We start from the raw sequence: 230,686 nt of genomic DNA on the forward strand, positions 1-230,686 counted from the left end.
CAGATTTGAGTTGCTGAATTTTCTGATCTTTTTCATCTGGTATTGATGAAGAGAGTTCGCCAAATTTTTTAACTAATTGGCTATAGTCAATCAGATTATTATAATCAAGTTCGAATGCTCCACTTCTTACATATCGCATTATGGTGCACCGAGGTTTTCTATATGCTATGGCTGCATCGCTAATCGAAAACTTTTTTACAGGAGGTTGATGATTGCTGAACATATATTTAAATTGACTTAAAGACTGTGTTTAGATAAATATATTAAAAAACAATTAATCTGTAAAATGGATAAAAATTTACATATTGATCGAATTATTAGATATTGATTTCTTAAAGAATTAAAAAACCTAAATACATTTCTGATTTTTCGTATTTGATGTTTTAGAAATGACTTCTTTTGTCTCCAATATTCTTTTAAATATCAATTTTCTATAATGGTAACGCTTAACCCTTTTAAGAATTAGAGCTGTCAGCCTCATGGGGCGGATAGAAAACACTATCTTTGATAGGTTCTTGCTAGCAAGTCATTTTTGTATTTCAGACAGCTTTCTTTATCTATAATGTCAGTAATATCTTGAAGCCATAATCCATCAGTTGCCAAACGAATAAATTCTAATTCAGGGTGTTGATCTGTCTCGCTATAAAGTTCTAATTTTTCTTTGATCCATTGATCTAATATGGTGTTAAATGTTTTATCAGTAATCAGCGTCATCGCTAGAGCAGACCATGGAGAAATAAGCCCGTCTATTTCTGTCATAAACGCCGTATGTATGTATGCTCTCGTAAATTTACCATATCCAATATCATCATTTGAAATTAGATCTTCTATCTTGCGATCTAGGTGACGGATAATTTCATGGACCATTGCTTCAAGTAAAATTTCTTTATTCGCAAAGTGATGAAATACGCCGCCTTTTGTAATTCCAACACCATTCGCAACACTTTGTATTGAAATGCCCGAAGGACCTTTTTCTGAGGCCAACAGAATCGTCTGTTCAATGATACGTTTTCGTATAAGTTCTGGTTGTTTCTTTTGCTGCTTAATTTCTTTCACTTAATGACCTGTAGATTTAGAAAATAAATTTATGACTAAGACACCTGATACGATTAGTCCTATACCAATCAAAGCAGGGACATCAAGGGTTTGTTTGAAAACAAAATAACCCGCCACCGCAGTTAAAATAATTCCAACGCCAGCCCAAATAGCGTATGCGACTCCTAATGGAATAGTTTTAATCACCTGAGACAATAAGTATAGGGCGATACTGAACAGGATCAAAACCATCAAGCTTGGAAAGAGTTTAGTAAAGCCCTCAGACTTCACGATAAATGTACTACCGATCACTTCTGTAACGATCGCTAATCCTAATAATAGATAAGCCAATAAAAGACTATTCATCTCAAGCACCCTAATTAAATTCACATAGATACCAACCAGTCGGTATGTTATTTTAATTTTATAATTTTTGCAAGAAATGAAAAGAACGCTGATAAAAAATTTTACATCAGGGGATGATGTGAAATTAGATAAAACATATTGTCTACAGCGAGCATAAATTTCTATTTTTTTAAATCATTATTGAGTGCTGATCTAACGAAAGTTTAAGCATTCGTATTAAAAATTAAATCGCATACTCAACGACAGCTCGAATGATCCCAAGCACCAAACCAATAAATGCACCGACAACGACACCATTGACGCGGATCATATGGAGATCACCACCCACTTCATTTTCAATTTTATCGATCATTTCACGAGAGTCCCATTCGTGAATACGTTCACTAATGAAAAGGATCACTTTTTCACTGTATTGATCGCTTAAATTGATCGCGATGCCACTGAGCTTTTCATTGAGTAATTCACGAATCGCCGAGTTAGAAATAATATTTAAACCCAATTGTTGAATCGCAACTCTTAAGTTCTCTGCAATACCCGAATCTGTTTTGAGTAAATCTTCACGAATTGCATTACATAAAATCACCACAGCGCCACTAATAAAATTCAGCACTTGAGGACTATCCAGTAAAGCATCTTTGGTCGAATTTAGACGGGCACTGGCTTCGCTCTCTGTATCTGCCAACTGCACCATCAAATCGCGGCCTAAACTTTCAATTTTTTGTCGCCAAGGATGCTCAGGATCTGCCAGCATTGAGTCTACTCGCTCAATCAAAGAGTCAATGGTACGCTTTTGAACATCAATGCCAATCCAACTTGCGCCTTTCGCCAGTTTCCATACGCCCAATTCTTTAAACAGCGTTTGGGTTAATTCTTGTGTCTGCTCAGGGTGATGCGTCATCCAGTCATGGGCTAAATCGAGTCCGCGTTGTAAGACATCTTGATGGAAATCATTGTCTAAAACGGCTCGAATCATTTCACTGGCAAGGGTATTGATTTGAGTGTTCCTAACCCATTGCACGCTATTGGTTTGAATAAAACGACCAACTTGCTCTTGACTCACAAATTCAAAAATTTTAGGTACTGTTTGTTGAATAACTTGAGTCACTTGTGCGTTATTTTTAGGGTTTGCTAACCATTGACCTACAGCGAGACTTAAATCTGTCGTGTTCAGCGTTCTTTCAACGACCTGTGGTGATAGGAAATTTTCTTGAACAAAACGGCCCATTGACTCTGCAATACGGGCTTTGTTTCGTGGAATAATTTCAGTATGGTCTTTTAAAAATTTAGGAATCGGAATTCGACCAAAAGGATTACGGAACAGTACCGTAATGGCATACCAATCTGCTAAACCACCGACAACACCCGCTTCAGCAGACAACATTAAGATGTGAATTAACCAAACATATTCAGGCAGTAATTTTGCAACGATCATTAAAGCAACCCATGCCAAGACTGCAACAATGAGTGCGATCATGGCAAAGCGCTTACTGCGGTTTAAATTAGGTGAAACATGTGGCTCAACTGGATTCATTCACATTCCTAGTTCTACTGTTTATCTGTCGAAGTTTCAGTCTGAACAGGAAGCACTGCACCTGTGGAACTTACTCCGTATTTTTGTCCTAAAGACTGCAAAATTAACCGCGCATCGAAAGCGTCATTTGGCGCCGACTTTTTGTCTTTAAAGCATTGAATCGTATAAGACACTTGCACTGGATCAACTGTAACGACGTAGGGCATATCATAGAATGGATCATAAAATGCAGGATGTCTACGGTAGCCGTAACCATAGCCATAATACGTTGGGCTAGGATAAACCACAGCTTGACGTGGCGGTTGTTGAGTACGATTACTTGGATCATCCATGACTTTAAAAAATTGGAATCCATTTAATACCGAGGTTTGAGCCGCTTTCAATAGTGTGATTTCTTCAGCCGTACCAAAGCTCATATTTGATGAACCTTGAAAGCTGATGCGATAAGTTTGAGTATTTAAAGGGATGCTACTGAAATTTCCCAACTGATCAAAAGTACGTGGTTTTGAAGGGATGCTCGCGCAGCCAGAAACTGCCAATACTGCCAGTATGGTTAGACTGATCAATGATATTTTCATCTTTTTCTCCAAAGCCTGAGCAGTATGGTTTTGTCTCAATTATAACAGTTTAGAAACTGCTATTGGGTTGCTGTAAAAAGCTGATTTCTTCTGCTGTAGATTCACGTTCTAAAATGACATTACGATGTGGATAGCGTCCAAAACGATCAATAATCACTTTGTGTTTTTTCTCAAAATCTAAGTTTACAGGATTCGCCAAAGCCTCAAATAGACTCAAAGCCTGCTCATGAATGATTTTAGATTCGCTATGCATGAATGGCATATAGACAAATGAGCGTTGTTCAGGACTTAAATTTAAATCTAAACCTAAGCGAATCGTTTCTTGTGCCAAAGACAGTGCCAATGGATCTTGCGCAAATGCTGCTGGATGATCACGGAACAGATTACGAGAAAATTGATCTAGAACAACAATTTCAGCCAAACGTCCTTCAGCTGTTTCTCGCCAAGTCCATAGTTCACATTGCATGGCTTGTTGTAAGGTATGACCAAATTTTTCTTCAATTTCTAGGTCGAAATCATCGCTTTTGGCAAACCAAAATGCTTTATTTTCTTCATCAAACCAAAAATCCAGTATTTGCTGATAATTCATAATATTTACAGTTCATTAGAAGTTATATCCTCATAAAATCACAAATAAGCGATGTCTTAAAGTCTAAGTTTGTGATAAATATTTGCCAAATTAAGTGTTTTGCTGGTCTTAAATTCATATGTAATCTGCATTTGGGACAATAATTCACGGTATACTAGATGTAAATTAATAATTTTATTTAAGTCGTTCTTTAAGATAAGCGAGTAAGTAATGAGTCAACCTGAAGCGACCTCACCATCAGTATTACCAAATTGGGTGGATTCTGCATTATTCAAAGGCATGTTGCGTGGAATAGAACGTGAAAGTTTACGCATGCAAAGTAATGGATTTTTATCTCAAGCAGATCATCCCAAAGCTTTAGGCTCGGCACTTACACATCCGCATATTACGACAGATTATTCTGAGGCTTTGATGGAGTTTATTACGCCTCCAAAGCCAAGTATTGCAGAAGCATTAGCGTATTTAAAAGATATTCATGCAGTGGCGCATCGCCATTTAGAAAATGGTGAAAAACTCTGGCCATTGTCTATGCCCTGTATGTTGGATGACGAAGAAGAAAGTATCCGATTGGCAGAATACGGAACCTCTAATATTGGTCGTTTTAAAACACTGTATCGTCACGGTTTAGGGGTTCGTTATGGACGCCGTATGCAAACGATTTCAGGTGTACATTATAATGTCTCATTCCCTGATGAGTTATTTGAAAGCTTACAACAACATGAGACAGACGAGCGTTTAAAAGCACTTAGTTTGCAAGACTATCGCAGTCATCGTTACTTTGGTTTGATTCGTAACTTTATTCGTTTAACACCACTGGTTATGTTACTCGTCGGGGCAAGTCCATCGGTGTGTAAATGTTTTATGACTGGGCGGGAACATCATTTATTACCTTTGCTTAAAGGCACATTATATTTGCCTTATGCAACGGGTCTACGTATGGGCCGTTTTGGCTATCAGAACTCAGCTCAGAAAGAACTGGGGATCCATTATAATGATTTGGTAGGCTATTTAGAGGGATTGCAAAAAGCAGTTCATACGCCATATAGCGCATTTAGTCGTTTAGGGTTGAATGACGCAGAAGGTCAACCGATTCAAATTAATGACCATATTTTACAAATTGAAAATGAGTACTACAGTCTGGTTCGTCCTAAACAAGTGCCACAGGCTGATGAAACCCCATCAGACGCGCTTGCAAAGCGCGGTGTAGGCTATGTTGAATTACGCGCAGTTGATGTAGATCCTTATAGTCCGATTGGCATTACAGAAGATACAGCAGGTTTTCTTGAAGTACTCGCGCTGTATTGCTTGTTAAAAGACAGCCCCGCTTTGTTTGATTCAGAACTCGATATTATTGAAAAAAACCAAGCAGAAGTGGTCAATCGTGGACGAGCGCCCAATGCTGAAATTATTGAAAATGGCCAGACAATAGAGATAGAGACTTGGGCAAAGCAGCATCTTAATGAAATGCAAGTTCTGGCTGCGGCGTTAAATCAAGGTTCTGAAACACAGCTCTATACAGATGCATTAAACGTGATGTTACAGCGGGTGGATGAAGTGGATGATACTTTGTCCGCGCAGGTGATCGCAGATACCTTAACGCATAATGGGACTTGGAATTTTGGGAGTTTCATGGCGCAGCAACATGCTGACGTGTATGAACAACATCAACTTGACTCTGAAACTTTGGCGTATTTTGAGCAGTTAACCCAGCAATCCTTAGAACAACAGCAAAAACTTGAACAAGACACAACGATCAGTTTTGATGAGTATCTTAAAACTTATAGATAATCCTTAAAGCCTATAAATAATAATGAAGAGGACCTTATATGCAGTGGAATAATTATCGTGTGATCAGTGCGCTGTTGTTTATAGGCAGTGTCATTGGTATGGCTTTTGCCTTGTACTTAGAGCATGTACAAGGTTTAGAGCCCTGTCCACTGTGTGTCTTTCAACGTGTGGGTTTAATCGGTTTAGGGTTAATTTCCCTGATCGCTTTAATACACAATCCTGTCAGCAATACTTTTAAACGCAGTTATGCATTACTCGCTACATTGTCCATTCTATGGTCAGCAGGCGTGGCGGCTCGTCATATCTGGTTGCAAAACTTACCGCCTGATAAAGTGCCGAGTTGTGGACCTGGTTTAGAATATCTGGTCGATGCACTGCCGATGAAAACCGTCTTAGCACAAGTACTTTCGGGTTCAGGTGAGTGTGCAGTGGTCGATTGGACCTTTTTAGGTCAATCACTGCCAGTCTGGTCTTTTGTGTTTTTTGCAGTTTTGACCCTGATCAGTGTGTGGCAATTATTCCGTAGATATCCAATATAAAATAAAAAGAAAAACCAGCATCTTGCTGGTTTTTTTATTATGATGAATTTATAAGTGATAAAAATTAGATGATGAAAATTAAAAAAATACTCTGCTTATTGTCGCTGTTATTCTTTACAGAAACACATGCAGATTACGGCATTATTCAAGATAAAGATGGTTTTGTGAATGTTAGAGAATCAGATTCATTAAAATCTAAAGTCGTGGATAAATTGAATAATGGTGAGATTGTTTCATGTAGTTTTGAGCAAGGAGACGCTTCATTTTGTTTTGGTCTATATGAGCAAAAAGGTCATACATATTCGGGCTTTATTCACACTAGTCGAGTGAGTTTTTTTAATGGATTCCAAAAATGGAAATTTATAAGAACTATTTCTAATGAAGCTATTTATCAGTCTGGGCAGAATCAAATTCGTATCATTGTTCGACCTGCTCAAGTCACAACTATGGATTTTAAAAAGACAGGACAATCCTATACGCATTATAGAAATAAAGCATTTTTTGGAATCGACGGCGACTTACCAATTAAAGGTAAATCGTATCATTTATATGAAATTAAAATCACTTATAACGGTAAGATAACGATTATCCCACAGCAAAATTTAGAACACTATTTTTTCCCAAATACAACTTTGGCAGAGGGTGGTTTACAAGATTATGAGATGGCAGAAATTTATAGTAAAGGTAATGATCTTTATATCTTAAATAGTCTTGCTAATGGTGGTGCGGCACAATATACAATGTTATTACATATTAAAGACCATAAGCTAATTAGGGAGAGTGCATGGTCTGAGTCTCGCTAAATTATTGGATAGTGCTATTTGAACAGGATTGTCTGTGATAGAAAACTCATCTTTACAAGTAATGTTCTTCGGATTGAATTTTTAAATTTTTAGATTAACGATAAGAGTAAATAAGAAATATTTACTACATATTTTTCATCGGGCTAAATTCTTGCAAAAGTACTCGAGAAAAAATTAAAATAAACTAAGATCAGTAAAAAGCTATTTTTTATAATCATCAGCATAAGCGCTGTTTTACCTGATATTGATATTTTTATCTATTTAATAATGGATCGGCACATCATCATAAATACTTTTAGCTTGGTTCTCCCTTAGGACTCCAATGTTTCTCATATCTTATGTTTTTAAGAACTTTCCGCTACTATTCAAAAGTATGAAATTCTAATGACACTTTTTTCTGAAATGGTTATTTGCTGCATTCATTGATCAAAAATACGTTTTTTGAAGTTGCTCAAATTACGACCTTGGTTGTTAAACATTATCTTTCATTGGTTTTATGCTGAATTGCTCATCTGTTTTATTACGGAAATAATCTATTTAAAAAAATAGAATAGCTTCTAGATTGTATAAAAGTTTAGTACTTTACTTCAGATTTTATTCCTAACAGGATATATTCCATAAAATTATTCGAGCCATATACATCCTCAATCAGGAAAAGTAGAGTAATGAGTTATATATATGATCTTGATTAAAAATTAGGTCTCGACAATACCTTGCATATTTTCAAGTTTAATCAAATATTTTTTAATCTGTGATTCTGCAATATCATCATGATGTGGATAGAACCATTTCGCAATTTGCTCAGCCACACTTGAATGATATTGAATTTCCATATGATTCAAACCATAAAAGACCGCTTTATGGGACTCAGGTAATTTCAATTGAAAACGAGGATTTGGGTGTTCACCTAAGGCGCTTTTTACACTGACCAGATAATCCCCAATGACTTTTAAGGTTCTATTTTTTCGATTTTCAAATTCAATCGTACCTGCAACCAAGAAGGTATTAATATGAGAGGGTAGGGGTGCAGGTTTACGGTTGTCATCCATCATGCCAATACGGGCATCATTATGTTCCCAGTCATCATCTCTTACGCTACCGTGACGTAAATCTAAAATACCGTTACTTCGAATATTGACAATATGACCCGCCAATTTTACAAATGGAAAACGCCCCACTTTTTCTTGGATGGCGAAGCCAATGCGTTCTAGCACAGCGCCATGGTGTGGAGAACCGAGACAAACCAAGTTTTCAACCATATGGAACCATTGGTGCATATTTTGTTTACCGTAAAATAATGCACTTCTGGATACGAGGCCGCCCATGCTATGACCAATGAGATTTATACTGGTAATACGCGGATTTCGCTTGACCAAATCGTCTAAAATATTCGCCAGACTGCGTCCATTGGCTGAAATTCGGCGTCCTGTATTGTAGTGTAAGTACAACATGGTATTTTGATCGCGTTGAGCAAGAAGTTTTTCTCCGATACCGCCATAACTATGATTGGTCCAGTCCAAATGATTCATACATAGACCATGACAAAAGATCACGATCCGTCCAGAAAGATCACCGTCTTGCACTGAGCCATAATGATCATATAATACACTAGAAAGCGCCAATGGATTTTGATTTTTCAGTAAATAATCACCAATCACGCCATTTAATGCACTGATCAAAAAAATCATATTCGGGGTCAGCGGTTTGTCATGTAGATTTGGAAATTGATCAATGATTTTACGTAAGGTTGGGGCTAAGAAATGGCTGCCATAACCTAATAAGGTGTCATAGGAAAACTGATATAATTTTTTAACATAAGATTTTCGTTGTAATTCTTGTGATTTTTTCTTACTCATACCAAATATGCTCAACAACATTTCACGTTGTAAAGCTTGAATTAGATTTTGTACGACGTTACTTAAGGGCGTACTAAACAGTTGAGCTAGACCTTCCAAAACATCCGCTTGGCTGGGTGGAGACCTATCCCATTTGCAATAGGTTTCATGAAGTGGAGTTAAACTCGGCATGTGTTTTTATCCTAATTCTGAATGATCATGCACAACGGCTTTATTTTTAGCATAGATCAATGTATAAAACCCCATATATATTTTATCTTATTCATCTCTAAAAATTATTTAAGATAACCATGCATTTAAGATAACGATGATGATACTTTTGTATTAATCTTCTTGTCTAACAATAGGTGTTTAAGTACAAGAAAATAACAATTATGTGATATGTTTCGCATAAAAATTAAAGCACTTCATTCTAAATTGCAATTGAAAAATGATGAATATTATTTATTTACATGGATTTCAAAGTAATTCTTTATCCATTAAAGGACAATGTTTGAAACAGTACTTTGCATCGAATAGCTCGGTGCAAGTGCATTTACCTGATTTAAATCAACCGCCCAAAGTTGTAATGCAAAGCATGTCAGAGTTGATTGATTCTTTAGAGCAGGTGGCTTTGGTTGGGAGTAGTTTGGGGGGATTCTATGCGACGCAGTTGGTCGCTAAACATGGTGTACCCGCTGTTTTAATTAATCCAGCTATGCGACCATGGCAATTATTCCGTAAATTATTTACCAATGAAAAAATGCCTTACCAAGTAACGGAAAATTGGTGCTTAGATGATACACAACTTGATCACTTAGCGCAGATGGCGGTGCCATTTGTGCAAGATGCAGACAAAATTTTAGTTCTGCTACAACAAGGCGATGAAATTTTAGATTATGGTGAAGCTCAGCGTTATTATAGTGGCGGTTTGCATCAAGCTTTGTTGATCACAGAGTCAGAGGGCAATCATGCGATGGAAAATTTTGCGGAAAAAATCCCGATGTCATTTCGGTTTTTATCGGACTGCATAAAATAAGGAAACAGTACAAAGTGTCTCAATATACGGCTCAATCACTTGAAGTATTATCTGGTCTAGATCCGGTCCGTCGCCGTCCCGGTATGTATACCGATACCACACGCCCAAACCATTTGGCGCAAGAGGTCATAGATAACTCGGTCGATGAGGCACTTGCAGGACACGCCAACAAAATTACTGTCACTGTATATAAAGATGGATCATTGTCTGTAGAGGATAATGGTCGTGGTATGCCTGTCGATATTCATCCAGAGTATGGTCAAAGCGGGATAGAAATCATCCTGACCAAACTACATGCTGGCGGTAAATTCAGCACTGACAACTATCAATTTTCAGGTGGTTTGCATGGTGTTGGTATTTCGGTGGTCAACGCATTATCGAACCGTGTAGAAGTTGAAGTACAGCGTCAAGGCAATCTGTATAAAATGGCTTTTGAACACGGTGAACCTGTATCTCAACTGGAAGTATTTGAAGGTAAAGCACCGAAACGTGCTTCTGGAACGACGGTACACTTTTGGCCTGATGCGAAGTATTTCGACTCACCTAAGTTTTCTTTAAAAGCATTGAAACATAATTTAAAAGCCAAAGCAGTTTTAGCGGCGGGTTTGCAAATTAATTATGTTGATCAAATAAATGATGAAAAAATTGTCTGGCAGTTTGAAAATGGTTTAGTCGACTATTTGATGGATGAATTGGAAGATCGTGAAATTATTCCAATGCCTGCTTTTGTTGCAACAGGAAGTGCAGAACGTGCCAGTGCCGAGTTTGCCATTTGTTGGAATGTCGAAGGGGGCGAACAAATTCAAGAAAGTTATGTCAACCTTATTCCAACCGCTCAGGGCGGTACGCACGTTAATGGTCTGCGTTCTGGTGTAACAGAGGCGATGCGTGAGTTTTGTGAGTTGCGTAATTTACTGCCGCGTAATCTAAAGCTTGCAGCTGAAGATGTTTGGGATGGCGTGAACTACATCTTGTCTTTGAAATTTCAAGAACCACAATTTTCAGGGCAAACCAAAGAACGACTTTCTAGCCGTGAAGCGTCTGCTATCGTTTTGAACATGGCTAAAGATGCATTCGCATTATGGTTGAATCAAAACTCAGACGTTGCGATGCAATTGGCTGAGCTGGTGATTACGAAAGCGGGTCGCCGTTTAAAAGCAGCCAAGAAGGTTGAGCGTAAAAAGATTGTTGCTGGACCAACGTTGCCGGGTAAATTATCTGATTGTGTTGGACATAGCTTAGAAGAGTCAGAACTGTTCATTGTGGAAGGGGATTCTGCAGGTGGTTCTGCAAAACAAGCACGCGATAAAAACTTCCAAGCAATCATGCCAATACGCGGTAAAATTTTAAATACATGGGAAGTGTCATCAGATGAAGTCTTGGCATCGCAAGAAGTACATAATATTGCGATTGCGATCGGTGTAGATCCTGGCTCTGATGATTTGTCTGAGCTGCGTTACGGTAAAGTTTGTATTCTTGCCGATGCTGACTCAGATGGACTACATATTGCGACCTTACTTTGTGCATTGTTTGTGAAACATTTTCCCACTTTGGTTGAAGCTGGGCATTTATTTGTCGCGATGCCACCTTTATATCGTATCGATGACAATAAAGAGGTGTATTACGCTTTAGATGATACTGAGTTAGAAGATATTCTGAAAAAGTGTAAAACCAAGAGTCCTCAAATTACTCGATTTAAAGGTCTAGGTGAAATGAACGCAAGTCAATTACGTGAAACCACACTCGATCCAAATACACGACGTTTGGTACAACTTGATTTGGATGATATTCATTTTACAGCAGGATTATTGGATAAGTTGTTGGCTAAAAAACGTTCGGGTGACCGTAAGGAATGGCTCGAACAGAAAGGCAACTTGGCTGATATTATTGTCTGATTCGATCGGATCTGATCGAGAGTTAATTGAATAAATAAAAGCCTGCGATTGCAGGCTTTTATATGAATAATGCAATATTTTATTTTTGATTAGATGTCACACAGTGAACAATTCATTCCGCGGCAATTATGTAAAACTGAACTACGCGCACTATCTTTATGGGTACCTGGTCCGCCGACCAAAGCGCCGGCTAATTGTTCAGCACCAGAACTTGGTCGCCATTTCGTTTTAACGCTAATTTGCTGATGACCTGTAATCATGGGTTTTGCTAACGTTTGTTGCTGACAATAATGACACTCAATTGAGTCAGTTGAAATGCGCGCTATTGGAACACGCTGTTCAAAAATTCCGTCACAATGCGCACAGCGAAAATCGTATAACGGCATTTTGATCCTCCTTTGGATCCTAGATGAGGATCGAATCAAATAAAGTTGAATAGCATCGAGATATTAATTAAAAAGCCGAGTCGTCGAAAAGCTTAAGTTTTGGTGAATCGGTACAAAGTCTTCAATGAAGATTTAACGACGACGTCCCCAAAATTTATCATCATTCAACGCACCTTGAGGCAGAATGTTTTGCTCAAAAATTGAGGTCGGTAATGACACAGTACAGGCACAGTTTGGAATATCGACAATTCCGCCTATACGCCCTTCAACAGGTGCTGCTGTTAAAAGCATGTAGGCTTGAGAACCTGTGAAACCAAAATTTTCAAGGTATTTAATCGCCTTTAAACACGCTTGACGGTAGGCCACAGTTGCATCAAGGTAATAGTTGACACCATTTTCAACGCTAATGCCTTCAAAGGTTAACCACTGGTCATAATTAGGTTTGACATTACTCGGGACAAAGATTGGTGAGTCGATATTGTATTTTTCCATACCGCCTTTGATCAGATCGAAACCGACACGCGTTACGCCGTCCATTTCAATTGCACCACAGAACCCGATTTCACCATCACCTTGTGAAAAGTGTAGGTCACCCATAGAGAAGCCTGCACCTTTTTGATAAACAGGGAAATATATACGACTCCCTGCCGCCAAATCCTTAATGTCAGTATTACCGCCATGCTCTCGAGGCGGAACAGTACGCGCAGCTTCTGCCGCCATAAGATCAAATTCTGCACCTGTCACACCGCGTAAAACCGCAGTGCGTGGATCAGGTGGATTGGCTTGGCCTTTGGGTACAAGCAATGCCTCTCGGCGATTCCACTCTTTAAGCAATTCGTGGGATGGGAGAGTCCCCATCAAACCGGGGTGTTTTAAACCCGCAATACGAACACCAGGAATATGACGGGACGTTGCGAATAATCCTTTTAAATCCCAAATCGCTTTGTCTGCTTCAGGAAAATAGTCTGCAAGGAACCCCCCGCCATTTTCTTTCGCAAATACCCCTGAAAAGCCGACATCAGAAATGGGTTGGATGTCGAGTAAATCAATCACCAACAAGTCACCTGGTTCAGCACCCTCAACATAAAAAGGACCGGTTAAAGGATGCGCACGGGTCAGATCCACATTTTTAACATCAGAAATATCATCGCTATCTTTAATTTGTGCGTCCAGAAAGTCCAAACTTTCGATTAGGATTTCTTCTCCCGGTTTTACAGAAGTGAGAAAGGGCAAATCAGGATGCCAACGGTTATGACCAATCTCCGCTTGCTCCGCTAAAGGTACTCCAGGTTTTATTTTGATATGTTGCATCTTTTTATCCCCTTTATGAGATCAAATAAAGCTAGTTTTTGATGTTATTGTCCTTGTCATCTTGAGCGGATGAAGCATTATTTCTGATGCTGTCGGTCATGATGCTACGAACATGGATTCCTTGAACGTCGTAATCAACAATGATGCGACTGGCTTCAGGGTATTGCAGGAAAAACTTTGCGAGTTTAGGTTCAACCATGATGCGAAAACGATTGCCTAAGCCACGTGCACCAAAACGTATGTCATGTCCAGTCGATAAAAATGTATGGGCAGAATGGGTTAATGCTACGGTGCGATTTTGTTTGCGTAAGCGTTGATTGAGTTTGTTCGTTTCTAAGTGAACAAGCGTTGCTGCAAAATCAGCTTCAACCGCTTGGTAATGTAGAATCCGTTCGATTCGATTTAAAAATTCAGGATCAAACTTTTTATCTAAAGCTTTATTTGTGATTTCGTTGTGATCGAGCTTGCTCCAGAACGCTAATTTTTGAATCGGTTTTGGGCATTTTGCCAGTTGTTTTAAACGTGTTTGCGCTTCTTTGGCACCGACGTTACTGGTCATGAAAATCATGCAGTTTTTAAAGTCGAGCACTTTTGTACCAGCGGTGAGTTTTAAGGTGCCTGTTTCTAATACATTAAGTAAACCGCGAATCACTTCATTGCTGGCTTTTTCAATTTCATCGAACAAGACAATGCCTGGTTTTGAAAAACTTCCTTGAATTTGTTCTTCATTAAACAGCGTGTTGCCTTCTTTAGATCCGACATAACCGGGAGGTGCACCTGTGAGTGCAGCCGCATAATGTTCTTGCGCTAGAGTATTCATATCAATACGGCAGAACGCATCTGCTTTGCCATAAATCGCTTCTGCGATCAGGCGAACCGTCTCAGTCTTACCTACACCTGTTGGACCCAGCAGGAGCGTGACTGAAAGCGGACGATTTGGGGAATTGAAATCTGCTTTGACTGTCACCAACATATTCTCAATTTCTTCTAGGACTGCAGACTGTCCAATGATGCGGTCTCGAACATGTTGCATCACCGAATCAGGGTTAAAACTAAAACGTGAGGTACGTGCAATACGTTCTTTGCTTTGCGTGTCATAACGTTGTTTCGCTAAAGTTTCTTGATTTGTGCTGATGCGATCACTGGCAAATGTCATATTGAATATCTCCCTGCGCTCAATGCTTAAGATGCTTCTTTTTCGAGGCCTTCATGAGGCAGATTTCCGATCGGGCATTCCGCGACACCAATCGTTGAGCGGGTGATTTTTTCAACATTTTCTTGGGCTTTTTGTGCGTCCATGACCCATGTTTTATAAAAATCGAAAGGACAGTCTGCGATGCCTTTATCGCCATCACCATTGTTATAGACACCGGTATAACCGCGATGTAAGAGTTTAAATAAGTGGTTTTGTGATTGATCATACTTACGGGCATCACGAATTTCATGCAGCGAGAGTTGTGCGTATTGGATACCGTTTTCTTCTGTGCCACATTCGCCCAGAGTACGACCATCGAAGCCAACCACTGCGGAGTGACCGAAATAGGTATACACACCGTCAAAGCCAGTACAGTTTGCTACAGCGACATAGACGTTGTTGGCCCATGCCATACATTTCGCCATATTGATTTGCTGTTCGGCTGCAGGATACATATAGCCTTGGCAGCGTACGACCAATTCGGCGCCTTTCATGGCACAGTCACGCCAAATTTCAGGATAGTTACCATCATCACAAATGATCAATGATATTTTGATGCCTTTAGGCCCTTCAGTGACATAGGTGGTATCGCCTGGGCACCAACCTTCGATAGGACACCATGGAATAATTTTGCGATATTTTTGAACAATTTCACCTTTGTTGTTGATGAGAATTAAGGTGTTATAGGGAACTTTATGTGGATGTTCTTCATGCTGTTCGCCAGTGATCGAAAACACGCCCCATACATTGGCTTGGATACAAGCTTGCGAGAAAATTGCGGTTTCATCCCCAGGAATGGTGGCCGCAGTTGCCATCATTTCATCTGGATCATACATAATGCCCATGGTGCTGTATTCGGGGAAAACAATCAGATCCATGCCTGGGATACCTTGCTTAATTCCTTTTACCATTTCAGCAATTTTTTTTGCGTTATCTAGGACTTCAGCTGTTATATGTAAGCGAGGGATTTTATAGTTTACAACTGCAACACCAACTGTATCTGGACTACTTGAGATATCACCATGACGCATTTAAATTCTCCCCATTTCTTCATTATCTTTTCATGACACAATCTTTTCATGACACATCTATCTATGTAATGAGTGTCGCGTGAAAAGTGGATTTGAAAAATACGTTGAATTGCGTATATGGGTGCGTGTTTTTTTGAGCAGACTTATATCGGAATAGTCCAGTAATTTATCTTTAATAAAAATGAGATTTTTAGAGTAAAGTTCAATTAAAAAAATCCCCCGACTAAGCAGAGGATTTTAAAAAATAGTTTAAGTCAGCTTAAACGGATAAGTACTTACTTATGGTGCTTGCATCGACATTGGCACGGATATCTTCATAAGCAAAACGTCCTTTATCAATCACTAAGAAGCGATCTGCCATGGCCAGAGTAAAGCTCAGTACTTGTTCAGAGACCACAATGGTTAAATCACGTTGATCGCGGATCTCTTTTAACGTTTTTGCAATGTCTTTAATAATTGAGGGTTGAATGCCCTCAGTCGGTTCATCTAGCAACAACACCTTAGGATTGGTCGCCAGTGCACGAGCAATGGCAAGCTGTTGCTGCTGTCCTCCAGACAAGTTACCGCCTTTACGTTTACGCATGTCCCAAAGTACAGGGAAAAGTTCGTATAAGTCATCAGGTACTCTACCGTGTGCCGAGGCAGGTAAGCCTGTTTGAATATTTTCAAGCACCGACATCGTCGAGAAAATCATGCGGCCTTGCGGGACATAAGCCACACCATTTTCGACACGTTGGTAGGGATCCAGTTTTTCTAAGTTTTGACCATCGAGCTTGATTTCACCTTTGGTATTTTTAATATCGCCAATCAGTGTTTTAAACAGGGTGGTTTTACCCATACCGTTGCGCCCCATGATCGCGACAATTTCTTTGGGTTGGATCTTCAGTTCTAGATCGTGAATGACCTGACTTTGTTTATAGCCTGAACACAAAGAATTTATTTCTAATAATCCACTCATATGGCCTCCTTAGTGTCCTAGATAGACTTCAATCACTTTGGGATCATTTTGAACATCGTCCATTTTTCCTGCTGCTAAGATTTTACCTTGGTGCAAGACCGTGACTTTGTCGGCGATGGTTTTTACAAACTCCATATCATGTTCAATGACCAGTACTGAACGTCCTTGGCTAATCTTTTTGAGTAGTTGAGCTGTTTGCTCACGTTCTGAAACGCTCATTCCTGCAACAGGTTCATCCAGCATTAATAACTCAGGGTCTTGCATCAGCAACATGCCAATTTCAAGCCATTGTTTTTGACCGTGGGAAAGTAGACCTGCAGGTGTGTCGAGTAGATCCGTTAGAAAAATCATCCCTGCGACTTCTTGAATACGATCTTCAACATCCTGAGTACGTTTAAAAAATAACGCGCCGAATACATTGCGTCCCCTCGGAAAAGACATTTCTAAGTTGTCGTAAACGGACAGATTTTCATAAATGTTCGGATTTTGAAATTTACGTCCTACACCTTTGCGAACAATCTCGAATTCTTTAAGTTTGGTGAGTTCAATATCATTAAATTTAATGGTGCCCGAGGTCGCTTTAGTTTTACCGCAAATTAAATCTAAGACGGTCGTTTTACCTGCACCATTTGGACCAATCACTACATGAACTTCATTTTTATCTAAATAGAAATTGAGGTCGCTGACGGCTTTAAAGCCATCAAAGGAAACCGTTAAATCTTCAATCACCAGAACGGGTTTTTTCATTTCTACGCCGACTTTATTCATTTTTTAGCTCCTTCGGTCACAGGTTCCATTGAATTATTTGGGAGATTGTTGGGTGGGGGCGCTGTACTATCCGGTTTCTTTTTAATAAATAATGAACGGACATACTTTTGATAAACACCCGCTAAACCATCTGGAAGGAACATCACCACAAGAATGAATAATGCGCCTAAGAAATAAAGCCACACTTCAGGGAAAGCTTCGGAGAAATAGGTTTTGCCTAAATTGACCAGTATTGCGCCGTACACAGCCCCGATCAGAGACAGACGACCACCTACTGCAGCAAGAATGACCATTTCAATGGATGGCACAATACCAATAATAGTTGGTGACATAAACCCGACTTGCAGCGTGAACATCGCCCCACCAATAGAAGAGACCGCAGCAGCAAAGCAGAAGATAAAGACTTTGTACATGGCGACGTTATAACCTGAAAAACGCACGCGTTCTTCTTTATCACGCATGGCTGAAAGTAAACGCCCCAGTTTAGAACTGAGAACAAAACGGCTCAGCATAATCACTGCAATTAGTAGCAAGGCATTGATGTAGTAAAGGACGTATTTGGCTTCATCGGTACGGATGTCCCAACCATGAAGTGTTTTAAGGTCAGTAATTCCGTTGATACCCCCCGTAAGACCCTGTTGGCCGATAATCAAAATGGTTAAAATCGCAACAATTGCTTGCATGATGATTGAAAAATAGACATCGCCAACTCGACGTGTAAACATCGCAAAACCAATAATAAAGGCAAGTAGAACTGGAATAATAATGATCGCGAATAAGGTAAAACTAAAGCTGTGGAAGGGTTCCCAAAGCATCGGGAGACTGGTGATTTGATTCCAGTCCATAAAGTCGGGAATACCAGGCGTCGTTTGTGCAGCCGTTGATTGCATGTCCGAAGCTTCAAGCTTTAAGAACATCGCCATACAATAACCGCCGATCCCGAAGAAAATACCTTGGCCTAAACTGAGAATACCGCCATAGCCCCAGCACAGGACTAAGCCCACTGCGACAAATGCGAAAGTTAAATATTTACCCATTAAATTTAGACGGAAAACATCGAGAAACATTGGCATTATAAAAAGAATCAATACGGCTAAAATCACAAGACCAATCGCGCCTTCTTTACCGCCTAAAAAGGCATTCATTAGATTTTTCATGTTCATCTCTCCTGAATACCTATTTGCGAACTTTGATGGAGAATAAACCTTGAGGACGCAGCATCAAGATGATAATAACAGTCGCCAAAGTAATCACTTTCGCTACAGATCCAGACAGGAAGAACTCCAAAATAGATTGTGCTTGAGCAATACTGAACGCGGATGCGATGGTACCGAGTAAACTTGCTGCCCCACCAAAAACCACGACTAAGAAAGTATCGACGATGTAGAGCGAACCTGCAGTTGGACCAGTAGAACCGATGGTTGTAAATGCAGCACCTGCGATACCCGCCAAGCCACAACCTAAAGCAAAAGTTAAACTGTCTACGCGTTTGGTATTGATACCGACTGCACCACTCATGAATCGGTTTTGGTTGGTGGCACGAAGTTGTAACCCCCAACGTGAACGATAAATAAGGAAATAAACAAAAGCAGTTACCGTTAAGGTAATGCCTACAAGAAATAAACCATTTAAGGGAATATCAATAGTTTCGGTGGGTTGGTAAGATCCCATCAACCATTCGGGCAGTGTAGGGCTCACTTCTTTGGGACCAAAGATTGAACGGAACAGTTGTTGCATGATGAGACTTAAGCCCCATGTTGCCAACAACGTATCCAGAGGCCGCTGATAAAGTCGACTGATCATCAACCGCTCGACCATATATCCCATCAGACCCGCTGTTAAAAATGCCGCGATAATCGCAATAAAAAAATAGTAAGGGAGGAGTTGAGGAAAGTAGCTTTCAGTCAACGTTGATATTAAAAAAGTGGTATATGCACCGATGGTTAAAAACTCACCATGTGCCATATTGATTACGCCCATTTGCCCAAAGATAATGGCTAGGCCCAGTGCCATGAGTAACAGCACACAGAACACTGATAGACCATTAAAGCCTTGCATGGCAAAAATTGCACCGAATTCCGCGAATGAAAAGTCCATTGCATCCTCCTCCAAGCTTCAAAATAAAGTGTGAAATCAAAAGATCAGGAGAAGGAATCTCCTGACCGAGTGGGGGTTAAGTTAGTAACCTTTAGGGAAAGGATTGGGTTTAATCAGACCTTTCGATTCGTAGACCACTTTGAATTGACCATTACTTTGAACTTGACCGATACGTGATTTACTCCATAAGTGATGGTTAGTATCAATTTTCACATAGCCTTCGGGTGCTGTTTTAAGCTCGATACCTGGTGACGCTTTGGCAACTTTGACCACATCGAAGCTGCCGGCTTTTTCAACGGCTGCTTTCCATAACCAAGGACCGAGATAAGCCGCTTGCGTTACGTCACCAACGACGGCTTTAGGACCATATTTGGCTTTGAACGCTTTGACAAAAGCGACGTTATTTGGATTGTTGAGGCTTTGGAAGTACTTCATAGAAGAGTAGAAGCCCTTCATGTTTTCTCCACCGATACCCAATAACTCATCTTCAGTCACAGAAAGGGTTAAGAGCGTTTGTTTTTCACTGGTTACACCTGCGGCTTTCATTTGTTTGTAGAAGGAAACGTTTGAACCACCTACGACTGCGGCAAAGATGGCATCAGGTTTTTTTAATTTAGTTTTATTGATTAATGAGCCGAACTGAGTATGACCTAGAGGATAGTATTCCTCACCGACCACTTTACCTTTCAAGTTTTTCTCGATATGTGTACGTGCAATTTTCATTGTGGTACGTGGCCAAATGTAGTCAGAACCAATTAAATAGAAAGTTTTCGCTTTCTTTTCCTTGGCTAACCAGTTCAATGCCTCAATAACTTGTTGGGTTGCTTCTTGCCCCGTATAAATGACATTTTTTGATTGTTCTAAACCTTCATAAAAGGTTGGGTAATAAAGTAATGAATTATTGCGTTCAATGATCGGCAGTACTGCTTTACGTGATGCAGAAGTCCAACAGCCAAATATAGCGGCAACTTTATCTTTTTCAGTTAATTTACGTGCTTTCTCAGCGAATGTCGGCCAGTCAGAAGCACCATCTTCCTGAATGATTTTAATCTGGCGTCCCAAGACTCCGCCTTGTTTATTAATCTGTTCAATCGCAAGTCTTTCTGCCTGAATTGATCCTGTTTCAGAGATGGCCATCGTACCTGTTGCAGAATGCAATTGCCCCACATAAACAAATTTATCATCTACTTTGAGTTTTGTTGTGTTCACCTTCGCAGTTGCAGGTACGCTTGCATTCGTCATCAGCGGTGTAACTAAGAATGGCACTGCGAGTAGGCCTGCAAAGAATGCAGATGTCTTTATTTTCGCTTTCAAGGTCATTGATGTTCCCCTTATTGAAATTGTTTTAGTTCTTCACGCGCTTTTGAATAGCGTTGCGCTGAAGATGAACGCTTGGTATGAATGCTTGATATGAACGTTTGCTATGAACTAAGACTAAGGGGAGTTGAAAAACGAACATATACGTCACTTTGCGTATATGTCTTTTGGGCAGGGTGTTTTTAAATGTGGATATGCTGGGCATAGTTTTTGCTTAAAACCAGAATATTTATCATTGTTTGACTGATATGGACCCATCTGCCAATCCGAGCCAAGCGCCACAACGTGTGATTCATACGCGTCGCAAGTACAATACTTGGGTGGTAGATGAAAGCATCGAGGACTACGCGCTAAGGTATGCCCCTCAATCGGTACGTAAATGGTCGCTATGGACAGTGACAAATACCGCGATCGCTGCAGTAAGCTTTTTAGCGATGGAGGCATTGGGCGCGACCATGCTCTGGCAATATGGCTTTAGTAATGCATTTTGGGCATTGGTGGTCGTTACAATCATCATTTTTTTGACCAGCTGGCCGATTGGTTATTACGCGGCACGCTATAACGTTGATATTGATTTATTGACGCGTGGTGCAGGCTTTGGATATATCGGCTCTTCCATTACTTCAGTTATTTATGCCAGCTTTACTTTTATTTTCTTTGCCTTTGAAGCTGCGATCATGGCGATGGCCCTGGAGTTGGGCTTAAATATTCCTCTGAGTATCGGTTATCTCATTTCTTCACTGGTGATCTTGCCTTTGGTTGTTAAAGGGATTGGCTTCATTAATAAGGTGCAAGCAATCACGCAACCGCTTTGGTTGTTCTTGCTTTTATTGCCTTGGTGCTTTGTTTTGGTAAAGCATCCCACACTTGCTCAAGATCTCGCACTTATTGAGGGCGCGAAAAGTGGGAGTGCATCGTTTAATCTGGCTTTTTTTGGTGCATCTTGTACCGTTCTTTTTGCTTTGATTACTCAAATTGGCGAGCAAGCCGATTATTTACGTTTTTTACCAGATAAAAAGAATATTAAAACCCAATGGAATTGGGCGGTTTTCTTAGGTGGACCCGCTTGGATTTTGGTCGGTTTCTTCAAAATATTTATGGGCATGATGCTCATGGTGCTGGCCTTAAAATATCTTGTTCCGAGTAGTGAAATTACCGACCCAAATTATTTGTATTGGATTGCTTTTCAACAAGTTGTTTCCCATCCGGGCCTTGCGTTATTCCTAACGGTACTTTTTGTTTGCGTCGCACAAATTAAAATCAATGTCACCAATGCTTATGCAGGCTCATTGGCATGGTCAAACTTCTTTGCACGTTTAACACATAGCCATCCTGGTCGGGTTGTCTGGTTGGTCTTCAATATTTTTATTGCAGTGTTATTAATGGAACTCGGCGTAATCCATGCAGTTGAACGTGTATTAGGTTTATATAGCAATGTTGCCTTAGCTTGGATCGGTGCGATTGTCGCAGATCTGATTATTTGTAAACCTTTGGGCTTGAGTCCAAAAGGAATTGAGTTTAGACGTGCTTATTTATATGACATTAATCCCGTAGGAGTTGGGAGTTTAGTGATTGCATCTTGTTTTTCACTGTTGTGTTATTGGGGCGTTTTTGGTGATATTGCCAAATCTTTAGCTGGTTTCGTTGCGCTGGGTACATCAGTCGTGTCAGTGCCTATTATTGCCTATTTAACGCGAGGAAAATATTACCTTGCTCGTCAGGATCAAGCTGTCATAAGTTGTGTTGAAACGCAAAATTGCGTGGTCTGCGAACATGACTATGAACTGGCGGATATGGCGAGTTGCCCAGCCTATAACAGTCACATCTGCTCATTATGCTGCACATTAGAAGCACGTTGTCATGACCTGTGTAAGCCTCATGCACGATGGTCAGCCCAGCTTCGAACCTTTGCGACATGGTTTTTACCCAAGTATTGGGTGAAATATATCAATACTCGTTTGAGCTTATATATTTTATTAATCTTGGTTTTGGGTATTGTATTGGCGGTTAGCTTGAGTTTGGTCTATCTGCAAGAGTTATCCAATTTAAGCGCATTATTTCAGCAACAAGATGCATTGCTAATGTTATTCATCAAAATTTATGCCGTACTTTTTTTACTTCTCTGTGTCGCAGCGTGGTGGTTGGTACTGAATGATGAAAGTCGTCGTCAGGCACAGTTTGAAAGCAATATTCAAACGCAATTGTTAATGGATGAGATCGAAGCGCATAAAGTGACTGATCGACAGTTACAAGATGCGACGGAACAGGCGGAAAAAGCCAATGAAGCTAAAAGTCGTTACGTGATTGGGATCAGTCATGAGCTACGAACGCCGTTGAATAGTATTTTGGGATATAGCCAACTCTTACAAAAACAAGAACAGCTTTCTGAAAAAGGGCAGGCTGCGCTTGGTGTGATTAGTCGAAGTGGCCAACATCTGACCTCATTAATAGATGGTTTACTCGATCTAGCCCGCATCGAAACAGGTAAAATAAGTTTAGAAATGTCGAATATTGATTTTCCAAAATTTCTGAATCAAATCGTACACATGTTCGAACCACAATTTACACAGCGTCAGCTGATATTCAAAGTTGAACTGAGTACAAAGCTTCCCCAATACGTTCGCATTGATAAAAAGCGTTTAGAGCAAGTATTGATTAATCTTTTAGGTAATGCTTTGAAATTTACGGTATCAGGTGAAGTTCAATTCAAAGTGGATTATCGTTTTCAAACGGCTTATTTTGAAATTCGTGACACAGGTTGTGGTATTGCTGAAGCAGATTTAGAACGAATTTTTCAGCCATTTGAGCGGGGGAGGAATGTCGGTCAAGGCAGTTTTGCAGGCACAGGTTTAGGACTCCCCATCGTTAAAATACTGACCAATATATTGGGTGGTGAACTGACGCTCAAGAGTGAATTGCATCAGGGCTCAACATTTAAAGTGAAACTTTATTTACCTTCGAAATCTTTAATACATCCGATTGCAGATGTCGCTTCAAATACCGTGATTGGTTATAGCGGACAACCACGTAAAATCTTGGTGGTGGATAATGAGTTGACAGATCGTGGCTTAGTCCTGAACTTCTTACAGCCGTTGGGTTTTCTACTTGAGGAGGCTGAATCTGGTCTGGAATGTTTGAGAAAAGTGCCTGTATTTCATCCAGATTTAATTCTTATGGATTTAAGTATGCCCATGTTGGGTGGCTGGGAAACGGCAAAATTATTGCGTAAAAATAAAATAACCAATGTTCCGATCATTATTATTTCAGCCGATGTAAATGAGCGTATGCAAAACCCTGAGACAGATGTTTTAAACGAAGATTTCTTGGTTAAGCCCGTTGATTTGAATTTACTTCTCAATAAGATTGGTGACAAGCTTGCCTTAAATTGGATACATAAACATCAGTCTATAGGTCGACAAGAAGCTGAATCTGCACCTAAAATAAATCATATCGATGTAGAAATGGCTGGTCAGAATGAGCTGCAAAATGAATTACGAAATGAACCAAAAAATAAACCAAAAAATGAACCACCAATAGAACAAAGCGAACTTGATCTTGATCATTCGATTGCACAGTTAGAACAACATTTAAGAATTGGGTATGTACGTGGTGCTAAGCAGCAACTTGAAAGCTGCATGCAAAACTTCAAAGTGCATCAGGACGTGTGGAAAAATATCGAACAGGATTTAAAGCAATTTGATTTGAACAGATCAATTCAAAGGTTATCTGAACTGGTCGACTCGTTGAAACAGCATGGCGCAGGGGATGACGCATGTTAGAAAGTATATTAATCGTGGATGATGTTCCTGAAAATTTGAGTTTGCTTTACGAAAGCTTAGATCAGGCCGGCTATCAGGTGTTCGTTGCAACCAATGGTTTTTCGGCCATTGAAATTGCACACCGTTCACAACCCGAGATGATTCTTTTGGATGGTAGCATGCCTGAAATGGATGGATTCGAGACATGTCTACAGTTAAAAGCGAGCCCGGTAACTGCACATATTCCTGTGATCTTTATGACAGGTCTAACAGAAACAGAATATATTTTGAAAGGATTTCAGGTCGGTGGTGTGGATTATGTGACCAAACCTTTGAATATTGATGAAGTTCAAGCTCGGGTTAAAACCCATCTTTTACAAGCGCGGTTAATGCATCAACAAAAACAAATGCTTGATGCGACAGGGAGTGCAATTTTATCATTAAATTTAAATGGCGAAATTATTTGGCAAACCCCGATAGTCAGTGAATTACTCAAAAATCATGATATTGATTTAGCGCATTTTCAAAAAAGTTTGCATGATTGGCTGCAAGATTTACTCAAACAGCCTGATCAAGCCCAGTTAATGCATGGTCAATACGGGCATCAACATCATCAGTTACAACTCAATTTATTAACTAAAATAGACCATAATCGAGTTTTTAAGCATGTTTTGGTACAACTTAAAGAGCAAAGTCAGATGCCAAGTGCGGAAGACATTGCACTGGCTTGTCCGAATTTAACGCCACGCGAAGCGGAAGTTATGCATTGGGTGACAATGGGCAAAACCAACCGTGATATTGCAGAAATTTTGCTATTAAGTCCTCGTACCGTAAATAAACATTTGGAGCATGTATTTGAAAAGTTATTTGTAGAGACGCGAACCGCAGCGGTGTTACATGTAACATCGGCTTGTCAGAATTAGCGTGGGTTTTGTTATGTTGTTATTTTTAAATCTTGTTCTGTAAAAAATTAAGTACTTAAATATTACATCTTCAATAATTTAAGTAAGTAATCTTCAATTTGATACTCTAAAAGCATTTCTTGATCACATGCTTTATCTAACCAAGACGTTGTCCACCCTTTTTGATTCATTTTAGATATTTCAGGATGATTATTTCCAATGAGCTCCTCAGACTGAAAGAATATTCCGAGTTCATTTAAAGATTCTTGGTATTGCTCTGAAACTTTCTCAAAATTAGGATCATTTAGTAATTTATTCATTCGATTTAAAGCTTTATCAAGTTTAGATATAAGTTCACTAAATTGATCAATTAATTGTGGGTAATTAGCATAAATCGGATTTAAATAATATTTAGATTGGAGCAAAGAGAAATTATTTTTTTCAGTTTCATCATTAAATTTTTTTACGATTTTAAAATTTAATTGAGAAATATCATGAATTGCATCTAAAGCAGTCAATACAAAGTCACGTTGTAGACTTTTATTAAATTGCTTCTTCCAAGAGTGTAGTGCAAAAAATGCAATACAAAGTGTCAATATACTAACTACAAGATCAGCATAATTTAAAAATTCTATTTTCAATTTATTAGATCTCTTTCATAAGTCGAAAAATGATCATTGAGTAGCCATAAATTGATAGGTAAAAATCCCTTCTCCCTTTGGGAGAAGGTTAGGATGAGGGAATGCTTATAATGAGTGTATTGGATGAATAATGACTTTTGAAAGAAGTCTATTAATCTCATTTTACTTATAAATAGATTTTTTAATAAAGATCACTCAACCTTTATAAATACACCATTGGCTGAAACATTATGGCCAAAGCCACACCCTGATGTTCCTGCATCTTGTTGAATGACGGCACGTCTTCCGAGCTGTGAATTAAAATCAAAGTTTAGACTTATTTTGCAGTCTTCATATTGATAATGCGGATTTGATTTATTTAAGGGCATTGTCGTTTCAAACGAGCCCATATTTGGTCCATAAATGAGACTGCGAATGCCCATATATAAACCGTCAAACTCAACGGAATAATGCTTCTTCTGTTGCTTAACACGAATACTATTCCACTGACCAAAACCTGCATGCTGGACATAAAGCCCACTTATACTTTGATTCGGCTGAGGCGTTGTAAAGTGCTTCAAATTAAACTGGCTCAAACTCGAATCTGGATAAGCAAGAAACCACGCCCGCGCCCATTGAGGTTGATTTAATTTTGCATAACTTAAGCCCACATTATTATAGGAAAGTTCAATATCACGTTGCTTAAGTTTTATACCGCTTTCATCGGCATTTGCAAAACAAAAAGCAGTCCAAGCAGCTTGTTGCTTAAACTTTGCTAAAGCCTGTTTATATTTTTTCTGGTCGTAGTATTTTTTGCCGAGTTCGGCATCGTTTTTTATTTTTCCACAAGACTGTTTGAGTTCTTGCGCAAAGGTCAGATCTGCATGGCTGATGTTTTGAATGCTGCAAATCAAGCAGAGGAGTACCCATTTTTTATTCATGCTTTAAACTCGTTCGCTGTTGTTTTATTCATAACAAATAAAATCACTGACTTCAAATCTTCAAATCTTCAAATCTTCAAATCTTCAAATCTTCAAATCTTCAAATCTTCAAATCTTCAAATCTTCAAATCTTCAAATCTTCAAATCTTTAAAGAATGTTGAGTCCATTCAAAACTCCACAACAATGGGGCTTTCCAAGCTGTAAACATCACAATTAGATCCGTTACCTATTCGATCAATGACGGCAAAATCACTTGGACTTTCTAAAGTCAAAAGTGGGTGATGCCATGTGCCCGCACGGTAGTTAACCCCTTGAGAACCATCTGTCATAAATGCGCAAAGTTGAGTTAAATCGGGTTCATGTACATTTAAACTCGGTGCAACGATGACCAAAAATTTTTGACCTTGCATCGGAATAAAAGTTTGTGAACCGAGGGGGTGTCGCTCAAGCATTGAAATTTCAAAAGGAGAGGTGGTGTGTTTAATATTTCTAAAAATACTAATGCCTGTGCGTGCTTCCCCAATAATTTCAGTTTGAACCAAGTCATGATAACGTTCGGTGTGGGCGTCATTGATATGGAAAAAATCATTTCCTGTACAGCCAATTACTTCACCAAATGGGGCAAAATTTTCAGCAGTCAAAGGCTGAATACGGATACGAGACGTCATAAGTAAATGCTCAATTGAATTGATCAAAATTTACAGAGTGAATAAAGAATAATCACCATAACGTAACGATTAAGTATTTATGGTGATTTTCAAAAGTTGATAAATCTAATTTATTTTTTATTCCACAGACGAATCCGACTAATGCCACCATCTGGAATCATATTGACGCGAATATGTGAGATTTTTTCATGCATTAAAATTTCATTCATAAAGCTATGAATTTGATCCATTTGCATCGGCTGAGCCTTGAGTAAAAAGGGCCAAAACATGCTTTGAGGAATCAATTGAGGATCTGTTGCATCTTCAATATAAATAGCTTGTATAGACACCTCAGCAGGGTAGTTTCCTTTGAAATGTGCGGTATCAATATCGATTCTTTCAATTGAACCTGCTTCGCCAAGTGCCAAAATACACCAATCGAAACCAGGTGCCCGACGACGCTTGGTTTCCCAACCATCTCCCATATTTAGACCGCGGCCTGGGTTAATCAAATGACGTGGATGACCAAAATGAGCATCACTATAAGCGATGACACGACCACCATTTTCAAGTGCAATGAGATCTAAACGATCTGTATTATTTTGACGTTGAGGTCTAACATCACCATAGACACGGAAACGCGCAATGCCGCCATCTGGGAAAATATTCAGACGAATATGACTAAAAGTTTGATCATTTTGAATATCAAAAAGATGATGCTGATTCGGACTTAATATACTGTTTGGTAAAATAGAGTGCCACTCAACAGTGCTTAAGTCACCCTTTGGTGCATAACACCCTTCAACTGATGCTGAGGCTGGATAGTTCCCTGAAAAAAAAGTCGTATCAATATCTAAAGCTTTGATTTGACCTGCAACACCCAATTTAATGATTGACCAATCATAGCCTGCATGGCGTTTACGGCGTGTTTCCCAACCATCCATCCATTTGCCATGGTCATCAAATTTGTCTTCTATAAAAATGGGTGGCTCAAATTGCAACATTCGTTTTGCTTCTGCAAAAAACTCATCTGAACATTCAATAATTTCTGCACCAATTCTAAGATCTGATAGGTTAGTAAGTTGCTGTATTGGTGCGGGTATTTCAAAAATTGGTGCAAATAAAGTTGCCATTATAATCTTCCATACAATATGTTCGATAGCTGATGAATTGTGTTCATAATCAACATATTTCATCAGAATTCCACGCCCCAAAAAGGTCATGACCTCACATTAAAATGCACAGCGTGTGCCAATTTTATTCATTCTTTTCTTTTTCTATTTTCTGGACATGGCACGTTTTTCGCAATTTAACCCTCTAAAGACATTCAGTATGAGGAGAAAATAGATGGAGATTGCAATTATTGGTGCAGGCATGGGCGGTTTAACGACGGGAATTGCACTGAAAAAGTTTGGACATCAAGTCACCATCTATGAACAAACGCAACACATTTTACCGGTCGGTGCTGCTATTTCATTGTGGTCAAATGGGGTGAAATGTCTGAATTATTTAGGGTTGACCGAACAAGTGGCAAAGCTTGGTGGTCAAATGGATCATCTTGCTTATGTGGATGGTTTGTCAGGTGAGGTGATGACTCAATTTAGCCTCTATCCATTGATCGAAGAAGTTGGACAGCGTCCCTATCCTGTATCACGTGCTGAATTACAAAATATGCTAATGGATGAGTTTGGACGTGAAGATATTCAATTGGGTAAAAGAATGATTGCGTTGGAAGATCAAACGGACCAAGTGAAAATCACATTTGCAGATGGTTCAGAGGTATATACAGACTTATTGGTTGGTGCCGATGGAACACACTCAATGACCCGTGCCTATGTATTAGATGAGCAGGTAGAGCGTCGTTATGCTGGTTATGTGAACTGGAATGGATTGGTCGAAATTTCAGAAGATTTAGCACCAGCAGATCAGTGGACCACGTTTGTTGGAGAGGGTAAACGTGCTTCGCTCATGCCTGTATCCGATCATCGATTCTATTTCTTTTTTGACGTGCCGTTGCCTGTGGGACTTGAAAATGATCGAAGCCAGTACCAGCGCTTACTTAAGACGTATTTTGAAGGATGGTGTCCTCAGGTGCAGCATCTGATTGATGCGATTGATGAACAAAAAACCAATCGTGTTGAAATTCATGATATTGAACCTTTTGCACAATTTTATAAGGGTCGAGTGGTGATAGTCGGCGATGCTGCGCATAGCACTACGCCTGATATTGGTCAGGGGGGATGCCAAGCCATGGAAGATGCGATTTATTTGGCTCGTGCCTTGCAAATCAATACATTGGGTTTACAAGATGCATTAAAACGTTATCAAAATAAACGTAATGAACGTTCAGGGGAAATGGTGTTACGAGCGCGGAAACGTTGCGATATCACCCATATGAAAGATGAGTTGGTGACACAAGCTTGGTATGAAGATCTACGCCACGAACAAGGACCTCATATTATGAAGGGGATTATGAGCAATATTGTGGGAAATCCACTGGATTAAAACGATATTTGGATGATTTTTCGAGTCTTTTATTCATACAATTGCATTCATTTCTATTCATATATGGGCTACACAGGGCTGACTAGGCCAAAGCCCTTTTTTGAGTTCTATTGTATTTGAGACGACTCAAAGTTGAGTTGCATGAACACCAAATCACGCCATTTTCCAAACTTTTGACCTACTTGCGGCATCAAACCAGTGTGTATAAATCCTAGCTTTTGATGGAGATGGATAGATGCAGCATTTTCCTGATCTATTGCAGCAACCATGACTTTGATTTGATGCGATTGTGCATGTTCAATAAGGTGTTGCAATAAGCGCTTTCCGAGGCCTTTTTGGCTGAACTCTGGTGAAATGTAAATCGAATGTTCAACGGTTTGCCGAAATCCAGAAATATTGCGGAATGTACTGTACTCAGCAAAACCAGCAATGATTTTTGAATCAAGATCTTCTATGACAAAAAGTGGGAAGCCCTCGCTCTGTAATTGCTTAAACCAGTTCTGATAATGGTTTAAATCATAGGGTTCATTGTTCCATGTGGCTAAGCCATTGAGAATCTCTGCATTATAGATAGTTTGAATACGTAATAAATCATCGCTTATTGCAGGACGAATTGAGAAGCTCATTGTTGTGAATCGTTTTGGTTATATGGCGCAAATGTTGAGCCTCAGAGCATAAAAAAGCAAGACCGAAGTCTTGCTTAAAATAAGCTTTTTTAAGAAGCTTTTTTATGAATTATTAGAAATGATATTTCACAAGCGCACTCACGTTGTTTTCATCAGTATCTTTAAATCCATATTTGTTATTCCAGATTGAGTGTTCAATACCTAAATACAGTTTGGTCTCTGGAGAAATATGCTTGCCTGCATTCCATTTGTATTGAGTCGTCCAGTTCAGTTCACTGGCATGATCTTTTTCTGCAGTAGACCAATCTAGGAATCCATCAACAAGAAAATCTTCAGCACCAAGTTTGAATGGAATACCGTATGCAAAGGTCAACTGATAATCATCAACCGTTGCATCATTTGCAGCTTTATAAAAGTTGATTTGTGCATATTGAAACTTAGGAATCGCAAGATCAAAACCAATACCATATAAGTAGTTATTGGTATTACTTCCTTCACTTGAGTTCGCTTCCCAAGTCGTTGCAATCAATACATCTTTAATTGGCCCTAGCTCAAGTTTTTTACCTGAAACCGCACCTAAACTTAAACGTGGTGAAGCTTCGAAATACGTTGCATTGCCACTATCATTATGTGTACGGTCAGCAAAGGCGAAGAAATCACCATACTTGAGTTTTGCTGTATATTCGAAGGTAATTGTACTTTGGTCATTCTTGTCACCTGCGAATGGAAAAGCATAATTCTCACCATATAAACCAGTGATGCTGAAATCTTGCCAAATTGGTGCTGCTTGAGAGAATGTAGCAGCCGAAACAAGTGCACATGATGCAACGATTTTTGAAAACTTCATATTTTTAACCCCAGAGAAAGCGCTAACAGAATACCTATTCTTTAGCAAAAATAAAGCCAAAATTGATATGTGGATAAAATAAGCCCGTAAAAATAGACTTATTTTTTAATATTAATGATGTAGATCAATTGTTTGATTCGTTTTTATGTTCGTTTTTTTTTCAAAAAAGCGCACATGATTGAACAAGATGTTCAGCATAATTGCCATTAAACATGTTGAACTAATGCCAGAGTGAAAGAGGGTTTGGACCCATTGAGGAAAGTGTGCATAAAAAGAGGCATCTATGATTGGAATCATGCCTGCAGCGATAGACGTCGCGACAATGATGAGGTTTTTTTGTTCGTTATAATCAATTTTTGCCAGTGTTCGAATTCCACTTGCAGAGACTGTACCAAACAGAACCAAACCCGCACCGCCTAAGACGGGCACAGGGATCGCAGCGATAAAATAACCCATGACTGGCAGTAGACCAAGTAAGACTAAAATCATCCCACCTGCTGCAACGACATAACGGCTTTTCACGCCAGTGATAGCGACCAGTCCTACATTTTGTGCAAAAGCACTTTGCATGAATGAACCAAAAATAGGCGCAACTGCACTTGAAAGCATATCTGCACGCAAACCATTCGAGATCCGTTTAGCATCGACGTCAGTTCCAATAATTTCACTGACTGCTAAAATATCTGCTGTGGTTTCAGTCATGATAACTAAGGTCACAATTAACATCGATAAAATGGCCGTAAATTCGAAAGTCGGCATACCAAATGCAAAAAAACCTGGGAACTGTATCAACGCACCTTGACCTACGAGACTTAAATCACCAAAGCCAAATGTGAAGGCTAAAATAGTGCCAAAAACAATCGCGAGTAAAATCGATAGTCGACGAATAACAGCATGACGCGATAAGTTTAAAAGAATAACAACAGCAAGCGTGATGAGCGCCAAACTAATATTTTCTATGCTTCCCCAGTCGGATGCATTCTTATTGCCGCCCATCATCCAACGAACGGCAACGGGAAGTAGTGATAAGCCAATAATCGTAATAACGCAGCCTGTGACTATAGGCGGAAAAAAACGAATAATTTTTGAAAAATAAGGCGCTAAAAAGAAACCAATAAGTGAGGCGACAATGACTGCCCCATAGACTGCTTGTAATCCGCCTCCAGTCGTAACGATCGCAATCATGGTTGCTACTCCTGCAAAGGAGACACCTTGTACGAGTGGGAGTTGAGCGCCAATATATTTCACACCAATAGTTTGTAATATTGTTGCGAGACCACCGACAAATAAAGCGGCGGTAATCAGCAGTCCAATTTCCATACCCGAAAGCCCTGCGGCAGCACCCACAATTAATGGAGGAGCAATAATGCCGCCATACATCGTTAAGACATGTTGTAAGCCGTAGGCGATACTTTTATTGAATCCTAAGTATTCATGTTCAGGTGAAAGGTTCTCTTTATTGTTTGGCATAATTATTCCCTCAGTTTTCTATTTAACGCATGTTTTTTTATTAGCTACCACGGTAGGTTGAATATGCAAAAGGGCTGATTAATAGAGGAATATGGTAGTGCTGTTGAGCCTGCGTAATAGAGAAGTGAATGACGACTTTAGGAAAAAAAGTCGCTAATTGTTTCGCTGCAAAATAAGGCTGAGTCATAAATTCGAGCGCATAATTTCCAGCTTTAATTTTCTCTAAACCAAAATCTTGGGCAAGTACTCGACCATCCGTATTGGTGAATGCAGTAGCAAGTAATTCACCACTTTCGGTCAATAATTTGATTTCAACATTGACAGCAGGTTGGCCGAGATGAGTATCTAAAATATGGGTGCTGATCATGCTTGAATCTCCTGTGCCAATCTTAATAATGCAATGTCTAAAAGATGTTGATGAACGCCCTTTTTTTCTAATTCGATATCATTGAGGAGGCGAGTATTGAGGGCTGTTAAAATTTGCTCACTATTTAATCCAGTTGCTTTGATTAAAAAGATAAAACCAAATTTTTTTTCATAAGCAAGATTGCCTTCATATAGCGCATCTAATGTCGCTTCCGTAGGAGAAAGCGCTGCTTGTTCACGATTTGAAAATATATTCTCTTGAGCACTTAACACCGCTTTTGCTTGTTTTTCACCAATACGAGGATGGGTGTTTAAAGCTGAATCAATCTCATCCCAAGACCATGAGTTGGCTTGATCTTTGGCGAATTTAAGTAAGTGATCTACGGTGTTAAAAGGGCGATTTTTGATGATGTTGTCAGCCCAGCGCCTTATATGAACGCAATGTTGTAATAGCGCTTGAATTTGTTTTGGGTCGGCTTGATTAAATTCTGAAAGAAACACAATAAAAGCCTAATTTAAAAAATGAACATAGGACTTAATTTGCAATATCGATGCCAAAAAATAATGATGTAAAAAAGAGTATAAGTCGCGTGAAAAAGCGCATAAATAACAGCAAAAAGCTCATTTTAAAATGAACTTTTTGCTCAATGTGATTTTATGGTGCGAAATGTGTTTGCCAGTGTGCAGCAATATCTCCGCGACGACATATCCAGACTTTTTCATGCGACTGTATGTAATCTAAGAATTTTTGTAATGCCTTAAAGCGCGCAGGGCGACCTAAAAGGCGACAATGCATACCAATCGATAACATTTTAGGTGCAGTATCACCTTCGGCATAAAGCACATCGAAAGCATCTTTTAAATATTGAAAAAACTGTTCAGCATGATTAAAACCATTGGGCGCACTGAATTTCATATCATTGGTGTCTAAGGTATACGGAATAATGAGATGCGGACGTGAAATCCCTTCAGGATTCGTCAATTGAGTCCAAAATGGTAAGTCATCGCCGTAGTAATCGCAGTCATATTGGATTTGCGGAAATTCAGCCAAAAGTTGACGTGTATTGGGACTATCTCGCCCTGTGTACCATCCGATCGGCGCTTGATCAAACAAGGCCGTTAAAACACTGATTGCCTGATCCATATGTTGGCGTTCAGTAGCAATATCCATGTGTTGATAATGCAACCAGCGTTGACCATGCGAGACGACATCGTAGTTAGATTCTTGAATGGCTTGGACAATATAGGGATTTCGCACCAAAGCCATACCGACACCAAAAATGGTCATGGGCAAATTGCGCCGTTTAAACTCATTATGAATGCGCCAAAAACCTGCACGGGATCCATACTCATACATGGAATCCATAGACATATGCTTTGTGTCAAAACTTTGAACGCCTATAAGCTCGGATAAAAATTGTTCAGATCCAGCATCACCGTGTTCTATGTGATTTTCACCACCTTCTTCATAATTCAAAACAAATTGCACCGCGATACGGGCTTGATTCGGCCATTGAGGATGCGGGGGATGACGCTGGTAGCCAATTAAATCTCTAGAATAAGGTTCTTTTTGAATGGCATCTATGAGTTGTTGCCCGCGCAAGTAATTACTTGTCACAATCAGTTATCCTTTTGATAGTTTTTTAAAATAGCACTTGCATAATTTTCAGATACAAACGATATTCGAAGTATAAGAAGACGGTTCTGCAGACCTTTTTCAAGTGTTTCATTTTGATGATGGAGGTCTTATTCCACACGAAAATTTAAAATACTTTGAATGACTTAATTACAAGCGACAAACGTGCCAAGTTAAAATCTTGTTGTACAAAATGATTCGAAAAAAGTGAGGATGATATTTATGAACATTGAAATCCGTACAGATAAAAATATTCAAAACAGTGAACGTTTAATTGGTTATGTACGTGAAGAGCTCACTACAGAGTTTCAACGCCATACAGAGAAAATCACGCACTTTTCAGTGCACTTAAGTGATGCAAATGCACATAAAGGTGGTGCAGATGACATTCAATGTATGATTGAAGCGAGACCTGCAGGCTTGAAGCCAGTGGTCGTGAATCACAAAGGTCATAATATAGATACTGCAATACATGGTGCGATTGACCGACTTAAACGCAGTCTCGAGCATGTATTTGAGAAAAAAGAGAATCCTCGTGGTGCACCTATTCAGTTAAAAGATGATGACAAAGAAGATATTGGTTTCGAACTGGATGAAACCTAATAGATAAAAAGAGCCCTACGGGGCTTTTTTTTTGCTTGTATCTCGGTCTTAGAGTGAAATAAATACTTCATTAATATTTAAATTCTCCGATTGTCATTTAATTGGTACAAGACTTGGCATTATTGGGCATAATATTATTTCAAATTGATAAGAGAGAAAGTCATGCTAAATGCGCAACAACAAGTGTTTGTACAGGCCTTAGAAGAACTAGACCTTGCACAGGTTCAGCGCCTGTTGGCAGACGGTCTTGATCCAAATTTTATTGTCGACGATAAAGGTCCAGCCGTTTCAATCTGGTCAGATACTCTTTTTCAATGGTGGGAACAGATTTGTGAGGCACATGAAGCAGGACAGCCGATCAGCACTGAACAAAAGCAACAAAGCCTTCAAGTACATTTAGATATTTTAGACGCTTTAATTCAAGCAAAAGCAAATTTTCATTTATGGGATGCTGAAGAGTGTTATGGTCCGTTGTGGGATGCTGCGAGTGCTGCGTGCGTACCTGCAGTTAAACGCTTGCTTGAACATAAAGTTGATCCAAATACTAAAGATGAAGAAGGCAATACGATTCTCTCATCTATTAGTGACTTATTTTTTGACTGTGACTTTGATAACATTGACTGGTCACAAGCATTACCTGAAGAAAAAGAAACTTTAGAATTGCTGCGTAGTAATGGCGCAAAAACAACCAAAGAATTAGCTTAATTGAGTGCTTCCATGACCAAATTTCAACAACTGAGTTTAATCCTCTCTGCCGCAACGCTCAGTATGAGTGCCGTAGCATCAGATTTTTCATTTGACCGCCCAGGAACTGGTTTTGGTACAGGTATTACCCCTGTAGGGAAATTGGCATGGGAGCAAGGTTTACCGAGTGCAAACTATATTGAGTCTCGTGACACGAATGGTGTGGTCACTAAAGGTTTAAGCTTGAATGCAGATACGTTGTTACGTACTGGTTTAGGAAAAAATACTGAATTGCAATTAGGTTGGGCAGGCCCGATCTGGACCAAAGTTAAATCGCAAGGTCAATCTGTTGAGGATGATGGCCTTGGAGATGTCAGTATTGGTGTGAAGCATCGTATTGATTTAGAAGATGATAAATTATCTTTGGCAGTTTTAGCGCAAGCGATTATTGCGACAGGTAATAGCGGCTTTAGCCAAGACGAAGATTCTTATATATTAGGTTCATCACTTGAGTACCAATATAACGAATTGGTGAATACAAGTATTAGTATGTTCTATGAAGTTCAAGATGGTGAATGGTCTGTTACAGCAGTACCAACCATTAGCTATGAAATCGCAGGAAAATTAAGCGGATTCTCGGAATTGGTTTATCAGAAAAAAGAAAGTCTGCATAACCAATATGCTTTGGGTACAGGTCTAATCTACGCGTTGAATGATCGTGCACAATTTGATGCAAGTGTTGGTGTAGATTTGGATGGACGTGACCGCAGTTATAATGCAGGTTTAGGTATTTCCTATTTATTCTAAACGCTATTAGATCGCAAAAAAGAGTAGCTATAGGCTACTCTTTTTTATTTCTTAGATTATCGTTTGAAATGCGATATCTAAAAATATGGATAAAATAGGACGTTGATGATGAGAGTGATGAACTCTAAGATGAAGATTTAATCTTGATCTAATTGTTGAGCAAAGGCTGTTAAATCTGTTAAAGCTTGCTCAGCTTCTTCAAACCAAGGGCTAAACATTTGAAAGTTATGCCACATGCCTGTGTAAAGTTTGAAATGAACATCTACACCTGCTTGTTTTGCTTTCTGTTCAAATCGAATTGCATCATCCATCAAAATTTCTTTAGAGCCAACTTGAACCAATGTTGGTGGTAATCCTTTCAAATCACCAAAAATAGGCGAAAGTGCAGGTTGAGATTGATCAATACCTTTAGGAACATAATATTGAATACCCGCTTCGAGTGCTTCAATCGATAACAAAGCATCATGTTTTTTATTATAACGCAGTGATTCGCTGGTTAATGTCAGGTCTAAAAGTGGGGACAGCAGAATTAATCCGCTTGGTAGTAATTTAGGATTTTCTTCTTTTAAACGAAGGGCCAAAGCCAGAGCTAAATTTGCGCCACATGAGTCGCCCGAAAGAATAATATCCTTAGGTTGTGTCCCTTGGTCGAGCAACATTTGATAAATATCATAAATAGCTTCACCCACATCTGGAAATTTATGTTCAGGTGCGAGTGGGTATTCAATATGTAGAACTTGCATTTGAGTACGCAGTGCAATTTCACTCAAAAAAGCACGATGTGTTTTGAGAGAACCGAGAAAAAATGCCCCCCCATGAATATGAAAGATCAGCTGTGTGGTTTCGGGTTGTGGCTTGATTTCTTCAGCACGAATACCTGCAATACGTAAAGATTTAAACTCAACGTTCTTCGGTTGAGGAAAAATTTTAGTTAATTGCTCTAAAGCAACACGTAATACAGAGGGTGGGAGATTTAGTCGACTTGGATAACGAAGACTTGTCTTAAGAAAAGATTCTGTAATGTATTGTTTCAGAAATGGATTTATCTTCATCTTATTTCCATATTAATGAACTATTGCTTGTTATAAGTGTGTAAATTAACAAGGCTACACTAAATAGTCACATTCAAAAATTGCTTAATTGTTATGAATTTTTAATAATCATTAAGTCAACCAAGACAAAGGGAAATGAAAAAAATGAAAAAAATTGCGCTAGCATTAGGATTGCTTACCACTGCTGTTTTTGCAAATGCTGCAGATCCATTGAATGGAACAGTATGGAAAACTATTGATGATAAAACCAAACAACCGAAAGCTCTTGTGAAATTCACAGAACAATCAAACGGCACTTTGTCTGCAAGTATTCAAAATATATTAACGCCGGGTGAAGAAAATGCATGTACTAAATGCGAAGGTACATACAAAAATAAATCACTTAAAGGTGTAACCATTGTGCGTAACCTCAAAAATGCTGGAGGTACAAGTTATGACGGCGGTTCAATTTTAGATCCTAAAACTGGGAAGACTTATAAGCTTAAGGGCAGTCTAACGGAATCTGGTAAAAAGCTTGAGTTACGCGGATTTATTGGTGTAGCTGCATTAGGACGCAACCAAACTTGGGTTCGTGCTGACTAAGCAAATTTTAATCAAAAGCCGAACGTTGGTTCGGCTTTTTTATTCTAAGATTTTAATTTCTTTTATGCGTTTAGCGCTCGTATCTCATCTTCTTTATAACCGACGATGAAGGTTGATTCTGTAGCAATAACAGGACGTTTGATCAAACTATGATGAGACATTAGAGCTTCAATCAAACCTGTCTCACTGGCCAATGCCGCCTGTTGTTCTGATTCTGTGAGCTTACGCCAAGTGGTGCCTTTTTTATTCAAGACTAAATCTGCGCCTATTTTATCTAACCAAATTTTTAAGGTATCGGCATCAATACCTTGTTTTTTATAATCATGAAACTCATATGCGATCCCCAGTTCTGTGAGCAGATCAAATGCTTTTTTCATCGAACTGCAATTTTTAATACCATAAACTTTAAGCATGAATAACCTTATACAGACATGATAATTTAAACTTAGATTAGCGGAAAAAATATCGAAGCTCTAGTGGTGTTTGAAAGCCGAGTATTTGAAATAGTTGAATGATTGAAAAATTGTCATATAGAAAAATTTGTCGTATTAAAAAAATCACAGCGTCATAAATTTGTCATAAACAATAGATCTCTTTCATAAGTCGAAAAATGATCATTGAGTGGCCATAAATTTATACGTAAAAATCCCTTCTCCCTTTGGGAGAAGGTTAGGATGAGGGGATACTCATGATGAGAGTATTGTATGAATAATGACTTTTGAAAGAAGTCTAATATTTATCATCAACGGCAAAGAATAAATAAAAATCTAAATTTTGAGAAATAAATAGATATAGCGCTACGAAGTAGCTGGGATTTGATTTTATATCGTGATTCGGAATCTGATATATAGAGTTCTAAAAAATATACAGATGATTAAAAAGAGAAAACCCGCATCAAATCATCCTGATTATGCGGGTCTCAATTCAACGTCCAATGTCTTCATCCTTGAGAAATAAATAAATTTATTTCCTTTTCATCCTACGGCGTCCAATCCTTATTGTCATCCTGACATGTCCCTGTGCCGTGCCACAATAATGGACCGATGCGCATTGAATAAAAATAAGATAACACGTCAAGTGCTGTGAGTTATTTACCTACACTGAGTGAACGATCGTTCACTCAGTGGTTAATTCAATGCGTTAATTCTGTCATTTAAATAACACTGATCATTAAGCAACTCTGTAATCAATGATCACAGGGGCATGATCGCTATACCAATTTTCTTTATATACCCAAGCATTGACTGTACGATTTTTCCAGTCAGGTGAGCATGCGTGATAATCAATACGCCAGCCTACATTCTTTGCACGAGCTTGCCCGCGGTTTGACCACCATGAATAAACTTCCGCCTCTTTACGAACTTCACGGAAAGTGTCGACATAGCCCAGTTCATCATAAATATGATCGAGCCATGCACGTTCATGAGGTAAACAGCCTGAGGCTTTTTGATTGCCTGACCAGTTTTTAATATCAATACGTTTGTGTACGATATTGTAATCGCCACAGACAATCACAGACTTATCTTGCTCACGCCACTGTTTAAGAATGTGAGCATATTGTTCAAGAAAATGGTCTTTGCGTACTTGAGCTTCATCGCCTGAAGAGCCTGATGGTAGATAGAGAGAGCAAATATGTACTGTTTTAGCTAAACCGACATCAAACTCAGCTGAAATAAAACGACCTTGAGAATCTGCTAATTCAAAACCTAAACCATCTGTCACAGAGACAAAAGGCAGTCGACTATAAATGGCGGTACCTGCATAGCCAGGACGCTCCGCTGGGAATAGATGGGTATACCAACCTTCAGGTTTGAATTTATCGGTCCACTGCGCATGTGTAATCCGGCTTTCTTGCATGCAAATCACATCTGCTTCAGATTGTTCCATCCATTCCAAGAGGCCCTTGGTCACAGATGAACGTAAGCCGTTCACGTTAATTGAAACGACTCTTAGAATTTTTTGATCACTAGGATAGTCACTCTTTGGTATCATGCGCAGTCATAACCTCTCTTTATGAATTTCGGAGCACCTCATGACAACGCCTGTGTCTTTTCAGCCTCAAGCATTTATCGAATTAGCATTATCACGTGGTGTGCTTAAATTTGGTGAGTTTACTTTAAAATCAGGTCGTGTGAGTCCTTATTTTTTCAATGCAGGACTGCTCAATGACGGTGAAGCATTGACACTATTGGCTTCAGGCTATGCCGATAAACTAATTCAATGTAACGATGTTGAAGTGATTTTTGGTCCTGCATACAAAGGTATTCCATTTGTGGCGGCGACTGCTGTTGCTTTATCGCAAAATCATAACGTGAGTATGCCTTGGGGCTTTAATCGTAAAGAAGCTAAAGATCACGGTGAAGGTGGTGTTTTAGTTGGTGCCTCTGTACATGGTAAAAAAGTTTGGATTATTGATGATGTGATCACAGCAGGAACCGCTATTCGTGAAGTGGTTACTGTACTTAAAAATGCGGGTGCACAAATTGCGGGCGTATTGGTGGCATTAGACCGTCAAGAAAAAGGTCAGGGAAGCTTATCGGCGATTCAGGAAGTTCAAAAAGAGCTTGAGATACCTGTGCATGCATTAATTACCATGAAAGATTTAATGGCGTTCTTGGAAGCCAAAGGTGATTTAGAAGCCTTAGCGAAAATGGAAGATTACCGTGTGAAGTATGGGATCTAATTCATTCTAAGATTAAAAAAGGAAGCATTGGCTTCCTTTTTTATTGGATCTATAGCGCTAATATTTTAATGCGTTAATTCATGATTAAAGCGTATCAAGCTTAAGCAGTGCCGTTTGATCTTAGACTTGCGCATGCGTTCCATATTTATCAATCATAATCGAACTGGCTTCATTTAAACCTCGTACGCTTACTTTAATGCCATTTTTTTGAAATTTTTGCATCACAGAATCAAGCATTGCAACAGATGTGACATCCCAAATATGTGCTTGAGTTAAATCGAGAATAACGTCGTTAACATCTTCTTTAAAATTGAAAGATTGCAAAAATTTATCTGCTGAACTAAAGAAGATTTGACCTTTTAATTCGTATATGCGGGTTGTGCCATCGAAGGACGTGCTGACACGAATATCATTTTCTAATTTATTGGCAAGAAAAAGAGCTGACAGCATAACGCCAACTAAAACACCCAAGGCCAAATTGTGGGTCGTTACAACCACGACAACGGTTGCCAGCATTACGATATTGCTGCTTTTTGGATTTGACTTAAAGCTTTTGAGCGAGCTCCATTCGAAGGTTGAGATTGAGACCATAATCATTACAGCAACCAACGCTGCCATGGGAATAACTTTCAGCCAATCACTGATAAATACCACCAATATCAGTAGGAAAATACCCGCGGCAAAACTGGAAAGTCGTGTGAGGCCCCCTGATTTCACGTTAATCATAGATTGACCAATCATTGCGCACCCAGCCATACCCCCTAAAAAGCCTGATGCAATATTGGCGATGCCTTGCCCTTTACATTCTTGATGTTTATCGCTTGGAGTATCTGTCATTTCATCGACAATCGTCGCTGTCATCATGGCCTCAAGTAAACCCACTGCTGCCAATGCGATGGCATAAGGCAAGATGATGATCAGTGTTTCAAGAGTGAGAGGAATATTAGGAATTAAAAAGATGGGTAAGGTATCGGGTAATGAGCCCATATCGCCAACGGTTCGAACGTCAATGTTTAGACCCATTGCGAGCAGAGTGATGACCACAATACACACTAAAGGGGAAGGCAGTACCTTGCCAATTCGAGGAAGTAATGGGAAGAGATAAATAATGGCGAGACCCAAAGCAACTAAAGCATAAACATGCCAAGTGACATGGGTTAACTCAGGTAACTGTGCCAAAAGAATTAAGATGGCTAATGCGTTGACGAAACCAATCACCACCGACTTAGAGACAAAGCGCATTAACTTGGCAAGTTTTAAGTAGCCAGCCAGTATTTGTATAACACCAGTCAATATGGTGGCAGCCAGCAAGTATTCTAAGCCATGCTCTTTAACGAGAGTCACCATGAGGAGTGCCATTGCACCTGTCGCTGCGGAAATCATTGCAGGTCGACCACCTACAAACGAAATGACCACTGCAATACAAAAGGATGCGTACAGACCAACTTTTGGATCGACACCAGCAATAATAGAGAAAGCAATCGCTTCTGGAATGAGCGCAAGACCAACGACCAGCCCCGCAAGAATATCTCCACGCAGGTTAGAGAACCATTGTTCTCGTATTTTGGATAATTTGGATAACATAGAAAAAGCCTATTTTTTTTAGTTTTTTAGATAGGCTAGTGATGTGATATACAACACACGAGCAACTACACCACATCACTAGACAGTGATGAATTATTTACGAGATTAAGCATGTAAATAAAATTATGGTGGAGTAAGTGTCATAGAATGACCGCGGCTCTGTAGGTTGAATTTCGAACGAGGGTAACAGCGAATTCCATTGTGATCCAATAGATTGAGAAAAAATCTACAATTTAAAACATTTATTGAGGACCTTTCACCAATCGAACGGCTTCTTTTTGTTTTAGATTAAGATTCATGTGATCTGGTGCTTCAATAATCTGTACTGGAATAAATCGCACTTGCGCAACGCTAGGACGTCCATTTACATCCTCTTCTAAGGTGTCGTTGAGTTCTGCAATTACCATTGGTTGAGGGGTTGTATCACCTCGAATAACAATACGTATTAAAGTGAAATCATCACGCTTATCAAACTGAATCGTATCGACAATATTATTATTCACATTAAAAAATTGCTTAACCTCTGCATGTACTCTGTTTTCATATCTTTGTTTTTTAACCATTTGGGTAAAGTTGAGTGATAAGTAAATACTCAGAGCAATCAGGCAAATTAAACCAACCCAATTTCTTTTTATAAATTCAAGGATATTACTCTTCACCTCTACATTAGAGCCGCGTCTAAAACCAGCAATCCATAACACTAAAGATGAGCTAATTTGAATTGCGACAATATTGGTAAAAGCCAGAATCAGTGCATTTGCGGCATTTTTGAGTTCCAGATGTGCCAAGAGTATGCCACTAGCAACAAGAGGGGGGACTAAAGCTGTCGCTACCGCAACACCAACGACTGCAACGGACAGACGCGGTGAAATTGAGGCAAATGCTCCTGCGGCACCGCCAGCAAGTGCGATCATTAAATCCATGATGGTGGGTTGTGTCCGCGCAAGGATCTCACCACTGATGGGAATATTGATATTGATCAAACCAATCACCACGCCAATGCCATAAATCATCGCTACGCCAAGACTAAGGGTAGTTAATGCTGTTCTGAATAGAATCCATCGATTATCAATCAGAGATAGGGCTATACCCGAAATCGGTCCAAGCATCATTGCCACCAGCATTGCACCAATGACCACCGCTGAGGAATCGACCAGTAAACCACAGCCTGCAATGATTGCAGCTAAGGCATTCATGATAAAGAATGTTTTAGTGGGTAAGGCATCTGCTTGAATATTCAAGCGAACATGTTTGTGATTAATCTTCTTTGAATTTTCTCGAAGTGCTTGTTTGTATCTTAATTTTTCTTTGAGCATTTCATATTTTTTTGCTTCATTTGAATCCTGAACAATAATGACAGGGTCGATATCTTTTTCATCAATCATAAGTATTTTAATTGTTTAATTTATTAATTAAATTAAACAATAATTGTGAAGGAAATGGAAAGAAATTTATGAGATAAATATTGGGAATGGATGTTTATATTTGAGCAAAGTTCAATTTAATGCGCTCAAATCTAAATCTAACGTTTAGGTCTTAGTATGTATTTACGTATCGATGAATTTTAGATGACTTTAAAAATAATTTCTGATGATTCCTGATAAGAACCTCTGGATCGAAGCAAATTTTTAGATTGAAAGTCCAATATGGACACTCTTTCCTTTACTGTTTAGGGGGTTAATTCAATGTGTGATTTGCCCCTTTGCAGGCTAAAGCATATGGGCTTGAAAAAAAGAGCACAGCATAGGGCTTTATTTTCAGGGGATAGTGATCTATTTTTAACAAATGGCTGACTTGAATCTCAGCTATACTTGAATCTAATTGCAGTGATTGAGAATAAAATATGCGTGTACTTGTTGTCATGGATCCCATCGAAAATGTAAACCTAAAGAAAGACTCTTCTATGGCGATGCTATGGGCAGCATCACGCCGCGGGCATGAGTTAGGTTATGCATTACAACAAGATTTATATATCGACCAAGGTAAGGCTTTTGGCTTGATTTCTCCACTCAAAGTGTTTGAAGATTATTCGCATTATTATGAGCTGGGTGAAAAACAAAAAGAATCATTGGCAGCATATGACGTGGTGTTGATGCGTAAAGATCCACCGTTCGATATGAACTTTGTCTACACCACGTATATTTTAGAACAAGCTGAGCGTGAAGGTGCGTGGATTATCAATAAGCCACAAAGCTTACGTGATTGTAATGAAAAGCTGTTTGCGACACAATTTCCTGAATTACAAGTTCCGACTTTGGTGACTTCACAACAAAGTTTAATCCGTGAGTTTATTCAAGAACATGGTGACGTGATTGTAAAACCTCTGGATGGTATGGGCGGTACAGGTATTTTTCGTCTAACGTCGGATGGCGTTAATATTGGTTCAACTTTAGAAATGCTGACTGAGTTGGGCCAACAGCCTATTATGGCGCAGCGATATATTCCTGAAATTGTTGATGGTGATAAGCGCATTCTGATGGTCAATGGTGAACCTATACCATATTGTTTGGCACGCATTCCACAAAATGGTGAAACACGTGGAAACTTGGCTGCGGGCGGTCGCGGTGAAGCACGTCCATTAACTGAAAATGATAAAGCCATTGCAGCAAAAGTGGGTCCATTTTTACGTGAAAAAGGATTGGTCTTCGTCGGACTTGATGTGATTGGAAATTTTGTGACTGAAATTAATGTTACCAGCCCAACCTGTATCCGTGAAATTGATGATCAATTTGGAACATCGATTGCTGACGATTTATTTGATGTTTTAGAAGCAGGGTTAAAAGCCTAAAATTGATTTAGATTGCTTTTAAAAATATTGGAATATGGTTTAAAAAGAGTCTTTCGAGGCTCTTTTTTAGGATTGGAGAAAATAAAGTCATTGTGTTGACTAAATTGCAACTCATTTTCTCTCTGTTAATGTTAAAACTAGTTTAAACTTTGAATAAGGCAGAAAAAAACAATGAAACGATTGGTGAAAAAAAGTAAATAAACTTTTACCGATAGGTGTTTGTGATTACAATTGCTTTTAGAAAATACCTTAAATATTTATTTTGAATTGAAGAATTAAGATCGTGACCGAAACCTCGCAAAAAACACCTAAACACATCATGATGATGGCAGCCGGAACAGGCGGTCATGTATTCCCAGCACTTGCTGTCGCAAAGCAATTGCAACAGGAAGGTTGTCAGGTTTCATGGTTAGCGACACCAACAGGTATGGAAAATCGTTTATTACAACAACATGATATTCCAATTTACCAAATTGATATCCAAGGTGTTCGTGGCAATGGCATCGTGCGTAAATTGGCAGCGCCGTTTAAAATCCTAAAAGCCACCTTAAGTGCTATGCGTTATATGAAAAAACTCAAAATTGATGCTGTGGCAGGTTTTGGGGGATATGTCGCTGGACCTGGTGGTTTGGCTGCTCGAATTTTGGGTATTCCTGTCATTGTGCATGAGCAAAATGCCGTGGCAGGTTTTACCAACAGTCAGTTGTCGCGTATTTCTAAAGTCGTTTGTGAGGCATTTCCAAAGACTTTTGAAGCATCGCCTAAAGTTGTGACCACAGGAAATCCAGTCCGTTCAGAGATTAGTGCGATTTATAATCCCTCCTATCGTTATAAAGCGCGAATGGATGTGAATGCACCCCTTAATATTCTGATCGTTGGTGGTTCGTTGGGTGCGCAAGCGCTGAATGAAAATGTACCTTTAGCATTAAAACAGCTTGATGTTCCACTCAATGTTTTTCATCAATGTGGTCAAAACAAGCAAGAAGCAACTCAAGCCCATTATGCCAATGTAAAAGAAACGTTAAAGGTTGAAGTTCAACCTTTTATTGAAGATATGGCCAAAGCATATAGTGATGCTGACCTGATTATTTGTCGTGCAGGTGCGCTGACGGTAACTGAAGTTGCGACCGCTGGTGTGGCTGCTGTTTTTGTACCTTTACCGAGTGCTGTAGATGACCACCAGACAGCCAATGCTAAGTTCTTAGCCAATATTGGTGCAGCAAAAATTTGCCCTCAAAGCACGATGAATCCAGATTCGTTAAAAGAAGTATTAGCACCGTTGATGAACCGCCAACTTCTCATGGAAATGGCTGTAAAAGCACGTCAACAAGCCCAACCCGATGCGACAAAACGCGTGGTTGGTTTAATTCAAGATTTGTAAGTTTTTAGAGTAGATTATGTCTCCATCAAGTCCAGCTGATAAAGCAAAAAGCCTGATTAAAATTCCTGAAATGCGCCGTATTAAACATATCCATTTTGTGGGTATAGGTGGTGCAGGCATGTGTGGTATTGCCGAAGTGCTTAAAAACCAAGGCTATAAAATTTCGGGTTCAGATATAAAAGCGTCTAAAACGACAGTACAGCTTGAAGAAAAAGGCATTAAAGTCTATATCGGTCATACTGAAGAAAATATTAAAGGGGCCAATGTGTTGGTCGTATCGACGGCGATTGATACTGAGAACCTTGAAATTAAAGCAGCAATTGAGAGTCGTATTCCTGTGGTACGTCGCGCAGAAATGCTTGGTGAGTTGATGCGTTACCGTCATGGTATTGCGGTTGCGGGTACACATGGTAAAACCACAACCACCAGTCTGATTACGTGTATGTTGGCCGAAGAGAATATGGATCCGACTTACGTCATTGGTGGATTATTGAATCGTACAGGTGTGAATGCTGCTTTGGGTGCGAGCCGTTATATTGTTGCTGAAGCAGATGAGTCGGATGCATCGTTCTTATTTTTAGAGCCAATGGCTGCGATCGTGACCAATATTGATGCCGATCATATGGACACGTACGGTGGTAGTTTCGATGTCTTAAAAGACACCTTTATTCAGTTTTTACAAAAGCTTCCATTCTATGGTTTAGCCGTTGTTTGCGGTGATGATGCCAATATTCGTGAAATCATGCCGCGTATTGGACGACCTGTTATAACTTACGGTTTTGAAGAAGACAACGATATTCGTGCAGTTGATGTCGTTCAAAATGGTATGCAATCTCAATTTACCGTATTACGTAAAGCCAAAGAACCACTGTCATTAACCATCAATATGCCAGGTCTGCATAATATTTTAAATGCATTGGCTGCGATTGGTATTGCAACTGATGAAGGTGTTTCGGATGCAGCCATTGCACGTGCTTTAGAAAGTTTCAGTGGTGTTGGTCGCCGCTTTGAAATTCAAGGTGAGTTTGATCTTGATGAAGGCACCGTGAAATTGGTGGATGACTACGGTCACCATCCTAAAGAAGTGGAAGCGACGATTAAGGCAGCACGTGCCAGCCATCCAGACCGTCGTTTGGTGATGTTGTTCCAACCGCATCGTTATAGTCGTACCCGTGATTGCTTTGATGATTTTGTAGACGTGTTGTCACAAGTCGATCAATTGCTTCTGCTAGAAGTCTATGCTGCAGGCGAAAAACCGATTGTGGGGGCGGACAGTCGTTCATTGGCACGGAGTATTCGCTTGCGCGGTGAAGTCGAGCCAATATTGGTTGATCCAGTCGAAGGTAACTTGCAGAATGTGATACAAAAAGTGTTACAAGCGAATGACTTGTTATTAACTCAAGGTGCAGGTAACGTGGGAGCGATTTCAGTTGAATTGGCTCAAAATCAGCTCTATTTAAAATAATATGTGTTTCAAATAATGTATGTTTAAAAGAATCACGGAATTGTGGTTTCGTTAAATCGACCAATTGTATAAGTTTAAGGATATAAACGTGTCAAATGCTTCTAAATTCGGCAAAGTTGCTGTATTGCTTGGTGGGAAATCTGCAGAGCGTGAGGTTTCATTAGATAGTGGAAAGGCTGTACTTGAAGCATTGGTTCGTTCGGGTGTGAATGCGGAAGGATTTGATCCGCAAGTGCGCAGTGTGACTGAACTTGTCAATTACGATCGTGCATTTATTGTTCTTCATGGTCGTGGTGGTGAAGATGGTCAAATCCAAGGTGCATTAGAGTGGTTAAATGTTCCCTACACAGGAACAGGTGTGCAGGGTTCTGCCATTGGTATGGATAAGGTGAAAACCAAGCAGATCTGGCAAGGTTCAGAATTGCCGACGGCTCCACATCGGATCGTTTCTCAAGACACCAATTTAGATGAAGTAATTAATCATTTAGGTTTGCCTTTAATTATTAAGCCAGTGCATGAAGGCTCAAGCGTTGGGATGAGTAAAGTTGAGAAAGCCGAAGATTTGGCTGCTGCAATTGCTAAAGCGGTGCAGCACGATGCTGTGGTTATGGCTGAGCAGTGGATTACAGGGCGTGAATACACCATTTCATTCTTGAATGGTCAACCTCTCCCTGTCATACGTTTACAACCGCCTGCGGATGTCGCATTTTACGATTATGACGCGAAGTATCTGCGTAATGATGTTGAATATGGTATTCCTTCAGGTTTGTCTGAGTCTGACGAAAAGCAACTTCAAGATTTGTGTTTACGCGCATTTCAAGCGGTGGGTGCAAGTGGTTGGGGACGTATTGATGCCATGCAAGATGAGCAAGGAAACTTCTGGTTGCTTGAAGTGAATACTGTACCAGGAATGACCAGTCATTCTTTGGTGCCTAAAGCTGCTCAAGCGGTTGGATATAGTTTTGATGAGCTTTGTCTCGCGATTCTTGAACAAACGCTTACCAAAGAAACGCATTAATTTATGGCACAACTTCCAGCATCAATGCGCCGAAAACGCGTAGCGATTACTTCTATCCATGAGAAGCCACCAACTCTCCGTGAGAAAATGATCAATGCGGGAGGTTGGCTATTACTTGTTGTCGCATTTATTGTGCTTTTGTTTGGTATTTACGGCTTATACAAAGTCATTACCGATGCAAAAGTTGCGACACTGGAAGTGATTGGTATACATTCGGAAGTAGAAAAGAAACAAATTACTGAGCATTTATCTGCTGTAGTCAAAGACAATTACTTTAGCTCTAACCTGGAAGAAATACGTGATCGCACTTTAGAGGTGTCTTGGGTGGATCGAGTGGTGGTGTCTAGAGCATGGCCAAATGGAATTCGAGTTCGAATCGTACCACGACATGCAATTGCACGTTGGGGTACTGGACGCTTACTCAGTGATGAAGGTGAAATTTATTCGGAAGCTGTTTCTCGAAACTATCCAAATTTACCTTTATTACACGGTCCTTTAGATCAGTCTAAAGTGATGATGCGTCGTTACAATGAGATTAACCAACTGTTTTATCCTGCAAATATGCGTTTGAAAGAGTTGTATTTAACTGATCGTCGTACATGGTTTATGCAGTTCAGTACGGGTTTACGTATTATTGTAGATCAAGATCAGACGATGAGTAAGCTTCAGCGTTTAAGTCATTTAGCACAAACTGACCTTAAAGCAGTATGGCCTAGAATTTCCGCTATCGATTTACGTTATCGAAATGGGTTGGCGATTCAATGGAAAAACTCTACTGCTCCTCAAATATTAAATGGACAGTTTGTTGTAACCATTGATGACATAAGCGTTGCAGACACATTAGCCACAAAGCCATAATATGTGGTTTTATAATTAGGCCTTGTGCCATACATAAACATTGAAGAAAGTGGTAGTCGATGATGAATGAAGCTGTTCCCTCAGTTGTTGCGATAGACATTGGGACACATAAAGTTTCAGTTCTAATAGGAAAAGTGCATGCCCCTGATAATATTCAGGTTATTGGTATGGCTAGCGCACGCAATAAAGGCATGAATAAAGGCAAAATTGTTAGCCTAGAAAAAGTCATCGCTGCGATCAAAAATGCCGTTCAAGAAGCCGAAGATATGGCAGAGTGTCGTGTACATTCTGCTTGGGTCTCTATTCCAAGTACTGAATTACAAAGTTTTTATGCGTCAGGTCGTACCCCAATTGCGAATCCTGAACGCACCATTACGACCACTGAAGTGGTACGCGCATTAGAGCTTGCGAAAGCCAGCCATATGACGCCTGACCATTACTTGGCGAGTGCTGTACCTTTAGGTTTTGAATTAGACGACTCAACGGAATGGGTACATAATCCAATTAACTTATCTGCAAACAGTATGACCGCGCATTATCAATTGATGATGTTGCCAATTAGCACGATGCAAAATCTCGATCGTGCCATGAAAGGTGCGAATATCTTTGTTGAGAAAATGGTGGTGTCATGCTTGGCAACAGCAGAAGGCTCTTTGCTGAAAGATGAAAAAGAGTATGGCGTATGCTTACTTGATATCGGTGCTGGAACGACCAATATCGCGGTCTATATTGAAGGTCATCTGGTACTCGCGCACACCATTCAACGGGGTGGTGAAAATGTAACGCGTGATATTGCGGCTGTACTTCAAACCACTACCGATGAAGCTGAACGTCTAAAACTCTTATATGGTTGTGTAGATCTGAATCAGGTCAAACCCGATCATATGATTGAGTTCGAAGCGATCGATGGGCCGCAATCGATTAGCCGCATAGAGTTGGCAGAAATTATTATTGCACGTTATGAAGAAATTCTTGGTATGGTGCGTGATGAGTTAGAAAAACGTGGTGCTTTACAAAGCTTATATCACGGTGTCGTTTTAAGTGGTGATGTTTGTCAAATTGAGGGCATGATCACTTTATCTAGACGTATGTTGGGTGTTTCAGCTCATTTAGGAAATCCACCTTTACAGGTTTATGCCGATGATCAGCATTTACCTGCATTAAGACGCTCAATGTATTCAACGGCAACAGGATTACTGTTATTTAGCCAAAGTGAATTACAAGAGTCAGTGGAAGAACCTGAGGAAATGTCTAAACGTCCAATCTTGCAACGTGTAGTGAGCGGTTGGAATGCCCTCAATAACAAATTAAAAGGCATTTTTTAGGTTTAGTTTTTTGGGAGTCTTGTTAGCGACTTGTAAGTGTATCGTCATGTGCTTGACAAGATTCGCAATGCAAAGCATCCTTAAAACAGTTTTTATTATTGAAGATCAAGGCAGTATACGGGCTTAACTGACTGCCATTTATTAGGAAATTTTAAGGTCATGGCTTCATTTGAATTTTTAGAAGATGAACAAACCGATAACAACGGTCAAGCCCGTTTTACTGTGTTTGGTGTTGGCGGCGGCGGCGGTAATGCTGTCCAACATATGGTGCAATCCGATATTAAAGGGGTGAAATTTGTTTGTGCAAATACAGACAAACAAGCGCTTGATCGTATGAATGCACCGTTCAAAATACAATTAGGCCAACAAAGCACGCGTGGTTTAGGCGCAGGTGCGAATCCTGATGTAGGTCAAATTGCTGCAGAAGAAAGCCGTGAATTGATCCGTCAACACCTTGAAGGTGCGGATATGGTCTTCGTAACTGCTGGTATGGGTGGTGGTACAGGTACAGGTGCTGCACCAGTTGTTGCGGAAATTGCTCAGGAAATGGGGATTTTGACTGTAGGTGTGGTGACTACGCCGTTCAATTTTGAAGGTCGTCGTCGTCAACGTTCAGCTGAAAAAGGGATTGAAGCTTTAGAGGCGCACGTTGATTCTTTAATTATCATTCCAAACCAACGCTTATTAAGCGTTTATGGTGATATTTCAATGCAAGATGCGTATCGCAAAGCTGATGATGTATTGCTTAGCGCTGTTCGAAGTATTTTTGATCTTGTTGTTCGTCCTGGTCATATTAACCTTGATTTCGCCGATTTAAAAACCGCAATGAGTACTCGTGGTTATGCAATGATGGGCGAAGGTAAGAGCAGTGGTCCTGATCGTGCAGAAGAAGCAGCTCGCTTGGCTATTCGCAGCCCGCTCCTTGATAATGTGAATATTATGAATGCCAAAGGTGTGTTGATTAACATTACCGGTGGTGCAGATATTACTTTACGTGAAACAGAAATTATTACTGATGTTGTGAATCAAATTGTTGATTTAGACGAAGGTGAAGTGTTCTTTGGTACTGTATTCGATCAAGATGCACGTGATGAAATTCGTGTAACTGTGATTGCAACAGGCTTGACTCGAAATGCCAATGATGCGGAAGTTAAACGACGCGCACCAGTCAGTGTTTCAAATTCATCATATCAGCAAGCTGCAAGTGCTGTAGATGAAGATGATGTGCCTGCAATCAGTAAACGCCAAAATAGCGAAACACCGAGTGTAGACTCAACAACTGCGCCACGTTCAGCGCCGATGAGCATTCAGGATTATCTTAAAAATCAACAGCGTAAATAATATGTAACATCATATGTTTACGTGATTTGAATATAAAAGGTGGCTTTCGGGCCACCTTTTTGATTTTTATCAATAGTTAAATGTGCTAACGTATAGCAGATTTTGGATGATTGACCGAACGAATATGTTGAAACAACGCACCCTAAAGCGAGTCGTGAGAGCGAGTGGTATCGGACTGCACAGTGGACAAAAAGTACTGATTAATTTTGTACCGCATGTTGCAAATGGGGGTATTGTATTCCGTCGTATCGATCTTCAGCCACCCGTTGATATTCCTGCAGATGCGATGTTGATTCAAGAAGCATTTATGTGTTCAAACTTGGTCCAAGAAAATGCAAAAGTCGGGACCATTGAACATGTTATGAGCGCCATCGCGGGTTTAGGAATCGATAATCTTATTGTTGAGGTGTCTGCTTCAGAAGTTCCAATCATGGATGGCAGCGCAGGACCATTTATTTATTTACTGATGCAAGGCGACTTGGTCGAGCAAGATGCACCCAAGAAATTTATCCGAATATTACAACCTGTATCCGCTTTAATAGACGACAAACGTGCCATTTTCACACCTCATGAAGGATTTCAGCTGAATTTTACAATCGATTTTGACCATCCCGCATTTGCCAAAGAGTACCAATCTGCAACCATTGATTTCTCGACTGAAACATTTGTCTATGAAGTGAGCGAAGCACGAACTTTCGGCTTTATGAAAGATTTAGATTATTTAAAATCAAATAATTTAGCACTTGGCGCAAGTTTAGATAATGCGATTGGTGTTGATGATACAGGCGTCGTAAATGAAGAAGGTTTGCGATTTGCAGATGAGTTTGTACGTCACAAAATTTTAGATGCAGTCGGTGATTTATACTTACTTGGTCATCAAATCATAGCAAAATTCGATGGTTACAAGTCAGGACATGCTTTAAACAATCAATTGTTACGCAATGTTAAAAGTGATCCAAAAAATTATGAAATTGTAACATTTGATGACAAGCTTTCTTGTCCTATACAATATGTAAGTGTGATATAAGTCATTGTCTTTAGGTGGCAATGTTATATTATATCGTTTTATTTAGATAAATAGATCACACTTAATTGCTAATATGAATATATTCCAAATAACGTGATTACTTTTTTATGCTTGCCAAACGTATCAAAGCTTGGCTAAGCTTGGGGTCGCTCACAAAGCTAGCAGCGCTTTGTAACATTTCTTGAGTTGCTGGTGTAATTTGTTTAGGGATTGTTGAGTTTTTAGGTTCGGTATTTGTTTTTGCACGTAAGCGAACTTGGATTTTCTGTAAATCGTTTAATTCATGAATTTGTGATAATTGAGAAATATACTGTTTTTGAAGGTAGCCGAGTTGACTGATCAGGGCTTGATTTTCACCGGTAATAGTCAAAACACCGTATTGATAACAGACAACCTGCCATTGTTCATTTTGTGGCAATAAAGGTTGAATTAATTTAGTAAGTTTTTGCCATTCGGCAACTTGCTTTGTAAGAAACGATAAGTTTCCTGTTTTTAAGTGCTGTCTTGTTTGTTGAAAAACTTTTTTGGGTTCTGACATACATTGTTCCTACATGGTGATGTTCTAATCTTAAAAGGTTTTTAGTGAATATCAAGGATGAGATCACGCAGAAGACTTGGTAAGAACAGTTTAATGAGGTTTTTATGCATTCGCGACGTATATTATTAGCATTTTCTTTAGCTGCTTCGGCTGCTTCTGTTGCTTTCGCAGATTTAGTTCAATTAGATGCCACCAATGGATCATCACCTGACCGTTTAGAACAATTAACGAAAACATTGTCTCAAGGTGCATATAGCCACCCTGATGATATGGATATCCCTGCGAATACTCAGATGGATGTTAAAATTCGTAAAGCGGATCCAATCGAATTAAATAATGCGAGTCTTGCTGGAAAAAATGGCTCTAAGTCAAATTCACGTTATTCAGCTAACTCAACATATTCTTGGTTAGTCACTCACCCACTTCCAGATTTGAAACGTGTAAGTTCAAATTATGGCGGTCGTACCATGGGTGGTCGTGCTGAAAATCATTCTGGGTTGGATATGTCTGCACCGACGGGCACGCCAATTTACGCAACAGGTCCTGGTGTGGTTACAAAGTCAGGCTGGGGCACTGGTTATGGTCAGTACGTAGAAATTAATCACGGCAATGGCTATATTACGCGTTATGCACATGCATCACGTTTAATTGCACGTGTAGGCGATAAAGTGGGCGCTGGTGAACATATTGCCAATGTAGGATGCACTGGGCGCTGTACTGGTCCGCACTTACATTATGAAGTAGTTAAAGATGGTCAACGTAAGAATCCATCAACTTACTTAGCAATGTTGCCTTAAGCTCAACTTAAGACCTGATTTGTCTTGAGTTTAAGTGATTACGTTTTTCAATCATTTAAATCTTAATGAACATAAATCATATCACGCGATAAAATTTAGTTTGTTTAAAAAAACCGCCATTATTGGCGGTTTTTTGTTGTGTCGTGTAATTTATAGTCAACTACTATTTCATTATGAAATACTAGTTCAGGCTGTATTCAGCTGTAACCATAACTGAACGAGTGTATTTCATGATACATATATCATATATAGATTAGGTTATTTGGAGTGGTGAAGAGATGGCGTATTACGGCGATACCGACGCACAAGAAACGCAAGAATGGCAGGATGCTTTTGACTCTGTTCTAAAACATATGGGAACGGATCGCGCTGCATTTCTGTTGGAAAAGTTGTATCAACAAGCTATTTCTAAACACGTACCACTTCAACGTATGAATACGCCTTATTTAAATACGATTCCAGTAGAAGAGTCACCGGCTATGCCAGGTGATCAAGATATGGAACGTCGCATTCGTGCCTTGATTCGTTGGAATGCCCTTGCGATGGTACTACGTGCCAATAAAACGGGTGATGATCTAGGTGGTCACTTGGCAAGTTTTGCATCTTCTGCAACGCTTTATGATGTCGGATTTAACCACTTCTTCCGCGCAAATAGCGATAATTTTGGCGGAGACATGATCTATTATCAAGGACATTGTGCACCTGGTATCTATGCACGTTCATTCCTTGAAGGTCGTTTGACTGAAGAACATTTAGATAATTTCCGTCGTGAAGTTGCAGGAAAGGGCTTACCGTCATATCCACATCCTTACTTAATGCCTGATTATTGGCAGTTCCCAACAGTATCGATGGGCCTTGGTCCAATCATGTCTATTTATCAAGCGCATATTCAAAAGTATTTGATGAACCGTGGTTTGATCAAAGAAGAAGACCGCAAGGTCTGGGCTTATCTTGGCGATGGTGAAATGGATGAGCCAGAAAGCTTAGGTGCAATTTCACTTGCAGGTCGTGAAAAACTTGATAACTTAATTTGGGTGGTGAACTGTAACTTACAGCGTCTCGATGGACCTGTGCGTGGTAACGGTAAAATTATTCAAGAACTTGAGTCAGTATTCCGTGGTGCAGGCTGGCGTGTGATTAAAGTGGTATGGGGTCGTCATTGGGACTCACTACTCGATAAAGATAAATCGGGCGCTTTAAAAGCAGTCATGGACGAAGCTGTAGATGGTGACTTCCAGCGTTACCAAGTGAAGGGCGGTGCATATGCACGTGAAAAGTTCTTTGGTAAATATCCAGAAGCAAAAGAATTGGTTAAAGATTTAAGCGATGAAGATATCGATAATCTAAATCGTGGTGGTCATGACCCGTACAAAGTTTTTGCTGCCTATGCAGCCGCATGTACTGCGAATGGTCAGCCTACCGTAATTCTGGCTAAAACAATTAAAGGTTATGGTTTATCTGAAGAAATTGAAGCAGTCAATAAGACGCATCAAATCAAGAAGATGCAAATAAATTCTTTGAAATATGTACGTGATCGTTTTAACCTACCGTTCTCTGATGAACAGCTTGAAGAAGTGCCATTCTATCGTCCAAGCGAAAACTCGCCTGAAATTAAGTATATGAAGGCGCGTCGTGAAGCATTAGGCGGCTATTTACCTGCACGTCGTAAAGAAAGTGAAACTTTAGCGATTCCTGAACTTTCTGTTTTTGACTCGGTATTGGCGGGTTCAAATGGCAAAGAGCAATCGACAACTATGGTGATGGTTCGTTTGATTTCATCATTGCTTAAAGAAAAAGCGATTAAAGACCGTGTAGTACCGATTGTTCCAGATGAAGCACGTACTTTTGGTTTAGAAGGGATGTTCCGTCAATTGGGTATTTATGCCGCGCATGGTCAAAAATATACCCCTGAAGACCAAGAACAACTCATGCATTACCGTGAAGCAAAAGACGGTCATATGCTGCAAGAAGGTATTAATGAAGCTGGTGCGATGAGTGCATGGGCAGCGTTGGCAACCAGTTATTCAACCAATAATCTGCCTATGATTCCAATGTACATGTACTACTCTATGTTTGGTTTCCAACGTATTGGTGACATTGCATGGGCAGCAGGCGATGCACAAGCACAAGGTTTCTTATTGGGTGCTACAGCGGGTCGTACTACGCTTAATGGCGAAGGTTTACAGCATCAAGATGGTCATTCGCATATTCTGGCTAATACCATTCCGAACTGTGTGTCGTATGACCCTTGTTTCGGTTATGAACTTGCGGTTATCGTACATGACGGTTTACAACGCATGTATGTAAATCAAGAGCGTGTGTTCTACTACTTAACAGTGATGAATGAAAACTACGAGCATCCTGAAATGCCAAAAGGCGTTGAGGAAGGCATTAAACGTGGTATGTATTTATTGCAAGAAGATGAGAAAGCAACTGTTCAGCTGATGGGTTCAGGTGTGATTCTGCGTGAAGTGATTAAAGCTGCACAAATTCTACGTGATGAATATCAAATCCATTCCAATGTTTACAGCGTAACCAGCTTTAATGAGCTTGCACGTGATGGTATGGCGTGTGAAGAATATAATCGCTTACATCCAATGGCTGAAGTTGAGAAAGAGTCTTGGGTCTCTAAACAACTTCGCGCAACTCAAGGTATTGTTGTTTCTGCGACGGATCATATGCGTGCGTATAGCGAACAAATTCGTGCTTATCTTCCAGATAATCGCCCATTTGTGGCATTGGGTACAGATGGTTTCGGTCGTTCGGATACACGAGGTAACTTACGTAGCTACTTCGGTGTGGATGCAGCGCACATTGTGGTTGCAACATTGAAAAAATTAGCTGATGAAGGTGAAGTAGATGCGCGTCTCGTGAAAGATGCCATCTCAACGTTTGAGTTAGATACAGATCGTCCAGTGGCTTGGGCGCCGCAAGCGACACCATCGGTGTTACCTGTTGCTGACTACAAAGAGGAGAAATAATAATGCAGATTACGACTCCAGATATTGGTGTAGATTCAGCAGTTGTCGCTGAGATCTTAGTCAAAGTAGGCGATAGCATTGCCGTTGATGACAGTATTGTATTGCTTGAGTCTGATAAAGCCTCTGTTGAAGTGCCTAGCACTTCAGCGGGTGTGGTGAAAAGCATTGCGGTCAGCTTGGGTGATAATGTTGCTGAAGGTGCTGTACTGATTGAGCTTGAAGCTGAAGATGCAGTGGATGCTGAATCATCTACTCAGACAGAAGTACAAGACGAGAAAAACGACAAAGACGAGACAAAAACTGAAGCACCTGTAGAAGAAAAGCCTGCTGAAGAGAAAGCGGCTAAAACAAGTGCAGTGGTTGATGTACAAGTTCCTGATATTGGTGTTGAAAAAGCCATTGTAGGTGAGATCTTGGTCTCTGTAGGGGATGAGATTGAAGTTGATCAAAGTATTGCGGTGGTCGAGTCAGATAAAGCGACTGTAGAAGTACCGAGTACTGTTGCAGGTGTGGTTGAATCTGTTGAAATTAAAGTTGGTGATAATGTCAAAGAAGGTGTGGTGATTCTCACTGTGAAAACCACAACTACTGATTCAGCTGTTTCTGCGGAAAAACCAAAATCAGAATCAGCATCGCCAGCACAAGAAAGCCAGGAAACACCAGCGCCAAAAGCAGCATCTGTTCCTCAAGGTGATGTTGAAGTTAAAGTACCTGATTTGGGTGTAGATAAAGCAGCTGTAGCGGAAATTTTAGTTGCAGTGGGTGATACAGTCGAAAAAGACCAAAGCATCATTGTGGTTGAGTCAGATAAAGCGACTGTTGAAGTACCAAGTTCAATTGCTGGTGTGGTGAAAGCCATCCATGTAACTTTAGGACAGAATGTTTCTGAGGGTATTGCTTTACTGACGATCGAAGCTGAAGGTCAAGTTGCATCTGAACCTGTTGAGGCGAAAACACCGAAAGCAGCACCTGCTCAAACCGCGAAGCAAGTTGAAGCTCCAAAAGCACAAGCAGCACAAATAACGCAAACGAATGGCGTTGATAAGCTGAGCAAAGAGCAGAATGCAGAAAATGCCAAAGTGTATGCAGGACCTGCAGTACGTAAATTGGCACGTGAGTTGGGTGTGGTTCTTTCTGAAGTGAAAGCATCAGGTCCGCATCAACGTTTGATGAAAGAAGATTTGGTTGCTTATGTGAAAATGCGTTTAACAACGCCACAAACAACGCCACAAACAGCGCCAGTTGCACAAGCTGCAGCGGCAGCTGGATTGCCAAAACTTCCTGACTTCTCTGCATTTGGTGGTGTTGAAGAAAAACCAATGACTCGTTTGCAGCAGGTCTCTGTACCGCAACTGACATTGAATAACTTCATTCCACAAGTGACGCAATTTGATGCAGCAGATATTACCGAGCTCGAGGCTTGGCGTAATGATCTTAAAGGCAACTTTAAGAAAGACGGTATTAGTCTGACCATCATGGCCTTCATTATTAAAGCGGTTGCTCATTTGCTTAAAGAAGAGCGTGATTTTGCGGGACATTTGTCTGATGATGCGAAATCCATTCTGCTTCGTAATGAAATTCATATGGGTATTGCTGTTGCAACGCCAGATGGTTTAACCGTTCCAGTTCTTCGTCACCCAGATCAAAAATCGATTAAGGAAATTGCGGTTGAGCTTGGTGTGTTAGGCCAGAAAGCACGTGATAAAAAGCTTTCTCCAAAAGACTTGCAGGGCGCGAACTTTACCATTTCAAGCTTAGGCGCGATTGGTGGCACAGCATTTACACCGTTGGTAAACTGGCCTCAAGTGGCGATTTTGGGTATTTCGCCTGCAACGATGCAACCTGTGTGGAATGGTCAAACCTTTGATCCGAAATTAATGCTGCCATTATCATTATCCTATGATCATCGTGTCATTAATGGTGCAGATGCCGCACGCTTTACCAATAAGCTGACGAAATTACTTAAAGATATCCGTACCTTATTGATATAAGTCATCTGAATAGAATTTTAAAACCCTGCTTCGGCAGGGTTTTTTATTGCACTTTATAAATTGAAAAAAAATGGTTATACTTGTTTCACTTCATTGGGGAGTAGCCGCCTTTTACGCAATGTGAAAGGGTGATGGTCAACATAATTGTTCAACAGAACATGGTCATCATAGCAAAGAACCAAGATCGCTTTTTAAGCTTTCTTTTGTTGGCAAGACCTTTGATTTACCACTCTGTGATCAATATGTTGTGAATATATTGATTTTGGCTAGCAGGAGCGGTGAGTCATAGGCATATTTGCTAGCCAGAGAATATAAAAAATGCTCAGTGCTTTTCTAATTTCAATCCTTGTTGTTGCTTTATCCGAAATGGGTGATAAAACCCAGTTGCTTGCACTTTTACTTGCTGCACGTTTCCGCAAACCTGTTCCTATTCTTTTTGCTATCTTTTTGGCCACGCTCGTTAACCATGGTGTTTCAGCTGTTTTGGGTCAATGGATTACCACTGTTCTGAGTCCAACAATATTAATATGGATTGTATCGTTGGGTTTTATCGGTATGTCGATTTGGATGCTAATTCCCGATGAATTGGGTGATGAGTCTGAAAGTATCAATAAATGGCAAAAATATGGGGTCTTCGGTGCGACTTTTGTGTTGTTCTTTTTGGCGGAAATTGGCGATAAAACCCAAATCGCAACAGTGGCTTTAGCTGCGCGTTTCGACAGCATCGCTTGGGTAACGATAGGAACAACGCTGGGTATTATGCTGGTGAATGCACCTGCTGTTTTTATTGGTAATAAATTGGCTGAAAAATTACCGATATCATTAATTCATAAAATTGGTGCGTTCATCTTCTTAGTGATTGGTGTTGCTGCTTTGGTTCAACATTACTTTTTTTAATATCTAGATTCTTAGACGAAATGCTATAGAAAATACGTCAGTGATAATCTAAGTTATAAAATAAGTTATCAACTGGTTTATAAAGCAAGTCATGAAGTAAGTCATGAAGTAAGTTATGGCGCGAGAAGCTGAGTGATTTCACTTAGTTTCTAGCGCTATATAATGACTAGAGCTTGTGTAAAAGTGCGTGTATCAAAGCGTTATATAAAAATTGCAATAAAATTTATAAAACAACAGACAATAAAAATTCACTTCTTTAATATTTAAAAAAATAAAGAATTGAAGCTGAGTGAGAAATCTAAAATGTTAGTTAAAAAAAGTGCGCAGGACGAGTGTCAAAGCTGTGGAGCATGTTGTGCTTTTTATCGTGTGTCTTTTTATTGGAGTGAAGGCGAAGTCATGCCCGCTGATGCGGTTGAACCTCTGACAGCAGCTTATTCTTGTATGAAAGGCACCAATCAAAAAAATCCACGCTGTGTGATGTTAACAGGTGAGATTGGTCAACAGGTCAGCTGTAGCATGTACGAATTAAGAAGTTCATCTTGTAAAGAAGTTCAGGCTGGTGACAGCCAGTGTTTAAAGGCAAGAACAGCGCATCATTTGATTCCTCTAATTGACATAGAGACACAGGATCCGATAAACGATGAAGATTACGATCAGGTTTGTTAAATTTTTCTGAAACCTCACTTTTTATTGTTCTATTATTGAATTATTCATTCAATATTAGATTTTAATCTTTAATTGAAATTTGATTGATATCAATGTGGATTTAAAGATTGACCTAATGGCTCTTTTGAAGCGCAGTATTATTTATAAATTTATCATTTTGATATCACTGATTAAATTGAGGAATATGAAAAATTTAAACAATTCCTGAGAATAAAAATGAAATTTAAATAGAAATTTGTATATAATGGCTCACGGAAATTACCAGTGAGACTGTTATGTTGACCATCGTTCAAGACGCGTTAACTTTCGATGATGTTCTATTACTCCCTGCCTACTCAACTGTCCTCCCAAAAGATGTCTCTCTAAAGACACGCCTGACTCGTGGCATTCAATTAAATATCCCTCTCGTTTCTGCTGCAATGGATACTGTGACTGAGTCACGTATGGCAATTGCGATGGCACAAAATGGTGGTATTGGTATCCTGCATAAAAATATGGATATTCTTGCGCAAGCTGCTGAAGTTCGCCGCGTGAAAAAATTTGAAGCAGGTATGGTCAAAGATCCTATTACGGTTACCCCTGAAACGACAGTTCGTGAGTTGATTGCAATCACTCAAGCGAACAATATCAGTGGCGTGCCTGTAGTGAAGGACGGTAAAGTTGTGGGTATCGTAACGGGACGTGATACACGTTTTGAGACGAACCTTGAACAGCCTGTAAGTAATATCATGACCGGTCAAGATCGTTTAGTGACTGTGCGTGAACATGAATCTAAAGAACATATTCAAGCTTTATTGCAACAACATCGTATTGAAAAAGTACTGGTTGTAAATGACAACAATGAGCTTAAAGGTTTAATTACAGTCACCGATTTCCGTAAAGCTGAGCTTTATCCTAATAGTTGTAAAGATGACTTAGGTCGTTTACGTGTAGGTGCTGCTGTAGGTACTGGACTTGAAACACCAAGCCGTGTAGAAGCTTTGGTTGAAGCAGGTGTGGATGCGATTGTTGTCGACACTGCACATGGTCATTCTGCTGGTGTGATCGAGCGTGTACGCTGGGTTAAAGCCAACTATCCTCAAGTTCAAGTGATTGGCGGTAACATCGCAACAGGTGATGCTGCACTTGCACTTTTAGATGCTGGCGCAGATGCAGTGAAAGTAGGGATTGGTCCTGGTTCAATCTGTACGACGCGTATTGTGGCGGGTATTGGTATGCCACAAATGTCTGCGATTGACAGCGTTGCTAATGCACTGAAAGAACAGATTCCATTGATCGCGGATGGTGGTATTCGTTTCTCTGGCGATATGGCGAAAGCGATTGGTGCTGGTGCAAGTACAATCATGGTGGGTTCGCTCATGGCAGGTACTGAAGAAGCACCTGGCGAAGTTGAATTTTTCCAAGGTCGTTATTACAAAGCATACCGTGGTATGGGTTCATTGGGTGCAATGGCGGGTTCTACAGGTTCTGCAGACCGTTATTTCCAAGACTCAAAAGCGGGCGCTGAGAAATTAGTGCCAGAGGGCATCGAAGGTCGCGTACCTTATAAAGGTCCAATGGGCAATATCGTGCATCAAATGATGGGTGGTTTACGCTCATCAATGGGTTATACCGGCTCTGCAACGATTAACGATCTTCGTGAAAATGCGAAATTTGTTAAAATCACTGCAGCTGGTATGTCTGAGTCGCATGTTCATGATGTGACGATCACGAAAGAAGCGCCGAATTATCGCGTAGGTTAATATTCATTAATCTATTGGCTGAATTTTTGCAGTATTTGTTGTATAAAAAGCCGTCAGTTTATGACGGCTTTTTTTATTTAGTGTAAAGTGGTTTTATGAAAATCGAAGTGTGAAAAAACACGGATAATAAGCGGGAAAAAGATGAGTTATTTTGGTACAGATGGTATACGAGGAAAATTCGGAGAACTTCCGATTACCCCTGAATTTGCTTTAAAACTTGGTTTTGCCGCGGGGAAAGTTTTAAAACAAACGACCAAAAAGAATAAACCGATTGTGGTATTGGGGAAAGATACCCGTTTATCAGGATATATTTTAGAAGCAGCATTACAAGCAGGCTTAAATGCTGCGGGTGTATATGTTCACTTATTAGGGCCATTACCAACGCCTGCCATTGCTCATTTAACACGTGCTTTGCATGCGAGTTTAGGTATTGTCATTTCTGCATCGCATAATCCATTTTTTGATAATGGAATTAAGTTCTTTTCGGGTGAAGGCAAAAAAATCGCAGATTCCTTTCAAGATGCGATCAATTTAGAATTAGAAAAAGATATTTTGATTGAAGACAATGCTAATTTGGGAAAAAGCGTCCGTGTAAAAGATGCCAATGGTCGTTACATTGAATTTTGTAAATCATCTTTTCCTTATCACTATGATTTAAATGATTTAAAAATTGTTGTGGATTGTGCAAATGGCGCTGCTTATAGCGTAGGTCCATCTGTATTTCGTGAATTAGGTGCTAAAGTTATTGCCATTCACAATGAACCAGACGGTTTGAATATCAATGAAAACTGTGGTTCAACACATCCAGAAAAGCTGCAAGCTGCCGTTGTTGAACATCAAGCCGATATAGGTGTGGCGTTTGACGGTGATGCAGATCGTGTGGTCATGGTCGATAAATATGGCAAGCTGATCGATGGTGATCATATTTTATACATATTAGCGACTCAAGCGAATCAAAAACCTGCGGGTATTGTGGGTACAGTGATGAGTAATATGGCTTTAGAATTGGCTTTAGAAAAAGCCAATGTGCCATTTACTCGGGCTAAGGTCGGTGATCGCTATGTATTCCAAGCTTTAGCTGATCATGACTGGGTTATAGGTGGCGAACCATCAGGTCATATTTTGACACTGGATAAAAGCACGACTGGTGATGCGATCATTGCAGCCTTACAAGTGTTGACCGTGATGGTAGAGCAGCAAAAAGCCTTACATGAGTTGGTTGATGGTTTTGATTTATTGCCCAACGTGTTGGTCAATGTCCGCTTAGAACAAATGTTTGATCCCTACGCTGTACCTGCTTTGGTTACAGAATTTGATAAAGCTGAGGCACAACTCAAAGGTCGAGGTCGATTATTGATTCGTAAATCGGGTACTGAGCCTGTGATTCGTGTCATGGTTGAAGGTGAAGATTTAGCAGAAGTAACAGCATTGGCAAATCAACTGGCAGATGCGGTACGTGCAAACGCAGCTTAAAATCATTTGAGAGTAAAGTTCATCATGAGTAATGTGATTCAGGATTTAAGTGAACTACGTTTAACCTATGAAAAAGGTAAGTTACATGAAGGTCAAGTTCAACGCAATCCGCACGAGCAATTTTTAAATTGGTTTAACCACGCTTTAGAAATTAAATTACTTGAACCTTATGCCATGTCATTGGCAACGGCAAATGCCCAAGGGCGGCCGCACGTTCGGACCGTATTGCTTCGTGGTGCAACTGAATCTGGCTATGATTTTTATACCAATTATGACAGTCAAAAAGGATTAGATCTTGCTTCTAATCCTTTTGCTGAGCTATTGTTTTATTGGCCCGAGTTGGAGCGTCAGATTCGTATCAGTGGGAAAGTTGAGAAAATCTCTGTTGATGAATCGACAGACTATTATCATAAACGTCCACGTGAGAGCCAAATTGCGGCACATATCAGTACGCCTCAAAGCGGCGTGATTGAGAGCCGTGAGTTGCTCCAGTCTCGGTTTAAAGCATTACATGACTCCATCGCGGAAAAGACAGATTTGGCTAAACCTGAATTTTGGGGTGGTTATCGTTTGATTCCAGATCATTATGAATTCTGGCAAGGTCGTCCAAATCGTTTGCATGACCGTTTGAGTTATGAACAAGTGAATGCCGAGTGGCAACTCACACGTCTGATGCCATAAATGTCATCTATTCTTATTCGTGAACGGCCACTGTTAACAGACCCTGAAAATTTTCAGGGTTTATCGCCTTTATTTGCAAAAATATTGGCGCGCCGTGGTGTCGAATCGGCACAACAACTCGAATTAAAACTTAAACATTTGCTCGTACCCAAAATGAAAGGTCTAGATCAAGCAATTGCCATGATTGATGTTGCGATTGATCAACAACACAAAATCGTCATTGTGGGAGATTATGATGCCGACGGTGCAACCAGTACGGCATTGATGATTTTAGCTTTACGAGAAATGGGTGCAAATGTTGAATATTTGGTACCTGATCGTTTTAAATATGGTTATGGTTTAACGCCTGCAATTGCAGATTTGGTTTTTGTGACCTATACCCCCGATCTTTTGATCACGGTGGATAATGGTATTTCCAGTCATGCAGGGGTTGAACAAGCTCAAGCACATGGTATGCAAGTGATTATCACAGATCATCATTTGACGACCAAAGACACACCGAAAGCAGAAGCGGTGGTCAATCCCAATCAGTTGGGCTGTGATTTCCCGAGCAAGGCTTTGGCTGGGGTCGGAGTTGCATTTTACGTATTGGCGAATTTAAGCAGTCAGCGTGCGAAACAGCAAAAATCGACTGCAAAAATGACCCAGTATTTAGATTTAGTTGCACTGGGTACCTATGCTGATGTTGCGAGTTTAGATTATAACAATCGCATTTTGGTTGACTCAGGTGTGAAGCGAATTCAAAGTGGACAATGTCGCGCTGGTATTCTTGCTTTGTTGGATATTGCTGGACGTGATCCTGCACAGCTCAAAGCACAAGATTTAGGTTTTGTTATCGGTCCTCGTATTAATGCAGCAGGCCGTATGGAAACCATGGATATCGGTATCGAATGTCTATTGGCAGATACTCTTGAAACAGCTTATCCACTTGCACAGCAGCTGAATGATTTGAATTTAGAACGACGCCAAGTCGAAGCGGAAATGAAACAAGATGCTTTATCTGCGATGGAAAATTTAAATATTGATCAAGAAAATATGCCATCAGCGCTGATCATGTTTGAAGAGCATTGGCATCAAGGCGTTATTGGTATTGTAGCTGGCCGATTAAAAGAACAATTTCATCGACCAAGTATTGTCTTTGCTGCAGATAAAGACGGCATACATATTAAAGGCTCTGCACGTTCCATAGATGGGATTCATATCCGAGACTGTATCGAAAAAGTCGCTGAGCAGCATCCGCATTTGGTTAGTTTTTTTGGGGGGCATGCAGCAGCAGCTGGACTCACGATTAAGCAGGAACACTTTGAAGAATTTAAACAGGTATTTGAACAGCTAATTGATGAAACAGACGATGAAATTTTTCAAGTCTCTTTGTCTACAGATGGTGAACTCAGTCCTGAAGACTTTAAAGTGAGCACAGTTCAGCAAATTGAACAATTGGGGCCATGGGGACAAAAATTTCCACAGCCTATTTTTCAAGGTCAATTTAAAGTCGTGGAACATCGTTGGCTTAAGGACGTCCATTTAAAGTTAAAACTTGCATTGGATAACGGACAAATCGTTGAGGCCATTGCATTTAATGCCTTGGATAAATTTGACTATGATTCTACGCAAAGCCATGTCAATTTAGTCTATGAACTCGATAAAAATGAGTTTAGAGGTCACTTGAGTGTGCAATTGCGAGTACTTTACTTGGCTCATTAAAAAACCGCTCTAGAGAGCGGTTTTTTATATTTATTTTCTAATGAAATTAGAAACGGTATCCGCCACGAACGCCAAACACATTCCCAGCATCTGCAAAATTAATTGAACCTTCTAAACTAATTTGTTGAGTAAAGAATTTTTTTGCATTAATACTGAAAACATCATTGTCGCCAACAGAATCTTGATCAGAATAACCTAGACCAACACTAAAAGTCTTATCTAGATATAAATCTGCTTTTAGAGCATAGGCATCTATGTCGCCAAAACTTGTACTTGCTTCGAAGTTTGTATCATATGAACCGATTTGAGTCACATATTTAGCACGTAATGTTGGATCGATATCATCACCAAAATCATTATCGTAACCTGCTAATCCTACAGCCACCAAAAGACCTGGTGCTGGTAAGTAACCTAATTCTGCATTGTAGACTGTGGTATCAAAATCTTTAAAACCATCAACACCTTGTTGAACTTGACCAACACCAGCACTTACATAAAAGTCTGAATTTGGTACAAAGTATTCAATACCAACACCAAAAGTTGTAGTGTCTGAAATATCATAATCAGTATACGAAATTTCAGCATTTACATTGCTTGCACGATCCAAAAATGCAGCTTCATTGAGAGGTGAGTTTTTTACTTGAACTGGATTGAAATAATATTTTCCATCAATTGCAAAGCCAGTAGAGGTATCGCCATTATCAGGATCAATTAAACTTACTGTTCCGCCAACTTCAGCTTGATAAGCGTGAGCTGTGCCTAGACTAGCAATAAGTGCTGTTGCAAGTGTGATTTTCTTAAACATTATGAAGGGCTCTCTTTGTTATTAAATTATGACACTATTGTTACAGTTCGAAATCATTGTATAAAAATATAACATTCAATCACAAGACAAAAACTTACAAAATATAAGAGGATGCAAAAAAAGCCCTTCCGGAGAAGGGCTTTTAAAATATAAATTTATTAAATGTTTATAGATCGATTAGAAGCGATATTTTGCTGCAACACCAAATGAATTGTAGTCATTATTAGCTTGTTCACCAAAACCAACACGGCCTTCTAAACTTACTTGTTGATTAATGAATTTACGTGCAGTGATACCCACTTCAGAACGATCAGAGATATCGTTATTGTAGTAGTCAGCACCAACGCTTAAAGTTTTATCGATGTAGTAGTCAGCAGCTAGATTGAACTCATCTAGATCACCAAATGCTGCACCAGCTTCAAGGTTAATATCTTTACCATTGCTTAATGTTGTTACATATTTAGCACGGATCGTTGGATCAACACCATCATCATAATCATTGTCGTAGCCTTTAAGACCCGCTGCAATTAATAGACCAGGCGCTGCAAGATAACCCACTTCAGCATTATAATATGTTGTATCGAAATCAAACTTGCGACCTAGAAAATCGAAGCGCTCTTGTTCATTTTGGCTGATACCACCAGATACATAGAAATCAGAGTTAGGTACGAAGTATTCAACAGCAGCACCATAGCTAGTATCATCTAATTCGCCACGATCAGCATAATTAATATGAGCACTTACATTACTTGCACGATCAAGGAACGCCGCTTCAGCAAGTGGTGAATTACGTACTTGAACTGGATTGAAGTAGTATTTACCATTTACGCCAAACTCGCTACCTGAGCTACCATTGTCTGGATCAACATAACCAGCAGAAGCACCTACTTCAGCTTGATAGGCATTTGCAGTTCCTGTTACAGCTAAAGCTGAAAGTAATGCAGAAGCGATTGCTAATTTTTTCATGGATACTTCCCCTCGTAGATTAAAATTCGAATACATTTTTTGTTACATATTTAAGTCTAGAGAATTTTTAGAATGCGTCAATCAAAGGGTTGTAATTGGAATGTAAGTTAAGTAATTTGATGTTATTTATTTTGCATAAACCATTAATAAATAAAAATAAATATTTAATGTTTTGTTTTATTAAAACTGTGTGGAAAGTGTGTATTTTTGAATAAGTGATTAAAATTAATCCAATTTTGTAACTTTTAAATGTATCTTACATCAAAAAAAAAGATGTCTTGCTTGTATTTTTAAGCAGTAAATTCTTATCAATAGTTGTGAATGGTGCAGATAAAATCATCAGATCAAACATATTAAAAATAGATTAGTGTCAGTTATGAACGCGTGAATTAACATGGCTCTTTAAATTCTTCCAGTAAAGAGCCAAATAAGTCAATTCAAATGGGGGAGTTCAAACGCTTAACTTCGGGGTGATTCGAGTCACTGAGGAGTGTGATATAATTTCACCCTTCAGAATATATCTAATTTGGTTGAGAGTAATTCGCGTGGAAATTAATCCTTATCTAATCCAATTAAAAGACTTAAGCGAACGTGGTCAAACACTACGGGGGTATCTTTGACTACGATCTCAAGAAAGAGCGTTTAGAAGAGGTTTTGCGTGAGTTAGAAGATCCTACGATTTGGAATGACCAAAGTCGTGCTCAAGCGATGGCCAAAGAAAAAGGCGAGCTTGAAAATGTTTTGAATGTATTGGAAGGCTTAACCAGTCAACTTGATGATGCACAAGCATTACTTGATTTGGCAGTTGAAGCGGACGACGAAAGTCTTTTAGAAGATGTTCAATCTGAACTAACGGCTGCAGAAGAAGAGTTAGCAAAACTTGAATTCCGTCGTATGTTTAGTAATCCAATGGATCCGAATCCTTGTTATGTTGAAATCCAATCAGGTTCGGGTGGTACCGAAGCGCAAGACTGGGCTTCGATGTTGCTACGTATGTATTTACGTTGGATTGAGCGTCATGGGTTTAAAGCGGAACTTATGGAAGAGTCTGGTGGTGATGTCGCAGGGATCAAGTCTGCAACGATCCGTGTTGAAGGTGAGTATGCTTATGGCTGGTTACGTACTGAATCAGGTGTACACCGTTTAGTTCGTAAATCACCATTTGACTCAGGTAACCGTCGCCATACTTCATTTTCTGCCGTATTCGTTTCGCCAGAAGTGGACGATAATATTGAAATTGATATTAATCCAGCAGATGTGCGTACAGATACTTATCGTGCATCTGGTGCGGGTGGTCAGCACATTAACAAAACCGACTCTGCAGTACGTTTAACGCATGCGCCAACAGGTATTGTGGTGGCTTGTCAGAACCAACGTTCTCAACATGCAAACCGTGATCATGCATGGAAACAGTTACGTGCAAAGTTGTATGAACGTGAAATGCAAATTCGTAATGATGCTGCACAAGCGCTCGAAGACACCAAGTCTGATATTGGTTGGGGCAGTCAAATTCGTTCTTATGTTTTAGATGACTCGCGTATTAAAGATTTGCGTACCAGTGTTGAAAGTTCCAATACCGGCGCAGTATTGGACGGTGATTTAGATAAATTTATTGAAGCGAGTCTGAAACAAGGTCTTTAATTCATTGGGTCTTTAATGAGTCAAGCTTTTAACGAAGTAGACTTTTAATGATTCAGCTTTGTAAGCAGAAAAAAACGTTGAATTAAGCGTTTATTTCATCTAAATATTTGAGTAGCAGAGCTTAGGCTCTGCTTTTTAATATGCGACTAAAAGTGCTCATTACTACAAACGTAAAACAGATCAATGTTAAACTAGGTCAGATATGCAATGTCGATGAAACTCTAGATTTGTTAAATATCGTATAATTTCGATATTAATATCTAAAAAAATCGATATAATAATTTTAGTACAGTGCCTTAGATGTACTCGAGTGAAAAAATATGGATTCAGAAGCGATTTATAAAGCCCTTGCTAACCCGATTAGACGACAGATTTTAAACTCTCTCAAAGATCCTGAACAATTTATCCCACAAGATGAATGTGTTTATGATTTTAGTCGTGGTGTCTGCGCGGGACATATTGAAAAAATTGCCGATATTTCACAATCGACTATGTCGAATCACCTGTCTGTATTACAACAAGCAGGTTTGGTTCAAGTGACTAAATATGGTCAATGGTCATATTTCTCTCGAAATGAAGCACTGATTCAAGATTTTTTACTGCATATTCAACAATCACTCTAACAAAATAACATTAGGGTGGTGAGGAACATTTAATGACTGACTTGAGCACTCCCATTCATTTTGGTGAATTGAAATTAAAAAACCCTGTCGTGATGGCACCTTTAACGCGTAGCCGTGCAACGGCTGAACGTGTTCCAACAGCAATGATGGCAGAATACTATGCACAGCGTGCAAGTGCAGGGTTGATCATTTCTGAAGCCACAGTTATTTCTGAAGAAGCCAATGGTTATTTAAATACACCAGGGCTATTCACTGATGCACAAGTTGATGGTTGGAAACGAGTAACTGATGCTGTACATGAGAAAGGTGGTTTGATCGTTGCTCAATTATGGCATGTTGGTCGTGTTTCAGATCCTGAATTATTAAATGGCGAAACGCCTGTTTCTGCCAGCAATGTGAAACAAGCAGGGCAGGTTAGTTTACTTCGTCCGAAGCGTGATTATGTTGAGCCACGCCCATTAGAAATTGCTGAAATTCACGCCATAACGGAACAATTTAAACAAGCTGCAATGAAAGCAAAAGCGGCAGGTTTTGATGGTGTAGAACTGCATGCAGCAAATGGTTATTTGATTGACCAATTTTTGCAGACCAAAACCAATAAACGCCAAGACATCTATGGTGGCTCGGTTGAAAATCGTGCGCGTTTCTTGTTAGAAGTAATGGATGTATTGATTGAGGTTTGGGGTGCAGGTCGTGTCGGTATTCATCTTGCACCACGTGGTGATGAACATGACATGGGCGATGAGGATCCACGTGAAACTTTTGGATACGTGCTTGAAGAACTAGGTAAACGTCAAATTGCCTTCTTCTTTACCCGTGAATATTTGGCTGACGACAGTATCAGTTTAGAACTTAAAGCTCGCTCGCAGTCGGTACCATATATTGCTAATATGCGTTTGAGCCGTGATGATACGCTTGAACTTCTAAGCTCAGGTAAGGCAGAGGCTGTTTCTTTTGGTAAAGACTATATTGCAAATCCAGATTTGTATGAGCGGTTAGTACAAGATGCGCCACTCAATGAACTGAAGTTTGAAAATATGATCGGAACCGACGTCGCTGAAGGCTATATAGATTATCCGTTTTTATCAGAGACTTTAGCGCATGCTGAATAATCTTTAATATAAGATTCTAATATAAGAGTCTAATTTGAGAGAAGACAGCGCATGAATAGTTAAGTGATTCATGCGCTGTGATATATTGAATATTTATATTTCGAGATTCATATTTCGAGATTCTTTTTTTGAGGTCACTTTTTTGACAACTCCATTTTGGTATAACGCAGCCTTGGCAATTCTTAAGCCCGTTTATCAATGGCGTATAAAAAAACGTGCCGAAAATGAACAACAATATCAACAAGAATGTCTTGAACGATTTGGGCCTTTTCAGCCAGCTAAGAACCAACATGTTTTGTGGTTCCATGTGGTTTCTGTCGGTGAAACCAATGCAGCACAACCTTTAATTGAGCATTATTTAAAATTGGGTCATCCTATTTTAGTGACCAATACCACCAAAACGGGTCAGGCTCGTGCTAAGTCATTATTTTTAAAAGCGCCATATGAAGCGCTCTTCCAAGCCGTCTATTTACCTGCAGATCAAAAGCATTTAGTTCAAGATTTTTTTCAAAAGTATCAGCCGAAGATGTTGGTTTTGGTTGAAACTGAATTGTGGCCGAACTTGATTGATCAAGCTCAATTAGCCAACGTCCCGACCATATTAGTCAATGCACGACTTTCTGAAAAATCGGCAAAGGGCTATGCCAAAGTGCCGAGCTTAACCCAGCAGATGTTACGGGGTTTAAATCAGCTTTTGGCACAAGATCAGGCTTCATTAGAGAGATTCCAGCAGTTGGGTACGCCAAAGAATCAAAGTGATGTGGTAGGCAGCATTAAATTTGATATTCATGCGCCGCAAAACTTCATCGATCAAGCTGAACGATTAAAAGTAGAATGGAAATTAACCCATCGTAAAATCATTACTTTAGCCAGTACTCATGCACCTGAAGAGCAATTGCTGTTAGAGGCATTAAGGACTCAATTAGACGCTGATTCTGAGTTGTTGTTCATTGTGGTTCCTCGTCATCCTGAACGATTTGATGAGGTTTATCGCGCAGCACAAAACTTGAATTTAACTACGCATCGTCGGAGTTTAAATGAAGTCATTCAAACAGATACCCAAGTATATTTGGCTGACAGCATGGGCGAAATGTGGCTATGGTATGGTTTGAGTCAAGCTTGTTTTGTTGGTGGATCTTTAAATGTACCGGGTGGTGGTCATAATATATTGGAACCGATTGTATTGAAGGTCCCGACAGTATTGGGCCCAAACTATTTTAATTTCCAAACGATTGTCGATGAATTTGTGAAAGAGGATGCTGTTGCTGTGGGTCATGACGCATCACATATTGCAGCGATGTTGATAGATTTTATTGAAAATAAATCTTTAGCGGAACAGATGACTGAAAATGCGACTGCAATAATGAAAAAAAACGCAGGGTCTTTAAAAAAACACATCGCTATTTTAGATCAATATTTATAATGTTTAATATGGAATTCTTGCTTCAATATGGATAGAGGATTAATCGTTATTTTAAGGCAGCCTGATTCATTCTTCTATAACCAAATTTCGATCAAATCAATTTGATCAACTCAATGTAATCGATGAATCATGCCAACAGCTTTTTTACTTTGATGCTCAGTTTTATAAAACTGGAAACTTTATAACGCATATAGTTTTATTACACAGAAAATTGATTATAGAGAGAAATGAGCGACAACCTCATTAGCAATCACGTATCCTTATACTGCATTTTTTTATTTTAGATCTTATGAATATCGTCCTGCTTGATCCACGTCAAACTGAATCTGAACTTTGGTCTATCACCTCAAAACGTCAGCTTGAACATTTAAAATTCCATGTTGATGTTCAAGTGGGTGATACCTTAAAAGTGGGTATCAAAGCAGGAAAACGATATTTAACTGAAGTGGTTGAGGTATCTGAACAAGCCATTCGTGTTAAAGCCTTGCATGAAGAAGTCGTTCCAAAGAAACTTCCTGTCACGCTCATTTTAGCGATGCCACGACCGAAAGTTTTACGTCGATTAATACAAGATAGCGTTACTTTAGGCGTAGAAAAAATTATTTTATTACACAGTTATAGAGTTGATAAAAGTTATTGGCAGACTCCTTTTTTGCAACAGCTTAATCATTTTATCGAACTTGGGTTAGAGCAAGCAGGGGATACAGTCGCGCCTGAAATTGTAATTTTTAAACGTTTCAAACCCTTTGTTGAAGATGTTTTGCCTACACTTATTTCCCCAGATGTACCCTGTTATGTGGCACATCCTTATGTGGAATCTAGCATGCCTTATGCCATCGATCATGCCTGTACGATTATGATTGGGCCAGAAGGGGGTTTCATTCCTTATGAGATTGATCTGCTCATTAAAAACGGCTGCCAAGCATTCAGCCTAGGCAACCGTATTATTCGAACAGAAACTGTTATTCCTTACGTCTTGGGCAGATTGTTTAGCTCGACTGTTTAATGAATCTTACTGGCGATTTATTTATTTTTTTGCCCGTGCCGTTTCTTCATCTTGAACCGAAGGATCGCCGCGGTAGACTTTCACTTCTTGAACAGGATAAGGAATCGAAACATCATTTTCAGCAAAAGCCTGAATCACTTTTTCTTGTACTGAGCTGATCGAGTTTGACGTTCCAGTTTCGCCTGTATCGACCCACCATTGTACTTTTAGATTCACCGAAAAGTCGGCCAAAGCCGCTACATTTACACTAAAGCCGGGTTGACTCAAAATACTGCTGTCGTGGTCTAGAATTTTCATGACAACGTCTTTAGCTTTTTGCACGTCATCTTCATAACCAATGCCGACGATAAACTCACAACGACGGCGTTTATATGCGGTATTCACCGTGACCGCACTGGTATACACCGTGGCATTTGGAATCACGATACGACGACCATCTGGTGAGCGTAGGTAGGTTGCACGGATTTGAATATCTTCCACTGTACCTTCCATACCTGAAACAATAATATCATCGCCAATTTTGAAAGGTTCACTGAGTAAAATCAAAACGCCAGACAATAAGTTTTGGAAAATATCTTTAAATGCAAAACCAATTGCAACTGAACCGATACCCAATGCACTCATCAATTGACCGGGTGTAAAACCCGGAATTGCGATGACCATTGCAATCAGAAATCCAAAGAAAATAATGGCTGAAGCACCCACACGATTCAACACCAACACTAAATTTTGGCGGGTGTAAGTGCGATCAGACAATGTTTTACGCACAAAAAATTTAAAGACTTTGGACAATAACCAGAAAATGGTAAATACCACGAATGCAATGCAGATATAAGGAATTCGTTCCCAAAAGCCATCCATAATTTTATCGATGGTGCTATAGGCATCATTATATTTAGAGGTATGAGCAAGTACAGTTTGAGCTGTTTTTTCGGTTGCATCATGCAAAAGCTGGGTTGTACCTTGTGTAACATCACTTAAGGTGTTTTGTTGTTCAGCCACAGGTGTTCCCAATCTAAAGTGTTGCTCTATTTTGCCTGAAAATAAACAAAAATTGAAAGATTTGATGTATTTACTCTGATTATTTCATGTTAATGATTTGAGTCATTGCAGCACATCTATTGCAAATAATAAGAATGCATTAAAGCTGGTCTATTTCAGGATTAAGTACTGATAAAATTGACGTGTTATATGAATCAATTATATGAGTCAGTTATATGAATGAGTTCGATAAATAACTGGAATAAAATGATAGAAAAATGTTGATTTTAGATACTGCTCAATATTCATAAAGGATTAAATTATATAACCATATCAATTCAAACCATAAAACTTACGCTTATTTTTAATATGCTCATGATGACGTATTATTTTGTTATAAAAGAATTCAAAAACTACGACCAAAGCATGATTGTGTGTATTTTTAAAGTATAGTCATACTGAGCACATAACACAAAAAATGATCAATTGGGTCTGTAAAAATCTCGAGATGGGATACATAAATCAAGGACGTGAATTATGAATGAACTTTATCCAGTTCCAGCACACTTTAAAAAAACTGCAAGAACAAGCGAAGAACAGTATTTTGAACGTTATAAACAGTCGATCGAACAACCTGATGAATTTTGGGCGGAAGCGGCCAATAAGCTTGACTGGATTAAACCGTTCACTCAGGTTAAAAATACCAACTTTAGTCCAGATCAATATAAAGTTGAATGGTTTGCTGATGGTCAATTGAACGTCAGTGAAAACTGTTTAGATCGGCATTTAAAAGAACATCCGCATAAGCCAGCCATTATCTGGGAAGGCGATCATCCATCTCGACATAAAATTATTTCCTTTGAAGAACTGCATGATGAAGTCTGCCGCTTTGCGAATGTATTGAAAAAACGCGGAGTCACTAAGGGAGACCGTGTGGTGCTGTATATGCCAATGGTGCCTGAAGCAGCCATTGCCATGTTGGCATGTACCCGCATTGGCGCCGTGCACTGTGTTGTCTTTGGCGGCTTCTCTCCAGACTCCTTGGCCAGTCGTATCGATGACAGTCAAGCCAAAGTGGTGATTACCGCAGACTCTGGGATGCGTGGTGGTAAAGCAATTCCGCTCAAAGAAAATGTCGATGCTGCAATGGCCTTAGGGGGAACCGACTCAGTGACTAATGTGATTGTGGTGCATCGTACAGGCAACCCAATCACCATGCATGAAGGACGTGATTTGTGGTATCACATGGAAATCATGTCTGTAAATGATATTTGCCCGCCTGAGCCAATGAATGCTGAAGATCCGTTATTTATTTTATATACCTCAGGCTCCACGGGGAAACCGAAAGGTGTACTGCATACTACAGGCGGCTATTTAACCTTTGCCAATACTTCATTTCGTGAAGTCTTTGATTTGAAGCAAGACGATGTTTTTTGGTGTACAGCAGATGTCGGTTGGATCACGGGACATTCTTATGTGTTATATGGTCCATTATCAAATGGTACGACCACGCTGATGTTCGAAGGGGTTCCACAATATCCAACATGGGCGCGTACCGGTCATATTGTCGATAAGCATAATGTCACTATTTTATATACCGCTCCAACTGCAATTCGCGCCATGATGCGTGAAGGCGATGCTTTCATTCGTGAAAGTGACCGCAGTAGTTTGCGCCTACTCGGTTCAGTAGGTGAACCCATTAATCCAGAGGCTTGGAATTGGTACTACACGGTGGTGGGTGAAAGCCGTTGCCCGATTGTGGACACATGGTGGCAAACGGAAACAGGTGGTTTCATGATTACGCCTCTTCCAGGTGCAACAGCTTTGAAACCCGGTTCAGCGACACGACCATTTTTTGGTGTGCAACCTGCATTGGTAGATGAACATGGTAAAGAGCTTGAAGGTGAAGCCGAGGGTAATCTGGTGATTAAAGACTCTTGGCCGGGTCAAATGCGCACCATTTGGGGGGATCCTGATCGCTTCATTGAAGCCTATTTTGCGACCTATCCTGGAAGTTATTTTACAGGCGATGGTGCACGTCGAGATAAAGATGGCTATTACTGGATTACGGGTCGCGTGGACGATGTCTTAAATGTGTCAGGGCATCGTTTGGGAACGGCAGAGATCGAGAGTGCCTTGGTCGCGCATGAACATGTTGCCGAAGCTGCAGTGGTTGGTATGCCGCATGATATTAAAGGGCAAGGCGTGGCTGCGTATGTGACATTGCAATCAGATACCACGGAGTCTGAAGAACTTCGTAAAGAGTTGGTGGGCTGGGTACGTAAAGTGCTTGGACCTGTCGCAACACCTGATGTGATCTATTGGGCACCGTCATTACCTAAAACGCGTTCAGGTAAAATTATGCGCCGTATTTTAAGAAAAATTGCAGCCAATGAGCTAGACAGTTTAGGCGATACTTCTACTTTGGCAGATCCACAAGTGGTGGATCAATTGATTGTTGAAGTGAAATCACAACACGCTTAAGTATCTTTTATTACGTTTATCTCAATACCGTTAGAAAACCTAGCGGTATTGTTGTTTTAGGAATAAGCACATCCAGCAATATGATAAAGCGAATAATCACAATCTGTTAATATTTTAGCCACTTGGAATACGGTATAAGACAATGAATGCTCCTCATATAAATAGGCTGCAAGATCCCATTCAGCTTACACAACAACTTGCACAGACTTTTGCTGAGACTGCAGCTGAACGTGATAAGAGAGGGGGCAATCCAAAACGAGAACGAGATTTGATCCGACAAAGTGGTCTTTTATCGCTGTCTATTCCGAAGGAATATGGGGGGCAACAAGGCGATTGGCATTCTATTTTTAAAACCATACAAATCATTGCTCAAGTGGATAGTTCATTGGCGCATGTTTATGGCTTTCATCATCTTTTGATTGCGACTGTGCAATTGTTTGCACAGCCTGAACAATATGCAACTTGGTTTCAAAAAACAGCTCAAGATAATTTATTCTGGGGCAATACTTTAAACCCCTTAGATAAAAGAACCACTGCAACACAGACTTCTGAAAATGAATTCATTTTTCATGGCGACAAAAGTTTCTGTTCAGGTTCCATCGATTCAGATATTTTACTGTGCTCTGGATTCAATGAACTTGGAAAATTACTTATTGGGGTTATTCCAACGGAACGAGAAGGCGTGAGCTTTTTAGGGGATTGGAATAATATGGGCCAGCGCCAAACCGACAGTGGAACCAGCCATTTTGAACAGGTTAAAATTTATAAAGATGAATTATTGCTCAACCCCGGTCCATTGAGTACGCCTTATTCCAGCTTAAGACCTTTGATTGCGCAATTAATTTTCGTCCATTTGTTTTTAGGTGTGGCTGAAGGTGCATTTGAAATCGCCAAAGAGTCGGTGAAAACACAAAAAGCGTGGTCAAAGTCGCTCGCTGAAAATGCGGTGAATGATCCATTTATCCAAAAACATTTTGCAGAGTTTTATGTGCAACTTGAAAGCGTACGATTATTGGCTGATAAAGCCATTCAAAGCTTACAAAATGCTTGGGATGTTGGAAGTGACTTAACGGCTCAACAGCGCGGTGAGGTTTCTATTGCGATTGCCACAGCTAAAATCGCAGCAACCAATACATCCTTGTTGATTACGCAGAATATTTTTCAAGTGATGGGCGCACGGGCGACGACTGCAAAATTAAACTTAGATCGTTTTTGGCGTAATGTGCGGACTCAGACTTTGCATGATCCAATCGATTATAAATATCAGGAAGTGGGCGAGTGGGTATTGACTGATCAAGTCCCTGAGCCGAGTTTTTATGCTTAGCTTTTAAGCATATTATTTTAATCAATGTATTTGGATTTAGCTTATAAATCGAGTTTTTTAAGCTAAGCCTTATAAACTGAATGATTTAAGCTGAATGTTGATCACGCGTAATTTTTGCTTAAAAAAAGCTCACATCAAGTGAGCTTTTTACTATCTTAGATAAGTAATTACTTAGATGAGCATTTATTTTACTTTAAGCGCTTTGTTTTTTGGGCGATGAAGATTCGGTAAGAACATCGTTAAAATCCCCAGTAATGGTAAATAAGAACTAAAACTAAAGACCCATGCGATGCCTTGATGATCTGCTGCATAGCCTAATGCTGCTGCCGCAATACCACTCACACCAAACATTAAACCAAACATTAAACCTGATACCATGCCGACTCGCCCTGGAACGGCTTCTTGTGCATACACAACCATGGCAGCAAAAGCGGATGACATGATTAATCCAGCTAAAATTGCGAAGACAAAAGTCCAGAATAAATTGGCATAAGGCATGAGCAAAGCAAAAGGAGCCATTCCGAGGAATGAAATCCAAATAACAGCTTTGCGACCAATTTTATCGCCCACAGGACCACCAACAAATGTACCCAAAGCAACTGCCGCTAAAAATGCAAATAAATAAAGCTGAGCTTGCTGAATAGAGATGTGAAACTTATCAATCAGATAAAAAATATAATAATTACTAATGGTTGAGATATAAGTGAATTTAGCAAACATTAAAAAACAGATAATGACCAAGGCACGAATCAAGATTGTTCTGCTGAGTTTAGCTTGAATGACTTGAGTTGGTTTTCCTTGATATGAACGTGCAAAATTGACTGTCCAACGACTAATTTTGAACAAGACAAAGATGCCAAAAACGGCAAAGACCATCAGCCATGCTGCGGATGCTTGACCGTTAGGGACAATAATCGCTGCAGCTAATAATGGACCAATAGCAGAGCCGCTATTACCGCCAACTTGGAAAGCGGACTGCGCTGTACCAAATCGTCCACCAGAGGCCATACGTGCGACACGAGATGCTTCAGGGTGGAATGTAGATGAACCCACTCCGATTAATGCAGCAGCCACCAACAGCATTGAAAAGTTTGCTGAAAAGGCTAGGACACAAATTCCAATCAGGGTGATACTCATGCCTATCGGAAGGAGATACGGTTTAGGGTGTTTGTCAGTATAAAACCCGACCCAAGGCTGTAGTAGAGATGCCGTAATTTGATAGACCAGTGAGATCAAGCCAATTTGAGTAAAACTGAGTGAGAAATTTGATTTCAATAAAGGGTAAATGGCAGGCAACGATGCCTGAATTAAATCATTCAAACAATGTGCAAGCGCGATGGCAAATACAATATGCAATGTCATTTTATTGATTGGATTGGGGTTCAAATTTTCATGAGATGAAGAATCTGATTGAAGTTGTGAATTCATATTGGATTAACCCAATGATTTACGGTGGCAGCATTCCGATAAATAGGACATGAGATGAAATTTAAAAATGCGTTTAGAGTGCTTCATCATCGTTATAAATCTTCATCTTTTACGAGCATATAAATGATCAAAAGATGTCATGGTCTAATGATCATCAAATACCTGAGCATGATGCGTTAATAGCACATCTTATTGACGTTGGTGAATATTCTCTAAAGTATCGACCAGCGTACGTGTCATTTGATCGATTTCATAATTGACTTCATCTCCGACTTGAACCGTATTCCAAGTGGTGAGGCGTAGTGTTTCAGGAATTAAATCAATTGAAATTTCTTGGCTTTCACGATCAACACGGTTCAAGGTCAGGCTACAACCATTTAGTCCAATAAACCCTTTCAGGAAAAAATATTTAATATTGCCATTGGGGATGTGCATATCGATATGTAGCGTATCACCTGTTCTTGAAATATTTTTGATTAGGGCTGTACCTTCGATATGACCATAAAGATTATGACCACCATTTTCCATACCTACTTTTGCAGAACGTTCAATATTTACCAGATCATTTTGTTTTAAATATTTTAAGGTGGTGATTTGCAGCGTAAGATGAGAAACATCAAAATGAACTTGATTGGCATCGAGATCAATAAAAGTGGCAGTCAGGCATGTTCCATTCACAGCCACACTGGCACCAATAAATACATCATGAAAAAAATTCTGTGTATTCGATATGACCAGAGTTACAAAGCCATCACCTTGACGAACTTCGAGAATTTTTTCTAAGCCTTGCACGATACCAGTGTACATCTGTCTCTTCCAAAAGGATGAATTTTAGACATTGTAAGTTTAATTTCACAATTCCACTATCATTTTAAATTCTGTAAATCAGTATTTTTTATCTTATTTATAGAGATAGAGAACTGAATAGTAGATAAGCATATGAAATTTGAGTTATTTAACTATAAAAAGAAAAGACCTATTCGTCACTTTATCGACATTTAAAAGTCTTAAAGTGATGAAATAGGTCTGATGAGTGGACTAATATCGAGTTCGGTTGAACTTATAATTACTTGATAAGTATTGCTAAATCAATCAAAGGTGAAGTTGTATTTGAACCAATGGTCGAGCTCATAATATTTGGTGTATCATTGGCAGAAATTGCTGCGCGCGCTCGTGGAGTGGTTAGCATTGTATCGCTGTTGAGATCGATACGATAAAGCACAGAAGGACCATTAATATTGTTGATGGCAGCTAAGGCTAATCCATTGTCGCCCCCAGCAATATCAAAACCATCGTTTAAACCTAAGATGAGACCAAGATCACCCAGCTTAACCAATGTGCCGTCATTCGGTGGAACTTGTTTGGTCAGTAATTGATTTGTTAAATCTAAGTTAAATAACTCTGTACTGAGTGCAGAAATCGGCGTTTTAAAACTATTGGTATAGGCTGCAGCGCTAATCGAAGCACCCGCAATACCATTGATCATGCCATCTTGTATGGTTTCACCAGAATCAACATTGATACGGAGATTCTGACCTGTATTACTGATGACTCTGAGGCGGTCGGCTGTAGGATTAAAGTCGACTGCAAATTGAGCACCTTGTAAGGCAGTAAAGCTACTACCTGCCGCAGCTTTAAGCGCAGTCACCAGCGTTGCAACACCAGAGTTTGGATCGATGGTATAAAGATTAGCTTGATCTGTTAAACCATATAATGTGTTAGCACGCTCGGTGGCCGTACGGAATCTAAAATCAATGCCGATAAATTTTTCATTGACCTGTGTACCTGTGATCTTTTGTTCGGTAGCGTCATTGGGGCGATTAATATCAAATTTGATTAAGCCATTATTATTGTTTAGGCCGAATCCTTTTGAAGTTATATTTTCTGCTGGTGATAGGGCAATGCCACGGATCGACGTTTGGCTATATGCACTTGGTAGATCGCTCATTTCGAAAACAGCATTATTTGTCGTTCCGACTTGTGCTAGATTTAATTGATACAACTTATAAGAACCAGAAACTTGTAGTGCTGCAAAACCTATATTATTAATAGGATCAATATCAAAGCCACCGTTATTAGAGATATTGTGTCCGAGTGGTGCAGAGATACCTAATGTTCCTGCATTCGCATTTTGAAGATAGATACGATCTGTTGCTGAGTCGATACTGTATAATTTGGTAGTCGCAGTACCTGCAAAAGCATTGGTATAGGCTGCAGCACTAATTTCAGTTGTGGCATCACCCGCGCGACTGATCGCGATATCCGTAATGGTAAGGCCCGTATCTACATTCACCCTTAAGTTTTGTCCATCTTGACCAATAATTCTTAAGCGATCTGCAGCAGGGTTAAAGTTGACACTGAGGGCGTCGGGACTGGCAGTAATTTTAGTATAAGGTGCATTACCATCCGTTGTGTCAGCAGGATCTGCTTTCATTTGGACTATTAAAGTGGCTAATCCTGTACTTGGATTCAGCGTGTAGATATTACCCAGTATACCAACTGCATATAATTTTCCGTTACTAGGACGATGATCTAGTCCCACAAGTTGATCACCTGATGCTAAGCCTGTAATTTTAGTGTTTGAAACTAAAGTATTTGATTGATTATGATTAATCGAACTAATCATTCCGTCGCTGGTGAGTACCAACAGATCACCTGTAACACTATTCGGAGGAGTAATGGGTTCTGATGAATTTGAATCATTACACCCCACTAAACCCATTCCACCCAGTGCCGTTAAAGTAAATATTAGCGTTTTGAATTCCATGTGTGATTATTCCTTAAATATTAATCGATGATTTTTTTGAAGAATTTTTTTAACGTTTAAATTTGCTTAGAATTTTTACGACGATTAAACGCATAAAAACATGAGGTAGAATTTAAAAACACGTCGAGCTTATAAGACTGAATAAAATGATTATTTATAATTATTGGGCTTACGCTCATTAAAATAATAATTTTAGCTTTAACGTTATCGCGTGTTAATTGACCATATGTTTTTATTGGTATTTAGTAAATATATGTTTTATATTATTTATTTAGTGTTGTTGGAGGTGTTTGGTAATGCTTCACACATTATTCACATGGCCTATGAGATTAAAATCAGAATTTGAAACGATTTAAAAAAATATGAGAACTTCAAAAAATTGAGTCAGTGACTTTTAATAAAAAATAAGTAGCTTTTTATATCAACTTTTATAAACGTTGCTAGCTTGGCCCATTTTCTAAAGTTTATATGTAGACGTTTTATAAATTAGATTTTTTAAATGTAATGTTGTTTTTAAATGAAGAAGATTTTCTAAAGAGGATTCAACCTTATCAATAGACTTCTTTCAAAAGTAATTATTCATACAATAACACTCATCATGAGTATTCCCTCATCCTAACCTTCTCCCAAAGGGAGAAGGTATGTTTACCTATCAATTTATTTCCGCTCAATGAGCTTTTTTGATTCTTAGATTCTTAAATGAAGTGCAACAAAGATCTAATATTTAATGGACAGAAAACAATGATTGAATCGAATTTTAAAATCATAAAAAAAATCCCCCAAACCGAGTTTTGGGGGAGAGTAGTTGCTGCCTAAAATTTATTATTGTTATCCTTCTGCGCCACAGATTTTAAATATTCAGTATGGCTTAAATTTCTAAGCGGATTTGGCTGTAATTTGTGTGAATTGCTGAGCCTCGAGTTCACGCACCAACGGCAGTACTTTCTCGCCAAAATATTCAACCTCTTCAATAAAGTGTAAAAATCCAGATAGGATGAGATCTACACCAATTGATTTTAATTCAACGATACGTTCAGCAATCTGCTGTGGAGTACCGATTAAATTGGTACGGAAACCATCGTTATATTGCACTAAATCTTCAAAAGTTGATTTTGCCCAATTGCCTTCACCTTCAGCGGTTGACGCACCTGCTTCACGGGTTGCATCACCGAATGCTTTGACCGCTTCAACATTTGCGCCATCAATGATGTCTTGCAGTACACGCTTTGCTTCTTCTTCGGTATCGCGCGCAATCACAAAAGCATTTACACCAATTTTTACTTGATGATTGTTGGCTTTGGCTTTTTCACGAATATCATCGATCTGCTTTTTGAGTTCTTCAGGGGTATTTCCGTTGGTGAAGTACCAATCTGAAACACGTGAGGCCATATCACGTGCGGCACGTGAACTACCGCCTTGGAAAATCTCAATATGTGGTTTTTGAATCGGTTTTGGGCTAAGAGTATAGTTTTTGAATTGGTAAAATTGACCATCAAAAGAATAATCATTTTGAGTCCATACACCTTTTAAAGCAGTGATGAATTCTTCTGAGCGAACATAGCGCTGATCATGTTCAGGCCATTCTTCGCCAATCGCATCAAACTCTCCGCGGAACCAACCACTCACAACGTTAATGGCAATACGCCCATTGCTTAAATGATCAATGGTTGCTAACTGTTTAGCAGCAAGCGCGGGTTTCCAAGGCCCTGGAAGAATAGCGGCAATAACTCTTAAAGTTGTGGTTTTTGCCAAAATACCATGACTAAAACTGACCGATTCATGTTGATTTTCAGCGTTATAACCTGCGGTAAAACGGATCTGTGTCAAAGCATATTCAAAGCCACTTTTTTCAGCAGCTTGAGCCAGACGGACATTGTAGTCATAACTCCAATCTGTACGTTGCTCAACATTACTGACCACTAATCCGCCGCTCACATTTGGTACCCAGTACGCAAATTTAATCGGCTGTTTTTCAATTTGAGTCATGGCGATTCTCCAGTTTATCTTTCTTGTTTGACCATTCGTGCGCTTATGCCACTTTTGTCTTTGATGCTGAGTTATTCTTTTGATGTAGTCGTGATTCAGCTGCATTTAAATTAGGTACAGCAGCGGAAGGTAAGACTTCTTCTTGTTCGATTTGTTTGTTGATTCCTAGGTTTTGATTTGCCTGCTGTGTTTTTTCTTTGACCACATCAGCACGTTGGCCTTTTGCAGGTGCCCATTCTAAAATCGGTAATGCACGTGCAATCGCGAGTGTAATGCGATCACGTAAGAACTCACTGTGAATGGTGTATTCAGGTGTGAAATCACGGTCTGTTGCATATACGCCGATTGGTAATGTTTGAGCTTGGAAAAAACTGAACAATGGGCGTAATTGATGCTCAAGGACCAGTGCATGGCGATCACTACCGCCTGAAGCAGCCAATAAAACAGGAACATCAACCAAAGCCGTTTGTTCTACAAAGTCAAAGAAATGCTTGAACAGGCCAGTAAAAGAGGCACGATATACGGGTGTCCCAACGATTAAAGCATCTGCCGCTTCAACCGCAGCTAAATCGTCTTGCACACGTTGAGGTAATTGGTTGCGATAAATCGCACCACCCAGTAAATGACCAATTTCGCTGAATTTAATAAAATGTACATGGATAGGTGTAGCTTCACCTAATTCGTCCAAAATGGCTTGTACCAAAGCTTCAGTTTTTGATGGATTGTTTAAGCCACCTGATACAGCGACAATGTTCAATGGTTTTGGTTGTGAAATAGACATATTGGCTAACCTAAAAAATGATTAATCTCGGATAGCCATCATTAATCGCTATTTCGCTATATTCTGTAAAATAAGGAAATGAAAATTGATTATCATTTTTTTATCTATACGATTATTTATACATTAAGCAATTGATGCTTTAATATAAATAACTGAAATAAATCAATATATTTATAACGTTAATTTCTATCTTTTTATTGAGTGAAATTTATATTTAAAATTGCTGTGCTTATCATTATTTTATAAATTACATAAAAATGAGTGGAATTCTGAATTAGCGCAACATTATTTCCTGAAATTCGTTAATATTTATGTATCCTTATCTGCAATAGCACAGTTAGAATGATGATTGTGTTAGAGATCTCTCGCGTCGCTTATGAATATTTTAATCGTTGATGATCATCCGCTGTTTCGTCATGCTTTAATTCAAGCAGTTCGTTACAGTTTACCGCAGGCCCAAATTGGTGAAACTGCTGCTGTTAATGAGTTTTATGAACGCTTAGAAAAAGGTCCAGAACCTGATTTAGTCTTGTTAGATCTAAATTTACCTGGTGCTTCAGGTTTTTCAGCATTGGTTCACGTTCGTGCACAATATCCATTACTTCCTATTATTGTCGTTTCTGCGCATGAAGAAGTGTCAATTATCCAACGCTCAATTGCACACGGCGCGATGGGCTATATTCCAAAGTCTGCACATCCAAGTCACATTGGTGAAGCCATTCGTCACGTTTTAGACGGTGATATTTGGTTACCACCGAACTTGCCCGCCAATTTAAGTTTTGACCCGCGTGCAGCTGAAGAAACTGCTTTGGCTGAACGTATTCAGTCTCTGACACCTCAGCAATTCCGAGTTTTAATGATGGTGGCTGAAGGGCTGTTAAATAAACAAATTGCCTATGAACTTGATGTATCCGAAGCAACGATTAAAGCACACGTAACGGCTATATTCCGCAAGTTGGGCGTTCAAAATCGTACGCAAGCTGTACTTGCCATTAATGCGCTGAATATTGAAGAAAAACGCGTTTAATTCAAATTATTTTAGATATATCTGATATGAAAAAAGACCTCTATTAAGAGGTCTTTTTTAGAACTGGATGATTCCATGAATAGATCATTTGAGAATCAAACAGTTTAACCAGTAGAAGATTTTATCCCTAACCAATTTTAAAGTTTGTCTTCAAGCTTCGACTTTAAGATTGAACTTTAAGCTTTGACTTTAATTTTCGACAAGCATCTAAAGGTTTTAAGCTAAGCAAGTTTGCTTAGAGCTGACATCATTGCAAAATAAAGGATTCAAAGCGCACTGTAAATCATCGATTTGCTCTTGAGTGACATAGCCTTTTTTCATTAAATAATGCGCCACACGATCATCTCGCAGGCTTAAGAAAGCCGCATCATAAACATTAAGATCAACAAATAATGCCGCTGTTTCAACGGTATTGAAGCAATCTAAATAAACATCATTTCCATACATTAAGAAAATATGGTCATAATCTGCTTGAGGGTCGACAGCCAAACGCTCAGCCAACGTTTGATGAGGCGTCTTAATGAACAATAAATCTGAAATTTCATCAAATTGTGAGGTGTCTAAACGGTCCTCACCAGTTTTTACTTTTCCTAACCAAGCTTTGAACACCAGTACAGCACCACCACGAAGTAACATACTCCAAATTTGATGACGGACATGCTCATTCATTTTTTTGCTATCGGCTTCTAATATCTCAATTAATTTACTTTCTTGATTGGATAGTTTGTCAAAAAAACCTAATCCTTGTGGATGATATGCGGCTGGACTAAAGACATCGAGTTTAAGTTCATCGAAAACTTGTAAGGTCAGCGGAACAACACTTTGATAAATTTGATCCAGTGCTTGTAAATGCTCATCTTTTAAAGATGTTGCTGGAAAAATTTTTTGCCAATTGATTTCAGGCAAAATGGCATTTGCCCCATACTGACGATGGAATTCTTGAGTTCGGTCTAAACCATGAGGTACTGCATCTGAAATATTCATACAATCTCCAATCAATGCGATTAACTCAAGGAGGTCTCAATCCTCAAGTTAAATGGATTCCATTCGTTATCACTACACCCATGCTCATCATGTTCGACAAGTGCAGTCTAAAAATAAAATAATGCTAATTTTATGGATTATGTAAGATGCAACAGAAATACGACTAAAGTTGTGGATCTTCTTTTTTGATAATTTATATGCTTAAAATTCAATTATTTAATAAATTAGTAACAAGGTGTATTGGATTGAATTCAATTTTTTGATGATCTTTGCCATAGAAATATCTTGAATGTAATCTTTGGTCAATCAAGTTGCTCGCAATGATTAAATTTTGATAGCTTTTGCACATCGACTATAAAAAATTGCTATTTAGAGTAGATGAGCGTTGGTTTTCTGTAGCTCTAACCCCTATTTTAAGTAAACAAAAATAGGGGTTAGATGTTTCGAAATATGACAAGCCTCGAGTTATTTTCATAAAACAAGCTTCGAGTTATTTCGAAATTTTTAATCCTGATAACCATGAACGTAAAGAGGCTGGTTTCAACGGTTTTCTGAGCAGCACGATATTCAAATCTTTTAATCTTTGAGGAAGTTCAGGATCTGAATCTGCCGTAATTAAGGCAATAGGAACATTCTCTTTACGATGTTCATTGATGAAATCTAAACCAATTTTATTGTGGTTCAGATGTTGGTCGACGAGCCATACTTGAATATTTTCTTTTTGGATGATCTCAATGGCTTGTTCAGGCTCTGTTGCTTTAAAGACTTGATAACCCCATTTAGACAGCAAAGTACACATGCCTTCTAAAATGGTTTCATCATTATCTAGGCACAGGATCTTATAGGCTTTAGATTTGAGCGGCACTGCTTGTATAGGTGCAGCTACCACTTTTGGAGCATCGACAATTGGGACTTCAATCATAAAGCAAGAACCATGACCCAGTTCAGAGTAAACATGGACTGGATAGTTGAGTAAAGCCGTCATGCGTTGCACAATCGCCAGACCCAATCCTAAGCCTTGTTCACCCCAAGGTGAGGTATGTCCACAGCGTTCAAATTCTTGAAAGAGTTTAATGCGTTGTTGTTCAGCAATCCCTGGACCGGTATCCCACACGCCAATTCGAATATGTTGTGGACGTTCTGCTGAGCGAAGTACACCGACAACCACACGACCTTTTGCGGTATAACGTAAAGCGTTGCTGACAAAGTTTTGAATAATGCGACGAATCCATTGAGGATCTGTATCAATCCAAAATTTCACATCATGCACTTTAAATACAATATTACGTTGTGCGGCAATGGACTTAAATTGTAGGTCTAAGTCACTCAGCAAATCATGCAATGGATACGCTTGACGATGCGGTTGGATTGAACCACCTTCGAGACGAGCGATATCGAGTAGGGCAGAGAGCATACTTTCGGCACCATGTAATGATCGATCCAACTGTTGCAATGTTTTACGATCATCATCTGACTGGATGCTTTGTTCCAATGCCGTACTAAAAAGACGTGCTGCATGCATCGGTTGTAAGAGATCGTGACTGGCTGCGGCAATAAATCGGCTTTTTGACATATTGGCTTTATCCGCTTGTTCACGAGCCAATTGTTGTTCAGTTAATGCATCTGCCAATTGTTGCGTACGATCTTGCACACGACCTTCAAGTAATGCTTCATTTTCACGGAATGCCGTAATATCGGCAAATGTGGTCACGAAACCACCCCCTTCAATTGGGTTTCCGCGCATTTGAATCACACGACCATCTTTACGAATGCGTTCGAATTCGTGCGCGCTACCGACCTTCATCCAACGCAGTCTTTTGCGAACATGTTCTTCGACTGAACCAGGACCACATTCACCACGCTCAGCGTTATAACGAATCAGATCTGCAACTGGACAGCCGACATAGACTAAATCTTTGGGATAATCGAATAGCACCAGATATTGGTTATTCCACGCCACCAAACACATATTTTCGTCGATCACACTCACGCCTTGGGTCATATGATCAATCATGGTCATGATCAGATTTTGATTAAAACGTTGCCACTGTGATGCCTGATCTAGAATGTTTGCGACTTGTCCAAGTGCTAGGCCGTTGTTAACCATTGCGGTGGTTAGCAGCGTACGAGCAGATGCTGCGCCAATCGTTCCCGCTAAATATTGCTCTGTAAAGCGCCACCACATGCCATTAGCACTACTATTTTCATTCAAAATCAAATTGTTTGATAAACAGAACTGATTAAAGGCATGCTTAGTCGGACCTTCACCTGTAATACGTTTGGCCAAGGTAATCAAGTCGCCGACTTTTAGACGAGCAACATCATGGTGCAGATAGTTGATTTCATTACTAGAGCTGTGGGTAGGCAGCGGTTTTGTTTCATAGTAAAAGAAACTTTCTGCTTGAATTTGCTCTGCGATACTTGGGCGATATAAACGTGATATCCAAATATAAAGTACGGTGTTTAGACCCAATGCCCAAATCACACCATGGGTAAGCGGCGCAAAGGACTCAAAACCGAGTAATGCTTCGGGACGTAACCACGCCTGACCGAAAGGACCAAACATCAGTAAATGCTGGGTAAAACTAAAGTAGTCGTCAGGTAGGCTGCGTAAAATGGTGGGAAGGAGTAGGGTATAAGACCAGATCAAGAAGCCGACAATAAGGCCCGCATAAACGCCTTGTTTACTACCGCCTCGCCAGTACAAACCGCCAATAAGCGCTGGAGCAAACTGTGCCACGGCACTAAAGGCCAATAGACCAAACACAGAAAGCTGGTCGATATCGTTAAAAAAATGGAAGAATAAAAAGCCCAACAGCATCACGGCTAAAATACAGATGCGTCGAGTAAATTTAAGCACTTGCGGTAGCCGCTTATCATGCCGTGACAACAAGCCAAAACGCCACAAAGCAGGCATGATCAAATCATTACTGAGCATGATTGAAAGTGCAACTGATGAGACCAAAAGCATCCCCGTAGATGCGGAAAAGCCGCCTAAGAATGCCAATAAACTGAGCCAATCTTGGTTATAACTGATCGGGAGAGACAGGACAGCCACATCAGGAATTGCCAGATATTGTGGAGCTGCATGCAAGGCCCAGCTAGCAATAGGAATAATGGCCAATACCGTCAAAATTAAATAGCCTGCAAACCAACGACGCGCACCGCGAATATATTTTTCATCGCGTAATTCAACGACTGCGACGTGAAATTGACGAGGTAAACAAATAATCGCTAAGCCAGCGAGTAAGGTTTGTATCCAGAAGGTTTCAGGTACACCTAACAATTGCACTTCATGAAAGGTTTTATTCACATCTGCTGAAACTTGAATGATATTTTCAGGGGCATCAAAGATAAAGAACAGCGCGACACAGATTAGTGCAAATAACTTGACGAAAGACTCAAATGCGACAGCCAGCATTAAGCCGCCATGCTGCTCTGTATTGGCAATTTGTCGAGTACCAAACATCATGGCCAGTATTGCTAAAACGCTGGTCAATGCTAAAACACCATTGGTCGTGGTGGTCATCACTTCAGCGTTTTGTTGCAACATCACGGTTGCACTCAACGCAATAGCACGGAGTTGCAATGCCAAATATGGAATAATAGCAATCACGGCAAGTATCGTGACCAAGGACGCCAAAGAGCCACTTTTACCATAGCGAGCAGATACAAAATCGGCAATTGATGAGATGGCATGGTGCTGTCGAACACGACCGAGTCTTCGCCAAATATCGTAACCTAGACCAACAAATAATAAAGGACCAAGATAAATAGGAAGGAAGATGATGCCTTCACGAACAGCGGCTCCAGTTGCACCATAGAAAGTCCACGACGAGCAATACACACCCAAGGTTAGACTGAAAAGAATCATTCGACCGCGAGTGCTGAGTCGACTGGCATGCTTTTCACCAAAAAAGGCACAAATAAAAAGAATTAAGATGTAGAGGGCGAGTACCCCAATAATCAACCAACTGTTCATATGAAATACGCATAGAAATCTACCGTTATGATAACGCATCCGTGAACTGACACGTCTACATTGATCAAAATTTAACGACCAAAGTCTAATTACACCATCGGCCATACATTGTTAGTTTTGTATCAGTAAAAAACGATTAAAAATAATACAACTAAGGTTGGTTGTGATCAGGAGCAGGATTATGGATGAGAGACAGGTAGAACAGATTCTACAAAATCCAAAGTTTAAAGAAATGGTGGATAAAAAAAGTCGCTTGAGCTGGACACTAACGGGGATCATGTTATTTGCTTACGTGGGTTTTATGTTGCTTGTTGGCTATAACAAAGAATTTTTACTCAGTTCATTGTCGGGTGGCGTAACGACATGGGGTATACCTTTGGGTCTGAGCATTATTGTGTTGTCATTTTTATTGTGTGGTGTGTATTCATATATTGCCAACAACAAATTGGATCAACTCACTGCTGAAGCGATGCGAGAAGTGGAAGCCATCGCCCATGAAAAAGGACTGCATTAATATGAAATGGACTTCATTTAAAAGCCAAGTAATGGCTACATCAGCTTTACTTTATTCTGGTGTGGTCGCAGCAGGTCCAGATTTAGGCGCTGCTGAACAGCAAGCGACTAACTGGCATGCAATTATCATGTTCTTAATTTTTGTCGGGGCAACGCTTTTCATTACTAAATGGGCAGCGAAACAAACGACCAATACCAATGATTTTTATACAGCGGGTGGAGGAATCTCAGGTTTCCAAAACGGCCTAGCAATTGCGGGTGACTATATGTCAGCTGCATCATTCTTGGGTATTTCTGCATTAGTATTTATGTCGGGTTTTGATGGTTTACTTTACTCACTCGGTTTCATGGTGGGTTGGCCAATCGTCTTGTTCTTGATTGCGGAACGTTTACGTAACCTCGGTAAATATAATTTATCTGACGTGATTTCATTCCGTTTGGCTGAGAAACCAGTACGTACGCTAGCAGCAGTAAGTTCGCTGGTAGTGGTTGCGTTCTATCTGATCGCTCAAATGGTGGGTGCAGGTCAGCTGATCAAATTATTATTTGGTTTGAACTACAACATCGCCGTGGTGATTGTTGGTTTGTTGATGATGGCATACGTGATGTTTGGCGGTATGTTGGCAACAACTTGGGTGCAAATCATTAAGGCTGTAATGCTGTTGTCTGGTGCAACATTTATGGCATTTATGGTCATGAAAGGCGTTGGTTTTAGTTTTTCAGAAATGTTCAACCAGTCAATTCAAGTCTTCTCTAAAGTACATGATGTGACACTTGAACAAGCTGGCGGCATTATGGGGCCGGGTAAACTTGCTGCAAATCCAATTGATGCTATTTCTTTAGGTTTGGCATTGATGTTTGGTACAGCAGGTCTTCCACATATTTTAATGCGTTTCTTCACGGTAAAAGATGCCAAAGAAGCACGTAAGTCTGTGGTTGTTGCAACAGGTTTTATCGGTTACTTCTATCTATTAACATTCATCATTGGTTTCGGTGCGATTCTTTACGTATCAAACAACCCACAATTCCTTGATGTTGCAAAAATGGCGGTTACTGGGAAATTAGAACTTGTTGGTGGTAACAACATGGCTGCAGTTCACTTGTCTGAAGCATTAGGCGGTGATTTGTTCATGGGCTTCATTTCTGCAGTGGCATTTGCAACGATTCTTGCGGTAGTTGCAGGTTTAACGTTGTCTGGCGCTTCAGCAATTTCACATGACTTGTATGCAAACGTATTTAAAAAAGGTCAAACAACGCCTGCATCAGAATTGCGTATGTCTAAAATTGCAACTTTGGGCTTGGCTATTTTTGCCATGATTTTAGGTATTTTGTTCGAGAAACAAAACGTAGCCTTCATGGTCGGCCTTGCATTCTCTGTAGCGGCATGTGCGAACTTCCCAGTTCTTGTACTCTCTATGTTCTGGAGAGGATTAACCACACGTGGTGCTGTGATTGGTGGTCTGGTTGGTCTTCTTTTAGCGGTAACTTTGATTATTCTCTCTAAGGCAGTTTGGGTCGATACACTTGGTATTTCTGATACTCCAATCAACCCATTGAATGGTCCTGCAATTATTGCAATGCCATTGGCGTTCATTTGCTGTTGGTTATTCTCTGTCACGGATAATTCAGCAAGTGCTCAAGCTGAGCGTAAAGCATTTGATGCACAGTTTGTACGTTCACAAACAGGTATTGGTATTTCAGGCGCTTCGGATCACTAAGTTCGAATCACTAAAATACATACTTTAAAAAGTCCCGAAAGGGACTTTTTTTGATCAAAATTTTTAAGGATGAGGAGTTAAATTTATAGAATTTATTTTTAGAGGTGAGCTTCAAGTAGTCAATTTCTAGAATTAAGTTCAACGAATCAAGTCAAAGAAAGAAGTTGATAAAATCATATTTTATTTTAAGCGCAATCAAGTGTTTGAATAAGTGATGGAATTTATTGCCAATCAATGATCATTTTCGACTTATGAAAGAGATCTAATCAAGAGCATGTGCAAATAATAGTCACTAAAAAATCGATGCTGAAGCAATGTTGAATAAAGAAACTCCACTGCTGAATATCAGCATTTCATGCTAAGTTAATTACAAAATATATCGCAGACTCTGTGCACCTAAAACAATAATTTAGCCGTATCGCAGAGTATTTATCTGGAAAATAAGATGCAAGCTTTAATCGGTTTTTGGAAGGGCTTTCGTGCATTGCCATCCGCATGGTTACTCAGTTTACAAGGTTTTATTTTGGTGTTGTCTGTATTGTCACGAGACGATGCAACCTATCGAACCATCACGTGGATTTTAGGTGCTTTGATATTGCTGATCATCGCAAAGGTGATTCGTAAAACGCCCATGTTTAGCATCTTAGGACTGACTTTTGTCGGTGGCGCCTTGATCTTTTCATTTATGATTTTACTGGGTATGAATGATCCCAAAATACAAATTTTTGCCCATTGTTTTGAAGCAGCGGCATACTTCAGTGCAGCTTATGGACTATTGCGCTACATGTTTGCTGACCGCTATTTGACTAAAGATGAACTCTTTGCAGCCGGTGCTGTCTTTACATTAATTGCTTGGGGCTTTGCATTTTTATATAGCGTTTGTCAGCTCTTGGTGTCAGAGAGTTTTATTAAAACAGGTGTGATTGGACTACAGTCATGGTTGGATTTATTGTTTTTTAGTTTTAGTTTGCAATCTGCGACAGGCTTGTCCGATATTTTACCAGCGAGTCCTTTAGCACGCATGTTTGCCATCATTCAAATGTTTGTTGGTGTGATGTATTTAGCACTCATCGTTTCACGTTTAATCGCATTACAGTACATTGCCTATTTACCTAAACATGATCGAGATCGTGATTGAAAAATGTAGTTTTTAAGTTACATGAAGAGAACTGCTTTGTTTTTAATCGTAAATTATGATGAGCGCTCATTTTGAAGTTTGCTTTTTTGCGCACTTCTATTTAATCACTTCGGTGAATATGTTTTTGGGTCTTCGGACCATTACTCAAATTAAAAAATAACGGGGGATTTATGCCTTCCAAAAATACATCTTGGTATTCGAATGTGAATCCAAATGTTTTTTTAAGCACTGTTATCATCATCGTATTATTTTTAGCATTAGTGATTTCAGCACCCAATGCTTTTGACTTGCTGACCAAGCAATTGAATCAATGGATTACAGATTCATTTAGCTGGTTCTATGTCTTATCTGTTGCCGTCTTTCTCATTCTCCTGATCTATATCGCATTTACAGATATGGGTAAAATCAAACTCGGCCCCGATCATAGTCAACCTTCGTATAACAACGGCTCATGGTTCGCGATGTTATTTACCGCGGGTATGGGTATTGGCTTAATGTTCTTTGGTGTGGCCGAACCTGTTATGCATTATGTTTCGCCTCCTGTCGGGGAGGGTGAAACCATTCAAGCTGCACAGCAGGCGATGCGAGTAACCTTTTTCCATTGGGGCTTACATGCTTGGGCCATTTATAGCATCGTTGGTCTTTCATTGGCTTATTTTGCATATCGACATGATCTCCCGCTAAAAATTCGTTCTGCGCTTTATCCTTTAATCGGAAAGAGAATTTATGGACCTGCTGGAGATGCTGTCGATACTTTTGCGACGATTGGTACAGTATTTGGTGTAGCGACAACGCTCGGCTTTGGTGTTACCCAAATCAACTCTGGTTTAAATTATCTCATTGGAATTGAGCAGTCTTCTACCACACAGATTATCTTGATTATCATTGTGACCTCGATGGCCTCCTTGTCTGTTTTTCTAGGACTTGATAAAGGTGTTAAACGGCTGTCTGAACTGAATCTTATCCTTGCTTTGGTATTGCTAGTATTCGTATTTTTTACCAGTTCAAGTATTTATTTACTTCAAACCACTATCCAAAATGCAGGTCAATACGTCTCAAATTTATTCAGTATGACGTTTAACTTGTATGCCTACCAGTCCAATGGTTGGATTGGAGGATGGACGATTGTGTATTGGGCATGGTGGATCTCTTGGTCACCTTTTGTCGGGATGTTTATCGCACGAGTCTCTGAAGGGCGAACGATTCGTGAATTCATTGTAGGCGTATTATTGATTCCAACAGGTTTTACCTTAATTTGGATGGGTTTCATGGGGAATGCTGCACTTTATAGCATCCTCAATGAAGCCAATACAGGACTGGTTAGCGCCGTACAACTGGATTCGTCAGTTGCACTTTTTGAGTTTTTGAAGAGTTTACCTTTCTCTTCAGTGATGAGTGTGATCGCGACCTTATTGATTATGCTTTTTTTCGTTACATCAGCAGATTCAGGTGCATTGGTCACGGACTATCTGACAGCGAAGTCTGACAACTCTCCAGTTTGGCAACGTCTATTCTGGACATTCTTAATGGCTTTGCTGGCGATTGTATTATTGCTGGTGGGTGGTTTAGGAGCTTTGCAATCCGCCACGATGATGAGCGCATTACCCTTTACTTTTATTATGCTATTTATTTGTTGGGGATTAATTAAAGCTTTACGTTTGGATGTCACCAAAATGCAAGCCTTACAAGAAGCTCGAATTACGCCTCGTGCGATTCAAAACCCTCGAAGTTGGCAACAACGACTGGGTCTGATCATGCACTATCCTCATCTTAAAGCTGAGGTTAATCATTATATTGAACATGACGTAAGGGCAGCTTTTGAAAGTGTGAAGGCTGAATTTAAACGACGCCATTTGAGTGTTTCTATTGGAAACATTGAAGATGGACTTGAAGTTCGAGTGGATCATCAAGACGAAATGAATTTTGTTTATCAAGTGATTGCTCGTGAAACTTTGCCAGCCAGTTTTATGGCGGAGTCGACTCATGATCAGCATCTTTATTTCCAAGCGGAAGTGTTTTTAAAAGAGGGTGGCCAGGCCTATGATGTTATGGACTGGACCAAGGATGACTTAATTCAAGACATTATTGATCAGTATGAGCGACATTTACATTTCTTAAGTTTAGTTCGAACACCCAAATAAATCAGGCCAAAAAAAGGACGCATACGCGTCCTTTTTTAGATTCTATCTATCATTCTATTCTAAGTGATCTTAGAAACGGAATTTAGCGTTAACACCAACAGTTTGAGTGTCACGATCAGAACCTTCAGCATTAGCATTTACGTAGCTAGCACCAACTGCAACAGCAGGAGTGATGAAGTAGTTTACGTTAGCGCCCCAAGCATTGTCGTTAGTTACATCTGCACTTGTTTTTGCATATGAAACACCAACGTTAAGTGCTGGAGTTAAGTAAAGGTCAGTTTTAAAGTTGTAAGCTGTGTCACGACCATAAACAATACCACTTTCAAAAGCGATAGACATGTTCGTACCGTCAATTGCGCCTACATATTTAGTACGTGCAGTGATTGCATCTTTTTTGTCAGAAATCGTGTCAGCTTCCAATGCTGCTACAGCAACACCGTTAGATAAAATATTGAAAGCATCGTAAGAAGCTTGATCAGCAACGCTAGTATAACCAACAGCAACTAAGAAGTTTGGAACAATAACAGCACCAAGTTCTAACGCGTAACGATCGCCTTGATCATCAGTTTTTAGATCATTTTTGCTATCGTTGATCGTGTGGCTGTAAGACGCGCTTGCATACACAGGAACAATTGAAGTTGGAACATAAGCTTCAGCTTTAGCACCATAAGTATGAGAAACGATATCTAAACCAGCTTCGTCGTATTCGCCATAGTTATAAGCTAATGAAACATTAGATGCTTGGTTAACAAAAGCAGCTTCAGCTAAAGGGCCTTTAGTCGCATCAACATTCTTGAAGTAGTAAGTACCTTGTACAGCACCTGTAAAGTTTTGCTCATTTACAGTGTTGTCGATGAACTCAGACTGACCTTGAACTTCAAATTGATAAGCTTGAGCACCAGTCATGGCTAATAACAAAGAAGTCGCTAAACTGAGTTTTTTCATAATCTTTACCAAATGTTGGGAGGAAGTAAGCAAAATGCATTGTATTGTAACAAATTATTAAGTCAATGCTGTTTTGTGTAACAAAAATGTGTGAAAGATAAACAAAATCTAAAGTCGAAACAGTCGAAAAAGCATTGAGATTTTAAAATCACTAATTTACCTAATAATTACAATTACATAGAGCTAATTTTTGTCAATTTTTTAATCAAAATTGAAACATAATTGCTTTATTTTTATTGAAATTTTTAATTAATCTATTTTTTTTATTGATAGAAACTTTAATTATTTTAATCGACTTTAAACATTTTAATTCTTTGATAAAGCAATCATTACTCGAATTGAAACTTGTTATTCACGAGATAAAATTACAATAAATAGATCATTTTTGAAAAATTAAGCCATATAGTCGAGTTAAATGGATCATTAACTTTATCTTCGATTATGACGCAATTGTTGAGTAAAAATACTGTGAATAATTATTAAATGTCTAGGCTCAATTTTCTCAAATCATACTCGATGGAATGAGTCATTCAACCACAGTATTCTGTAGAGAAAGTGATTAACGTAAGTGGAAATAGATGCACCAATAAAGTGCATTAAATTTGAAAATATATAATTTAAGAATAAAAAAAACCTGAAATTCAAAGAATTTCAGGTTTTTTAAGCCAAAACTTGAGGAAAGCTTGAAGTTCTGCTGAGGAATACTTCTTCGCTGCCCTAATGCGGGGCATTATGCACTAAGATGTTGCACCTGTAAATATTTTTTATTCGATGATTTCAAAATAAATAAAAATGACTTGAACGCAGTTTTAATGTTAGAAATAAAGAGATTGATACGAGGTAAAAATGATTCTTCAATTAAAAATAGTGACTGCGATCTTAATGATCACGTTGATGACAGGATGCAGCCGTCAAAGCACATTTACGAATCATGTTCAGTCTATAACTCAATTTTCAGGTTCAGACAAATCACAAAGGCTACTCCAAAGCGAAATTGAGCAATTATTTAATCAAGCTCAAGTCGAAGGAGTATTCGTAACGTTTGACGGTCAACAATATCAATCTTATGGAAATCATCTAGATCGAGCTGATCACGCCTACGTTCCCGCATCTACGTTTAAAATACTGAATGCGCTCATCGGATTGCAGTATCAAAAAACGACGCCATCAGAAATATTTAAATGGGATGGACAGAAACGCAGTTTCAAAAGCTGGGAAAAAAACTTCACTTTGGGGGAGGCAATGCAAGCTTCAGTTGTTCCTGTCTATCAAGAATTGGCTCGTCGTATTGGACTGGACTTGATGCAACAAGAAGTACGTCGCCATGAATACGGTAATACTTTGATTGGAAATCAAGTAGATCAGTTTTGGCTGACTGGTCCGTTGAAAATTAGTCCAACTCAACACGTTAAATTTGTTTATAATTTAGCCAATGAAAAACTTGATTTTGATTCTTTGGTTCAACGACAAGTGAAAGAAATGTTATTTGTAGAAAACCGTGCTAAAGCGAAGTTATATGCTAAAAGTGGATGGGCTTCAGATGTAACACCACAAGTCGGTTGGTATACAGGTTGGGTTGATCAAGGGGATGGTCATATTGTAGCGTTTGCACTGAATTTAAAAATGCATAATGATGCGGACATAACACAGCGCAAACAACTCAGTTTAGATGTCTTAGATAAATTGGATGTTTTTCACTATTTAAGATAGTGATAATTTAATTTAGTCATAAATTAAGATAGCAATAATTTAATTTAGTCGGAAGATAATAAAATGCTCAATTTAAGTTATAGATAAGACAAAAAAAACCCAACCAAAAGGGGAAAGGTTGGGTAGAAAAGGGATGTTTTTAAGTGTGGGAGAAACATCCGAGGAAAATTTAAAAATCTGGTGTGACTAGACGAAAACATTATTTTGAATGTTTAAATCTACTTAATAAGACTATTATGGAGCAGTATTTGTCGCTTGTGAAATAGCTAAAATTTATGCCGACAATCTGTTTTTTCGATGATTTATTACTGTTTGATTTAATATTATGATTTTAATAATGTTATTTTGATAATTAACTCATTTTTTTTGGGGTCTAATGCGATAATACGCAAAGATTTATAGGATTCATCTTTCACGCTAAGTGGCTTGAATACATTGCTTATCATTTATTGTATTCAGCTCATTACCTTAAAATAAAATTGAAAGAGGAATACAATGTTGAGATTACATACAGAGCAAACTGGAAAGCGCCTTTTCGCGTCCATGCTCATTATTGTTTTTTCATTACTTTGTATCACTATTCCTTTGCTGGTGAGTCATTATCATCATTATCAAAAAGCCAATTTTGCTCTAATCGAAATGAAAGGTTTGGGCGCAGTTGCAGATCTTGCAAATCTTATCTCAAGAGAACGTGGACCTACAAATCTGGCGATGTCGAGTTCGAAGAATGAATTACAAAAGAATGTGGCTGCTTTAAAAGAACATCGTAAAAGAGTAGATCAACATATTGATATCACTTTTAAAGCATTAAATGAGGCAGGTTTTAATGCTTTGGCACAAAATTTTAAAGGTGAAATTAAAGCTCAGTTAGCACTTGCAAGGAATGACGTAGATCGTTATCTCGAAACGCCTTGTAGTCAGCTAGATGTAAAGCAATTTGATCTGGCTATTTTTAAAATGTTTCAGGCTTGGGACACTAGCTATGATTTATTAAAAAATGTAGTGATGCAGTCTCTCAATAAAGAGAGTGCTTTGGCTGATTATTATACCTTGGTATTGATTTTAGTTGAGATGAGAGATCAAGCAGGGCGAGTTGCATCTAATGTCATGGCGCATGTCACTTTCGGATTACCTTTGCCCAGTGAAAATATTGCACGTTCTCAAGATGCGCAAAGACAAGTGCTGTACTTATGGGGATTGGTTAATACCATTCAGCCTCAACAAGATAAATCAGAAGATTTCAATTATTTAAATCAAAAGGTGAAAACTGAATTTATTGATACGGGTATTCCCATTGTCATGCGCTTGATTAACGAAAGCGAGCAAAAAAAACCGTATTACTTAAAAGGTACAGAGTTAACCACTGAAATTTCGGAAAAACTGACGACGGTGATCAAGTTTCAAAAATATCTGCTCGATCGCAGTATTCTTGCAGCCACGATTGAAAAAAATAATTCGAGAAAATCATTGATCGTCAATTCGTTGATCGCTTTAATTTCACTGTTTGCTGCACTATTTACCCTGATTTATGCACAAAGAAAAGTGTTTGCGCCACTCATACAAGCACGAGATATGATTGTGGAGTTGTCGTATGCCCATACCAACTCAGGTCATGGCTTAGTACAGCAAGAGCATCGACGTGTTTCTTCTTTGAGTGATGCATTAGATAAGTTGCAACTGATGTTAAAGCAACGTGATGCATTTGAATTTGAACTGAAAAGTATCGCCAATACAGATCAATTAACGGGAGTTTTTAATCGACTGGCTCTAGATGATTATCTGAAAAAAACAAAAAATTCTGAGCTGGATTTTAACGACATTTGTTTAATTATCGTGGACATCGATAATTTTAAGCATGTGAATGATCAGCATGGACATATTTTTGGTGATGAAGTGATTGTTTCAGTTGCGAAGTGTTTAAAAGCCAATGTCAGTGATTCAGATTTAATTATTCGTTTTGGTGGTGATGAATTTTTGGTGATATTGCATAAGACTGATTTGGAAAACTCAATGCAAAGTGCTGAAAATATTCGTCAAGCTGTAGCTGAGTTGAATATAAATGTGCCTAACTCAGATCAAAACATTACGGTGTCTGTGAGTATTGGTGTTGCGGTTGGGGCAGAAAGTTGGATTGATTTATTGAATCAGGCAGACAAGTCTTTATTTAAAGCAAAAGCACGTGGTAAAAATGCAGTAGAGAGATAACTTGGTTTTGTTGATGATTTACGTTATAAAATGATTAAGTCTTTAATAAACCAATAGAAATGAATCAAGATAAAGTAAAAAGATTTGAAGATATTTTTCGCAAAAACAATAATCAAGGTATCGCAATTGCCATTACAGGTTCTTGGGGAGTAGGGAAGACCTTTTTTTGGAATAAATTTTTAGATTCACAATTATCTGAAGAATGTATTTATACAAATAGAAAAGTTTTTAATCGTAAATATGCCTACGTTTCCCTTTTCGGGGTTGAATCTTTAAGTGATTTAAAAACACAAATTTATAGCAATATAGAAAGCTATCACTCTACGATTGAAGTACCTAAATGGTTAAAAAGCTTATCCTCAATTTTTAAAGATGCTCGTGTGACTCAATTAGGTATAAATGCACCATTAAAATTGATAGATAATTTACTATTTAATCAAGTCAAAGATGCCATTATTTGCTTTGATGATTTTGAGCGTATGTCTAATAAGCTCGATATTAAAGATGTCATGGGGTTGGCAAATCAATTGAAATTAGAAAAGAATTGTCAGGTCATTTTAATTTTAGATGAAGACAAAGCAGAGGGTGAAAATAAGAAAAAATATGCTGAATATAAAGAGAAATTGATTGATGAAACTATCATTATTAATTCAGTTGAGCCTCTGATTCGTGAAAATGCGAAAGATATAGATAAAGAACTCATTGATTTAATCGTGAAATTTTCAGATGTTTTAAATATTCATAATTTTAGATTTTTCCAAAAAGTAATAAATCTTTATAAGAGTTTTAGAGCAGAATTACCCGAAATAGTTGCCTATTCAACAAAAGAAATCATTTTGATTCGAATTCTACAAGGGTATTTTATTAGTGATTTTGGTGAGAAATTTGAATTTGGATGGGATGATATAAAAAATATTGGATTCGAGGAAAATAGAGAGAACTGGTCAAAAAATAAAATACGAACTTTTTCTCTGATCGAAGAATATTTACCATTTTATTTTTTAAAAATAGATCAATGGATGATTGAATTTAAATCACAATTTAATCAGTTAAGAAATTTTGACCATAATTTAATTAATAAGTTAATAGTTTCTGATCTAATATCGGAAAGGCATAATAAGGCTAGTCAAGAAGTTTCAACTTTAATAAATAGCTATCATGCTTTTAATATTGATTCAACATCAAGGTTTGTAAATAGGTTGTTTTTAGCAATTAAGGCTGTCTATAAATATGAATCATTTGAAAATATTGAATTTTATTGCTCGATTCTTGAAGAGTTTCAAGCTGAAGAATTAGTATACAAGATCAATGATTTATTGATGAAACATATTGACAATGAATTGAAATCAAATAGAGAACAATTTCTTAAAAATCATTTTTGGCAAAAAAATGAAGAAAATAAATTGAGACAGTATATAAAAAATATAATTACGACTACTCCAAGTGATGATAAATATGCATTAAGTAAAGTGGTTAAGCACTATTTAAAAGAAGGTCAAATACAATATGGAACAGAAGAAATATTGTCATTAGTTACGAAAGATAGCTTAAGAGATTTCATTCTAGAAATTTATTTGCAAAATTTTAGCAATATATCAATAAGGAGAGTTATCAGTATTATTATATATCTTTATACTTCTAAGTGTTTTAACAGATTAGAGGAAATCAAAGTATGGATAAGAGAAATACTAGAAGAGAAAGGAAGTAGGCACAAGTACCCTGAAAAATATATGCAATATATCTTAGATGAAAAATAATTAAGGGCTCTTTCGAGCCCTTAATTATTTATTTCAACATCGCTTTCAAAAACTTACCTGTATGCGAAACTTTAGACTTCGCAACTTCTTCAGGCGTACCTTCGGCAATAATCATACCGCCACCCGCACCACCTTCAGGGCCTAAATCAATCACCCAGTCAGCCGTTTTAATCACATCCAAGTTATGCTCAATCACCACAATGGTATTACCTTTATTACGTAGCTCATGCAGAATGTCCAAAAGCTTAGCGATATCGTGGAAATGTAGACCCGTAGTGGGCTCATCCAACACATAAATGGTTTTGCCTGTATCACGTTTTGCAAGCTCACGCGCCAATTTCACACGTTGTGCTTCACCACCTGATAGGGTTGTCGCAGATTGACCCAAACGGATATAACCCAAACCAACCTGATGTAATGTTTCTAAACGACGGTGAATAACAGGAATCGCATCGAAGAAATGCATCGCATCTTCAACTGTCATACCTAAAACGTCAGAGATATTCTTACCTTTATAACCGACTTCTAAAGTCTCACGGTTATAACGGTCGCCATGACAGTTATCACAAGGCACATACATATCCGGTAAGAAATGCATGGCAACTTTAATCATACCGTCGCCTTCACAAGCCTCACAACGACCACCTTTGACGTTAAACGAGAAACGACCCGCAGCATAGCCACGCGCTTTGGCCTCAGGGGTCTGCGCAAATAATTCGCGAATAGGGGTGAACAAACCAGTATACGTCGCAGGATTAGAACGAGGTGTACGCCCAATCGGGCTTTGGTCAATATCGACCACTTTATCTAAGAACTGTAAACCATCAATCGAAGCGAACTTCTCAGCAGTTAATGTGGTTGCACCATTCAGTTGAGTCGCTGCAAGTGGCAATAATGTACGGTTAATTAAGGTCGATTTACCTGAACCCGATACTCCCGTAACACACGTCATGATACCTAGTGGAATGGTTAAATCGACATTTTTTAAGTTATGTCCAGCAGCACCCATTAACTTGATTTTTTCTTCAGGTTTCGGTGGTTGAATACGGACTTTTGGAATGGCAATTTTTAACTTGCCTGAAAGATATTGACCCGTCAGTGAGTCTGGATTGGCCAAAATCTCTTCATACGTTCCTTCAGCAATAATATGACCACCATGCACACCTGCACCTGGACCAATATCAATAATATGGTCAGCTGCGCGAATGGCATCTTCATCATGCTCAACCACTAAAACGGTATTGCCTAAGTCACGTAAGCGAACTAAGGTTTCAAGCAAGCGGTCGTTGTCACGTTGATGCAAACCAATCGAAGGTTCATCGAGCACGTACATCACGCCCATTAAACCTGCACCAATTTGCGAAGCCAGACGAATACGCTGCGCTTCACCACCCGATAAAGTTTCTGCAGAACGAGACAGACTTAAATAATTCAAACCCACAGAGACTAAGAAATGTAGGCGTTCACGAATCTCTTTAAAGATTTTATCGCCAATTTCACCTTTAGCTCCTTCGAGTTGAAGGTCTTGATAGTACTGTTCAGCATCACCAATCGACATTTTGGTAATTTGAGCAATGGTCTTGTCTAAAATTTTAACGTTACGTGAAATCTCATTCAGACGAGAGCCATCGCAGACATCACATGCAGCATTGGAAAGATATTGCGCTAAATCTTCACGGACATAATTCGATTCCGTTTCACGGTAGCGACGTTCTAAATGCGGCAGTATTCCTTCAAAGGCCTGAATACGCTTATGCGAACGACCACGCTCATCGATATAACTTAAATCAACTTTTTCTTTGCCAGTGCCATACAGAAATTTCTTTTTGGTCTCTGCATCAAGTTCATTCCATGGCGTTTCTAAAGAGAAACCAAAATGACCCGCTACTTTCTGAATCATGGTGTAGTAATAAGGACGTTGTCTGTCCCAACCACGAATCGCACCTTGACTGATGGAAACTTCTGGGCTTGGAATCAGTTTATCTGCACTGAAATGGCTACGCGTACCCAAACCATCACAGGTTGGACAAGCACCAAAAGGGTTGTTGAATGAGAATAAACGAGGTTCTAACTCTGCAACAGCACGATCGCATTCAGGGCATGAATGTTTCGCGGAAAATACACGCTCAGGATGTTCATTATTCATCCACGCTAAAACCGCAATATCACTGCCTAAGCGTAAAGCCGTTTCAAATGATTCTGCGATACGGTTACCCAAGTCATCACGCACCTTAAAGCGGTCAACGATCACTTCAATGGTATGTTTTTTCTTTTTATCCAGTTCAGGCGGTGTATCAATATCTATAATTTCACCATCTACCCGAGCGCGGACAAAACCTTGGCTTTGTAATTGCTCGAATAGGTTGGTGTATTCACCTTTACGTTCACGCACCACAGGTGCCAGCAACATCAGTGCTGTGCCTTCTTCTAAATTTTTAACGGCGTCGACCATTTCAGTTACAGTCTGTGCCACCATCGGTAAATCATGTTCAGGACAGTAAGGCGTACCCACGCGTGCATACAAAAGACGGAGATAATCGTAAATTTCGGTAATTGTTCCTACCGTTGAACGTGGATTATGGCTGGTCGACTTTTGTTCAATGGCAATCGCAGGGCTTAAACCCTCAATCGAATCGACTTCTGGTTTTTCCATTTGTGATAAGAACTGGCGCGCATAAGCAGACAGTGATTCCACATAACGGCGTTGACCTTCGGCATATAAGGTATCAAAAGCTAAGGAAGATTTACCTGAGCCTGAGAGTCCCGTAATCACCACGAACTTATCGCGTGGTATATCAAGGTTCACATTTTTTAAGTTATGGGTTCGTGCGCCTCGAATACGGATATGACTTTGGCTCATAAAACATCTCGGTGTTAAGCAAATTGAAGGTTATATATGATAGCGATTTAAAATTGTTCAAGTGGTATAAAAACAAAATAAAACGTCAAATTATGACGGACCAATACAAACTATATCTATTTGAGATGTTTATGTGTAACGAAGCTGCTTTTATTTAGCGCATTTGAGTTAATTTATTCATCAAGATAAGCGCATTTATTCACTAGATTTGTTTCAAAAGTCATTATTCATACTGCACATTCATCATGAGTATTCCCTCATCCTAACCTTCTCCCAAAGGACGAAGTGATTTTTACAGATCAATTTATTGCCATTTAATGATTATTTTTCAACTTATAAAAGAGATCTATTCGTCATTTTTTCTCGAGCAAAATCACAATCCGAATTTCTCGATCCTCATTTTCTACTAGGAGGGGAAGGATTGTTTAGATATCAATTTATTAATGCTTTATTGCAGTTCAAGGTTCTTTTTGATTCTTAAATTCTTAGATGAAGTGCGACAGAGATCGAATGTACTCATGAATTTTATTTTAATGATTGATCACAAGAGTACATTACTGAAACAGCAGGCCTTAATATTTAATCATCAAAGATTGATCAATTGTTCATATTTAGCAGGCATATAAGAAGCTACGTTCAAAGATAGAATCTACGTGTTCAAAGGCAAGCTTACGATCAATATCATGATGTTTTCGTGCATAGAAATTCACTTCTTTTTCGAGCACTTGTAAGAAGTCATTATAGTTTTTCTCAAAGTTAGGCACATTGAAAAAATCAATATTTTTTGAGGTAAGGCACGGATATTTCGCTATAAAATCCAACATCAGTTTTTGGATATGGTCATTGGTAAAATAAAGCAAATAGGTTGCTGCAGAACCACAATGCGAACAGCCTTTTTCTAAATAAATTTCTTCATTGTTGAGCCAACAGCATTGCAAAGTGAAATAAGCACGGATGGCTTCAGTACCCAAAGTATGTTGTTGCATTAGAACCTCACAATTGAATGATAAAATCTAGTTCTTAGATTTAGTTATTAGATAATGATAATCGTTATCATTAATGATGCGTGATTTTTATTGTTCTGTCTATCGCTAAATTGATTTTAAAATACAGATTTTATGTTTCATTTGTAAGAAAATTCGTCCTGATCAATTGAATTGAATTATCAGTAGAAATCAGGACGATTAGATGTGTAACTGTGTAGATCTTTAAATGCGTAGACCTATAGTAGAAAAAATTAAATTAGTTGAAAAAAATTAAATTTTTTAAGGTGACGTTTTTTTAAAGGATAAAGTCAGCTTAAAGCATGACGCTATAGAACTTAGAAGAGCCATTGTTTTTGGTGATAAGCACTGTCCCAAAATAAGTATTCGAGTTCTGCACCTTTGGTATAGGCCTCATGCATTTTTTTGACTGTTTCAGCATCGCTTTGTGCCGCAACATGATCAATGATGGCAATGACTTTACGCACTTCTTCATTGAAATGTTCACCTGAATACGTATCAATCCAAGCTTGATAAGGATTGTCTTTGACAGCATGACGAACAATGTCTTTGCCTACTTCTGCATAGATCCAATAACACGGTAACAGCGAAGCAAGAACCACAGGATAGCTTTCAGCCCAAGCCGTTGCGGTTAAAAAAGAGGTGTAATGATGACAAGCTGGTGTCATCGGGGTATTTTCAAAATCTTCACGACTGATACCAAATTCTTGCATAAAGCCATCATGTAGACTGCGCTCTACAATAATCGCTTCGCGAGCGCCTTGGGTAAATTGAATCACCGCATCTGCATCAAACGCTTTTGCGCCACAGACGGCAAGCGCACGTCCATAGGCCAAGAGATAATGCGCGTCTTGAATGACATAATGACAAAACACATCTTTATCGAGCTTACCCAATGCCAATTCTTGATTAAATGGCAAAGCCAAAGTTTTTTGATAAAGCGCTTCATTGCGTTGCCATACGTCTTTTGAAAAACTCATATTTCCATCCATTTTTGAGTGTTGTGATTGGTCTTAGAATGTTCAGGCCACTATAGCAAGCGTGTAACAAAGCGCAAGCAGCTAAAAACAGCAGTTCACGCTGTATAAAACACTCCTGGTTTGAGTTCAGGCTTTCTTCAAAAATCATACTAAGTATTTTGGATTAATTCTTAAAAACAGTCATAATTGGCGCATTCAAATTTGAACTATCCGCTTAAGCAGGATGGAACACTCAAGGGTAGAAATTGCACAAAGCAAAAAGTACAGACTGATTCCTGTTGAGATCACACAATAATAGTTATTTTTGTTTTGTATAAATTTCACCATTTTATTTTAAATGATTTAAGGTCGAATTCTCATGTGGAAACATTTTGGTTTCTCAATCATCTTTACGATCGTGTGTCTTGGGCTGTCTGCGTACTGGGGTTATTCTCACGGACCAGAAGCCGGCTTAAAGACCATGTTTACGGTACTGACGATTACTGCCATTCTTGCTGTAATGGAAATCTCATTGTCTTTTGACAACGCTGTGGTCAATGCATCGGTGCTACGTCATTGGGATCATTTCTGGAAAATGTTGTTCTTAACAGTTGGGATCGTGATTGCCGTATTTGGTATGCGCCTGATTTTCCCGATTGTGATTGTCGCTGTGACAGCAGACATGGGCTTTGTTGAAGTGATTCAACTGGCACTGAACGATCCAAAAGAATATTCAGCACGTTTACTGGCACATCACCCTGAAATTGCAGCCTTTGGTGGTGCATTCTTATTGATGGTGTTCTTAAACTTCTTCTTAGATGACGGTAAAGATACGCATTGGTTCAAGTTTATCGAACGCCGTTTAGCCAATTTGGCAAGCGTACCTGCAATGTCTGTATTTATTGCTTTGGTGGCGCTATTGATTATGGCGGCTAACGTTGATGAAGCAAAACGTTTGGTTGTAGTGATGGCAGGTATTTGGGGGGTCGTGATTTATATCGGTGTTCAAGTGCTCAGTCATTTACTCGGTGGCGAACCTGAAATTGATGAGCATGGAAATGCCGTCACTCATGATAGCAATGGCGTTCCAACAGGTGTCGTGAAAGCGGGTATCGGTGGTTTCTTGTATCTCGAAGTGCTAGATGCATCGTTTAGTTTCGATGGCGTGATTGGTGCATTCGCGATTACTTCGGATGTGGTTGTGATCATGCTCGGTCTTGCGATTGGTGCGATTTTCGTGCGTTCGATTACCATTTACTTGGTGGAAAAGGGCACATTAGATGCGTATATCTATCTTGAACATGGTGCGCATTATGCGATTGGTGCGCTTGCATTCATCATGATTGCGAGTGGTACGGGCTTACATGTCCCTGAAGTTGTGACTGGCTTAATTGGTGTGGCTTTCATTGTTTGGGCAATTATTGCTTCTATACAATATAAGAAACGACAGTCTGCTTAACGTTTGATTGATAAAATACATTGAAAGCGCAACTTCGGTTGCGCTTTTTTATTTTTAGATCGTGATGATCTTTATTTCAAATAAAATAGATGCCGAGAAGAGCGTCAAATGGCCTATAATCTTGATCCAAGATTAATAAGTTTTTAGCCATTTATGATGAATGCTTTAGAGCGTCGTTCAACTTTTGCATTAAGCAGTATTTTTGCCTTACGCATGTTGGGTTTATTCATGATCATCCCCGTTTTTGCGGTCGTGGGACAATCATATGAATATGCCACGCCTGCACTCATTGGGTTAGCTGTAGGTGTATATGGTTTAAGTCAGGCTTTATTACAAATCCCATTTAGTTTATTAGCAGATCGCTTTAATCGTAAACCATTGATTATTTTTGGCTTACTATTATTTGCCTTGGGTGGTGCGATTGCCGCCATGTCTGAAACGATTTATGGGGTGATTATAGGACGTGCGATTGCTGGTGCAGGCGCTGTCTCTGCTGTGGTCATGGCACTCCTTGCTGATGTAACCCGTGAAGAAGAACGAACCAAAGCGATGGCCATTATGGGCATGAGTATTGGTGTCTCTTTCATGGTGGCATTTAGTTTAGGACCGTGGTTGACCACTTTAGTGGGAATCTCTGGACTCTTTTGGGTAACCACCCTGATGGGACTTCTGGCGATTTTGATGGTGTTCATGGTCCCTAAGACCACACGTCATCATAAAAACTATAAGCAAGGTTATTTAAATCAGCTTAAACAAGTCTTGAAAATGGGTGACTTAAACCGCTTGCATGTGTCTGTGTTCGCGCTACATTTATTGCTCACTGCAATGTTTGTTTATGTGCCATCACAATTGATCGACTTTGCTCAAATTCCTTTATCTCGTCACGGAATTGTGTATTTACCGCTGTTGGTGATTAGTCTATTTTTTGCTTTTCCAAGCATTATCTTGGCTGAAAAATATCGCAAAATGCGGGGCATTTTTTTAGCAGCGATTGGCGGAATCATTGCGGGTTTATTGGTCCTAATTTTTGGTTATGAGTCGAAATATATTTTACTTCTCGGACTTGGACTATTTTTCATCGCGTTTAATGTGATGGAAGCATTATTGCCATCGTGGTTGTCCAAATCTGCACCGATTCAATCTAAAGCGACTGCCATGGGTGTGAATGCAACGGGGCAATTCTTAGGTGCATTCTGTGGCGGTATCTTGGGTGGCCAGTTATTGATGCTCAACAATACCTCATTGGGTTGGGGAATTTTGTTGGTCATTTCATTGGTGTGGTTAGTGCTCAGTTTTGGACTCAAGCAACCGCGTTATTTATCCTCTTTGATTTGGCGTTTGCCTGAGGGTAAAGAAACGGATGAATGGACTTCTCAGTTATTGGCAATTCATGGTATTGAAGAAGTTGTGGTCATGCCCGATCAGCAAGTTGCATTCGTTAAAGTGGATAAGCAGAAAATAGATGATACTGCGCGACAACATTTAACGCACTTGTTGGGTAAAGAGGTAGCCATTTAATCATAACTCTTATAAAGTAAAACATAGAATCGAATAGGAAGATAACAGCAAATGCGCGGCGTAAATAAAGTAATCTTAGTTGGTACTTTGGGTAAAGACCCTGAAACAAAAACTTTTCAAAATGGCGGCTCATTGACTCAGTTTTCAATCGCAACCAGCGAATCGTGGACTGATAAAAGTTCAGGTGAACGTAAAGAGCAAACAGAGTGGCACCGTATTGTTTTGCATAACCGTTTAGGTGAAATTGCACAGCAATACCTTCGTAAAGGCTCTAAAGTTTATATCGAAGGTTCATTACGTACTCGTCAGTGGACAGACCAAAGTGGTCAAGAGCGTTACACCACAGAAATTCGTGGTGAGCAAATGCAAATGCTTGATTCAAACAATCGTCAGCAAAATGAAGGTGCTGGAGATAGCGGTTATAATCAACCTCGTTTTAACAACAATGCCAATGCAAATCCAGCGGGCGGTTATGCGGGTCAACAGGGCGGTGGTTATAACAATGCACCTGCTGCTGCGCCACAAGGTAATTATGGCAACAATGTGAATCAAGGTTTCCAGTCACCTAAACCACAACAGCAACCTGCGAAGCCAATGGCAAGCGCACCTGCTGATTTAGATGACGACTTACCGTTCTGACACCTACTAGAGATCATATTTTGTAAAGTTTATAAAATTATTCTTTATTAGCAGTTAGTTACAAAAGAAATTTACAGATACTAGAAATGGTTCTGTAAATTTTTTTACTTATGATTTATGATATTTAATACTTAGATATTTTGTTAAATAAAGCCATGATGTTTGTTAAAAGATTTGTAATGAGTGGTGGTGAGAGATTCGCTGTTCTTTTGAATAGTGATGGTGTTCCTATGACTTATCCAAATTTATATACGATCATTCATTTAAGAAATCGTGGTCAATCAATCAATACTATTACAGCTATTCTAGAAGATATTAAGTTGCTGTTTCAGTTATTGGATAAGTTAGGAATTGATTTGGAACAAAGGATTAAAAATAAAGATTTTTTAAAATTAGATGAAATCGAAGCTTTAGTAAATTTAACCAGTTTCAATCGTAGCCGATTAAGCGGGACAGCTTCAAAAAAAAAGATCATAAGTTTTCCAAAAAGTAATAACAAAGAGCGAGCTAGAGCAAAATTGGTTGTTACTCAGGACTATGTATCCAAACAATTGATATATCGGCGGTTAACTAATTTTGCCGAATATATTGGGTGGTTTGAGACGCATCTTCATTCATCTGCAATAACAAGTACAAAGCAGTTTTTAAAATCTCGTAGACCTCGTAAGTCCATGGATATTCAGGCTGAATACAAATCTTTTGATACTGATCAACTAAATAAAATTTTAAAGGCAGTTGATCCTGATAATCAGAACCGTATTTGGACTTCAGATTACATTAATTATAGAAATGAGCTGATTACCTATTTGTTTTTATATCTTGGGTGTCGTAAAGGTGAATTATTAAATTTAAAAATTACAGATATAAAACCCTCTCAAGGTGGTACGTCGTATCTTACTATTAAGCGTAATCCTCATGATGGAAGTGATTCTAGGCTATATCAACCGTTGGTTAAAACCAGAAGTCGATCAATTGCACTCAACCAGAATCTAAAGAAAAAATTGGATACTTATATTCTAAATCATAGATCGACAGTGCCTAATGCAGAGTTAACAGACTTTTTGATCTTATCAAATAAGGGGCAGCCGCTTTCAATTAATGCACTAGACAAAATTTTTTCAGAAATTTCTGAAGTCGTTTTATTCAATGTGCATGCACATGCATTTAGGCATACATGGAATGATAAATATACAGATAAAGTTCAGACTTTAATTAAATCTGGAAAAATAACAGAAGACCAGGCTGAGAGAGATCGTGCGTATCTGATGGGGTGGATACCTAACTCACAAAGTGCAAGAAGATATTCAAGACGTGCAGAGAATAAGCGTGCCGTAGAGGTTGGATTAGCTATCCAAGAAAAATTTGAGAATGAAAATGAATAAATCAACTAGAAACGATAGTTTAAATAAATGGCAAAATACGTTTACCTCATTCAAAGGTTATGAGTTTAATATCGATGATCAGAAATGGGTATTAGATATCAATAAAACTATAGATATCTCTCGGATACGAAATTATGAGTTTTCTGTCCAATCAGATGTGATCATGACTTTAGTTCATTTTGCTAAGTATAGTTCAAGTTCACATACAGCAAACATGTGCGAATATATTGGTAAATATTTTGATATTACAGAAGAGAATCATTTTTCAATTAAAGGTCTTTTAAACTATAAGAATTTTTATTCGGCAAAAAAAGATGAATACAAAGTAGCTATGCTACGAGTCTTTTTGAAGAAACTATATGATTTGGGTTATTCCTCAGTAGATGATGAAGTTTACGATCTAATGGACTCATGGAGATTGAGTGGCAATGAAAAAGGAGCAGCAGTCCTTTCCCTTGATCCAGATGAAGGTCCATTTAGCCCATTCGAATTTCAAACAATTATCACTAGAACCAATGAATATTTAGCAGAAAATAAGATTTCCTATTATGAGGCTGCTCTAATTCGTGTTTTTTGTGCGACTGGTAGACGACCAATTCAAATTGCTGGGTTAAAAGTAAAAGACTTATACGAGACCGATAAGTATAAGTTTAAGGATGAAAAAAAAGTTCATGTACTCAATATTCCAAAAGCTAAAATAAGAGGTGCTAGTGGATTTCGTTATGCTTTTCGTGAAGTAGGAATTCGTGAAAGTATCGTACAAATATTGTTTGAGCATACTCGAATTTTAAAGCAGAAATTAAGTAAAGAAATAAAACGAGAGCTATCTGAACAAGAGTTTGCAGAGCTACCGCTATTTTATGATTTTGAGAAATTGGTTAATTTGGATTGGGAAAATCGGCATGAAATTTCAGAAATTTTGCCAAAAGAAATTATTCATTTGCCTACGGTTCAATTAACTCAAAAGTTAAAAGATGCGGTAAGAAAGCTTGGTGTTCGTTCAAGGGAAACAGGTGATCCAATATTTGTTAATGCTTATAGATTTCGCTATACGCTTGGAACAAATGCAGCTAGGCAGAAAGCGGGTGTGAACGTCATCGCAAAATTATTGGATCATCATGATACCCAAAATGCACATTGCTATGTACAAAGTGTGCCAGAAATTGCACAGCAAATATCATCTATCATGGATGAGAGTTTACGCAAATACGCAGATGCTTTTCAGGGGAAAGTTGTAAGAGATGAGATTGAAGCCCAATCACAAATTAAAGATGCGAATAGGATTTCTTCTGTAGAACAAGATTGTGACGTTGGTTCATGTGGTACAAATCAATACTGCAATGATTATGCACCAATCGCATGTTATCTGTGTAGCAAGTTTATGCCTTGGGCAAAAGCACCTCATCATTTGGTTCTAGAGCAATTAATTAAAGAGCGAGATGATCTAATTAATATGGGTTGTAGCCTTGAAGTCGCTGCTGTGAATGACCGTACAATTATTGCCGTTCAGCAAGTTATTGATGCTTGTAAGGAGTTCAATCATGGATAATTTAATATATTTTCCATCTGACAATATCCAATCTCCTTGCTCTGAAATTAAGCGGTTTATTGATTTTGTTAAGCAGTTATCAGAATTGAATGAAGATATTAGATTTGATGAGAATTATTGGAAAGGTGAAGTAAACTTTGTCAAAATGGGTATTTCATCCAAAGATAGATTACCCGAAAATCTTTTACATCATTCAATTCTAGAATTTGCAAAGGCGTATGTTAAGTATCAAAGAATTAATAGCAAGTTAAAAACTCAAGACACAATTCTTTCAATTCGGGCAATAGAGCAAATATTCTTAGACCGAAATAGTGAAGTTGATTTAACTAAATTGGTTATTGCTGATTTTGACTTGGCTGCTGAAAATGCTAAGAAAAATTACAAAGCAAGCTCTGCTTATCATGTAGGAAGACAATTAAAAGTTCTTTTGGATTTTCTACGCCAAATAAAGGTATTAGCTTTGCCAGAGTGGAAAAATCCACTTAAAAAACCTGCTGATAAATCGATTGTGCTAGATGAGGAGTCAGAGGAACATAGAGAGTCTAAACTTCCTGATGAGGATGCGATTTTTGCATTAGCTGATATTTTCTCGCGGAAAGATTCAGAACTGTCAGATAGAGATATTTTTGTCACCAGTGCTGTGGGTTTGCTTCTAGCTGCGCCAGAACGAGCATCAGAGCTATTTTTCTTAAAGCAGAATGGTATCCACCAGGAAGAAGCCCAAACGCTTTCTAAGAGTAGTTTAGGGCTTACAGTAGATGGTTCTAATAGTGAAACTGTATTTGGTATTAGATGGTATGCGCAGAAAAATTTTGGGTACGATATTAAATATATTCCAGGTGTCATGATCCCAACTGTTCAATTAGCAATTAAACGATTAAAAAAAATTTCTGAAAAAGCAAGACTATTTGCATCTCTGTTAGAAAATAGTGATAAGTTTCCTCGACATGAATTATGTCCAGAAGTCTCTGATGAGCAACTGTTAACAAAAAAACAAGTATTGCAAGCGCTAGGTTTTGATGAGTCAAATTATTCGGATACAACAACAGCTAGAACTTCAGGCAATCAATTCTTGGCAGTAAGAGGTTTAGAAAGAAAGAATAATATATATAGTTTGAATGATTTGAATGAATTGATAAGAAGTCGCTTACCTGAAGGCTTCCCATATGTACCGTTTCAAGTGGGTGCTGGCATAGAAATAAAATGGTCTGAAGCGCTTTTCTGTTGCTTTGCAAATCAATTTCATACCCAAAAGCCAACAGTAACTACTGAGCTATGGATGCCACATATTGATACTTTAAATGAAGACTTATCTCCCACCAAAAAGAAGAAAAAAGGAAGTGATGGGTTAGCAAATGTTCAATCTATTTTCCAACGATGGGGATATGGTGACTACAGTGTGTCTACCCATCAATTTAGGCATCTTCTCAATACAATAGCAAATACCAATGGAATGGATAGCATGTTACTCGCTAAATGGTCAGGGCGAGCTGATTTGAAGCAAAATCGAACATATGACCATACTTCGGTTGAAGATCGTAATTTTGGTTTAATTGAGATGCAGAAAAATGAGGTAAGTACGGTAAATACTGATAGTGCATTTACATTCCAAATAGCTACACCTCGAACTCTACAAGAGTTAAATACCAAAACAACATTGTCCATGCACACTACCGAGTTTGGACTTTGTACACATTCTTATATTGATGAACCCTGCCTAAAATATAGAAACTGTCTTAATTGTACAGAGCATGTCTGTATTAAGGGGGATGAAGAAAAGAAAAAACGACTTCAAGATCGACTTAGAAAAGAAAAAATCTTATGGGCAAAGGATAAGGAGGCTGTTAGTAAAAATGTTACTGGTGCAGCGGTTTGGTTGGGTACTAGAGAGCTTACTATTAAACGTTGTGAACAGTTGATAGCCCTACTTGATGATCCAAACATTCTTGATGGAACGCCTTTAAGTTTGCCGCCTTCGGAACATGTGACACATCTTGATTTAGCGTATCAAAAAGCAGGTCGTAAACGTATCCCCATTATTGAGAATACTCAACGTAAAAAGCTTGAAGAGCAGTCAGGTTTACATGATTCTTTATCATTGGATTTATGGAGCTAATATGGCACAGCATCTAACAGATCAGAATGTACAAGATATTGTTGAAATTCTTGATTATTGGTCGCCAAATGAAAAGTTAACGTGGGAGAAGTTATGCAAAGCAATTGAAGTACAACTAGAGATTGTGCCTGCACCAACTCGCCAAACCCTACAAAAATTTGCAAAAATTAAGAACGCTTATGATCTAGGAAAAAAATCTCCAGCAGCATTAGAAATTTTAAAAGCAAAACAGCAAAAACTCCCTGCTAGTCTGAAAATAGCTCAAACTAAAATTGAAGCTTTGGAAGCTAAGAATGCCAGATTGGAAAAAGAAAATGCTATGTTGTTGGAACAGTTTGTGGTGTGGCAATACAATGCCCATAAGTATGGGCTAAGCATTGCTAAATTGAATGAGCCAATGAGCAAAAAAAGTTCGGATTGATTTAAAAAAGTAAATTATTACATGGCTTATAAGCCGTATCTGAATAAAATCTTACAGAAAATCGATAAATACCATCAACGGCCTATTTTTTATTTTTTTGCTTCTTCAAACACACCTATGGGGTTCAAAAGCATGTGTTTGATCGGTTGGCCAGTTAACTGAGCAATATCCAAAAGATCACAAACCATTTGTTGTCCTAGCTGTTCACGCCGAGCAGCTTCAATTATTTCCTGCATGTTTTTCAATTCTTCAAAATTCAGAACAGTAACTTTTGGTGTATTGTTCGTACAAACAAAAATAGGTTTGTGACTATTTTTGATACATGGAATAATTTTTCGCCAAGATTTGTGAATATCGCTCACAGAATACTCTCTATTAATAATCAAAGCTAATTTATATGATAGAAGCCTAACATGCTTCTATCATATTTTTAACTGCAACCAACTCGCACTTTAGCAAACAAATTTCCTTATTCTTCATCTTAATCAAGTTATGGATTATTTCAGAAAGTGATGGAAATCGTTTCAGATAACGCTGATAGATGGATAGTTCATTACTGATTTCTTTAATTTCAGCTAGGACTCTATCATTTTCGAGTGCTAAGCTCATTTTAATATCGATATTGGATTCATCAATACTAATTAAATTTAATATTTCTACTCGTTCATAATTTGAAGAATATTTATAAGTACATGTTCTGCTATCAATTAATATTAAGCCTATCGAGGCTAGTTCTCTGGTTATTTGATAAATTTTTGCATAATATTTTTTAGCCCTAAACTCAGGATAATGATTAATGAAAAGGGTTCTTAAGTCTTTAAACTCATAGCCTGTGAATGTTCTATTTGATAAAAAATCGAACAAACAGTTTTTAAGCTGATGATTTGTAGACATATTGACATACCACATGGAGAATTAATCAAGAAAATATCCTATTTTGGGATATTTTTGGTAATGGTACAACATCTTGGGCTATGAGCTCAATACATGATCCTAGATACAAAAACTTGATTAAAGAATTAATTCAGATACGTGAGTCCAAAGATATAACTCAGGTAGAACTTGCTACATCTTTAAAAAAACCACAATCGTACATAGCCAAAGTCGAAAATTTAGATAGAAGATTAGATATTTTAGAATTACATGATTGGTTGTTTGTATTAGATATCTCAATTATTGAATTTTTTAAAAAAAGTTTTAAAGAATAGTGGTAATAGATTTTGTTCAAAATCTGACGTTGTTGCACAAAGATTGAAAAATTAAAATTTAGCATACCTGCTCAGATTTAAGTTACAACTTTGGTATGTGGTCGCCCTAATTCCGTAAATCTGTTGAGAACTGCTACATGTGCATTTATCTTATTTACCTGACTGAAAAAATGCTTAGCTGAGGCAGCAGATCGCTTATCATATTCGGCAAAAGGGTGTATAGATGATTGATGTTGATAAGCCTGCTCATTCTGAAACAGTCTTACCAAGCCATGCAATTACCGAAAAGACTTTGATAGAGTTTGATAAAGAAATTCCATTTTCTGGAAGTATTTGATAATTATTTTAAGTGGTTATTATGCTCTTTAGAGCGGACTGATATGCTCGTAACTGGATTAGGTATGAGGAAAATTTCGCTCTTGCATTTAGCTATCTTGTTTTTGATATTTGGAAAACTTAGTCCTAATTTTTTGTATTTCTCAACTTGTTTATCTAAAAATATAATCTCATAACTGACTTTTCCCTCTTCTAACTTTATTTTATAAACATCAGATTCTTCTTTAGTTAGAAATTTGATTTCTATGGAAAATAGTAGTTTAAATGATTATAAAAATGTTAAAATCGATCATAATATATTGGATGATTTAACCCAATAATTAATAGAGTAAATTAGGGTGTGTTAAATCCTTAGTTTAACTAAAAGCAAAACGGTTTTTATTGTATAAATTAAGGGAAAAACATGCGTTTAATAGTGAAAAGACTTAGTGGATTCAATACAGGTAATGATAAAGGTTATGTAGTCCCTATTGCACAAGAAAACGATGATTTTTCAATTATACCAGTAAATCCAGAAGATTTTCCTAAGAATAACCAAATTTCGATCAGTCGTGATTTTTCTCTTATTGAAGAGAGCTATGGTCCAGATGAATTATTTTATTTAAATAGTTACAGAGATGGGTGGGAAAAACGAGATAACTCACCAGAAGAAGAAAAAAGAGTCGAATTTGAAAAGCAAAACTCATATAGCAAAGCAAGATATTTTTCATTTGGAACTAATACTTCACGTTTAGAATCAAGCTACATAGAAGTTGTTCGACTACCTTGTTTACCATCGGTTGGCTCAGGACGCTTACCTACCCAGTTAATGCCACGGTTACCAGCTGTAGGTATCCCTTTTTTAGCATTAGTTGATGATTATCTTTATGGACCGTTCCAGATTCGTAGAGACACTACGGAAGATAATCAAAATGATATTATTTATGAAAGTGTAAATCGAATAAATGCTCTAGGTCTAAATACTCACAACATTGCAAAGTTTTCTTTAAAAGATGTTCAAAAACAGAAAATTATTTTACAGGTTAATTCGAATAACTACGTAAGTACATACCTTAGCAGTTTACATGCAGTTAAGGCTCTAATTGAATTTGAAGTAATTGACTTCATATCTGATGCTTCGCTTATTCAATATTTTACTAGAGGTGAGTTCTTCACGGATAGCCCTGTCTCTAGAAGTAATGCAAATACATTACGAATAGCAGTTGAGAATTTTGTCCGTAAAGAGCATTTTGAAAAGTCAGATCAACCGCGTATTGATCGTTTATATAATGTTCTTGATAAATTTATTGCTAAAGATACACAAGATTTTGAACTGATTAAACGCTATCTAAACTCACCAGATGGTACGAAATTCCTTACTGGCTTTTTAAGTATTCATGAATCGACTATCTTAAAAGATCATATAGCTCAAATTAGACAAAAAAATGAAATTGAAGTGGATGAGCTTACTCGTAAACATGAAGAAACATTAGCGAAAATAAATGCGAATTTTAGTTCTGCAAAGTTAACAGTTGATCAGAAAATTATAAAACTGAATGAAGAGCTTGCTGAAATACAACAGCAAGTTACGATGGAAAAGAATGAATTTGACCGCACCAAACTATCAGCAGAAGAGGAAGGATTACAGAAAAAAATTCAAGATCTACGTAATGAGCTTGGGATAATAGAAGAAATTAAAAACTTACAGCTCAAGATAAGTCGTTTGGAGGGTCGCCGAGATGGAGTTGATGAGGATATTAAGAAAAAACAGTCTCAACTAGATGAAATGCAAAGTTCTATGAATCATCAAGCTCGCTTAATTCAACAACCAGCTTTATTGGCCGAAAAAGCGGTAGAGATGGTAACTATTAAGGGAATAATGAATGGTGGTAAGTTTCAAGATGATCATGAAGATTTTGAAATTCAAGGGCTTACCAAAGCTGTTATTAATCTAGTTGGTGAAACGAGAAATTCATACATTAGTTCTATTCAAGCAGAGATTAACAATGCTGGTGAGCGTGAAATTAGTTACAATGAAACAGCAAATTTGATTGTCAGCGTAATGCAAAATTATTTGACAATTTTTAATGGTATGCCGGGTGTAGGTAAGACATCTACAGTAAATAATTTTGCTAATGCTTTAAAAATCAATGCTCCCAATAACAAGGGTAACTTCTTAAATGTTGCTGTTGCACGTGGTTGGACTTCTAGTAAAGATTTATTGGGTAATAAAAATGCTATCCGTTTAAATTACGAAGAGGGTCGTACAGGCATTTATCATATGCTTAAAGCTCTGGAGAAATGCAAAAATGATCCAGAAAGCAACAAAGCGAATCATGAGATGTTAAGTTTAATCCTTTTGGATGAAGCTAACTTATCTCCAATGGAGCATTATTGGTCAGATTTTTTATCGATTTGTGATACATTTCAAAATGGTAAAACACTGAATCTTGGTGGACGTGAAAAAAAATTCACTTTAGAGTTGCCTCCTAGCTTACGTTTTATTGCAACGATTAATACAGATGCTACAGTTGAACCGCTTTCTGATCGTTTATTAGATCGTGCAAGTGTGATTACTTTAGGCTATGAAGATAATTCGAATAAGGCTTCTAATATTATTGAAACTCAATTGTTTGGTGGAGCAGTACCTTATTTGGAGCTAGTCGAAGCCTTTGTGATTGATCAGTCTAAATTAAATAAAGCCATTGAGGGCGGTAAGTTAAGTTCTGAATTCCATATTATGAATGAAATTCAAAGTAAATTGAAAATGGATGTTCCAAATACTCCAGCAATTTTTATTTCTCCACGTAAGCAAAAAGCAATCTACTCTTATTGTGCAGTTGCTAATGAACTAGATTATAACCAGATTAGTCCAATTGATTTTGCCTTCTCTCAGCATGTCCTACCTAAGATTAAAGGGCATGGGAAAGGATTTAAAGAGCGATTGTTAGCTCTTGATAAAATACTTACTGAATCACGTCTACCCCAATCAAAACGTCTATTAAAACAAATTATTGAAAATGGTTCAGAGTATGCTGATACATATTCGTTGCTTTAATTGCTCAATAAAATGTATTTCTCGCTAAGAATAAAGTGAGCAAAAAGGTTCATTTATGAAAGTAGTTGTCACAGTAATTGGTGGGAGTAATATCGGTAAGGAGTTTGATCTTACTCAGCCACCTATAGATGATAGCCACTACGTTTTATGTGAAGATGATGTTTTGGTATTCAAGGTGCTTACAAAAGAAGAGCATCCTAGAATTCATTTGGCATTACATGAGGTTTTTATTCCACCGAATAAGGACTTTCCGCCAAATGAACATCAACCGTACTTTGAGTATCGTTGGGAACCAAAAGCTATTAAATATGGTGATTCTCGAAAAGAATCATTCTTCCATAATTTTTGTGGTTTAGCAGAGTTATTGGTAGTAGATCGAGAGCAGGTTAATTATGAAACTTATGATATTGAGATCTTAAGTCAGCTTCAACATATTGAGATTTTGGCACGCAAAATTAATGCAGACCGCATTAATGCAATGCTGGATTTCTTAGCACGAAATGATGGTAGAGATTTAGCGGCACTTGCACGTATTACAAGGAAACATTCAGGTTTTAAAGAAGGTGATAAAAAACTAGTCTTTACGCTTGATAGAATTGAAAAATATCTTCATTTTTTTGATGATGCATTACCCAAAATAGTGCGAAATCCAATTGTAAGAATGGTTTCAAGGAGTGCTATTAAGCCTTATACGCCATTTTCCAACATCACTGAAGACTCAATTAATCATCTTATTAGCTCCCCAGAAGGGATTTATGAGGTAATAGATGAGTCGGAGTCACTATTTAGTATTGATGATCGTCACTTTGCTGTAGACACGATTTTAGAGACTGAAATTGTAGAAGATACAAATCTATACGAGAACCAGGTATTGCATGGTTTCATTGAGGAGTTATTGACCTCAACAAAAAACATTCTAGATCGTTTACGTGAAGTTAATGTTAAAAGAAATACACCAACTTTGCAGGGTTACGAATCGTTATTTAATAAAATAAATCAATTCAATTTACGTTTAAATCAACCTTGTATAGATCGTTGTAATGATTATATTCGACGTTTGGCTAAGATTAAACATATCTTAGAAACTCATGTCAAAGTCAGTTCAATATATGTAATAGAGCCTTATTTTACTCATAAAGCTAAACAGAACTTAACCTATCAGAAAGTTTTCTTGATGATGATTGAATGGTTACGTTTTGGTAATCCAGACTGGAGTCTACAGAATGAATTAAACTCCCTTCAAGATTTATCTAAATTATTTGAATTTTATCTATTTTGTGTCACAAAAGAGCATGTGCTTAATTGTTCAAGGCAGTTTAATGGTGATTTAGTAGCCTCACCAATAGATGGTTCAAATGATAATAGTTTTATATTCCAATTCGGAAATGAATTAAAAGCTGAATTACTATATGAGCCAAATATTTTTCAGAGTGATGCATCAGATGCTACTCTTCCTATGTACAGGAACACAGAGGCATGGAAAGATGGTTATTACCATCGTGGATTTATAGCTAAACCAGATGGACGTAAAAATGGATTCTTATTACGTAGAAATACTGAAACTACGAAAAAGAATCTTAGATTCCGTCGTAGCCCAGATATCGTATTACGTTTAATAGGTAGAGAACGTGAATCTATATTGATTATAGATGCCAAATATATGACTTCTAAAAAAGCATTTTATGAAGAAATGCCTCAGTGCGTAATGAAGTATTTACATGGTATTCAAATAGGTCAAACTGGTGAAAACACATCTATCGGATTGATGATTGTGAATCCAGATGAGGAAGATATTACTCGTCATTTTCATCATGATGAGTACTCAATTTTTGGACCTCGTACGATTACTCCCGCTATCATGACAGCTTCAATTGATGTTGCGAAGGCACATAAGTTTGAATCAACTATTCAGCGTAATATATTTCGTTTACTAGAAATGATGGCCTCTAAAATCACTTTAACAGGTTTGGGTGAGATTCAGATTAATCCGAATGATTTATATAATAAAGATAATTTATCTTTATTTGATATAGAGAATGATAGGATTAATAAGGGAGAAATTTCCATCAATTTTAACGATGATAATATTGATCAATTAGAGCCTACTACAGGCTTACATCTAGATGAAGTAGAGAAAGCTAGAATATCAGCTCAACGGGTTTCTCAATTAAATGATATTGATCAATCTATTATTGAGCTAAAGTCTGTTAAAAAAGAGATTTCTAAACCTAAAAAGACTTTAGATAAGAGAAAGTCTAAAACTTCTTTATTAATAAGTCCATTATTTAAACTTAATAGTAAGGATGAGAGTGAGACAAAAAATTTCGAGCAACTGCGTAAGCAGAAGCATCGTTTTTAGTTTTTCCTAAAGAGTCATCTTGTGATAGAAGTGCGTGATAAAAAGCCTTTGTGGCAACTTTTAAATAGGGCTGTCTCATGTGTCTAGAATTTTGGTGGCTATTCAGATAGTCTGAGCAATATTAGTCAAAGTTTGATAGAACTTTGGGCTATTACTCATGTTAATCAATGGTCAAATTTCAATTCGAGAAGCTGAAGAGCATATAGCTAAAACTTTTGAGCAAAATAAATAAAGTTTTAATGCGTCATGTTGTGTCTCATTATGCTGTTAAGTTGAGTGAAAATTAAGCATAATTGACTTTGATTGTAGATGGAGAATGAGCATGAAACATGTATTACATATAGTTTTGACTGCTATTTCCATCGCCTTAGCAGGATTAATTTTTCTTATTTCTCATGAAGAAACAGTCTGGTTGAAGTGGGATTGGGTCAAGTACCTAATCTCACTTTTACTAAGCATTGAAAATTTTAAATTTACTGAAAAAATTATAACTGAGTCAATCACATATGTTGCTTATGTGATTTATCTTATAGCTTTGCTTATTCTTTCATTGTTTTCGATTAAATTTAGTTTTAAGTATTTAGATCAGGATGTTATAGAGAGAAAAAAAGTAAAAGAATTTGAGCAAGCGAATGATTTTTATCTTCCAATTTATTTAGGTTATGCATTTGTTGCTATTAGTTTACCTACATTGAAGTCATTCCTTCTTTTCTTTGTATTGATGCTAATCGTACTAGCTAGAACTCGATTCTTTTACTTTAATCCAATATTTTTAGTATTGGGATATAAATTTTATTTTATAAAACAGATAGATGATTCAAAAGTTTTGGTGATTTCTAAGAAAGAAATAAAAACTATTGATGAGCTTTTTGAAGATGGTAATGGTGATATGCGAAGTTATATTGCTCTTACAAAAGTGAATGAATATACATTTTTAATTTTAGACTAAGGGGTGGTAATGAATTTTCTGTATTCACGAAATAATGCAAAGTTTCATGTTGTTTTATCAGGTCAAAATTGCCCTGATTTTTATGCAGGCTTATTACCAACTACTTTAAATACTATTTCTTATACACCGACAGCTATAGTTCAAAATGGTGATTGGTTTAAAGTAGATTTAAACCAATTAACTGATGTAACGAATCCTATTGTTGAATTAGAGAAAAAAGTTAGTACTTCAATGCCTACTATCTATGGGACTCAGTACAAAGATATTAAGTATTTAATTTTTAAACGTCAGAGTGATGATTTTTACTATATCCAAAAAGTTTTACCTAGTGCAAAAATTTATAGAAAGACCTTAAGTTTTTCAAATCAGCCTGAGGTGTTGGATAATCCTATTGTGGTTTTAGCAGATTCTCCAGATGCAATTTTTGATAAAAGTACAGGGCATTTATATTTTAAAAGCTTAAGTGCCATGAATAGTATTTTTAAAGGGTTGAATACTCTTTATAGAGCAGCGACAACTACGGAAGTAACACAATTCTTTCAATTAGGAGGCCTATTAGCTGTAGATCCTTCATACACAGTAGACAAAGTAGGTATTCCAAATCGCAAGAATATTGCCAAGGCATTAGATACTTATAACTCTTATGATCCACAGATACAGCAAAATTTACATACCTATATTCAGACACTAGGGTTGCCGACCGATGCAAATGGTAAATATACAATTAAAGATGAAGAGTCTTTAAAGAATTTTGTTTATGCCATTCAAGAGCGTTTCTACACAACACAGGCCTCTACGGAAAAACGTTTGGCTCAGGCTTACGTTCCACTTTAATATATTTGTTTTCATAGCTTACTAGTTATCAGTAAATGTTTATTGAAATAAGAAAGTGTAAATTTTTAATTAATTTTTCATTGAAATTATACGAAATACATTACATAATTATATAAATTTATGATATTTAATATATAATTTTATTTTGGTATGTATATCCATTTTAGACTATACGATAACTTATAGCTGAATGATCGAGCCTTAAATTGGTCGGTCAACATGAAAAACCCTCTGCATTGGCAGAGGGTTTTCTGTTTTAAATGATGATAATCAAGATGCTTCTATTTGAATCAACTTTTTTTAAGATAAGCGTTTAAAGAGAAGGTTTAAAGAGAAAGGTTTAGTAATAAAAATAGAAAGGCGTTGCGTGCCCTAAAGTTTCTTTAATCTAATAATTCGATAGATTTTATTAGTAAGTTCTGTTTTACCGATTTATATTTATTTCGTATTCTAGCTACACAGATAAGCAATCCCAAAGATTCAGTAGAGGAATATCAAATGAGTTTAATCAATACAGAAATCAAACCGTTCAATGCAACTGCATACCACAACGGTGAATTTGTTGACGTTTCAGAGCAACAGTTCAAAGGTAAATGGTCAGTTGTATTCTTCTATCCTGCAGATTTCACTTTTGTTTGTCCAACAGAATTAGGCGATTTAGCTGATCACTATGCTGAATTCCAAAAACTAAATGTTGAAATTTACGGTGTATCTACAGATACGCATTTCACGCACAAAGCTTGGCATGATACGTCTGACGTGATTGGTAAAATTCAATATCCATTGATTGGTGATCCAACATGGACTTTAGCTAAAAACTTTGATGTGTTGATTGAAGCTGAAGGTTTGGCTGACCGTGGTACATTTGTGATTGATCCTGAAGGTAAAATCCAAATCGTTGAAATCAATGCGGGCGGTATTGGTCGTGATGCATCTGAATTACTTCGTAAAGTAAAAGCAGCACAATATGTTCACGCTCACCCAGGTGAAGTTTGCCCTGCTAAATGGAAAGAAGGCGAAGCAACACTTGCTCCTTCAATTGATTTGGTTGGTAAAATCTAATTCAATCGCAGATGTCTTAAGTGATTAAAAAAACCAGAAGTGATTAAAAAAACCCAGAACCTTGTTCTGGGTTTTTTATGTTTAAAGGCTGGTCAATCAAGTGCTTATTATTAGACATCTTTTTATTAGACATCTTTCATATCTCAAAAAAGATCATTGAGCGTCAATCAGTTTCATATGTTGAAATTTCTCCTCCCTCTGGAAGAAGGTGAGGATGAAGGAATACACATTGTGATTTTGTTGAGTAAAAAATGTTTTATTAAAGAACTCTATTAAAGTAAATAGCTGTTTTAAAACTAAACATCCTGCCTTTCTAAACCAGATAACCTTCTTGCGCTGGTGCATAAGCACGAATACCGTCGATCAAAGTTTCAATCAGTTTTTCCATCACCAGTCGTTGACCTTTACGCGATGCATATACGAGCTGAACTGTGCCTAAGTTCGAGCACCATTCTGGTAAAATATGAATTAAACGACCTTCACGAATATCATGTTGGACTGTCAAGAATGGCAAATCAGCGATGCCTAATCCATCCAATACCGCATAATACACACCCGCTAAATCATTACTTTTGATACGAGGTTGCAGCAGGATATCAATCTGATCTTGATGCTTTAAGTTGTGTAAATTCCAGCGATAATGCGCTTTTTGTGTACCCAGCACAATGCTCGGATAGTCATTGAGTTGCGTCACATACTCAATCACGTCTCCTTGTAATAAGGTTGGACTGGCAACTAAACAGTGCGTCGTTTTGATCACATCACGGACAATAATGCTGGAGTCCTCATTACTCCCAAAATTAGTTCGAATCGCAAGATCAATATCATCATGAAGCACATCGATACGTCTGCTGGTCAGTTCCAGTTCAATATTGACATGAGGATGATCTTTTAAAAACTGATTGAGTAATGGCCGAATTTGATGTTCCATCATGACAGGGGGACAGCTCAGTTTGATTAAGCCTTTATACTCATGTTTCTGTTTGAGTAATACATTTTGAGCTTGATCCGTTTGCTCTATAATTTTACTACACTCGTTATAAAACTCTTGGCCCAAAGGCGTGACTTTAAAATGACGCGTTGAGCGCTGTATAAGAGTGACATTGAACTTGGTCTCTAAGTCTAAAATCCGTCGGCTTAATTTGGACTTTGTGATATTACTCACTTCACTGGCAGCACTGAATCCGCCATGTTTGACCACCAAATAAAAATAATAATAATCATCAAATGAATGCATTTTTTATAACCACTCATCGGGTCTGGAATATATTTTTGATCATATCATTTATAGGATAGTCCTGCATTTCAGAAATAACAAAGCGATCCGAAGATCGCTTTGTGAACTAAAAAATATGTTATTTCTTTTCAGTATTTTTAATATAGCTTTGAATTAAGTTGCTGTAATCTGGAATATGTTGACCGAATAAAGCACCTAAACCTTCAATATCATTACGCCAGTCGCGGTGTAATTCGCATGCAGTACCAAACCATGTGGTCAGCTGAGCGCCTGCTTGAGAAACGCGGTTCAATGCAGAGTCGCGAGTCAGTGCGTTGAATGTACCTGACGCATCGGTTACCACAAACACTTCAAAGTTTTCTTCAAGTGCAGATAGAGTCGGGAAAGCAACACAAACTTCTGTAACAACACCCGCAATAATAAGTTGTTTTTTACCTGTCGCTTTAACAGCTTTAACAAAGTCTTCGTTATCCCAAGCATTGATTTGACCAGGGCGAGCGATATATGGCGCATCTGGGAACATTTCTTTGAGTTCTGGAACCAGCGGACCATTCGGACCCTCTTCAAAACTAGTGGTTAAAATAGTCGGAAGATTAAAATATTTTGCAGCAGCTGCGAGCGCAAGTACATTGTTTTTAAACTTGTCTGGATCAATATCACGAACCAATGACAGTAGACCTGTTTGATGATCAACCAACAATACCGCTGCGTTGTCTTTATCTAAACGAATATAAGGTTTACCCATTTACTTGTTCCTCAAGTTGTTTATTCATGTGTATTTGTTTTTCAACAATACAAATTCAAAATACCAATTTAAAATACAAAATCATTGTGATGCATGACACATCATAGAAGCTTTGTATGAAGGCATGAAGACTGAATCTTGAGATGGATAATCTTATATTTATGACAATAAGCGGATCAAATCGAATCAATAAGTCCACCAATAGGTGTAGTCAAGACATCAATCATAAGCGTTTAAATTGTCCTATTCTTGAGATGCAGTATGCCGATGCAGGCGTTTGCTCTCAGTCTGATTAGGCTTAATATAGATTCATATTTAGTCCTATTGATTAGGAGTTTCAAATGAAAAGAATTATGGGTGTTTACCGCAATCAAAATATGCATTGGGTCGGCGATGGCTTTCCTGTGAAAAATCTATTTTCATATGATCGTTTGGGTCAGGTCGTCAGCCCATTTTTATTGTTGGACTATGCTGCGCCGTATCATTTTAAACCGACCACAGCTCAGCATGGTGTGGGTTCACATCCTCATCGAGGTTTTGAAACGGTGACCATTGCTTATCAAGGTGAGGTGACACACAAAGACTCAGCTGGCGGTGGTGGCACCATCAAAACAGGTGATGTGCAGTGGATGACCGCTGCTTCTGGTGTCGTACATGAAGAGTTTCATTCGCCTGAATTTGCTCAGCAGGGCGGTTTGTTTGAAATGGTGCAATTGTGGGTGAACTTACCAGCAAAAGATAAAATGTCAGCGCCTCGTTATCAAGGAATTGAAGCAAAAGATATTCCTGTGGTGAACTTTGATGATGATACGGGTCATATTCGCGTAATTGCTGGAAATTATACCGACCATGTTGGACCTGCAGATACATACACCCCAATCAATGTTTGGGATGGTGTACTCAAAGCAAATGCAACTGAGTACGTTCATGTGCCTGTAGACCACAATACGCTTGTCGTCGTACTTGAAGGTGAAATGCTGTTGAATGGCACCCAAAAAGTTATGGACAGCTCTATAGTGATTTTTGCTAAAGACAATGAAGCGACGATTCAGCTGAACGCGATACAGGATTCGAAGTTCTTGGTGTTAACTGGGTTGCCATTGAACGAACCTATTCAAGGACACGGTCCATTTGTGATGAATAGCAAAGAAGAAATCATTCAAGCATTTAATGATTTTAATGCAGGTAAATTTGGACAAATCTCTGCTTAAAGTTAGTCGAGATGATGGATGGAAAAAGGTAGATCTCGGTCTACCTTTTTTCGTTAGCTTCAAAATCTTGAGTTTAAAAATTGTTTTAGAACGTCACTGTTAATCAATCGCCGTTAGAAGTTGAAGATGAAGATGATTTTTGAATTTAAAGGCTAAATTTAAAGCCAATATTTACAGCACCAAAATGATGTACCAAGCGAAGGCTATGAGCGAAGAATGAATAGATGAAAGTCGATTATGTATGAGGCATTAGGGATGATCATTTTAATGAGATATCTTTGAAGTGCTTTGATCAAGCAAAATGCTGGCAACTGATTTTACCGTACTAATTTCGCAGTACTAAAATCGATTAACAAGAAAAGATCGATTAATAAGAATATCGTAAAGTAAGCATGAAGTAAGAATATTGTAAAAATGAAAAAAATAAAGAGTCTCTAACCCACACGAAAGAGACTCTTTAACGCTGTAGTTTGTATTTATTTTCTTCCTCGAACACACTCTTATATTTGTTTTAATGTGAACCAGTTCTCGTTTTGTGTAGCCATCATATGATAAAAATGAATCATTGTAAAGGCCAGCTACAATATTCAGTTCGAAAATATCTATTGATTATTAAAGATTTTTTTTTAAATTATCAAAAAAAATGAATTTTTTTTGTAAAAAGATCAAAAAATTACTGATCTTGAGCTAAAAATTTTGCTTTAAAAACGTTGAGCGCTGAAAGTGTAAAATCTGGAAGTTTTTAATACCGTGATTTGCGACAATTTATCGCATAATAAAAAAAATGATGAACTCTCGGATAATAATTTTGAAAATTGCAGTGATTGGAAGTGGTATGGCTGGACTGGCAACCGCAAGAATTCTTAAAGATGCCGGTCATGAAATCACTATTTTTGAAGCCTTATCAGGCCGTGGAATGGACAGTCATAGCTTGGACTATGAAGGCGGCAATATTGACTCGCCATTACGTGTCATGAACCCAATGTTATGGAAAAATACTTTGAGCCTTGCGACGCATTTGGGCATACAAGCATTTCCTGTACGAACCTATATGTCATGTAGTTGGTTATTTGAAGAAAAAATTGAAACGTGGTTGACCACGTCAAGAACTCGTATTGGTAATTTCCCGATCATTAACAACCGTAAAGGCATTAAACAGTACGGCTGGCGATTGGTAAAAGGTATGTTGCAGTTAAAAACTGCCATCAAGCAATTTTTCAAATCTGACAATCAAGACATTACGCTGTCAGAATTTGTGGCTATCAACCAAATAGAAGAAGTGTTTTGGAATGGTGCGGTGATGCCTGTGCTTTACACCATTTGTACCTGTGATGAGAAATCGATAGGTGAGTGGCCAGCAAAACCACTTTTGGTCTTCTTGCGTCAGTTAACAGATGGCGATGCACTGTTACGTCTCAAAGGGGGTACGCCCGCATTTGTAGATAAGTTGATTGAAGGGATTGAAATTCGTAGCGGCGTAGCCATCACCAAAGTTGAAGAGCAAGGCGAACAAATTTTTGTAGAAAATGCGCAGGGTGATTCTGCATTGTTTGATCGAGTCGTGATTGCAACACCGACTGATAAAATTGATCAATTCTTAAATAATGAACAATTTGCTGATGATTTAGCATTGTTAAAGCAATTTAAGTTTGTCGAGGGTGAGTTGGTTATACATACCGATCCTGTGGTCATGCCAGTCAAACGTAAAGATTGGTGTGTACTCAGTTATATGATGGACCGTAAATTTACCAAGCAGCATTTTACGGTTTGGTTAAACTCGATTGAGCCAAGTCTGGTGGGTAAATCTCCAGTTTTCCAAACATGGAAACCTGTTGTTGATATCGACCCGAAGAAAATTATCTCTAAAGTAAAACTCACTCGTGCAGTGGTTGACAGCAAAACTTTATCACTGAGTTTGGAATTGCAGTCACGTCATAAAGTTGCGAATCGTAAGGTCTTTTATTGTGGTTCATGGTCATGCGATGGTTTACCTATTTTAGAATCTGCTGTGACGTCTGCGATGCATATTGCGGAAGTGTTTAACGCTCCATTGCCGTTTGTTGGATTAAAACCTAAAGTAGAGGTTGCCCCACAACTCGGCTACTAATATGCAATGGCTTCAAGCAGTTTTTAAAACTAAACCCCAACATAAATATGCAATTGACGCAAAAATGTTGGGAGATCAAGCGGAAATTGCTTGGAGCAATTTAGGATTTTGGGACACTGCAACGGTGTCTTATCCACAAGCCTGTAGCCAATTGGCTCAGCGTTTAGCGGATGCTATTTATTTAAATTCAAACGACACATTGCTGGATTTGGGCTGTGGACAAGGTGCGAGTCTTGTGCTGTGGAAAACTCATTATCAGCTTCAACATATTGAAGCGGTTGAGCTACAAGCCGCTTGTGCAACGCTTATTCAAATAAATCTTAATTTTGTCCACAGGGTGCATCAGCTATCATTTTTAAATTTAAATGAAAAAAGTTTTGAATTTAAATTTGATGCAGTGCTGTGTATTGATGCTGCTTATCACAGTGATCTGAATTCATTTCTAAGATCAGTTAATTCTGTTTTAAATTCAAAAGCGCGAATCGGATTTCATTATTTGGCATTGACCGATCGGTGGCAGACTTTAAGTCGAATTGAACAACAAAAATATGCGTATTTATTGAAATGCGCAGACACTCAAATTCAACATTTAAAAACCAATCACCAGATTGAAAATATATTAAAAGAATATGAATTTAAAAATATTCAAATTGAAGATATATCGCATGCTGTGCTGAATGGTTTTGCAGGACATGCCCAACAAATAAAAATACAATGCCGAGGTTTGGCAGGACTTAAAATTCAAATGACTGGGAAATTATGCGAAAAACTATATCGAGATGGATTGCTTGCTTATATACAAGTCAGTGCTGAGAAAGCGAATTAAGAGTAATTGAAAGGCCAGAAACAACAAAGCCTCACAGAAGTGAGGCTAAGTATACAATGGTGCCGGCACACGGATTCGAACTGTGGACCTACTGATTACAAGTCAGTTGCTCTACCAACTGAGCTATGCCGGCATTGTGGGTTGCATTCTACAGAAAGTTTTGGTGATTGCAAGCCAAAAAATAAACGATCGATTATTTTAGACAGACAGATGCCCAATTTTATTCAATTAGACTCGAAATGTGTTTTAAAAAGACTGAATTTTTTTATTGGTGAGAAGGTGGCTCACTGTGACCAGTGAGCGCTTGGATGGATGTTAATGGACACTTTATGAGTGTTTATGACTTTAGTGTTTACTTCATTTAGTATGAATGACATTGAATGTTTAAGTGGCTAAAAATGTGGATGCCTATGGAATGCTCGTGTGGCTATATCCGCATCATGTTGTTCATTCACATTTCAGCCCATTCAGTCGCCGCTCAAAGGATTATCTGCTCCTTAAAATTTGATCTAAATCTTGAGCGCACTCTTCTAAGGTTAGAGCCATATCTATTTGCATTTGGGGTTTGAGTTCAGTGGCTAAGCTGCGCCATTGCTCAATGAGTCTGATGGCTTTTTGAATTTTATGTTTATTGATATCTTTGGCGATGGTCGGAGTGTAGCCTCCGCGTTTGGCATTTTTAATCTGCTTCAAGTAGTTATTACTGTTATCCATATTCGCTCCCAAATAGCAGTTTTTTATGTGTATAAAATGGGTTTAAAACCGTTTATACACCCTTAGATTGTATGGGCAATGTTTCAGGCATATTACAATGCGAGATTATGTCTTTTAAAAGATAAAATATTGTATGGAGGCTACTTTCGTACTTATTTTATATTTAGAATATTTTTGATTTCACATATCCTAAATCAGGGTAAAACGAAATTCTATATTTAATCGTTCATCATTTTTTAGAATTAAAAAAGACCTAAACCATGACAGTTTAAGTCTTTTGGTATTCCATTGGATGCATGGAATAAAATCTTGGCTGAGAGAGGGATTCATATTTTTTAATTAAGCACATGATTTTATTTAATAAAATATTTCAATTATTTTGTTAATCCCCCAATCATCCCCTAAATGTAATAAATATTTAATTTCGTTCATAGTTATGATTATTAAAGGGAAATAAAATATATATAATCGATTGTACCAATATTAACCAATAATACGGGAATATATAGCTTGAACATCATTCATCTAACAGATTTGCATTTTGATTCTCAAACTAGATTACCAGCATTAATCAATGCTTTGAACAACTCTGATTTGATTAAAAACATTGAATCTGAAAATACTTATTTACTGATAACAGGAGATATTGCGACTAGAGGGCAAGATAACTGTTATCAATTTGCTCTACCTTTTGTTGAAAAAGTATTTATTGAGACAAAAAAAATCAAACGATCTAATATTATTTTGTGTCCAGGAAACCATGATTTAGCTTCAAATGGGGTTCAGGGTTTTAATGAGTTTTCAAGAAACATCAGAGATGATAGTACTTTTATCTTTGGAGCAGACAATGTAATTCTGAAGAAAGTAGATGATGTTTATTTTTGCTCTTTAAACTCTATTTATCAGTCTAGGCGAGGACATAGTAGTTTAAATCTTAATGAGTTAATAAGAAAATTAAAAAGAGAAAAAAGTATTATTGATACATGTAAGCATAAAATTGCAATTTTGCATCATCATTTGATTGGAGTTGAAGAAGGTGATTCAACAGCCGTACAAAATGCATTGCCTTTTTTGGAAGTTATTGAAAATTATGGTTTTAAATTGGTTTTACACGGGCATCAACATGTGCAACTCAATTTGAATATAAATAATATTCAAGTAATGAGTGGATACTCTTTACTTAGTCAATCAGCATTTTTAGGAAACGGAATTAATAAAATAAGTTATGATGACGTCCAAGATATCTTCACCAAAGAGACTTATGAGTTTACTCATAATTCCGTTCCTGTAGGCCAATTAAATTTAAGAAAAGTTGTATGAAAAAAGGTAAATTTATTGTATTTGAAGGTTTAGATGGTTCAGGTACTTCAACTCAATCTCAATTATTGCAAAATGCGTTATTAGAGAAGGGTGAAAAAGTGCATTTAACATGTGAACCTTCTCCAGGGCCTATCGGTAATATGATCCGTCAAGCAATGCAAGGTCGCATCTTATTTTCTAAACAAGATGATGAGTTTGATCAACAAATGGCTTACTTGTTTGCGGCAGATCGATATGATCATTTGAACAATCCTGTAGATGGGGTTCTTAAATTAGTTAATGAAGGCTTTTATGTCATTTCTACTAGATACTTTTTTTCTTCTCTCGCCTACCATGTAACAGACGATGATTCATCCAAATTAGTAGAGCGTCTTAATTCAGATTTTCCTAAACCTGATCTATTAATTTATTTGGACAATCCAGTAGAAAGCTCAATCAAAAGATTAAACTCTCGAACAGTACTAGATAAGTATGAAGAAGAAAATAAATTAAAGATTGTTTCCAAGAATTATCAAAAAATCATCTCAGAATATAATGATGAGAAATTGATTTTGTCAGCTTTAGACAGCAAAAATAATATTCACACCGAGATTGTTAAAAAGGTTGAGTCTATTTGATGAATACTTACAAGAACGTAAATATTTTTGATGATATTTATACCTCGATTAATGAGGAAATTTCAGGAGAGAACAAGAATTTAAATTTTACAAGGTATTTTGAATTACCTAGCTCAAGTCTTGTAGAAAATGGCTCAACAAGTGAAAAAAAAGCTAAGGATTGGATGAATTTTGAAAAGCCTGATGATTTACTGTTTAATCATGGTGAATTTATTACTCAAGAAGGCTTCAAGCATATAATTAATGAAATCAAAGAAAAGCCAAGTAGTAATAGGGCTCTTTACTCGCTCCTTTCACATACTAAGATATGTGGTCAAGGAGATCATCCAATACCTTCATTTTTATTATTTCAGGTTACAGTAGAAGATAATATTTTATATGCAACTACATATTTTAGAGCATTAGAAATAGCTAATTTTCTTAAAATAAATGTACAGGAAATTAAGCTTAACTTAATGAAAATAGTACAAGAATGTAATTTGCGATATATATCTAAAGTCAGAGTTACAATACATGCTTTTAATGCTTATAAAAAGGAAGATCAGAATATACCTAGAATCTTTGAGATTGATAGGATGTCACCATCGCAGTTGTCTAGATTACTATACAAGGAGAGTGAGCATGCCAACCTTGTTAGATTAATTATGGAAAAACAAGGCGTTGATACTTATATAAGTACTGCATGGGTTGAAACTATTATTGATGTATTAACAGTTAATCCAGATATGATTGAGATCTCACCTTTAAAAAATCATATCAATAATTTGAAAGAAAAGTTTGAAGCCTTATTATCGGTTTATTTAAGACTTATAGAGCTTAGAAAGAGAGTTTCACATTCACAAGAAATTGATCAAGACAATCAAAGAGCAAATGATTTAATTGAAGATATTGTTGAGAAAATATAATGCAATTAAAAGATATACAAGAGTTGCAACGATCTTTTGATAAAAGTCACCAAATGAAATTAGACTTTTATGAAAAAATTGACGAAAAAAATTTACCAGCTTTAGAGCATTTAGTTGTATGTCTGCTAGGTGAATTAGGTGAATTTTCGAACCTTTTGAAAAAAGTTGTCAGAGGAGACTATGAGCTTAAGGAAGTCAAAAAATCATTGGATGAAGAGCTCGTCGATGTTTTTATTTATTTAATAAAAATAGCAAATCAGTTCGATGTAGACTTAGAAAATGGGTATTTAAACAAATTGGAAAAAAACAAAGTTAAATTTGAAAAGAGCCTTAAATAAGTCTCTTTTCAATTACTTCTTTAATTGATTCACTACCTAAATTACTGTTTAGAGATTTCAGAGATAGTCCGTAAGTATTGCATACAGATTCATAATTCTGTTTTATCTGTTGTCCTAAAGGACTATTGATAATGAAAGGATCTAAACTATACCAAGCACAAGACAAGATGATAGAAGTGATAAAAACATCATTGTCAATATCATCTTTAAGAGCAAAAAAAGTATCATTCTGGTTAATAATAGACTCTAGTTCATCTTTTATTGCTTCAAACTTATGTTTGTTTGAATCAATAAAATTATTTAGCTCAGAGCTACTAGCCATAGAAATTTTTTGCCAATCATACGCTTCAGACATCTTATCCTCGGTCTCAATTGGATTTTTGGCTACTTTAACACAAATTTTTGAGTGAATATATTCAAAGAGTTTAGAACTAGGATGTGGTGGGGCTTGATTGTTATTCATTATAGCATTGAGCCAAGGGTCTTCAATTTTTTGTAAATCTTCTAAAAGAGATATCCGATTTTTAATAATTACATCTGAAAAACCCCAATCGAATTCCGATTCGAGTTTTTTTATATCACTTAAACTATTCTGGTAGAGGATTTGAGTTACTTTTTCAAAATCTTTTTCATAAAGATGGAGGTTATCAGTGATTTGGGTTTGTAATCCGACATGGTAATTCAATCTGTGAGCAATATATTTTTGTAAAATACCGAAAACAAAAATATTGTAGGGAATCCCTAGATAGAGGTCATTTGAACGGTTCACTACCGTTAGGTTAAGACAACCGTTATTAACTTTAAGATAAATGGTTGTATTACATGGGATGTCTTTTGAATTCTTTTGTAAATCATCAACAGAGTAGATTTGTAGTACAACTCGTCTGGACTCGGGATTTTTTTGTAAGTGGCTAATCGCATTTTCAATTTGATCTTGATCAAAATGATATCTAAGTCTATAGCCGTATGCACCGTTTAATGTTTTATTATCATCGGAGTATTGACCGTAGGAACTAATGTATTTAGATAAAAAATCAAACTCATTTTTTCCTTCTAATATCCAAGCACTTTCTACAAATGCAAATCTGTAATTTAGATTTCTCCCCTTTAAAAAACATAATCTAGGATCATGAGGTTGAATTATGAAAGTTGCTTGCCCGAGAACTTTTGCATTTCCATTCCTCGTAGCTTCTATTTCTGAAACGAATTGAGTGGCTTGGAAAGCTTTGAAATATGAAAGATTAAATGAATCATTGAAAATTAACATAAGCATTTATAATTGGCATGTTTTTGAAGGGATCAATTCTATTTTAAAATTAGTTATGTACAAATTTATATATTCTAAAGTATAAGAATTTTGTTTGGCGTTCAATTTTTATGAATGGCCTACATACAGCATTTCGTCAATTTTCTAAGACTTCGATCAATTTCCCGAAAAAGGGTTAAATTAAGGTTAAGTAAATGTTAAGTTTATACGTTTATTAATGCTTTATATTAAAGTATATAAGTTATTAGGCAGACCAAAACTATATAGAATGCCGTAAACCTTGTGTATCAAGGGATACAGCGGGATATTTGCTTCTAAATATTGATAGAAAATTTGCTAATCAAATTATGAATAGCGCTTGATACGATTTGATTCAAGTGAACCTTTTGCTCAAGCTCAAATGGTTGAAATGAGTCTCTGTACAAATCTTTTAATGGTTGGAACGCAGCGGTTTCTAATTGAGTAAATTTAAGACCTTTGAAGCCCTTTAACAAGATTCTTTTCAAATTATCTAAGCGATTATCCATATTACTAAGGATATTACGTTTAATGTTCTTTTCTGCCCAAATTCTCCATTTTGCTTCATGCAATGGCTGTTTATTGTGATCTGTGGTTTTGACTTAAAGATGCCAGTATTCATCCGCATCTCTATGATTGATTCCAATGTTATAGCCGTTTTGAATTTTTCTTATCAGGGTTAAAGGTGTTGTAGGAAGGGGATTAAATACTCCTAATTGGTTCTTAAAAATACAAAGGTTTTTTCTATAGTTACTAGAAAAATAGAAGACAAAATGATTTAAAACGGCTTTTAAAAAAGTTATTTAATTTAAGTGACAAAAATAAATGTAAATTCAACTGTTATATTTCGAAATATAATCATTGTGAAAGCTTTAATAAAATTATTATTAAAAACAAAAAAGACCTAAACCATCACAGTTTAAGTCTTTTGATATTCCATTGGATGCATGGAATAAAATCTTGGCGGTGAGAGAGGGATTCGAACCCTCGATACGCGCAAACGTATACACACTTTCCAGGCGTGCTCCTTAAGCCACTCGGACACCTCACCAAGGCGAGCGATGATAACGAAAAAAACCAATAAAGCCAAGTTGAAACAATTGATTTGAAGAAAAATAATTAAACGAGTGATATGATTGCCGAAAATTGTGTCCAATAAATCGAAGACAATGTTATGCAAAGTACTGCAAAAAAAGCCGCCTTGCCAGCGATTACCTTGGCTGCACTCGGTGTCGTCTTTGGTGATATTGGAACCAGCCCACTCTATGCACTGAGACAATGTTTTCTGACCGCGCATATCGCCATTTCAAATGAAACTGTGCTGGGTATTTTATCGCTGATATTTTGGTGCATGATGCTCACCATCAGCTTTAAATACGTGTCTGTGATTATGAAAGCAGACAACAATGGCGAAGGCGGAATCATGTCATTATTGGCATTGAATTTACGTTCAACTCGAATTGCTGAAAACAAAAAAATCTACCTCATCGCATTGGGTTTTATTGGGGCTTCATTGTTTTTTGGTGATGGCATTATTACCCCTGCGATCTCCATTCTCTCCGCGATTGAAGGTTTGAGTATCGCGACACCGATGTTTAATCAATGGCTTTTGCCTTTGTCGATTGGTATCTTGGCTGGATTATTTATGGTCCAGCGCCATGGTACAGCCACCATGGGCAAGCTCTTTGGCCCTTTAACCTTGGTCTGGTTTTTGTCGATTGGTTTATTGGGTTTGTGGAGTGTGATTCAAACGCCTTTTGTTTTGGCAATGGTCAGTCCGCATTGGGCCTTTAATTTTGTGGTTCAACAGCCCTATGTGGCGTTTCTGACCATGGGCGCAGTGATCTTAACCATGACAGGTGGTGAAGCGCTCTATGCAGATATGGGGCATTTTGGCCGCATGCCGATTAAACTGGCTTGGTTTATTATCGTATTACCTTGTTTGCTTCTAAATTATGCAGGTCAAGGCGCATTACTTTTACGTAATCCCAATGCCATTGAAAATCCATTTTATTTATTGGTGCCTGAGTGGGCGCTTTATCCCATGATTGGTCTAGCAACGGCTGCAGCTGTTATTGCATCACAAGCGGTAATTACGGGCGTATTTTCAATGGTCAATCAAGCCATTCAACTGCGTTATCTACCACGCTTGTCGATTCAACACACCTCGGAAGTTGAACAGGGACAGATTTATGTACCGTTCATTAACTGGGTGTTGTTCATTTCTGTGGTTATTCTGATTCTGCTTTTCGAAACCAGTGCCAATTTAGCCAGCGCATATGGTGTGGCGGTGACCATGACCATGCTGTGTGGCACCATCCTCATTTCTATTTTAGCCTATGGTTTTTGGCGTTGGCCGATTTGGAAAGTAGCACTATTTGCTGTGCCACTATTACTCATCGATTTAGTTTTTGTCGCATCAACCTCACTCAAAATTGCAGCTGGTGGATGGGTGCCGATTATGATTGGTGCTATCGTTTTCACCTTGATGATGACGTGGAAAGATGGTCGTCAAATTGTCTTAAATCGACTTGAGTCTGATGCATTACCCATCGATTTATTTATTAAAAGCGTCAGCATGAGCAGTGAAACAATGATTGTGCCAGGGGATGCGATTTTCCTGACGGGAACACCGAATATTGTTCCGCACGCAATGCTGCACAATATTAAGCATAATAAGGTATTGCATGAACGCAATATCATGATCACGGTGATTACCCGCGATGTGCCATTTGTCGCACAAACAGATCGCATTCAAGTGGAGAAAATGGATGATCGATTCTTTAGGATCTTTGTCTATTACGGTTTTAAAGATCAACCGAACATTCCACGTGCTTTAAAGCAGGCTTATGATGAGCTTGAGATCGAATACGATATGATGCATATCAGCTTCTTTATTTCACGCGATCGTTTAATTCATACCTTGGCGGATGGCATGGCACCATGGCGTGAAAAACTGTTCATTTCCATGCAACGAAATACCAGTCCAGTCAGTGATTTTTATCAAATTCCGCCAAACCGAGTGGTTGAGATGGGTAGTCAAATTGAAATTTAAATTGACAGTCCAGCTTTAAAACAAAGCTTTACATAAAACAGAGATTAAAAGTTGATTGAAGATAAAGATCAAAAATTAACATCAAAAAAAGCCAAGGATTAAACCTTGGCTTTTTTTATTCAAAATGCTTGTGAATATTCTGACGACATCAAAAACTCACGTTGCAAATCAACCTATTTAAATCAAGCAAACGTATAGATTAAATTACTGATTAGCAGCAGGATCTGCTTGAGGTGCTTCAGTCATCATGCTACCTGGTTGTACCGCAGAATCATCCACTGCTGGCGCTTCTTGTTGCGGTGCTTCGGTTGCTGTTGCTTCCGCAGCTGCATTTGGATTCATTGCTGGTGCTGCTTCAGCCCCAGACATTACTTCAGTCTGCTGAACAGGTTTGATCTGACCACTTGAGATCAACTCGTTTAAAGAACCTGGTTGGCCATTTACAGTCGTGCTGACTTTGACTTTAGAAAGGCTCTCTAGCGTTTCACCTGCTTGTACAGGAGGTTCTGCAAATGTCGCCATACTAACGACTGATAATCCCGCCAATAAACCGATAAGTTGTGAGCGCATAATATACTCCAATTATTTTAATATCTAAAAATGTGTAAATGGATATTCATGATATAAGCTCTCACAATAACGTTCACCAATTCAATAAAATATACGGAAAATCATCTGTTTTGCCCAACAAAGCTCTAATAAAACCAACATTTTGTTACTTAAATTGCTGCTTAAAGCAGCACAAATTGTAGAAGCTTTATTCACTTGAAAGTTCAATTGATGTACATCAAACACAGAGCTTGTTAAGCTCTGTCCGATTTGAAAAATTACACTATGTAAATCTTTCATAACTACCGAATAATGGACTGAAATAGGTAAAAATAGATTGAGTAATACTGTTGTAAAAACTGTGCTGGGTATTATTGCTGCCAGTAGTTTTGCCATCGCTTTTGGGCAAGAAAAGATTTCACAATATCTGCCTTTTTCAAGCAGTATGAATTCAACATGTTTGAATCAGTTTTACCGCGAAGAACCACCTTATTTGGTCAAAGAAAGTTTAAATAAAAACAGTTATCCGCTTTGTTTTAATGGGTTTAATACCATGTATTCTGGTATTTCAAAAACACCATTATGGACAGCGGAATACTTAACACCCTCGCGTTTAAGTCAGAAAATTAAACGTGAAGACAGTTTCCATGAAGAGCAACGTGTGGATTTAAAACATCGGGCATTGTTGTCAGATTATCGCGGGTCTGGCTATGATCGGGGACATTTAGCGCCCAATGGTGATATGCCCAATAAAGCTGCACAATACGACAGCTTTAGTTTAGCCAATATGATTCCACAATCGCCTAAGAACAATCAGCAGGTTTGGCGCGAACTCGAAGAAGCAACACGTGCGATTGTGACCAAGCAAAAGCAAGATGTTTACGTCATTACAGGACCTGTATTCTCAGGTCAAAAACTCAAGACCATCGGGAAAGGTGTCATTGTACCGACGGCTGTTTATAAGGCGCTTTACCTACCGAAGGACGGGATAATTGGCGTTTATTACGCCCCAAATGATAATTCGCTAAAAGTGAAAATTATCAGCGTTTGTCAGTTAGAGGAAAAAATTGGAATTAATCTTTTCCCTCAACTCACCGAAGAGCAAAAACGTAATACTTATAATTTGCCTTTAAAATCGAGCCAAGTGAAAGCAAATCAAAAAATTGCATATTCACATTGGGATGCTGAAAGTCAGTGCGCTGAAGAGATTAGTGCAGACAATATCAAAGCATTGCAGAAAAAATTCACGACGCAAAAATCAAATATGACGGCGAGCTCAGACCATGCTGAAAGCAGTAAACCAAAAATTGATGAACAGACTCAAGATGCCGTGGTGAAAGAACTTACTCAAGCTCTAATACAGTATTTCTTACAATTGATTAAGTAAGTCTGCTGTTTTCTTTCAAAATCTAATGTATTTTTGAATGAGAACAAAAAATGATAGAGAATTTCAATGATGTTTAAACCTTTTGAAAATGGCGTTGAGTCACATTCCATTCATGACTTAACGCTAGAGAATGATGTCGATAGAGTCAGTCTTTATGGCAATTTACAGATCTCTAAAGATCAGTCTGGATTAGAGGCTGCTCGTGCCTTACAAGCGTATGTGAACGCCATTGTCAATGAATTAGAACAGATCAAGAATTTACCGAAAAAAATTGAGACGCAGTCTGAAAATGAGATAGAAAACCCATTCTTATAAGATTTTATGTATTTCGTTATTTCACCCATTCGATTTATTTCACTCATTCGCTTTGCTCGTAAATTTTTAGATTGAGTCATCATGAAGCTGAGTCAGAATAAAAAAGCCTGCATATGCAGGCTTTTTTATTCTTGAAAAATTTATTCTTGTTTTCCAGCAAAACCTTTATAGATCAATGCACCGATAACAGCGCCAACGATCGGAGCGACCCAGAAAACCCAAAGCTGAGACAGTGCTGCAGTTTCAGCGAAGAATGCCACACCCGTACTACGTGCAGGATTCACTGAAGTATTGGTGACTGGAATACTGATTAAATGAATGAGGGTAAGTGCTAGACCAATCGCAATCGGAGCGAAACCAGCAGGAGCACGTTTGTCTGTAGAACCCATGATAATAATTAAGAAAAAGGCTGTTAAAACCACTTCGATCAGAATCACAGAAGTCAGTGCATAATTACCTGGCGAAAGTTCTCCAAAACCATTGGTTGCGAAGCCACCTGTGCCAACAAAACCTGCTTGTCCTTGCACGATCAGATACAGTACAAATGCAGCTGCAGTCGCACCAATCACTTGCGCAACAATATAAGGAATCAAGTCTTTCGCATCAAAACGACCACCGACCCATAAGCCAACACTGACTGCGGGGTTGAAGTGACCACCAGAAATATGACCTAAAGCATAAGCAGCTGTTAAAACGGTTAAACCGAAAGCTAATGCTACACCTGCGAAACCAATGCCAAGTTCAGGAAAAGCCGCAGCGAGGACTGCACTACCACAGCCACCAAAGACTAACCAAAACGTACCTAAAAACTCTGCACAATATTTATTCATTTTTATTTCCTATTTATCGTTTATTTAAATTAGTTTTTTATGAATTAATGCATAAATATTAATCTATTTTTTGATAGGAAATCTAAAAATCGGACGAATTGTATTCAGCTTGATGAGATTGTTTAAGACGCCATTTCTGCGGTGTGATCCCCATCCATTGTTTAAATGCTCTTTGAAAAGCACTTTGTTCGGAGTAGCCAAGCAATAAAGCAATCTCGTGCAAACTGAGATGAGGATCTGTTAAGTATTGAATGGCCAAGACCTCTCGGATTTCTTGAACACGTTGTTGATAGGTGCTGTTCTGCTGTTGTAAATAACGTTGTAATTGTCTAACAGACATTGAGAGCTGCTGAGCAACGTATTCAATTTGATAATTATTTTTCTGTACCCCGACTAAAATAGCCTGTTGTAAACGTTCATCTAATTGTGTGCTATTGGGAAGTCGATTAAGTAAATCTTGAGCTTGCTGCATCAATAATTTTTGTAAGGTGTGATCAGCTTGTTGAAGTGGTGAGTTTAAAAAATGAGTGTTTAAAAAAATTTCAGCATTGGCTTGTGAAAACTTAACTTTACACTGAAAAAAACGTTCATAAATCAATGTGCTTTTGGGTCTAGGACTCCGAAAATGTACCTCAATAATCGGTGTTTCAGGTACTGAAAGATAAAGTCTAAGAAACTGTACCAATAGCGCAATCGCGATTTCATCGGTGATTTGCGTGGTGAGATGAGCAGGGAGTTCTCCCCAGCGAATCGACAGTGAGTTTTCTTGTTGTTCAATTTTCAGCGGTGAACCATCATAGATTAAACGATGATATTCGTGATAACGCGTCAGGGCTTCGGCCAAGGTGTCCGATGAAAGTGCAATATACGCCATGATGCCTAAATGCTGCGGTTTTACATACTGAGCGATGTCTAAACCTAGTGCAGGTTGAGCGTTATGTTGCTCGATTTCTGATAAAAGTTCACGCCAGACATCAAAGCCGAAACGCTCAACATTTTGAACATTTTCAAGCTGAGGAGAAATAGCTAACTGCTTGATATGACAATAATCATAAAGGAGCTGGCCGAGTCCGCCATACACAGAACCACTGTAGTCTTTTATTTGCGGCATCTTAAATGTCTATTGTTGTTTTATCGTGGAATACACAATATTTTTAACATGATTGTTCAGCCTATAACAAGAGTGTTGTATGTATTTTCAACAACTTATTTTAAATATGATTGAATCGATCTGTCGTGTTTTGTCAATGAATTAATGGTGTACGGTCAAGAATGGTGATACTAATCTCGTTAAATTAATAAAAGAATAAGAGGAGATCATTTAATGATTAAGGGATTTGTCGTGGGCTTGGTCTTTGCAAATGGTTTTGAATGGATCGCGCATAAATATATTTTACATGGGACTCATCGCGCGGGTCAGTCTCGCTATAGTCCTGTCCCTCGAAGCATGGAATCACATTGGGCGCATCACAAAGAAGTCCGTAAAGCGACATTTCATGATGTGGGTTATGTTGAAGGTGTAGCAAACTGGCGAACACGAAATGAAATTATTTCATTGGCTGTGGTTTCAGTTGCCGCCAGTGCAATTTTTTACCCGATATCTAAAGGCATGGCTGCTGCCTCGGTATACAGTGCCTTAAATTATTATTATGTGCATCGGCGTTCACACCTAGAGCCAGATTGGGCGAAGAAAAAAATACCGTGGCATTATGATCATCACATGAACACCAACCAAGATGCCAATTGGTGTGTGACCAAGCCTTGGTTTGATTATCTTTTAGGGACTCGTGTCATTTCGTCTTTAGATTTACAAGAACAAAATCCGCTAGGTGTGAAATTACCCAGCGTGATTGCACAGTGGTTAACGCATAAAGTAAATCAGCACTTTCCAGCGCAATGGATTGAACAGTCTCCTATTAAAAACAACGAGTAATAAAAAAACGAGTCATAAAACATCGATTCATAAATGGTCGTGAACAATCATTTTTTATGATTATATTGATCTTGTATAACGTATTCATCACCTGTTGTTTGGCGTAAATAGTCAATAATTTAGGTGTAAATGGTCAATATTTTTAAAAACCTTGTCAGTATAGTCAACAAAGTTCAGGCTCTCTAATGAATCAACCTACCAGTATATAAATATGGTGTATGTTGAAAACAAAGAATCTGACCTACCATGATTTCATAAATCAAACGCTGTAAATTTCTCAGTTTATAGGGAGCTCTAGGGCTCCTTTTTTTTATTTGATTTTTAGGTTCTCAGGCCAAGTACAACTCAGCTAGGCTTATGTTGAAGTTCATTTTTGAATCTCAACATTTAAAAGAGACAAATAAACTTAAAAGAGATGAGTAAACTGCTTTAAATAGACTTGTTTCAACATTCAACATTCAACATTCACACAACACACTCATCATGAATAATCCCTCAACCTCACCTTCCCCAAAGGGAGAAGGGATTTTTACAGATCAATGTATTGCCACTCAATGACCATTTTTTGATTGATGAAAGAGGTCAAATATTAGAGGTTGATAAAATGCGTATTAAAGACGCATTTCAATGCCTTGGTCTGCAAGGTATTGCTTCGCTTCAGGAATGGTGTGTTGACCAAAATGGAAGATTGATGCAGCCAATACAGCATCAGCACCCCCATGAATAATCCCGTCAGCTAAATGTTGTAGACAACCTACACCGCCAGAAGCAATGGTTGGAATGGTGACGCGGTTGTTGATCTGACGCATTAACTTCAAGTCATAACCTGCTTTGGTGCCATCTGCATCCATAGAGGTAATCAAAAGTTCACCTGCGCCGTATTCAGCCATTTTTACAGCCCATTCGATTGCATCGATGCCCGTAGGTTTTCGACCCCCATGAGTAAAAATTTCCCATTTATTGTCAGCGGTCTTTTTCGCATCAATCGCGACCACAATACATTGTGCGCCAAAGCGTTGAGATGCTTCTTGTACAAACTCTGGATTAAACACCGCAGCAGAGTTAATACTGACTTTATCTGCACCAGCATTGAGTAATAAACGAATATCTTCAACTTTACGGACACCGCCACCTACAGTTAATGGAACGAAGACACTTTCCGCCATACGTTCAACAGTACGGTACGTGGTATCCCGACCATTTGAGGTTGCTGTGATGTCTAAGAAGGTAATTTCATCGGCACCTTGTTCATTATAACGTCGTGCAACTTCTACAGGATCTCCCGCATCTCGGATATCCAAAAACTGAACACCTTTCACTACTCGACCGTTATCTACGTCAAGACAAGGAATAATTCGTTTAGCAAGCATAATTTTTTCCAAAAATAACAGCCGATTATGAAACTTCGCCACGAAGGTGCTACACCTTGTAAGTGGGAGCGGGTATTCTATCAAAATTATGTAAGTTTTTTTGCAGGTTTTCTATGTCGGTCTATACCACTTTGACTTTAAAGGAAGTTCAGGAATTTTCAGCACCTTATGGATTAGAGGTGATTGAGCTGATTCCCATTCAAGGAGGTATTCAAAATACGAACTATTTTCTGGTGTGTAAAAATGGACAACAGTTTGTATTGACCATTTTTGAAGATATGGATGAACATGGGGCAGGTGAGTTGGTGCCTGTGCTTGAGCATTTAGGTCAGGCGGGTTTAGCTGTACCTGTACCATTGAAACATAACGGTCGTGCGATTCAGATTTTAAAAGAGAAACCTGCGCAAATTGCTCCGCGTATGATGGGTCATCACCCGATGCCCTCTACAGTTGAACAAGCGGCTGAAATTGGACGTGCACAAGCAAAAATGCATGTCGCACTGCAAGACTTTCCTTTAGAGCGCGCAGAATACCGCAATCATAGCTATTGGCGTAGCGTGGCAACAGACATTAAGCCGACACTCAACGCAGCCGATTCCGTTCTATTGAATAACTTGTTGGGTTTATATGATGTTTTAAGTCAGATGTATCCAGACCGTCCACGTGGTTTTATTCATTCTGATTTATTCCGAGATAACACGTTATTTGAAGGCAATGTGCTTAAAGGTATTTTGGATTTTTATGAATTAAATAAAGATGAATTACTTTTTGATATCGCCATTTCAATCAATGATTTCTGTACCAACTATCCTGATGTTGATCTGAATGCAGACAAAGCACAGGCATTCTTGAAAGCCTACGAAACGGTGCGTCCGTTAACTTCGGATGAAAAATCTTGTTTAGAGCTTTATTTGGCGATGGCAGCAGGTCGTTTTTGGATGATGCGTTTACAAGTGGCGCAAAAGAATATTGAGTTGGGACGTACAGGCGATGACATATTGCAGAAAAACCCAATGGAAATGCGTAATATGTTGGTAGAACGCTTAAAGTTTGTAACGGCATAGTCTGAAGAAAAGGAATCAATGGAATGCGCGATCAAGGTCGATTAGTAGAATGGTTTGATGACAAAGGCTATGGCTTTATTCAACCGAATGATGGCTCAAAAGATCGCGTATTTCTGCACATTAAAGACTTTGCCAGACCTGGGCCACGTCCAATTATGGGCTGTGCCTTGGAGTATGTAGTACAACTGGATGGTCAAGGTCGCTATAAAGCCAAACAAGTGAGCTACTTAAAGGCAAACCAAACGCAGAAAAATGCCAATAAAAATAAAAAAATTCATGTGAAAAACAAGTCTAAACTCCAGCCTATGCAAGTGGCTTGTATTGTTTATATTCTGGTGATGGCAGGCTTAAGTTTGGCAGGATTACTGAAAGGCCCATTATTGTTATTGATTGGACTGATTAACCTTCTGACCTATTGGATGTATTCACAGGATAAAGAGGCAGCAGAACGAGGCAATCGCCGTGTTCCTGAGAATACCTTACATATTTTAGCTGTGCTCGGCGGCTGGCCAGCGGCATGGCTTGCACAACAAAAACTACGTCATAAAACACAAAAACAACCCTTTAGAAATATCTATTTCTGTACCATTGCATTTCATATTTTAATTATTCTGTGGTTAATCTCTCCATTAAATTCACTGAATTTTTAATAGGGTATAAAATCTAAAAAAGGTATAACAATGAACTATTCTATTGATAAAGATCCAAATCGAAGTTTAACGATCATTCTTTATATTCTATATATCATTGCAATTTTTTCAGCAGGTATTTTGGCCATTATCGCTTTAATCATCAATTACATGAAAAGAAGTAGTGTCAAAGGTACAATTTTTGAGAGTCATTTTACTTGGCAAATACGAACCTTCTGGTGGTATTTGATTTGGAATATTATTGCATTCCTACCGTTCATCTTTTTGTTTTTCACGGCCGATAACCCTAATGCATTTGCAGGCGTCGCTCTTGGCGCAACCACCTTTTGTGTTGCGGTCATCGGATTATCTTGGGTCTGGATTGTTTATCGCGCCATACGCGGTATGATCAAAGTCAATGATAATCAGTCGATGTATTGATGCTTTGCAGCTTTGATGCTTTTAAATGTAAGCCATCAAACATTTTAACGATATAACCGAGTATTATTGAGTTCTTCAATATGATTATTGAGCATGTTCATTTAAAGATTAAAGAAGGTCAAAGTGCTGCATTTGAACAAGCCTTCCAGCAAGCAAAAGATTTAATTGCTCCGATGCAAGGCTTAAATGCAGTTCAATTGATTCGACATTTTGAAAATGAACATGCTTATATTTTAATGGTTTTCTGGGATCATCTGGAAGACCATAGCGTCGGGTTTAGAACATCAGAGGCTTATGAAAAATGGGCGGCACTTTTACATCCATTTTACGACCCAATGCCAAACGTTGAATATTACCAACCCTGCATGATGCTAAGAAAAAAATAAATTAAACAACAATCCAATTCAATGAATAATCCAAACAAAGAGAAGACTCAAATATAGTATCGACTAAATAAATTACCGACTAAATAAATGATCGACTAAATAAAGTTTCGATCCAAAAAAGTAACTCTCTTATTTACTTTATGTGACGCCACAAAGTCATGTGATCCTACAAAGTCAGTGACCCTATAAAGCCATCTGAAACTATGATTGCGGTTGAATCGCAGGTTTAGCGCAATCAGAATGACGCGATATGATGAATCAATTGAATAACTATGTGAATAATAGATCCTAGTTTTTAATCATTTTCAGCTATAAAACCTTCCAATCCTATAACACAGTATAAAAAATAGCCATGGATCAATGGATTAAATTAAATATATAAACAATAATCATTATCATTAGTATTCTCATTGATTGGGTGTTTTTGTATACTCCTTGCGTTCATCCTGTTTAAGAATAAATAAATTATGCAAATTCGATTTAAGGGGCAATGTGTATTTGCACTTGTCTTTGTTATCGCACCTTCTGTTTTTGCCCAAGAAGAAAATACGACGCTCAAAACCATTACATTATCTGCAGATCTTAAAAAATCGATTCAAGAGGCCTATAAAGGGGGAGGGAATATGGATATCCCTCGTTCTGAAGATGATATTCAACCCTATACCATCATTAATAGCGAAACGATTCAGCAATCTGGTGCGACCTCAGTTGAAGAGGTATTAAGTAAGGTGTTGACCATGAACACCTCAGTACAAAATGAGTCTGGTGGTGGCTTTACCAGTACAACCAGCCAGATCAATTTACGTGGCTTAGGTGCAAATCATACGCTTATTTTAATTAATGGTAGACGTTCTGCAGGAATAGGGACTCGTGGAACGGCTGAACTTCCGGATCAACCCAATTTAAATAATATTCCTTTGAGTGCCATTGAACGGATTGAAGTATTACCGACGTCAGCCTCTGCTATTTATGGTTCGAGTGCGATCGGTGGTGTGATTAACGTCATATTGAAAAGAGATTATGTGGGAACAGAGCTCAATGTACGCTATCAAAATACATTGAATGATCAACAACCCGTAGTTAACGGTTCTTTCGTTTCTGGTTTTTCCTTAGAAGATGGCCGTACGCAAGTGATGATTACGGGTTCTAAAGAAGATCAAGATGCCTTACAGCATTCAGAAAAAAATTGGCGAAATATGGGGCGTGCTTTACAGCTTAAAAACAATCCAAATTCAATTTATGGTGGCGCGAATCCACCTGCAGGAAATTTAGTAAATATTAAGTCCAAAGATGGGAGCGACTTAATTACTGGTTCTTCTATGGTGCATATTCCTAAAGGTTGGAAGGGTGACTTAAATCAATTGGGTCAAGGTTATGCGCTCGGCTTAGCGGATGGCATGAGTGCTTGGTCAGCCGATACCTCTATTATTACTGAAAGTAAAACTGAATCTTTAGGTATATCGGTCAATCGTGATTTTACTTCGCGTCTAAATGTTTATGCAGAAGGCAGTTATGATGAGGAAAAAGGAAAGCAACTGACTACCCCACATGGTTATGGTTCAGTCGAGTATAAGGCAAATAATCCAGCCAATCCCTTCGGTCAAGACGTGATGGTGACCTATCCCGTAAATTGGGCAGATATGGGAGAAAAAGCCTATCGTCAGATTGAAAATAAATCTAAGCGCCTAGCAACAGGCTTTACTTATGAACTCACACCTGATTGGAGCTTGTCTGCAGATTATGCTTGGAGTCGTGCCAACATCATGATTAATTATCCACGCAGAGGAAGCAATAACCCGAATGCGAAAGCATGGGCTGCAGATTTAAAAGACGGAAAGATTGATCTGATTCAAGACACAACGACCGTTGGCACAGATGTTATTGCGCGATATTGGAATTATCCCAAAACTCAAACGCAATCCACATTAAATGATTTTGCATTGCGTGCAGCGGGAACAGCATATCGTTGGTATGCAGGTGATATTAATCTTGCGACGGGTTTAGAATATCGAAAAATTGATACAGAAGGTTTTGCAGACCACCAACATGTAGATAATCCTTGGCGTAAACCGACCGAAAGAAATATGAATGCCAGTAGTGCTTATGCCGAATTAAGCATCCCATTTATCTCGCCAGACATGGGGTTATCGTGGGCCAAACACTTTGATATGCAGTTGGCGGGTCGATATGAACGTTTCGATATCAAAGCCAGAACCCCTTTGTATAAAGTGGATCCAGTCACTCAATATAATTCAGTTCTGACTGGTTATGACGTGCAGGGAAAAGTCACTTATGACGACTTCACGCCGACGATAGGCTTTAGTTTTGCACCGAATGACCAAATTATGTTACGTGCATCTTATAGCGAAGGATTTATTACGCCAGATCTCAACAGTATGGCTGAACCGACGTCAAATGTAGTTACTACTGGAACGTTAACCGATCCTAAAACAGGGAATATTATTAATGATTACACATCGATTAGTGGCGGCAGTCCTGATTTAACTCCAGAATCTGCTAAAAGCTATAATGCTGGAATCGTGTTTACACCTTCAGTCCTTACAGGATTACGTTTATCTTTAGATTATTTTAATATTCAAAAAAGCAATAACATCACGACGCCATCAGCCGAATACGTATTGGCCAATGAAAGTCAATTTGGTCAACGAGTTGAACGAGATACGCAAGGAAATGTCATTTCAATTGATACCACCCCATTCAATGCATTGGGTCTTAAAACCCAAGGTTTAGACACCAATATCCGTTTTAATTTTGACAGTTTAATTGGTCATTCAATGATGAGTTTGGGCTATACCTATACGGATCGTTATGATGAGCAAACCTCATTGACAGGTGGGTGGGAGAGTAGACTTAATGGTTCAGCCAGTGGCAACCCAATTCGCCATCGTGCCAATGCTTCTTTTGTTTTGGAACCCAATTCACAATGGTCTTTCGGTTGGGCTGCACAATACTATGGCAGTTATAACATCACTGATCAAAATGCGATTTTAAGCCAAACAGGGAAAGCATCGGAAAAGCTGAGAATTGAAGATGATGTATTACACGATATCTTTGCACGTTACACGCTTACAACAGCAAAAATGAAAGGCAGTGCTGCACAATTTACATTCGGTATTCATAATGTCTTAGATAGTTATAGTCTAGATATGTCGGGAAGTAATTACATCAGCCGTTACAGTAGTGCCTTGGGTCGTAATTATTATCTCAATATGAAATTCTCTTTCTAGAAGGCATAGTTTTCTTTCATTAGTTATTTTTACACAACAAAATCCTAATCATTCCTGATGCTCACCTTCTCCCAAAGGGAGAAGGTTTTTTATAGATCAATTTATTATCGCTCAATGATCTTTTTGATTGATCAAAGAGATCTAATATTCTGGTTATTGAATGATTTCTAATCATGTTTAGATGCTTGCAGACTGTTTCTTTTTCGCTGAAAAAAGTTTACTTTCCATTCGCTGACAATAACACTCAGTACAATCAGGCAGCCACCGATGAGTGCAAGTCCAGCCAAGCGTTCACCTGCTAAGCGACCGAAGAGAGCAGCCCAAATGGGTTCACCTGCATAGATAATCGCAGCTTGAGACGGATCTACCACTCGTTGCGCCCAATTCATAGCCAATTGAATGAGTGCACTGGCTAGACCTAATGCACATAAAATTCCAATGAGTTGCCAGTTAAAGTCAGGCATCGTCGTTTCACCTAAAATCGGTGCCATAATGAAACACAGCAATGAGGCAAACATCAGCTGCAAGATAGTCACACGGCGTAGGTTCACCTGACTTGCAAAATAACCAATCAAAATAATTTCGAATGCAATCGCAATAGAACCCATTAAGGTGATTACTTGTCCAAACTTAAGTTGAAAAGCACCAAAACCATTGCCTGTTAAAAATACTAAGCCGAGGAATGCTAAGCCTGCTCCAAGCCAAGTCATGATGTGCGGTTTATTTTTGAATATGAGCCACATGATGAGTGGAACCAAGGGCACATATAAAGCAGTTAGAAAAGCAGACTCGCTGCTCGTAATGGTTTGCAGACCAATCGTTTGCGTACCATAACCGATTGCGATGACCAGTCCAATCAAGAATCCAGCAAGCCATTCTAAGCGACTAAAACCATGCAGAGAGCGATATGAAATGAGACTTACAGCCAAGGCTGCCGCTGCAAAACGCATAGCAACAAATAAAATAGGACTACTAAAATTCAAACCATATTGCACCGTAATGAATGATCCACCCCAAATAATGGTGATGAAAATCAATACAAGTTGTGGTGCTTTGGTTTTAATCCAAGAAGAGCTGAGCGGCATGGATGATCTGATACTATAAAAAGGAACAAGCTATAAAAAAGGAATAAGAAAATTAAGAAATAAAGGCATAAAAAAGAGGTCTTTCGACCTCCTTAAAAGCATGTCCAATCTTAGAAAGATCGGTCATCCCACAATGCTTGAGCTTCACGTAAGTTTAATGTGCCTTCGTAAATAGCACGACCTGTAATCGCGCCAAGAATACCTGGCTGACCTTTAAGATTACGGACATCAACTAAATTGGTTACACCACCTGAAGCAATAACAGGTAAGCCTGAATAAGTCGCGAGATTTACCGTCTGCTCGATGTTCACACCTTGCATCATGCCATCACGTGCAATATCAGTATAAACAATGCTTGAAACGCCAGCATCTGCAAAACGTTTAGCCAGATCAGTGGCTTTGACATCAGTCACATTGGCCCAGCCATCTGTAGCCACCATGCCATTCATTGCATCAATACCAACGATGATATGACCTGCGAATTTTTTGCATGCTTCTTCAACAAAAGCAGGGTCTTGAACTGCTTTGGTTCCGATAATTACAAAAGATACACCTGCATCTAAGTAATGTTCAATGGTTTCCAATGAACGAATACCGCCACCAATTTGAATGGGAAGATCAGGTTGCGCTTTTGCAATGGCTTCAACTACAGGTTTATGAATCGGCGTACCGGCGAAAGCACCATTTAAATCGACTAAATGTAAACGACGTGCGCCTTCATTTACCCAGTGTTGTGCTGTTGCGACTGGATTGTCAGAAAATACGGTATCGTCTTCCATGCGGCCTTGTTTAAGACGCACACATTTACCATCTTTCAGGTCAATTGCAGGGATAATCAGCATGCTTTCGCTCCTAGCCTATTCTTTTGGAGTTGAATCAACGCAATCTTAACAAATAAAGTCATGTGATCTACAGTCAATTCTGAAAATTGATAAAAATTTAAACCGCATTATAAAGATAGGTGGTTTAAATAGGCTGTTGTTTTGCTTGTTTATTGTTCTAAATTAGCCATATAGGATGACTCTATGCAAGGTTGAATGAAATGGAGGATTGAATGATATGTGGAATTTGTTTACTTATTTGCGCTGAAAATAACTGTCTTTCAAATAAGGCTTTAAAGACTAAAAGGGCAGCATAAGCATCTGCTGCAGCATAAGAAATTTGTTGAGCATCTAAGTTTTTCTTGGCCCAATTGGAGGTACTAATTTTTTTATTTTTAATAAAATTTTGTTCAAAAAGTAAAGCAATCGCCGTTTTAATACCGACTGTATTGGTCAGACCGAAAGTCGAAAAGCATTTGGAAAGATCGATGGTATTCTGAATTTCGATGCCTTTTTTGCGGAACAGATGCACATCATTTTTAAGTCCAAAACCGACTTTAAGCTGTTTGGGATTATTCAGAATAGGTTGTAAAAATGTCAAAATCGCTGGATTCACTTGAAATAAATAGGCCTTTTTAAGCGTAGCGAGCTGAATCAAATGTGGTCCCGTAGAGATCTCACCTTTATTAAAAGTGGGCTTTGACTCTGTATCAAAACCAAATATGAAGGCTTGCTTTAACTCTGCTTCAACGGCGTGACAATCTTCAATGCTACGAATGAGTATAATATTTGAGTCATCTAAACTTTGAAAATGAGGAAGGTGACGACGCTCTTCATTCATTGGCGTTGGGTGCTTAAGATCAGTCACAGATAATATTTCAGGCAAATGAGAAAGGATTGTTATAGCAATAAACTCACGTATAGTGATAGGTTTAAAACAATATATTGATGAATGAATTGGTGAGATATGAATAAAGAGGATGATGACCTTTTTAGTGAAGGGGCAAAACGAATTAAACAGCTAATCAAAGATAAAAATATTAAACCTACCGATATCGTCAATGCTTTGGGCGTATCCAAAGAAACTGTTTCAAAGTGGGTTCAGGAGTCCGCGACTCCAAATGCTCAGCATTTAATTGAGTTGGCTAAATTACTGGGTGTGACAGAGCGTTGGATTGCTGAAACGAAAGATACGAAAAAATCGGATATCGCGAGAGACGAAAGAGAGAACAGAACAGGGCTTGAGCTTAAAGATGCGACTCCAGATCAATTGATTGCGGAATTGAAATCTAGATATGCAGCATTAAATTTAAAGGCTGAGATTAAAGTTAGTGTCGAGCCAATTGCGGGAGGTTTTGTTTCAAAGAATGGTTTTGAAGATGAATAAGCCCATCATTTGATGGGCTTATTCTAAGATTATTCTTGGACGGGTGATTCACCATAAGATTGTTGAATCTGGGCTTGTTGAGCACGTTCAATATAACTTTGGTAGCTCGGCATCCAAACAACGGCCAAGATCATGACAACTGGAATCATGAGAATATAAATCCATCCAACGACTTTTTCCCAACCTTGAGTGACACGTGGTGCGCCATAATTATTCGTTTCAGCATCACCTTTAGCGAAGAGTAAATATATCGCAAAAATCACATTGGCCAGAGGGACCAGCATTAACAAGGCTAACCAACCTGAATGATTACGATCATGTAAGCGTCGAATCATAAAAACAATAGAGAAGTAGATGAAGGCAATGTAAAGAATGACGACTAAAATAATCGCAGGTGTCGAAATACTTTCAGGATGTTGTGGATCGATAAAAAGCCCAAATATTGCGACCAATACACCGATAATAATCATAAAAATAACGGAGCTGAGAAAGAGCCAAGCCAAATAGGACAGACGTCCGAATCGTCCTGATGCATTTGTGGGTTTATCTTTAGATAAGAATTGATTCATTTTTTATTAACCTATTTTAAGAATGTGTGCGTTCTTTATTTTTTAAATTATTGCGCTAGAGATCATAACAAAATTATTTTTAGAAGAATATAGGCTTGTTTGAACAATAAAAAACCCACCGAAGTGGGTTAAATAATTAGATTTTCCATTCCACAAAATTTTTCAGCATTTGCAAACCTGCCGTGTGACTTTTCTCTGGATGAAACTGCGTTGCGAACAAGTTTTCTTGATGAATCGCCGTGCAAAAATCGATCCCATAATCACAGGTCGCAGCCACCAAGTCAGTGTTCTTAGGTTCAACATAGAAACTATGTACGAAGTAAAAACGCGTGTCTTGTTCAATGTCTTTCCACATAGGATGACTTGGATCCATTTGATGCACTTGATTCCATCCCATATGCGGGACTTTTAATCCCGCCATTTCTGGAAAATGTTTCACTGTCCCTTCAAAAATACCAAGTGCATCTGCACCGCCATTCTCTTCAGAACGCTGCATCAAGGCTTGCATACCAACGCAAATCGCTAAAACAGGCTTATTGAACGCCGCATTGAGTACCACGTCATCAATACCTGCTTCACGCATGCCTTGCATACAGTCGCGCATTGCTCCCACACCGGGGAACACGATTTTATCGGCTTGTGCAATGAGTTTAGGATCATTGGTCACATCGACTTTGGCACCGACATGTTCAAGGGCTTTTGCAGCAGAGTGTAAATTTCCCATACCATAGTCAAGAAGGGCGATACGGGTCATTACAAAGTCCCTTTGGTTGAAGCGACCGTGTTCGTAGCACGTGGATCAATCTCACATGCCATACGCAGAGCACGCGCAAATGCTTTAAAAGTACATTCAATTTGGTGATGGCTGTTTTTGCCTTTCAAATTGTCAATATGAAGCGTCATTAATGAGTGATTAACAAAACCTTGGAAGAATTCTGAAAATAAATCGACATCAAAAGTACCAATCATGGCGCGTGTAAAAGGAATGTCCATGAATAAACCTGGACGACCAGAAAGATCGACCACGACACGGCTTAATGCTTCATCAAGAGGAGCATAAAAGTGACCATAGCGTTTAAGGCCTTTTTTATCACCTAATGCTTGAGCAAATGCTTGGCCGAGCGTAATACCACAGTCTTCTACAGTATGGTGATCATCGATATCCAAATCACCATCACAATGAATATCAATGTCAAATAAGCCATGACGCTTGATTTGATCGATCATATGGTCTAAAAATGGAATACCTGTATTGAGGGTGCCTTGACCCGTACCATCAAGATTCACACGAACTCGAATTTTTGTTTCGTTAGTGTTTCTTACCACTTCACTGATACGTTGCGTCATAGACACGTTCCTCAAAAACGTTAAAAATGATGAATATAGATATTTCGTTGTGACGAAAGCCACAGCATATTAGATTGCTCAGGAGGGTTTATCAATGCCTATCACCGTACATGCAACAACTTCAATCGAGAAAACTGAAGTTCGTGAACAGCTTGAGCGTTTGTATGACACCAGTCCAGAATTTTCAGATGGTGAAGATGCCATAGCACAACTTGAGCAAAACTTAGCTCAGTATACCTTACTTTACACAGCAGAATTTAATACAAAAATTATTGCTGCAATGTGGGTTACGGGACAAGGCACGAGCCGAACGCTTGAAAACATTGTGGTCCATCCAGCGAATCGGGGGCGAGGTGTCGCAGAAAGATTGGTGAGTGAAGTCTGCCGTATGGAAGAGGAAAAAGGTGTCAATGTCTTCGAACCTGGATGCGGTGCTATTCATCGTTGTCTAATGAGTTTGGAAAAAATTTAAATAAAAGTTTAAATAAAGATCTATAAATCTATTGATGTATAAAAACCAGTTGTGAATACAGCTGGTTTTTTTGATAAGAAGGCGAGTATTTAACTTCTTTTTAAACGTTGGATTGAAGTATAAGCGTGAAATTGATTTAAAAATAAACATTTGCACGGTTTTTTTTAAAACAAGCTTGACGATATCTCGCTGAAACTGTTTAATACGCGTCATCGGCGTGATAGCTCAGTAGGTAGAGCAACGGATTGAAAATCCGTGTGTCCCCAGTTCGATCCTGGGTCTCGCCACCATATTTAAAATCTATTTTAAGATTTCAATCTCTGATCCCATCAGAGATTTTTTTTGTCTAAAAATTATGCGAACAAATAAAAAATGTATGAATGTTATTGACTAATGCACGCTGTTACGGCTTAATACACGGCATCGGCGTGATAGCTCAGTAGGTAGAGCAACGGATTGAAAATCCGTGTGTCCCCAGTTCGATCCTGGGTCTCGCCACCATATTTAAAAAAACCTCAAACACAGTTTGAGGTTTTTTTTCGTCTGTATTTGTCTCTAATCATACCCAATAAATAATACCCAATAAATAAGATCCACTAGATAATACGCACTCGTTTCAAAAATAGTTTAAGGTGCATAATTGTGTGATTTGAATAGTTTTAAGTAAATATAGTGTGAATTGTTAGACATATTTTACTGTCATTTATCTAAAATTAGTTATAGTGCATTTAAAACAATAAGAAACAATCACTATGAAAGACTTATTTTCAGATGTGAGTGTGTTATATCAGCAGGCAAGGCCGATCTATCCACACAGCATCATACAAGAAATACTGAAGCATGTTCCCAATCGTCAATTTGTATGGGACTGTGGGGCAGGTTCTGGACAATTCACTCAACTCTTAGTGCCTTATTTTGAGCAAATTGTCGCGACTGATTTAAGTAGTCAACAATTGCATAGAGCAGCATATTTTGAAAATGTCAGCTATCAAGTTCAACAGGCTGAACAAACCTCATTTGCGGATCAGAGCTTTGACTTAATTACGGTTGCTCAAGCGATTCATTGGTTTGATTACGAGAAGTTCTATACAGAAGTGAAGCGAACGCTAAAAAAAGATGGTGTCTTGGCTGTTTTAGGCTATGGTTTAATCAAAGTAAAAGATGTTGAATTAAATCGTTTAATTCAGCAGTTATATTTTGAAACTTTAAAAGGCTATTGGGATGTTGAGAGGGCGCATATCGATCACGCTTATCAAACGCTTCCATTTCCATTTGATGAAATTGCAGCTCCAACCTCAGAAATGACATTCAGTTGGTCAGCTGAGCAATTATTAGGTTATTTAAATACATGGACTGGATTAAAGCATTACCGCAATAGTCACAACGCCAACCATAATCGTGAAAGTGCAGATCCATTATTGGCAATTGTAAATTATCTTAATCAAACGGAAAAATTGATTGATGTGCAATTTCCTGTTTTTATGCGGATTGGAAAGTTAAAAGCTTTGAAAAGAAAAAATAAAATCTCAAAGAATAAATCCCCAGTTAATATGATCTTAAAACGGGTTTCTTTGGGTTTAAAGGCATTCGCAGACGCATAATTGATGTATTAAAAATTTTAGTCAGCTTTTATGTTGATCATTTGAACAAGTTTTTTAAGCTTAAGCTTTTGTTTAAGTGAATTCATTCGTTTGGTCACTTATGTTAATTACTTATATTCCTCAATCAAGCGTTTACCTAAGCACACCACATCGATCTCTTCATAGCCTAATTGCTCATAAAAGCTATACACGTCGATATTCTCTTTACGGATAAGTAGTTGTAGTTTGGGGCAGCCTAGGGCAATTAAACGTTTCTCAAGCTGCTGGATGAGTGCTGTCGCGGTTCCATTGCGTTGATGATGTGGATGTACCGCTAAATAGTTTACCCATCCACGATGGCCGTCATAGCCGCCCATAAGCGTAGCAATCAACTCTTGATCTTTAACAGCGACCAGAAAGAGACCGTCTTTCTGAGCAACTTTTCTAAAGATATCAATTTCTGGATTATTCCAAGGACGAGTTAAGTCACACAGCTCCCATAACGCGATAATCTCTTCTAAATCGGAATCTAAATAAGCGCGAATAATAAACATATTGAAGAACAATTCTGTTTTCTTGGTGCTTTGAGATTAAACCAGATTTGTATATATTGTAAGCAATATTTATTCATCATTGAATCGTCTTTTTCTTTCATAGATCAAAAATAAATCTTGGAGCGGCAATAAATCGACATGTCAAAATACCTTGTTTCTTTAGTAAATGATTAGGATGAGAGAATACTGATGATACGTTTGTAATATAAAAATGATTGATGAAACAAGCTTAGTCTTGAATTGTAAACTGGCTTTTAAAGCAATAATTTAAACAACAGTTAAAGCAATAAATTAAACAATAAAAAAAACGCCTCGAAAGGCGTTTTTTCTTTAATTCATATTTAAGCTGATTTAGCTTCTACATGAGATGCCAGCATATGACCTTGTTCTTCAAAGTTTGAATGCCAAGCCAATGCTTCACGAAGGATGTGAGGTGTTTGACCACCACGTTCGCAAGCACGGTTAAAGTAATCATTTAATGCATCACGGTACATTGGGTGTGCACAGTTATCGATTACTGCGCGCGCGCGTTCACGTGGCGCAAGACCGCGTAGATCTGCAAGACCTTGTTCAGTTACAAGTACATCGACATCATGACCTGTGTGGTCGATATGCGACGCAAATGGAACGACAGAAGAAATGTCGCCACCTTTTGCAATGGATTTAGTCACGAAAATTGCAATATGCGCATTACGTGCGAAATCACCTGAACCACCGATACCGTTCATCATTTTAGTACCGCATACGTGAGTCGAGTTTACGTTGCCGTAAATATCGAATTCAAGAGCAGTATTGATCCCGATAATACCGAGACGACGAACAATTTCAGGATGGTTTGAAATTTCTTGAGGACGAAGTACCAATTTGTCTTTGTACGCTTCAAGGTTGTTAAATACTTTTTCGCCATATTTAGCTGAAAGTGTAATTGAGCTACCTGAAGCAAACTTCATTTTACCAGCATCAATCAATTCAAAAGTACAGTCTTGAAGTACTTCAGAATACATAATCAAGTCTTCAAAGTTTGAATCTTTAAGACCGGTCAATACAGCATTCGCGATTGAACCAATACCTGCTTGTAATGGACCTAAGTTTTTCGGTAAACGCTCTTCAGCCACTTCTTTTTCAAAGAAAGCGATCAAATGGTTTGCAATACCTTGAGTCTCATCATCTGGTGCAGTTACGTTAGAAGGTGAGTCATGCAATTCATTGTTAAACACGATACCCACAATTTTAGATGGATCGATATTAATTGCTTGCGTACCAATACGTTCATCAATTTTCGTCAATGGGATAGGTTGACGAGTTGGACGATACGAAGGGATATAAATATCGTGTAAGCCTTCAAAAGCAGGGCTTAAATTAGTATTGATCTCTACAATCACTTGGTCTGCGAAAATAGCAAAACTTGCCGAGTTACCGACTGAAGTTGTAGGAATAATGCCACCATCTTCAGTAATTGCGATTGCTTCAATAATCGCGATATCTGGCTTTTTAATTTGCTTGTTACGCATTTGTTCAACAGTTTCAGACAAATGCTGGTCTATAAACATTACTTCGCCTTTGTTGATGGCTTTACGTAATGTGTTGTCTACTTGGAATGGGAGACGACGAGCCAATACACCTGCTTCAGTCAACTTTTTGTCTAAGTCATTACCTAAAGAAGCGCCCGTGATTAGAGTTATTTTTAAGGGATCAGTATGAGCGCGGTCCACCAATGCCAACGGAACAGCTTTGGCTTCACCTGCACGAGTGAATCCACTCATACCTACAGTCATGCCATCTTTGATAAATGCAGCTGCATCTTTTGCACTGATGACTTTACCGTGAAGTGATGCTAAACGGATACGATCTAATGACATTGCTTACTCTCTTGATATTCAGGATCTGGCACCGATTGTACCGATCAAGGAGGACATTGTGCATACCTGTTAGGCTAAGGTCTAATTTTTTGCAGAAATGTAGGTATAAATTTCACTTATGATTATTAACTTATTGAAAATAATAATTTAAATAGCTGCTGAGCAATCATTAAACAAAATCAAGTGTTGTTTAATTAATCAAAACTTAAAAGCGATCAACAAGTGTCTGTTTCAATTTACCCAAGGTGTTACTGCTTGAAATTTCAGCGTTTTGTGTGCCGTTAAGCGGTAGATAAATAATGGCTTCTAAGCCCCCTTCAGGGCGATTGTGAATAATAAGTTCACCTTGATGAATATCTACAATTCGTTTCACAATTGCCAAACCCAGCCCACTTCCTTGAATGGTTCTTGCTTCATTACCACGAACGAAAGGTTGCATGAGATCTTCAATTTGGTTTTCAGGAATACCATTTCCATGATCGGCAACAATGATTTTAATTTTTTGATCTTCAATATCCACTGAAAGTTCGATGGGTTCGGCACCATAGCGTTTCGAATTATTGATCAAATTACCGATTAAGCGTTTCAATGAAAGTGAGCGTACAGAAATAATTGGAAGTTCTTGAGGCTCAAAGCGAATATCGAGCGGTTTGAATTGAATCACGAGTTCTTGAAGCAGGGCATTGATATTGGTGTCCTGTAATTCCTCATCTGAGCCATCACGCATGTAGGAAATAAACTGATTTAAGATGGCATCCATATCTTCAACATCATAAATCAAACCTTCTTTTAAAAAGTCCTCATCTGGCATCATTTCCGCACTTAAGCGAATGCGTGTGAGAGGTGTGCGCAAATCGTGGGAAATGCCGGCCAACATAATCTGCCGTTCACGTTCGGTTTGCTCCAAAGTATAAATCATGTGATTAAAGGCTTGGTTCACCTGACGTATTTCTAGTGGTCCATGATTGGTCTCTAAATAGGGTGCTTTGCCTGTTTTACTATAATTATTCGCAGCATTCTGTAATCTGCGTAATGGCCGGTTGAGCTGGCGAACCAAAATTAAAATAATCATTCCAGCGCTAAGAGGAACACCGAGCAGCCAAGCAAGAATGAGCTCAGGACTATAGTTGGCATAGGTCTTAAGCGGCTCTTGCACCCAGTTTCCATTCATTTCAGGCGTTTGAATCCAAATGCGAGGACTGGGTTTAAATTGGAAATATACGGTGACGTTAGGCACATTTAATTCGTTGGCTAATTTTTCTTCTATTTGATTGGTAAAGAATTCAGCGATTACTTTTTCCCGCTGATTTGGAAACTCATCAGGATTCGTAATGTATTCAATGCCTACGCGTTGTTTCAGCCATTGGTTGGTATCCAGCTGAGTATCGCCATGAAATATTTTTAGATCAGGATTATTGATGATCTCAAGTTCAGCCGCCAGATAGCGCGCATGTTGTTGAATTTCGGGCAGGTAAAGCGTTTTCCAAAAAAACCACAAGGACATAAATAAACTAAAAAGAATCACGAATAAGACCAATACCGTAGTCCGCATCGCTGCTGAGCGAGGTTTTACTTTATCTAAAAATCGCTCCCAAGGCGTACGTTTACGCTCTGAGTAAGCTTCAAATTCGTTAAATTTTTGCGGATCAATGGGGTCTAGTTTCACACATGATTCCTGTGATATTATTTATAGAAAACGATTATGCTGGGTTTGTAAGCAGGTAGATTTAACTTAAGTTTATAAATTTAACTTTTATCAATTTAACTATAAATATATTGGGTATCGTTTTTAAGTTTCAGCTTGAGATATTCGAGACTGGGTTCGTTTAAACTAAAGCCGCGTTAGATTGCAGAATTAGATCGCAAAACCAGAAGAATCAAGTTAAATAAACTTGATTCTTCCTTTTAAATTTTACTCAGCACCATCTGGAACAAATACATATCCGACGCCCCATACCGTTTGGATATAACGGGCACGGGCAGGATTTTCTTCGATCAAACGACGTAGACGTGACACTTGAACGTCAATTGAGCGCTCCATTGCACCCCATTCACGTCCACGTGCCAAGTTCATTAACTTATCACGAGTTAATGGTTCACGAGGGTGTTGTACCAACGCTTTGAGTACGGCAAACTCGCCTGTTGTTAAGGTAACGACTTGTCCTTCACGGGTCAGGGTGCGAGTGGATAAATCCAAAGACCACGGGCCAAAAGAAATCACTTCAACATTTTGGCTTGGTGCGCCCGGCACTTCACGGACTTGACGACGAAGTACAGCACGAATACGAGCTAACAATTCATTCGGGTTGAACGGTTTTGGCAAGTAGTCATCTGCACCTGCTTCCAAACCTGCAATCCGGTCTGAATCGCTACCACGAGCTGTAAGCATAATTATTGGTGTGTCAATATTTGACTGACGTAAGCGTCTGCAGATGCTTAGACCATCTTCAACAGGAAGCATGAAATCTAAAACAATTAAAGAGAACAATTCACGTTGTAACAATCGATCCATTTGCGTCGCATCATGTGCTGTTTTTACCACAAAACCTTTATCTTCTAAAAAACGCTGCAAAAGGGTACGTAAACGCACATCATCATCGACAACTAAAATGCGTTCGACTCGGTCAGTTTCATTGTGTACAACATCTGTATTTTCAGCAGGTACAACCAAACTCATGATGCACTCCCTTTTAGGTTGTATTTATAAATATTTGTAAGTCTCAGTATAAAGCCTAAGTTCTTGTTAAGACTATGTATCAAATTGCTCAAAATTACAATTTTAAGCGTGGATTGAAACCAAATAACAACATCTTAAAGCACTTTTACTATACCTGAAGTTTATCTTATTCATAACTTAGTTTTAATCATCTTTTAGAGATTTTGCTTTATTCTAAATATTTGTTTATTATGGATTATTAAATATTAATTTTCAAAGTTTAACAAATCAAGATGATGTTGGTATGATCGATTTTGGCGTGAATTGAAATGCGTGATATAAAAGTTGACTAATGTCATATTGATTGCTTTAATTTTAATCTAAAATAATAAAAAGCAAAGGTTGAATAATGAAATTAATAGGTAAATATATGCAAAAAAAAAGTTTTATTAAAAATTTCATTGTAAATATTCAAAACAACTGTGGATTTTATAGTCTCGGTCTTTATAATCACTAACTTTTAGTCCTTATCCTTGTGGAATTTAACACGATGACTGACTTAGTTCAGCAGTTGGCAAGTGAACTTGCCGTACGTCCAAACCAAGTAGAAGCTGCCATTAAGCTGATTGATGAAGGTTCTAGTGTTCCATTTATCGCACGTTACCGTAAAGAAGTAACGCAAGGCTTAGACGATACACAATTACGCCAACTTGATACGCGATTAACTTATTTACGTGATTTGTTTGAGCGCCGTGAAAAAGTTCTTGAATCACTAAAAGAACAAAATAAGTTAAGCGATGATTTACTTGCTCGTGTGAATGCAGTTGAAACAAAAAATGCATTAGAAGAAATTTATGCACCGTACCGTCCTAAGCGTACGAGTAAATCTTTTAAAGCAAGAGAAGCTGGTCTAGGTCCGATTGCAGAGAAAATTCTCGCAGATCAGGTCGAGCCTTCTGAAGCATTGGCTGGATTTAGCCATGAGAATTATCCAGATTTAGACAGTCAATTGGATGCGATTCAACACATTATCATTGATGATTGGGCGCAAAATATTGCACTAACCACAGAGCTTAAAACAACTTTCGCAAAGACTGCGATGTTGAAAAGTGCAGTGGCTTCTGATGAAAAGAAAGAAGTGGGTAAAAAATTCCGCGATTATTTCGATTTCTCAGAAAATTTAAATAAAGTTCCATCCCATCGTTTATTGGCCATGCTACGCGGTCGCCAAGAAAATGTATTGGGCTTAAAAGTAGATGGGCAAGATGATGCACCATTGGCACGTATTGAGACTGAATATAATTTAGATCAAGTTCAGCCGCAAACACGTCAAGATTACTTAAAGCAAACGGCTAAGTTGTTTTGGTTAGGTAAAGTGCGTCCACAAATTGAACATTCATTATTAACTGAAAAGCGCCTATCTGCTGAATCTGAAGCAATGGATGTTTTTGCAGAGAATCTCCGTCATCTATTATTGTCTGCGCCAGCAGGTGCACGTACCACTTTGGGTGTAGATCCTGGGATTCGTACAGGCGTGAAATTGGCTGTTGTGAATGCATCTGGGGATGTGTTGGCACATAGCACCATTTATCCATTTGCACCGAAAGAAGACAAAGCGGGTTCACTGGCTGAATTAGAACGTCTTTGCCGTGAATTCAATGTTGATCTAATCGCAATTGGTAATGGAACTGCAAGTCGTGAAACTGAAGCAGTTGTGGCTGAAATGATGACAGCAAATGCTGATCTTAAGCTCACACGTGTTTCTGTTTCTGAAGCAGGTGCATCCGTTTATTCAGCGTCTGAACTTGCTTCTGCTGAGCTGCCTGAGCTAGATGTTTCGATTCGTGGTGCAGTTTCAATTGCACGTCGTTTACAAGATCCATTGGCCGAGCTGGTGAAAATTGATCCTAAGTCGATTGGTGTGGGTCAATACCAACATGATGTCAACCAAACAGGTTTAGCAAAAATGCTAGAAACCGTGGTTGAAGACTGTGTGAACTCAGTGGGTGTAGATGTTAATACGGCATCTTCTGCAATCTTGGGTTATATCGCAGGTTTGAACAAATCAATTGCGCAACAGATTGTTGATTTCCGTAAAGAAAATGGTCGTTTTGACAACCGCCAAGCTTTAAAAAATGTACCACGTCTAGGCGAGCGTACTTTTGAGCAAGCGGCAGGTTTCTTGCGTATTCAAGATGGTTCTGAACCACTCGATGCATCTGCTGTACATCCTGAATCATATGCATTGGTCAATAAAATTGTTGAAGCGAAAGCAACGACAGTGAAAGATATTATTGGTAATACTGAAATTATTCGTCAGGTGGATGCTGAAGCATTTGTGGATGACAAATTTGGTTTACCTACGATTAAAGATGTCTTAAACGAATTGGATAAACCGGGCCGTGATCCACGTCCAGAATTCCGTACCGTGAAATTCCGTGAAGACATCAACAACGTTTCGCAATTGACTGAAGGTCTACAGCTTGAAGGTGTGATCACCAATGTGACTAACTTCGGTGCATTTGTTGACATCGGCGTTCATCAAGATGGCTTGGTGCATATTTCAGAACTTGCGAATGAATTTGTTGCAGATCCACATAAAATTGTAAAGCCAGGTCAAATTGTACAAGTTCGTGTATTACAAGTAGACGCTGAACGTAATCGTGTCAATTTGTCTATGCGTCCTGAAGGTTCTGAAGCACCTGTGAAAGCGCCACGTCAACCTCGTCGTGAGCCAGCAAATGCTGAACAACGAACTGAACGTAAGCCTCAAGCAAAACGTCCTCAACAGGCTCGTCCGCAGGGTGATCGTCCACAACAAGCGAAGAAACCACAATCGGCTAAACCACAAGAAGCTAAAATTGGTGGTTTAGGTGCATTGTTACTCCAAGCAGGAATTAAAGGTTCGAAATAATACTCGGATCTTAATCATTAAGAGCATTTGCTTCATGGCAAATGCTCTTTTTTTATGCGAAGAATATGGGTGTTAACGTTCTTAAATGTTTAAAGTAAAATTTTACAAACGTTTAAACCAAATATAACCCCAGTACGTCGCGATTGGGATGATATAGAGGATTAAATGAATAGGTAATTCTTGAGCGAAAGTATAGCCATGCGACATGCCAATACGTAAATTCCAGAGAATAAGAATGAGCCAGATGATGCTGAATATAATGCCGATGACGATACGGTTTTGTACGGGTGTCAGCCATAATGTGATCGTGCTGATAAGTAGACCAAGAATAATGATGATGAGGGTTCGCATTTTTTATTTTTTCCAATTAATATTTTTATTTGAATGAGGTGATGCGCATTTCAGTGATTTTATTTGCATGTGTCGTAAATACAAAGCGAGAGTCACCAGAATAAAAGTTACTTTTCCAACTCGCATCAACGATCGTTTTATTCCCTTCGGTCAAAATATTTAAAATCTTCAATTGTCCTTTTGCACCGATAAACTCTTTATCGCTCCATGCTCTTATTTTATCGCGAACTTGGAAAACTCTACCCCAGTCATTAACGATGGCTTGTGTTGAAAATAAACTTAGCCAGCGTTCAACATCTCCTGCATTTACTGCCTCGATTTGTTGTTGTACGGGTATCGGAAGTTGTTGTTTGGTTGCTATCGTTTTTGATGTTTGGGTGGGCGTTGATGCGATACTTTGCAATGTCGTAGCGCCAATAATCAGGAGCAAAGAAATCATTCGACGTGATGAAACAAAGTTTTTAATCATGCTGAGAACTCTTTATAACGTGCTGTGTTTATAAAGTAAGGTATTTAAATAAAATGAACTATTTAAAAATAAAACCATATTAAAAAATGAAGCATTGAAAATGAACCTTCACAAGATTTTGCGAAGGTTCAAGCTGTTTTTATAAAATTGAACGATTAATTCAAAAATCAAAATTAACGTGTGGTATAGCCGCCATTTGCAAAAATAGTTTGACCGGTAATCCACCAGCCATCCGTGATGAGAAAGCGGATTAGTGGTTCTATATCTTCAATACGCGTTAAGCCACCTAGCGCTGATGCAGATTTATGATAAGCGACAGCTTCAGAAGATTCCTGTCCATAAAAGAATGGTGTATCCATTGGGCCTGGAGCAACAGCAGTTACGGAAATTCCACGCTCACCAAACTCTTTGGACGCTGCACGGGTAAAATGCTCAACAGGTGCTTTCAAACCGCCATATGTAGAGTACAAACCGGTATAAGCTGCCAACAAGCTGGTGACAATGGTACAGATCTTACCGTTGTCATTTAAATGCTTACCTGCAGATTGAATAAAGAAATATGCAATTTTAGAGTTGATGTCACTCATGTCATCGTATTAGTCTTCAGTTGTTTCTAATAATGGTTTTTTTAATACACGACCGACGGTGTTGATGGCGATATCGACACCGCCAAATTCAGATTTTGCACGAATAAATAATTCTTCAATTTGACTGATATTAGATAAATCAGCTTGGACTAAAACCGCTTTTACGCCATAGCTTAGAACCGCTTTTAATGTTTCTTCAGCATCTGGACGGGTTTCTTCACTATTATAATGAATGAGAATATTGGCACCTTGTTCAGCTAATTTTCTTGAAATTAAGCCGCCTAAATTTTTGGCACCGCCAGTGATCAGCACAGATTTATCTTTTAGAACGTGTGTAGTTATCATTGTTAATCCTGTTCCATGTGATTTAGTTCACAAAAATAGTAATTGATGTAATATCGATAACATAGTTATATAACTTGCATAGATTGTTTTAAAAAGTTGAATAATAAAAATGGATAAAATCGAAAAACTAAAATTATTTTGCCTTATCGCACAAAAAAAGTCGTTTTCACAAGCAGCTTTAACATTAAATTTGCCAAGATCAACAGTGACGCATGCGATTAAGTCCTTAGAGAAAGAGTATGAGGTCTTATTGTTTTATCGATCCACCCGCAATGTGAGTTTGACGCATGAGGGCAGCATATTTTATCTGGAAGCTGCAAATGTTATTCGTCAGCTTAAAGAATTAAATAGAGTGAAGGTAAATAAAAATCATCAACATGGTGAAATTTCAATTGGGTTACCTCTGAGATTAGCGACACAACTCTTGATTCCATCTTTATATGAATATTATGCGATGTATCCTCAGGTTAAGATCTTGGTTAACAGTCAAGATGCCTATTCAGACCTGATTGAAACGGGTTTGGATTGTGTGATTCGTGTTGGTTCAGTACAGACGGATAGTTTGATTGCCCGTGAAATTGGCTATTCAGCGCTTATTACATTGGCCTCTAAACCGTATATTCATCAATACGGCTTACCTGATGTGGCAAAACTTGAACGACATAAAGCTGTTGCCTATCTGACGGATAAAAAAATGCATAACTGTATACAGTTAGCCTTTGAACAAGATTGTTATGCCGTTGGTTATGCCATTATGGTTGAAGATACGGAAAGTTATATTTCAGCTGGATTGGCAGGTTTGGGGATGATTCAGATTCCTGAATTTGATGCGAATCAAGTATTAGAGACGGGGCAGATGCAAGTCTTATTTCCCAATATTAAACCGGCATCTCTTGCGGTCAATATTTTAATAACTGATCGAAAATATCGACCCCAATATCTCAATGATTTTCTAGATTGGCTGGAAAAAAAGATGAAAGAACATTTGAGGTCTCAGGCGAAGCCTTTTGTTGATCGAAGGCTTAGATAAGGGGAACAATCCAACTGGTGATAATCAATAAAATACCGAAATGACCCATTTTACGAGAAACTTTGACAAAGGTTGGTGCTGGTTTTTCGAGTTGATTCGCATAATCCTGCAAATTTTGCGCTTTACTGCTACGGCTATGCCAGAGAAATACGGCGAGGTCGATACAGACTAAAATTGTACCCACATTAGCAACGGTATCCATCATGTCAAATTGATTTAAATGAACGCTCATCCCGATTTGAAAACACAGAAAAATTGCAAAAGCGATTGCAGCATATTGTAGAAATAAAGCAAATAAACGCATACATCAACATAAGAAAAAATGATGGGTGATTTATATCATAAATTAAAAAATATCATCGGATTAATTAATTATTCTAAGCACGTTTTTTTATTTTTTCACTCTACTCGATAAATTTAAAGGGAGTGAAAGTTTGATATGTTTTTTAAATCTTGTCATAAATTTATAAGATTTAGATGCTGTTGATGTGTGGATAAATAGAGCGAGATAAAGCGTAATCATTAAAAATACAAATTGAAATAAAGTGTCTAATGTATAAACATGCAACTGAATTAACTCAAAAAAATTAATTGAAAATAGCGTTGCACAAAGAAAGAAAAAAATTTTATAAAGATAAATGGATCGCATTAGGCGTCTTCTCAATAATGTTATTTAATAAGAATGACAATGAATTCTTAAACAAAAATTAAAAAAAGCCAAAGATTTGTAACAGATGTAAAATGATTAAATACAATACAAGACCTTAATTGATAAGGTCTTTTGTTACTTAAATTGTTGTTTTAATTTGAATATTTAGATAAATTCTACCAGTGTTCACCAGGGAATAATCGAGCATATGCACGTTGGATAAGGTTCAACTTTTCTTGTTTTCCGACGGAAGCAGAAGAACTTGGAAATAAGTTGAAACCGATGGACATGAGTTTATTGTTAACATCTGGAGCAATGGAGTAGGTGATCGCTGCTAAACGCCCTAAATGAGTCGCCACTTTTTTAGGGCGTTTAACAATTGCAAAAGCGATGAGATCTGCTGCTGCTTCAGGTGTTAACGCCGGAACATACTTATACATTTTGGTTGGTGCAATCATGGGGGTACGCACCAAAGGCATATACACAGAGGTAATCGCGATTTTATGTGAATGAACTTCGGCTGAGAGACAACGGCTGAAAGCATCGAGAGCGGCTTTTGAAGCGACATAAGCAGAAAAACGAGTTGCATTTGCAAGTACGCCAATCGAACTGATGTTGATAATTTGTCCAGCTCTATTTTCCATCATCTGCGGTAAAATATTTAAAATTAAACGCACCGATCCGAAATAATTAAGCTGCATGGTACGTTCAAAGTCATGGAAACGATCGACTGATTCGCTTACTGCACGTCGAATTGATCGTCCTGCATTATTAATCAAAATATCAATATGATCGACAGATTCAAGAATTTGCTTAGAGACATCATCAATCGCCTCCATATTATTTAAATCACACGGAAAGACGCTGGCTTTACCGCCTTTAGCCTCAATATCAGCTTGTGCTTGTAATAGTGCTTCTTCAGTACGAGCAACTAAGAGTACATGTGCGCCAGCTGCAGCAAGCTTATGCGCAACCGTTAACCCAATGCCGCTGGAAGCGCCTGTGATTAAAACAACTTTTCCATGAACTTTACGCTGAAATAGCTTTTCTAATTTTTGTTTCATATCATTTTTCCTATTCGATACATATCTCAGTCATGCAGCATTGATACGGCAAGAAGACTCAATGTGATGGATTTATACGCGTTAGATGTCACAAATGATAATCAAAAAATAAAAAAATACTACCGATAAATCATTGAAATTAAAAATTATTTTAGAGTGTTTGCTCTAATTTATAATAATTGACTGAGTTTTAAAACAATATATTTGAGTTTAAGGTAAATGTAAAACAATACAAGGTTTGCATCTTTAAAATTCGATCAAACCTTGTATTTGTACGAATTAAACTTGAGCGAGCGCTTGTTCTAAATCAGCAATAAGATCGTCTGCATGTTCAATACCAACCGATAAACGCACCATGTCTATGCTGACACCAGCGGCTTTTAATTCTTGTTCATTTAATTGGCGATGTGTGGTTGTCGCCGGATGGCAGGCCAGACTTTTTGCATCACCAATATTCACAAGACGTGTAAACAATTGCAGAGCATCAATAAAGCGTGTTCCGCCCTCTAGGCCATCTTGTACACCAAAGGAGAGAATGGCAGAGGGTTTACCTTTCACGTATTTTTGCGCCAAAGCATGTTGAGGATGATCTTTTAAACCCGCATAGTTCACCCATTTTACTTTTGGATGTGCTTTTAAATATTCAGCCACTTTCAGCGCATTTTCAGTATGGCGTTCCATGCGCAAACTCAGCGTCTCTAGCCCTTGAAGAATGAGGAAAACATTTTGTGGGCTGATTGCAGCGCCTGTATTTCGTAAAGGAACAACACGAGCACGGGCAATATATGCAGCTTCGCCTAAAGCTTCAACGTAATTGACCCCGTGATAACTTGGATCAGGTGTGTTGAGTACTTTAAAGCGCTCAGGATATTTACCCCAAGGAAATTTACCGCTATCTACAATAATTCCACCAATGGAATTACCATGACCGCCAATGTATTTGGTTAAAGAGTGGACAATGATATCTGCACCAAAATCGAAAGATTTTTGGAGGACAGGCGTAGCAACAGTATTGTCTACAACTACAGGAACACCATATTCATGAGCAATTTTAGAAATAGCTTCAAGGTCAATAATATTACCTAAAGGGTTGCCGATTGATTCCACAAAAACCAATTTCGTTTTTTCGTCAATAATTGAGCGTAATGCTTCAGGATTTTGATAATCAAAGAATCGAACCTCAATTCCTTGTTTTGGCAAACTGTGTGCAAATAGATTGTAAGTTCCGCCATAAAGTGTCGATACCGATGCAATATTGTCACCAACTTCAGCAATGGTTTGTATCGCGTAGGTGATTGCTGCCATACCAGACGCTAAAGCAAGTGCCCCAATTCCGCCCTCAAGTGCTGCTACACGTTGCTCTAGAACCGCTGTGGTTGGATTCATGATGCGAGTATAGATATTACCTTGAACTTTCAAATCAAATAAATCAGCACCATGTTGCGTGTTATCAAAAGCATATGATGTGGTTTGATAAATAGGGACGGCCACAGCTTTGGTGGTTTGTTCAGGACTATAGCCTGCGTGGATCGCTAGAGTTTCATCTTTGTAGGTCATAATATATTCATTATTGTGGATTAATTGTTGATCAAATATAGCATTTATAATTTTTAATTAAACTTATATATTATTGAAAAAGTTATCTAAATTGTTTATATCAACGAATTTTGATTCATTGAAAAAATATAAAAATGAAGATCATGAAATGTCGGTTTTTTAAACTTGTAACAATGCATTGAAGAAGTGCTTTATATCTTATGTTTTTAGTGTATTCATCGTATAATGCGCGATGATTTTTTCGCTTTTGCGAATTTTTGGTTTTTCTATAGAGGAGTCCTACGTGGCCCAATATATTTACACGATGAACCGTGTGTCGAAGATGGTTCCGCCGAAACGCGAAATCCTGAAAGACATCTCTTTATCATTTTTCCCAGGTGCTAAAATTGGTGTACTTGGTTTAAACGGTGCTGGTAAATCTACTTTGCTTCGTATTATGGCTGGCGTAGATAAAGATTTCTCAGGTGAAGCACGTGCTCAACCGGGTATCAAAATCGGTTATTTAGAGCAAGAACCACCTCTAGATGAAACTAAAGATGTGCGCGGTAACGTTGAAGATGGCTTACGTGAGCCACTTGATGCTTTGGCACGTTTAGATGAAGTATTTGCAGAATATGCCGCTGAAAATGCTGACTTTGATGCACTTGCAAAAGAGCAAGAGAAGTTGGAAGCGATTATCCATGCTTGGGATGCGCATAATTTAACCAACCAAATGGATCAAGCTGCTGCTGCCTTGAACCTGCCTGCTTGGGATGCGGACGTTAAATTGCTTTCAGGTGGTGAACGCCGCCGTGTTGCACTGTGTCGCTTGCTACTATCTAAGCCAGATATGTTGCTTCTTGATGAACCGACGAACCATTTAGATGCGTCATCTGTTGCTTGGTTAGAACGTTTCCTTAAAGACTTCGCTGGTACAATCGTTGCCATTACGCATGACCGTTATTTCTTAGATAACGTTGCAGAGTGGATTCTGGAGCTTGACCGCGGCATGGGTATTCCTTATCAAGGGAACTACACTTCTTGGTTAGAGCAAAAGAATGCGCGTTTAGAGCAAGAGAACAAGCAAGAAGAATCTTTTGCGAAAGCATTGAAGAAAGAGCTTGAATGGGTTCGTTCAAATGCAAAAGGTCAGCAAAAGAAAAATAAAGCGCGTATGGAGCGTTTTGAAGAACTGAACTCGCGTGAATTCCAACAACGTAACGAAACGTCTGAAATCTATATTCCACCTGGTCCACGTCTAGGTAACAAGGTTTTAGAAGTTGAAGGCATTAGTAAGTCGTTTGATGGTCGTACGCTTTATAAAGATTTAACTTTTACTGTACCACCAACAGCGATTGTCGGTATTGTCGGTGAGAATGGTGCCGGTAAAACGACGCTATTCCGTATGATGACTGGCGAGCTACAACCAGACACAGGTACTGTGGTACTCGGTGAGTCGGTTAAAGTGGCGTATGTGGGGCAGATTCGTGACACGCTCGATAATGATAAAACAGTCTGGGAAGAAGTGTCTGGCGGTTTAGACATCTTAAAGATTGGTGAATATGAAATTGCGTCTCGTGCGTATATCGGTCGCTTTAACTTTAAAGGTCAAGATCAGCAAAAACGCGTAGGTCAATTGTCAGGGGGTGAGCGTAATCGTTTGCAACTGGCAAAAATCCTACAATTGGGCGCAAACGTGATCTTACTCGATGAGCCATCAAACGACTTGGACATCGAAACTTTACGTGCACTTGAGGATGCAATTTTAGTATTCCCAGGTACAGTAATGGTGATCTCGCATGACCGTTGGTTCTTAGACCGTATTGCAACACATATTTTATCATTTGAAGGTCAGACACCAGAGTTCTTTAACGGTAACTATACTGAGTTTGAAGAATATCGCCGTAAACGTGATGGTGATGATCTTGTTGCTAAGCGTCAAAAATACCGCAAAATTGGTGGTTAACTTCTAATTTTGAGAAAATAAAAAACCAGCCTTAGGGCTGGTTTTTTTGTCTGGCATTATTATGAGAATGCGAGATGGTTCAATGCTCTTTGCAACGCTACTTTTGCTTCAGGATGCCCTTGGCAGGCTGCTTGATTAAGCCATTTTTCAGCTTGCGTATAGTTTCGATCTAACCCAAAGTCACCATGTAGATAACTTAAGCCCATTTTATATTGTGCTTCCTTATCGCCACGTAAGGCGGCGCGTAGATACTGCCACATTACATTTCGAGTATGATGATCTTGAAAAAATTTTTCGTTAGACTCTAAACGCGTATTGGACGCGTTTAGCCAGTGATTATTTGATTGAATTGGCTCGTTTAAATTATTTTTAAGATTTTTTAAAATGTGAGCAAACATATAGACCTCCTTGCGAATCCGTGCATAAAGTGAGACTTACAATTTCAATGTATATGTTTTTTGTTATTAATCAAATGTTTTCATCAGTTATATGTGATTTTTTTGTAAGAAACTTCTGTAAATAATGTTTTACAATCCATTTTCTTATTTATTTTTTAATTTAACCTTCATAAAGCTAACAATGAAGCAATAAAAATCACAGTAAACTTAATTACTGTGATTTAATCAAATAAGAAAACGGTTAAACAAATAAAATTAAAGTTTTAATGCGATGGAATTAATTTTCCCATTCATTGTTGCAATCACGGCATTTCCATTTTTTTTGCGACTGCATAAAAGCTTGCATCGAGATTTTGAAGTCAGGTAAATCACGCCAAAACATTACACCTGCAATCAGACTTGCGATGAACACCACTACAGTTGCGATTTGTAATGTTTGTCCTGCACCATTGCCAAAAATCATCATGACGACGCTACTGACAATTAAAAGCAAAAGGATAAAAAGTGTAGGGATGAGGAAAATTAGACTTTTAGGTACATTCGGTCGTACAGCAGGAGCATTTGCACTTGCGAGTGGCATAATTTTACGACTTTGACATTTAGGACATTGGTATTGCATGACGACTCCAGCATTCTTTTGAGCAATTCTATAACATTGCAGTCAAAATCAAAAATTAAGAGATAAAAAAAAGCCACTGAGTAGATCAGTGGCTTTTTAGAATTTGGCGTCCCTACGGGGATTCGAACCCCGGTTACCGCCGTGAAAGGGCGATGTCCTAGGCCTCTAGACGATAGGGACAATATCGAGGCAACACTGCTTAACCTTTTGAGTTTAAGCACTAAGTTATTCACTCAGCTTGTGTGAGCGCTATATTAGGGACATCGCACTCATCCGTCAACATTAAATTCAATTATGCTTGATCAACTGCATCATTTTTCGGCAGTTTTAAGCTTTCATTGAGTTTTTCCCAAACTTTCGCTTCTTTTTTGCTCGGACCGCCGACAACTTCCAAAGCATGACGTAAACGCGCAAAGGTAAGATCAGGACCGATCGTCACCATTGATTGCATGACGGGCGTTGAAGAGGTCGAGCCTGCGATTGCAATAAAGAACGCTGGCATGAAATCACGCAATTTAATTTCCATCTGTGTTGCCAAGTCCATTAAAGTTTGACTCACAGTGTCATTATTCCATGTAAACAAACTTTCTAAACGCCAAATCGCAAACTGAAGACTTTGACGAACTTGTTCTTCAGATAGCTTTTTACTTTCAAATTGTTCTTTAGAAAGATTCGGGAATTGATTGAAGTAAAAACCAGCCCAATTTACAGCTTCAGATAATAAGTTGATACGCGGTTGGATCGCGGCAGCAATGCCTTCAAGCATTTTACGATCTGCTTTCCATGCCAATAAAGTATCTAATAATTCAGCAGGTGATAGCGCTTTAATCCACTGACCATTTAGCCAATTCAGTTTTTCAACATCAAAAATTGGCCCGCCTAAAGACACACGTGTGATGTCAAAGTTTTCAATCATGGCATCTAAAGTAAATTTCTCACTTTCGTCAGGCATTGACCAACCCATACGGCCCAAATAGTTCAGTAAAGCTTCTGGTAATACACCAATGTCTTTATAGTAATTAATTGAAGTTGGGTTTTTACGTTTAGATAATTTTGATTTATCTGGATTACGTAATAATGGCATGTGACACAATACAGGCATGTCCCATCCAAAGTACTGGTACAACAATTGATGTTTAGGAGCAGATGGAATCCATTCCTCACCACGGATTACATGAGTAATCTGCATTAGATGGTCATCTACTACATTCGCTAAATGATAGGTCGGTAATCCATCAGTTTTCAGTAGAATTTGCATATCTACTTGTGCCCATGGAATTTCAACTTCACCGCGCAACATATCATTAAATTTACAAATTCCCTCGGTCGGGATTTTCATACGAATGACGTGTGCTTCACCTGCAGCTAAACGACTTTGAACTTCTTCGTTTGATAACAATAAACCACGACCATCGTAGCGTGGCGATTCGCCGCGAGCTTGCTGTTCAGCACGCATTTGATCTAATTCTTCAGCAGTTGCAAAGCAATAAAAGGCATGACCTTTTTCGACCAAATCAAGGGCGTATTGTTTATAAATACCCATACGTTCAGATTGGCGGTAAGGGGCATATGGTCCACCAATATCTGGTCCTTCAGACCAGTTCAAACCCAACCAGCGCAACGAGTCTAGAATCATTTTCTCAGATTCAGGTGTTGAGCGTAGTTGATCAGTATCTTCGATACGAAGAATAAATTCGCCATTATGCTGTTTAGCAAAACATAGATTAAACAAGGCGATATAAGCTGTTCCTACATGCGGAAAGCCAGTTGGAGAAGGTGCAATACGTGTACGAACAGTCATGGCTGAAAGGGTATTCATCATATAAATTAAGTTTATTATAACGAAAAAGCCCAACCGCTTAATGATTAATTCATCAATTCACAGTTGGGCTCGGTATCTTTCTTAGATTATGTATTAAAAAACAAAAAATCTAAAAATAAACGCTATAAAATTAAGACGGGTGTTGCGGAAAAATGGTTTGCATTAAACGTGAAAAACGTTGATTTTGCTCTGCAAAAAAGTTTTGAGTCGGTGCAGATGAAATTGAAGTCAAAACTTTAATCGGTTCATTATTGACTAAAAGCTTATTTTCACCACGGTCAAGTTTTTGTTGTGTCAAAGCTTTTTCAATCGGTGTTTTTTGTTTCTCAACTTGTTTTTGCAAACCTGCTGCATGTGTACCTTGAGCAAGACATCCCAAGGTTAAACTTAAGCAAATTGCTTGATATAAATGTTTCATTCCAATCTTCCCCTAATTGGTATTGTTGTATAAAGATTAACATTGGCTTAGATTTTAACCAAAAATACCACATAAACAACAAATACGTCACACTTTTTTTACAAAATAATATGAATATTCACTTTATGAGTGATTATTTTGATCTTTATGTGCGTACAACTTTGATTTTAGCAATTAAAGAGAAAGCAATCATGTAATTTTTTTTGTTTAAAAAATAGGGGTATAGAGTGAAATGTCACAATTAGTGGTGATAAATGATGATTTGTAGATATCTGAAAAACTGAACATTTTTTCTTAAATAGTTATAAGGTTATGATTGTATTAGTAAAAAAATAAAAATATAGTGCAAACATACAACAACAAAATGTTACAGCGATTATGAATAAAATTATATTAAGCACTTTAATTGTTTTTGGGGCATTCACCAGCGGCACAGGGTATGCAAATAAATCTTTTCTAAATGTTTCATACGATCCTACACGTGAATTTTACCAAGAATATAATGAGCGTTTTGGTGATTATTGGAAAAAAGGAACTGGACAAGAGGTACAGTTTAAACAATCACATGGCGGTTCAGGCAAACAAGCACGAGCTGTCGCTACAGGCTTACAAGCGGATGTGGTCACCTTAGCATTGGCCAATGATATTGATGAAATTGTTAATGCTGGTTTTATTGATAAAAACTGGCAGAAAGAATTTCCAAATAATTCTGCACCTTATACCTCCACGATTGTTTTTTTAGTGCGTAAAGGAAATCCTAAAAACATTAAAGATTGGAATGATCTAATTGAGCCTGGGGTGGAAATTATTACACCGAATCCAAAAACGGGTGGTGCTCCACGTTGGATTTATCTCTCAGCTTGGGGGTATGCTCTTAAGCAACCGAATGGTACTGATGCTAAAGCGAGAGATTTGGTCAAAAAACTGTATAAAAATGTAAAGGTTCTGGATTCTGGTGCGCGTGGCTCACTCACGACTTTTGCTGAACGAGGCATTGGTGATGTGTTGTTGTCTTGGGAAAATGAAGCATTACTTGCAACCCAAGGTTTGGGTAAAGATAAATACGATATTGTTTATCCTTCCATTTCAATTCTTGCTGAACCCTCAGTCGCAATCGTAGATAAAACAGTTGATAAAAATGGTAATCGTAATTTAGCAAAAGGCTATTTGAACTATTTATATTCACCACTTGGACAAGAGTTGGCAGCCAAACATAATTTCCGTCCGCGTAATCCACAAGTGGCTGCTAAATATAGACAGAAATTTCCAAATCAAAAAACATTTACCATTGATCAAGTTTTTGGAGGTTGGGCTAAAGCACAGCAAACGCATTTTGTGAATGGTGCGATTTACGATCAGATGGTTGAGGAAAAGTAATCAAATAATCAAGTTTAGATTTATAAAAGTAAGTCTGCAAAAAAGAATGTGTTTTACACATTCTTTTTTTATTTAATAAACTTGTTTCATAGCTCAAAAGGTGATCATTAATTCGTCATAGAATTGATATGTTAAAATTTCTTATTCTTATGAGATAAGGTTAGGTTGAGGGAATAATAATCATGATTATGTTGTAGAAATAAAGACTTTTGAAAAAATTCCAATAACGATTTAATTTGATAAGCGTTGTATTTAAATATCAGCATTGCTAGCTCAAAGTTAAATGATTGAATTGCGGTTTGTAAGTGAATTTCATATATTGGTAAACAATATTTATGCTAAAAAATGAGTTGATATGAAATCGCAACTAAAAACATTAATGACTTCGTTGTCTTTATTGGTTGGTGTGGTCGTTGCTGTTCCGACAGCGCAGGCTGCGGATAAAGAGTTTTTAAATGTTTCTTATGATGCGACACGTGAGTTCTATGATGAGTTTAATAAGTCATTTGGGCAATACTGGGAGAGTCGTACAGGAAATTCTGTGCACTTTAAGCAGTCTCATGGTGGATCAGGAAAGCAAGCACGTTCGGTAGTTGATGGTCTAAAAGGAGATGTGGTTACTCTAGCTTTAGCCAACGATATTGAAGAAATTGTAAAGTCTGGTCAGATTAATGCGGGATGGCAAAAAGAGTTCCCAAATAACTCAGCACCATATACATCGACCATCGTCTTTATGGTGCGTAAAGGTAATCCTAAAAAAATTAATGATTGGTCAGACCTTACCAAAGCAGGTGTTGAAATTATCACACCAAATCCCAAAACTGGCGGTTTACCTCGTTGGGTTTATTTGTCTGCTTGGGGATACGCACTTAAACAACCAGCAGGGAATGAAGCCAAAGCAAAAGAGTTTGTCGGCAAAATGTATCGCAACGTGAAAGTGATGGACTCAGCTGCAAGAGCTTCGATGACGACGTTTGCTGAGCGTGGTATTGGGGATGTATTGCTTACTTGGGAAAATGAAGCGCTTGTAACACAGAAAGTATTGGGTAAAAAAGATTTCGAAATTGTCTATCCTTCGATATCTATTTTGACTGAACCGTCTGTGGCTATTGTAGATAAAACAGTAGAGAGAAATGGTAATAAATGGTTGGCAACGGGCTATATTAATTACTTATATTCTCCGTTAGGCCAAGAAATGGCGGCAAAATATTTCTATCGTCCACGCAATGAACAAGTGTTAGCGAAATATTCTGCTCAATTTCCAAAGTTAAAAACGTTTACGATCGATGAAGTTTTTGGCGGTTGGACTAAAGCTCAACAAACACATTTTGCGAATGGTGCAATCTTTGATCAAATCTACAATAATCGTCGTTAATTGATTGAAGTTATTGAAAAATAATAAAAAAGTCTCTTTGTGAGGCTTTTTTATTATCTAAAAAGGCTTTTTGAAACGGTTTTCTCTATGAAAAGTAATATTTACCTACAAAAAGTCGTTTGGAGCTTTGCGGAAACAAGGTAATAATGTGCAGTTAAATTTCCCCTGATTTTGATTAAATAATTATGTCGCATATTTCTGTATTACTTCATGAAACTGTTGATGCCTTACTGGCGGATCGCAATACAGGAATTTATGTCGATGGCACATTTGGCCGTGGTGGTCACACGCGTCATTTATTGTCTAAGTTGGATGAAAATGCTCGTGTCTATGGTTTCGATAAAGATCCTCAAGCATTGGCTGTGGCAGCTGAATTGGAACAAGAAGATCCGAGATTTAAGATTATTCATGCAAGTTTTGCGGATATCAAACAAGAGTTAAATCAGCGTGGTATCGAAGAAGTAGACGGCATTATGGCTGATTTAGGCGTGTCATCTCCACAGCTCGATCAAGCGGAACGCGGCTTTAGCTTTATGAAAGATGGTCCACTCGATATGAGAATGGATAACTCAAAGGGGATGACAGCCGCAGAGTGGTTGGTCAGTGTTGAGGAAGAGCATCTTGCAAATGTTATTTACCAGTATGGTGAAGAGCGTTATAGTCGTCGTATCGCAAAAGCTGTTAAAGCAGCGGGTTATATTGATACCACTGCACAGTTAGCTGAAATTGTAAAAGTGGCACATCCAAAGTGGGAAAAAAATAAGCATGCCGCTACCCGTACTTTCCAAGCCATTCGTATTGAAATTAATAAAGAACTCGATGATGTGCATGCTTTCTTACCTCAAGCACTTGAGTTATTGAAATCAGATGGTCGTTTAGCGGTGATTAGCTTCCATTCTTTGGAAGATCGAATTATTAAACAATTTATTCAAAAAGAATCAACTTTCCCTGAAGATACGGGCTGGGGGATGCCACAAAAAATCGAAGATAAACGTCGCTTGAAAAAAATTGATCGTGTTCGTGCAAGTGAAGCCGAAGTTAAAGAGAATCCTCGCTCACGTAGTGCATGGTTACGGGTAGCAGAGCGCTTCAATAAAAAAGGCCAGGAATGAAGTCTGAAATTGTAGAAGAAAAAAATTTAAATTCATTGAAGCGAAAGAAAGCCTTAATGTATACGATTCTAACAGCACTGGTTTTGATCAGTGCTTTTATGGTCGTGTATCAAGTGTATTTATATCGTCATGATTTTCGTGAATTTAATACGCATATGCGTGACCGTGAAGATATTAATGCGGAATGGGGACGTTTGTTGATTGAACAACAAACCTTTGGTGCGACAGCACAAATTGGCACGCGCGCAGTAACCCAGTTAAGAATGTATTCACCACCAACAGCGAAAACTGTAGTGATTTCTTTACCCGTAGAATCTGAACAAAAAAGATAGGCACGCTGAATGGTGGATAAAAGTAAAATGAAGCAACCGCGTAAAAAACAACGTTCAATCTCAGAAAAACCAAGTCTTGCATTAGACATGTGGCGTTTTTATTTGATGTGGGGCTTCGTGCTTCTTTGCTTTATTTTATTGGTTTTCCGTGCTTTTTATGTGCAAGTCATTAACAAAGATTTTTTACAAAATAAAGCCAATGCTAAAATTTTAAGAACAGAAAAAATGAGTGCGATGCGCGGTGTGATCAGTGATCGCAACGGTATTCCTTTGGCGATTAGTACTCCGATTATGAAAGTGGTGATCGATCCTAAAAATTATTACGACACAAAAGCTGCATTTGATGAAATTACGTCTGAATTGAAAGAAACGCCCAATAGTGTAAGGCTGAAAAATCAACTACCTAAAGAAAATCTGAATTTAGATGAATTAGCAGATGCAGTGGGTATTGATCGACAAGAGCTTCGTAAACGCGTTAAAGATCGGTCGCGTTCTCGATATTTGGTCTTAAAAAAAGAAGTTCCACCTCCACAGGCAGATTTGATTGTAAAACGTAATTTTGCAGGTGTGTATGCTGAAAAATCATACAAGCGTTATTACCCACAACCTCAAGCTAATTCACAAATTATTGGATTAACCAACACAGAGGGGACGGGCATTGAGGGCTTAGAAATGCAGCTCAATAAACGTCTTGCTGGGGTAAATGGCGAACAAAAAATTGTACGTGATAAACATGGTAATCGTGTACAAACACCTGAAGTGGTTAAGGAAGTTGAGGCTGGAGAGAACATTACGCTGAGTATTGACTCACGTTTGCAATACATTATGTACCGTGAGCTTACGGCTGTCGGTGTGGCAAATAATGCTCGCTCTGCAACGGCAATTGCAGTAGATGTGAAAACAGGTGAAATACTCGCGATGACCAGTTGGCCATCGTATAACCCGAATGATAAAAATAGCTTATCGAATAAAGACGCGATGCGTAACCGTGGTGCGGTAGATTCATTTGAGCCAGGTTCGACCATGAAACCATTGACAGTTGCCATGGCGCTGGAAAGTGGGAAATATACGGCCAATTCAGTGGTGAATACGACTCCTGGTTCTATGCGTGTGGGTAACCATACTATTCGTGATACGCATAATTATGGTGCATTGACATTAGGCGGAATTATTCAAAAATCATCGAATGTTGGTGTTGCGAAAATTGCCTTATCGCTTCCATATCCGACACTTCCAACATTCTATAAGCGCTTAGGTTTTGGTCAGCGTTCTGCAGTTAAATTTCCAGGTGAAAGTCCAGGTTTAATTTTACCGCCGAGTAAGTGGAATGTTTCTGAAGTGGCAACCATGTCTTATGGCTATGGTTTAAATGCGACCGTATTACAACTGGCAGATGCCTATGCCATGCTTGCCAATAAAGGTGTAAAAGTTCCTTTAAGTTTATATAAGCTTGAAGGTGAACCCAAAGGTGAGCCAATGATTGATCCTAAAATTGCGGATCAAGTGCTCCTGATGATGGAAACTGCAACCTTACCTGGTGGTACAGCGACACGCGCTATAATTCCTGGTTATCGCGTCGCGGGTAAGACGGGTACCGCACACAAATTACGCCCAGATCGTAAAGGTTATTCGACCACTGAATATCGCGCCTTATTTGCGGGTATTGCACCGGTCAGTGACCCTCGTCTAGCGATGGTGGTTGTCGTTGAAAACCCGAAAGGCACTTATTATGGTGGCGTGGTTTCTGCACCTGTATTTTCTCGGGTAATGCAAGAATCCTTAAGGTTGCTGAATGTGCCTCTTGATAAACCCTTAGATACTCCAAAAATCCAGTAAATAGGTGATGAATGTCCATTACATTTAAAGATCTCTACACCACCGAAGATGCCGCTGAATGGATGCAACATTCCTTTCAGGGCTTTAGTCTGGATAGTCGTAAAGTGAGTACAGGGCAAATTTTCATTGCCCTGAATAGTTTTTCTGAACCTGAAAAAACCGTCCAATATGCACAAAAAGCATTAGAGAATGGCGCAATTTCGGTAATATCTGAAGTGGATTTAAATTTAGAAAATAATTTAGTCGTGCCCAATGTTCGTCAATTGATGGGGCATTGGCAGAAGCAATATTTAAGGGCAGTACAGCCAACGACAGCGGCAAAAATTATTGCTGTCACAGGCACCAATGGTAAAACGACAATTTCACGATTAATTGCTGAATTATTGATGTTAAGCGATGTGAAATGTGCTGTGATGGGAACGACAGGTAATGGAATATTGCCTCATTTAGAGGTGTCTTCACACACCACCTTAGATGCTTTAAATCTACAAAATGCCATTCATCATTATGCATTGAATGGCGCAAAATTTGTTTCCTTAGAAGCTAGCTCTCATGGTTTAGAGCAAGGACGACTAAAGGGTTGTGATATTGAAATCGCTGTGTATAGCAACCTTAGTCGTGATCATTTGGATTACCACGGGACTTTGGAAGCCTATGCTGCAGCAAAAGCATTGCTTTTTAAATTCAGCAGCTTAAAAGTTGCCATCATCAATATTGATGATGAGCATGCATCGATTATGCTCAACGCTGCTAAAGAAAACAAAGCCAAGCCAAGATTGATCACCTATTCGACTCGACAGAATGCAGATTATCAAGTTAACGATATTGAATATAGTCTAGCAGGCGCTACGTTTACATTAGTGACCGCTCATGGTGAGTTTAAAGTGAAGAGCCCATTGCTCGGTCACTTTAATGTGGAAAATATTGTGGCGAGTTTAATTGCTGCAGAGCAAGCAGGGTTTGACTTAAAAGCATTAATCAGCGTAGTGCACAAGCTTGAAGGTGCACCTGGACGTATGCAAGTCATTCGCGATGAGCAAAGACTGTTTATTGTTGATTATGCACATACGCCAGATGCTTTGATTCAGGTTTTACAAACGTTGAAACGTCATGTATTAAAAGACTTGTGGGCAGTATTTGGTTGCGGTGGTGATCGGGATCGTGGCAAAAGACCGTTAATGACCCAAGCAGCGCTTGATTATGCTGATATCGCACTCATCACTTCAGATAATCCGCGAACTGAGAATCCTGAACAAATTTTTGCCGATATGAAAGCAGGTATAGATTTTTCAGGACACAATAAATATGAAATACCTGATCGTCGTGAAGCGATTAAATTCGCTGTTAAAAATGCTCAAGATGGCGATATCGTGGTGATAGCTGGAAAAGGGCATGAAAATTATCAAGAGATAGATGGTGTGCGCCATTGGTTTGATGATGTTGTAGAAGTGCAATCGGCAATAAATGCGATGCATAGTTCAATTGACTCAGCTTATCCAGCGCAATAAGGAAAACAAATGCATACCTCAACAACAAGTACCGCAGCTTTAGTGCCTTGGACAGCAGAACAACTGATTCAAGCAACGCAAGGTTACTGGTATCAAGACAAAGCACCATTCACAGATTTAAAGCGTATTTTGACTGACTCACGCCATGCTGAAAAAGGGGATATCTTTTTAGCATTAAAAGGTGAGCGCTTTGATGCACATGATTTTATTGCACAAGTTGCTTCTAACGGTTGTGAAGTGGCAATTGTGAGTCAACCCTTAGCAATCGATATATGTCAATTGGTGGTTGAAGATACTCGATTGGCATTGGGCCATTTGGGTGCTTATCGTCGTGCTCAAAATCCACAGTTGAAGGTCATTGCATTGACTGGTAGTAGTGGGAAAACCACGACTAAAGAAATGCTAGGCAGTATTTTGTCCAGACTCGCACCGACGTTGATCACCCGTGGTAACTTGAATAATGATTTGGGTGTGCCGATGATGTTGCTCGAGCTACAAGCTGAACATCAATATGCGGTGATGGAATTGGGTGCCAGTCACCAAGGTGAGATTGACTATACCTCGAATCTTGTCCAGCCGCATGTTGCGGGTATTATCAATATTGGTACAGCGCATTTGGGTGAGTTTGGTGGTCGTGAAGGCATTTGCCGAGCTAAATCTGAAATTTATGCGCATATTGATAAAACAGGAATATCCATTGTTCCTGCGCAAGATGATTTTATTGCGGATATTCAAAAAGCAGTAACCACTGAGCGAACTTTGAGTTTTGGTGAGGGTGGTGATGTTTTTGCGACAGAGATTGAACTCTTAGCGCAATCGGCTCAATTTACTTTAAATACACCGCAAGGTTGTAGTACTGTCAATTTACCTTTTGCAGGTATGCATAATGTTTCTAATGCGACAGCAGCTACTGCCTTTGCTCTGGCGATCGGAATTGATTTACAGGGTATCGTACAAGGGCTTGAACAAGCTCAAGGCGCAAAAGGCCGTTTAAATTTTATTCAGCAAGACAAATATTTATTTATCGATGATACCTATAATGCCAATCCAACCTCAATGCTTGCAGCTGGTGAAGTACTTGCTCAGCAAGAGGGGATTCGTGTCATGGTCATGGGTGATATTGGTGAACTTGGCGCAACAGCGGCACAACAGCACTATCTGTTGGGTCGTGATTTAGTGTCGATGAAAGGGCTAAATTTCATTGTGGCTGTAGGTGAGTTTTCACCTGCAATTCAAGAAGGTGCGCGTAGCACTCAATATGGTAAAAAATTACAGGCTTTTCTCAATCAAGAACAAGCGCTTCCATTTTTAATTAGTCTAGTCGAAACGCATCAACCGCAAAAAATGAGTTTCTTGTTTAAGGGTTCTCGTTATACCCACATGGAAACGTTGATGACAGATCTGATGGAGAAACTCTAAATGCTGTTATGGCTATTTGAACAATTGGCGGGCTATAACAGTTCGTTTAATGTGGTCCGTTATTTAACATTACGCGCATTGTTAAGCGTATTGACGGCCCTAACCATTGGATTAGTGCTCGGACCAGTGATGATCCGTAAATTACAAGCACTCAAATATGGCCAAGCAGTGAGTTCTTTTGCTCCTGAAAACCATGCCAAAAAAATGGGTACGCCAACGATGGGTGGATTACTCATTCTTCTTTCCATTGGTATTTCAACGCTATTGTGGGCTGATTTATCCAACCCCTATGTTTGGATTGTAATGGCTGTAATGGTTATTTTTGGTGCTGTCGGTTGGGCTGATGATTGGATCAAGATTCGTTATAAAGACAATGCTGGATTACCTGCACGTAAAAAGTTTTTTTGGACTTCAGTGGGTTCACTCGGTGCAGGTATTGCGTTATATATCATCGCAACACAACAAGCAAATCCAGTCCAAACAGCAAGTATGTTGGATCTGTTGATTCCATTCTTTAAAGATCTGTCGATTCCATTGTCTGCGGTTCCTTTGGGTATTGGTTTCATTATCTTTACGTATTTTGTAATTAATGGCGCTTCTAATGCTGTGAATTTAACCGATGGTTTAGATGGTTTAGCGATCATGCCAGTGGTATTGGTTGCTGCAGGTCTGGGTGTATTTGCTTACTTGGCAGGTGATGTGCGTTTTGCTAATTATTTGCATATTCCTTATGTCAGAAATGCATCAGAATTGGTAGTCATCTGTGCGGCGATGATTGGTGCTGGATTAGCGTTTCTTTGGTATAACGCACATCCAGCGCAAATTTTCATGGGTGATGTTGGCGCATTATCGCTTGGCGCAATGCTCGGTACGATCGCTGTGATGGTTCGCCAAGAGATTGTTTTTGCGATTATGGCGGGTGTATTTGTGGTAGAAGCAATTTCGGTTTTCTTACAAATTGGTTCACTGCGCATGCGTAACAAGCGTGTTTTCTTAATGGCACCTTTGCATCATCATTATGAGAAAAAGGGTTGGCGTGAAACACAAGTGGTGATTCGCTTCTGGATTATTACAATTATGCTGGTAGTTTTAGGTCTAATGACTTTAAAATTGCGTTAAGCAAAATGAAACTGAAAAGTCGGCATGTGCCGACTTTTTTAATGGCTGAACGCTTTGGAGAAAATTATGAATGTGTTGATGTGTCCTGTTTGTCGCAACGCATTAATACTTGCTGATAAAACTTGGCGCTGTGAAAGCAATCATAGTTATGATGTAGCAAAGCAAGGTTATGTGAATTTGCATGTTGTTCAACATAAGCACAGTAAAAATCCTGGGGATACATCTGAATCAGTGCAAGCACGCCGAGCATTTTTAAGTGCAGGTTTCTATGCGCCATTACAGCAAGCAGTGATGAGCATCATTCGAGATTTGAAAATCGAGACTTTGATTGATATTGGTTGTGGTGAAGGTTATTACACAGATGCGATGCAGGCTGAAGTATTAAATTGTGTGGGTGTGGACATTGCTAAAAATGCGGTTCAAGTTGCAGCAAAATTAAATAAAAATATGACGTGGGTGGTTGGGACAGGTGCAGTGTTGCCAGTATTGGATCACGCTGTGGACCTATGTACCAGCTTATTTAGTCCAATCCCTGAACAAGAAATTTTACGTGTGCTGAAACCAAATGGCTATTTGATGGTGGTAACACCAGCGGTAGATCATCTTTATGCGATGCGAGAAGCTTTGTTTGAGGAGGTCAATCCACATGAGCCACATAAGTTTGTTGAGCAACTCAGCAATAATTTTGAATTGGTTCAGGATATTGTGATCGATACTCCGATGATGCTCCAACAACAAGATCTTAAAAATTTAATCGCAATGACACCGTATGCATATAAGGCGAAACCAGAATTGCGACAAGCATTGGAAGCAAAAGAAAGCTGTGATTTAGCAGCACAATTCCAAATCTATCTCTTTAAAAAGAAAGAATGAAACCGTAAAAAAGCCCGCTGAAGCGGGCTTTTTTACGAATGACGTTTAATGCATGACATTTATTGAAACTCGTTAATCAAGTTTTCTAGAGCATCTTGCTTGGGTGCTGCTTTGGGTTGGCTCATCGGTGGTGGAGTAGAATTGCTAGGTTGCAAAGGTTGCTCACCACTCGGTAAATCATCAAAGTCTCGCGATGTATTTATGTCCGGACTAATCACGGGCGCACGATAAATAGGACGTGCCAAAGGTGGGGTGCCCGCATTATTTCGTTCTGAATCCTTAACCTCTATAGCTTGGCCACGTTGCTCGCGTGTCAGCGGCGCCTTTGCATTTTTATCTAAGCTTACCCATGAGGATGGAGAATCTGCTAAAGATTTGGCCATAAAGTTACTCCAAATCGGAAGCGCTGCAATGCCACCATATTCACGACGACCTAATGTAGAAGGCTGATCAAAGCCCACCCAAGTCACTGCAACCAATTGACCATTGAAACCAGCGAACCAAGCATCTTTAGCATCATTCGTGGTTCCTGTTTTACCGCCTAAGTCATTACGACCAATTTTTAATGCAGCACGACCTGTACCGTGTTGAATCACGTCTTTGAGGATATTGGCCATATCGAAAGCAGAGCTCGATTTTAAAATACGTTGAGCTTGACGATATTGACTTTTTTCCTCTTTGGTTAATATTGTTTCAGGTTCAGCTGCATCTACATTATTCGTGATTTCAATAACTTCATCATCTGGAGTAGCGGCTTCCGCTTGGACTACTTTTGTTTTTGATTTGATACAGGAAATACAGGCATATTCAGGATTGGCTTTATAAATCACTTGTCCATAAGCATCCTCAATACGGCTAATGAAATGAGGCTGTACACGGAAACCACCATTGGCAATAGCTGAGTAGCCTGTCGCCATTTGGATAGGGAGGACTTGAGGCGTACCTAAGGCAATGGTGTAGTTACGTGGAATTTGGTCATCCTGCAAACCAAAATCCATGAATAATTGACGTGTACGTTCTATCCCTACAGTTTGTAAGAGTCGCACTGAAACGGTATTGCGTGATAAATACAAGGCACGACGTAAAGGGATCATGCCTAAATAGCGGCCATCTGAATTTCGTGGAGACCACTTTCCAATGGTAATCGGATTATCATTGACCATTGTATGTGGCGTCATACCACGTTCAAGGGCCAATGCATAAACAAAAGGTTTAATAATAGAACCAGGCTGGCGCCAGCCTTGAATAGCACGGTTAAACTTAGAGTGATAAAAGTTATAGCCCCCAACGATCGCAGCAATAGAGCCATCATTCGGATTTAAGGCAATCAGTTGACCTTGAACTTTAGGGATTTGCACCAAAGCCCATGAACTCTTATTTGCATTGGGTCTTAAACGAACAATATCTTTCACTTTAACAATTTGTGATGCTCTGCTTGGTGCGCCACCAACACTGTTTGCACTGCGATAAGGACGAACCCAAGACATACCTGACCACGGTACTGTAACCGTAGATCCATCTTGCATCATGGCTTCAAAAGAATTGTTATTCACTTTGGTCACTTCAACCGGATAAGTATCTGCATAAGGTATAAAGTTTTTCAAAGGTTGATTATGTGCTTCAGCACCTCGCCAGCCATGGCGACGATCATAATCCTCTAAGCCTTTACGAACAGCATCTTCTGCGTATTCTTGTCGTTTATAGTCGATCGTTGTATAAACTTTATAACCCGAATCTGTCGCCAAATCACCAAATTTGCTCACCAACTCTGAGCGAACCATTTCCCCGACATAAGGGAATTTATTACTGACACCTCGATCAGGCATGTTTAAAGCCACAGGCTCAGCGACAGCATTTTGATATTCAGCTTGAGTGATATAACCGAGTTGCAGCATGCGACCTAAAATCCAATTTCGTCGTTCTAAAGCACGTTCAGGATTGGCAACAGGATTATATCTAGATGGCGCTTTGGGTAAGCCGGCGATCATCGCCATTTGGGCAACCGAAAGCTGATCTAAACTCTTGTCATAATAAATTTTCGCAGCAGCAGCGATACCATAAGCATTTTTGCCCAAGAAAATTTTATTTACATATAACGTTAAAATATCTTCTTTGCTGAGTTTTTGTTCAATTTTTCGTGCCAGAAAAATTTCAGTCAATTTTCTTTTTAAAGTTCTTTCTGGTGAAAGATAATAATTCTTAGCAACTTGCATGGTGATGGTGGAGCCACCTGTCTGAACATCAGATCCTGTTACAGTTTCACTGATCGCACGTCCTAAACCTTTAAAACTAATACCGCTATGCTCAAAAAAAGAAGAATCTTCTGCGGCTAAAAAAGCGTAAATAAACTTTTCAGGAATTTGTTCATATTCAACAGGCACAGAAAGTTTACCGCCATATTCGGCAATAAGCTGATTATCTGAGGTGTAAACTTGCAAAGGTTTTAATAATGGCGCCTTTTTTAGAGAGTTCATTTCAGGGAGTGATGGCGCAATGTATAAGTACATGCCATAAAAACCCATAGGAATAGCGATTAAAATGATGATAATCAGTAGAAAAAAAGGGTGAATCTGTCCACAACAAGATAGCTTTTTCATAACAAGTAAGTTTTAATAGGTGCTAAAGGCAAACTAAGGTGGTCAGTATAACTTCTCATTTAACAGATTGTTAGTTTTGAAATTATATCCGCAAATAATTTAGACCAAGTGTAAATAGTTTGTATTGTTGTTGGGGATAAAAAAATAATAGGACGTACATTGTGCTCGGACTCTATCGTAAGCCAAATAAGGGATTGGTGGGAGTAGATATTAGTTCTACTTCTGTAAAGTTATTGGAATTGTCTGTAAAGAATGGGCGCTATTGGGTTGAGAGCTATGGCTTGAGTCCACTAGTCGACGGTAGTGTTGTCGAAAAGAACATTCTTAATCCTGACAACGTTGCAGATGCTTTAGAGCGCGCAATGAATATTGCCAATCCGCAATCCTCAAATGTTGCAATTGCTGTGCCAACGTCCATGGTCATTCATAAGGTGATCGAGATGGATGCGGACATGTCGGATGAAGAACGTGAAGTTCAAATTCGAATGGATGCAGAGCAATATATTCCATTTCCATTAGATGAAGTGAGTCTCGATTTCGAAGTGCTTACTGAAAAACTGAATGCGTCAAACCGTGTCAATGTTTTACTGGTGGCTACGCGTACCGAGAATGTTGATTCAAGGGTCGAGGTTTTAGACCTTGTTGGATTGAACCCTAAAGTCGCCGAAGTTGAAAGTTATGCATTAGAACGTAGTTTTGAAGTATTTTCCGATACTTTGCCTGTTGGGGCGAGTTTAGTGGGTGTACTGGACATCGGTCATACCATGACCACACTTTCTGTGATGCAAAACGGAAAGATTATCTATACACGAGAGCAGGTGTTTGGTGGGAAGCAGCTGACTCAAGATGTACAAAATCGTTATGGCTTATCCTTTGACGAAGCTGGACGAGCAAAAAAAGACAGCACTTTGCCAGATGATTTCGAAACTGAAGTCTTAATGCCATTTTTAGATGCAGTCATTCAGCAGGCTGCGCGCTCATTACAATTCTTTTTCTCATCATCTCAGTTTAACGAAATTGATCATATTTTATTGGCAGGAGGGAATGCCAATATTCCTGGATTGTCAAAACTCATGCAGCAGAAGCTAGGATGCCGAGTCACTGTTGCAAACCCATTTTTACAAATGGGTTTTTCTCCTCAAATTGACTTAAAAAAAATAGAAAATGATGCACCTTCTTTATTGGTGGCATGTGGTCTTGCATTGAGGAGTTTTGATTAATGGCTAAGATTAATTTACTCCCTTGGCGCGATGAGCTAAGAGAACAACGAAAGAAAAATTTTGTTTTTATTACGATATTCGTCGCGATATTGGCGGTGGGGGCTTTATTGGCGGCATGGTTTATTTTAAACCAAAAATTGAGTGATCAAGAACAAGCGAATCAGCTCATTGTCAGTAGCAATCAAAGTTTAGATGTTGAACTGAAAAGCCTTGAAGGTTTGCAAGAACGTCGTGATGCTATTATTGAAAGAATGAAATTAATTCAAGGCTTAGAAGGACAGAGACCCGTCACTGTGCGTTTGGTCGATGAGTTGGTTCGAGTTTTGCCAGAAAAAGTCTATCTCACTAAATTTACGCGAACAGGTGATAAATTCACTTTTGAAGGACGAGCTGAAAGTCCGAATGCAGTTGCTGAGTTTTTAAGAGGTTTAGAGTCTTCTGAATGGTATCGAAATGCATTCATGAACTCCTTTTTAGCAGCGCCTGAAACGAATGAAAAAGCCAATACTTCAGTTATTCCTCGTGTGGAAGAATCATATGGGACTTTTCTGGTCACTGCTGATTTAGGCATCATTGCACAGCCCGTTGAAGCTGCATCTAATCTTAATTCAGGAGGTGCACAATGAGTCGTAATGATCTAGATGATTTCAACTCAGAAGTCGCAAAGCCGAAAAAGAAAAGTATAAATGTTCAGAAATTTTTTCAACAATTTAACACCTTAGATTCGAGTAATTACGGTGGATGGCCAAGCTCAGTAAAAATGACCTGTTGGATATTTTTATGTGTGGTGATTGGCGTGATTGGTTATTTTTTGGTACTCAAACCGAAGATTGAAGAAATCAACTTCGCGCATGAAAAAGAAAAAAGTTTGCTTGTTGAGTTTAAGGAGAAGTTTTCTAAGCTACGTAATTTGCAACAATACCAAACTCAATTACAGCAAATGGAAATGACGTTTAACCAGCAGTTGGAATTACTGCCTAAAGAGACTGAAATTCCGAGTTTGGTTGAGGACATCAACTTAACAGGTGTGAAATCAGGGCTTAAATTTAAAAATATTCGTTTAGAACCTGAAGTTGCTCAAGAGTTCTTTATTGAGCAGCCGATTTCGATTGAAACCACAGGCGATTATCACTCATTTGGTCAATTCGTCAGTGGAATTGCAGGCTTATCACGTATTTTAACCTTACATGATTTCGTGATTACAGCGACACCAAGTCAAGATAAAAAAACCGATATTCCGACTGTTGATTATTCACTTAAAGCTAAAACCTACCGTTATGTAGCATCTACAGATGAGGCTTCAAATGCTGGTGTACCAGCGGCTCAACCAGCAGGAGTGCAGTAATGATGAATCATTTAAAATTGATCTGTATGCTGGCTTTGAGTGGTCTTTTTATAGGGTGTGATTCTCGAATTGATGCGGTTAATCAAGAGATGACCAATATACGAGATCAAACACCATTGCCGATAGAACCTGAGCCTGTATTCACTCAAGTCCCACTTTTCAATTATTCTGCCCAACAGCTTCGTAGTCCTTTTTTAGCATTCTCATTGGCAAATGAGTTAAAAGTGATGGCAGGCAAAAGAGTCTATCCAAATTTCAATAGGCCTACACAACCACTTGAAAACTATGCACTTGAGTTGTTGAGTTTGAAAGGGAGTTTGAAGCGCAATAATGGTCAAATTTTAGCTTTAATTTTAACGCCTGATGGTGAAGTTGAACGTGTTCAACGTGGGAATTATATGGGGTTAAACCAAGGACGGATCGTCAATATTACACCAACTCAAATAGACCTGATCGAAGTTGTGTCTGATGGAAGAGATGGTTTTGTTGAAAGACCACGGAGTCTTGTTTTGATTGGTCCAAGGGATTAATGGCAAATAAGGAATAACAATGAAGAACAATTTTTTAAATTTTTGGGGTGGGGAAAGTCAAACTATGAATAGCATGCTTCGTCAATTTACATTGGCAGCGGTAAGTGTTGCAGTTATGCAAGCAGCTTCTGCAAAAACAGTTTTGACCAACATTGTTCCACTTGAAGTTTCTGGTCAAGGGACAGAAATTCGTATGATGTTTGATGGCTTACCTCCGAAACCTCAATCCTATCAACTTGAAAATCCAGCTCGTTTAGTTTTGGATTTTAGTCAAACGTCTCAAACATTAAGTAAACCAAGTATTCCTGCTTCGACGACTGAAGCAAGCTCAATCGACGTGACGTCAAATGATAAACGTTCAAGAGTAACCATTAATTTAAAGAATAAAGGTAGCTATACAACGCGTGTAGAGGGCAATACATTAATTCTAAAAATTAATAATCCCAATGCGAAATTGCCTAAACCTGATGCGGTAACAGCATCTAAAGAAACCAAAACCTTGGCGCCTGTTATACAGGTTCCTCAAGTTTTAAGCCCGACTGCTCCAATTTCGAATAACGTTGCTGCAACATCGACAAGATTGGCAGCGCCGATAACGACAACTTCAGAAGCCATTCCTAAAGCTGAGTCAGAAGGGTTTTGGCGTAAAGTTTTTCCTAAAGCACAAGAGCAAAACTTAGCTGTAGCGAGTAATCCTATATCTGCGGCCAGAGGCGTAGTGGTGGTGCCGAATAGTATTGCAACACCGGCTACACCCGTTTTGAATAAAGCACCTGCCATAAATCAAGTGATTCGTCCCGTGGCACCGTCATCTCAACCGATGAGCACAGCTGCGGCTAAGCCAGTCGCAAAAGTGACTATAGTTGCACAAAATATCAGTCCAGTCGTACCTGTAATGAGCTATATGCCAGTAAATACTTCGGCTGTTAAACCCCTTACAACGACTGCGGTCTATCCGATAGCTGAACCTGTTTCTGTAGCTCAATCTGTAATGCCTGTTGAATATCAACAACCAGTGCAAGGTTTAGCGGATATCGGTTTTCAGCGCGGTAGTGCGGGCGAAGGTCAAGTGGTACTCAATCTCAAATCAGCAAATACGCCAGTTGATGTTCAGCAACAAGGCAGCAAAGTTGTTGTTCGATTCCTAGGCAATAAAATTCCAACCCATTTGGTTCGACGTTTAAACGTGAATGATTTTGCGACGCCAGTTGCAACGGTGGATGCGTATAATGATAGATCTAACGGTGTCATTTCGATTCAATCGGAAGGCAGTTTCGAGTATATGGCCTATCAAACAGATGGCAATCTGACCATTAGTTTGAAACGACCAGAAGACAAGAAAGGTTTAACCACCAGCAAGCAAAGTGCTAAATATATTGGCAATAAAATCTCATTAGATTTTCAAGATATTGAAGTCCGAAGAGTACTTCAACTTTTAGCCGATTTTACCAGTATTAATATGGTGGCATCGGATACGGTACAAGGCAATATTACTTTACGTTTAAAAGATGTGCCTTGGGATCAAGCGCTTGATATCGTCATGAAAACTAAGAACTTAGATAAGCGTCGCAATGGTAATGTGATTTGGATTGCACCTGTATCTGAGCTGATTAAGGTAGAAGAAGATGAAGCCAAAGCCATTGCCCAAAGCGTTAAATTAGCGCCGTTACAAACTGAGTATATTCAACTTAATTATGCCAAAGTCATCGATATTGAAAAGTTGATTACTCAAGGTCGCAATAATGGGACTTCAAATAATAGCAATGCTTCAGGGGCAACAGTTGATATCCTTGGTGATAGCGTAGGTTCTTTGCTGAGTCCGCGTGGAACTGTTTCTGTGGATCCAAGAACGAATACATTAATTATTAATGATACAGCTCAAAAAATTGATCAAATTCGTAAAATGATCGATTTATTGGATGTGTCGGTAAAACAGGTGATGATTGAAGCACGTATTGTTCGTGCGACCACTGACTTTACCAAAGAAATGGGTGTGAAGTGGGGACTTATTTCTCAGGGTGTAAATAGAAATAACGATCTTTTAATTGGTGGTAGTGATCAAACACTGTGGGATTTGAAATCACCAGATGCCGATGGTAAATATAATATTCAACGTCCAGATAATTTAAATGTTGATTTGGGCGTGACCAATGCGGCAGGTAAAATCGCATTTGGTTTGATTAATATGTCTGACTTTATGTTGGATTTAGAGCTTTCTGCATTACAAGCAGATGGTTATGGTGAAGTGATTTCGACACCAAAAGTTTTAACAGCAGATAAACAAAAAGCGCGTGTTGCTTCAGGTCAGGAAATTCCTTATCAAACCACAGAAACAGCGGGTGGAACGGCAACAGCAACAACCTCATTTAAAGAAGCTTTATTGAGCCTTGAAGTCACACCAAGTATTACCCCAGATGGTAAGGTGCAAATGGAGTTGAACATTACCAGTGACTCACCAGCAGGCACGGCACCGAATGGTGAAATTATTCTGAATAAGAATGCAATTGATACCAATGTGCTGGTCGATAATGGTGAAACAGTGGTGTTGGGCGGGATCTTTGAACAAGAAACATTAAACTCTCAAGTCAAGGTTCCTTTCTTGGGAGATTTGCCTGCGATTGGTCGATTATTCCGTAAAGATAGTAAATCTGAAAGTAAACGAGAGTTATTAATCTTTGTGACACCAAGAATTGTTAATGACAGTCAAACTAGAAATCATTAATATACTTTCAATGAAAGCAATTCAATAGGTGACTCCTTGCCAAGCAAAGAGTTTGAATCTCTACCAAATATATATTTGGTAGGGCCCATGGGAGCGGGTAAAACGACAGTTGGTCGACATCTAGCAGATCTACTGCAAAGAGAATTTCTGGACAGTGATCACGAAATAGAAAGAAAGACTGGGGCGACCATTCCTTGGATTTTTGAAAAAGAGGGAGAGCAAGGATTCCGTCAACGTGAGTCACTTGTGATTGAGGAACTGACCTCACAAAAAAATTTAGTTCTTGCAACAGGTGGCGGAGTTGTCACTCAGTTGATTAATCGTAATTTCTTAAAATCACGAGGTATCGTGATTTATTTATATACGCCTGTCGAAATACAACTTCAAAGAACCTATCGTGATAAGAACAGACCGCTTCTTCAAGTCGAAAATCCTGAGAAAAAATTAAGAGATTTATTGCAGGTGCGGGATCCGCTATATCGTGATGTAGCACATTACATTATCGAAACTAATCAGGGTGCAGCGCGGGACTTGGCGCAAAAAATTTTGCACTTGATTGAAGTAGAAGAATTGAATTAATTGAATCCATCTTGGCTGTAAATCATGCAAACGTTATATGTTGAATTAGGCGACCGTCGTTATCCTATTTTTATTGGGAGCAATCTCAATCCGCAAGAACTTTTAGCACCTTATATTCATGGTCAGCAAGTGATGATCGTGACCAATACAACGGTTCAGCCCTTATATCTTGATCATTATGTTTCAGCGATTGAGACTTTAGGTAAAAAGGTTGAAATTTGCGTATTGCCAGATGGTGAAAAATATAAAAATATTGAACATCTCAATCTGATTTTTAATGCACTTCTTGAGGCAGGCTTTAATCGTGATTGTACGGTACTTGCATTAGGCGGTGGTGTGATTGGAGATATGGCAGGTTTTGCTTCTGCATGTTTCCAACGTGGTGTTTACTTTATCCAAGTGCCAACAACCTTGTTATCTCAAGTCGATTCAAGCGTAGGTGGAAAAACAGGAATTAATCATCCCTTGGGTAAAAATATGATTGGCGCTTTCCAACAGCCTCAAGTGGTATTGGCTGATATGGCGCAGCTTAGTACATTACCTAAGCGTGAATTATCTGCGGGTTTGTCTGAAGTCATTAAGTATGCTCTTTTGGGTGATATTGAATTTTTATCTTGGCTTGAAACACATATGGCTGGATTAATTGCACAAGATCCTGAATTACTGGCAGAAGCGGTTTATCGTTCTTGCGCACACAAAGCACGTATTGTGGCCAATGATGAAAAAGAGCAGGGTGAGCGTGCTTTACTAAATTTAGGTCATACCTTTGGGCATGCAATCGAATCATATTTGGGTTATGGCGAATGGTTGCATGGTGAAGCCGTTGCAACAGGCATGGTCATGGCCGCAGATTTGTCTCATTTAATGGGGTGGATTTCTGCGGAAGATCTTGAACGTACAAAAAATATTATTCTCGCTGCGCAATTACCGATAAAATGCCCACTCATCCCATTAGATGAATTTTTAGCGTACATGTCTCATGATAAAAAAGTACTGAATGGACAGTTACGTTTGGTTTTGATGAAGCAGCTTGGTCAGGCTTGCATCACGAAAGATTTTGATGTTGAGCTGATGAAACAAGCAATATTGCGTAATCAACATGAGTAATAGGTAAAGGCATGACAGTAAAAAATTCAAATTGGCAAAATATTCAACACTATATTTGGTTGATGGGTGGGTTACTGTTTTTAATCATTGCTTTAGTCTTTTGGTTCATGACGGATACTAAAGAGTTGGTGACGCAGTCAAAACAAATAGAAGAAACACAACTGCTTATTCAGCCAGAGAAAGTGGCTGCAACGACATATTTGGGTGGGCTTACAAATCAGGTTCGCCCACTTCAACTGACAGCTCGTAAGGTTGCTACAGGCAACCATCTGGCAGAGTTTCGCGGCACAAAATATATTCAAGCGAATCAGCGTAACTGGTTTATAGAATTGTTTAGAGTCAGGAATGAGGATGTCATTAAAAGTTTTCTGTTAAATCAAACAGATCGTCAAAATTTTATTTATTTTCGTTTAAGTGGCGAAGAACAAATTGAACAGTATGTCTTGGGTTTCGGTAATTTTAAAAACGAAAATGAAGCAAAGAGTCAATTAAATCGTTTGGCAATTAAGCTTCCTAGTTCAGTTGTACCTAAAGCTCAAAGTTTTGAGCAATATGTAGACTTGGTCAATGATTTAGGTTCTGAAGAATTGGTCGGCAGCAATAAGCTATATGAAGTTCGTTTGAAATCTGCGCCTTTGCCATTAATTGATGAGTCTTTAATTGCAAAACCCAAATTGGATGCATCTGGTGTTGATCCAGCGAAAACGACCACCAACACGACGGTTGTACGTCGGGATCGTGCAGGTAATGTGGTTGATATTAATCGTTCACAGTCCTCTGTGGATCAACCCGTACAAAAAGATGCAGCAAAAGCAGCAGCTGATAAAAAAATGGCAGACAATCAAATCAGTGATCCATTTAACTAACTTAACTAATTAACTAAAAAGTGAATTCAAGAGCGAATTAAAGAACTCATTTTAGAGTTCTAAAATAGTTCTAAAATAGAGCAAAGATAAAACATAAATATTTTTATGCACATTGTTGGTGCGATTTTAGCGTGCTAAATTGGTGCTTGTCTCTGAGAAAAAATTTAATTTGTTCAATTTATAACATTCAAGGATAAGAATAAATTTTTGGCATAAAAATTGCTGTATTGGTGCACTGTTGAATTTCTTTGTGCTTTTTTAGCGCGATGATCTTAAATGAGTGTGCGATTCAGAGTATTTGATCTGCTTTAAATAAGTGCAAATAAAGTGAAATATTTGTGATATTAAAACAGAGTAGAATCATTAGAACAGAGAGAAAACAAACGGTCTTAATGTTTTAAGAATGAAATCGTAATTAAAGAATATTGAATATGTTTTGCCCATTCAGGGCCATGTCGAAAGAAGGGTACGCTATGCACATGCCATCGCCTAATACTGTAGCTCCCGTTAAAGGTTTATACCAACCGGATGAGTTTAAAGATAACTGTGGTTTCGGATTAATTGCCCATATGCAGGGTGATGCAAGTCATGACTTGGTCAAGACCGCGATTCATAGTTTAAGTTGTATGACGCACCGTGGTGGTATTGCTGCAGATGGTAAGACCGGCGATGGTTGTGGATTGCTCTTGGCGATGCCTAAAGCTTTCTTCCGTGCTGAAGCAAAAAAACTGAGCGATATTACCTTAAGTGAAGTATTTGCTGTGGGTACGGTATTTTTAAATTTAGATCCTGCTATTGCGGCACATTCAAAACAAGTGCTGACCAAAGAAATTGAATCTGAAGGTCTAAGAGTTTTAGCTTGGCGTGTGGTTCCGACCAACGTAAATGCATTGGGTGAAATTGCTTTACGTTCTATGCCAGCTTTTGAGCAAATTATCGTGAATTGCCCGATGGGCGTGACCGAAGTTGAGTTTAATCGTAAATTATTCTTAGCGCGCCGTCGTGCAGAACAGTTATTAACTCAAGATACGTCTTTCTATGTAACGACATTGTGCTCAACAGTGATTACGTATAAAGGTTTGATGATGCCAGAGGCGATCGCAGATTTTTATACAGATCTGGCTGATCCTTCATTGGAATCACATATCGTTGTTTTCCATCAACGCTTTTCAACCAATACTTTGCCGCGTTGGCCTTTGGCACAGCCGTTCCGTTATCTTGCTCATAATGGTGAAATTAACACCATTACTGCAAATCGTAACTGGGCGATGGCACGTACCCCTAAATTCGAAAATCCACTTTTACCGGGCTTAACTGAGCTTAACCCTATCGTTAACCGCACCGGTTCAGATTCTTCAAGCTTAGACAATATGCTTGAGATATTGGTGGGCGGTGGTATGGATTTATTCCGTGCACTGCGTATGCTCGTTCCACCAGCATGGCAAAATGTTGAAACTTTAGACGCAGATTTACGTGCTTTTTATGAATTTAACTCAAAACATATGGAAGCATGGGATGGTCCTGCGGGTCTGGTGATTCAAGATGGTCGTCATGCCATTTGTATGCTAGATCGTAACGGTCTACGTCCTGCACGTTGGGTAATCACTAAAAATGGATACATCACCCTTGCATCTGAAATTGGTGTCTGGGGATATGAACCTGAGGATGTGGTGTCTAAAGGACGTGTGGGTCCAGGGCAAATTCTTGTCATAGATACCTTTACAGGTAAATTATTAGACACCAAAGATGTGAGCATGCATTTGAAAAAAATGCGTCCATATCGTGAATGGTTACGTGAAAACTCAGTCCGTGTTCATGGCAGTCCTGAGCTTGAAGAATATTTATGTGATCAGGGCTTAAAAGGCGATGACCTTAAAGCTGCACAAAAAATGTTTATGGTGACTTTCGAAGAACGCGATCAGATTCTTCGTCCTATCGCTGAAAGTGGTCAAGAAGCTGTCGGCTCTATGGGGGATGATACGCCAATGGCCGTATTGTCACGTCAAGTACGTCATGTTTCGGATTACTTCCGCCAACAATTTGCGCAAGTGACCAATCCACCGATCGATCCATTACGTGAATCGATTGTGATGTCACTTGAGACATGTCTGGGTCGTGAACAGAATGTATTTGAACAAAGTCCTGAACATGCTGATCGATTGATTATTTCAAGTCCAGTATTATCAAAATCGAAAATGCATCAAATTCGTACTTTGGGTCGTAAAGGCTATGAAATTGCCGATCTCGATTTGAACTATCCTGAAGCTGAAGGTTCTGAAGCTGCAATTTCTCGTATTTGTGAAGAAGCAGCTCAAGCGATTCGCGCTGGTAAAACCTTATTGGTGATTTCTGATCGTAAAATTCGTCAAGGTTACTTACCTGCGAATGCTGCAATGGTAACGGGTGCAATACATCATTACTTAATCCAAGTGGGTTTACGTACTGATGCCAATATTATTGTAGAAACAGCACTCGCTCGTGATGCGCATCAGTTTGCTGTGATTCTCGGTTTTGGTGCAACAGCCATTTATCCATACTTGGCTTATGATGTGATCAATGATTTAGTGGCAAAAGGTGAGTTGTTGGGTGATCCAATCCATGCCCAAGCCAATTTCCGTAAAGGCATTGAAAAAGGCTTATTAAAAGTTCTTTCAAAAATGGGAATTTCTACAGTTGCGTCTTACCGCGGTGGACAATTATTTGAAGCTGTTGGTTTGTCAGAAGAAGTCGTGAATAAATGCTTCATTGGTGTACCAAGTCGTATTAAAGGTGCAACTTTTGTTGATCTTGAAAATGATTTGAAAAAGTTAGCAGAACTTGCATGGAAAACACGTAAGCCTATCGAACAAGGCGGGTTGCTGAAATTCGTATTCGATAAGGAATACCATGCGTTTAATCCAGACGTTATCAACGCTTTGCATAAGTCGGTGCGCTCTGGTCAATATGCTGACTTTAAAGAATATGCTGAGTTGGTGAATAACCGCCCAGTGGCTACCATTCGTGATTTATTAAAACTTAAAACTGACAATCCGATTCCACTAGATCAAGTGGAAGATGTCGCTGAAATTTTACCGCGTTTTGACTCAGCGGGCATGTCGTTGGGTGCGCTGTCTCCAGAAGCACATGAAGCGATTGCCATTGCGATGAATACGATTGGTGGTCGTTCAAACTCAGGTGAGGGCGGTGAAGACCCAGCTCGCTATGGCACCATTCGTAATTCAAAAATCAAACAGATTGCATCTGGACGTTTTGGTGTTACGCCTGCGTATTTAGTGTCTGCTGAAGTTTTACAAATTAAAGTCGCACAAGGTGCAAAACCGGGTGAGGGTGGTCAGTTACCGGGAGGTAAAGTGAATGGCTTAATTGCACGTTTACGTTACTCAGTTCCAGGCGTGACGTTGATTTCACCACCACCGCATCATGATATTTATTCAATTGAAGATTTGTCACAACTGATCTTTGACTTGAAACAAGTCAATCCTCAAGCGATGGTATCGGTGAAGCTGGTTTCTGAACCGGGTGTCGGCACGATTGCAGCAGGTGTGGCAAAAGCATACGCGGACTTTATTACCATTTCGGGTTATGACGGTGGTACGGCTGCATCACCACTTTCATCGATTCATCACGCAGGTTCTCCATGGGAGCTTGGCTTAAGTGAAGCGCATCAAGCACTTCGCGTAAATGACCTACGTGGTAAAGTTCGTGTACAAACCGATGGCGGTTTGAAAACTGGCCTAGATGTAGTGAAAGCTGCAATTTTAGGTGCTGAGAGTTTTGGTTTTGGTTCTACACCCATGATTGCATTGGGCTGTAAATATTTACGTATTTGCCACTTAAATAACTGTGCAACGGGTGTCGCAACACAACAAGATCATTTACGTCAGGAACACTATATTGGTGAGCCTGAAATGTTGATCAACTTCTTCCACTTTATTGCAGAAGAAACACGTGAATGGTTGGCAGCATTAGGTGTTGCGAGCTTAAAAGACTTGATTGGCCGTACAGATTTACTGGAAATGCTTCCAGGTGAAACCGATAAACATGCGCATCTTGACCTCAGTGCATTATTGGAGTCGCATCCATCAGCAGAAGGCAAAGTGCAGTATTGCCAAGTTCAAGGCAATGCACCGTTTGATAAAGGCATTCTTGCAGAGAAAATGGTTGAACAAATGATTCCTGCCATTGAATCAGGCACGGGTGGTGAGTATCACTTCACAGTCGGCAACTGTGACCGCTCTATTGGGGCGCGTATTTCAGGTGAAATTGCGAAACGTTATGGCAATTTGAGTATGGAAGCACATCCTGTTCAAATGAATTTAGTGGGTACGGCTGGTCAATCTTTAGGCGTATGGAATGCAGGCGGTCTTCATATTAAACTTGAAGGCGATGCGAACGATTACGTGGGTAAAGGAATGGCGGGTGGTCGCATCTCTATTTTCCCACCTAAAGGTTCACCGTTCCAAACGCAAGAAACTGCGATTATTGGTAATACCTGTTTGTATGGTGCTACAGGCGGTAAATTATTTGCGGCGGGTACGGCAGGTGAGCGTTTTGCGGTACGTAACTCGGGTGCATTTGCTGTTATCGAAGGTGCTGGCGATCATTGTTGTGAATACATGACGGGTGGTATTGTGACGGTACTGGGTAAAGTCGGTCATAACTTCGGTGCGGGTATGACCGGTGGTTTTGCCTATGTACTTGATTTAGATAATGAGTTTGTTGACCATTATAACCACGAGTTAATTGAGTTAAATCGTATTTCTACAGAGTCGATGGAAGAACACCAAGATTTCTTAGGTCGCATTCTAGACGAACATATTAAAGAAACAGGTAGTGCTTGGGCGTACAAGATCAGAAATGAGTTTGATTTCTATAGCCGTAAATTCTGGCTGGTGAAACCAAAAGCTGCCAACTTGCAGACGTTATTAAAAACAACGCAAGCTGATCCACAATAATTCCACTACTGCAGATATATAGGCAGGCACAGCTGATCACATAAACAGACTGTGCTTACCCACGGAGAAAGAGATGGCAGAGCGCCTAAACAATGATTTTCAATTTCTGGATGTCGCACGCCAAGATCCAGAGAAAAAAGATATCAATGTCCGCAAAGCTGAGTTTGTGGAAATTTATAAACCTTATACCGCGGAAGTGGCTGCAAATCAGACCCATCGCTGTTTAGAGTGTGGTAATCCTTATTGTGAATGGAAATGTCCGGTACATAATTACATTCCAAACTGGTTAAAACTCATTGCAGAAGGTCGTATTTTTCAAGCAGCCGAATTGTGCCATGAGACCAATACACTTCCAGAAGTTTGCGGACGTGTTTGTCCTCAAGACCGTTTATGCGAAGGCGCATGTACATTAAATGATGGTTTTGGTGCGGTCACAATTGGGAATGCAGAAAAATATATCAATGACACTGCATTTGCTTTGGGTTGGCGTCCAGACATGTCTAATGTCAAATGGACTGATAAAAAAGTAGCGATTATCGGGGCAGGTCCTGCAGGTCTAGGTTGTGCAGATATTTTGGTGCGTAATGGTGTAAAGCCCGTTGTATTTGATAAGCGTCCTGAAATTGGCGGTCTACTGACATTTGGTATTCCTGAATTTAAAATGGAAAAAGACGTGATGAAACGTCGCCGTGAAATTTTCACAGGTATGGGCGTTGAGTTTCGTTTAAACACTGAAATTGGTACCGATATTACGATCGATCAATTGCTTGCAGATTATGATGCTGTGTTCATGGGTATGGGGACTTATACCTATATGAAAGGTGGCTTTGCGGGTGAAGATCTTGATGGGGTATACGACGCTTTAGATTTCTTGATTGCAAACGTGAATCGTACCCAAGGTTGGGAAAAAGATCCGTCTGAATATATCTCTGTTGAAGGCAAGAAAGTTATTGTTCTCGGCGGTGGTGATACGGCGATGGACTGTAACCGTACTTCAATTCGTCAAGATGCGGCAGCTGTGACTTGTGCGTACCGTCGTGATGAAGAAAATATGCCAGGTTCACGCCGTGAAGTTAAAAATGCGCGTGAAGAAGGCGTTAACTTTGCGTTCAACCGCCAACCGATTGAGATTGTGGGCGAGAATGGTAAAGTCACCGGTGTCAAAGTCGTGACAACGCAATTAGGCGAACCAGACAGTCGTGGTCGTCGTAGTCCAGAACCTATTCCTGGCTCTGAAGAGATACTCCCTGCAGATGCTGTATTGCTTGCCTTTGGTTTCCGTACCAGTCCAGCGGATTGGTTTGCTGGGGTGAATATTGGTTTAGATGGTTCTGGTCGTGTTGTTGCTGCTGAAAAGCAAGAGTACAAATTCCAAACATCGAATCCGAAAATTTTTGCGGGTGGTGATATGGTACGTGGTTCTGATTTGGTGGTTACGGCCATCTGGGAAGGTCGCCAAGCTGCTGAAGGTATACTTGATTATTTAGATGTTTAAGTCCATATCGAATCGTTAATATAAAAAATCCCACCAATGTGGGATTTTTTTTATGCTTATTGATAGGTCTTGTCTAACAGTTACATTTTGAATATGAAATGAAAAAATAAAATAAAAAATTATTAAAACAAGAGATTAGATCTAAATCTTGCAAAGACGTGTGAAAGTAAGTGTGAAAAAGTTGGCAAAATGTATAGATTCGATTTTTAGCTGTCTTTTTTTGCAATATACAAAAAGGATCAATCTGACAATATAGAGTGAATTAAAACAGTCAGAGTAGGTTGAAACGATGACAGTAACTCAAATGGCGAAAGAAAAATCATATTTAAATCGCCCCAAAGCGCTCGGCATCACCGTCCGCCGTTTATATTATAATCCGAAAGCGATTCGACGACATTTTTTTGCAAATTCGCCAGTGATGTCGCATGTCTTGACGGCATTGTCTTCAACATTCCCGATTGGTGAGCAGTTCTTTGTACACAGTGTCCGAAATGTACGTGATAAAGTCACGGATCAGCGCTTACAAGCCCAGATTGCAGCTTTTATCGGGCAGGAGGCAATGCACTCCAAAGCTCATGCAGAGTTTAATGATGCTTGGCGTAGAGATGATTATCAACTTGATAATTTCCAAGCGTGGTTAGCACGTCGTGATGAATTTATTCGTACAGTTCATCCAAAATTACAGTTAGCAATTACCTGTGCTTTTGAACATTTTACGGCACTTTTAGGCGGCTATATTCTTCGACATCCCGAACTTTTAAGTACGCTCGATGAAGATGCAGCTAAACTTTGGGTATGGCATGCCATTGAAGAAATTGAACATCGAGCTGTGGCGTTTGATACTTATCAAGCTGTTTATAAAGATCACAAAGTCCGTCGTAGCGTGATGCGTAGCGTCACCACGGGTTTTGCAAGCTTAACGTTTTATTCGGCTAGTCGTTTATTTATCCAAGACTATAAAAAAAGCGTACCCAAAGTATCGGGAAATTTGTACGGTATATTTTTGATTACGAAAATGTTTATACAACTTGTTCCAGAGTATCTTTCTTATTATAAAAAGGATTTTCATCCTTCCGAAATTGACTATACAGAAATTGTTGATTTTTGGAAAAACAAATTAGCCACTGAATATCATATGGAAAGTTTTCAACACGAAAATATGCCTTCACTCTATAGCTAAATAGTTGATACAGAATAGTTGATACAGAGTTAAAAAAACCTAGTCGATTGACTAGGTTTTTCATGACTCGAGATAATTATGGCGCAAATTGATTATTTCATTCTACGTGGTTTTTGCCAAGGAAGTGGCCGCTCTATTGTTTCGGGAACATCACCAGAGGTTGATCGTAGACGTAAATGAATTGCTGCTTGAGCGATCAGATTTGCAGATACTGGAGCAGTGATAAATGCCAGCAGTGTAATTAAAATTTCAGCAAATCCAAAACGACCATGAAAGGCAGCATAAATCATTGCTGCGATTAAAAAGCTCCCTAATCCAAGGGTACTTGATTTGGTTGGCGCATGTAATCGCATGAATAAATCGGGCAACTTCACCATGCCAATTCCACCAATAATAGTGAAAAAAGTACCAATGATTAAGAAGATAGAGACTAAAATTTCCATTAAAATTTGCATTTTATGCTCCTAATCTATGACATGGCCAGTGGTGAAATAGCGTGCCAGTGCTGCTGTAGATACAAAGCCGAGCATTGCAATCAATAACGCACCTTCAAACAATGAAGTACTGGCCCAATAAATTCCAAGAATAACCACTAAACAGGTTGCGTTTAAGAACAAGGTATCTAATGCAAGGAGTCGATCTACAATTGAAGGTCCCAACACCAAACGGTATAAGCATAGAAACATGGAAATGGTAATACCGACTAAACAAATTCCCAAAGCATAAGGCAAAATGATCATGAACCTTCTCCTCGTTTGGCATGGAAGATGGACATTAAAGGCGCTTCATAACGAGCTTTAATCTCGAGTATTTCAGCCTCTGGATCATCACTACTCAATATGTGGACGAGAATGTCACCTCGCTCTTGATCAATACCCGCTGTGACCGTGCCTGGTGTAGTGGTAATAATCATCGCGAGGAGTGTATTCACATGCTCATGATCTGTTTCAAGCGGTACGCGAAACCATTTTGGATGTAAGTTTTTAGTTGGACCCAAAACTTGTTTAGCAACTCTGAAGTTACAAATAATAATGTCCCAGATCACGACAAATATGAGTTTTATTGCGACCTTCCAATCAATATTGGGTGTACGAACAATAAAACGTTGAGTCATTTTAGGAATGATTAAACCTAAGATAACCGCAACGATAAAATCAAATAATTCTGCGCTCTGGCCCAACATGAGCCAGCTGATAGCGACAATTACCGAAACAAAAGGGTGGGGCAATACTCGGTCAATGAAAGCGATTTTCTGAGTCATTTATGGCTCCATCGGCTTGAGTTTTGAATCATCAGGCGATTGTTCTAATTCAAGCTGTCGTTGTTCGATTTGGCGTTGTTTATATTCTGAAATATGTTCGCCCTGCAACGTTTTATCACTAATGATGTATGGAATTAAGTGCGCATTAGGATCTGCAGATTCACCGCCATATTTAGTTTCAGGTAAATAGTTTGGATCATAAGGTTGCACACTAATGACTTGCCCATGTTCATCTGTTTTTAAAATAGATTTCGTATAGAAAGCTGAGTCATTCAGTTGCACTGCCGTTTGATGAATATAGTTCATAATCGGATTTGCAAAGATGACATAAGCGACTAAACCCGTCAGAAAAATATAAATGGTGCGATCATTGCGAGCAGGGGAGACTTCAGGAAGTTTTTGGTATTCCTCGAAAGCCTCATCATTTGGGTTATCTACAGGCTTTGTCGCACGCCAGAAAATCACCAATCCTAAACGGGTAAACGCCATAATACTCAACAAGCTCACGATCAAGACCGTAATAATGATGAGGAGTTGATAAGGTGATTCAGCCGTGGCTTGTAAAATAAAAATCTTACCAAAGAAGCCACTAAATGGAGGTAATCCAGCCATCATTAACGCGATAATAAAGAAGCAAATAGACACTAGAGTCTGTTGCTTCATCATCGGGGCAACTTTTAAATGATCTTTAAATGAACCGCGTTGTGATGTGATCCAGCCGCAAAGCAGATAAAAAGTAGCAGCAATAATCGTACTGTGAACCAAATAATATAAAGCGGCTGTCCAAGCATCGGTATTCATTAAGGACAGAGCAATAACGATAGTTCCCACGGATGAAAGTACCATGAAGCCCACAAAACGACGTAAGCGTTCAGCCCCTATAGCACCAATAACACCATAGACAGAGGTTACTAAGCCGATCGGCAATAACCAGCTGGATAAAATTTCGCGAGACAGTTCATCATTAAAGACCATGCTATTTACACGGATAATCGCATAAATACCGACTTTGGTCATAATCGTGAATAACGCAGCCACTGGAGTTGTTGCAACGGCATAGGTTTTAGGCAGCCAAAAACCAACGGGTAATATGGCAGCTTTAATGGCAAATACCACAAACAGTAATAGACCACCCGCAACAGCGATTTGATATTGATCACCCGCTAAAGTGGGTAATAGTCGGCTGACATCCGCCATATTTAAACTGCCGACTGAACCATAAATCATACCCAGTCCGATGAGGAACAAGGCAGATGCCAAGAGATTAATGGTGACGTAGTGAATGCCCAATTGAAATCGTGCTTTACCTTGTCCGTGCAAAAGCAGGACATAAGACGCCATCAATAAGATTTCAAAAAATACAAAGAGGTTAAACAAATCCCCAGTGAGGAAAGCCCCACATAGTCCCATGAGTAAAAAATGACACATGGCGTGAAAATATCGGCCACGTTCGTCCCACTCTTTACTTGCGAACCAAATAAGAGGAACAGCTAAAGCATAGGTGAGTACCAGCATGAATGCAGACAGTCTGTCTAATACCAATACAATACCGAAAGGCGCAGACCATTCGCTTAACTGATAAACAGTGATAACGCCTGTATTGGCTTGAATCAGATAACAGATTGCTGTGATCAAACCCAGTACCATTGAGAAACAACTTACACCACGGCGCCATGGTTGACGCCAGTCATGGGAAAGTGAACCAGAACCAGGATTGCCCAAAAGGACCAAGATAAACGCAGTGAAACCTGGAATTAAAATACTCATTACAGGTGCATGATCAAGCCAAAATTCGAAAAAGTTCATGATTAAGGCTCATCCTCACGTAAGTCGGTATTGACGGGTTCTTCTTTGGAGTCGATATGATCTGTTCCAGACTCATAACGACTGCGTAAAGCCAATTGGACAATAAATGCCGTTGTGGCAAAGCCAATGACAATCGCTGTTAATACCAGTGCTTGAGGTAGGGGGTCGGAAACTTTTGTAGCGTCAGTCAAAATAGCTGGAGAACTGAGCTGTAAACGTCCCATTGAAAAAAGGAAGAGATTGACCGCATAGCCAATCATGGCTAAACCGAGGACCACAGGAAATGTTCGGGCACGAAGGATTAAGTAAATACCGGTGGCAATCAATAATCCAATGGCAGAAGCGAGTAAAAATTCTAAACTAATCATGAATTACCCCTTAGGTACTGGACCAGTGATGCTGGTATTACGGGAATCGCCTAATACTGAAATCATCAGCATGGCTGAACCAACAACAGTGACATAGACGCCGACGTCAAATGCAGCAGCGGATGCTAAATGCATTTTTCCGAGTAAAATAGGTTCTACATAAATATGTGCGCTGGTGAGGAATGGACGTCCCCAATACCAAGCTGCGATACCTGTGAGTCCTGCAATCATCAATCCCGAGCCAATCCAGATTTCATATAGACGTCCAGATTTAGCCTTCAACATTTGCTCAGTTTGATCTTGTCCTAATGCAATATATTGAATAACCAACGCCATTGTTGTGATCAGTCCAGCAATGAAACCACCTCCTGGTAAATTATGACCACGCAAGAAAATGTAAAGACTAACGACAAGTGCGATAGGCAGTACCCAAGAAGTCGTCATACGTAACATCAAGGGTGAAGGATTAAAACGGTAGCTTAAGCCTTGGGTAATGGTTGTTCCGTGAGTACGCATGCCATCCATTAAACAAAGAGCACCAATCGCTGCGATACCCAATACGGTAATTTCACCGAAGGTATCGAAACCACGGAAGTCGACTAAAATCACGTTTACAACGTTGGACCCACCACCTAAAGGAATAGATTGCTGTAAGAAGAACCACGAAATTGAGTTGTGATCACGGGTTAAAATCAACCAAGCAATCCAGCCAACCCCTAAGCCCCCTACAATCGCAATAATCGCATCTCTCCAGCGTCTTGAGCCTGAAGATTCATAAGGAGTAAGTTGTGGTAAAAGAGACAAACTCATGAGCAGCAATACGGTTGTGACTACATCGACAGTGATCTGCGTGAGGGCTAAATCAGGTGCAGAAAGCGTAACGAAAACCATCGTCACAACTAAGCCAATCGCACCACTGATCAGGACTGCTTTAATGCGTTCGTGATGGAACCATAACATCATCCAGCAAGCTGAAAAGAGCAGTAACCAGAATACAATCGCGATCATCGGTGCATGCGTTAATTCGCGTGTACCTGTACTCAGTCCTTGACCGACTAAAGGCATAGCCACAATAACGATTGTGAAAACTACAATCCACAGCAAGTAATTCTGCAACGAGCCTGTTTCAGTCGCTCGTTTTAATTTTCGTGAATTTAATAATAAATGCTTTAAAAAGCTTTCAAATAATAACTTACCTTGTAACTTGCCCAATAGAGGGTCTAAGTCAATCTCACGGATACGACTGCCCTTGGCTAAGCTAAAGTAGAAAATGATACCGCCAATTAAAGCGATGGCGCTCATTAAAAGTGGCAGATTAAAACCATGCCAAATAGCTAAATGCACACCTTCAAAATTAGCCTGATTGATGCTGGCACGAGTACCTGCATTGACGATAGGTTCGACTAATAATGCAGGAAGGATTCCGACTAAAATACATAAGCTGGCTAAAATAATGGCAGGTAAACGCATCCCGATATGAGGCTCATGTGCATCTTTATTTGGAACATTCTTACCGATGTCGCCATCAAAAAATACGCCATGGACTAAGCGTACTGAATAGGTCACTGCGAATAAACCAGCCAATGTCGCGATGATGGCCGCTAAGATGACAAAACCACCCGATAGATTCGCAAGGAGCTCAGTAAAGAACATTTCTTTAGACAAGAAACCATTCGTCAACGGTACACCTGCCATTGCTGCGGCAGTAATCATGGTTAAGGTCGCAGTAAACGGAAGGAGTTGCCAGATTCCACTTAATTTACGTAAATCACGTGTTCCTGTTTCGTGGTCAATAATCCCTGCAATCATAAAGAGTGCAGCTTTAAAGGTGGCATGGTTGATAATATGGAACACAGCTGCAGCCACAGCAAGTGGCGAGCCAATCCCCAATAAGCAAACGATAAGACCCAAATGACTAATCGTAGAATAAGCCAATAAACCTTTTAGATCTTCTTTAAAGATTGCAAAAAAAGCAGCCATACAGAGGGTAAATAGACCGACTGTAGTCACCAGATTATGATACAACGCGGAGCCTACAAAAATAGGCAACAAACGTGCTAATAAGAAAATTCCGGCTTTAACCATGGTCGCAGAATGTAGATATGCAGACACAGGCGTTGGAGCAGCCATGGCATTGGGTAGCCAAAAGTGAAACGGAAATTGCGCACTCTTTGTAAATGCGCCAAGCAAAATGAGGAGCAAAGCAGGAACAAACAATGGACTCGATTGAATGACCGACGTCATTGTTAATATTTCATCTATTTGATAGGTACCCGTGATTTGCCCAAGAAGAACAAATCCACCTAACATCGCTAAACCACCCATTCCAGTGATGGTTAATGCCATGCGCGAACCACGTTGAGCCGCTTCGTAATTGCTCCAATATCCAACCAATAGGAATGAAGAAATACTGGTGAGTTCCCAAAAAACGAGTAACACGATTAGGTTGTTTGACAGGGAGATGCCGAGCATGGCTGCCATAAACAACATTAATAACGCATATAGTTTGCTTAAAGAATTTTTAGGATTTAAATAATAATATGCATAAATATAAATTAAGGTGCCGATCCCAGAAATGAGAAGTGCAAAAATCAGCCCTAATGCATCTAAACGGAAACTTAAATCAATTCCAAATTGGGGTAACCATTGCCATTGTTCGGAGACGGCATTTCCATTCAAAACCTCTTTGGCTTGAGTCAGTAACAGAATAAAGCTTGTTAAACTGACTCCAATTGCCCCTAAAGCTGTAGCCCCGCGAGAGAATTTTTTCAGCCATAGGACAAGAACAGTGCCAAGTATTAACGGTAGTAATATAATAATCGGTAGCACACGTATATCCATAGTGTTGAATAGGTCGAAACCTATGGTGAGTTTTATCTTCCAAATATCTGAGGAAAGCAAAGAGCAATCCAACTACTTAAATTTTGAAAGCCGAACCAATATAAATAATCAGAAACAAGTTGTGTTGCGCAACTTGAAAAGAAATTCAAAAAAAACATTTTTTGAATAAAATGAATGCAAATATTTTATTACACGAACAAAATAACATCAAACGCTTTTGCCCATGTCATCAAATATTATAGCGAATTTGTCTATTTTTTTTGTTTTAAATTCGTTGTGAAGCGAAAATTAAAAATATTAAACAATTTTGTAAATAGAAGAGAGGTCTTCACTGTGTCTATGAGTCCAATGAGCTTTGTCCAAAAACTCATTGATTAAAAACATGAACGGAAAAGTGATCAACATGGTTTTACTCAATAATTTTAGTGCCTAAAAAATACGAATATTTTGATCATTCATTTAAAACTATAGATTGAATCTAGTCATACTAAAATTATCGATAGTTAAAGCTATTTGACAAATGTAAGTACATGCTTAACGAAGAATAATATCAATCACTTTAGTGGATTTAGTGATTTCATATCTGATTATTTTAGTGATAACTGAGCGTAATCACTTTTTTATTCTGGCCTAAAGATTGTTCAGCAATAATATTTGCAATTTGATTACTTTGAATATTGGTTTTGTTGTCTTTATCTTTTTGTTTTGTTTTGATTGTGGATAAAGCGATTTGAACAGCCTTACATCTACTCTCTTTAGAATGATGTTCACAAGTGAATTCTGAAATTGAACCTTGAAAATCAATTTTTTCTGCATGAGAAAGCATTGAGGTATTCAAAAAAATAAAGCTTATAAAAAGTGTGTATTTATCCACCTTCATCTCTCTTCCCCTTAGTTGAGATGTATAAGTAAGATAAATACAGGGCTAATCTTCAAAAAACAAATAAAATTTAATTAAAACAATAAAATATATTTAATTTTGATGTGTGTGTCACTTAATCATATTCAATTGTGACGGTTGCCATACCTCTGACTGTGCCTGGTGTAACGGTTGATGCAGTCTGATAATAACGCGCTTTCATTGGGACATTATATTGTATGTTTTGGTTAGACCTTAATGTGCCTAAGGCTAATTTTTCGCCTTTAGTAATGACTTTATTTTGATTTTGATAATTCCATATAATTTGAGTACTTACACCACGTGCACGAGTATTTGCTGGAGCATCATTATTAATGACTTGATTGTTGGTATTCGCTGCTGCTGTGTAATCAAAATTTAAACTAATTTTATTGGATTCTTCGTAACCTGTTGGGTTTTGACCGCCATTGCATAAAATATTCAAATCAAAAATCTGTTCACCCTGTGTAGAGCCAATCCCTTTAAAATCAGCTTTGTTCACTGTAGGCAATTGTATAACCTTATTTATATTGCCTTGAATTTCACACGATGAAGAAGCGATCGTAATGGCATTGCCATAAACTGTACTTGTGAGAAAAGGCTTAGTGCTCTGACCAGTAAGATAGTAACTACTATACTGTCCTGGAACTAATGTACCAGAACCAGTCGTAGGTGCAGTTTTTATAATTTCAACAACAAAATAACCATTAGCTAAGGTGTAGTTTCTATTCCTTTCTAGAGTTCTTGTGTATGGATAATATCCAGAAAAGTTTGCCGCTGCTTCTGCTTCACGATATAAGCGAATACCAATACCAGGAATATTTGTACTGTAAATAGATGCTCCAGCAGGGCTGAGAGGATAGTTTTGACTTAAAACAGCATTTATCGTTGAAGGTGAACCATTATCACAGTTATATTGTGAACCATTGCTTGAAATAGGGAAGGTTGCTTTTCTTAAGACCTGGCCTACAGCATCACTTGGTCTTACGACAACACGTCCTACAGCCATACTTACATCCTGTGGTCTAAATCCATTTGAAGGAGTGCAAGCTGCATATGCTTCAGTCATACCCGCAGTACAAACCAGTAGAGTTAATGCGCTTAGCGTTTTGAATTTCATTGACATGTAGCCTCTGCCGTAATCATATTTTGATTTTTATCAGTTGCCTGCTGAGTAACATCATAAGTAATTTTACATTGCTCATTCGCTTCATCGCCCCATTTAACGGTGACTGTATCAGCGGTTAGGCTCGTGCGTAGATAAACCATACTCCCTTGAGCAACCATGCCGATATTTTCACCTTGGGAGTTAAATGCTTCAGCTGCAAACGGTAAGGTTTTGCCTTCTTTAGTCAGTCCATGTATGTAAATCGCTTTACCAAGCTTAGTTGCAAAACTGACTTGAGAAATAGAACCCGCATAAGGTGCAATCCGCTGACTGGTCTCTGAAAGCTCTACATCTGTAGACATATTTTGAGGATCAAGCGTGATATCGTTTAAACGATAAGGGGTTACATATGGAATAACAGCATAGCCAGATTTATTAATGCTTAACCCAGTGGTATTGTTGACTTTGGCACCTGCTGCTTCAGGCGCATAAACGAGCACCATAGTTTGGCCTTGATCTGGTCCTAAAAGAACACCCTTAGAATGCGCCACAATATTGCCACGTGCAGAAACCATCGCTTGTTCATATTGATCTGAAATACTATACGAGCCACCTAGTGTCGTGAAATTGGTACGATACTGTGCATTGACATTCATACTGGCATTATCACCATAGGTCTGAGATACAGATGTGCCGTAATTAAAGCGATCATTCACCGTGCCACTCATCCCTAAGGTTATATTGTCTTTAGTGGTCATTGAGTTGAAGTTGACAGAGTTTTTCTTAAATGACCATGGCAGGGACAAGGTCAGCATATATTCCGTATCATCAGTTGTTTGTCTAGTTATATTGTCTTCTACAATACGTTTGATGGCAGATATACCATAAGTGAGGTTGCTGTATGTATTGCTATAACCCATTTGATATTGGCGAGTCGTTTCTTGGCGGTTCCAATAATCAATCCAAGAGCCCGTAGCGTAAATGTTGCCCCATTTATTCGGTAATCCTTGATTTAGAGTAATTTGAAATTCACTACGTTGCTTACCAACATAAGTTGAACTAATGCCACGATCATCTAAATCTTGAACAATTAATGCATCTCGTAACTTATAAAAATTTTCAGTTGAATAACGATATGCTGCGAGCGTTAAATTCGTATTTGTTGGTGTAATTAATTTACTGTAGCTTAATCGATAACTTTGACCTGTTTCACTTTGACGTTTTTTAAAGTCAGCTTGTGAATGTGTGACATCTAAAGATACGGCACCAATAGGCGTTGAAAATGCACTACCTAATGTAAATGCTGAGTAGTCTTCTGAACTTTGAAGGCCCGTAAATCCTGTAATAAAATTATTGATACCGTATTGATATTTGGCTTGTATGATCCATGGATCTAAATGAATGTCTTTGTCACGGAATTGTCCAACAGTAACAGAATAACGACTCATTCCAGGACGAAGCATTTGCACAACCGAAGCATAAGGAACTTTAAAGCGCTGAGTTTCACCGCTAGCTTCAATAATTGAAACTTCTAATTCACCACCAAAACCAGTAGGGTAAAGATCATTAATTTCAAAACTACCTGGTGTTACAGTGGTTTGATAAATTAATTGGCCTTGTTGACGAATTTCAACTTTTGCATTGGTTTTTGCATTACCGCGAATTCGTGGAGCATAACCAAGCATACTGTTTGGAAGCATGCGGTCATCGCTCGAAAAATCTACCCCACGATAGCCAAATGAATCAAAAATTTCACCGTCGGTGTAGCTGTCACCAAGCGTGAATACACCTCGATATTGAGGAAAAGCACGCTGAACATATGTACTAATTGACTCATAACTATTGTTTGCAGTGGTATCGTCATTATTATTTGCTTTGTCTTGCCACTGCCACTGTCCGTTATGACGGAACTGCCAGCCTAAAATATTAGCGCCAGTATTAATTGATGTGAAGGCATTCGTACGTTCTTCATTGCCTTGCATTCTGTCGTATGTTTTATATGCACTACCATTATAAGACAGGAATGCTGCATTGATTCCGCGATTCCAAACACTAGGATCCACATAACCTTGTGCATTTTTCTGCATAGCGACTTGTGGAATTGAAATATCTAGACGTAAACGTGAATTATCATACTCGTAATAAGCATTTTCGATCCATGCATCGATTTTTTTACAAGGTTCTAGTTTTAGATTTTCTGCATTATTTTTATTTAATACATCAGACTTGACACCATATTCAAGTAAACTTGTTTTTGTAAAACAAGTAAAAGCATTCTCTTTATTATCTAAGGCCTTAAAAACGATATGGCGTTTGCCAAACCAATTACCGTTTACATAGACGTCAAGACTATATTCACCAGGTAAAACAGGATTCCCATATTTAAAACGGTCAACATCAATTTTTCTGGTATCACCAATTAAAAAAGCCGAGTCAAATTCTGCTTCTTGAACAACATTATTTGTTTGTTTCGCTTCTTCTGCATGAACGGTGACAGACATACTGAGCGTAATAACGCCATAAACTAAATAATAGCGAACACTATGCTTTATCGATTTTAAATTTTGTTGTTTATTTTGCATAAGGTTATCCGCCTATCTTAATAAAATAGGTTAATTTTTTATGTGAGTTCTATTTTTGGAATTTATTGAATTTTTACAGGAAGTTCCACTCGGCCACCATAATCATTAATAGTGGTAAAAACCATTTTTGAAATATTGGAAGATTTCAAAGCAACACGCTCTTCTGAGAAGGGTTTAAGCATTAATCCTTCTGTAATTAAGTCAAAACGTTTACCAGCTTGCTCTTGGTTAATCGAAGTTAATGTGACATGAAAGGGCGTTACATTTTTAATTTTAAGTTGATCACCCTGCACAGACCATTGTAATTTCGATGGTGCCTCAGCTGAGTTATCTTTAATTTCGCTTGGACGATAAAAGAATTTAATACGCGAGCGAATCGCAAGCTGCAAAAAATTCTCAGGGGTATCCGTTACATTTTTTGAACTTGGTTTAGGCGGAATATCTAAAACATTGAGCCAATATAAAGTTTCTTGAGTCTTATTTAGACTGCCCGATTTAGGTAAAGCAGAGATTCTTAATGTTTGTCCTTTTTTAGACTCTACTCGTGAAATAGGGGGAGTAATCATAAAAGGAGCTTGAGACTGGTCAGGAGTACTACTAGCATCACCCTCATCTATCCAAGCTTGAACCAAAGCTGGAGTATTTCCATTATTGCTGACCTGTAAAGTAATTTCTCGAGCATCAGAAGGGTAAACAACCCGAGTGCCGTGAATAATTATTTCAGCATGTGCAGTAGAAAATGGAAGTAAGCAAGCAAAGAGTCCAATTTTGAAAAGGGGTTGCTTTAAGCGCATAACGTATTCTCATAAAAAATTAAATAAAAAAAGAAAACTAATGTAGCGAGCTACATTAGTTTTTAATTTATAAATTATTGATAAATAATAGTATATTGTACAGAGGTTGTTACTTTACCAGCTGTTGAAGCATCAGTTGCAAAATATTCAGCATAATAGTTTAAATCTGCAGAACCAGCATCAGCAACATCAACCCATTGAGAGTTAGTTTGTGCACCATTCGTACTCGCAGCAAGTACAGGAACAAACAAGTTATTAGAGCCTAATAATTGAATTTGTACATTTTTAGCACCAGCAGTGTCTTGGTTGTTCAAACGACCAGAAGTAAAATCAACAGTTGCGCCTGGTTCAAAATAAGTCGCTACTTTACCTTCTGAACAATTTGCAAGATTAATTGTAAATGGTGTACGACCTGCTACATCACCCGCTTTAGCAAGAGTTTGCTTAGAAACCGTAGGTAATGTAACGGTAAAGTCTTTACCTTGAGGGGTAACGATATCGCAAGTTTTATCAGTAACTAAACCATTAATTGTGATTGTACCGTCAGCTGCATGAGCAGCAGTGATACCAACGAATGTTGTTGCAAGAATAAAAGTAATTTTTTTCATTTTTAATCCAAGAGCAAATCTTATTAAGTTTTAAAAGGGAACTACATTAGAGTTGATGATGTTAACATTACTCATAAAAAATGCAAACAATATCACATTAATTGAATCGTGAAATTTGTAATTTAAAATTGAGATAATCATCTAAAAAAAACAAATTTATTTTCTTTAGGTGTTGGAAGTAATCTCATTCTCTTGTTTTTGTAAAAAGAATTGTTTTTATGTGATTGAATTAAATCATTAAAAATATTTATGATGTGAAAATTAGTGAATTATTTTTGAATTGGCTTTTTGATACTTTCATTTGAAAAATATTTTTTTAATTTATTGGGCGCATCACATAAATAATTATAAAAAATGTAAAAAATATAGAAAAATTCACACAAATTGGTTTTGAAAATTTTGGTGTATGACAGAATATAAGTCGTTTTCGATACTTGAAATTATTAAACTGAATGGTAGAGAAACAAGAGATGAGGTCTATTATTCCAAATGAAAATATTCATAAAATTACTGTACGAAAGATAAATAAAAGTTAAATCAGAACTTAAATTTTTATTAATTTAACGTTTAATTGCTTCATCTTTACAGACCTTGAGTATTATTAAAATTTTTAGGATGTTGGTAGGTTAGAATTAACGGTTCAGCTACAGTAGCTACTTCAGTTAGCGGAGGTGCAGTTGGAGCTGAAGCACAAGCAGCTGCTGCAACTCAACTTAGTTGCGCCGCAGGAGCTATTGGTGCAGGTGTAGGAGAGGTTATTGCAAGTTTAATGCCTGATCCAAGTATTGGCACTGAATATAGTGCTGAAGAAAAATTAAGAAATAGAAATGCAGGAAAAATCATTGTTGGCGTTATTTCAGCATACTCTGGTTATGATGTAGTTGAAGCAGCAAATGCAGCAGATAATGCGATTGAAAATAACAATAATACTCGAGCCTCTCCTAAACGATCTTTGTTCAGTTACATCGCTAAAGAAGGCCGTCGATTATTTAACACCCTATAGCAGAGCAGATGTTAAGATTCCACCAAATGATACAACTGTAAAATAATGGCGTGCTTGGCCTGTTAAAAAAATTTTTATTCGAGAGCTATTTCATGAAAGTTAAATTTTTTTTTAATCATACTCAGGAAGATGAAGGTGGGGAAATAATTTATTTCGCAGCAATTGGTCTTTCTCAGAAAAATGCAAATAGAGAAGATGAATATCTTGAAGATGCTTCAAGTTTTATACAGTCTTTAGATACTACTGATTCAGTACTAAAAGTATTAAAAATACTAAATTTTTGTAAAGGAGAATATTTACTTAAAACAGCTATAATTGATAATGAGTGGGATAGTGCGAAAGCTATGATTCAAAATGATTATATTAGTTTTAAAAGATCTTTCACAAAAGAATACACTGATAAGATACCTCTAGATACCTTGTTTGAAATTTTAACAAAATGGAGAGAGTATTTGTTAACTGTCGATAAAAAAGAAATTGTATTTGAAGTATAAAATTTAGGAAATTTGAATTTAATAATTACCAGTTACGTAGATACTTTTAATTATATAACATCGTTAATTATTAAATCTTCCTAAAATCTTAGATTCTTAAATGAAGTGCAACAGAGATTAAATTATTGGAAAGAAGCAAGATGAGATAGCATTTTGCTTCCGACCGACCAAAGTCAAAGTTGAATCATAAACTAAACTCATCTTACTCAAGAAGAAAGATATCAGATTTACTTCCTGTTACGCGCAGGTTTTTCTAAGCGCTATATCGCTTAGCGTTTAAATCGTAATCATTTCAATCCTAAAAAAATCTCTTCTTATATATGGGCTCTTGTCAATTATTATGCCAACAACATGGTGTTGCACTTCAAACGATAATCTAAGATTTATTTTAGATAGATTGTTTTTGGACATACATAGCCAATGGAATATTCCAAGAAAATCTATACTGATGCATATATTTTATTCATCGTTTGAATTAAATTTTCGCAATAGAGACGCGCTCTCCGTTATGAATTAATTGCAAGAAATTATTTTGTTGTTCAGGGCTCATGACTTGAAATTGTTCAAACATACTTTGAGCATCTAGAGATAAGTTCTCAGGTTCAAGCGTTAATTCATTTTCTACAGGTTCTATATGCTGTAGCAAATTTTGGAAGAGTAGATCGAAATCATTATTTTGAGTGGAGAGATCAACCGAAATTAACTTTTTCTGTTCTAATTTCAAATATTGATAATCTTTAGCATATTCCAACAAGTCTTCACTCGTGCCAGTGGCAATAATTTGGATTCTTGGAAAAGCTTGATGCAATTTATTTAAGATATTTTGAGTCATATCTTTATCAAGTTGAGCATCAATATTATCAATTAACAAAATCCCATCACCTTCAAGACAAGGGTAGAGTTGATTTGGATTAAGTAGACATAAGCGTCTAACGACATCTCCTACCAGCGCAATCCAATTACGCATTGAATTTGAGAGTTGGAAAAATGGCACTGTTTGATCTTTGAAAGTAACCATTAACTGTAGTTTAGGTAAATATTCAATAAAGATATCGCTTAAGTCAGGAAAAACAATATTTAAAGCTGTTTTTAAGGCCTCCATACTTGGAGCATGCATCTGTGCATGTGCTGCTAATAATTTTTGTGATAATCCATCTGTATGTGCATCTCTTCCATCCAATTGATTTTGCTTTTCATTGAATAAAAGTTGTTGTAATAAGTGTGAGGTCTGCGCATTTTCAATGTCAGTGATTTCACGAAGCCATTCGAAAAAACGTGCAAAAGTTGTATAGGAAATAGCGACATTTTCATAAGCCGAGTGGTTTTGAAATACAGCAGGATTATTTTTAGTTAATAGGTTGGTTTCATTTACAAAACGATCTGAGGGGTAGTAGGCAATCAGAGGTAATCCTTGAAGAGGGTCTTCTCTCATTATTTTATGATACATTTCTGCAAGTTGTTCAAGCTGAGCCGTATCGACTTTACTGTGCCCTAAGCCGTTTGCTGTTATGGTTTTAAATAATGTCCAACTACAAAGATTCGCGTTATTTTCCTGTGTGTCCAAGCGCTCTGAAAGAACACCTATTTCAGTCGGAATTTCGACATTGACTTCAATCGTCGACTTTATACATTCTTTTTTTATATCTGCATCTAACATCACCACGCCTGCTGTACGAGAGTCTTTAAATCGAGCAGGAAACCATGTTAAAGCTTGATAAATATTTTTTATAATCGCCGTCTTACCGGTCGATTGGTCACCTAAAATGAGTGTAATCGGCTGCTTGGCGTAATTAAACTCGACGTTTAGATCAGAAAAATGATAGCAATGGCGTAGTTTTATGGATTGTATTTTCATATGTTACCTGCAACTTATCGTTTAGTGTCATGCTGTTGCTTTATCTGGAGCACTTCTTTTGAGTTTCAGTTGTTGCACTAAATCATAAATGTGATGGATATTTAGACTGATTTTAGCACGAGTACATGCGACGTAGAGTAGTCTTAATTCTTCATCACTAATCTTATGTTCCAAGCCATTGATTTTAAATTGGTAGTCATCTTCAATATGGACACGGTTCCACTCTAAACCTTTTGCTTTGTGTGCTGTCGAGATGACGTAATCCGCTTGCTCAATCGGAGTGATTTTCGCCAGAGCTTTTTTGAGCGGATCAGTTCCATGATCATCTACCAGTTTAACCAAGGGTTTAATATCACTTCCATCATTGGTTTCACAATATTCATGAACATCATGCCAAGAATTAAACCAAGCGAGTTCTGGTACATCGACCACTCGTTTGCCTTGCTTGAGTAAACTTGCTGCATCCACAAAGCGATTTAACTTTACATGATCGGCCTGAAGACTGACTTTATCACCTTGCACCAAACCTGCGAGTAGTAGCTCCATTGCACGCGCATTGGTTCGACAAAGAATCGCATCGCGCATTTTGGTATGCGGTTTATTTACGACGGATGATTTGACATCTGGATTGCCGATTAAAGGTACGGTTTCGTTAAGTGCACCCAAAAGTCGATTTGCCACATCAGCGATTGCATCGCCAAAACGGAAAGAGGTTGTTAAACGCGATTCAGGAAGAGGCATTTGTTGCATTGCATTGACCGCTCCACGCCATGCATAAATTTGTTGATGTGCATCGCCAACATAAACGACTTGGGTGCTGCGCTGCTTGAGTAAAATACCGAGCATTAACGGATCTGCATCTTGCGCTTCATCAAATAAAACGTAATCGGCAGGAATAAAGGGATCTGATAACGCCCACAATTTTAAATAAATATCGTGCCCAATTCCTGCTTGATGATTTTGATCAATTGATTCAAGCCAGCGACGTTCAACAGCGGGGTAAAGGTGCTTTTGTAATGATTCGATATCATCGGCATGCAACCAACTCGGTGCTTGAATATGACGTGGTGCAGGGTATTGAGAACTGGTAGAACAGAAATAACTGACAGCATTGGCAACAAGACTCGCTAGGCGACTCGGTAAAAGGACATATTTTTCATAACGCCCGCCCATCAGTCTTCGAAGTGTAACTGGTTCTAGTCGGTACTCTTTGGCAATAAAACTTGGGCTTAGACGTGGTAAGCGCAGTTTGTCGGTCACTCCACGTGGAACGCTTCTAAATGCCAATGAATGGAACGTTCGACAGTCGACATTGCCATGAAATTTATTTTGAGCTTCGGTAGCAATCGCTTTGTTAAATGCCAAATACATACCGCGGCGGTGCTGCATGGCATCACTCACCAATTTTAATGTCGTGGTTTTACCTGTGCCTGCGTAGGCAATCACCTTAAAAGATTCACCTTTGTGTGCTTGCTCAATCGCAAATTGTTGTTCTAGTGTCGCTTTTATAATATCTGGCACAGTGGTATCGAGTCTTTTAAAGTGAATCAAAATTGATCGATGAGTATAGCAAGAAAACACTCAAAACAGGCAGATCAATTTGGATGATATGACCAGATGTTCATCGCCGAATTAAAGAAATTATATTTCAAATAGAGAAATTGAAAATCTAAAAAAACCATGCAGGTGCATGGCTTTAAAGGTCTTAGATTTACAGTTAAAACTAGTGACTACGATTGGCTTTTTCAACTAAGCCTGAAAGTCCTTGACGACGTGCCAGTTCATTCAGAACCAATTGAATATCAAGATCAAAATAACCAAGCATCACAATGGTATGAAACCAAACATCAGCCACTTCATAGATCAAATCATTTTTATTGTCTTCATTGACCGTAGCTTGAAACTCTTTAGCAGCAATCACCGTTTCAAAACTTTCTTCACCGATTTTTTCTAAAATCTTGTTTAAGCCTTTGTGGTAAAGCTTAGCAACATAAGAAGACTCTGGATCAGCACCTTTACGTTCAGCCATCATTTGTCCGAGATAGCTCAGAACATCCACTTGTTCAGCTTGAGCATTAGATGCATTCATGACTTGAGTATGTGTATGGGCTGATTCTTTACCGTAAATGCTTTTGGGATCTTTAAGTTGAGTATCAACAATTTCCCAGCCCTTTGGCGTCAGTTTTCTGTAGAAGCAAGACTCGCGACCTGTATGGCAGGCGATACCGCCGTGTTGTTCTATTTGCAGTACGATGACATCTGCATCGCAATCTAAACGGATTTCATGAACCGTTTGAAAATGACCAGATTCTTCACCTTTATGCCAGAGCTTTTGGCGTGAGCGAGAGAAATAAACGGCTTGGTTCTTCTCGGCAGTCATGCTTAATGCTTCACGATTCATCCAGGCAACCATCAAAATGCGTCCAGTCTGATGATGTTGAGCAATAGCAGGAATAAGTCCTTGTTCGTTAAATTTTACTTCATCGAGCCATTGCACATTGTTCATGAGAATTTCACCAAAATAGAGAGTTAAAAAGTGCTATAAAATTGTTTAAGCACTTTAGTTTAAGCGATTTAATTTGTTTTGAGGAAAACTTTAATGCTTTTTCGAAACAACGCTTTTAAAGCTTTATATTTTCTGGATAGGGTTGAGCAATGTCAGCATAATTCATTTGATGAAAAATACTTAATTTTAGACCAGAGACAGTGAGCGCCATTTCTTTACGGAAATATGGGATTTGATACATCCATGCAAAAGTTAAATCTCTTAGTCCTCCTGCCCACCAATGATTTGATTGATAGAACGGTGTTAATAAGCGACTGAGAAATTGGTAGAACTGTGTAGAAGACTGACGGTGAAGATGATACTGCTGCCAGATTTTAGTCCAATCTAAAGTCTGCCCATGCCGCCCAGCATGGACAGCTTGTCCGAAAGCCCAAGCATCGAGTAAAGCCATATTTGCACCTTGCCCCAGCTGTGGACTCATCGCATGCGCTGCATCGCCTATGATTCCGACACGACCTTCGACAAATTTTGACATCACCACATCTCGGTAGTGTGCAGATAACCATTGCGGTTCGAGTTCAGGTTCAGCAATAACCTGCTTTAACCAGATTGCAGTTTCTGGCCAAAGATGTTCAATATCTTGTAACCATTGTTGATGTTCTAAATTAGTTGTTAAGAAGTGATCAAGTTTCGCTGTTGGCATACTCCAAAAGACACTGGAATAACGTTTATCGGCTTGCTGAGGTGTTGCACCTGTGGGCAAAATCCCAAGCATGATTTGAGCACGATCATAGAATTGATGCAGAATTTCGGGG

General features: G+C 38.6%; 191 protein-coding genes, 5 tRNA genes, 4 pseudogenes and 1 riboswitch (2 of these 201 cut by a window edge). Of the genes and pseudogenes, 104 read left to right on the top strand and 96 right to left on the bottom strand.

Features of this window, described 5'->3' with window-relative positions; genetic code table 11:
* From V5M36_RS00535 to V5M36_RS00560, 6 genes are all read right to left on the bottom strand, one after another.
* Positions 1–223 carry the 5' portion of a hypothetical protein gene (locus V5M36_RS00535; protein ID WP_338560923.1) on the bottom strand. The gene continues 44 nt to the left of window position 1, outside the view, so 223 of the gene's 267 nt are visible here — the first part of the coding sequence; it begins with the start codon at positions 221–223; its stop codon lies beyond the left edge, outside the window.
* 275 nt (positions 224–498) lie between these two features.
* Entirely contained in the window at positions 499–1,056 is a 558-nt protein-coding gene (locus tag V5M36_RS00540; protein WP_338560925.1) for a TetR/AcrR family transcriptional regulator, read from the bottom strand.
* Positions 1,057–1,401, bottom strand: coding sequence for an SMR family transporter (locus tag V5M36_RS00545; protein WP_338560927.1), 345 nt, complete (start codon positions 1,399–1,401; stop codon positions 1,057–1,059). It abuts the gene before it with no gap.
* 223 nt (positions 1,402–1,624) lie between these two features.
* Positions 1,625–2,932, bottom strand: a complete 1,308-nt coding sequence (locus V5M36_RS00550; protein WP_338560929.1) for a DUF445 domain-containing protein — start codon at positions 2,930–2,932, stop codon at positions 1,625–1,627.
* A gap of 14 nt (positions 2,933–2,946) precedes the next feature.
* Positions 2,947–3,510, bottom strand: a complete 564-nt coding sequence (locus V5M36_RS00555; protein ID WP_338560931.1) for a CC0125/CC1285 family lipoprotein — start codon at positions 3,508–3,510, stop codon at positions 2,947–2,949.
* A 49-nt stretch (positions 3,511–3,559) separates the two neighbouring features.
* A complete protein-coding gene (locus tag V5M36_RS00560) occupies positions 3,560–4,099 on the bottom strand; it encodes a DUF924 family protein (protein ID WP_338560933.1) in 540 nt (179 codons plus the stop codon).
* A gap of 210 nt (positions 4,100–4,309) precedes the next feature.
* On the opposite strand from V5M36_RS00560, the gene gshA reads away from it, so the two are divergent.
* From gshA to V5M36_RS00575, 3 genes are all read left to right on the top strand, one after another.
* Positions 4,310–5,887: a glutamate--cysteine ligase gene (gene gshA, locus V5M36_RS00565; protein WP_338560935.1), complete on the top strand. Its 1,578-nt coding sequence runs from the start codon at positions 4,310–4,312 to the stop codon at positions 5,885–5,887.
* Positions 5,888–5,925: 38 nt separating this feature from the next.
* A complete protein-coding gene (locus tag V5M36_RS00570) occupies positions 5,926–6,426 on the top strand; it encodes a disulfide bond formation protein B (protein ID WP_338560937.1) in 501 nt (166 codons plus the stop codon).
* A gap of 68 nt (positions 6,427–6,494) precedes the next feature.
* Positions 6,495–7,229: an SH3 domain-containing protein gene (locus V5M36_RS00575; protein ID WP_338560939.1), complete on the top strand. Its 735-nt coding sequence runs from the start codon at positions 6,495–6,497 to the stop codon at positions 7,227–7,229.
* Between the two features lie 695 nt (positions 7,230–7,924).
* Here V5M36_RS00575 and V5M36_RS00580 read toward each other — a convergent pair.
* On the bottom strand, positions 7,925–9,256 hold the full coding sequence (locus tag V5M36_RS00580; RefSeq protein WP_338560941.1) for a PGAP1-like alpha/beta domain-containing protein: 1,332 nt from the start codon (positions 9,254–9,256) through the stop codon (positions 7,925–7,927).
* A 262-nt stretch (positions 9,257–9,518) separates the two neighbouring features.
* Here V5M36_RS00580 and V5M36_RS00585 point away from each other — a divergent pair, with 262 nt between their 5' ends.
* Entirely contained in the window at positions 9,519–10,103 is a 585-nt protein-coding gene (locus V5M36_RS00585; protein WP_338563951.1) for a YqiA/YcfP family alpha/beta fold hydrolase, read from the top strand.
* 14 nt (positions 10,104–10,117) lie between these two features.
* On the top strand, positions 10,118–11,998 hold the full coding sequence (gene parE, locus V5M36_RS00590) for a DNA topoisomerase IV subunit B (protein ID WP_338560943.1): 1,881 nt from the start codon (positions 10,118–10,120) through the stop codon (positions 11,996–11,998).
* Between the two features lie 89 nt (positions 11,999–12,087).
* Here the strand turns inward: parE and V5M36_RS00595 are convergent, their stop codons facing one another.
* The 9 genes from V5M36_RS00595 to urtA all read right to left on the bottom strand — a co-directional run bounded on the left by V5M36_RS00595 (position 12,088) and on the right by urtA (position 21,064).
* Entirely contained in the window at positions 12,088–12,384 is a 297-nt protein-coding gene (locus V5M36_RS00595; protein ID WP_338560944.1) for an FmdB family zinc ribbon protein, read from the bottom strand.
* 132 nt (positions 12,385–12,516) lie between these two features.
* Positions 12,517–13,695, bottom strand: a complete 1,179-nt coding sequence (fmdA, locus tag V5M36_RS00600) for a formamidase (protein WP_338560946.1) — start codon at positions 13,693–13,695, stop codon at positions 12,517–12,519.
* Between the two features lie 31 nt (positions 13,696–13,726).
* Positions 13,727–14,851: an AAA family ATPase gene (locus tag V5M36_RS00605; protein WP_338560948.1), complete on the bottom strand. Its 1,125-nt coding sequence runs from the start codon at positions 14,849–14,851 to the stop codon at positions 13,727–13,729.
* Between the two features lie 26 nt (positions 14,852–14,877).
* Positions 14,878–15,921, bottom strand: a complete 1,044-nt coding sequence (locus V5M36_RS00610) for an aliphatic amidase (protein ID WP_338560950.1) — start codon at positions 15,919–15,921, stop codon at positions 14,878–14,880.
* 259 nt (positions 15,922–16,180) lie between these two features.
* Positions 16,181–16,879: an urea ABC transporter ATP-binding subunit UrtE gene (urtE, locus tag V5M36_RS00615; RefSeq protein WP_338560952.1), complete on the bottom strand. Its 699-nt coding sequence runs from the start codon at positions 16,877–16,879 to the stop codon at positions 16,181–16,183.
* Positions 16,880–16,888: 9 nt separating this feature from the next.
* Positions 16,889–17,647, bottom strand: a complete 759-nt coding sequence (gene urtD / locus V5M36_RS00620) for an urea ABC transporter ATP-binding protein UrtD (RefSeq protein ID WP_338560954.1) — start codon at positions 17,645–17,647, stop codon at positions 16,889–16,891.
* Positions 17,644–18,804, bottom strand: coding sequence for an urea ABC transporter permease subunit UrtC (gene urtC / locus V5M36_RS00625; RefSeq protein WP_338560956.1), 1,161 nt, complete (start codon positions 18,802–18,804; stop codon positions 17,644–17,646). The genes urtD and urtC overlap by 4 nt, the downstream gene beginning before the upstream one ends.
* Positions 18,805–18,823: 19 nt before the next feature.
* On the bottom strand, positions 18,824–19,744 hold the full coding sequence (gene urtB, locus V5M36_RS00630) for an urea ABC transporter permease subunit UrtB (protein WP_338560958.1): 921 nt from the start codon (positions 19,742–19,744) through the stop codon (positions 18,824–18,826).
* A gap of 81 nt (positions 19,745–19,825) precedes the next feature.
* Positions 19,826–21,064: an urea ABC transporter substrate-binding protein gene (gene urtA, locus V5M36_RS00635; RefSeq protein ID WP_338560960.1), complete on the bottom strand. Its 1,239-nt coding sequence runs from the start codon at positions 21,062–21,064 to the stop codon at positions 19,826–19,828.
* Between the two features lie 245 nt (positions 21,065–21,309).
* Between urtA and V5M36_RS00640 the strand changes: the two genes are divergently transcribed.
* Together V5M36_RS00640 and V5M36_RS00645 are read left to right on the top strand one after the other, a co-directional pair.
* On the top strand, positions 21,310–24,840 hold the full coding sequence (locus V5M36_RS00640) for a hybrid sensor histidine kinase/response regulator (protein ID WP_338560963.1): 3,531 nt from the start codon (positions 21,310–21,312) through the stop codon (positions 24,838–24,840).
* Positions 24,834–25,742 carry a response regulator transcription factor gene (locus V5M36_RS00645; RefSeq protein WP_338560965.1) on the top strand — a complete coding sequence of 303 codons (909 nt, stop codon included), beginning with the start codon at positions 24,834–24,836 and terminating at the stop codon, positions 25,740–25,742. Before V5M36_RS00640 ends, V5M36_RS00645 begins: the two co-directional genes overlap by 7 nt.
* A gap of 62 nt (positions 25,743–25,804) precedes the next feature.
* Here the strand turns inward: V5M36_RS00645 and V5M36_RS00650 are convergent, their stop codons facing one another.
* The 4 genes from V5M36_RS00650 to alc form a co-directional block, all read right to left on the bottom strand.
* A complete protein-coding gene (locus V5M36_RS00650) occupies positions 25,805–26,362 on the bottom strand; it encodes a hypothetical protein (protein WP_338560966.1) in 558 nt (185 codons plus the stop codon).
* A 191-nt stretch (positions 26,363–26,553) separates the two neighbouring features.
* Positions 26,554–27,282: a hypothetical protein gene (locus V5M36_RS00655; protein WP_338560968.1), complete on the bottom strand. Its 729-nt coding sequence runs from the start codon at positions 27,280–27,282 to the stop codon at positions 26,554–26,556.
* A gap of 168 nt (positions 27,283–27,450) precedes the next feature.
* On the bottom strand, positions 27,451–27,951 hold the full coding sequence (locus tag V5M36_RS00660; protein WP_338560970.1) for an ureidoglycolate lyase: 501 nt from the start codon (positions 27,949–27,951) through the stop codon (positions 27,451–27,453).
* A gap of 110 nt (positions 27,952–28,061) precedes the next feature.
* Complete coding sequence (alc, locus tag V5M36_RS00665; RefSeq protein WP_338560973.1) at positions 28,062–29,063, bottom strand: allantoicase; 1,002 nt, start codon at positions 29,061–29,063, stop codon at positions 28,062–28,064.
* 214 nt (positions 29,064–29,277) lie between these two features.
* On the opposite strand from alc, the gene hpxO reads away from it, so the two are divergent.
* Entirely contained in the window at positions 29,278–30,435 is a 1,158-nt protein-coding gene (gene hpxO / locus V5M36_RS00670; protein ID WP_338560975.1) for an FAD-dependent urate hydroxylase HpxO, read from the top strand.
* Between the two features lie 107 nt (positions 30,436–30,542).
* Here the strand turns inward: hpxO and V5M36_RS00675 are convergent, their stop codons facing one another.
* The 6 genes from V5M36_RS00675 to puuE all read right to left on the bottom strand — a co-directional run bounded on the left by V5M36_RS00675 (position 30,543) and on the right by puuE (position 35,362).
* Positions 30,543–31,061, bottom strand: coding sequence for a GNAT family N-acetyltransferase (locus V5M36_RS00675; RefSeq protein ID WP_338560977.1), 519 nt, complete (start codon positions 31,059–31,061; stop codon positions 30,543–30,545).
* A 112-nt stretch (positions 31,062–31,173) separates the two neighbouring features.
* Positions 31,174–31,908, bottom strand: coding sequence for an outer membrane protein OmpK (locus tag V5M36_RS00680; protein WP_338560979.1), 735 nt, complete (start codon positions 31,906–31,908; stop codon positions 31,174–31,176).
* A 111-nt stretch (positions 31,909–32,019) separates the two neighbouring features.
* Complete coding sequence (locus V5M36_RS00685; protein ID WP_338560980.1) at positions 32,020–33,378, bottom strand: nucleobase:cation symporter-2 family protein; 1,359 nt, start codon at positions 33,376–33,378, stop codon at positions 32,020–32,022.
* A 40-nt stretch (positions 33,379–33,418) separates the two neighbouring features.
* Positions 33,419–33,745, bottom strand: coding sequence for a hydroxyisourate hydrolase (gene uraH, locus V5M36_RS00690; protein WP_338560982.1), 327 nt, complete (start codon positions 33,743–33,745; stop codon positions 33,419–33,421).
* On the bottom strand, positions 33,742–34,245 hold the full coding sequence (gene uraD, locus V5M36_RS00695) for a 2-oxo-4-hydroxy-4-carboxy-5-ureidoimidazoline decarboxylase (RefSeq protein WP_338560984.1): 504 nt from the start codon (positions 34,243–34,245) through the stop codon (positions 33,742–33,744). Before uraD ends, uraH begins: the two co-directional genes overlap by 4 nt.
* Positions 34,246–34,399: 154 nt before the next feature.
* The gene (puuE, locus tag V5M36_RS00700) at positions 34,400–35,362 is read right to left on the bottom strand and encodes an allantoinase PuuE (RefSeq protein ID WP_338560987.1); all 963 of its coding nucleotides are present in this window, start codon (positions 35,360–35,362) and stop codon (positions 34,400–34,402) included.
* A gap of 240 nt (positions 35,363–35,602) precedes the next feature.
* Here puuE and V5M36_RS00705 point away from each other — a divergent pair, with 240 nt between their 5' ends.
* The 3 genes from V5M36_RS00705 to V5M36_RS00715 all read left to right on the top strand — a co-directional run bounded on the left by V5M36_RS00705 (position 35,603) and on the right by V5M36_RS00715 (position 37,474).
* Positions 35,603–35,983, top strand: coding sequence for an HPF/RaiA family ribosome-associated protein (locus tag V5M36_RS00705; protein WP_338560989.1), 381 nt, complete (start codon positions 35,603–35,605; stop codon positions 35,981–35,983).
* 162 nt (positions 35,984–36,145) lie between these two features.
* Positions 36,146–36,688, top strand: a complete 543-nt coding sequence (locus V5M36_RS00710; RefSeq protein WP_338560991.1) for an ankyrin repeat domain-containing protein — start codon at positions 36,146–36,148, stop codon at positions 36,686–36,688.
* A gap of 12 nt (positions 36,689–36,700) precedes the next feature.
* Positions 36,701–37,474: a transporter gene (locus V5M36_RS00715; RefSeq protein ID WP_338560992.1), complete on the top strand. Its 774-nt coding sequence runs from the start codon at positions 36,701–36,703 to the stop codon at positions 37,472–37,474.
* A gap of 137 nt (positions 37,475–37,611) precedes the next feature.
* On the opposite strand, the gene V5M36_RS00720 is transcribed toward V5M36_RS00715, so the two are convergent.
* A complete protein-coding gene (locus tag V5M36_RS00720; protein ID WP_338560994.1) occupies positions 37,612–38,526 on the bottom strand; it encodes an alpha/beta hydrolase in 915 nt (304 codons plus the stop codon).
* Between the two features lie 144 nt (positions 38,527–38,670).
* Here V5M36_RS00720 and V5M36_RS00725 point away from each other — a divergent pair, with 144 nt between their 5' ends.
* The gene (locus V5M36_RS00725) at positions 38,671–39,108 is read left to right on the top strand and encodes a DUF2147 domain-containing protein (protein WP_338560996.1); all 438 of its coding nucleotides are present in this window, start codon (positions 38,671–38,673) and stop codon (positions 39,106–39,108) included.
* 62 nt (positions 39,109–39,170) lie between these two features.
* Here V5M36_RS00725 and V5M36_RS00730 read toward each other — a convergent pair whose 3' ends face one another.
* Entirely contained in the window at positions 39,171–39,521 is a 351-nt protein-coding gene (locus V5M36_RS00730) for a Spx/MgsR family RNA polymerase-binding regulatory protein (RefSeq protein WP_338560998.1), read from the bottom strand.
* Between the two features lie 757 nt (positions 39,522–40,278).
* Complete coding sequence (locus V5M36_RS00735) at positions 40,279–41,100, bottom strand: exodeoxyribonuclease III (protein WP_338561000.1); 822 nt, start codon at positions 41,098–41,100, stop codon at positions 40,279–40,281.
* A 40-nt stretch (positions 41,101–41,140) separates the two neighbouring features.
* Here V5M36_RS00735 and pyrE point away from each other — a divergent pair, with 40 nt between their 5' ends.
* Positions 41,141–41,791, top strand: coding sequence for an orotate phosphoribosyltransferase (pyrE, locus tag V5M36_RS00740; RefSeq protein ID WP_338561002.1), 651 nt, complete (start codon positions 41,141–41,143; stop codon positions 41,789–41,791).
* Positions 41,792–41,911: 120 nt separating this feature from the next.
* On the opposite strand, the gene V5M36_RS00745 is transcribed toward pyrE, so the two are convergent.
* Complete coding sequence (locus V5M36_RS00745) at positions 41,912–43,375, bottom strand: SulP family inorganic anion transporter (RefSeq protein ID WP_338561004.1); 1,464 nt, start codon at positions 43,373–43,375, stop codon at positions 41,912–41,914.
* Positions 43,376–43,617: 242 nt separating this feature from the next.
* Complete coding sequence (locus tag V5M36_RS00750; RefSeq protein WP_338561006.1) at positions 43,618–44,760, bottom strand: DUF389 domain-containing protein; 1,143 nt, start codon at positions 44,758–44,760, stop codon at positions 43,618–43,620.
* Between the two features lie 458 nt (positions 44,761–45,218).
* On the opposite strand from V5M36_RS00750, the gene gshB reads away from it, so the two are divergent.
* From gshB to lpxC, 8 genes are all read left to right on the top strand, one after another.
* A complete protein-coding gene (gene gshB / locus V5M36_RS00755) occupies positions 45,219–46,163 on the top strand; it encodes a glutathione synthase (RefSeq protein WP_338561008.1) in 945 nt (314 codons plus the stop codon).
* 319 nt (positions 46,164–46,482) lie between these two features.
* Positions 46,483–47,544: an undecaprenyldiphospho-muramoylpentapeptide beta-N-acetylglucosaminyltransferase gene (gene murG, locus V5M36_RS00760; RefSeq protein WP_445206319.1), complete on the top strand. Its 1,062-nt coding sequence runs from the start codon at positions 46,483–46,485 to the stop codon at positions 47,542–47,544.
* Between the two features lie 16 nt (positions 47,545–47,560).
* Complete coding sequence (gene murC, locus V5M36_RS00765; protein WP_338561012.1) at positions 47,561–49,009, top strand: UDP-N-acetylmuramate--L-alanine ligase; 1,449 nt, start codon at positions 47,561–47,563, stop codon at positions 49,007–49,009.
* 88 nt (positions 49,010–49,097) lie between these two features.
* On the top strand, positions 49,098–50,027 hold the full coding sequence (locus tag V5M36_RS00770; RefSeq protein WP_338561014.1) for a D-alanine--D-alanine ligase: 930 nt from the start codon (positions 49,098–49,100) through the stop codon (positions 50,025–50,027).
* 3 nt (positions 50,028–50,030) lie between these two features.
* Positions 50,031–50,885 carry a cell division protein FtsQ/DivIB gene (locus V5M36_RS00775; RefSeq protein WP_338561016.1) on the top strand — a complete coding sequence of 285 codons (855 nt, stop codon included), beginning with the start codon at positions 50,031–50,033 and terminating at the stop codon, positions 50,883–50,885.
* Positions 50,886–50,944: 59 nt separating this feature from the next.
* Positions 50,945–52,210, top strand: a complete 1,266-nt coding sequence (gene ftsA / locus V5M36_RS00780) for a cell division protein FtsA (protein WP_338561018.1) — start codon at positions 50,945–50,947, stop codon at positions 52,208–52,210.
* A 159-nt stretch (positions 52,211–52,369) separates the two neighbouring features.
* On the top strand, positions 52,370–53,551 hold the full coding sequence (ftsZ, locus tag V5M36_RS00785) for a cell division protein FtsZ (protein ID WP_338561020.1): 1,182 nt from the start codon (positions 52,370–52,372) through the stop codon (positions 53,549–53,551).
* Positions 53,552–53,675: 124 nt separating this feature from the next.
* Positions 53,676–54,578, top strand: a complete 903-nt coding sequence (gene lpxC, locus V5M36_RS00790; RefSeq protein ID WP_338563953.1) for a UDP-3-O-acyl-N-acetylglucosamine deacetylase — start codon at positions 53,676–53,678, stop codon at positions 54,576–54,578.
* 97 nt (positions 54,579–54,675) lie between these two features.
* Here lpxC and V5M36_RS00795 read toward each other — a convergent pair whose 3' ends face one another.
* On the bottom strand, positions 54,676–55,116 hold the full coding sequence (locus V5M36_RS00795) for a DUF721 domain-containing protein (RefSeq protein WP_338561022.1): 441 nt from the start codon (positions 55,114–55,116) through the stop codon (positions 54,676–54,678).
* Between the two features lie 104 nt (positions 55,117–55,220).
* On the opposite strand from V5M36_RS00795, the gene V5M36_RS00800 reads away from it, so the two are divergent.
* From V5M36_RS00800 to recJ, 9 genes are all read left to right on the top strand, one after another.
* Positions 55,221–55,913, top strand: coding sequence for a M23 family metallopeptidase (locus tag V5M36_RS00800; protein ID WP_338561024.1), 693 nt, complete (start codon positions 55,221–55,223; stop codon positions 55,911–55,913).
* Between the two features lie 278 nt (positions 55,914–56,191).
* A complete protein-coding gene (gene aceE, locus V5M36_RS00805) occupies positions 56,192–58,894 on the top strand; it encodes a pyruvate dehydrogenase (acetyl-transferring), homodimeric type (RefSeq protein WP_338561026.1) in 2,703 nt (900 codons plus the stop codon).
* Positions 58,895–58,896: 2 nt separating this feature from the next.
* Positions 58,897–60,885 carry a 2-oxo acid dehydrogenase subunit E2 gene (locus V5M36_RS00810; protein ID WP_338561028.1) on the top strand — a complete coding sequence of 663 codons (1,989 nt, stop codon included), beginning with the start codon at positions 58,897–58,899 and terminating at the stop codon, positions 60,883–60,885.
* Positions 60,886–60,968: 83 nt separating this feature from the next.
* Positions 60,969–61,109: riboswitch (yybP-ykoY riboswitch) on the top strand.
* 94 nt (positions 61,110–61,203) lie between these two features.
* Positions 61,204–61,782 carry a TMEM165/GDT1 family protein gene (locus tag V5M36_RS00815; RefSeq protein ID WP_338561030.1) on the top strand — a complete coding sequence of 193 codons (579 nt, stop codon included), beginning with the start codon at positions 61,204–61,206 and terminating at the stop codon, positions 61,780–61,782.
* A gap of 303 nt (positions 61,783–62,085) precedes the next feature.
* A complete protein-coding gene (locus V5M36_RS00820) occupies positions 62,086–62,451 on the top strand; it encodes a YkgJ family cysteine cluster protein (protein WP_338561032.1) in 366 nt (121 codons plus the stop codon).
* A gap of 275 nt (positions 62,452–62,726) precedes the next feature.
* Positions 62,727–64,193: an IMP dehydrogenase gene (gene guaB, locus V5M36_RS00825; RefSeq protein WP_338561034.1), complete on the top strand. Its 1,467-nt coding sequence runs from the start codon at positions 62,727–62,729 to the stop codon at positions 64,191–64,193.
* A 141-nt stretch (positions 64,194–64,334) separates the two neighbouring features.
* The gene (gene glmM / locus V5M36_RS00830) at positions 64,335–65,666 is read left to right on the top strand and encodes a phosphoglucosamine mutase (RefSeq protein ID WP_338561035.1); all 1,332 of its coding nucleotides are present in this window, start codon (positions 64,335–64,337) and stop codon (positions 65,664–65,666) included.
* Positions 65,667–65,690: 24 nt separating this feature from the next.
* A complete protein-coding gene (gene pdxH, locus V5M36_RS00835) occupies positions 65,691–66,347 on the top strand; it encodes a pyridoxamine 5'-phosphate oxidase (protein WP_338561036.1) in 657 nt (218 codons plus the stop codon).
* Positions 66,348–68,051: a single-stranded-DNA-specific exonuclease RecJ gene (recJ, locus tag V5M36_RS00840; RefSeq protein WP_338561039.1), complete on the top strand. Its 1,704-nt coding sequence runs from the start codon at positions 66,348–66,350 to the stop codon at positions 68,049–68,051. It abuts the gene before it with no gap.
* Positions 68,052–68,097: 46 nt separating this feature from the next.
* Here the strand turns inward: recJ and V5M36_RS00845 are convergent, their stop codons facing one another.
* Positions 68,098–68,856, bottom strand: coding sequence for a putative porin (locus V5M36_RS00845; RefSeq protein WP_338561041.1), 759 nt, complete (start codon positions 68,854–68,856; stop codon positions 68,098–68,100).
* Between the two features lie 177 nt (positions 68,857–69,033).
* Entirely contained in the window at positions 69,034–69,822 is a 789-nt protein-coding gene (locus tag V5M36_RS00850; protein WP_338561043.1) for a putative porin, read from the bottom strand.
* 545 nt (positions 69,823–70,367) lie between these two features.
* Between V5M36_RS00850 and prfB the strand changes: the two genes are divergently transcribed.
* The 5 genes from prfB to V5M36_RS00875 all read left to right on the top strand — a co-directional run bounded on the left by prfB (position 70,368) and on the right by V5M36_RS00875 (position 75,627).
* A protein-coding gene (gene prfB, locus V5M36_RS00855; protein ID WP_338561045.1) for a peptide chain release factor 2 occupies positions 70,368–71,463 on the top strand; the annotation gives its coding sequence in 2 pieces (ribosomal slippage) (positions 70,368–70,439 and positions 70,441–71,463; 1,095 coding nt in all).
* A gap of 320 nt (positions 71,464–71,783) precedes the next feature.
* Positions 71,784–72,086 carry an ArsR/SmtB family transcription factor gene (locus tag V5M36_RS00860; protein WP_338561047.1) on the top strand — a complete coding sequence of 101 codons (303 nt, stop codon included), beginning with the start codon at positions 71,784–71,786 and terminating at the stop codon, positions 72,084–72,086.
* 32 nt (positions 72,087–72,118) lie between these two features.
* Positions 72,119–73,198, top strand: a complete 1,080-nt coding sequence (locus V5M36_RS00865; protein ID WP_338561049.1) for an alkene reductase — start codon at positions 72,119–72,121, stop codon at positions 73,196–73,198.
* Between the two features lie 142 nt (positions 73,199–73,340).
* On the top strand, positions 73,341–74,621 hold the full coding sequence (locus V5M36_RS00870; RefSeq protein ID WP_338561051.1) for a 3-deoxy-D-manno-octulosonic acid transferase: 1,281 nt from the start codon (positions 73,341–73,343) through the stop codon (positions 74,619–74,621).
* Between the two features lie 289 nt (positions 74,622–74,910).
* Positions 74,911–75,627 carry a 16S rRNA (uracil(1498)-N(3))-methyltransferase gene (locus V5M36_RS00875; protein WP_338561053.1) on the top strand — a complete coding sequence of 239 codons (717 nt, stop codon included), beginning with the start codon at positions 74,911–74,913 and terminating at the stop codon, positions 75,625–75,627.
* 21 nt (positions 75,628–75,648) lie between these two features.
* Here the strand turns inward: V5M36_RS00875 and V5M36_RS00880 are convergent, their stop codons facing one another.
* Positions 75,649–76,629: a mechanosensitive ion channel family protein gene (locus tag V5M36_RS00880; protein ID WP_338561056.1), complete on the bottom strand. Its 981-nt coding sequence runs from the start codon at positions 76,627–76,629 to the stop codon at positions 75,649–75,651.
* 516 nt (positions 76,630–77,145) lie between these two features.
* On the opposite strand from V5M36_RS00880, the gene acs reads away from it, so the two are divergent.
* Positions 77,146–79,092 carry an acetate--CoA ligase gene (gene acs, locus V5M36_RS00885; protein WP_338561059.1) on the top strand — a complete coding sequence of 649 codons (1,947 nt, stop codon included), beginning with the start codon at positions 77,146–77,148 and terminating at the stop codon, positions 79,090–79,092.
* Between the two features lie 142 nt (positions 79,093–79,234).
* Positions 79,235–80,416, top strand: a complete 1,182-nt coding sequence (locus tag V5M36_RS00890; RefSeq protein ID WP_338561061.1) for an acyl-CoA dehydrogenase family protein — start codon at positions 79,235–79,237, stop codon at positions 80,414–80,416.
* Positions 80,417–80,599: 183 nt separating this feature from the next.
* Here the strand turns inward: V5M36_RS00890 and V5M36_RS00895 are convergent.
* The 5 genes and pseudogenes from V5M36_RS00895 to msuE all read right to left on the bottom strand — a co-directional run.
* A pseudogene (locus V5M36_RS00895) lies at positions 80,600–81,763 on the bottom strand (MFS transporter); the annotation flags it as partial.
* Positions 81,764–82,033: 270 nt separating this feature from the next.
* Complete coding sequence (locus tag V5M36_RS00900; RefSeq protein WP_338561063.1) at positions 82,034–82,651, bottom strand: riboflavin synthase subunit alpha; 618 nt, start codon at positions 82,649–82,651, stop codon at positions 82,034–82,036.
* A gap of 259 nt (positions 82,652–82,910) precedes the next feature.
* Positions 82,911–84,611, bottom strand: coding sequence for a DUF4394 domain-containing protein (locus tag V5M36_RS00905; RefSeq protein ID WP_338561065.1), 1,701 nt, complete (start codon positions 84,609–84,611; stop codon positions 82,911–82,913).
* A gap of 876 nt (positions 84,612–85,487) precedes the next feature.
* Positions 85,488–86,597: a dimethylsulfone monooxygenase SfnG gene (gene sfnG / locus V5M36_RS00910; protein WP_338561067.1), complete on the bottom strand. Its 1,110-nt coding sequence runs from the start codon at positions 86,595–86,597 to the stop codon at positions 85,488–85,490.
* A 43-nt stretch (positions 86,598–86,640) separates the two neighbouring features.
* Positions 86,641–87,378, bottom strand: coding sequence for an FMN reductase (msuE, locus tag V5M36_RS00915; protein ID WP_338561070.1), 738 nt, complete (start codon positions 87,376–87,378; stop codon positions 86,641–86,643).
* Positions 87,379–87,754: 376 nt separating this feature from the next.
* On the opposite strand from msuE, the gene V5M36_RS00920 reads away from it, so the two are divergent.
* The gene (locus V5M36_RS00920; RefSeq protein WP_338561073.1) at positions 87,755–88,405 is read left to right on the top strand and encodes a response regulator transcription factor; all 651 of its coding nucleotides are present in this window, start codon (positions 87,755–87,757) and stop codon (positions 88,403–88,405) included.
* Positions 88,406–88,621: 216 nt separating this feature from the next.
* On the opposite strand, the gene V5M36_RS00925 is transcribed toward V5M36_RS00920, so the two are convergent.
* Complete coding sequence (locus tag V5M36_RS00925; protein WP_338561075.1) at positions 88,622–89,389, bottom strand: hypothetical protein; 768 nt, start codon at positions 89,387–89,389, stop codon at positions 88,622–88,624.
* Positions 89,390–89,879: 490 nt separating this feature from the next.
* Positions 89,880–93,371 (bottom strand): hybrid sensor histidine kinase/response regulator, encoded by a 3,492-nt coding sequence (locus V5M36_RS00930; protein WP_338561077.1) that lies wholly within the window; start codon positions 93,369–93,371, stop codon positions 89,880–89,882.
* A 181-nt stretch (positions 93,372–93,552) separates the two neighbouring features.
* On the opposite strand from V5M36_RS00930, the gene V5M36_RS00935 reads away from it, so the two are divergent.
* The 4 genes from V5M36_RS00935 (at position 93,553) to V5M36_RS00950 (ending at position 98,881) form a co-directional block, all read left to right on the top strand.
* Positions 93,553–93,885 carry a DUF485 domain-containing protein gene (locus V5M36_RS00935; RefSeq protein ID WP_338561079.1) on the top strand — a complete coding sequence of 111 codons (333 nt, stop codon included), beginning with the start codon at positions 93,553–93,555 and terminating at the stop codon, positions 93,883–93,885.
* Between the two features lies 1 nt (position 93,886).
* Positions 93,887–95,602 (top strand): cation acetate symporter, encoded by a 1,716-nt coding sequence (locus tag V5M36_RS00940; protein WP_338561081.1) that lies wholly within the window; start codon positions 93,887–93,889, stop codon positions 95,600–95,602.
* A 445-nt stretch (positions 95,603–96,047) separates the two neighbouring features.
* Positions 96,048–96,740 (top strand): ion channel, encoded by a 693-nt coding sequence (locus tag V5M36_RS00945; protein WP_338561083.1) that lies wholly within the window; start codon positions 96,048–96,050, stop codon positions 96,738–96,740.
* A 170-nt stretch (positions 96,741–96,910) separates the two neighbouring features.
* Positions 96,911–98,881: a BCCT family transporter gene (locus tag V5M36_RS00950; RefSeq protein WP_338561085.1), complete on the top strand. Its 1,971-nt coding sequence runs from the start codon at positions 96,911–96,913 to the stop codon at positions 98,879–98,881.
* A gap of 69 nt (positions 98,882–98,950) precedes the next feature.
* Here V5M36_RS00950 and omp33-36 read toward each other — a convergent pair whose 3' ends face one another.
* Positions 98,951–99,826, bottom strand: a complete 876-nt coding sequence (gene omp33-36, locus V5M36_RS00955) for a porin Omp33-36 (protein ID WP_338561087.1) — start codon at positions 99,824–99,826, stop codon at positions 98,951–98,953.
* Positions 99,827–100,672: 846 nt separating this feature from the next.
* Here omp33-36 and blaOXA point away from each other — a divergent pair.
* From blaOXA to V5M36_RS00970, 3 genes are all read left to right on the top strand, one after another.
* A complete protein-coding gene (gene blaOXA, locus V5M36_RS00960) occupies positions 100,673–101,536 on the top strand; it encodes a class D beta-lactamase (RefSeq protein ID WP_445206297.1) in 864 nt (287 codons plus the stop codon).
* Between the two features lie 495 nt (positions 101,537–102,031).
* Positions 102,032–103,741: a GGDEF domain-containing protein gene (locus V5M36_RS00965; RefSeq protein WP_338561089.1), complete on the top strand. Its 1,710-nt coding sequence runs from the start codon at positions 102,032–102,034 to the stop codon at positions 103,739–103,741.
* A 59-nt stretch (positions 103,742–103,800) separates the two neighbouring features.
* Positions 103,801–105,498 (top strand): hypothetical protein, encoded by a 1,698-nt coding sequence (locus tag V5M36_RS00970; RefSeq protein WP_338561091.1) that lies wholly within the window; start codon positions 103,801–103,803, stop codon positions 105,496–105,498.
* 28 nt (positions 105,499–105,526) lie between these two features.
* Here the strand turns inward: V5M36_RS00970 and uvrA are convergent, their stop codons facing one another.
* The 3 genes from uvrA to tenA all read right to left on the bottom strand — a co-directional run bounded on the left by uvrA (position 105,527) and on the right by tenA (position 110,342).
* On the bottom strand, positions 105,527–108,358 hold the full coding sequence (gene uvrA / locus V5M36_RS00975; protein ID WP_338561093.1) for an excinuclease ABC subunit UvrA: 2,832 nt from the start codon (positions 108,356–108,358) through the stop codon (positions 105,527–105,529).
* A 611-nt stretch (positions 108,359–108,969) separates the two neighbouring features.
* Positions 108,970–109,344: a hypothetical protein gene (locus tag V5M36_RS00980; RefSeq protein WP_338561096.1), complete on the bottom strand. Its 375-nt coding sequence runs from the start codon at positions 109,342–109,344 to the stop codon at positions 108,970–108,972.
* A 335-nt stretch (positions 109,345–109,679) separates the two neighbouring features.
* Positions 109,680–110,342 carry a thiaminase II gene (gene tenA / locus V5M36_RS00985; protein ID WP_338561098.1) on the bottom strand — a complete coding sequence of 221 codons (663 nt, stop codon included), beginning with the start codon at positions 110,340–110,342 and terminating at the stop codon, positions 109,680–109,682.
* A gap of 358 nt (positions 110,343–110,700) precedes the next feature.
* Here tenA and V5M36_RS00990 point away from each other — a divergent pair, with 358 nt between their 5' ends.
* The 7 genes from V5M36_RS00990 to V5M36_RS01020 all read left to right on the top strand — a co-directional run bounded on the left by V5M36_RS00990 (position 110,701) and on the right by V5M36_RS01020 (position 119,405).
* Complete coding sequence (locus V5M36_RS00990) at positions 110,701–111,780, top strand: DUF475 domain-containing protein (RefSeq protein ID WP_338561100.1); 1,080 nt, start codon at positions 110,701–110,703, stop codon at positions 111,778–111,780.
* 153 nt (positions 111,781–111,933) lie between these two features.
* Positions 111,934–113,298, top strand: a complete 1,365-nt coding sequence (locus tag V5M36_RS00995) for an MFS transporter (RefSeq protein ID WP_338561103.1) — start codon at positions 111,934–111,936, stop codon at positions 113,296–113,298.
* 51 nt (positions 113,299–113,349) lie between these two features.
* Positions 113,350–113,937 carry a single-stranded DNA-binding protein gene (gene ssb / locus V5M36_RS01000; RefSeq protein ID WP_338561105.1) on the top strand — a complete coding sequence of 196 codons (588 nt, stop codon included), beginning with the start codon at positions 113,350–113,352 and terminating at the stop codon, positions 113,935–113,937.
* Between the two features lie 155 nt (positions 113,938–114,092).
* The gene (locus V5M36_RS01005) at positions 114,093–115,319 is read left to right on the top strand and encodes a site-specific integrase (protein ID WP_338561106.1); all 1,227 of its coding nucleotides are present in this window, start codon (positions 114,093–114,095) and stop codon (positions 115,317–115,319) included.
* The gene (locus V5M36_RS01010) at positions 115,312–116,868 is read left to right on the top strand and encodes a site-specific integrase (protein ID WP_338561109.1); all 1,557 of its coding nucleotides are present in this window, start codon (positions 115,312–115,314) and stop codon (positions 116,866–116,868) included. Before V5M36_RS01005 ends, V5M36_RS01010 begins: the two co-directional genes overlap by 8 nt.
* Positions 116,861–118,984: an integrase gene (locus V5M36_RS01015; RefSeq protein ID WP_338561112.1), complete on the top strand. Its 2,124-nt coding sequence runs from the start codon at positions 116,861–116,863 to the stop codon at positions 118,982–118,984. Before V5M36_RS01010 ends, V5M36_RS01015 begins: the two co-directional genes overlap by 8 nt.
* Position 118,985: 1 nt before the next feature.
* Entirely contained in the window at positions 118,986–119,405 is a 420-nt protein-coding gene (locus V5M36_RS01020; RefSeq protein WP_104988039.1) for a hypothetical protein, read from the top strand.
* An 89-nt stretch (positions 119,406–119,494) separates the two neighbouring features.
* Here the strand turns inward: V5M36_RS01020 and V5M36_RS01025 are convergent, their stop codons facing one another.
* Both V5M36_RS01025 and V5M36_RS01030 read right to left on the bottom strand, forming a co-directional pair.
* A complete protein-coding gene (locus V5M36_RS01025; protein WP_338561117.1) occupies positions 119,495–119,767 on the bottom strand; it encodes a type II toxin-antitoxin system Phd/YefM family antitoxin in 273 nt (90 codons plus the stop codon).
* 46 nt (positions 119,768–119,813) lie between these two features.
* Positions 119,814–120,299 carry a hypothetical protein gene (locus V5M36_RS01030; protein WP_338561120.1) on the bottom strand — a complete coding sequence of 162 codons (486 nt, stop codon included), beginning with the start codon at positions 120,297–120,299 and terminating at the stop codon, positions 119,814–119,816.
* 80 nt (positions 120,300–120,379) lie between these two features.
* Between V5M36_RS01030 and V5M36_RS01035 the strand changes: the two genes are divergently transcribed.
* Entirely contained in the window at positions 120,380–120,613 is a 234-nt protein-coding gene (locus V5M36_RS01035) for a helix-turn-helix domain-containing protein (protein ID WP_338561122.1), read from the top strand.
* A 77-nt stretch (positions 120,614–120,690) separates the two neighbouring features.
* On the opposite strand, the pseudogene V5M36_RS01040 reads toward V5M36_RS01035, so the two are convergent.
* A pseudogene (locus tag V5M36_RS01040) lies at positions 120,691–120,795 on the bottom strand (IS5/IS1182 family transposase); the annotation flags it as partial.
* Positions 120,796–121,352: 557 nt separating this feature from the next.
* Between V5M36_RS01040 and V5M36_RS01045 the strand changes: the two are divergent.
* From V5M36_RS01045 to ahpC, 5 genes are all read left to right on the top strand, one after another.
* Entirely contained in the window at positions 121,353–123,986 is a 2,634-nt protein-coding gene (locus V5M36_RS01045; protein WP_338561124.1) for a hypothetical protein, read from the top strand.
* Between the two features lie 55 nt (positions 123,987–124,041).
* Complete coding sequence (locus tag V5M36_RS01050; protein ID WP_338561127.1) at positions 124,042–126,345, top strand: DUF2357 domain-containing protein; 2,304 nt, start codon at positions 124,042–124,044, stop codon at positions 126,343–126,345.
* A 322-nt stretch (positions 126,346–126,667) separates the two neighbouring features.
* Complete coding sequence (locus V5M36_RS01055) at positions 126,668–127,294, top strand: hypothetical protein (protein ID WP_338561129.1); 627 nt, start codon at positions 126,668–126,670, stop codon at positions 127,292–127,294.
* Between the two features lie 9 nt (positions 127,295–127,303).
* Positions 127,304–128,128 carry a hypothetical protein gene (locus V5M36_RS01060; RefSeq protein WP_338561132.1) on the top strand — a complete coding sequence of 275 codons (825 nt, stop codon included), beginning with the start codon at positions 127,304–127,306 and terminating at the stop codon, positions 128,126–128,128.
* Between the two features lie 498 nt (positions 128,129–128,626).
* A complete protein-coding gene (ahpC, locus tag V5M36_RS01065) occupies positions 128,627–129,190 on the top strand; it encodes an alkyl hydroperoxide reductase subunit C (RefSeq protein ID WP_338561135.1) in 564 nt (187 codons plus the stop codon).
* Positions 129,191–129,503: 313 nt separating this feature from the next.
* Here the strand turns inward: ahpC and V5M36_RS01070 are convergent, their stop codons facing one another.
* Positions 129,504–130,427, bottom strand: coding sequence for a LysR substrate-binding domain-containing protein (locus V5M36_RS01070; protein WP_338561137.1), 924 nt, complete (start codon positions 130,425–130,427; stop codon positions 129,504–129,506).
* Between the two features lie 118 nt (positions 130,428–130,545).
* On the bottom strand, positions 130,546–131,172 hold the full coding sequence (gene ycaC, locus V5M36_RS01075; RefSeq protein WP_338561139.1) for an isochorismate family cysteine hydrolase YcaC: 627 nt from the start codon (positions 131,170–131,172) through the stop codon (positions 130,546–130,548).
* Positions 131,173–131,513: 341 nt separating this feature from the next.
* On the opposite strand from ycaC, the gene V5M36_RS01080 reads away from it, so the two are divergent.
* From V5M36_RS01080 to V5M36_RS01090, 3 genes are all read left to right on the top strand, one after another.
* On the top strand, positions 131,514–132,383 hold the full coding sequence (locus V5M36_RS01080) for a pirin family protein (protein WP_338561141.1): 870 nt from the start codon (positions 131,514–131,516) through the stop codon (positions 132,381–132,383).
* Positions 132,384–133,191: 808 nt separating this feature from the next.
* The gene (locus V5M36_RS01085; RefSeq protein WP_338561143.1) at positions 133,192–134,490 is read left to right on the top strand and encodes an FAD-dependent oxidoreductase; all 1,299 of its coding nucleotides are present in this window, start codon (positions 133,192–133,194) and stop codon (positions 134,488–134,490) included.
* A 1-nt stretch (position 134,491) separates the two neighbouring features.
* Complete coding sequence (locus tag V5M36_RS01090) at positions 134,492–135,316, top strand: SAM-dependent methyltransferase (RefSeq protein ID WP_338561145.1); 825 nt, start codon at positions 134,492–134,494, stop codon at positions 135,314–135,316.
* A gap of 57 nt (positions 135,317–135,373) precedes the next feature.
* On the opposite strand, the gene V5M36_RS01095 is transcribed toward V5M36_RS01090, so the two are convergent.
* Positions 135,374–135,449 (bottom strand) — tRNA-Thr (locus V5M36_RS01095).
* A 353-nt stretch (positions 135,450–135,802) separates the two neighbouring features.
* Positions 135,803–136,030 carry a hypothetical protein gene (locus tag V5M36_RS01100; RefSeq protein ID WP_338561147.1) on the bottom strand — a complete coding sequence of 76 codons (228 nt, stop codon included), beginning with the start codon at positions 136,028–136,030 and terminating at the stop codon, positions 135,803–135,805.
* A gap of 510 nt (positions 136,031–136,540) precedes the next feature.
* On the opposite strand from V5M36_RS01100, the gene V5M36_RS01105 reads away from it, so the two are divergent.
* From V5M36_RS01105 to V5M36_RS01120, 4 genes are read left to right on the top strand one after another with little or no spacing between them, the layout of a single operon-like run.
* Positions 136,541–137,350: a metallophosphoesterase family protein gene (locus tag V5M36_RS01105; protein ID WP_338561149.1), complete on the top strand. Its 810-nt coding sequence runs from the start codon at positions 136,541–136,543 to the stop codon at positions 137,348–137,350.
* Positions 137,347–137,967: a dTMP kinase gene (gene tmk, locus V5M36_RS01110; protein WP_338561151.1), complete on the top strand. Its 621-nt coding sequence runs from the start codon at positions 137,347–137,349 to the stop codon at positions 137,965–137,967. The genes V5M36_RS01105 and tmk overlap by 4 nt, the downstream gene beginning before the upstream one ends.
* Positions 137,967–138,872 carry a hypothetical protein gene (locus V5M36_RS01115; RefSeq protein WP_338561153.1) on the top strand — a complete coding sequence of 302 codons (906 nt, stop codon included), beginning with the start codon at positions 137,967–137,969 and terminating at the stop codon, positions 138,870–138,872. The genes tmk and V5M36_RS01115 overlap by 1 nt, the downstream gene beginning before the upstream one ends.
* Positions 138,872–139,210: a hypothetical protein gene (locus V5M36_RS01120; protein ID WP_338561156.1), complete on the top strand. Its 339-nt coding sequence runs from the start codon at positions 138,872–138,874 to the stop codon at positions 139,208–139,210. Before V5M36_RS01115 ends, V5M36_RS01120 begins: the two co-directional genes overlap by 1 nt.
* On the opposite strand, the gene V5M36_RS01125 is transcribed toward V5M36_RS01120, so the two are convergent.
* Together V5M36_RS01125 and V5M36_RS01130 are read right to left on the bottom strand one after the other, a co-directional pair.
* Positions 139,203–140,483, bottom strand: coding sequence for a thymidylate synthase (locus tag V5M36_RS01125; protein ID WP_338561158.1), 1,281 nt, complete (start codon positions 140,481–140,483; stop codon positions 139,203–139,205). The genes V5M36_RS01120 and V5M36_RS01125 overlap by 8 nt on opposite strands.
* Positions 140,484–141,456: 973 nt before the next feature.
* A tRNA-Ser gene (locus V5M36_RS01130) sits at positions 141,457–141,546 on the bottom strand.
* 123 nt (positions 141,547–141,669) lie between these two features.
* Here V5M36_RS01130 and V5M36_RS01135 point away from each other — a divergent pair.
* Positions 141,670–143,550: a potassium transporter Kup gene (locus V5M36_RS01135; RefSeq protein ID WP_338561161.1), complete on the top strand. Its 1,881-nt coding sequence runs from the start codon at positions 141,670–141,672 to the stop codon at positions 143,548–143,550.
* 204 nt (positions 143,551–143,754) lie between these two features.
* Here V5M36_RS01135 and V5M36_RS01140 read toward each other — a convergent pair whose 3' ends face one another.
* Positions 143,755–144,120: a hypothetical protein gene (locus V5M36_RS01140; RefSeq protein ID WP_338561163.1), complete on the bottom strand. Its 366-nt coding sequence runs from the start codon at positions 144,118–144,120 to the stop codon at positions 143,755–143,757.
* Positions 144,121–144,436: 316 nt separating this feature from the next.
* On the opposite strand from V5M36_RS01140, the gene V5M36_RS01145 reads away from it, so the two are divergent.
* Together V5M36_RS01145 and V5M36_RS01150 are read left to right on the top strand one after the other, a co-directional pair.
* Entirely contained in the window at positions 144,437–145,486 is a 1,050-nt protein-coding gene (locus V5M36_RS01145; protein ID WP_338561166.1) for a DNA/RNA non-specific endonuclease, read from the top strand.
* A 69-nt stretch (positions 145,487–145,555) separates the two neighbouring features.
* Entirely contained in the window at positions 145,556–145,801 is a 246-nt protein-coding gene (locus tag V5M36_RS01150; RefSeq protein ID WP_338563959.1) for a hypothetical protein, read from the top strand.
* A gap of 140 nt (positions 145,802–145,941) precedes the next feature.
* Here V5M36_RS01150 and aqpZ read toward each other — a convergent pair whose 3' ends face one another.
* Both aqpZ and V5M36_RS01160 read right to left on the bottom strand, forming a co-directional pair.
* On the bottom strand, positions 145,942–146,631 hold the full coding sequence (aqpZ, locus tag V5M36_RS01155; RefSeq protein ID WP_338561169.1) for an aquaporin Z: 690 nt from the start codon (positions 146,629–146,631) through the stop codon (positions 145,942–145,944).
* Between the two features lie 82 nt (positions 146,632–146,713).
* Entirely contained in the window at positions 146,714–147,742 is a 1,029-nt protein-coding gene (locus V5M36_RS01160; protein ID WP_338561171.1) for an AraC family transcriptional regulator, read from the bottom strand.
* Positions 147,743–147,955: 213 nt separating this feature from the next.
* On the opposite strand from V5M36_RS01160, the gene V5M36_RS01165 reads away from it, so the two are divergent.
* Positions 147,956–148,564 (top strand): hypothetical protein, encoded by a 609-nt coding sequence (locus V5M36_RS01165; RefSeq protein WP_338561173.1) that lies wholly within the window; start codon positions 147,956–147,958, stop codon positions 148,562–148,564.
* Positions 148,565–149,175: 611 nt separating this feature from the next.
* On the opposite strand, the gene hisF is transcribed toward V5M36_RS01165, so the two are convergent.
* Positions 149,176–149,934: an imidazole glycerol phosphate synthase subunit HisF gene (gene hisF / locus V5M36_RS01170; RefSeq protein WP_445206298.1), complete on the bottom strand. Its 759-nt coding sequence runs from the start codon at positions 149,932–149,934 to the stop codon at positions 149,176–149,178.
* 113 nt (positions 149,935–150,047) lie between these two features.
* On the opposite strand from hisF, the gene V5M36_RS01175 reads away from it, so the two are divergent.
* The 5 genes from V5M36_RS01175 to V5M36_RS01195 all read left to right on the top strand — a co-directional run bounded on the left by V5M36_RS01175 (position 150,048) and on the right by V5M36_RS01195 (position 155,702).
* Positions 150,048–150,998: a homoserine kinase gene (locus V5M36_RS01175; RefSeq protein WP_338561175.1), complete on the top strand. Its 951-nt coding sequence runs from the start codon at positions 150,048–150,050 to the stop codon at positions 150,996–150,998.
* Between the two features lie 23 nt (positions 150,999–151,021).
* Positions 151,022–151,648, top strand: a complete 627-nt coding sequence (locus V5M36_RS01180; protein WP_338561178.1) for a DUF1294 domain-containing protein — start codon at positions 151,022–151,024, stop codon at positions 151,646–151,648.
* A gap of 30 nt (positions 151,649–151,678) precedes the next feature.
* Positions 151,679–152,068 (top strand): DUF4870 family protein, encoded by a 390-nt coding sequence (locus V5M36_RS01185; protein WP_338561181.1) that lies wholly within the window; start codon positions 151,679–151,681, stop codon positions 152,066–152,068.
* Positions 152,069–152,148: 80 nt separating this feature from the next.
* Positions 152,149–152,454, top strand: coding sequence for an antibiotic biosynthesis monooxygenase family protein (locus tag V5M36_RS01190; RefSeq protein ID WP_338561184.1), 306 nt, complete (start codon positions 152,149–152,151; stop codon positions 152,452–152,454).
* Between the two features lie 467 nt (positions 152,455–152,921).
* The gene (locus V5M36_RS01195; RefSeq protein ID WP_338561186.1) at positions 152,922–155,702 is read left to right on the top strand and encodes a TonB-dependent receptor; all 2,781 of its coding nucleotides are present in this window, start codon (positions 152,922–152,924) and stop codon (positions 155,700–155,702) included.
* Between the two features lie 167 nt (positions 155,703–155,869).
* On the opposite strand, the gene V5M36_RS01200 is transcribed toward V5M36_RS01195, so the two are convergent.
* The 3 genes from V5M36_RS01200 to V5M36_RS01210 form a co-directional block, all read right to left on the bottom strand.
* Positions 155,870–156,787: a DMT family transporter gene (locus tag V5M36_RS01200; RefSeq protein WP_338561188.1), complete on the bottom strand. Its 918-nt coding sequence runs from the start codon at positions 156,785–156,787 to the stop codon at positions 155,870–155,872.
* Positions 156,788–156,897: 110 nt separating this feature from the next.
* On the bottom strand, positions 156,898–157,629 hold the full coding sequence (hisA, locus tag V5M36_RS01205) for a 1-(5-phosphoribosyl)-5-[(5-phosphoribosylamino)methylideneamino]imidazole-4-carboxamide isomerase (protein WP_338561190.1): 732 nt from the start codon (positions 157,627–157,629) through the stop codon (positions 156,898–156,900).
* Between the two features lie 181 nt (positions 157,630–157,810).
* On the bottom strand, positions 157,811–158,449 hold the full coding sequence (locus V5M36_RS01210; protein WP_338563965.1) for a 3'-5' exonuclease: 639 nt from the start codon (positions 158,447–158,449) through the stop codon (positions 157,811–157,813).
* A 126-nt stretch (positions 158,450–158,575) separates the two neighbouring features.
* Between V5M36_RS01210 and V5M36_RS01215 the strand changes: the two genes are divergently transcribed.
* Entirely contained in the window at positions 158,576–158,995 is a 420-nt protein-coding gene (locus V5M36_RS01215) for a helix-turn-helix domain-containing protein (protein WP_338561192.1), read from the top strand.
* Positions 158,996–159,024: 29 nt separating this feature from the next.
* On the opposite strand, the gene V5M36_RS01220 is transcribed toward V5M36_RS01215, so the two are convergent.
* From V5M36_RS01220 to hisB, 3 genes are all read right to left on the bottom strand, one after another.
* The gene (locus V5M36_RS01220) at positions 159,025–159,564 is read right to left on the bottom strand and encodes a DUF805 domain-containing protein (protein WP_338561194.1); all 540 of its coding nucleotides are present in this window, start codon (positions 159,562–159,564) and stop codon (positions 159,025–159,027) included.
* Positions 159,565–159,700: 136 nt separating this feature from the next.
* Positions 159,701–160,318, bottom strand: a complete 618-nt coding sequence (gene hisH, locus V5M36_RS01225) for an imidazole glycerol phosphate synthase subunit HisH (protein ID WP_338561196.1) — start codon at positions 160,316–160,318, stop codon at positions 159,701–159,703.
* Positions 160,318–160,911, bottom strand: coding sequence for an imidazoleglycerol-phosphate dehydratase HisB (hisB, locus tag V5M36_RS01230; RefSeq protein ID WP_338561199.1), 594 nt, complete (start codon positions 160,909–160,911; stop codon positions 160,318–160,320). The genes hisH and hisB overlap by 1 nt, the downstream gene beginning before the upstream one ends.
* Before the next feature lie 94 nt (positions 160,912–161,005).
* Here hisB and V5M36_RS01235 point away from each other — a divergent pair, with 94 nt between their 5' ends.
* The 4 genes from V5M36_RS01235 (at position 161,006) to V5M36_RS01250 (ending at position 162,984) form a co-directional block, all read left to right on the top strand.
* Positions 161,006–161,383: a GNAT family N-acetyltransferase gene (locus tag V5M36_RS01235; RefSeq protein WP_338561201.1), complete on the top strand. Its 378-nt coding sequence runs from the start codon at positions 161,006–161,008 to the stop codon at positions 161,381–161,383.
* 214 nt (positions 161,384–161,597) lie between these two features.
* A tRNA-Phe gene (locus V5M36_RS01240) sits at positions 161,598–161,673 on the top strand.
* A 135-nt stretch (positions 161,674–161,808) separates the two neighbouring features.
* Positions 161,809–161,884: transfer RNA gene (locus tag V5M36_RS01245), tRNA-Phe, on the top strand.
* A gap of 251 nt (positions 161,885–162,135) precedes the next feature.
* The gene (locus tag V5M36_RS01250; protein ID WP_338561203.1) at positions 162,136–162,984 is read left to right on the top strand and encodes a class I SAM-dependent methyltransferase; all 849 of its coding nucleotides are present in this window, start codon (positions 162,136–162,138) and stop codon (positions 162,982–162,984) included.
* Between the two features lie 107 nt (positions 162,985–163,091).
* On the opposite strand, the gene V5M36_RS01255 is transcribed toward V5M36_RS01250, so the two are convergent.
* From V5M36_RS01255 to ompR, 4 genes are all read right to left on the bottom strand, one after another.
* Positions 163,092–163,517, bottom strand: coding sequence for a GNAT family acetyltransferase (locus tag V5M36_RS01255; RefSeq protein WP_338561205.1), 426 nt, complete (start codon positions 163,515–163,517; stop codon positions 163,092–163,094).
* A gap of 341 nt (positions 163,518–163,858) precedes the next feature.
* Positions 163,859–165,376, bottom strand: coding sequence for an acetyl-CoA hydrolase/transferase family protein (locus V5M36_RS01260; RefSeq protein WP_338561208.1), 1,518 nt, complete (start codon positions 165,374–165,376; stop codon positions 163,859–163,861).
* 205 nt (positions 165,377–165,581) lie between these two features.
* Positions 165,582–167,042 carry an ATP-binding protein gene (locus tag V5M36_RS01265; protein WP_338561211.1) on the bottom strand — a complete coding sequence of 487 codons (1,461 nt, stop codon included), beginning with the start codon at positions 167,040–167,042 and terminating at the stop codon, positions 165,582–165,584.
* Positions 167,043–167,288: 246 nt separating this feature from the next.
* Positions 167,289–168,053 carry an osmolarity response regulator transcription factor OmpR gene (gene ompR, locus V5M36_RS01270; protein WP_338561213.1) on the bottom strand — a complete coding sequence of 255 codons (765 nt, stop codon included), beginning with the start codon at positions 168,051–168,053 and terminating at the stop codon, positions 167,289–167,291.
* Positions 168,054–168,582: 529 nt separating this feature from the next.
* On the opposite strand from ompR, the gene V5M36_RS01275 reads away from it, so the two are divergent.
* Positions 168,583–170,946, top strand: coding sequence for a Tex family protein (locus tag V5M36_RS01275; protein WP_338561215.1), 2,364 nt, complete (start codon positions 168,583–168,585; stop codon positions 170,944–170,946).
* Between the two features lie 102 nt (positions 170,947–171,048).
* Here V5M36_RS01275 and V5M36_RS01280 read toward each other — a convergent pair whose 3' ends face one another.
* From V5M36_RS01280 to V5M36_RS01290, 3 genes and pseudogenes are all read right to left on the bottom strand, one after another.
* Positions 171,049–171,297, bottom strand: coding sequence for a hypothetical protein (locus V5M36_RS01280; protein WP_338561216.1), 249 nt, complete (start codon positions 171,295–171,297; stop codon positions 171,049–171,051).
* Between the two features lie 25 nt (positions 171,298–171,322).
* Complete coding sequence (locus V5M36_RS01285; RefSeq protein ID WP_338561217.1) at positions 171,323–171,766, bottom strand: nuclear transport factor 2 family protein; 444 nt, start codon at positions 171,764–171,766, stop codon at positions 171,323–171,325.
* Positions 171,767–171,939: 173 nt separating this feature from the next.
* Positions 171,940–172,695 (bottom strand): annotated as a pseudogene (locus V5M36_RS01290) (SDR family oxidoreductase).
* Between the two features lie 112 nt (positions 172,696–172,807).
* On the opposite strand from V5M36_RS01290, the gene V5M36_RS01295 reads away from it, so the two are divergent.
* Positions 172,808–173,728: a LysR substrate-binding domain-containing protein gene (locus tag V5M36_RS01295; protein ID WP_338561218.1), complete on the top strand. Its 921-nt coding sequence runs from the start codon at positions 172,808–172,810 to the stop codon at positions 173,726–173,728.
* Here V5M36_RS01295 and V5M36_RS01300 read toward each other — a convergent pair.
* The 3 genes from V5M36_RS01300 to V5M36_RS01310 form a co-directional block, all read right to left on the bottom strand.
* A complete protein-coding gene (locus tag V5M36_RS01300) occupies positions 173,721–174,032 on the bottom strand; it encodes a hypothetical protein (RefSeq protein WP_338561220.1) in 312 nt (103 codons plus the stop codon). The genes V5M36_RS01295 and V5M36_RS01300 overlap by 8 nt on opposite strands.
* A gap of 521 nt (positions 174,033–174,553) precedes the next feature.
* Positions 174,554–175,441, bottom strand: a complete 888-nt coding sequence (locus V5M36_RS01305) for an SDR family NAD(P)-dependent oxidoreductase (protein ID WP_338561222.1) — start codon at positions 175,439–175,441, stop codon at positions 174,554–174,556.
* Between the two features lie 279 nt (positions 175,442–175,720).
* A complete protein-coding gene (locus tag V5M36_RS01310) occupies positions 175,721–176,998 on the bottom strand; it encodes an O-acetylhomoserine aminocarboxypropyltransferase/cysteine synthase family protein (protein ID WP_338561224.1) in 1,278 nt (425 codons plus the stop codon).
* Between the two features lie 283 nt (positions 176,999–177,281).
* Between V5M36_RS01310 and ettA the strand changes: the two genes are divergently transcribed.
* On the top strand, positions 177,282–178,943 hold the full coding sequence (ettA, locus tag V5M36_RS01315) for an energy-dependent translational throttle protein EttA (protein ID WP_338561227.1): 1,662 nt from the start codon (positions 177,282–177,284) through the stop codon (positions 178,941–178,943).
* 59 nt (positions 178,944–179,002) lie between these two features.
* Here ettA and V5M36_RS01320 read toward each other — a convergent pair whose 3' ends face one another.
* The 5 genes from V5M36_RS01320 to V5M36_RS01340 all read right to left on the bottom strand — a co-directional run bounded on the left by V5M36_RS01320 (position 179,003) and on the right by V5M36_RS01340 (position 182,200).
* Positions 179,003–179,341 (bottom strand): hypothetical protein, encoded by a 339-nt coding sequence (locus tag V5M36_RS01320; RefSeq protein ID WP_338561229.1) that lies wholly within the window; start codon positions 179,339–179,341, stop codon positions 179,003–179,005.
* 277 nt (positions 179,342–179,618) lie between these two features.
* On the bottom strand, positions 179,619–179,960 hold the full coding sequence (locus tag V5M36_RS01325) for a hypothetical protein (RefSeq protein ID WP_338561231.1): 342 nt from the start codon (positions 179,958–179,960) through the stop codon (positions 179,619–179,621).
* Between the two features lie 104 nt (positions 179,961–180,064).
* A tRNA-Glu gene (locus V5M36_RS01330) sits at positions 180,065–180,140 on the bottom strand.
* 112 nt (positions 180,141–180,252) lie between these two features.
* Complete coding sequence (gene gltX, locus V5M36_RS01335) at positions 180,253–181,761, bottom strand: glutamate--tRNA ligase (protein WP_338563967.1); 1,509 nt, start codon at positions 181,759–181,761, stop codon at positions 180,253–180,255.
* A gap of 151 nt (positions 181,762–181,912) precedes the next feature.
* Entirely contained in the window at positions 181,913–182,200 is a 288-nt protein-coding gene (locus tag V5M36_RS01340) for a DUF4179 domain-containing protein (RefSeq protein ID WP_338561233.1), read from the bottom strand.
* 378 nt (positions 182,201–182,578) lie between these two features.
* Here V5M36_RS01340 and V5M36_RS01345 point away from each other — a divergent pair, with 378 nt between their 5' ends.
* From V5M36_RS01345 to V5M36_RS01385, 9 genes and pseudogenes are all read left to right on the top strand, one after another.
* Positions 182,579–183,577 (top strand): sulfate ABC transporter substrate-binding protein, encoded by a 999-nt coding sequence (locus V5M36_RS01345; RefSeq protein ID WP_338561235.1) that lies wholly within the window; start codon positions 182,579–182,581, stop codon positions 183,575–183,577.
* Positions 183,578–183,932: 355 nt separating this feature from the next.
* Positions 183,933–184,952, top strand: coding sequence for a sulfate ABC transporter substrate-binding protein (locus tag V5M36_RS01350; protein WP_338561238.1), 1,020 nt, complete (start codon positions 183,933–183,935; stop codon positions 184,950–184,952).
* A 185-nt stretch (positions 184,953–185,137) separates the two neighbouring features.
* A complete protein-coding gene (gene rsmH, locus V5M36_RS01355; protein WP_338561241.1) occupies positions 185,138–186,064 on the top strand; it encodes a 16S rRNA (cytosine(1402)-N(4))-methyltransferase RsmH in 927 nt (308 codons plus the stop codon).
* Positions 186,061–186,396 (top strand): cell division protein FtsL, encoded by a 336-nt coding sequence (gene ftsL / locus V5M36_RS01360; protein WP_338561242.1) that lies wholly within the window; start codon positions 186,061–186,063, stop codon positions 186,394–186,396. Before rsmH ends, ftsL begins: the two co-directional genes overlap by 4 nt.
* A 9-nt stretch (positions 186,397–186,405) precedes the next feature.
* Positions 186,406–188,240 (top strand): annotated as a pseudogene (ftsI, locus tag V5M36_RS01365) (penicillin-binding protein PBP3).
* A 3-nt stretch (positions 188,241–188,243) separates the two neighbouring features.
* Positions 188,244–189,740: a UDP-N-acetylmuramoyl-L-alanyl-D-glutamate--2,6-diaminopimelate ligase gene (locus V5M36_RS01370; RefSeq protein ID WP_338561244.1), complete on the top strand. Its 1,497-nt coding sequence runs from the start codon at positions 188,244–188,246 to the stop codon at positions 189,738–189,740.
* 9 nt (positions 189,741–189,749) lie between these two features.
* On the top strand, positions 189,750–191,159 hold the full coding sequence (locus tag V5M36_RS01375; RefSeq protein WP_338561246.1) for a UDP-N-acetylmuramoyl-tripeptide--D-alanyl-D-alanine ligase: 1,410 nt from the start codon (positions 189,750–189,752) through the stop codon (positions 191,157–191,159).
* Positions 191,160–192,278 (top strand): phospho-N-acetylmuramoyl-pentapeptide-transferase, encoded by a 1,119-nt coding sequence (mraY, locus tag V5M36_RS01380; protein WP_338561249.1) that lies wholly within the window; start codon positions 191,160–191,162, stop codon positions 192,276–192,278. It begins immediately after the preceding gene.
* A 66-nt stretch (positions 192,279–192,344) separates the two neighbouring features.
* Positions 192,345–193,151, top strand: coding sequence for a putative RNA methyltransferase (locus tag V5M36_RS01385; RefSeq protein WP_338561251.1), 807 nt, complete (start codon positions 192,345–192,347; stop codon positions 193,149–193,151).
* 59 nt (positions 193,152–193,210) lie between these two features.
* Here V5M36_RS01385 and ponA read toward each other — a convergent pair whose 3' ends face one another.
* On the bottom strand, positions 193,211–195,748 hold the full coding sequence (gene ponA / locus V5M36_RS01390) for a penicillin-binding protein PBP1a (protein WP_338561253.1): 2,538 nt from the start codon (positions 195,746–195,748) through the stop codon (positions 193,211–193,213).
* A 161-nt stretch (positions 195,749–195,909) separates the two neighbouring features.
* On the opposite strand from ponA, the gene V5M36_RS01395 reads away from it, so the two are divergent.
* The 11 genes from V5M36_RS01395 (at position 195,910) to V5M36_RS01445 (ending at position 211,747) form a co-directional block, all read left to right on the top strand.
* Positions 195,910–196,968: a pilus assembly protein PilM gene (locus V5M36_RS01395; RefSeq protein ID WP_338561255.1), complete on the top strand. Its 1,059-nt coding sequence runs from the start codon at positions 195,910–195,912 to the stop codon at positions 196,966–196,968.
* Positions 196,968–197,594, top strand: a complete 627-nt coding sequence (locus V5M36_RS01400) for a PilN domain-containing protein (protein WP_338561258.1) — start codon at positions 196,968–196,970, stop codon at positions 197,592–197,594. The genes V5M36_RS01395 and V5M36_RS01400 overlap by 1 nt, the downstream gene beginning before the upstream one ends.
* Entirely contained in the window at positions 197,591–198,313 is a 723-nt protein-coding gene (locus V5M36_RS01405; protein WP_338561260.1) for a type 4a pilus biogenesis protein PilO, read from the top strand. The genes V5M36_RS01400 and V5M36_RS01405 overlap by 4 nt, the downstream gene beginning before the upstream one ends.
* Before the next feature lie 2 nt (positions 198,314–198,315).
* Positions 198,316–198,843 (top strand): pilus assembly protein PilP, encoded by a 528-nt coding sequence (locus tag V5M36_RS01410; RefSeq protein WP_338563969.1) that lies wholly within the window; start codon positions 198,316–198,318, stop codon positions 198,841–198,843.
* A gap of 19 nt (positions 198,844–198,862) precedes the next feature.
* On the top strand, positions 198,863–201,565 hold the full coding sequence (gene pilQ / locus V5M36_RS01415; protein WP_445206299.1) for a type IV pilus secretin PilQ: 2,703 nt from the start codon (positions 198,863–198,865) through the stop codon (positions 201,563–201,565).
* 36 nt (positions 201,566–201,601) lie between these two features.
* Positions 201,602–202,144, top strand: a complete 543-nt coding sequence (aroK, locus tag V5M36_RS01420; protein WP_338561263.1) for a shikimate kinase AroK — start codon at positions 201,602–201,604, stop codon at positions 202,142–202,144.
* A 24-nt stretch (positions 202,145–202,168) separates the two neighbouring features.
* Complete coding sequence (gene aroB / locus V5M36_RS01425) at positions 202,169–203,251, top strand: 3-dehydroquinate synthase (protein ID WP_338561265.1); 1,083 nt, start codon at positions 202,169–202,171, stop codon at positions 203,249–203,251.
* An 11-nt stretch (positions 203,252–203,262) separates the two neighbouring features.
* Positions 203,263–204,117: a hypothetical protein gene (locus V5M36_RS01430; protein WP_338561266.1), complete on the top strand. Its 855-nt coding sequence runs from the start codon at positions 203,263–203,265 to the stop codon at positions 204,115–204,117.
* A gap of 479 nt (positions 204,118–204,596) precedes the next feature.
* Complete coding sequence (gltB, locus tag V5M36_RS01435; protein ID WP_338563974.1) at positions 204,597–209,072, top strand: glutamate synthase large subunit; 4,476 nt, start codon at positions 204,597–204,599, stop codon at positions 209,070–209,072.
* Between the two features lie 73 nt (positions 209,073–209,145).
* A complete protein-coding gene (locus V5M36_RS01440) occupies positions 209,146–210,567 on the top strand; it encodes an FAD-dependent oxidoreductase (protein WP_338561267.1) in 1,422 nt (473 codons plus the stop codon).
* Between the two features lie 289 nt (positions 210,568–210,856).
* Complete coding sequence (locus V5M36_RS01445; RefSeq protein ID WP_338561269.1) at positions 210,857–211,747, top strand: metal-dependent hydrolase; 891 nt, start codon at positions 210,857–210,859, stop codon at positions 211,745–211,747.
* 92 nt (positions 211,748–211,839) lie between these two features.
* Here the strand turns inward: V5M36_RS01445 and V5M36_RS01450 are convergent, their stop codons facing one another.
* The 11 genes from V5M36_RS01450 to V5M36_RS01500 form a co-directional block, all read right to left on the bottom strand.
* Positions 211,840–212,202: a Na+/H+ antiporter subunit G gene (locus V5M36_RS01450; protein ID WP_338561271.1), complete on the bottom strand. Its 363-nt coding sequence runs from the start codon at positions 212,200–212,202 to the stop codon at positions 211,840–211,842.
* A gap of 9 nt (positions 212,203–212,211) precedes the next feature.
* Positions 212,212–212,487, bottom strand: coding sequence for a monovalent cation/H+ antiporter subunit F (locus V5M36_RS01455; protein ID WP_338561272.1), 276 nt, complete (start codon positions 212,485–212,487; stop codon positions 212,212–212,214).
* On the bottom strand, positions 212,484–213,008 hold the full coding sequence (locus tag V5M36_RS01460) for a Na+/H+ antiporter subunit E (RefSeq protein ID WP_338561273.1): 525 nt from the start codon (positions 213,006–213,008) through the stop codon (positions 212,484–212,486). The genes V5M36_RS01455 and V5M36_RS01460 overlap by 4 nt, the downstream gene beginning before the upstream one ends.
* Positions 213,009–214,814 carry a monovalent cation/H+ antiporter subunit D gene (locus V5M36_RS01465; RefSeq protein WP_445206300.1) on the bottom strand — a complete coding sequence of 602 codons (1,806 nt, stop codon included), beginning with the start codon at positions 214,812–214,814 and terminating at the stop codon, positions 213,009–213,011.
* A gap of 2 nt (positions 214,815–214,816) precedes the next feature.
* Positions 214,817–215,182 carry a Na+/H+ antiporter subunit C gene (locus tag V5M36_RS01470; protein WP_338561274.1) on the bottom strand — a complete coding sequence of 122 codons (366 nt, stop codon included), beginning with the start codon at positions 215,180–215,182 and terminating at the stop codon, positions 214,817–214,819.
* Positions 215,183–215,185: 3 nt separating this feature from the next.
* Complete coding sequence (locus tag V5M36_RS01475) at positions 215,186–218,023, bottom strand: monovalent cation/H+ antiporter subunit A (RefSeq protein WP_338563977.1); 2,838 nt, start codon at positions 218,021–218,023, stop codon at positions 215,186–215,188.
* Between the two features lie 592 nt (positions 218,024–218,615).
* A complete protein-coding gene (locus V5M36_RS01480; RefSeq protein WP_338561276.1) occupies positions 218,616–218,849 on the bottom strand; it encodes a hypothetical protein in 234 nt (77 codons plus the stop codon).
* Between the two features lie 169 nt (positions 218,850–219,018).
* Positions 219,019–220,041, bottom strand: coding sequence for a fimbrial protein (locus V5M36_RS01485; RefSeq protein WP_338561278.1), 1,023 nt, complete (start codon positions 220,039–220,041; stop codon positions 219,019–219,021).
* A complete protein-coding gene (locus V5M36_RS01490; RefSeq protein WP_338561279.1) occupies positions 220,038–222,611 on the bottom strand; it encodes a fimbria/pilus outer membrane usher protein in 2,574 nt (857 codons plus the stop codon). Before V5M36_RS01490 ends, V5M36_RS01485 begins: the two co-directional genes overlap by 4 nt.
* A 62-nt stretch (positions 222,612–222,673) precedes the next feature.
* Positions 222,674–223,405 (bottom strand): fimbrial biogenesis chaperone, encoded by a 732-nt coding sequence (locus V5M36_RS01495; RefSeq protein ID WP_338561281.1) that lies wholly within the window; start codon positions 223,403–223,405, stop codon positions 222,674–222,676.
* A gap of 74 nt (positions 223,406–223,479) precedes the next feature.
* Entirely contained in the window at positions 223,480–224,013 is a 534-nt protein-coding gene (locus V5M36_RS01500) for a fimbrial protein (RefSeq protein WP_338561283.1), read from the bottom strand.
* A gap of 769 nt (positions 224,014–224,782) precedes the next feature.
* Between V5M36_RS01500 and V5M36_RS01505 the strand changes: the two genes are divergently transcribed.
* Positions 224,783–225,016, top strand: a complete 234-nt coding sequence (locus tag V5M36_RS01505) for a VENN motif pre-toxin domain-containing protein (protein WP_338561285.1) — start codon at positions 224,783–224,785, stop codon at positions 225,014–225,016.
* 92 nt (positions 225,017–225,108) lie between these two features.
* The gene (locus V5M36_RS01510; RefSeq protein WP_338561287.1) at positions 225,109–225,510 is read left to right on the top strand and encodes a hypothetical protein; all 402 of its coding nucleotides are present in this window, start codon (positions 225,109–225,111) and stop codon (positions 225,508–225,510) included.
* Positions 225,511–225,985: 475 nt separating this feature from the next.
* Here V5M36_RS01510 and V5M36_RS01515 read toward each other — a convergent pair whose 3' ends face one another.
* The 4 genes from V5M36_RS01515 to V5M36_RS01530 form a co-directional block, all read right to left on the bottom strand.
* Positions 225,986–227,365: an AAA family ATPase gene (locus tag V5M36_RS01515; RefSeq protein WP_338561289.1), complete on the bottom strand. Its 1,380-nt coding sequence runs from the start codon at positions 227,363–227,365 to the stop codon at positions 225,986–225,988.
* A gap of 27 nt (positions 227,366–227,392) precedes the next feature.
* Positions 227,393–228,886: an AAA family ATPase gene (locus tag V5M36_RS01520; protein WP_338561291.1), complete on the bottom strand. Its 1,494-nt coding sequence runs from the start codon at positions 228,884–228,886 to the stop codon at positions 227,393–227,395.
* A 202-nt stretch (positions 228,887–229,088) separates the two neighbouring features.
* Positions 229,089–229,871 (bottom strand): bifunctional phosphoribosyl-AMP cyclohydrolase/phosphoribosyl-ATP diphosphatase HisIE, encoded by a 783-nt coding sequence (hisIE, locus tag V5M36_RS01525; RefSeq protein ID WP_338561293.1) that lies wholly within the window; start codon positions 229,869–229,871, stop codon positions 229,089–229,091.
* A 115-nt stretch (positions 229,872–229,986) separates the two neighbouring features.
* Positions 229,987–230,686, bottom strand: partial view of an FAD-dependent oxidoreductase gene (locus V5M36_RS01530; RefSeq protein WP_338561295.1) — the 3' portion only. 584 nt of this gene lie beyond the right edge of the window; 700 of the gene's 1,284 nt are visible here — the last part of the coding sequence; its start codon lies beyond the right edge, outside the window; it ends in the stop codon at positions 229,987–229,989.

Source organism: Acinetobacter sp. KS-LM10, assembly GCF_036896575.1.
Taxonomy (GTDB): domain Bacteria; phylum Pseudomonadota; class Gammaproteobacteria; order Pseudomonadales; family Moraxellaceae; genus Acinetobacter; species Acinetobacter avistercoris.

Excerpts from the sequence above, each read along its gene's own strand:
- gltB (WP_338563974.1), top strand. The coding sequence starts at position 204,597 with ATGCCATCGCCTAATACTGTAGCTCCCGTTAAAGGTTTATACCAACCG.
- V5M36_RS00545 (WP_338560927.1), bottom strand. The coding sequence starts at position 1,401 with ATGAATAGTCTTTTATTGGCTTATCTATTATTAGGATTAGCGATCGTT.
- V5M36_RS01020 (WP_104988039.1), top strand. The coding sequence starts at position 118,986 with ATGGCACAGCATCTAACAGATCAGAATGTACAAGATATTGTTGAAATT.
- V5M36_RS01165 (WP_338561173.1), top strand. The coding sequence starts at position 147,956 with ATGATTAAGGGATTTGTCGTGGGCTTGGTCTTTGCAAATGGTTTTGAA.
- V5M36_RS00860 (WP_338561047.1), top strand. The coding sequence starts at position 71,784 with ATGGATTCAGAAGCGATTTATAAAGCCCTTGCTAACCCGATTAGACGA.
- V5M36_RS01400 (WP_338561258.1), top strand. The coding sequence starts at position 196,968 with ATGGCTAAGATTAATTTACTCCCTTGGCGCGATGAGCTAAGAGAACAA.
- hisB (WP_338561199.1), bottom strand. The coding sequence starts at position 160,911 with ATGACGCAACGTATCAGTGAAGTGGTAAGAAACACTAACGAAACAAAA.
- V5M36_RS00920 (WP_338561073.1), top strand. The coding sequence starts at position 87,755 with ATGAATATTTTAATCGTTGATGATCATCCGCTGTTTCGTCATGCTTTA.
- V5M36_RS00865 (WP_338561049.1), top strand. The coding sequence starts at position 72,119 with ATGACTGACTTGAGCACTCCCATTCATTTTGGTGAATTGAAATTAAAA.
- V5M36_RS01300 (WP_338561220.1), bottom strand. The coding sequence starts at position 174,032 with ATGCGTTTATTTGCTTTATTTCTACAATATGCTGCAATCGCTTTTGCA.
- gshB (WP_338561008.1), top strand. The coding sequence starts at position 45,219 with ATGCGTGTACTTGTTGTCATGGATCCCATCGAAAATGTAAACCTAAAG.
- V5M36_RS00925 (WP_338561075.1), bottom strand. The coding sequence starts at position 89,389 with ATGAATATTTCAGATGCAGTACCTCATGGTTTAGACCGAACTCAAGAA.
- ycaC (WP_338561139.1), bottom strand. The coding sequence starts at position 131,172 with ATGGGTAAACCTTATATTCGTTTAGATAAAGACAACGCAGCGGTATTG.
- msuE (WP_338561070.1), bottom strand. The coding sequence starts at position 87,378 with ATGTCTATTTCACAACCAAAACCATTGAACATTGTCGCTGTATCAGGT.
- glmM (WP_338561035.1), top strand. The coding sequence starts at position 64,335 with ATGAGTTATTTTGGTACAGATGGTATACGAGGAAAATTCGGAGAACTT.
- V5M36_RS01445 (WP_338561269.1), top strand. The coding sequence starts at position 210,857 with ATGACAGTAACTCAAATGGCGAAAGAAAAATCATATTTAAATCGCCCC.
- V5M36_RS00995 (WP_338561103.1), top strand. The coding sequence starts at position 111,934 with ATGATGAATGCTTTAGAGCGTCGTTCAACTTTTGCATTAAGCAGTATT.
- V5M36_RS01045 (WP_338561124.1), top strand. The coding sequence starts at position 121,353 with ATGCGTTTAATAGTGAAAAGACTTAGTGGATTCAATACAGGTAATGAT.
- V5M36_RS01375 (WP_338561246.1), top strand. The coding sequence starts at position 189,750 with ATGCATACCTCAACAACAAGTACCGCAGCTTTAGTGCCTTGGACAGCA.
- blaOXA (WP_445206297.1), top strand. The coding sequence starts at position 100,673 with ATGATTCTTCAATTAAAAATAGTGACTGCGATCTTAATGATCACGTTG.
- hisF (WP_445206298.1), bottom strand. The coding sequence starts at position 149,934 with ATGCTTGCTAAACGAATTATTCCTTGTCTTGACGTAGATAACGGTCGA.
- V5M36_RS01385 (WP_338561251.1), top strand. The coding sequence starts at position 192,345 with ATGAATGTGTTGATGTGTCCTGTTTGTCGCAACGCATTAATACTTGCT.
- ahpC (WP_338561135.1), top strand. The coding sequence starts at position 128,627 with ATGAGTTTAATCAATACAGAAATCAAACCGTTCAATGCAACTGCATAC.
- pdxH (WP_338561036.1), top strand. The coding sequence starts at position 65,691 with ATGAGTAATGTGATTCAGGATTTAAGTGAACTACGTTTAACCTATGAA.
- V5M36_RS01185 (WP_338561181.1), top strand. The coding sequence starts at position 151,679 with ATGAACTATTCTATTGATAAAGATCCAAATCGAAGTTTAACGATCATT.
- V5M36_RS00560 (WP_338560933.1), bottom strand. The coding sequence starts at position 4,099 with ATGAATTATCAGCAAATACTGGATTTTTGGTTTGATGAAGAAAATAAA.
- hisIE (WP_338561293.1), bottom strand. The coding sequence starts at position 229,871 with ATGAACAATGTGCAATGGCTCGATGAAGTAAAATTTAACGAACAAGGA.
- V5M36_RS00845 (WP_338561041.1), bottom strand. The coding sequence starts at position 68,856 with ATGTTTAAGAAAATCACACTTGCAACAGCACTTATTGCTAGTCTAGGC.
- aroB (WP_338561265.1), top strand. The coding sequence starts at position 202,169 with ATGCAAACGTTATATGTTGAATTAGGCGACCGTCGTTATCCTATTTTT.
- V5M36_RS01260 (WP_338561208.1), bottom strand. The coding sequence starts at position 165,376 with ATGTCATTAGATCGTATCCGTTTAGCATCACTTCACGGTAAAGTCATC.
- V5M36_RS00935 (WP_338561079.1), top strand. The coding sequence starts at position 93,553 with ATGGATGAGAGACAGGTAGAACAGATTCTACAAAATCCAAAGTTTAAA.
- V5M36_RS01485 (WP_338561278.1), bottom strand. The coding sequence starts at position 220,041 with ATGAAATTCAAAACGCTAAGCGCATTAACTCTACTGGTTTGTACTGCG.
- V5M36_RS01515 (WP_338561289.1), bottom strand. The coding sequence starts at position 227,365 with ATGAAAATACAATCCATAAAACTACGCCATTGCTATCATTTTTCTGAT.
- ftsA (WP_338561018.1), top strand. The coding sequence starts at position 50,945 with ATGATGAATGAAGCTGTTCCCTCAGTTGTTGCGATAGACATTGGGACA.
- V5M36_RS01250 (WP_338561203.1), top strand. The coding sequence starts at position 162,136 with ATGAAAGACTTATTTTCAGATGTGAGTGTGTTATATCAGCAGGCAAGG.
- V5M36_RS01125 (WP_338561158.1), bottom strand. The coding sequence starts at position 140,483 with ATGCTTATGTTAATTTTCAATGATTCATTTAATCTTTCATATTTCAAA.
- lpxC (WP_338563953.1), top strand. The coding sequence starts at position 53,676 with ATGTTGAAACAACGCACCCTAAAGCGAGTCGTGAGAGCGAGTGGTATC.
- V5M36_RS00555 (WP_338560931.1), bottom strand. The coding sequence starts at position 3,510 with ATGAAAATATCATTGATCAGTCTAACCATACTGGCAGTATTGGCAGTT.
- V5M36_RS01480 (WP_338561276.1), bottom strand. The coding sequence starts at position 218,849 with ATGCTTTCTCATGCAGAAAAAATTGATTTTCAAGGTTCAATTTCAGAA.
- V5M36_RS00585 (WP_338563951.1), top strand. The coding sequence starts at position 9,519 with ATGAATATTATTTATTTACATGGATTTCAAAGTAATTCTTTATCCATT.
- V5M36_RS00595 (WP_338560944.1), bottom strand. The coding sequence starts at position 12,384 with ATGCCGTTATACGATTTTCGCTGTGCGCATTGTGACGGAATTTTTGAA.
- V5M36_RS00815 (WP_338561030.1), top strand. The coding sequence starts at position 61,204 with ATGCTCAGTGCTTTTCTAATTTCAATCCTTGTTGTTGCTTTATCCGAA.
- V5M36_RS01430 (WP_338561266.1), top strand. The coding sequence starts at position 203,263 with ATGACAGTAAAAAATTCAAATTGGCAAAATATTCAACACTATATTTGG.
- pilQ (WP_445206299.1), top strand. The coding sequence starts at position 198,863 with ATGAAGAACAATTTTTTAAATTTTTGGGGTGGGGAAAGTCAAACTATG.
- V5M36_RS01285 (WP_338561217.1), bottom strand. The coding sequence starts at position 171,766 with ATGATTAAAAACTTTGTTTCATCACGTCGAATGATTTCTTTGCTCCTG.
- ftsL (WP_338561242.1), top strand. The coding sequence starts at position 186,061 with ATGAAGTCTGAAATTGTAGAAGAAAAAAATTTAAATTCATTGAAGCGA.
- guaB (WP_338561034.1), top strand. The coding sequence starts at position 62,727 with ATGTTGACCATCGTTCAAGACGCGTTAACTTTCGATGATGTTCTATTA.
- uraH (WP_338560982.1), bottom strand. The coding sequence starts at position 33,745 with ATGATCAGCACCCATATTTTAGATACTCATCTCGGCCAACCTGCTGTC.
- V5M36_RS01175 (WP_338561175.1), top strand. The coding sequence starts at position 150,048 with ATGTCGGTCTATACCACTTTGACTTTAAAGGAAGTTCAGGAATTTTCA.
- V5M36_RS01005 (WP_338561106.1), top strand. The coding sequence starts at position 114,093 with ATGATGTTTGTTAAAAGATTTGTAATGAGTGGTGGTGAGAGATTCGCT.
- tmk (WP_338561151.1), top strand. The coding sequence starts at position 137,347 with ATGAAAAAAGGTAAATTTATTGTATTTGAAGGTTTAGATGGTTCAGGT.
- V5M36_RS01090 (WP_338561145.1), top strand. The coding sequence starts at position 134,492 with ATGCAATGGCTTCAAGCAGTTTTTAAAACTAAACCCCAACATAAATAT.
- V5M36_RS01280 (WP_338561216.1), bottom strand. The coding sequence starts at position 171,297 with ATGCGAACCCTCATCATCATTATTCTTGGTCTACTTATCAGCACGATC.
- urtC (WP_338560956.1), bottom strand. The coding sequence starts at position 18,804 with ATGAAAAATCTAATGAATGCCTTTTTAGGCGGTAAAGAAGGCGCGATT.
- recJ (WP_338561039.1), top strand. The coding sequence starts at position 66,348 with ATGTCATCTATTCTTATTCGTGAACGGCCACTGTTAACAGACCCTGAA.
- V5M36_RS00905 (WP_338561065.1), bottom strand. The coding sequence starts at position 84,611 with ATGGAATTCAAAACGCTAATATTTACTTTAACGGCACTGGGTGGAATG.
- V5M36_RS00640 (WP_338560963.1), top strand. The coding sequence starts at position 21,310 with ATGGACCCATCTGCCAATCCGAGCCAAGCGCCACAACGTGTGATTCAT.
- rsmH (WP_338561241.1), top strand. The coding sequence starts at position 185,138 with ATGTCGCATATTTCTGTATTACTTCATGAAACTGTTGATGCCTTACTG.
- V5M36_RS01475 (WP_338563977.1), bottom strand. The coding sequence starts at position 218,023 with ATGGATATACGTGTGCTACCGATTATTATATTACTACCGTTAATACTT.
- V5M36_RS01345 (WP_338561235.1), top strand. The coding sequence starts at position 182,579 with ATGAATAAAATTATATTAAGCACTTTAATTGTTTTTGGGGCATTCACC.
- V5M36_RS01465 (WP_445206300.1), bottom strand. The coding sequence starts at position 214,814 with ATGAACTTTTTCGAATTTTGGCTTGATCATGCACCTGTAATGAGTATT.
- V5M36_RS01030 (WP_338561120.1), bottom strand. The coding sequence starts at position 120,299 with ATGTCTACAAATCATCAGCTTAAAAACTGTTTGTTCGATTTTTTATCA.
- V5M36_RS01200 (WP_338561188.1), bottom strand. The coding sequence starts at position 156,787 with ATGCCGCTCAGCTCTTCTTGGATTAAAACCAAAGCACCACAACTTGTA.
- V5M36_RS00550 (WP_338560929.1), bottom strand. The coding sequence starts at position 2,932 with ATGAATCCAGTTGAGCCACATGTTTCACCTAATTTAAACCGCAGTAAG.
- V5M36_RS00775 (WP_338561016.1), top strand. The coding sequence starts at position 50,031 with ATGGCACAACTTCCAGCATCAATGCGCCGAAAACGCGTAGCGATTACT.
- V5M36_RS01050 (WP_338561127.1), top strand. The coding sequence starts at position 124,042 with ATGAAAGTAGTTGTCACAGTAATTGGTGGGAGTAATATCGGTAAGGAG.
- uvrA (WP_338561093.1), bottom strand. The coding sequence starts at position 108,358 with ATGAGCCAAAGTCATATCCGTATTCGAGGCGCACGAACCCATAACTTA.
- V5M36_RS00875 (WP_338561053.1), top strand. The coding sequence starts at position 74,911 with ATGAATATCGTCCTGCTTGATCCACGTCAAACTGAATCTGAACTTTGG.
- V5M36_RS01295 (WP_338561218.1), top strand. The coding sequence starts at position 172,808 with ATGGATAAAATCGAAAAACTAAAATTATTTTGCCTTATCGCACAAAAA.
- urtE (WP_338560952.1), bottom strand. The coding sequence starts at position 16,879 with ATGAGTGGATTATTAGAAATAAATTCTTTGTGTTCAGGCTATAAACAA.
- V5M36_RS00735 (WP_338561000.1), bottom strand. The coding sequence starts at position 41,100 with ATGATACCAAAGAGTGACTATCCTAGTGATCAAAAAATTCTAAGAGTC.
- V5M36_RS01035 (WP_338561122.1), top strand. The coding sequence starts at position 120,380 with ATGAGCTCAATACATGATCCTAGATACAAAAACTTGATTAAAGAATTA.
- V5M36_RS00610 (WP_338560950.1), bottom strand. The coding sequence starts at position 15,921 with ATGCGTCATGGTGATATCTCAAGTAGTCCAGATACAGTTGGTGTTGCA.
- ssb (WP_338561105.1), top strand. The coding sequence starts at position 113,350 with ATGCGCGGCGTAAATAAAGTAATCTTAGTTGGTACTTTGGGTAAAGAC.
- V5M36_RS00660 (WP_338560970.1), bottom strand. The coding sequence starts at position 27,951 with ATGACGTCTCGTATCCGTATTCAGCCTTTGACTGCTGAAAATTTTGCC.
- pyrE (WP_338561002.1), top strand. The coding sequence starts at position 41,141 with ATGACAACGCCTGTGTCTTTTCAGCCTCAAGCATTTATCGAATTAGCA.
- V5M36_RS00680 (WP_338560979.1), bottom strand. The coding sequence starts at position 31,908 with ATGAAGTTTTCAAAAATCGTTGCATCATGTGCACTTGTTTCGGCTGCT.
- urtD (WP_338560954.1), bottom strand. The coding sequence starts at position 17,647 with ATGAATAAAGTCGGCGTAGAAATGAAAAAACCCGTTCTGGTGATTGAA.
- V5M36_RS01305 (WP_338561222.1), bottom strand. The coding sequence starts at position 175,441 with ATGAAACAAAAATTAGAAAAGCTATTTCAGCGTAAAGTTCATGGAAAA.
- V5M36_RS01135 (WP_338561161.1), top strand. The coding sequence starts at position 141,670 with ATGCAAAGTACTGCAAAAAAAGCCGCCTTGCCAGCGATTACCTTGGCT.
- V5M36_RS01055 (WP_338561129.1), top strand. The coding sequence starts at position 126,668 with ATGAAACATGTATTACATATAGTTTTGACTGCTATTTCCATCGCCTTA.
- aqpZ (WP_338561169.1), bottom strand. The coding sequence starts at position 146,631 with ATGAATAAATATTGTGCAGAGTTTTTAGGTACGTTTTGGTTAGTCTTT.
- V5M36_RS00890 (WP_338561061.1), top strand. The coding sequence starts at position 79,235 with ATGAATGCTCCTCATATAAATAGGCTGCAAGATCCCATTCAGCTTACA.
- V5M36_RS01500 (WP_338561283.1), bottom strand. The coding sequence starts at position 224,013 with ATGAAAAAAATTACTTTTATTCTTGCAACAACATTCGTTGGTATCACT.
- ftsZ (WP_338561020.1), top strand. The coding sequence starts at position 52,370 with ATGGCTTCATTTGAATTTTTAGAAGATGAACAAACCGATAACAACGGT.
- V5M36_RS01370 (WP_338561244.1), top strand. The coding sequence starts at position 188,244 with ATGTCCATTACATTTAAAGATCTCTACACCACCGAAGATGCCGCTGAA.
- V5M36_RS00970 (WP_338561091.1), top strand. The coding sequence starts at position 103,801 with ATGAATCAAGATAAAGTAAAAAGATTTGAAGATATTTTTCGCAAAAAC.
- V5M36_RS00605 (WP_338560948.1), bottom strand. The coding sequence starts at position 14,851 with ATGACATTTGCCAGTGATCGCATCAGCACAAATCAAGAAACTTTAGCG.
- V5M36_RS00655 (WP_338560968.1), bottom strand. The coding sequence starts at position 27,282 with ATGAATAAAAAATGGGTACTCCTCTGCTTGATTTGCAGCATTCAAAAC.
- V5M36_RS00745 (WP_338561004.1), bottom strand. The coding sequence starts at position 43,375 with ATGTTATCCAAATTATCCAAAATACGAGAACAATGGTTCTCTAACCTG.
- V5M36_RS00795 (WP_338561022.1), bottom strand. The coding sequence starts at position 55,116 with ATGTCAGAACCCAAAAAAGTTTTTCAACAAACAAGACAGCACTTAAAA.
- V5M36_RS01450 (WP_338561271.1), bottom strand. The coding sequence starts at position 212,202 with ATGCAAATTTTAATGGAAATTTTAGTCTCTATCTTCTTAATCATTGGT.
- V5M36_RS00900 (WP_338561063.1), bottom strand. The coding sequence starts at position 82,651 with ATGTACACTGGTATCGTGCAAGGCTTAGAAAAAATTCTCGAAGTTCGT.
- V5M36_RS01140 (WP_338561163.1), bottom strand. The coding sequence starts at position 144,120 with ATGCGCTCACAACTTATCGGTTTATTGGCGGGATTATCAGTCGTTAGT.
- ompR (WP_338561213.1), bottom strand. The coding sequence starts at position 168,053 with ATGAGTTTGGTTGTACCTGCTGAAAATACAGATGTTGTACACAATGAA.
- V5M36_RS01080 (WP_338561141.1), top strand. The coding sequence starts at position 131,514 with ATGAAAAGAATTATGGGTGTTTACCGCAATCAAAATATGCATTGGGTC.
- V5M36_RS01340 (WP_338561233.1), bottom strand. The coding sequence starts at position 182,200 with ATGAAACATTTATATCAAGCAATTTGCTTAAGTTTAACCTTGGGATGT.
- V5M36_RS00715 (WP_338560992.1), top strand. The coding sequence starts at position 36,701 with ATGACCAAATTTCAACAACTGAGTTTAATCCTCTCTGCCGCAACGCTC.
- mraY (WP_338561249.1), top strand. The coding sequence starts at position 191,160 with ATGCTGTTATGGCTATTTGAACAATTGGCGGGCTATAACAGTTCGTTT.
- V5M36_RS01410 (WP_338563969.1), top strand. The coding sequence starts at position 198,316 with ATGAATCATTTAAAATTGATCTGTATGCTGGCTTTGAGTGGTCTTTTT.
- gltX (WP_338563967.1), bottom strand. The coding sequence starts at position 181,761 with ATGACTGTTCGTACACGTATTGCACCTTCTCCAACTGGCTTTCCGCAT.
- V5M36_RS01255 (WP_338561205.1), bottom strand. The coding sequence starts at position 163,517 with ATGTTTATTATTCGCGCTTATTTAGATTCCGATTTAGAAGAGATTATC.
- V5M36_RS01015 (WP_338561112.1), top strand. The coding sequence starts at position 116,861 with ATGGATAATTTAATATATTTTCCATCTGACAATATCCAATCTCCTTGC.
- V5M36_RS01160 (WP_338561171.1), bottom strand. The coding sequence starts at position 147,742 with ATGCCGCAAATAAAAGACTACAGTGGTTCTGTGTATGGCGGACTCGGC.
- V5M36_RS00940 (WP_338561081.1), top strand. The coding sequence starts at position 93,887 with ATGAAATGGACTTCATTTAAAAGCCAAGTAATGGCTACATCAGCTTTA.
- hpxO (WP_338560975.1), top strand. The coding sequence starts at position 29,278 with ATGGAGATTGCAATTATTGGTGCAGGCATGGGCGGTTTAACGACGGGA.
- V5M36_RS00980 (WP_338561096.1), bottom strand. The coding sequence starts at position 109,344 with ATGCAACAACATACTTTGGGTACTGAAGCCATCCGTGCTTATTTCACT.
- V5M36_RS01490 (WP_338561279.1), bottom strand. The coding sequence starts at position 222,611 with ATGCAAAATAAACAACAAAATTTAAAATCGATAAAGCATAGTGTTCGC.
- V5M36_RS00750 (WP_338561006.1), bottom strand. The coding sequence starts at position 44,760 with ATGATTGATGAAAAAGATATCGACCCTGTCATTATTGTTCAGGATTCA.
- murC (WP_338561012.1), top strand. The coding sequence starts at position 47,561 with ATGTCTCCATCAAGTCCAGCTGATAAAGCAAAAAGCCTGATTAAAATT.
- V5M36_RS00820 (WP_338561032.1), top strand. The coding sequence starts at position 62,086 with ATGTTAGTTAAAAAAAGTGCGCAGGACGAGTGTCAAAGCTGTGGAGCA.
- V5M36_RS01275 (WP_338561215.1), top strand. The coding sequence starts at position 168,583 with ATGACTGACTTAGTTCAGCAGTTGGCAAGTGAACTTGCCGTACGTCCA.
- alc (WP_338560973.1), bottom strand. The coding sequence starts at position 29,063 with ATGGCAACTTTATTTGCACCAATTTTTGAAATACCCGCACCAATACAG.
- V5M36_RS01190 (WP_338561184.1), top strand. The coding sequence starts at position 152,149 with ATGATTATTGAGCATGTTCATTTAAAGATTAAAGAAGGTCAAAGTGCT.
- tenA (WP_338561098.1), bottom strand. The coding sequence starts at position 110,342 with ATGAGTTTTTCAAAAGACGTATGGCAACGCAATGAAGCGCTTTATCAA.
- V5M36_RS00800 (WP_338561024.1), top strand. The coding sequence starts at position 55,221 with ATGCATTCGCGACGTATATTATTAGCATTTTCTTTAGCTGCTTCGGCT.
- hisA (WP_338561190.1), bottom strand. The coding sequence starts at position 157,629 with ATGCTGATTATCCCTGCAATTGACCTGAAAGATGGTAAATGTGTGCGT.
- V5M36_RS01210 (WP_338563965.1), bottom strand. The coding sequence starts at position 158,449 with ATGAATGAAGAGCGTCGTCACCTTCCTCATTTTCAAAGTTTAGATGAC.
- V5M36_RS00965 (WP_338561089.1), top strand. The coding sequence starts at position 102,032 with ATGTTGAGATTACATACAGAGCAAACTGGAAAGCGCCTTTTCGCGTCC.
- V5M36_RS01455 (WP_338561272.1), bottom strand. The coding sequence starts at position 212,487 with ATGATCATTTTGCCTTATGCTTTGGGAATTTGTTTAGTCGGTATTACC.
- V5M36_RS01010 (WP_338561109.1), top strand. The coding sequence starts at position 115,312 with ATGAATAAATCAACTAGAAACGATAGTTTAAATAAATGGCAAAATACG.
- V5M36_RS00575 (WP_338560939.1), top strand. The coding sequence starts at position 6,495 with ATGATGAAAATTAAAAAAATACTCTGCTTATTGTCGCTGTTATTCTTT.
- V5M36_RS01510 (WP_338561287.1), top strand. The coding sequence starts at position 225,109 with ATGAAAGTTAAATTTTTTTTTAATCATACTCAGGAAGATGAAGGTGGG.
- V5M36_RS01220 (WP_338561194.1), bottom strand. The coding sequence starts at position 159,564 with ATGAATCAATTCTTATCTAAAGATAAACCCACAAATGCATCAGGACGA.
- V5M36_RS01100 (WP_338561147.1), bottom strand. The coding sequence starts at position 136,030 with ATGGATAACAGTAATAACTACTTGAAGCAGATTAAAAATGCCAAACGC.
- V5M36_RS01235 (WP_338561201.1), top strand. The coding sequence starts at position 161,006 with ATGCCTATCACCGTACATGCAACAACTTCAATCGAGAAAACTGAAGTT.
- V5M36_RS00675 (WP_338560977.1), bottom strand. The coding sequence starts at position 31,061 with ATGAGCTTCTCAATTCGTCCTGCAATAAGCGATGATTTATTACGTATT.
- urtA (WP_338560960.1), bottom strand. The coding sequence starts at position 21,064 with ATGACCTTGAAAGCGAAAATAAAGACATCTGCATTCTTTGCAGGCCTA.
- V5M36_RS01460 (WP_338561273.1), bottom strand. The coding sequence starts at position 213,008 with ATGACTCAGAAAATCGCTTTCATTGACCGAGTATTGCCCCACCCTTTT.
- gshA (WP_338560935.1), top strand. The coding sequence starts at position 4,310 with ATGAGTCAACCTGAAGCGACCTCACCATCAGTATTACCAAATTGGGTG.
- V5M36_RS01495 (WP_338561281.1), bottom strand. The coding sequence starts at position 223,405 with ATGCGCTTAAAGCAACCCCTTTTCAAAATTGGACTCTTTGCTTGCTTA.
- V5M36_RS00685 (WP_338560980.1), bottom strand. The coding sequence starts at position 33,378 with ATGCCAAACAATAAAGAGAACCTTTCACCTGAACATGAATACTTAGGA.
- V5M36_RS01320 (WP_338561229.1), bottom strand. The coding sequence starts at position 179,341 with ATGTTTGCTCACATTTTAAAAAATCTTAAAAATAATTTAAACGAGCCA.
- V5M36_RS01325 (WP_338561231.1), bottom strand. The coding sequence starts at position 179,960 with ATGCAATACCAATGTCCTAAATGTCAAAGTCGTAAAATTATGCCACTC.
- V5M36_RS00645 (WP_338560965.1), top strand. The coding sequence starts at position 24,834 with ATGTTAGAAAGTATATTAATCGTGGATGATGTTCCTGAAAATTTGAGT.
- V5M36_RS01350 (WP_338561238.1), top strand. The coding sequence starts at position 183,933 with ATGAAATCGCAACTAAAAACATTAATGACTTCGTTGTCTTTATTGGTT.
- V5M36_RS01505 (WP_338561285.1), top strand. The coding sequence starts at position 224,783 with ATGCCTGATCCAAGTATTGGCACTGAATATAGTGCTGAAGAAAAATTA.
- hisH (WP_338561196.1), bottom strand. The coding sequence starts at position 160,318 with ATGACCCGTATCGCCCTTCTTGACTATGGTATGGGAAATTTACACTCT.
- V5M36_RS01405 (WP_338561260.1), top strand. The coding sequence starts at position 197,591 with ATGAGTCGTAATGATCTAGATGATTTCAACTCAGAAGTCGCAAAGCCG.
- V5M36_RS01115 (WP_338561153.1), top strand. The coding sequence starts at position 137,967 with ATGAATACTTACAAGAACGTAAATATTTTTGATGATATTTATACCTCG.
- acs (WP_338561059.1), top strand. The coding sequence starts at position 77,146 with ATGAATGAACTTTATCCAGTTCCAGCACACTTTAAAAAAACTGCAAGA.
- V5M36_RS00930 (WP_338561077.1), bottom strand. The coding sequence starts at position 93,371 with ATGAACAGTTGGTTGATTATTGGGGTACTCGCCCTCTACATCTTAATT.
- V5M36_RS01440 (WP_338561267.1), top strand. The coding sequence starts at position 209,146 with ATGGCAGAGCGCCTAAACAATGATTTTCAATTTCTGGATGTCGCACGC.
- ponA (WP_338561253.1), bottom strand. The coding sequence starts at position 195,748 with ATGAAAAAGCTATCTTGTTGTGGACAGATTCACCCTTTTTTTCTACTG.
- sfnG (WP_338561067.1), bottom strand. The coding sequence starts at position 86,597 with ATGACTCAAATTGAAAAACAGCCGATTAAATTTGCGTACTGGGTACCA.
- V5M36_RS01060 (WP_338561132.1), top strand. The coding sequence starts at position 127,304 with ATGAATTTTCTGTATTCACGAAATAATGCAAAGTTTCATGTTGTTTTA.
- V5M36_RS00570 (WP_338560937.1), top strand. The coding sequence starts at position 5,926 with ATGCAGTGGAATAATTATCGTGTGATCAGTGCGCTGTTGTTTATAGGC.
- V5M36_RS00710 (WP_338560991.1), top strand. The coding sequence starts at position 36,146 with ATGCTAAATGCGCAACAACAAGTGTTTGTACAGGCCTTAGAAGAACTA.
- V5M36_RS00990 (WP_338561100.1), top strand. The coding sequence starts at position 110,701 with ATGTGGAAACATTTTGGTTTCTCAATCATCTTTACGATCGTGTGTCTT.
- V5M36_RS01150 (WP_338563959.1), top strand. The coding sequence starts at position 145,556 with ATGTTTAAACCTTTTGAAAATGGCGTTGAGTCACATTCCATTCATGAC.
- V5M36_RS00850 (WP_338561043.1), bottom strand. The coding sequence starts at position 69,822 with ATGAAAAAATTAGCAATCGCTTCTGCATTACTTTCAGCTTTAGCTGTA.
- V5M36_RS01470 (WP_338561274.1), bottom strand. The coding sequence starts at position 215,182 with ATGATTAGTTTAGAATTTTTACTCGCTTCTGCCATTGGATTATTGATT.
- V5M36_RS00945 (WP_338561083.1), top strand. The coding sequence starts at position 96,048 with ATGCAAGCTTTAATCGGTTTTTGGAAGGGCTTTCGTGCATTGCCATCC.
- V5M36_RS00950 (WP_338561085.1), top strand. The coding sequence starts at position 96,911 with ATGCCTTCCAAAAATACATCTTGGTATTCGAATGTGAATCCAAATGTT.
- V5M36_RS01215 (WP_338561192.1), top strand. The coding sequence starts at position 158,576 with ATGAATAAAGAGGATGATGACCTTTTTAGTGAAGGGGCAAAACGAATT.
- V5M36_RS01120 (WP_338561156.1), top strand. The coding sequence starts at position 138,872 with ATGCAATTAAAAGATATACAAGAGTTGCAACGATCTTTTGATAAAAGT.
- V5M36_RS00810 (WP_338561028.1), top strand. The coding sequence starts at position 58,897 with ATGCAGATTACGACTCCAGATATTGGTGTAGATTCAGCAGTTGTCGCT.
- omp33-36 (WP_338561087.1), bottom strand. The coding sequence starts at position 99,826 with ATGAAAAAACTCAGTTTAGCGACTTCTTTGTTATTAGCCATGACTGGT.
- V5M36_RS01310 (WP_338561224.1), bottom strand. The coding sequence starts at position 176,998 with ATGACCTACAAAGATGAAACTCTAGCGATCCACGCAGGCTATAGTCCT.
- aceE (WP_338561026.1), top strand. The coding sequence starts at position 56,192 with ATGGCGTATTACGGCGATACCGACGCACAAGAAACGCAAGAATGGCAG.
- V5M36_RS00730 (WP_338560998.1), bottom strand. The coding sequence starts at position 39,521 with ATGCTTAAAGTTTATGGTATTAAAAATTGCAGTTCGATGAAAAAAGCA.
- murG (WP_445206319.1), top strand. The coding sequence starts at position 46,483 with ATGATGATGGCAGCCGGAACAGGCGGTCATGTATTCCCAGCACTTGCT.
- urtB (WP_338560958.1), bottom strand. The coding sequence starts at position 19,744 with ATGGACTTTTCATTCGCGGAATTCGGTGCAATTTTTGCCATGCAAGGC.
- V5M36_RS01070 (WP_338561137.1), bottom strand. The coding sequence starts at position 130,427 with ATGCATTCATTTGATGATTATTATTATTTTTATTTGGTGGTCAAACAT.
- V5M36_RS00720 (WP_338560994.1), bottom strand. The coding sequence starts at position 38,526 with ATGAAGATAAATCCATTTCTGAAACAATACATTACAGAATCTTTTCTT.
- V5M36_RS00725 (WP_338560996.1), top strand. The coding sequence starts at position 38,671 with ATGAAAAAAATTGCGCTAGCATTAGGATTGCTTACCACTGCTGTTTTT.
- V5M36_RS00705 (WP_338560989.1), top strand. The coding sequence starts at position 35,603 with ATGAACATTGAAATCCGTACAGATAAAAATATTCAAAACAGTGAACGT.
- fmdA (WP_338560946.1), bottom strand. The coding sequence starts at position 13,695 with ATGCAACATATCAAAATAAAACCTGGAGTACCTTTAGCGGAGCAAGCG.
- V5M36_RS00580 (WP_338560941.1), bottom strand. The coding sequence starts at position 9,256 with ATGCCGAGTTTAACTCCACTTCATGAAACCTATTGCAAATGGGATAGG.
- V5M36_RS01180 (WP_338561178.1), top strand. The coding sequence starts at position 151,022 with ATGCGCGATCAAGGTCGATTAGTAGAATGGTTTGATGACAAAGGCTAT.
- V5M36_RS01195 (WP_338561186.1), top strand. The coding sequence starts at position 152,922 with ATGCAAATTCGATTTAAGGGGCAATGTGTATTTGCACTTGTCTTTGTT.